The organism is Microbacterium sp. USHLN186, assembly GCF_037145155.1.
Lineage (GTDB): Bacteria > Actinomycetota > Actinomycetes > Actinomycetales > Microbacteriaceae > Microbacterium.
In genome coordinates, this window is the sequence record NZ_JBBCYA010000001.1 from 566,691 (window position 1) to 791,788 (window position 225,098).

The following is a 225,098-nucleotide window of genomic DNA, read 5'->3' on the forward strand; positions in this document are numbered from 1 at the left end:
CGTCTGATGGATGTCTCGCTCACCCTCATCGCGATCATGGCGGTGCTGTTCGCCTGCGGCGTGTACGCGATGATGGAGCGCAGCCTCACGCGCGTGCTGATCGGCTTTCTTCTGCTGGGCAACGCCACCAACCTGCTGCTGCTGATCGTGATGGGAGTGCCGGGGGCCGCGCCTTTCCACGGGGAGACCGGTGCAGTCAGCGATCCGCTGCCGCAGGCGCTCACCCTGACCGCGATCGTGATCACCTTCGCCGTCTCGGCGTTCCTGCTCGCGCTCATCTACCGCTCCTGGCAGCTCGGTCAGGCCGACACCGTCGAGGACGACCCGGGCGACATCGCCGTGCGAGAGCGGACGGATGCCGAAGAGGAGCTCTTCGACGACGAGTCGACGCCCGAGGAGGAAGGCGCGACCACCGACTTCGTCGGCGTCAGCACCGCCCCCATCACGGTCCTGCACATGCGCGACCACCCGGCCATCCACGATGATGCCCCGGTCGACCGTGCGACCTGGGCCCCTGAGCGCCCTGAGCCCGGACCGGCCCCTGAGCCGTCCGTCGAAGGGCCGCTCGAGCGTGATGAGGAGGAGCGCCCATGAGCGCGCTGGTTCCCCTCATCGTCATGCTGCCGCTGCTCGGCGCGGCGGTGACCCTCATCTTCGGACGCAGCCCGCGCCTGCAGGTCGCCGTGACCACCGTGACACTGCTCGCCGTGTCGGTGATCGCCGCCGTGCTGCTGGTGGCGGTCGACGCGGGTGATCAGCCCTTCGCCGTCTCGGTCGGCGGGTGGCCGGTGCCGTTCGGCATCATCCTCTACGTCGACCGCCTCGCCGCGCTGCTGGTGCTCGTCTCGAGCATCGTGCTGCTGGCCGTGCTGCTGTTCTCGATCGGGCAGGGCGCCGCCGACGGCGCCGAGGAGACCCCGATCTCGATCTTCAACCCGACATACCTCATCCTCGCGGCGGGCATCTTCGACGCGTTCATCGCGGGTGACCTGTTCAACCTCTACGTCGGCTTCGAGATCCTGCTGGTCGCCTCGTACGTGCTCATCACCCTCGGCAGCACCGAGTCCCGCATCCGCACCGGCGCGGTGTACATCGTCGTCTCGCTCGTGTCGTCCATCCTCTTCCTCGCCGCCATCGCGATGATCTACGGCGCGGTGGGCACGGTGAACATGGCCCAGGTCGCCGAACGCGTCGCTCAGCTGCCGCAGGAGACGCAGCTCGTGCTGCACCTGCTGCTGGTCATCGCCTTCGGCATCAAGGCCGCGATCTTCCCCGTGTCGTTCTGGCTGCCCGACTCGTACCCCACGGCGCCGGCGCCGGTCACCGCGGTCTTCGCCGGCCTGCTCACCAAGGTGGGCGTCTACGCGCTGATCCGCACCGAGACGCAGCTGTTCGCCGAGAACAGCATCAACACGCTGCTGCTGATCGTGGCGCTGGCGACGATGGTGATCGGCGTGCTCGGCGCGGTGGCCCAGGCCGAGCTGAAGCGGATCCTCTCGTTCACCCTGGTCAGTCACGTCGGGTACATGATCTTCGGTCTGGCGATCGCGACCGAGGACGCCATCGGCGCCACCGTCTACTACATCGTCCACCACATCGTCGTGCAGACCACCCTGTTCCTCGCCGTCGGCCTCATCGAGCGCAAGGCGGGAAGCACCTCCATCCTGCGCGTCAGCGGCCTGATGAAGGCCGCGCCCGTGCTGGCGGTGCTCTACTTCGTTCCCGCGATCAACCTCGGCGGGCTGCCGCCGTTCTCCGGGTTCATCGGCAAGATCGCGCTGTTCGAAGCCGCCGCCGACGTCGGCACACCGCTCATGATCGTGCTGATCTTCGGCGGCATCGTCACCTCGCTGCTCACGCTCTACGCCCTGATGCGCGCGTGGAACCTGGCGTTCTGGCGGGAGGACGACGGCGGCGCCGACAACGACGCGCGCATCGAGTATCTCGGCAGCGCACCCGCCGCCGACGAGCAGCGGGAAACCCGGGTGATCCCGCCGATCATGACGTATGCCACGGCCGGCATGGTTGTGGTGACGGTCGCGCTGACGGTGTTCGCCGGACCGCTGTACGCCATCTGCGACCGCATCGGCGTCGGTCTGCTGCAGCCGGTCACCCTCGAGCAGATCGACGAGGGGGCGAGCTGATGCCCACCGAGTACCGCCGTCTGCTGCGCGACCTCCTGCTGCAGGTGCCGTTCCTGCTCTGGCTGGTGCTGCTGTGGATGCTGCTATGGCAGCAGTTCACGCCGCTCGCCGTGGTCACTGGCATCGTGGCATCCGTCTTCGTCACCCGGGTCTTCCGCCTGCCCACGGTCGAGCTGCTCGGACGGATCAATCTCTGGTACTCCCTGGTGTTCATCGTGCTCTTCCTCGCGGCGGTCGTCCGCGGCGCGATCAGCGTGACCGTGCAGGTCTTCGACTTCCGACGCCAGCCCGGAGCGGCCATCGTCGGGGTGCCGCTGCGCTACGCCGACGACATCGTCACCACCCACGTCGCGGTGACGGCCTCACTCATCCCGGGCTCGCTCGTGGTCGAGAGTGACCGTGACCGACGCATCCTGTATCTGCATGTGATCGGGGTGCGGACGCGGGCCGATGTCGACCGCTTCCGTGCCGAGGTGCTGCGATGGGAGCGGCGTATCGTCCGCGCCGTGGGCACACCCGAGCAGTACGCCGTGCTGCGGGCCGACCTCGCCGCCGAGGTGCGCGGCGCGCGCGCCGGGCAGGGCTCCGCCGGGGGCTCCGCCCCGAAGGGAGGACGCCGATGAACCCGCTGCTGGTGGCCACCCTCGTCGTGTTCGGGGTAGCGGCGATCCTATGCGTGATCCGCATCGTCCGCGGACCGTCGATCCTCGACCGCACGGTCGCGTCGGACGTGCTGCTCACCGAGGTCATGTGCGTGCTTGGCGCCGACATGGCGATCAACGGGCACACCCGCAACATCCCGGTGATGCTGATCATCGCCGCCGTCGGGGTGTTCGCCTCGATCTCGGTCGCCCGTTACGTCGCGCGAAGGGACAACACCACGCCATGACCCTGGAATCCGTCCTCTCCCTCGCGCTGCCCGCCGCGCTCGCCGAATCCATCGTGCTGGTGCTCGTGCTGCTCGGCGCCCTGCTGTGCCTGTCGGCGGCGGTGGGCCTGCTGCACTTCCGCGACGTGCCGAGCCGGCTGCATGCCGGCACCAAACCGCAGGTGCTCGGCGTCGTGCTCATCGGCTTGGCGATCGCTGTGTCGCAGCGCACGCTGGGCGGAATCCTGCTGGGGATCCTGCTGGTCACCCCGGTGATCCTGCTGCAGTTCGCCACCGCCCCCCTCTCGGCGCACATGGTCGGGAGGCAGGCGTATCGCAACGGCACGATTCAGGCGCACACGCTGGTCGCCGACGAATTCGCGGAATCGAAGCAGACCCCGCCGGCCGCCGGCTGACGCCTCGGGTCAGAACTCCGGAGATTCGAGCCCTCGGGCCCCCGGACACTGCCGATCTCCCGGTTCTCGTGACGCTTCTCCGGAGTTCTGAACCCACGGTTGGTGCGGCAACTGACTTCGACAGCTGCGTCTGCACGGACCGCCGGTTCAGCTGCGTATCCACATCCACTGGATTCGGGGGAGCACCGGGCGCACCGAGGCGAGACGATCTGGGCCATGCCCGACAAGAAGCCGTCTGTTCACGAGCGCATCGTCGCCCTGCACGACATTCGCATCCTCAGCCGTGCCGACCTCGAACACGCGGGCCTGAACTCCAAGCAGATCACCGCCGAGGTGCGGGCGGGTCGGCTGCTGCGGCTGCGGAACGGCGTCTATGCCCATGCGGATGTTCCAGCTGAGATCGCCGCAGCTGTGCGCTTCGGAGGGAGGGTGGGCTGCCTCACGCTACTGCGCCTGATCGGAGTATTCGTGCTCGAGCGGCCCTCCCTGCACGTGCACGCCTCCTCGCGGCTGTCGCGCAGTCGACGCCGCCGCCCGCGGGGCGCAACCGTGCACTGGGGAACCGACCTCGAGATGGGTGTCGCGCACGCCGTGTCGCTCGTTGATGCCGTCCGGCAGGCCATTCGCTGTCAGACTCCCCGAGCGGCGGTGGCGACGTTGGACAGCGTCCTGCATCACCGCGTGCTCACGGTCGAGCAGGTCACGGAGATCTTCCGCACGTTGCCTCGACGATTCCAAGCGCTGCTTCCGCTGGTCGACCCATCCGCGGAGTCCGGAGCCGAGACCTTCATGCGACTTCTGCTGCGTGCGATCGGCGTGCCGTTTAAGACTCAGGTGCAGCTGCCGGGCGTCGGCCGGGTCGATTTCGTCGTAGCCGGCTGGCTCATCATCGAGTGCGACAGCAGGGAGTTCCACGAGGGCTGGGACCAGCAGGTCGCGGACCGCGCACGGGACATCGCTGCCGCGCGGCTGGGCTATATGACGATCCGCCCGATCGCAAGCGACATCTTCGACCGGCCGACCGAGGTGCGGACGGCCATCGAGGAGACGCTGGAGGCCATGGGCAGACGGTGCGGACACTGAGGATGCTCAGAACTCCGGAGATCCGGCCCCGCGCGGGCCACCCTGCCGGATTTCAAGGATGGAGACGGCTGATCCTCCGGAGTTCTGAGCCCGGTGGGCGGCTGCCGGCTGACGCCTCGGAGTCAGAGACCGGCGATGAACGTGCTGATCGTCGCCGCCGCGCCCCCGGACTCGCTGATCAGCGTGCCGTGGCCGTGGTCGGGGATCTCCTCGAAGCGGGCATCGGGGATGGCGTCGACGATCTCGCGGCACCAGGTCATCGGCGCAAGCGGATCGCGCTGCCCGCGCAGCACGAGCGTCGGCACGCGCACCCGCGGATACACCAGCTCGGGCCGGTGGGCGATGGTGGCGCGCATCTTGCGCAGGAGGTGCGGACCGCCCCGCAGGTACTCGCGCGCCCCGCGCCAGATCACCGTGGGCCGTTCGCGCACCAGGTCCCAGAGCAGATAGCCCGCTTGCGCGCGCACGGTGCGCGAGGCGCTGTTGACGGTGGGGCCGGCGAGCACCAGGGCTGAGACGACGTCGGGATGCCGCACGGCTACCTCGGCGGCGATCTGGCTGCCCATGGAGTGGCCGAGGATGACCGCATCGTCGATGCGGCGGCTGTGCAGGAAGGCGGCGACGAGGTCGGCGTGCCGTTCCATGGTGAGCGTGCGCGGTGGCTCCGGAGCCTCGCCGAAGCCGGGGAGGTCTATTCCGATGATCCTGCCGTCGAGGTGCTCGGTCAGGTCGAGGTAGACGCTGCGGCCCATGCCGATCCCGTGCAGCAGCACGATGGGGCGCGCGCCGATGCCGAAATCCTCGTGCACCAGGGTCGCTCCGGCATAGCTGAACTCACCGATGTCAGCGAGGACGCCGCGCGGGGCGAGCAGGCGATCGGGCACCCCCTCACGCTACCGCCGCGGCCTTGTGCACCGCGAACCGCGCGGCGATCAGCCCGCCGGCCCTCAGCCCGCGCGGCGATCAGCCCGCCGGCCCTCAGCCGGCGGGCTTGAGCGTCAGAGTGTCGACCGCTGCCTTCTGCACCGCCTTCGCGCTGAACGCCCAGGGCTTCTGCGTGCCCTTCGCCCAGTCATCGGTCTGGTCGGTGTAGTGCGCGTTGTAGGCGTGGCCGCTGGCCCCGGTGAGATGGTTCCACGTCGAGTCGTCGAAGTCCGACAGGTCGATGACCATGCGCATCGAGGGCACCGTCACGGTCGCGTACGACTCGCCCAGCCGCCATCCGGTGGCGTTGACGACCGACGACCCGCCGCCCACCGCGTACGGGCCGCGATTGAACAGCATCTCGATCGGCGCGATGCCCGATGAGCCGAGCGTGGCGTGCCGGAGGCTGAGGGCGTGAAGCGAGCCCCAGTTCCAGCCGTTCACATCCCCGCCCTGCAGGGCGGCGAGCTCGTCGTACGCCTGATCGGCCGACAGCGCCAGCATCGCCGGCATCCCGTCCACGTCGATGCTCTCGTTCACCCACAGCGGGTCGTCGGGATTCTCGAGCATGCCGCCGACGACCGTGAACAGCCGTCCCTGGTCGCCGACGGGCAGCGGCACCTCGCGTTCGATGAAGACGTTGTGCACGAGATTCGACCACAGCACGTTGGCGTACGCTGCTGCAGCGGAGTCGGCCGCGTTCTGGGCGTCCCAGGTGCGCAGCAGGTCGACAGCGGCGCGCGGGCCCTTGCGCTCGAGCTTCACGCCGTCCATCACGGCGGCGAGCTGCTTGCCGATCCACATCTCCTCGTCCATCTGGATGTCGCGCATGTCCTGTGCGGTGAGCGGCGCGGCGGCGGCCCGGCGCTCGATGAGGTGCGCGATCCGCGCGGCGCGATAGCCGTAGTCCCAGTCCTTGGAGAGGAAGTAGTCGTAGTCGTCGCCGACGATCGCGTTGTTCGCGGTGACGATGTAACCCTCGGGCGGGTTGTACGAGACGGGCAGCTTGTCGAAGGGGATGAAGCCCTTCCAATCGTTCGCGCTGTCCCAGCCCGCCTGCGGGAGGGTGCCGTCACCGCCGCCACGGATCGGCAGGCGCCCCGGCGCCTGGTAGCCGATGTTGCCCTCCCGGTCTGCGTAGATGAGGTTCTGCGCCGGCACATCGAACAGGGATGCCGCACGGCGGAAGCCCTCGAAGTCCTGGGCCGTGTTCATCGCGAACAGGGCGCTGGAGGTGGTGCCGGGGTCGAGGGCGGTCCAGCGCAGGCTGAGCGCCGTGTCGGCTCCGGAGGTGACGTCGTCGGAGACGACCGCGAGGGCGGGAAGATCCACGAGCTTCTCGCCGAGCTTCACCACGGGATGCTCGGCGACAGCCGTGAAGTCGCCGGTGAGCCCCGAGACGATGGGGCCGTGCACGGTGCGCCGGATGGTCAGCGGCACATCCTTGCCCCCGGCGACCTTGATGACGTCCTTCTCGATCTCCAGCGGCACGAGGGCGCCGTCGCGCCAGTACGCGTCGCCGTCCACCTTCTCCACATACAGGTCGGCGACGTCGGTGGTGAGGTTCGTGAAGCCCCACGCGATCTCGGCGTTGTGGCCGATGACCACGCCGGGCAGGCCGGAGAACGAGAAGCCGCCGACATCGAACGGGCAGGCCTCGCCGACGCTGCGGCAGCGCAGCTGCACCTGGTACCAGACCGACGGCAGCGCGGCGCCGAGGTGCGGGTCGTTGGCGAGCAGCGGCATCCCGGTCTCGGTCAGGTCTCCCGAGACCACCCAGGAGTTCGAGCCGATGCCCTCGCCGACACCGCCGAGCAGCATGCTCGCCGCCTCGATCACGCCGTCCGCCTCCTGCCAGTCGACGGTCTGCAGTGCATCGCCGATCTTCGCGCCGGATCCGCTTCCGCCGGAGAAGGCGGCAGGGGCGGCGTCGGTGACGAGCGGATCGACGGTCGAGATCGTCGGCACGATCACCGGGTTCTCATCGAACGGGTAAGGGGGGTAGACCTTCTCTATCAGCGTCTGGGTCTCCGCCGTGGTCTGGCCGGCCTCGGCGAGGTGCGCGGCCAGCAGGGCGCGGTCGGTCTCGTCCTCGACATTCGTACGAAGGTCCCAGGCCATCGCCTTCAGCCACGCGACGGAGTCGGCCGGCTGCCAGGGTTCGGGCTTGTAGTCGGGGTTCTGCATGCCGAGAACGGCATATTCGAGTGACAGCTCCGCGCCGGACCGCGAGGAGAGGTAGGCGTTCACGCCGTCCGCGTACGCCTGGTAGTAGCCGCGGGTGGTCTCATCGAGCGCTTCGACCTCCTGCTCTGCGACCTTGCGCCAGCCCAGCGTGCGCAGGAACTTGTCGGTGTCGACCTGGGACGCACCGAACATCTCGGCGACGCGCCCCGAGGTGACGTGCCGGCGGAAGTCCATCTCGAAGAACCGGTCCTGCGCGTGCACGTAGCCCTGCGCGTAGAACAAGTCGCCCGCGGTGGAGGCGGTGATCGTGGGGATGCCGCGGTCGTCGCGCTGCACCGTGACGGTCTTCTGCAGGCCCTTCAGCTCGAGCTCTCCGGAGGTCTGCGGGAAGGAGCGCTGGATCGTCCAGGTGAGGAAGAAGGCGAGGGCCACCACGATCACCAGCAGAGCGGCGACCACCAGGAAGGCGATGCGGCCGATGCGGGCAGCCAGGCTGCGTCGAGGGGCGGTCGGAGTATCGGTCGTCATCGGCGGGACAGTCCTCGGGTAAGGGTGGGACTCCGTATCAGGGAGTCTGAGCGCGCGTCTCGGGATAACGCGCGCCCTGGCATCCTACCCACTCGCCCCTCCGCCGGGCAGGGATCATCCGATCAGGCTGGGCTGCAGATCGCGCAGCGTGCGCCGATGCGTCATCCGGGTCACTCCGATCGCCGCGAGCAGCAGGGCGCCCGCCAGCCACGCCGCCAGCACACCGAGATCCCATAGCGCCCGGCTGAGATCGCCGTCGTACATGAGCTGCCGCATGGCATCGACCACGTATCCCATCGGCAGCACGTGGTGCAGCGCGGCCAGCGGGGCGGGCAGCGTCTGCCAAGGGAAGGTGCCGCCGGCGGTGACCAGCTGGAGCACCATCAGCACGAGGCCCATGAACTGGCCCACCGAGCCGAGCCAGACGTTCAGCGCGAGGATGATCGCGGTGTAGGTCGCCGATGCGGCGATCATCACCCCGAGCGATCCCCACGGATGCTGGAAGTCGAAGCCGAGCATGAAGCCCAGCACGGCGATGAGTCCGGTCATCTGCAATGCACCGAGGGCGGCCGGGGTGAGCCAGCCGGCGAGAGTGATGCGCAGGGGGGAGTGCAGCGCGGTCACGGCGCGGCGCGAGATCGGCTTGACGATCAGGAACAGGGCGTAGATGCCGATCCAGCCGGCGAGGGCCGCGAAGAACGGCGCGAGGCCCTGCCCGTAGTCCTGCGCGGCGGCGACCTTGTCGCTGGAGACCTTGACGGGGTCGGCGATGGTGTCGGCTTGCCGCTCGCGCAGGTCGGGAGTGGATGCCGGAATGGCCTCCACACCTGACGCGAGGCCGTCGCGCAACGTGCCGATGCCGTTGCCGAGCGTGCCGAGACCGTCGCGCAGGTGCGCCGCGCCGTCGCGGGCGGAGGCCGCGCCGGTGGCGGCGCTGCCCGCGCCGTCCGCGAGGCGCCGCGCACCATCCGCGACCTGCCGCGCGCCTGCGGCGAGCTCATCGATGCGCTCGACCGAGCTCTGCGCAGCCGCGTTGCCGTCGCGCAGCCGGTGGGCGACGGGATCGAGCTCGGCGAGCACCGTGTCGATCTGGGCCGACGTGAGCCCCCGCTCTGCCATCGCCCGGGCGAGGTCGGAGCGGGCGGCGGGCAGTGCGTCGGTCGCCTGCTGCATGAGGGTCGCCGCGCGATCGGCGGTGTCGGCCAGCTGGGCGTTGCCGTCGCTCACCCGCGCACTGCCGTCGGCGAGGGTGCGGGCGCCGTCCGCGAGATCGCGGGTGCCGTCCGCAAGGGTGGTGAGTCCGGATGCCAGCGTCGCGGAGCCGTCGCGGGCGGTGCCCGCCCCGTCGCGCAGCTGGGTGGCGCCGTCGGTGGCCTCGGCGAGCTTGTCGCGCACATCGCTGAGCCCGGTCAGCAGGCGCCCGGCGGCCTCTGATCCGACCATCTCCGCGACCGAGCGGCGGATCCGCTCGACGGTCTGCGTGCCGATCGTCGACGCGAGATAGTTGTTCGCGTCGTTGGTCTCGAGCTCGATCAGCGCCTGGTGCGGCTGATCGCCGCCGGCCGACACGAGTGCATCGGAGAAGTCGGCCGGCAGCGTGACGGTGAAGTCCACCGCGCCGTGCGCGAGGGCATCGGTGGCTGCGGATGCCGACATGAGCCGCCAGTCGAACGAGGCGTCGCCGAGCAGGTTGTCGGCGACCTCGTCGCCGTAGTTCACGGCATCCGCGCCCTCGCCGCTGCCGGCGTCGTCGACGACGAGCGCGACGGGCACCTCGCTGAACTGGCCGTAGGGGTCCTGGTTCGCCCAGAGGTACAGTCCGCCGTACAGGATCGGCACGCACATGAGCGCGAGCAGGGCGATCACGGCCATCGGGCTCGCGGTCAGCCGGCGCAGCTCGGCGGCGATCATCGAGGGCACCTTCATCGTGCGTCCTCCTCGTCCTGCTGGTCTTCCACGTCGGGGCGTCCGGCGTCTGGCTGTGCGGGGTCGTGATCCGGGACGGGCTTCGTCGTGGCATCCGCGAGGTGCACGGCGTTGAGCGTCTCCGGCATCCCGGCGATCACCGCCGCGGCGGCGCCGCCGACGATCACGAGCACGGCGTACCCGCGCTCGGCGAATTCCGCGGCGATGCGCCACCAGCCGTCGGGCCGGCCGCCGTGCCGGTCGGGTGAGACGAGCACGAGAGCGTCCACGCCCTCGCGCAGGACGGCGAGCTCGCACAGGATGCGCACGCGTGCGGCGGGATCGACGGTGCCGATCGGCGATCCGGCGAGGTCGTCGAAGCCGAGGTTCGCCAGCCAGCGGCGCGCGTGCAGGGGCGTCGCGCCCCGGCCCGCGAACATGAGCTCCTCGCCCACCACCGCCGCGAGGGTCACCCCGGGATGCGGATCGCTGACCTCGGGGGCGTCGACGAGGGCGACCCGGCGGCGCAGCTGCGCGGCATCGTGTTCCCCATCGATCGTCACCCGACCGGTGTCGGAGCGCATCCGGCCCGAGGCGATTAGGCCGAGCACAGTGGGGCGCTGCTCGGTCTCGGCGCGCACGAAGCGGGCGTGTCCGGTCTCGAACGTCAGGGTCACGGTCGGCAGCGCCTGTCCGCGTCGTCCCTTCGATATGCCGTCGAGGGCGATCCTCATTCTGTTTCCTTCGCCGAGTCGGGGCGCGTCTCGAGGACGTCGGGATGCGCGGCCAGCAGCGCGTCGGCCTCCCGCCACGAGAGCCCGGCGATGCTCAGGACGGTGCGCACGGCGAGGTCGGCTGCGCTCGGCGAGGACGCGTCCGTGCGCGAGACGACCGTGCGGGAGACCTCCTCGATGAGCCGTGCCAGTGTGGGCGCCGCGAGGTCGGTGCGGAACAGCTCCTCGTCCTGCCCGCGTCGCACGAGCTCGGAAACCATGCGGCGCACCGGGGCGAGCGCGGCGGCGGTGTCGGTCACATGCGCCTCGTCGAGGGCGATGGCGGCGGCGACCTGCACGTGCGATGCCTCGTGCCAGAGCAGCGCGGCGAGGCGGGCGAGCGCGAGGCGCGGATCGGCATCCGTGACCGAGGTGGCGAGCGTATTGAAGCGCTGCGCGCCGACGGCGACCAGCTCGCGGATCAGGGCCTCGCGGTCATCGAAATGCCCGTACAGCGTTCTGCGGGAGAGTCCGGCGCTGCGAGCGATGGCGTCGATGCTGGCGCGCGGGTCGTCGGCGAGGGCGCTGCGTGCGGCGTCGAGGATGCCGACGCGGTTCGCCCGCGCATCCGAGCGAGGGGGGCGGGACGCGGTCATGCCACAATTATATTGCACAGAGGTGTGCAAGTTAGCTGAGAGTCCGGCCACAGTGGGTACGAAAAGGGGGGCGACACTCCAGATGTCGGACGGTTCCCGCGAGAACGTCCGTCATCTGGAGTGTCGGCCCCCGATTCGTGCCGACCGGTGAGCCGGTGGCGGGTCAGTCGGTGCCGGAGTCGAAGGCCGCGCCCTCGGATGCCGTATCGACGGCATCCGTCAGCACGCCGTCGACCTGCGAGACCGAGCCCTCCACGAGCTCGGTGATGTCGCGTGCCTCACCGGCGGTGACCTTGCCCACCAGCTCGCCCGTCGCGCCGCCCACCAGCCCCAGGCCCGCGTACTGCTCCAGGCGCGAGCGCGAGTCGGCGATGTCGAGGTTGCGCATGGTGAGCTGGCCGATGCGGTCGACCGGACCGAAGGCGGCGTCGCCGACGCGCTCCATCGACAGCTTCTCCGGGCCGTACGACAGGTTCGGCGAGACGGTGTCGAGGATGCTCCAGTCGTCACCGCGGCGCAGGCGCAGCGTGACCGTGCCGGAGATCGTGAGGCCGACCCAGCGCTGGATCGACTCGCGCAGCATGAGCGACTGCGGCTCGAGCCAGCGGCCCTCGTACATCAGCCGGCCCAGGCGACGGCCCTGCTCGTGGTAGGTGGCGAGGGTGTCCTCGTTCAGGATGCCGTTGACCAGGCGCTCGTAGGCGATGAACAGCAGCGCCATGCCCGGAGCCTCGTAGATGCCGCGCGACTTCGCTTCGATGATGCGGTTCTCGATCTGGTCGCTCATGCCGAGACCGTGGCGTCCGCCGATCGTGTTGGCCTGCATGACGAGAGCCACCGGATCGGGGTACTCGGTGCCGTTGATGGCGATCGGGCGACCGCTGTCGAAGGTGATCGTGACGTCCTCGGTGTCGATCGCCACGGCGGGATCCCAGTACTTCACGCCCATGATCGGGTCGACCGTCTCGAGTGACACGTCCAGGTGCTCGAGGGTCTTCGCCTCGTGCGTGGCGCCCCAGATGTTCGCATCGGTCGAGTAGGCCTTCTCAGCCGAGTCGCGGTACGGGAAGCCGCGCTCGACGAGCCACTCGCTCATCTCCTGCCGTCCGCCCAGCTCGGTGACGAAGTCGGCGTCGAGCCAGGGCTTGTAGATGCGCAGCCGGGGGTTGGCGAGCAGGCCGTAGCGGTAGAACCGCTCGATGTCGTTGCCCTTGTACGTCGAGCCGTCGCCCCAGATGTCGACGCCGTCCTCGCGCATCGCCCGCACGAGCATGGTGCCGGTGACCGCGCGGCCGAGGGGGGTGGTGTTGAAGTAGGTCTTCCCGCCCGAGCGGATGTGGAACGCGCCGCACTGCAGCGCGACCAGGCCCTCCTCGACCAGCGCCGTCTTGGCATCCACCAGACGCGACGCCTCGGCACCGTACTCGAGGGCGCGGTCGGGGATCGAGGCGATGTCGCTCTCGTCGTACTGGCCCAGGTCTCCGGTGTAGGTGAAGGGGATCGACCCCTTCTCCCGCATCCACGCGACGGCGACGGAGGTGTCGAGACCCCCGGAGAAAGCGATGCCGACCTTTTCGCCGACGGGGAGGGACTGGAGCACCTTGGACATGGATTCAAGTCTATCGGCGCGCGGCGTGTCGCCCCGTCGTGTGGCGGCCGGGACGAGGAGTAGCCTGGCCGTCATGGGTCAGGCGGTGCTGTGGGGTGCGGTGGCGGCGTCGCCGCTGCTCGTGGGGGCGCTGCTCTCGCTCGTGCGCCGCTGGCCGGATCGCCTGCTCGGCATCATCCTCGGCTTCGGCGCCGGGGCGCTGATGGCCTCCATCGCCTTCGAGCTCTGGGAGCAGGGCGTCGAGCTCGCGGGGAACCTGCCGCTGATCGCCGGGGTCGGCGCGGGCGCGCTCTGCTACTACGTCGCCGCGCACGTGCTCGACGCCCGTCAGGCGCATCGGAAGAAGAAGGACACCGGCGGAGGCTCGCTCGCGGTCGGGGCGCTGCTGGACGGCATCCCCGAGCAGCTCGTGCTCGGCATCGGACTGGCTTCGGGCGAGGGCGTCGGTGTGGCGCTCGTGGTCGCGATCCTGGTCTCCAACCTGCCAGAGTCGATCGGCTCGGCATCGGACCTGCTCGCGGGTGGGATGCGCAAGAGCAGGGTCGTGCTGCTGTGGGCGGGCGTGGCCGTGGTGTGCGCGCTGGCCACAGTCGCGGGCTTCGCGCTGGCATCCGCCGTCGGCGACGGCTTCCGGGCGGCGGCAAACGGCTTCGCGGCCGGCGCGCTGCTGGTGATGCTCGTGGACTCGATGATCCCCGAGGCGCAGAAGAAGGCGACCGAGTCGACCGGGCTGGCAACCGTCATCGGGTTCGCCGTCGCGGCCTGGCTCGCACTCTCCTCCTGAACCGCCGCCCTCTGCGAGCGGCGGGCCGGCGCTCAGCGCAGGCGCGCGGCGAGCCAGGCAGCCTGGCGCTGCCACTGCACGCCCAGTCCGCCCTCGTGCTGGTTGAACGCGTACTCCACCACCTCGGCGCCGCCGCGGTGGTGATTCGCGGCGGCGTACACGGTCGAGGGCGGGCACACCGGGTCCATCAGCGCCGTCGAGTACAGCGCGGGCGCCGCGGCACGCGAGGCGAAGTTCACCCCGTCGAAGTACGACAGGGTCTGGAAGGTCTGCGCCACGGCATCCCGGTGCACGGAGAGATAGCGCACGATCTCCTGATACGGATCGGCGTCTGTCAACCCCACCGCACGCTCGAAGTGGCACAGGAACGGCACATCCGGCATCACGCCCACCAGGCCCTCGGTGAGTCCGGCGGCGGCGATCGCGATCCCGCCGCCCTGGCTGCCACCGGTGACCGCGATGCGATCGGCATCCACTTCTTCGAACGTGCGCACCGCGTCGATCAGCAGCGCGGCATCGGTGAACACCCGGCGGTAGTAGTACTGCTCGGGGTCGTGGATGCCGCGGGTCATGAACCCGGGCGCCGAGGCGCCGGTACCGTGCGGGTCGGGCGTCGAACCGCCGGTGCCCCACCCGCTGCCCTGACCGCGGGTGTCCATGAACACCCACGCGTAACCGGATGCCGCCCAGCCCAGGCGCTCGTGCGGTAGGCCGCGTCCGCCGCCGTAGCCGTTGTACTCGATGACCGTCGGCAGGGGCCCGCTCGCCCCGGCGGGCACGACGAACCACCCGCGCACCCGGTCGCCGCCGAACCCGCTGAACGACAGGTCGTACACGTCCACCAGCGTGAGGGGCGTCTCGACACGGGTGCGCTCGGCGGGTGCGGCCAGTCGACGCGAGGACTCCAGCGTGCGCTGCCAGAACGCGTCGAAGTCGGCCGGCTCGGTCACGGCGGGGCGGTACGCGCGCAGCTCGGCGGGGGAGAGGTCGAAGCGGGGCATGCGTTGCCTTCCGGTCGGGGTTCTCGAGGGTCTAGGGAGGATTGCGGGTGCGCTCAGCAGGTGCGCTCGGCGAAGCGCTCGTGCAGCGGGTGCGCGGAGTCGAGCCCGGCGAGGGCCACGGCGCCGTCGAGGCCGGATCCCGCCGGCGGGACGAATCGAGCAGCCGGACGTTCGGCGCGCACGGCGCTCTGGAACGTCGCGCGGATGACGTCGGAGCCGAACACGCCGCCGATTGCGCCGACCGCCGCGTCTGCGGGGGCATCGGTGACCCGCAGTGCGGCGAGCACGGCCGTCGCCAGCTCGGCGGCGGCGTCGCGGCAGATGCGGACCGCCACCTCGTCGCCGGATGCCGCATGCTGAGCGGTCGGCGCCGCGAAGGATGCCACGGTGCGCACCCGATCCTCCGAGGCCTGCAGCGCCACGTAGGCGGTCTCGAGGTCGGGCCAGCGCTCCTGCATTACCGCGGTCAGCGCGGTCGCCGGCCCGCGGCCGTCGTGGGCGCGCATGACGGCATCCAGGGCCGCCCGCCCGATCCAGTAGCCGCTGCCGGCATCGCCCATGATGTATCCCCACCCGTCGACGCGCGTCGCATGCTCGGGCCCCACGCCGAGTGTCACGACACCGGTGCCGGCTGCCACGACCGCGCCCTGCTGGTCGCCCAGCACGCCGAGGAACGAGGTGACCGAGTCGTGGGTCACGACGATGCGGTGCGCCTCGGCGAGACCCGGATGCCGCATCAGGGCATCCGCCTCCGCCTCCGCGGAGGTCAGGCCCGAGACGCCGAACGTGATCGTGTGCGGTGCCTGTTGGGTCGCGCTGGCCACCTCGGCCACCACGGCGGCGAGCTGCGGCGTCAGTGGCCGATCGGTGAGCACGCCGGGGAACAGCCACTCCTGGGCGGTGCCGTCCGCGGAGACGAAACGCGTCTTGATGCCCGTCTGGCCGCCGTCGATGGCGAGAAGCGTGTGCTCAGGCAAGTGGGGTTCCCCTCGTCGATCCGAGTCGCGTCGCACGACCAGATGCCAGCGTATGACACCCGCCGTCGTGAGAAGCGCGAGGATGTCAAGCCCTGTTCACCGCGGTCGCCCTCACGATGTACTGGTCACTCCCCAGCGAAGGAGACCATCGTGACGTCCCTGTGGCTCGACGACCAGCGTGCACGCATTCCCACCGACACCTTCGAGCCCGACGCCCGCTACGACGCGGTGGTGGCGGGCGCGGGTCTGACCGGTCTGACAACCGCCGTGCTGCTGGCCCGGGCGGGGCTGTCGGTCGCGGTGCTCGAGGCCCGCTTCGTCGGCGCCGCGGCGACCGGCAACACCACCGCGAAGCTCAGCCTGCTGCAGGGCGGGGTGCTCTCCGGCATCCGCTCGCGGGGATCCGACCGGGTGCTCAAGGCCTACGTCGAGGGCAACCTCGAGGGTCAGCAGTGGATGCTGCGCTACCTCGACGAGCACGGCGTCGCCGTCGACCGTCGCGACGCGTTCACCTACGCGGGAACCGAGGACGGTGTGCGCTCGCTCGAGCGGGAGTACGAGGCGTGTCGGACGGCCGGGCTCGAGGTGGAGCGGGTCAGCGAGCTCGAGCTGCCGTTCCGCGTGCACGGCGCGATGCGGCTGCGTGCGCAGGCGCAGTTCGACCCGATGGACGTGCTGCGCGCGCTCGCCGCGGACCTGCGCGAGCGCGGCGGGGTGATCGTCGAGGGCGTGCGGGTGAAGGACGTCGACACCGGCGAGCCGAGCCGCGTGATCACCTCGGTCGGCGACGTGCACGCCGGCACGGTCGTGCTCGCCACCGGGGTGCCGGTGCTCGACCGCGGCCTGTACTTCGCCAAGCTCAAGGCCAACCGCTCGTATGCGCAGGCGTACCGGATGCCGGATGCCGCGCGCATCCCGCAGGGGATGTACCTCTCGATCGACGCGCCCACGCGGTCGCTGCGCACCGCGTCGTACGACGGCGAGCAGCTGCTGCTGGTGGGCGGCAACGATCACGACGTGGGTCGCGTCGACGACACGCAGGCGCTGGTCGACGACCTCGAGCAGTGGACGCACGAGCACTTTCCGGGCGCGCAGCGCACGCACGCGTGGGCCGCGCAGGACTATCAGTCCCTGAACATGGTGCCGTTCGTGGGCTGGATGCCGCGCACCGGCAAGCACATCAAGCTCGCCACCGGCTACAACAAGTGGGGCATGACGAACGCGGTGGCCGCGGCGCTCAGCATCACCGCCGAGGTGCTCGACGGCAGCATGCCCTGGGCACAGACGCTGCACCACCGCATCACCACCCCGAAGGATCTCGTGCAGGGTGCGGTCGCCGGGGCGGAGGTGGCCAGGGATGCCACCGCGGGATGGATCTCGGCCGAGCGCCATCCGCTGCCCGAGACGCCGCCCGCCGAGGGCGAGGGCATCGTGGGCAGCGCCGGGATGAAGCCGGTCGCGGTGTCGACCGTCGACGGCGTCACCTGCCGCCTGTCGGCGGTGTGCACGCACCTGGGCGGCATCGTCACCTGGAACAGCGCCGAGAGATCGTGGGACTGTCCGCTGCACGGCTCGCGCTTCGCCGCCGACGGCACGCTGCTGGAAGGGCCCGCGGTCGACGATCTCAAAGAGATCGACGAGCCCGAGCTGCCCGGCGACGAGCATGAGCCGGTCGACCTCGAGGACCTCCCCTGAGGCGCTCCGAGGCGACCTGCCGGTGACCGCCCACCCCGCGCGGATCAGAACCCGGGGTACTCCCGCAGCCGCTGCTCGAACTCGGCGCGGTCGGCCTCGGGGAGCACGCGCCGGGCGAATACGACCAGCTGGATGCCCTCGAGCGGCTCCCCGGTCTGCTGCGCGAGCGCCTCGCGCTGCACCCGGAACTCCCCGGTCGGGTCGTTCGAGAGGTCGTACGCGTAGGCGTAGAAGCGCAGCGGCCCGGGGAACGTCCCGCTGTAGTACTCCCAGGTGTGCTGGCGTGCGGGGTCGATCGAGCCGTACAGCTTGGCCATCAGATCGGGCGAGATGCCGGTGCCCGCCTCGTTGAGCGGGTAAAGGGAATCCATGCCGCGGGTGGCGAGCACCTCGTCGATCACCTGCATCACCTCGCGCTTGCGCACGTCGTCCTGCACCGGCTGTGCGGTGGTCCACATCGTCGACGTGTAGCGCTGCAGCATCGACTCGCCGCCGTAGCCGTTGCGCTCCGGGCTCACGTCGACCGTGCCGCTCTGCACCCAGGTGTAGCCGAACCGGTCGCTCACGCGACGGCGCACCTCGGCCATCAGCGCGTCGCCCTCACGCTGCACCTCCTCCAGCGACGGCCCGCTCAGCGCCTCCTGCGGGGACTGATCCTTCACCCCTGGATAGGCCTGCGCGTGCCGCTGCTTCTCGGACTTCGTCCCGTCGTAGGCGTGCGTCGCCGCCGACTGCAGGGCCCCGATGGCGCCCACGGTGGCCACGTTGAGCACCAGCGTGAGCGCGAGGGCGATGGCACCCAGCATCCGGCCGCGCCTGGTCAGCAGCGCGGCGACGATCACGCCGACGACCGCCACCTGCAGCACCAGCAGCGTCACGCCGTACAGCGCGTCGGTGCCGCCGGCGAGCATGAGCAGCAGCAGGATCAGCGCGAACACCACCGTGGTCGAGATCGCGGCGAGGCCGATCGCGTTGGTGCCCTTCGCCGCCGAGGGCGGCGCGGAGTACGAGACGTCGCCGGATGCCGCAGGCAGGCCCGCCGCGGCATCCAGACCTCCACGGACGAGGCCCGGGCGGACGTACCCGCCGGGCGGGGGCAGGGGCGGCGCGCCCTCGGCGCCGCCGACGTACCTGCTGCGCTGGTGGTCTACCACGGCCTGTCCGTCCCGCCGCCGCCGGAGCCCTCGTCCCCGCCGCCGAGCTGATCCTCGCGCTCCTGCGCGCCCTGGTTGAGGCGCTCCTCGATGTCGTCGAGCCGGTCCTGCGGGGTGGGCGGCTGTTCGCCCTGCTCCGGATTCTGGGGCTGCCCGCTCTGGTCAGGATCCTGCTGGCTCTGCTGCTGCTTCTGCTGCTGACGCTGCTGGTTCTGATCGAGCGTGTCCGTCATGTCGCGGTTGGGATCCGGCGACTGATCCTGTGCGTCCTCGCTGCGGCACTCCTCGGGGGTGTCGACGGTGATCTGCAGCGCCTCGCCGTACCGCTCGGCCGCGCTCGCCGCGTCGCCGTCGGCCTGCGCGGCGTCGCCCTGCCGCTCCACCACCAGCGACAGGTTGATGAGCACCGGGCACGCCTCCAGCCCCTGCGCGAGCGGCAGCGCCCTCTCGAGCTCGGCGCGCGCGTCGGCGAGCTGCTCGGCCCCGCCGAGAGCCGTGCCGATGTTGTACGGCGCCGCGAACGGCTGGAACCAGTTCAGCCAGTCCTGTCCGCGTGCCGCCGATTCGGACTCCGCATACGCGACCGAGACGAAGGCGCTGATCGAAGTGTGCGCGAAGGCGTACATGCTCAGCACCTTGCCGACGAACAGCAGCGCGGCCAGCGTGAGCGGGAGGGTGGCGATCGCGACGATACGGCGGATGCGCGCGCGCAGCCGGTTCTGCGCGAGCAGCGCTGCGGCCGCGTCGGCCCGGGTCGGGGTGGTCATGCGGCACCTCCCGGCCGCCGAGCGGTGCGTCCATCGAGGGGGCGGGCGAGGTGCCGCATCCGCATGACGGCCGACGTCGCCAGGGTCACCTCGACCGCCAGGACGGCGATGAGCACGAGGGAGAGGACCCAGTACAGCTCGATGACGTTGCCGACCTGCCCGGAGGCGGCGTAGGCGGTGGTGCTCCTCGGCGCTTCCGGCAGTGCGAGCTCGGCATCCGCCGCGCGGGCCTGGTACTCGACGCCGAGTTGCTCTGACACGGTGCGCAGGTTGTCCTCGTCGATGACCGACATCGCGCGCTGCCCCTGATATTCGATGTAGTCGCCCGCCTGCGCACCGGCGCCCGTGGTCTTCCGCATCGGCCCGCCCGCCGCGGTGCCGTAGCCGAGCACCGCGCCGCCGTCGACGTACTTCGCGCTCGACGCGAACGACTCCGGCTCCGAGCTCACCGTCTGCTCGCCGTCGCCGAGGTAGAACACCATCCGGCTGCGCTCGGGAGCGGCGTGCGCCGCACCGGAGAGGGTCTCGGCCAGCATCCGGTTCGCGATCCCGATCGACGAACCGCGCGACTGGTCGGTGACCTCGGGTCGCAGCACGTCGAGCGAGGTCATCAGCGCGGTGGCATCCGTCGTCAGCGGCAGACGCAGCTGCGCGGCGGCGTCGAAGGTGATCAGCGCGAACCGGGCACCGGGGTACTCGTCGATGATCTGCTGCACGTCCGCGCGCACCCCGTCCAGACGCGGGTCGCCGCCGTCCCAGTCCTCGGCGACGATGCTCGCCGTGGTGTCCACGACCAGAACGACATCGGTGTCGGTGGCGAGGGTCTGCGACGTGCCGCCGGGGATGCCGGGGCGCAGCAGCATCACGAACACGACGACGATCATCGCGAGACGCATTCCCCACAGTCCGCGCGACGGCCCTCTCACGAGCGCACGCACGACGAAGAACCCGGGAACCGCGCACAGCAGCGCCAGCAGGATCGGGTGCAGGACGGGCTGGAAGATCACGCGCGCCTCCTCAGGGCCGCGCTCAGCAGCACGAGGAACGCGAGGATCGCGAGCAGCATCAGCGCGATCCACAGGTCCGGGCTGTCGACCTGCACGACCTGGGCCTGACCCTTCAGCGCGGACGCCTCCTGCTTCTGGATCTCGGCGATGATGTCGCCCACCGTGGTCGTCGCCCGCAGCGCGTAGGACTGCCCGCCGGTCAACGCGGCGGCGTCGGCGAGCTGCGCGCTCACCGCGGCATCCTTGCCCTGCACGGGATTCAGCGCGAACACCCGCACCTGCTGTGCTGCGGCGTACTGCGCGGCCTCCTCGATCGTGAGGATCGAGGCGCCGGCGAGCTCGTTGTCGGTGGCGAGGATCACCGAGCGGCTGCGCTCGTCGTCCTGATGGTCGAAGCGCATGGTGCACGCGGCCAGGCCGTCGCCGATCAGCGAGGCACCGGGGCCGTTGAGCGTGCCTACCCAGTGCTCGGGGGTCTCGTCGGCGTAGTCGAAGCTGCTGCGCACGCTGCGCAGCTGCTCCTTCACGAACGCGTAGTCATCGGTGAGGGGGAACACCTGCACCGGGGAGCTGTTGAAGATCGTCAGTCCGATGCGCTCGCCCTCGAACCCCGCCAGCAGCTCCTCGAACACGCTGAGCACCTCGACGTCGACATCCGCCATCGAGCCGGACACGTCCAGGCAGAGCATGATGTCGCGGCTGGCGTTGACCGGCTGGATCGTCTTCGCCGCCATCGGGCGCGCGGCCACCACCCCGCCGAGGAGTACGGCGATCGCGCCGACGACGATGACGCCCACGAGCAGAGCGGTGCGTCGGCGCACCGCCGCTCGGAAGGACGGCAGGGCGCGCACGCGCTCGGCGCGCGAGACGAGGGCGGCGCGGTCGTGCTCATCGTGCCCAGGGGATCGGATGCCGAGCAGCACCCCCACCAGCACCGCGGCCAGCAGCACGCCGAGGGCGACGAGCACGAGCCACCACGTGTTCAGCGTCATCGGCTCACCGCCAGCTCTGCAAGACGAGGCGCGCCGCCTCGGCGCCCCGGACGGGATCGACGGCGGGTCCGCGCTGGAAGATGCTCGGGTAGTAGTGCCGACGCAGCGCATCGACGAGGGCGGGGTGTACGCCGCGGGCGGTGAGGTCTTCGAGCGTGAGCACCGGTGCCTCCACCCCGGAGTACTCGTTGACGAATGCGCGCACGCTGCGACTGAGCTCGAGGTTCGCCTGCCGAGCGCTGATCGAGCCCGCGCGGTGGGCGTCCTCGATGCGCTGCACATCGGCGAGGTAGTCCGCGCGCAGCGCGTCGAGCACCTCGGCGGTCGGCGGGCTGTGCACGGGGGCGCCGGGCAGGGTGATGCTGCGGCGCGGCCGCGTGAGCACGATCAGCAGCCAGGCGGCCAGGGTGAGCAGCAGCAGGATGCCGATCGCCGCGACGATCCAGCCCCACCCGTACTGCGCGGGCGGATACATCTCATCAGGGGCGGGCATGCGACCTCCTGTTGAGCATCGCGAGCAGAGTCGAGACCGCGGTGCTCTGCGCGCCGAACTCGGCGTGGGTGATCTCCAATCCGCGCAGCACGGCGTCGCGCCGCGCGGTGTCCGCGGCCTCCTGCGCGGCGAGCTCCGCCAGCACCTCGGCATCGCCGTGCACGAAATCGGGCACGGTCCACGCGCTGTCGGCATCGCGCCGGTGCACGTTCTTCGGGTCCCTGAGCCTGTCGATTGGGTCCCTGAGCCTGTCGATTGGGTCCCTGAGCCTGTCGAAGGGACGTATCACCGGATCGGCATCCCGCACGGTGAGCCAGAGCAGGTCGTGCTGCACGGTGAGCCGGCGCAGCAGCCGCTCGGTCTCGTCGGTCAGCGGTGTCTCGTCGGTGACCAGCACGACGATCATCCGCCGCGCGATGTGGCGTGCGGCGTAGCGCAGCAGGCTGTCGCGGTCGTTCGCCGCGGTGCTCGCCTCGATCGCGGCGTCGAGCGTGCGCAGCGCGTGCTCCAGGGCGCCCTCGCTGCTGCCGGGAGGGAGTCGGCGGATGCCGGCGGCATCCCCATGAATCACCGAGAAGTCGTCGCCGTGGCGCACGGTGAGCACGCCGAGTGCGCCCACCAGCAGCACGACCAGCTCGCGCTTGGTCTGCTCGTCCTCCGCCAGCGCGCGCATGCCGCGACCGGAATCGACCAGGAACAGCACGGTGTGCTTGCGCGTCGCCTTGGTGCGCTTGATCAGAGGCTCGCCGTGACGGGCGGTGGCGCGCCAGTCGATGTCGCGCACCTGATCGCCGAACTCGTAGGGGCGCAGATCCTCGAAGTCGAGGCTGCGCCCGCGCAGCAGCGACGCGTACGCGCCGTCGAGCGCGTGCATCGACTTCTGCGACGAGCGGATGAAGAGCTTGCTCTTCACCTGGGTGATCAGACTTGCCACAACTGGTCCCTGAGCTTGTCGAAGGGCTACGGCGTCGGGACCGACGCGAAGATCTGGTCGATGATCTGCTCGCTGCGCACCCCTTCGGCATCCGCCTCGAACGTCAGCAGCACCCGGTGGCGCAGCACCAGGTGGCGCAGCGCACGGATGTCCTCGGGCAGCACGTGCGTGCGGCCGTTCAGCAGCGCGAGCGCGCGCGACGCCTGCAAGAAGGCGATGCTCGCGCGCGGACTCGCGCCGTACTTCATGAAGCGGGCGCGCTCCTCGCCGATGTACGGCGCGGGATTGCGGGTCACGTAGGCGAGCTGGACGATGTAGTTGCGGATCGCGGGGTCGATGTACACCCGGGCGGCGATCTGCTGCAGCTCGTGCACGTCGTCGAGGCTGATCGCACCCGGCACGTGACGGTCGGGATCAAGGGCGCCGGAGTCGATGCGGCCGAGGATCTCGTACTCCTCGGCGGGGCTGGGGTACTCGACGATCTCCTTCAGCAGGAAGCGGTCCATCTGCGCCTCGGGCAGCTCGTAGGTGCCCTCCTGCTCGATCGGGTTCTGCGTGGCGATCACGAGGAACGGCCGCGGCAGCGGGTGCACCTCGCCGCCGATCGTGGTCTGGCGCTCCTGCATCGCCTCGAGCATCGCCGACTGCGTCTTCGCGCTCGAGCGGTTGATCTCGTCGAGCAGCACGAAGTGCGCGTGCACGGGACCCAGCACCGTGCGGAAGCTGCCGGTCGCGGCATCGTAGATCTGGCTGCCGGTGATGTCACTGGGCAGCAGGTCGGGAGTGCACTGGATGCGCTTGAAGGTCGCCTGAACGGTGTCGGCGAGCGTGCTCGCCGCCGTCGTCTTCGCCAGTCCCGGCACCGACTCGAGCAGGATGTGACCGCCCGCGATGAGGGCGACGAGCAGGCTGGTGCGCAGTCGCTCCTGACCGACCATCTTCGTCGCGTACGAATCGGAGATCACCTTCACGATGCGCTGCGCGCGGGCGAGGTCGTCCGCCGATGCGACGGCCGAGCCGCCGGGTCCTGAGCCTGTCTGGGTCCCTGAGCCTGTCGAAGGGCCTGAGCCCGCCGAAGGGGGCGGGGGCGGCGGCGCGGACGATGCGGATCCGAAAAGGTCGTTCATCAAGCTCTCCTCGTCGGGAGCCGATGTGAGCCGTGGACCCCCGCGCACCAGCGTAACCGCCGTCTCTTTTGACAAGCCCGGGGCGCAGGAGCATGGTGGAAGATGCCTTCCGACATGCGAAAGTGTCCCGTCCCGCGGACCGCGTCGGCATCCCATCTTCGATACATTCTTGGAGGATCTCCATGCGCCGCACCCTGCGCACTCTGCTCATCGCCGGTATCGCCGGCGTCGCCCTCGCCGGCTGCGCCCCGGCCGCCCCGACCGCGTCGGAGTCGCCTGCCGTGGTGTCCTCGAGCGCGACTGCTTCACCGAGTGCCTCCGCGAGCGCTTCCGCCGAGACGGAGCAGACGGGTGCCCCCACGGCGCCGATCAGCGCCGAGCAGCTGTGCGCCGAGCAGTCCGTCGCCGACGAGGACGACGTCTGCGTGCTCGAGGGTGCGAGCGTCACCGGCGACCTCTCGTTCACTGGATTCCAGGTTGTCAAGCTCATCGGCGTGACGGTCGACGGCTCGGTCACCGTCGATGCCGGCGCGCAGCAGGTCGTCGTCACCGACTCCACTGTCACGGGCGACGTGACGGCCACGGCACGCGGCGGGGTCGTCGTGAAGCTCTCCACCATCGGTGGTGCGCTCGAGATCGCGGGTGGCCGCAACGCCACCCTGGTGAAGAACACCGTGGGCGGCGATCTGCGCTGCGCCGACGGCGTGCAGGCGAACGGCGACGGCAACACGGTCACCGGCACGGTGACCGGCACCTGCGCCCGGGTGGTCTGAGCGCCGCACCCGGCATCCGGCCAGTGCTCGCTATGCTCGCGCCATGAGCACAGTGCCGTTCCTCGATCTCGCCGACACGTCCTTCGACGTGAACGGCGACCGCGTGCACGAGGCCCGCGACGACAACTGGTACGCCGAGACGCCGTACGGCTGGGCGGTGCTGCGCTACGACGAGGGCACCGCCCTGCTGAAGGACCGCAGGTTCCAGCAGGGCAACGCCCGCTGGCCGGCGCAGAACGGCATCCACGAGGGCCCCTGGCAGCAGTGGTGGACCGAGACGCTGCTGAGCATCGAGGGCACCGACCACCTGCGCATGCGGCGACTGCTCGGCCCGGCGTTCCGCAACAAGACGATCGAGGCCATGCGGCCGCAGTTCCAGGCGCTCGCGAACGAGCTGATCGACGGCTTCGCGGCCCGTGGCGAGGTCGAGTTCGTGTCGGAGTTCGCCGAGCCGTACTCCTCGCGCATCCTCTGCCTGCTGCTCGGCCTGCCCGATGACGAGTGGCCGCAGGTGGCGCACTGGGCCGACGACCTCGGCAAGTCGTTCGGCATCAACGTCCGCCACGACCTGCCGCGCATCGAGGCGGCGCTGAAGGGTCTCACCGGATACATCGAGCAGGTCGTCGAGGCGCGCCTGCGGCATCCGAAGGACGATCTCGTCACCACCCTCGTGCAGGCGCACGCGACCGAACCGGATGCCGCCGGCGAGTCGCCGCTCACCCGACGCGAGCTCAGCGTCGCGCTCGTCTTCCTCGCCTTCGCCGGCATGGAGACCACGCGCAACCAGCTGGGGCTCGCCCTGCAGACCTTCCTCGCGCACCCCGACCAGTGGCGCCTGCTCGCCGAGCGACCGGAGCTCGGTGCGGCAGCCGTCGAGGAGGTGATGCGCGTGAACCCCACCGTCACCTGGGTGACCCGCGAGGCGATCGAGGACGTCGACCTGAACGGGCTGCACGTGCCGAAGGGCGGCATCGTGCAGGTGCTCTCGCACGCGATCGGCACCGACCCCGCGCGGATGGGCGCCGAGTCGGACTTCGACATCACCGTCACCGATCGCCCCCTGCATTCCGGCTTCGGCGGCGGCATCCACCACTGCCTCGGGCACTTCGTCGCCCGCACCGACATGTCGGTCGCGCTGCCGCTGCTCGCCCAGCGGATGCCGGATGCCGTGCCCGACGGCCCCGGCGAATGGCTGCCGGTGTCGGGCAACACCGGGCCGGTGCGCTTCCCGATCCGGTTCACGCCGACGGCCCGAGGGGCGTCGGAGGCCCTCGGATAGGATGGTCACGCCCGATCGGGCCAGCTCATCGGCCGGTGCAAACCCGGCGAACAGCGTGCAGTACCAGGGGGTACACCCATGCCAGGAATCGTGATCGTCGGCGTCCAGTGGGGCGACGAGGGCAAGGGCAAGGCGACCGACCTGCTCGGTGAGCGCACCGACTGGGTCGTCAAGTTCAACGGCGGCAACAACGCCGGGCACACCGTCGTCATCGGCGACGAGAAGTACGCCCTGCATCTGCTGCCCTCCGGCATCCTCAGTCCCGGCGTCAACCCGGTGATCGGCAACGGCGTCGTGGTCGACCTCGAAGTGCTCTTCCACGAACTCGATGGACTCGACGCACGCGGGGTGGACACCTCGCGACTGAAGGTGAGCGCCAACGCGCACATCATCACGCAGTACCACCGCACGCTCGACAAGGTCACCGAGCGCTTCCTCGGCAAGCGCCGCATCGGCACCACCGGCCGCGGGATCGGACCGGCCTACGCCGACAAGATCAACCGCGTCGGCATCCGCGTGCAGGACCTGTTCGACGAGAACATCCTGCGCCAGAAGGTCGAGGGCGCGCTCGATCAGAAGAATCACCTGCTGGTGAAGGTGTTCAACCGCCGCGCGATCACGGTCGACGAGATCGTCGACGACCTGCTCTCGTACACCGAGCGACTGCGCCCGCTGGTCGCCGACACCGGGCACCTGGTCGACGAGGCACTCGGCCGCGGCGAGGTGGTCGTGTTCGAGGCCGGTCAGGCCACCATGCTCGACATCGACCACGGCACCTACCCGTTCGTGACGTCCTCGACCGCGACGGCCGCGGGTGCGGCATCCGGATCCGGCGTCGGACCGAACCGGCTCGACCGCATCGTCGGCATCGTCAAGGCCTACACCACGCGCGTCGGATCGGGCCCGTTCCCCACCGAGCTCGAGGACGAGATGGGCGAGTGGCTGCGCAAGACCGGCTTCGAGTACGGCACCACGACCGGCCGCGACCGCCGCACCGGCTGGTACGACGCGCCCATCACTCGGTACGCGACGCGGGTGAACGGCATCACCGACCTCGTGCTCACCAAGCTCGACGTGCTGACCGGGCTCGAGCAGATCCCGGTGTGCGTGGCCTACGACGTCGACGGCACGCGCTTCGACGAGGTGCCGGTCAACCAGACCGACTTCCACCACGCGAAGCCCATCTACGAGAACTTCCCGGGTTGGAGCGAGGACATCTCCACCGCCCGCACGTTCGAGGACCTGCCGCAGAACGCGCGCGACTACGTGCTCACCCTCGAGAAGATGAGCAACACCCGCATCTCGGTGATCGGCGTGGGCCCCGCCCGCGACCAGGTGATCGTGCGCCACGACCTGATCGACTGACCCGTCACGGGCTTTCCCATCCTTCCTTTCGTCGAGAGCACGGGACCTCGCCGAGTGCGCGGCTCGTTCGCGTGAAGATCCCGTGCACCCGGCGAGATACCGTGCTCTCGACGTAGGGGGAGAGTAGGGAGAGGGGGAGAGGAGGCAGCATGACGAGGTTCTGGGTCGGCGGGTACGGCGCTGACATGTCGGGTGACGCCGAGGGCATCGGGGTGCTTGCGACGGATGCCGGCGGCGGGCCGTCGACGCTGCGCTTCCGCGGTGTGGCGGCGCATGTGGCGTCTGCGTCGTGGCTCGCCGCGCACCCGGCGCGCGACGTCGTCTACGCCGCGCTGGAGGGTGAGGGGCAGGTGCAGGCGTTCGCCCGGGACGGTGAGGCGTCGCTGCGGCCGCTCGGTGCACCCCTCGCGGCCGGGGCCGGCGTGTGTCACCTCGCCGTCTCGCCCGCGGGACGGATGCTGGTGGCCAGCTGCTACGGCGACGGCCGTGTGGTGGCGTTCGGTATCGCCGGCGACGGGTCTCTTGTGCCGGCAGCAGCAGACCGGGCGGCTGCGCTGCGCGCCGCACTGTTCGGGGAGCTGCGCGGGTGCGGTTCCGTTCCGGGGGCCGACACGCCAGATGTCGGACCGGATGCCGCAGACCGTCCGACATCCGGAGTGTCGGCCCCCGATTCGTATGCCGCCCGCGACCCGCATCCGACGCCGGCGGGCGAGGAGCTGCGCGGGTCGCACGCGCATCAGGCCGTGTTCCTGCCCGATGGCCGCATCGCCACCACCGACACCGGCCTCGATCTGGTGCGGATCTGGCGCCCTTCGACAGGCTCAGGGGTCCAGGCAGGCTCAGGGACCCAGGCCGGCTCAGGGACCCAGACCGGCTCAGGGACCCAGACCGGCTCAGGGATCCAGGCAGGCTCAGGGGCCCAGAACCGCTCAGCGGCCCAGCCGGGCGGGCTGGCGCTCGATCACGAGGTCGTCCTTCCGCGCGGCACCGGGCCGCGCCACATGCTGCTGCATCCCAGCGGGCACCTGCATGTCGTCACGGAGTACTCCTGCGAGATCTTCACCCTCGCGTGTGCGCGCGACGGGCGCTGGGGTCTGCGGGCCGCGGTCCCCGCCTCGCCGATCGCCCAGATCGGCGTGGATCTCGCCGCCGAGCTCGCGGTCTCCCGTGATGGCGACACCCTGTACACGGCGCTGCGCGGCAGCAACACCCTCGCAGCTCTCCGCGTGCGCGGCGGCGGTGACGTGCTCGAGCCGCTCGCGCTCGCCGACTCCGGCGTCGACTGGCCGCGGCATCACCTGGTCTATCAGGGCACGCTGCTCGTGGCGGGACAGCGCTCGAACACGGTCAGCGCGGTCGACATCGACGAGCGCACCGGCGCTCCGCGCGACGTGCGGCACAGCACCCCGGCGCCGACTCCGACCATGATCCTGCCCGCCCGCTGAGTCGCCCGCCGATCGGTGGTCGAGAACTCCGGAGATCGAGGCCGTGCAGGACCCGATTCTGCACTCAGCCATCGTTCCACGGAAGATTCTCCGGAGTTCTGCACCATCGGCGACGAAGCGTCAAGGCCGTGACGCTTCCCGCGCCCCTGGGCGAGACTGACCGGATGGACAACGAATACGACCTGATCGTGCTGGGTGGCGGTCCCGTCGGCGAGAACGTCGCCGACCGCGCGGTGCAGGGCGGGCTGACCGCGGTCATCGTGGAGAGCGAGCTGGTCGGCGGAGAGTGCTCGTACTGGGCGTGCATGCCGTCGAAGGCGCTGCTGCGTCCACCGCAGGCCCTGCACGCCGCGCAGCACGTCAAGGGCGTCGTCGGCGGCGAGCTCGTCCCCGCCGACGTGCTCGCACGGCGCGACGAGTTCACCGAGCACTGGTCGGATCAGGGCCAGGTCGAGTGGCTGCAGGATGCCGGCATCGCCCTCGTACGCGGTCGCGGCCGGCTCAGCGGTGAGCGCGAGGTCACGGTCGACACCGACGACGGCGAGCGGGTGCTCCGCGCGCGGTATGCGGTCGCCATCACCACCGGATCGAAGGCGACGGTCCCACCCATCCCCGGACTCGCCGACGCCGGCGCATGGACGAGCCGCGAGGCGACGAGCGCCGAGCAGGTGCCGGCCTCGCTGGCGATCATCGGCGGCGGGGTCGTGGGGGTCGAGATGGCGACCGCCTACGCCGGCCTCGGATCGACGGTCACCCTCATCGCCCGTGGCGGTCTGCTCGAGCGGATGGAGCCGTTCGCGGGCGAGCAGGTCGCCGACGGCCTGCGCGATCTCGGCGTCGACGTGCGCCTGCACACCGAAACCACCGCCGTGCACCGCGAGGGCGACACCGTCACGCTCACCCTCGGTGATGGCAGCGAGGTCACGGCCAGCGAGGTGCTCGCGGCGACCGGGCGGGCACCACGCAGCGCCGACATCGGCCTCGAGACGGTCGGCCTCGAGCCCGGGAAGCCGATCGACGTCGACGACACCATGCGCGTGCCCGGAGTGGACTGGCTCTACGCCGTCGGCGACGTCAACGGCCGTGCGCTGCTGACCCACCAGGGCAAGTACCAGGCGCGCGCCGCAGGGGACGTCATCGCCGCGCGTTCGCGAGACGAGGTCATCGCCGATCAGCCGTGGGGCCGTCACGTCGCGACAGCGGATCACGGCGCCGTGCCGCAGGTGGTGTTCACCGAGCCTGAGGTCGCCTCTGTCGGCCTCACCGCGGATGCCGCCCGCGCGGCCGGCCCCGAGATCGAGGTCGTCGACTACGACCTCGCATCGGTCGCCGGCGCGAGCCTGCACGCGGACGGGTACCGCGGACAGGCGCGGATGATCGTCGACACGGCACGCGAGGTGCTGCTGGGCGTGACGTTCGTGGGTGCGGACGTCGCCGAGATGCTGCAGTCCGCCACCGTCGCCGTCGTCGGCGAGGTGCCCCTCAGCCGACTCTGGCACGCCGTGCCCGCCTACCCGACCATGAGCGAGGTGTGGCTGCGCCTGCTCGAGCAGTACGGCAGGCAGTCCGCGTGACGCAGAGGCGAGCGGAGCGGATGCCAATCCGCTGCCGCCTCGGCGCCGAACCATCGACAGGGGCAACAGTGCGCGCGAACCGGTTGCGATGTCGTCGCCGTCCCTTACGCTCGAGAAGACGCCAGGAGGTACGTGCATGAGAGCTGTCCCCGCAGGAATCCGAACCGCCCCGCTGACGAGGGCCGCGTCCGGCTGATGATCGAGTTCCGATCGGTCACCAAGACCTTCCCCGACGGCACGCACGCCGTCGAGGACTTCAGCCTCGTGCTTCCCTCCCGTCAGACCACGGTGTTCGTGGGCTCGTCGGGATGCGGCAAGACCACGCTGCTGCGCATGATCAACCGCATGGTCGAGCCCACCTCGGGAGAGGTCGAGATCGACGGCGAGAGCGTGCTCGGCGGCGATCCCGTCGCGCTGCGACGCCGGATCGGCTACGTCATGCAGAACTCTGGCCTGATGCCGCACTTCACCGTGCTCGACAACGTCGCGACGGTGCTGCGGCTGACCGGCGTCGCCCGGCGCGAGGCGCACGAGCGCGCTCGCGAGATGCTCACCACCGTGGGCCTGGACCAGTCGCTCGCCGACCGCTACCCGAGCCAGCTCTCCGGCGGTCAGCAGCAGCGCGTCGGTGTGGCGCGCGGCCTCGCCGCCGACCCGAACATCCTGCTCATGGACGAGCCCTTCGGCGCGGTCGACCCGATCGTGCGCGCCGATCTGCAGCGCGAGCTCGCGCGGCTGCAGGACGAGCTCGACAAGACCGTCGTGTTCGTCACCCACGACATCGACGAGGCGTTCCTGCTCGGCGACCAGGTGGTCATCCTCGACCGCGGCGCACGCATCGTGCAGGTCGGCAGCCCCAGCGAGATCATCGAGAACCCCGCCGACGAGTTCGTCGAGGCGTTCATCGGCGCGGAGCGCGGGCGGCGCGCTCTGCAGGTGAAGCAGACGCCGCACGGCACGGTCGTGGTGGACTCCGAGGGGCGCACGCAGGGACGGCTGGTGAATGCCGAGTCGCCCGATCCGAAGCCGGGGGAGGCCGCATGAACTGGGTGGTGGACAACCTGGGGCTCATCGCCGAGCTGACGGTCATCCACCTGCGTCAGAGCATCATCCCGATCGTGCTGGGGCTCGTGCTCTCGGTGCCCCTGGGCTGGGTGGCCTGGCGCTACCGCCTGGTGCGCGGACCCATCATCGTGCTCACCGGGCTGCTCTACACGATCCCCTCGCTCGCGCTGCTGATCCTGCTGCCCGCTGCGCTGGGCTACTCGGTGATCAGTGAGACCAACCTCATGGCGGCGCTGACGATCTACGCGATCGCGATCCTCGTGCGCGCCGTCGCCGATGGTCTCGACTCCGTCGACCCGGACGTGCGTCAGGCCGCGACGGCGATGGGTTACGCCCCGCAGCGCAGGTTCTGGACGGTCGAGCTGCCCCTCGCCGGACCGGTGATCCTCGCCGGTCTGCGGGTGACGGCCGTGTCCACGATCTCCCTGGCCACGGTCGGCATCCTGATCGGCGTCACCAATCTCGGCTATCTGTTCACCAACGGCCAGCAGCGCCGGCTGATCCCCGAGGTGCTCGCCGGTGTCGTCGCCGTGGTCGTCATCGCCCTGGTGGTCGATCTGCTGCTGATCCTCGCCGGTCGAGGGCTGATGCCCTGGACGCGGTCACGCGCCGCCTCCCGTAACGGCCGCAACGGCAGCAATGGCCGCAGTCGCGGCGAGCGGACGGATGCCGGCGACTCGACCCGCGACGACGCCGCCCGCACCGAGACCGGAAGGCTGACGGCGGAGGTGGGCGCATGAACCTCTTCCTCGACGCGTTCACCTGGCTCTTCTCCCCCGAGCGGCTGACCGGCACCTACGCGCTGCCCACCCTGCTCGCACAGCACCTGCTCTACACGATCGTCTCCGTCGCCGTGGCCGCGGTGATCGCCCTGCCGGCCGGCTGGCTGATCGGGCACACCGGCCGCGGCCGTGAGATCGCCGTCGCCATCTCCGGCGCCGCGCGCGCCATCCCCTCGTTCGGTCTGCTCGTGCTGCTGGTGCTCGTGCTGGGCATCGTGCAGACACCGCTCGCGGCGGTCATCACCTTCGTGCTGCTCGCGATCCCGTCCCTGCTGGCCGGCGCGTACACCGGCCTCGAGGCGATCGACCGGCGCGTGATCGATGCGGCACGGGCGATGGGCATGACCGAGTGGCAGATCTTCACCAAGGTCGAGCTGCGACTCGGGATGCCGCTGCTCGTCGGCGGACTGCGCTCCGCGCTGCTGCAGGTGATCGCCACCGTGACGATCGCCGCCTACGTCAATCTCGGCGGACTCGGCTGGCCGATCATCCAGGGCATCCCGCTGCGCCGCTTCGACCAGGTGCTCGGCGGGGCGATCCTCGTCGCCGTGCTCGCCCTCCTCGTCGATCTGCTGATGGCCCTCGCCCAGAAGGCGGCTGTTCCCACCGGGCTGCGCGCACCGGCATCCGGCACCTCCACCTCGACGCCGCGGGCGCGCCGCGCGGCATCCGCTTCCGCATGATCCCCACCGAAAGGCCAGACATGTCCGCACATCGCAAGACCCGCACAGCACTCACCACCGGGGCCGCGCTCGTCGCCGCCCTCGCGCTCGCCGGCTGCGGCGCCAGCGCGAACCCGCTCGACGAGCCCACCGCCGACACCGGCGTCGACCGCAGCGGCAACACCGTCGTGATCGGCTCGCAGGCCTACTACTCGAACGAGATCATCGCTGAGATCTACGCGCAGGCGCTGGAGAACGCCGGCTTCACCGTCGAGCGCAAGTTCAACATCGGCCAGCGCGACGCCTACATGCCCGAGGTCGAGGCGGGTCGCATCGACCTGTTCCCCGAGTACACCGGCAACCTCCTCGAGTACCTCGACGACAGCGCCACCGCCACCAGCCCTGACGACGTCTACGAGGCGCTGCAGAAGGCGCTGCCGAAGGAGCTCACGGCGCTCGACTACGCGGAAGCCAGCGACCAGGACACCTATACGGTGCTGAAGTCCTTCGCCGACGAGAACAAGCTGACCACGATCGGCGACCTGTCCTCGCTCAGCGAGCCGGCCACGATCGGCGCGGCCCCCGAGTTCGAGCAGCGCCCGTACGGGCCGGCGGGCGCGAAAAAGACCTACGGCGTCGACCTGAAGTTCTCGGCGACCGGACAGGGCACCCTCGACGCGCTGCTGGCGGGAACCGTCCAGGTGGCCGACATCTACAGCGCCGACCCGGCCTTCCAGACCGAGGAGATCGTCGCTCTGGAAGACCCCGAGAACATGATCCTCGCCTCGAACGTCGTCCCGATCGCGTCGGCGGAGATCGCCGACAGCATCAGCGATGTGATCAACGAGGTCAGCGCCGAGCTCGGCGTCGACGACCTCGTCGCGATGAACGTGCAGTCCACCGCCGACCAGAAGTCGTCCTCCGACATCGCGAAGGCGTGGCTGAAGGACAACGACCTCATCTGATCTGAACGACGCAAGGGGTGGTCGGGCTGCGCGCCCGGCCACCCCTCCGTCGTGTCGGGCGACGCGCGAGTCAGGTGCGCGCGTCCTGACGCGGGATGAAGATCTGGTTCAGGATGATGAGCAGGGATGCCGTGGCCGGCACCGCCACCAGCGCACCCAGCAGACCGAGCAGCGTGCCGCCCACGAGCGCTCCGATCACCACCAGCAGGCCCGGGACCGAGAGCGTGCGGTTCATCACCCGCGGCGTGAGCACGTATGCCTCGATCTGGATGTAGATCAGGTAGACGACGCCGAAGATGAGTGCGTGCAGCGGATCGGCGAGCAGCGCGGTCACCGTGCCGATCGCCAGGAACAGCAGCGGCCCCACCAGCGGGATCAGCGTGACCAGGAAGGCCACCACCGCCATGAGCGGCGGGAACGGCAGGCCGAGCAGCACGTACAGCAGCAGCGCGACCATCGAGTTCGCGAACGCGAGGATCACCATGCCCTGCACGTATCCACCCACCGATTCGGTGATCTGCATGACGATGCTGCGCGTCTGGCTGCGCTTGCGCGCCGGAACCAGCCGCAGCATCGAGGTGATGATGGCGGGCAGGCCGACCACGAAGTACAGCGTGAGCACGAAGACGATCACGAACGCCGAGATCCCCGCCGCGATCGAGGTGCCCACCTTCAGCGCACCACCACCCAGGGCCGTGAGCGTCTTGCCGTCGGTGAGCAGCTTCTGCCCGTCGGAGAGGAGGCTGCCGATCTGGTCGCCGAACTGCCGTTCGAGCAGCGCGTACAGGTCGGTGTGGGTGAAGTCGTCGACCACCTTCGGCACGGACTTCACGAACGAGGCGATCTGCTCGACCACCACGGGCACGATCATCACCAGCACGAGCCCGACCGCGGTGACGAGGGCGACGATGACGATCGCCACACTCAGCCCGCGCGACAGTCCGCGCCGTTCCAGCAGTCGCACGGCGGGGTTCAGCCCGAGTGCGGCGAACAGCGCGAAGGCGACGTACACGAGCACGGTCGAGAGGCTGGTGAGGGCCAGGGCGACCAGGATCGCTGCCAGCCCGCCCAGGGTCACCAGGAACCCGAGGCGGAACGGACGGTCGATGCGCGTCCAGATCGAGCGGCGCGGGGGCGGCGCGTCGGCCGGAGACGGATGCTGTGCGGCCTCCGCCTCCACGGTCGGCTCGATCGGCCCGGGGCCGGCGGAACCGGTCTGCGCCTCGACGCTCGCGCGCGAAGGTTCTTCGGTGCTCATGGCGAACACTCTATGGCGACGATGTCATCCACCCGGACAGCGACCGCAGGGGTTGACTATCGTGAGAGCCACGACCACCACCTGGAGGATCCGATGTCCAACGAGCACGCACACGACATTCCCGAACCTGCTGAGGGCTCTTACACCGACGGGGAGTACCCCGAGGGCACGAGCGTTCACAATCGCGTCGTGGACCACACCGACCATGAGGAGGGTGCCTACACCGACGGCGACTACTCCGAGGGGCCGCGCGTCCACGAGCGCGTCGGCGGGCACCTCGAGCATGAGGAAGGCGAGTACACCGACGCCGAGCACGCGCACGCGTCGCCCGGCGCCGGGATTCCGGAGGGGGCCGAGGGGGAGTACACCGACGGCGCCTACCCGGACGACGACACGGATGCCGGGCGCGCCGGCGCCCCGCGCCCCTGACGCCGTGAGCACCGACATCGCGCGCGCCGACGCAGCGCGCGCTGAACTGCTGCGCCTGCGCGCGAGCATCGACAACATCGACGCGGCCCTGATCTTCATGCTCGCCGAGCGGTTCCGCTGCACGCAGCAGGTCGGCCGGCTGAAGGCCGAGCACGAGATGCCCGCCTCTGATCCCGGCCGCGAAGAGCAGCAGACCGCGCGCCTGCGCGCCCTCGCCGAAGAGGCGCACCTCGACCCGGAGTTCGCTGAGAAGTGGTTCAACTTCGTCGTCGCCGAGGTCATCCGCCATCACACCGAGGCCGCGGAGGGACGCTGAGGGGGGACGTCCGCTGCGCGCTGCCGCTGCGGGAAGAATGCGGTAGTCTGAGCGTTATTCCTGCATAACGATCAGAAAAACGCATTCGGGAGAGACGCTCATGACTGACACCGCCGGCGCGCACATGCGCGCAGAACTCACCTCGCAGCCCGAGACCTGGGCGCGCGCCGCAGGTATGCGCGCCGAGCAGGCGCAGCTGCCGGCATCCGGTGCCCGCATCGCCGTCGTCGGCTGCGGCACCTCCTGGTTCATGGCGCAGTCGTACGCCGCGCTGCGCGAGAGTGCCGGGCACGGCGAGACCGATGCCTTCACGGCATCCGAGTTCCCGTTCGGGCGGGACTACGACGCAATCGTCGCCCTCACGCGCTCCGGCACCACCACCGAGGTGCTCGAGCTGACCGAGCGGGTCAAGGGCAAGACGCCGGTCGTCGCCGTCGTCGGCGACGACACCTCCCCCCTGGTCGAGCTCGCCGACACCGTCATCGCGCTGCCGTTCGCCGACGAGACCTCGGTCGTGCAGACCCGCTTCGCGACCACCGCGCTCGCGCTGTTCCGCGCCGCGACCGGCGCCGACCTCGACCCGGTCATCGCCGACGCCCAGGCCGTGCTCGACGGCACGGACGACGCCGCGCTGGGCGAGGCCGAGCAGTACAGCTTCCTCGGCATGGGCTGGGCCATGGGCCTCGCCCACGAGGCCGCCCTGAAGATGCGCGAGTCGTCGCAGTCGTGGACCGAGTCGTACAGCTCGATGGAGTACCGCCACGGCCCGATCGCCATCGCCGCCCCCGGACGCATCACCTGGCAGTTCGGCGGGGCCCCCGGCGGGCTCGAGGCGCAGGTCGAGGCCACGGGTGCCCGCTTCGTCCAGCACGCCATCGACCCGATGGCCGACCTCGTGCGCCTGCACCGCGTCGCGCTCGACCGCGCGCTGGCGAAGGGGCTCGACCCCGACCAGCCGCGCAACCTCACCCGCTCGGTCATCCTCGCCGACTGAACGCACCCGCCCATGTCCGCACCCGACACCGCCGAGGGCGCCCTCGGCGCCGCCGCTGAGACGGCCGTCGACGCCATCGGCGCCGCGCAGATCGGCGCCGGTGCGCCCGTGCTGGCCTTCGACGTGGGTGGCACCGACATCAAGTCGGCGCTGTTCGACGCCGGCGGGGTCGCGCTCGGGCTGCGGCGCACGCCGACCCCGGCGGGCGGAGACGACAGCCCGTCCCGCCTGATCGAGAGGTTGGCGGAGCTGGCGGAGGAGCTGCGGGTGCAGCATCCGGATGTCGTGCCGCAGGCGGTCGGTCTCGTCGTGCCGGGCATCGTCGATCCCGAGCGCGGGGTGGCGGTGTTCAGCAGCAACCTCGGCTGGCGCGATGCTCCCCTGCGCGAGCTCGCGCAGACGCGCTTCGGCCTGCCGGTGGCCTTCGACCACGACGTGCGCTCGGCCAGCTGGGCCGAGCACGTGCTCGGCGGCGCGCAGGACTACACCGACGTCGTGGTGCTGATCATCGGCACCGGCATCGCCGGCGCGCTGATCATCGACGGCCGCCCGCACACGGCGGGCGGCTATGCCGGAGAGATCGGACACTCCCCGCTGGGCGAATGGCCCTGCCCGTGCGGGGCGCGGGGATGCCTCGAGGCGATCGCCTCGGCCGGGGCGATCGCCCGTCGCTACGCGGATGCCACCGGCGAGCCGGTTGACGGCGCGCGCGAGGTGATCGCGCGCGCGAGCGCCGGCGACGCGACCGCCGCGCGCATCTGGGACGAGGCGCTGGACGCCCTCACCCTCTCGATCGCACAGCTCGCCGCGGTCATCGCGCCTGAGGCGGTCGTCATCGGCGGCGGGCTCTCGCAGGCGGGCGGCGCGCTGTTCGACGAGCTGCGCGCCCGGCTGGCCGAGCGACTGAGCTTCCACCGCATCCCCGCGCTCGTGCCCGCACAGCTCTCCGGCGATGCGGGTCTGCTGGGCTCGGCGCTGCGCGCACGGGAAGCGGCGGAGGAGCAGGCATGATCATCACCGTCACCCCCAACCCCGCGTTGGATCTCACCTGGCACGTCGACGCGCTGGTCGTCGGCGGCACGCATCGCGCCGACGCCGGTCGCGCACGCGCCGGCGGCAAGGGGCTCAACGTGGCCCGCGTGGCGCATGCCGAGGGCGCGCGGGTGCGTGCCGTGACGACCGCGGGCGGTACGACCGGCGCGGAGTTCGGTGAGGAGCTGACCACATCGGGCGTACCGCACGCTTTGGTGTCGGTGGCCGGCGCGACGCGGCGCAGCATCGCCCTCGTCGACGAGGCGCTGGGCGACACCACGATCGTCAACGAGCGCGGCGTCGCGCCGACGGATGCCGAATGGCAGGCCCTGCACGCGGCCGTGGCCCGCGAGCTGGGGGTCACCGGCGGGGTTGCAGGATGGCCTTCGGGGGCCGACACTCCAGATGTCGGACCCTTCACGGCATCCGGTCCGACATCTGGCGTGTCGGCCACTGGTTCGTCACCCGTCGCCCAGTCGCGAGCCGGGGTGCTGGTCATCTCGGGCAGCCTGCCGCCGCACACTCCGGCGTACGTGCTGCCGTCGCTCATCGCGCTCGGGCGCGCGGCGGGGGTGGAGGTGATCGTCGACACCTCCGGCCCGGCGCTGCTCGCCGCGGCAGACGCCGGTGCGGCCGTGCTCAAGCCCAACGAGCACGAGCTGCGGGATGCCACCGGGCTCGACGATCCGATCGACGGCGCCCGGGAGCTGATCCGCCGCGGCGCGCGCCTGGTGCTGCTCTCGCTGGGCGTCGACGGCATGCTCGCCGTCTCCCCCGCTGATCCGGCACCCGCTGATCCGGTATCCGTCGACCAGGCATCCGGGGCGTCCGCCGCCGCCCCGGCGGTCGAGGTGCTGCACGCCCGTCTCGATGAGAGCCTGCGCGGCAATCCCACCGGCGCCGGCGACGCGGGCGTCGCGGCGTGCGCGGTGCTGCTCGACGCCGGCATCCGCGACCCCGAGCAGATCCTGCGCCGCGCGACGGCCTGGTCGGCCGCCGCGGTGCTCATGCCGCTCGCCGGCGAGATCCACCCGTCCTGGCCCGACCTCGAGCGCGCGCTCACGGTCACGCGCCTGCCCTCCGCCACCCTCGAGACTCCCGTTCCCGCACGAGACGTGCGCTCCGACGTCCCGTCCCCTGCTGCAACGCAAGTCTCGCCGCCGACCCACCCGAAGGAACCCCGATGACCCTCGTCTCCGCCCGCGAACTCATGCACGACGCGGCCGCCGCCGGCACCGGGCTGGGTGCGTTCAACGTCATCCACCTCGAGACGGCGGAGGCGCTGGTCGCCGCCTCCGAACGCGCACAGCTGCCGGTCATCCTGCAGATCTCGCAGAACTGCGCGGACTACCACGGCGGTCTCGAGCCGATCGGGTGGGCCACCCTCGCCGTCGCCCGCCGAGCGTCCACTCCCGTCGCGGTGCACCTCGACCACGCCGAGCGCCCCGAGCTGGTCGACGAGGCCATCGCGCTCGGCTTCGGGTCGGTGATGTTCGACGGCGGCAAGCTCGACTACGAGCAGAACGTCGCGCTCACCGCCGACGTGGCGGCACGCGCCCGCGCCGCCGGCGTCTACATCGAGGCCGAGTTGGGCGAGGTGGGCGGCAAGGACGGTGCGCACGCACCCGGTGTGCGCACCGACCCCGACGAGGCGCGCGCCTTCGTCGAGGCGACCGGCGTCGACTCGCTGGCCGTCGCCGTCGGCTCGTCGCACGCGATGCTCGACCGCTCCGCCGCGCTCGACATCGCCCTGATCGAGCGGCTCAAGAGCGCCCTGCGTGGTATCGGTCGCAACGGCACCGACGTGCCGCTCGTGCTGCACGGCTCATCGGGGGTGGCCGACGAGGTCATCACGCAGGCCGTGCGCGCCGGGATGACGAAGATCAACGTCTCCACGCACCTGAACGGGTTCTTCACCCGCGCGATCCGCGAGACCCTGGCCGCCGACGAGCGGCTCGTCGATTCGCGCAAGTACCTCGTGCCCGCCCGTGAGGCGGTCGCCGCCGAGGCGGCCCGGATGCTGCGCCTGTTCGCCCTGGCCGAGGACTGATGAAGCGCGCCGCGCGCCTGTCCGCGATCCTCGACCTGCTCGCCGCGCAGGGCGAGGTGAGCGTGGACGAGCTCGTCGAGCAGTTCGGCGCGTCGCCGGCCACCACCCGCCGCGACCTCGACAGCCTCGCCGAGCGGCGCCTGCTCACCCGCACGCACGGCGGCGCGGTCGCGCAGTCGGTCGCCTACGAGCTGCCGATCCGCTATCGCAGCCACCACGGCACCGGTGCGAAGGAGCAGATCGCCGCGCTCGCGGCATCGCTCGTCGAGCCGGGCTGGGTCGTCGGGCTCTCCGGCGGCACCACCACCAATGCCATCGCCACCGCGCTCGCCGCGCGCGACGACCTCGCCGAGCACGGACTCACGGTCGTCACCAATGCCGTGAACATCGCCGCGCAGCTGGCCATGCGCCCGGAGTTCAAGGTCGTCGTCACCGGCGGGGTGATCCACGCCCGCAGCTTCGAGCTGGTCGGGCCCTTCGTGGAGCAGCTGCTGGGCGGCATCCGCCTCGACTTCGCCTTCATCGGCGTGAACGGCCTCTCGGCGGCATCCGGGGCCACCACTCACGATGAGGCCGAGGCCGCAGTGAACCGCCTGATGGCACAGCGCGGCGCGCGCGCGGCGATCGTCGCCGACGCGAGCAAGATCGGCCGGGCGGCGTTCGCGCACGTCGGCGGCGCGGAGCTGTTCCCCCTCGTCATCACCGACGCGGCGGTGACCGATGCGCATCGCGAGGAGCTCACGGATGCCGGGTTCGAGGTGCGCGTCGGCTGACGCCGCGAGTACCCGCGCTTCTCGGCGGGCCACCATGGGAACGGCCCGGAGCGGTGCTATGGATATCCGCCCTGATCAGGGCCGAGAAGAAGCGCTTCTAGGAAAAGTACAGGGATCCGCTAATCATGCACTGCTTCTCCGACCCTGACAAGGGGCCTTCGAGAAGCTGAGATTCTGCATAGAGTGCAGGGCATGGAAGAGTGGCTCAGAGTCTGCGTCGCGCGCCGGGGCGCGCGCTCGCTCGCGCGCGGGCGCGTCTTCGGTGGGGCGCGGCGATGAGCGTCACGAGCTCGCCGGAGGCGGTCGTGCCCGTCCAGGCCGAGACGATCAAGAAGAGGCGCTGGTTCCGGCGCGGCCCGAAGCCCGCACGCGATCACTACAACAAGCGCGAGGCGATCGCCGGGTACCTGTTCATCACGCCGTGGATCATCGGCTTCCTCGTCTTCACCGCCGGCGCGATGATCTACAGCCTGTACATCTCGTTCAGCAACTACAACCTCGCCACCAACAGCGCACGCCCCGTCGGCTTCGACAACTACGCGCGCCTGTTCGACGACCCGCGGGTGATGGTCTCGCTGAGCAACACGCTCTTCTACGTGGTCATGGCGGTTCCGCTCGAGATCGTCTTCGCGCTGGTGCTCGCCCTGCTGCTCAATCGCGTCGGCCGCGGCGCCGGGGTGTTCCGCACCCTGTACTACCTGCCCAAGATGACCCCGGCGGTGGCGACGGCGGCGGTGTTCTTCCTTCTTCTCAACGGCAACACCGGCGTGATCAACGAGTTCCTGCGACTGTTCGGCATCAACGGCCCGCAGTGGCTGGTCGACCCGGCCTGGGTCAAGCCGAGCATCGTGATCATGACGCTGTGGACGGTCGCCGGCACGATGGTGATCTTCCTCGCCGCGCTGAAGACCGTACCCACCGAGCTGTACGAGGTGGCATCCCTCGACGGTGCCGGCAGCGCGCGCAAGTTCTTCTCGATCACGCTGCCGATGATCTCGGGGGCGATGTTCTTCAACGTCATCGTGCTCTCGATCGCCGCGTTCCAGATCTTCGATCAGGCGTATCTGCTGTTCTGGCGCGACCAGAGCAACTCCTCGCCCGAGGCGTCGCTCTTCTACGCGATCTATCTGTTCCAGCAGGCATTCCGCCAGTTCAACTTCGGTTTCGCCGCCGCGATGGCCTGGCTGCTGTTCGTCATCATCATGGTCATCACGGTCATCCAGGTGAAGTTCGGCAACCGGTTCGTCTACTACGAGGGAGACCGATGATGTCGGCACCGCCGCGCGACGCGTCCCGCCACGAGGAATCCGAGCGATCCGAGGGCCCCGAGCGCCGCGACCCGCGCGGTCTCGACGACCGCGGCGCCCGTCGAGACCGCCGCGACCCCTCGACGGTCGTCGCGACAGTGCCCCACCGCTCGAAGTGGCGACGCAGCCTCGCCCAGCCGCGCAGCTTCGCCGCGCGGATCATCCTCACGATCGTGCTGATCGGCTTCGGTCTGCTCTTCCTGTACCCCTTCGCGTGGCTGCTCGCGGCGAGCTTCAAACCCCGCGGCGAGGTGTTCGACAACGCGCTGATCCCGAGGACGTTCGTCCCCGAGAACTACGTCGAGGTGTGGAACCAGCTGCCGCTGATGAGCTGGCTGTGGAACAGCGTCGCCATCGCCGTTCTGGCCGCGGGTGCCGTGGCGATCTCGAGCTCGATCGTCGCGTTCGGTTTCGCGTACTTCAAGTTCCCCGGACGCGGGATGCTGTTCGGCCTCGTGCTGGCGACCATGATGCTGCCCGGCGCCGTGACGATGATCCCGATCTACCTGATCTGGAAGGAGACCGGGCTGCTGGGCACCTGGGTGCCCCTGTGGGGCATGAACCTGTTCGGCTCGGCCTTCTACATCTTCCTGCAGCGGCAGTTCTATCTCGGCCTGCCGCGCGAGCTGTTCGAGGCGGCGCGGCTGGACGGATGCAGCTACTGGGGCCTGTTCTGGCGCATCGCCATGCCGCTGTCGGTGCCGTCGTTCATCATCGTCTTCCTCTTCGAGTTCCAGGCCAGCTGGAACAACCTGTACGCCGCGCTGATCTACCTCAACGCCGGCTCGATCGACGACTTCACCGCTCCGCTGGGCATCGCCTACGCGATGACGAAGTACAGCCCCACCGCGGGCGGCCACGGCGACTACCAGTACGTGATGGTGGCGTCGCTGATCGTCACGCTGCCCATGCTCATCCTGTTCGCCTTCGGTCAGCGCTACTTCATCGAGGGCGTCGCCACCCAGGGGCGCAAGGGCTGACGGACGCCCGGCGGCGCACCGCACATCATCGACTCTCACCTGATACGGCACCACACCACCACCACACCACCATCACCACCAAGAGGATCACAGAGCAGGACACAGGCGGAGCCCTCGCTGAACGAGGCCCCGCCCGACGAAAGGGAAAGACATGCGAAAGCGCATTCTGGGAGTCGCCGCGATGCTCGCGGCATCCGCGGTCGTGCTGACGGGCTGCGGCGGAGGCGGCGACGCCGAGGACATGGCCGCCGACGTCGACTGGGGCGCCAAGCCGACCGGCGCACTGAAGGCATGGGGCTTCGAGAACGCCGACGACGTCGGCCAGTCCCGCCTCGACTACGCGGCCGAACAGCTGGACGGGCTCAAGATCGACCTGGATGCCACGGCGTTCGACGCGCAGAAGTTCACCACCCGCATCGCCAGCGGCGACGTGCCCGACGTCGTGCAGATGGACCGCCGCTACGTCACGACATACGCCGCGCAGGGCCTGATCATGCCGCTGGACCAGTGCCTGAAGGAGCAGGACGTCTCGCCGCGCGACCACTGGTATCCCTTCGTCATCGACGATGTCACCTACGACGACGCGATCTGGGCGGTGCCGCAGTTCTACCAGCCGCCGGCCATCCTGGTGAACAAGAAGGTGCTCGACGAGGCGGGCGTGAAGTCCGAGGAGATCGACACCTCGAAGCCGGACGTGCTGCTCGGCGCGATCGACAAGATCTACCAGGAGAAGGGCGGCGTGCCGACCCGGCTCGGGTTCGACCCGATGGCCACCGGTCAGAGCGGGCTGTGGATCCTCGGCATGGGCGGACAGCTCAACGACGAGGATGGCAAGCCGACCCTCGACGACCCGAAGAACGTCGCCGGCGTCGAGATGCTCAAGAAGATCACCGATGCGCAGGGCGGCTATGCGGCCGTGAAGAGCTTCACCGACTCGTTCGACACCTTCGGCGACAAGAACCAGTTCGTCGCCGGCCAGGTCGGCGCGCAGGTGAACGCCCAGTGGTACCCGAACGTGCTCTCGCCGTACATGGACCAGCTCCAGCTCGAGGCGGTGCCGTTCCGCGGAGCGGACGGAGAGCCGTTCTCGGTGGCATCCGGCACCTCGTTCGTCGTGCCGGTCGGCGCGAAGAACCCCGCCGCCGCCTGCGCGTGGATGGTCGACCTCACCTCCGACGACGCGTGGATGGCGGCGGGCGAGGCGCGTGCCGAGACCCGCAAGGCCGACGGCGGCGTGAACACGGGCCTGTTCACCGGTTCGCCGGAGGCCGATAAGGCCATCCGCGAGAAGTGGGTGGTCGACAGCGGCAACGCGGGCTTCGACCAGGTGATCGCCACGTACTACGACGTGGTCGACTACGGCCAGTCCTTCGGCTCCTCGCCCGCGGGGCAGGAGATCCAGAACGAGCTGAACAACGCGATCACCGCCGCGCTGCTGGGTGACAAGTCGCCGGAGGACGCGCTGAAGGATGCGCAGAAGGCCGCGGAGCGCGCCTACGAGAACATCACGAGCGACTGAGGTCGGCGCAGCCCGACTCGGCGGAGTTCGGGAACGAGGGCGGGTCGGATGCCATCCGGCCCGCCCTCGGCGTGCCGTCGGACGTTCTTCGGCTGGGGCGGCGGCGTCGCGCGCTCGCGGCCTGTTCAGAGGCCGCGCGCCAGGCCGCGCATTGCCGCGTTCAGAGGCCGCGGGTGCCCGCCGCCTGGGCGAAGATCAGGCTGGTGCTGGTGGATGCCACCTCGGGCTGCAGACTGATCGTGTCCGACACCAGTTCGCGCAGCGCACCGGCATCCGGCACCGCCACGTGCACGAGGAAGTCGCGATCCCCGGCGAGGAAGTACACCCGCTGAGTGGCCGGGAGCTGCTCGAGGTAGGTCTGGAAGCGGCGCAGGTCGCCGCGCGCGTGCGCGTGCAGGCGGATGGTGATGAGCGCCTCGAGGTGCAGCCCCAGCGCGGCCGGCGAGATCTCGGCGTGGAAGCCCACGATCACCCCATTCGCCTGCAGGGCGCGCACCCGCTTCAGGCAGGTCGACTCCGCGATGCCGGCGCGTGCCGCGAGGTCGGTGTTCGAGATGCGCCCGTTGCGGCTGAGCTCGGACAGGATCGTGCGGTCGACGGCATCCAGATGCGCGTGCGCTGACGTCGAATTTTCCATGGGCACCGGGGCACTTCCTCGATCCGGGGTGAAGATTCCCACCGCTTCTCCGCGATTCTACGCAGATTCTTCGGTCTCGCGCCCGCCGTTGCGCGGGATCCGCATAATCGCAGGTAGTGGGTGTTTTCCCGCGCCCACGCGCAGCATTCTCAGGAGGACGCAATGACGCGAACGATCATCGTCGGTGCCGGGATGGTGGGTCTCGCCACGGCATGGCATCTGCAGGAGCGCGGTGTCGAGGTCACGGTCATCGACCGCGTCGGCATCGCCGCGGGATCGTCGTGGGGCAATGCCGGGTGGCTGACGCCGGGCAAGACCATCCCGCTCGCCGACACCGGGCTGTGGACCTACGGGCCGAAGGCGCTGCTGGATCCGGATGCCGCACTGCACGTGCCGTTCCGCGTGGATGCCGGGCTCTGGGCGTTCCTCGCCCGGTTCGCCGCACACGGCACGAACCGCGCCTGGGATCGGACGATGGCCGACCTCACGCCGATCGACAGGATCGCGCTGGAGTGCTTCGACGAGCTCCTCGACGGCGGTGTGCAGTCGTGGACGCGCGAGGGTCCGTTCGTGATCGGCTTCAAGGAGAAGGACCACGCAAAGGGGTTCCTGTACGAGATCGAGGGCGTGATCCGGCACGGACAGGATGTGCCGTTCGAGCGGCTCGAGAACCCGCGTGAGCTGGCGCCGGTGCTGTCGGATGCTGTGCGCCACGCCTACCGTCTGGACGGGCAGCGGTTCTTCGAGCCGGCGCCGTTCGTCGAGGCGCTCGGCGCCGCGGTGGTCGAGCGCGGGGCGGAACTGATCACCGGGTACGAGGTCACCGACGTGTCCTCGACCAGGCGGCCGGTGGTGACGCTGTCGAACGGCGAGCGCCGCGAGGCGGATTCGGTCGTGATCGCGACGGGCGCATGGATGCCGGCGCTCGCGCGCAAGCTCGGCGTGCGCACGCGGGTGCAGGCCGGCCGCGGATACTCGTTCACGGTCGCCACGTCGGTGCCGCAGGAGCATCCGGTGTATCTGCCGTATCAGCGCATCGCGTGCACGCCGTACCAGGGCCGGTTCCGCATCGCCGGCACGATGGAGTTCCGCCGCCCCGACGAGCCGTTCCAGCCGCGTCGTGTGCAGGCGATCGTCGCGCAGGCCCGCGAGATGTTCACCGGACTCGACCTCGACGACCGGCAGGACGAGTGGGTCGGCTCGCGTCCGGTCACCCCTGACGGGTTGCCGCTGGTCGGCGCGACGCAGGCGCCGAACGTCTACGTCGCCGGCGGTCACGGCATGTGGGGCATCGTGCTCGGCCCCGCCACGGGCAAGCTGCTGGCCGAGCAGATCACCACTGGCCGGATCGCCCCCGAGATCCGCCCCTTCAACCCTCTCCGCTGACCCGCCCGCCCCCCCGCCCCCCGCTTAGAACCGCTTCTCGCTCCGGTATGAGTTCCTGTCGCCTATCCGGCGCGCAGGCGGCAGAAACTCATACCGGAAGCCAGGGGGTGGGCGTTTCGGTGGGTGGGCGCTTCGGCGCTCGGGCGTTTGGCGCGGCGGGCGTCCCGGCGGGCGGGCGTCAGGCGCGGCGGACCGGCTGCTGCAGCTCGGTGACCCAGTCGGACTGGTCATCCGAGACCGCGCGCACGTACAGCTCCCGACACGGGCCGGACGGCTCGAAGCCGCGCGCCAGCATCTCGGCGTGCAACGCGTGCCAGCTCTCGCTGATGCCCGACATCGGCCCGAGATGGATGCCGCACACGGCACGCTCCACCGCCGGCAGGTCGATCACCTCGACGCCATCGACGGGCGCTCCGGCGTAGACGTAGCCGACGGTGAGATGCATGCCCTCATCCGTCGAGCGGTACTCGGCGATCGGCGTCTCGAGCAGACCGCACCGGTCCGGCAACGCGGCCTGGACCAGATCGAACATCGGCCCCACATGCAAGCCGATCTCCTCGGCGGGCACGGTCGCCGAGCGCGCGGCGAGACGCACCGCGGGGAGGGACTTCTCAATGAACTCGGCAGATGACATCCGCTTCTCTCTTTCGATGACGTGGAGCCGCCGCTCGACGTCGACGAGTCGCTCGGTGGCGATCCTGTGCTCGCGCTCGACGGCATCCCGCCGCGTGCGCAGCAGCGAAGCGAGGCGCGTCGTGTCGATCCCCTCCTCGAGGACCTCGGCGATCTGCTCGAGACCGAACCCGAGATGGCGCAGAGCCACGATTCGATGCAGTCGATCGAGCTGCGACGGGTCGTACGAGCGGTAACCGGTGAATTCGTCCACGTGTGCGGGCACGAGCAGGCCGGCGGTGTCCCAGTGCCGCAGCATGCGGTGGGTCACCTGGCCGATCTGCGCGAACGCTCCGATGGACAGCATGTACCCGTTCTCCCGCCTCACACCGTGTCAGGGTCAAGTCTGACCGATGAGAGCGTCCGAGTAGGGCTGTATGCCACCGGCCCCCGTCGTGGGGGGGTCAAAAAGTGTCGGGTGGGTGCGCTCCCATCCGACGTTTTCTGACCCCTCGTCACGAGTTCGCAGCGAAAGACCGCCTCACCCGCGCAGGTCGCGGCGTGACAGCGCGAAGGCGGATGCCACGGCCAGCGCCACGGCGATCCCCCAGGTCAGCAGCAGTCCGCCGACCTCGACGCCATTCTTCAGCGGCGGCTGGTGATACACCCACGCGCACGGCGACAGCGCGTTCAGCCACTCGAGGTCCTTCGACTGCTTCGCCAGCGCCTGGAACACGTAGCCGAGCACCGCGACAGCCGCCGCGACGCCCGTCGCCCACGCCTTGCGGCCCGTGACAGCCCCCGCGAACAGCCCCGCCATCGCGCTGAGGAAGGCGAGCCCCGTCAGCGCGAGCGCCGCCCCGACGATGTGCGGGGGATGGATGCCCAGCTCCGCAGGACCGTTCAGCGCCCAGACGACCGCTCCCGAGAAGGCACCCAGCCACAGCAGTCGCACGAGCACCGCGAGCGCGGACTCGATCGAGTACTGCACGCGCCCGATGCCGTGCGCGAGATCGAGCTCGAGCCGCCCCGATTCCTCCGCACCCGCGATCGCCGCCGAGCCCCACAGCACCGCGGCAATCGTCAGCAGCAGAAAGCCCATCAGTCCGTAGAACGTGCTCTGCGTGTAACCCGCGCCCGACGCGATCTGGTCGTATCCCAGCGTCTGGATCAGCTGCGACGGCATCGCCTTGATGATGTCCTCGAGCTGGCCGTTCGCCCCGAAGCTCGGGTACAGCGGCAGATACAGGAACAGCACGGCCGCGATGCCGAGACTCCACCCGACCAGACCGCGCCAGGATTCCCGGATGCTGCGCCGGAACACCGGCAGGATGCCGTTCATCGAGCACCTCCCCGGCGTCGCGCTCCGCCTGCGCCGATACCCCTACTTCCCGCCGAGACCCCCGCCTGCGCACGTCCATACCTGGGGGTGTCGGCACGATCTGGGGGTGTCGGCGAGAGAGAGGCCGGGCCGTACAGCCGCAGCACGCTCTCCTCGAGGTCGGGCTCCTCGATCGTCAGATCGTGCACGGTGACCTCCGCGAGGGCCTTCACGAACGGATCGATCGCGCCTTCGACGGTCGCGCTGAGCTGCAGGATGCCGGCGAGCGGCGTGACCTCCAGCCCGCTGACGCCGGGGATCGACGCGAAGCGCCGCTGCGCGGCATCCGGATCCGGCCCGTCCAACGAGACCCGCACATGTCGCACGGCGCCGAGGCGCAGCGAGGCGACGTCGCCCGCGGCGACGATGCGACCGGCGGCGAGCACGGCGACGTCGTCGGCAGCCTGCTGGATCTCGCTCAGCACGTGCGAGCTGAGCAGCACGGTCTGCCCGGCATCCCGGGCTTCGCGCAGCATCGCGAGGAACTCGCGCTGCACGAGCGGGTCGAGTCCGCTGGTGGGCTCGTCGAGGATGAGCAGCTCCGGGCGATGCATGAACGCCTGGATCAGCCCCACCTTCTGCTTGTTGCCCTTCGACAGGCTGCGCACGGGCCGCGTCAGGTCCACGCCGAGGCGCTCGGCGAGCTCGGCCGGATACCCGCGTTCCACCGGGCCGGACACTCCGGCGTAGAACGACAGCAGCCGGTGCCCGGTCACGCGTCCGTCCAGGCGCAGCTCGCCCGGGACGTATCCGATGCGCCGGCGCAGTCGCGCGCCGCCGTGCCGCGGGTCCTCGCCGAGTACGCGCACCCGTCCGGAGGTGGGGCGGATGATGTCCAGCAGCGTGCGCAGAGTGGTCGTCTTGCCGGCGCCGTTCGGCCCGATCAGCCCGTAGATCGTGCCCGGCGGGATGTGCAGGTCCAGCCCGTCCAGCGCGGTGCGCCGCCCGAAGCGCTTGGACAGCCCGGTGATCTCGATGACCGAACTCATGACGTCTCTCCTTCGTCCGATGCCGTGCCGCCGGATGCCGTGCCGCCGGATGCCGTGCCGTCCGATACCGGTTCTCCGGATGCCATGGCCTCGCGCGCTCCGTCGAGGAACGCGGAGTCGCGATAGATCCCGTGCGTGAGCAGTTCGAGCGTCGGCAGGGTCATGCGCAGCATGCCCGCGCGGCTGAGCTGGTCGCCGCCGAGCGCGCGGCCGATCTGGGTGCGCATCATCACCGGCGCGAGGCCCAGCATCACCATCAGCAGGGTGGTCATCTCGGGGTCGCTCGTCTCGACGAGCAGCCCCGCGCGGCGCTGCTCGTCGAGCACCTCGCGGGTGACCTGCACGATCTCGTCGAACAGCCGGTCTGCTGCGGGTGAGCTGTCGCCGAGCATGCGGCCGAGGTAGTCGATGTACGGCCCGTAGCGCTCGAGGTCGTGCAGAGCGGTGCGGATGCGGTCAGTCGTCGGCGCCTCGATCAGCTCGTGCTTGTCGTCGATGAAGGCCGCCACGACGTAGTCGTCGCATGCAGCGCGCAGCGCATTCTTATCGCCGAAGTGATGCACGATCAGCGCGGCGCTCACGCCGGCTGCGGCGGCGATCGCGCGCAAGCTCGTCGCATCGAAGCCGTCGCGCGCGAAGGCGCGGATGGCGGCGTCGCGGATGCGGGCCCGTGCGGTGAGATCGTCGGATGCTGAACGCATGTACAGCACACTAAACGGTCGTTCAATCTCCCGTCAATCCCTCTCACCCGCAATAAGGAAAACCGCCCCTCGCTCCGGTATGACTTTCTGCCGCTTGAAGCCCCCTCGAGCGGCAGAAAGTCATACCGGAGCGAGAAGCGGTTCTGGGTAGGGTGAGCAAGTGACGGGCTTCGACTACCAGCGACTGCGGCGGTACCCGGATGTCGAGGCGCCGAACCTGCAGGCCTGGGACGCCACCGACGAGCTGCTCGTGCAGCGCGCGCTCGACGCCGACCTGCCCGGCGACCAGATCGCCGTGATCGGCGACGAGTACGGAGCGATCTCGCTCGCGCTGACGGACGCCGGGCTCGCCGCCATCCGCGTGCACCAGGATCTCATCACCGGACGCCGCGCGCTGGGCCACAACGCGCGATCGCTCGAGCTGAGCCAGCCGGCCATGCACGAGCTCGACAGCTCGCTGCTGACCGGCGCGCGCCTGGTGCTGCTCAAACTCCCCCGCGGCCTGGCCGAGCTCGGCGAGGTCGCCGACGCCGTCGGCCGCTGGGCCGCGCCCGAAGTCACGCTGATCGCCGGCGGGCGGGTGAAGCACATGACCACGGCGCAGAACGGCGTGCTCGCCGAGAGCTTCGCGCAGGTGCAGCCGCAGCGCGCGGAGCGCAAGTCGCGGCTGATCGTGGCCTCCGAGCCCCGCATCGCGGCCGAGCAGCTGCCCTTCCCGGTCAGCCAGCAGCATGACGGCTTCACCCTCTGCGCGTATGGGGCCGCGTTCGCCGGTCCGCGACTCGACATCGGCACGCGAGTGCTGCTGGACGCGCTGCCGACCCTGGTGCCACCGGCCCTGGTCCCCCCGGGCTCGGCCCCGCCCGCCGACCCTGCCCCGCGAACAGTCTCCGCCCCCGGCGGTTCAGAACTCCGGAGATCCGGGGGACCCGACCACGAGAATCCCCCGATCGAGCTCATCCCGATCGATTTCTCCGGAGCTCTGGACTCCGCCCCGCTGCGCGTCATCGACCTCGGCTGCGGCACGGGCGCGCTCGCCGTCGCGTTCGCGCTGCAGCACCCGGATGCCGCGGTCATCGCGACAGACCGCTCCGCCGCGGCCGTCCGATCCGCCGAAGCCAGCGTGGTCGCGAACGGCCTGGCCTCGCGGATCACCGTCACCCTCGACGACGCCGGCTCGGAGCTGCCCGACGGCGAGGCGGATCTCGTGCTGCTGAATCCGCCGTTCCACCTCGGCGCGACCGTGCACGAGGGTGCCGGCCGGCGGCTGATCGAAGCCGCGGGCCGGCTCGTCCGACCCGGCGGCGAGGTGTGGACCGTCTTCAACTCGCACCTCGACCATCGCCGCGCGCTCAGCCGCCACGTCGGACCCACCGAGCAGATCGCGCGCACTCCGAAATTCACCGTCACCCGCAGCGTCCGACGAGGTTGAGTGCCCAAACGCCGCAATATCCAAATCCCTGGTGAAAGCCTGAATCCCGACTCCGGATTTGCCACCGGATCAGCCATTCAGTAGCGTAGCCAGGTGGCCGAGAGGCCTCAAGACCAGTCCGCGGCCGCGTCCTTCTTTCGACCCGAGCTGTGCACGAAGAGGCGTGGGCGTACGGTCGATGTTCTTTGCGAGGATCCGAAATCCCCGTCTGTGCCGTCAGTGCAGTGTCTGTCGAAGCGGCCCCGTGAACGTCACCCGGGCGTGACCGAAGTGGCTCATCGAGACCCGAAGAATCGATGAGCACGGGGGCAACGTGTCCGATACCGCTCTTGAAGCGCGCAACATCTACAAGGTCTTCGGCCGCAATCCGCAGCAGGCAGTGAAGCGTCTGAAAGCCGGTGAGACCCGCACCGAGGTGCGCGACGCCGGTACCGCAGCCGTGATCGACGCCAGCTTCACGGTGAATCGCGGCGAGATCTTCGTGATCATGGGGCTCTCCGGCTCCGGCAAGTCCACCATCATCCGCATGCTCAACGGCCTGCACGACGCGACCGCGGGCGAGATCACCATCGAAGGCGACGCCATCACCGGCATCCCGACCTCGCGGCTGCGCGACATCCGCCGCGACCGGGTGTCGATGGTGTTCCAGCACTTCGCCCTGCTGCCGCACCGCACGGTCGCCGCGAACGTCGCCTACCCGCTCGAGCTCAAGGGTGTCGGCAAGACCGAGCGCCTGCGCAAGGCCGACGAGATCCTGGCCCTGGTGGGTCTCGACGGCTGGGGCGACAAGCTGCCCAGCGAGCTGTCCGGTGGCATGCAGCAGCGCGTCGGCATCGCCCGCGCGCTCGCCGCCGACACCGACATCCTGCTGATGGACGAGGCGTTCAGCGCCCTCGACCCGCTCATCCGCCGCGAGATGCAGGAGCAGCTGGTCGAGCTGCAGGCCAAGCTGCAGAAGACCATCGTGTTCATCACGCACGACCTCAACGAGGCGATGTTCCTCGGCGACCGCATCGCCGTCATGCGCGACGGACGCATCGTGCAGATCGGCACGCCCGAAGACATCCTCACCGACCCGGCCAACGACTACGTGGAGCAGTTCGTGCAGGACGTCGACCGCGCTCGCGTGCTCACCGCCGCCAACGTGATGGAGCGCCCGCGCCCTGTGGTCGCCGAATCGGCCGGTCCGCGCACCGCGCTGCGGCAGATGCGAGATGCGTACATGTCGGCCACCTACGTCGTCGGCCGCGACCGCAAGCTCATCGGCATCGTCACCGACCGCGACGCGGTCAAGCTCGTGCGCCGCGGCGAATCGTCGCTCGCGTCGATCATCAAGCCGGTGCCGCAGAAGGTGAACGAGGACGAGGTGCTGATGAACCTGTTCATCCCCTCGGTCGAGTCGCCGCTGCCGCTGGGCGTGACGGATGCCGAGGGGCGCCTGACCGGTGTCATCCCGCGCGTCACCCTGCTCGCCGCGCTCGGCCCCGGCCCGGGCGCCACCGGCGAGCTCACCCTGCCGCTCGAGCCGATGCCGCAGACCGTGATCGATGAGGTGCTCGCCGAGGCACAGGATGCCGTCGACGCGGCCGGCAGCAACGACACCGAGCCCGCGAACGACACCGAGGAGGTGCGCTGATGGATTTCCGCATTCCGATCGGAACCTGGGTCGCCGGCATCGTCGACTGGGTCAAGATCAATCTCGACGGCCTGCTCGACCGCATCGCCTTCGTCTTCGGCTTCCTCGTCAACGGCCTGACCGCCGGCCTGCTGTCGGTGCACTTCCTCGCGATCATCGCGATCGCAGCGCTCATCGCGTGGCTGGTGCGCTCGTGGCAGCTCGCGATCGGCACCGCCGTCTCGCTGCTGCTGATCGTCGGCATGGACCTCTGGGTTCCCGCCATGCAGACCATGTCGCTCGTGCTCGTCGCCACGGTCGTCGCGGTGCTGATCGCCGTGCCGCTGGGCATCTGGTCGGCCCGCAACGCCACCGTGCGCGCTCTGCTCAAGCCGGTGCTCGACTTCATGCAGACCATGCCCGCCTTCGTCTACCTGATCCCGGCGATCGTGTTCTTCGGCATCGGCGTGGTGCCCGGCATGGTGGCGACGATCATCTTCGCGCTGCCCCCCGGCGTGCGACTCACCGAGCTCGGCATCCGCGGCGTCGACAGCGAGACCGTCGAGGCCGGCCAGGCGTTCGGCGCCAAGCCCGGGCAGATCCTGCGCGGCATCCAGCTGCCCCTCGCGATGCCCACCATCATGGCCGGCATCAACCAGGTCATCATGCTGGCCCTGTCGATGGCGGTCATCGCCGGCATGGCCGGCGCAGACGGCCTGGGCAAGATGGTCGTCGAGGCGATCTCGACGATCAACATCGCCAAGGGCGTCGAGGCGGGCCTCGGCGTGGTGCTGATCGCCGTCTTCCTCGACCGGGTCACCGCCGCGCTGGGCACGCCCGCCGAGAACCACGCCTCGCTGCTCGGGCTGCTGGCGCGTCGCCGTGAGGCTCGGCGCCGTGCTGCGGCATCCGCTGCTGTTCCGGATGCCGTGCTGCAGCCGGCCTGATCGGCATCCCGAATCGCACTCACAACCCGCACTCACATACGTAACGCAAGAGAGAAGAGAACATGAAGAAGAAGCTCACAGCACTGCTCGCCCTCACCGCCGTCACCTCGCTGGCGCTCACCGGCTGCGCCTCCGGTGGCGCGGGCGGCACCGGCGGCACCGGCGACGCCGACCAGGGCACGAAGGGCGACAAGGGCACGATCACCCTCGGCTTCCTGCCCTCGTGGACCGACGGCCTCAGCACCGCCTACCTGCTCGAGAACAAGCTCGAGGAGCTGGGCTACAACGTCGAGATGAAGACCCTCACCGACGCCGGCCCGCTGTACACCGGACTCGCGCAGGGCGACGTCGACATCTACCCCTCCGCGTGGCCCGAGGTGACGCACGCCTCGTACATGGAGGAGTACGGCGACAAGATCGAGGATCTCGGCGCCTACTACGACAACGCCAAGCTGACGATCGCGGTGCCGGAGTACTCCGAGCTGAAGTCGATCGAGGACCTCAAGGGCAAGGCAGCGCAGTACGACGGCAAGATCATCGGCATCGAGCCGGGTGCCGGCCTCACCAAGGCCACCACGGCCATGCTGCCCGAGTACGGTCTCGATGGCGAGTACGAGCTCGTCACCTCGTCGACGGCCGCGATGCTCACTGAGCTGAAGAAGGCGACGGATGCCAAGGAGGACATCGTCGTCACGCTGTGGCGTCCGTTCTGGGCCAACAACGCCTTCCCCGTGCGCGACCTGGAGGACCCGAAGGGCGCCATGGGCGAGACCGAGGCGCTGCACTTCCTGGCGACCAAGGGCTTCAGTGAGGAGTACCCCGAGGCCGCGGAGCTGATCGGCGACATCAAGCTGAACGACGAGCAGTACGGGGACCTCGAGGACCTGGTCGTCAACGAGTACGGCGAGGGCAAGGAGCGCGAGGCCGTGCAGGCGTGGCTGGAGAAGTACCCCGACGTCCTGAAGTGATCGCCTGACCGGTTTCCGGTTGCGAAACGGGGGCCGACACGCCAGATGGCGGACGGAACACGGCTTTCTGTCCGACATCTGGAGTGTCGGCCCCCCGTTCGTCTCACCGCGCAACCCCCTGCAGCTCCCGCGGACGTCGTCGTAGCGTGTCGGCATGGACGGATTCGCCGCCGTCGACTTCGGCTTCGCCCGCGAGGTGCTGCAGCGGGGCATCGCGGCGCTCTACCTGGTCGCGTTCCTCTCCACGCTGAACCAGTTCCGCCCCCTGCTCGGCGAGCGGGGACTGCTGCCCGTGCCCGACCTGATCGAATGGGTGCGCGCATCGAAGACACGGCGCCGGATGCTGCATCCGACCCTCTTCACCCGCATCCGCTACACCGACCGGCGCCTGGTCGCGCTGTGCTGGACGGGCATGGTCATCGCGGCGCTGCTCGTCGTCGGCATCCCGCAGCTCGCGCCGCCCTGGGTGCCGATGCTGTGCTTTCTCGCGCTGTGGTTCGGGTACCTGTCGATCACGAGCGTGGGGCAGACCTTCTACGGCTTCGGGTGGGAGATGCTGCTGGTCGAGGCGGGGTTCCTCGCGGCGTTCCTCGGCTCGCGCGATCAGCCGCCGCCGACCGTGATCATCCTGCTGTTCTGGTGGCTGGTGTTCCGGCTCGAGTTCGGCGCCGGCATGATCAAGATCCGCGGCGGGCGGGAGTGGCGGGATCTGACCGCGCTGATGTACCACCACGAGACGCAGCCGATGCCCGGGCCGCTCAGCCGGCAGGCGCATCTGCTGCCGAAGTGGTTCCACAAGGGGGAGGTGCTCGGCAATCACTTCGCACAGCTGGTCGTGCCGTTCTTCCTGTTCGCGCCGCTGGCGACTATCTGGCTGCCGCCGCCGCTCGAAGGACCTCTGCTGCTGGTGGGCGCGATCGCCGCGACCATCGTCATCCTCACCCAGCTGTGGCTCGTACTCACCGGCAACTTCGCGTGGTTGAACTGGGCGACGATCGTGGTGGCGTTCTCGGGCGTCGGCTTGGCCTGGGTCCCTGAGCCTGTCGAAGGGCCGAACCCCATCCCCCTCTACTGGCTCATCCTGACCTCGGCGGTCGGGCTGCTGGTGATCGTGCTGAGCTGGCCGGCGCTGCGCAATCTCTTCGCGCGCCGCCAGCTGATGAACGCGAGCTTCAACCGCTGGCAGATCGGCAACGCCTACGGCGCCTTCGGCACGGTGACCAAGCAGCGCATCGAATACGTGATCGAGGGCACGACGGATGCCGACCCCGAGAACGCGACCTGGCACGAGTACGAGTTCAAGGGCAAGCCCGGCGCGGTGCGACGTGTGCCGCCGCAGTGGGCGCCGTACCACCTGCGGCTGGACTGGCTGATGTGGTTCCTGCCGCTGGGTCGGTCGCTCGACGACTGGTTCACGATGTTCCTCGTGCGGCTGCTGCAGGCCGATCCCCCGACCCTGCGGATGCTGCGCCACGACCCCTTCCACGGCGAGCGGCCTAGGTGGGTGCGAGTCGTGTCGTACCGCTACCGCTTCGCCACCCGCGCGGAGCGGCGAGCGGACGGCGCCGTCTGGGTGCGCGACCGCCGGCACGTGCTGGTGCGCCCCTTCGGCATCCAGTGACCGGGCCCCCGGACCGTGTCACGAACCGGGGGCCGACACGCCACATGTCGGACGCTTCACGGCATCCGGTCCGACATCTGGAGTGTCGGCCCCTGGAACGCAACGCTACCGGGCCTCCGGAACGCAACGATCAGAAGGTCACCGGCCGCCGCGCTGCCAGCGATGCGTAGGCGGCGTCCACCAGGGCGACGGCGGCGAGGCCGTCCTCGGGGGTGACGCGCGCGTCGCGGCCGGTGCGGATCGCCTCGACGAAGTCCGCGAGCTGCGCGCGGTAGGGCGCGTCGTCCTCGGGCTCGGCGTCGGTGTCGAAGCGCAGGATGCCGTCGGCGCCGGCGCCGGCGACCTCGACCTGCGAGCGGAACGGGGTGCCGGGTTCTAGCCAGTCCGCGCGCAGGTGACTCATGGCGCCGTTCGCGTGGGTGAGGGTGACGTGCGCCGACACCGGCGGGGTGACCTGCCCGCCCACGGCCGGCGGATCCTGCGTCGCCGAGACCTCCACCACCGACCCGGCCAGCCACAGCGCCTGGTCCAGGTCGTGGATCATCAGGTCGCGGATGAGGCCTCCGCCGGCATCCTCCGCGTAGAACCAGGCCGCGTCGGGTGCGGCCACCGTCCGGCGAAACGTCAGCTCGGTGAGCGTGCCGACCTCTGGGATGCGCTCGTGCAGCATCCGGTAGCCCTCGAAGTAGCGCACCACGTGCGCGGGGAACAGCCGCACCCCCGCGGCGCGCGCGGCGTCGATCATCTCCCTCGCGTCGCTCGCGGTCGTGGCGAGCGGCTTCTCGCACACCACGTGCCGGCCGCTCGTGAACGCCGCGCGCGCGACGTCCGGATGAGTGGGAGTGGGGCTGATGATGTCGACGACGTCGACCCGGTCGATCAGCGCGTCGAGTCCGTCGACGATCCGGAGGCCGTGCTGCGCGGCCAGTAGGTCGGCATCCGTGCGGCGCAGGATGCTGACGTCGGCGCCGAGCGTCAGCCAGCCCTCGATGTGCGGCGGAGCGATGCCCCCGGCCCCGACGATCCCGACCCGAAGCACCCCGGTGTTCTCCATGGTCCCGAGCCTACGACGCCCGCTCCCATCCGCCGAGACCCCTGGTTGCTGCCGACACCCCCGTCCGCGGACGTCCACAGCCGGGGGTCTCGGCGCGAACTGGGGGTCTCGGCGAAGGAGGGCGGGGACTCAGCCGCCGGTCGGAGAAGGAGGGCGGGGCGCAGCCGCCGGTCGGAGGAGGAGGGCGGGGCTCAGCCGCCGAAGGGCAGGGTGGGCTGACCGCGCACGCCGAGGTCGACGGCGAACAGCGAGCCGGCCGCCGTGCCGTGGTCGGGATCCAGGCCCTGCGCGGACGTCGTGATGAACAGCGTGCGCAGCCCCTCGCCGCCGAACGTGCAGGCGCTCACCTGCGGCACCGGCAGCGGGATGCTCTCGATCAGGCTCCCCGAGCTGTCGTAGCCGTGCACCGCGGAGCCACCCCACAGGGCGACCCAGACGCTGCCGTCGGCGGCGACGCTGAGCCCGTCGGGCGCGCCCGTATCGGAGGGGATCTCGACGAACGGACGGCGATCGACCAGCTCGCCGTCCGAGACATCGAAGACGTCGACGCGGCCGGTCGCGGTGTCGGCGTAGTAGGCCTGCTGGCCGCTGGAGGTGAACGCGATCCCGTTCGAGATGGTCACCGCATCCAGCACCGTGCTCGTGTGCAGTTCTGTGTCGATCAACTGCAGCGAGGCCGCGCCGGGTGCGGAGTCGTATGCCATCGACCCCGCGAGCATCCGGCCGGACGGGTCGCAGCATCCCTCGTTCATGCGCACCGCGGGATCGTCGATCAGGTGCGCGACCGCGCGGGTCTCCCCGTCGGGCTCATCGGCCAGGTGCAGGGTGCGCGCGCCCATCGCGGCGAACCCGCCCGTGCGGCGTGGGCGCACGAACGCGAGGTACTCGTCGTCGACGTGCTGGCGTCGCACACCGTCGTCGCGCAGGGTGAGCAGGTCGCCCGCCGCGGCATCGAGCCATCGCAAGCCACCCCATGCCGCCGCCCACACTGGTCCTTCGGCATGGTGGGCGATCGGGCCGGTGAGGTTCTCGACGTTCATGGCAGGGGCTCCTCCCGTCGCAGCGGCATCGGCTGCGAATCCGGTTGCGGCTGCGAACCCGGTTGCGGTTGCGGCTGCGTGCGCGGCGGGGGAGGTGCGGATGCCGGCGCCGCGGCGATCTGCCCGGCGACCTTCTTCTCGAGGACGTCCACCGCCTCGTCCGAGAGCAGGATCAGTCCGTCGAGCTCCTCGCGGACGCGCTTGTAGGCGAGGTTGCGCTCGGCCTGCGTCGCGGCCTCGTCGAGCGCGACCTGCAGCATGTGCTGTGCGCGGTCGAGGCGCTTGCGCTCGTCCTCGCTGAAGTTCGAGTCGCGCAGCCGACGGGCGTCGCGCTCGGCCACGTCGAAGGCGACGGCGTAGGCGCCCACGGCGTCGAGGTACTCCGCGATCTCGGTCTCGGTGAGTCTCGCGTCCGCCTTGGCCGGGCGCAGCGTGTCGGCGGTCTTCTTGGCGCGCAGGAACGCAGCGGTGAGGGGCTGGCGTCCGTCGCTCATCGCGGGGAAGGCGATGAGCTTGGCGACGTCGAGCTCGTAGTCCAGCCAGCGCGCGGTGATCTCATCGTGTTCGGCGAACAGACGCTCGAGCAGCTGCGTGGACGACGTCCGCTCCTGCGCGGCAGCCTGTCGCGCGCTCGGACGGTGCGGCGGGGTGATGCTGCCGCCGCGCGCGGCGAGCTGCGCGGCCTTGATCTCGCCCTTCAGGCGCAGGGCCTCGAGTCGCCGCTCGTGCCGGCGCTTCGCCGCGCGCTCCCACGACTTGCCGATGCCGCCGGCGACGCCCATGAGCGGGAAGACCAGCCACCAGTAGTCCTTGGCGAAGTCCCAGAAGCCCTGGATGAACGGTTCCATGATGTGCCCAGCCTACTTCTGCGCGTCGCGCGCACCAGAGTCTCCTCAGGCGGCGCTCAGTTATACCCCCGGGGGTATCGGTTACGCTCGTGCGGTACCCGATCCGAGGAGGAAACCGATGTGTCGAGCGGTCACCTGCCGCACCTGTGGCAAGACGACGTGGGCCGGCTGCGGCCAGCACGTCGACAGCGTGATGGCCGGCGTGCCGTCGAACCGGCGCTGCCGCGGACACGAGGACGAGCCGCGCGCGGGTCTGCTCGCCTGGCTGTTCGGGAAGAGCTGATCGCATGCGCGTGATCATCATCGGCGGCGTCGCCGGCGGCATGTCGGCCGCGACCCGGCTGCGACGGCTCGACGAGCATGCCGAGATCATCGTGCTCGAGCGCGGAGACCACGTCAGCTTCGCCAACTGCGGCCTGCCGTACTACGTCGGCGGCGTGATCGCCGAGCGGAGTTCGCTGCTCCTGCAGACTCCCGAGTCGCTGCGGGCGCGCTTCGCGCTCGACGTGCGCACCGGGGCGGAAGTCGTCGCGATCGACCGGGATGCCCGCACCGTCGGCATCCGCGATGTGCGCACCGGTGCGATCACGCAGGAGCCGTACGACCACGTCGTCTTGGCCGCGGGAGCCACCGCAGGTGATCCGCTCGGCGGCGGCCCCGGCGCGCCCGTCGTGTCGACGCTGCGCACCGTCGACGATGTCGACCGCATCGCCGCCGCACTCGCCGCGCACCCCGAGGCGGGCCGCGACGCCCGCGCCGTCGTCGTGGGCGGAGGCTTCATCGGCCTCGAGGTGGTGGAGAACCTCGTGCACCGCGGCATGGCGGTGACGCTCGTGCAGCACGGCGCGCACCCCATGAGCCCGCTGGATGCCGAGATGGCCGCGCTCGTCGTGGACGAGCTGCGCGCACACGGCGTCGATCTGCGACTGCGCACCTCGGTCGAGGGGCTGGATGAGGCAGGTGTGCACCTCGACGACGGCACGGTCGTGCCGGCCGACATCGTGATCGATGCCAGGGGCGTGCGCCCGGCGGCATCCCTCGCCGTCGACGCGGGGCTGGCCATCGGCCCGACCGGAGGCATCGCCGTCGACGCATACCAGCGCACCAGTGACCCGCGCATCCTCGCCGTCGGCGACGGCGTCGAGAAGATCGACGCCGTCTCGGCAGAGCCCACGCTCGTCACCATGGCAGGCCTCGCCAATCGGCACGGCCGCACCGCCGCCGACGCCATCGCCGCCGACAACGGCCTGCTCGGCGATGCTCCCGAAGACGCCCTGCCCGCGCTCGGCACCGCCATCGTCGGGGTCTTCGACCTCGCCGTCGCGATGACGGGGTGGAGCGAGAAGAAGCTGCGCGATGCCGGACGCGCGCATCGCGTCATCCATGCGCACCCCGCCGATCACGCCGGCTACTACCCGGGCGCCGAGCGGCTCACCATGAAGCTGCTCGTCGACCCGACGACCGACCTCATCCTCGGCGCGCAGGTGATCGGCCGGCGCGGCGCGGACAAGCGCATCGACGTGATCGCGGTCGCCATCCAGGCCGGCCTCACCGCCTCGCAGCTCAACCGGCTTGAACTCGCGTACGCCCCCCAGTTCGGGTCGGCGAAGGACCCGGTGAACATGCTCGGCTACATCGCCGACAACGCCGCGACCGGACTGACCGAGAGCATCCAGTGGCATGAGCTCGACGCGGTTGTCGCTGACGGCGCGCACGTCATCGATGTGCGCAGCGCCGCCGAGCACGAGGCCGGAGCCATCCCGGGCAGTGCGAACATCTCCGTCGACGACCTGCGGAACCGGCTCGATGAGCTTCCCGCAGGCGAGCTGATCGTGCACTGCCAGGTGGGTCAGCGCGGGCACACCGCCGCTCGCTTGCTGCGTCAGCACGGTCGCCGCGTGCGCAACCTCGACGGTGGATACCTCACCTGGTTCGCCGGACAGCAGATGACCGTGCCGCAGAAGAACGTGAAGGAGCTGGCATGAACAGCGCACCCGAAGAAGAGATCCGTCGCGTCGTGAACCGCCTCAAGCGGGCGCGCGGACAGCTGAGTGCGGTGATCGATGCGATGGAGACGGATGCCGACTGCCGCGACGTGGTCATCCAGCTCGCCGCCGTCAGCAAGGCCATCGACCGCGCCGGATTCGCGGTGATCAGCACGGCGATGAAGAACTGCCTGATCGACGGGCGGGACGCCGACGACGACGGCCCGACGGTGGCCGAGCTGGAGAAGCTGTTCCTCACCCTCGCCTGACCGCTCAGCGCCCGGTTGGGGTTACGTTTCGGGGGCCGACACTCCACATGTCGGACATTCTCACGGGATCCGTCCGACATCTGGAGTGTCGACCCCTGTTTCGTCTCGGCTCGTGGCGGGCGAGGCGGAACGGGGCCGGCCTGCCCGGTGTCAGCGTCCGGCTTTCTCCGCGCACGGCACGCACAGCCGCGCGAACGGGCGCACCTCGAGCCGACCCTCGGGGATCGGCCGCCCGCACGCCGCGCAGATGCCGTACTCGCCGGCATCCCACCGCTGCAGCGCGTCGTCGTACTGCCCCACCTCATCCTTCGCTGCGTCGGCGAGGGCCGACAGCCGTGACCACTCTGACGACAGCGTGACGCCTTCGGGGTCGTGCTCGTCGTCGTCGTTGGATCCCTGGCGGTCGTGCACGAGCTCTGCCAGAGCGGATGCCGCGTGCGCGGCGCGCGCGACGGCATCCTCCCGCTGCGCGGCGAGCGACTCGCGACTGACCCCGGCCATGCCCCTCACCCTAACTGCGTTCGACGTTCACGCCGGTCGAGGAGCCCAGTGTCGAGTATGGCGGCCGGATAACCGGCATCCGGCTCCCCGGCACCGGTCGCGCGGCACCCGCAGCCGTCCCCCGCGCCACCCGCAACGCGAACAATGCCACATCCTCGCGCCCGTCGCAGGGGCCTTGCCCGATCACGCGGGCTGCGTGACGATGGTGGTCTCGAAGCGATGGGAGACATGATGCAGCTGGGAATGGTCGGCCTCGGACGAATGGGTGCCAACATCGTGCGCCGCCTGATGCGCGACGGGCACGAGTGCGTGACTTACGACGTCAACCAGGAGGCCGTAGAGGCGCTGGCTGCCGAGGGCGCCGTCGGGGCATCTGATCTGAAGGACTTCGCCGGCAAGCTGCAGACCCCGCGCGTGGTGTGGGTCATGGTGCCCGCCGGTCTCACCGGACGAGTGGTCGACGAGCTCGCCGAGGTGCTCGAAGAGGGCGACATCATCATCGACGGCGGCAACTCCAACTACCGCGACGACGTCCGCCGGGCCGCGCAGCTGCGCGAGAAGGGCCTCGAGTTCGTCGATATCGGCACGAGCGGTGGCGTGTTCGGGCTCGAGCGCGGGTACTGCCTGATGGTCGGCGGTTCGGATGCCGCCTTCGCGCACATCGAGCCGATCCTGCGCACCATCGCGCCAGGGCCCGGCGAGATCGAGCGCACCACCGGCCGCAGCGGCGACCTGACGCCCGAGGAGCAGGGCTACCTGCACTGCGGTCCGGCCGGCGCAGGGCACTTCGTGAAGATGGTGCACAACGGCATCGAGTACGGCATCATGGCCGCGATCGCGGAGGGACTGAACGTCCTTCAGAACGCCGATGCCGGCGTGCGCGAGGCGGAGCACTCGGCCGAGGTGGCTCCGTTGGAGAATCCGGAGTTCTACCAGTTCCCCATCGACACCGCGAAGGTCACCGAGCTGTGGCGCCGCGGATCGGTGATCTCGTCGTGGCTGCTCGATCTCACGGCTGCCGCGCTGAACGACAACCCGGCTCTCGACGGCCTCGCCGGACGCGTCTCCGACTCCGGTGAGGGGCGCTGGACGGTCAAGGCGGCGGTCGACGTGGGCGTGCCGGTGCCGGTGCTCGCCTCCGCCCTGTTCGAGCGCTTCGCGTCGCGCGGTGAGGACCACTTCGCCAATCAGGTGCTCTCGGCGATGCGCCTGCAGTTCGGCGGGCACAAGGAGCTGCCCGCTGGTGACCAGCTCGAGGCCGGCGGGCGCAAGTCCGACTCGACCGACGGTCGCGCCGCCAGCATCGAGAAGTAGGGTCGGCGCAGAGTTCGCGGGTCCGGTCTGGTCGTCTCCAATACTCTGAGCCGACCAGACGGGACCCGCGAACGTGATGCGGTGCGGGCGCGCGAACACCGTCGCGCAGCCCCCGGATGCTACTCCCCGGCGTTGCGCTCGTCGGTGCCTTCGGCGCTGTGCTCGCGTACGGCCTCGTCGTCGACGTGCGCCGGCGGCGTGTCCATGAGGTAGGTGCGGTCGTCGTTGGGGTCGCCGGTGCCGTCGTCCATGCCGTTGGAGAGCAGCTTCTGCTCGTCGGTCTCGCGGTCGGGCGTGCTGTCGCTCATGCTGACTCCTTCGGTTGAGTACGTGCCAGCATCCTGCTCCTGCCCGCACGCGTCGAGAGCCTTGACACGCACCCGCCCGGAGAGACCCTCAGTCGTCGAGCTGATCGAGGATGAGCTCCCCGCGGGCGTTCAACTTGTCCATCATCGCCGTCAGCCGCTTCGAGTCCACCGGCGGTGTGACATCCGCGTCGAGCTCGATGATCAGCGGGATGGCAGGATGCATCCATGCAGTCATGCGGCCCGCGGGATTCTTCTGAGCCGGCCAGGTCATCAGGAAGCTCTCCTGGCGCCGCAGCTTGGTGGCGATCACGACCTTCAGATGCGCAAGAGTCTCGTCGTCGATCTCGATCGGAGGGCGCGAGCTGTTGTACTCCAGGGTTCCCATGGGGACATGGTACGTCTCGGCCGCCTGCTGCGTCAGCCGAACAGCAGAGTCAGCGCGGTCACCCCGCCGCCGCCGATGATGAGCGCGGCGATCGTGACCCAGGCGACGAAGCGGATGCGGCGGTTGCGCCGCTCGCCGAGATCGCCGTAGTCCTCGTCAGTGGACGCGCCGCTCATGCGACGGGCTCGGCCACGGTGGGTCCGAACACCGCCGGCAGCGTGCCGCGCGAGGTCTCGCGCAGCTCGTCGACCGTGACCGTGAACACGTCCTGCACCTCGAGTGCCGGCTCGGTGTCGGTCACGCCGATGCGCAGCACCGGATAGTCGCGTCCCTCGCACAGCCCGCGGAACTTCACGTCGTCCTCGCGGGGCACGGTTACGATCACGCGGCCGGTCGACTCCGAGAAGAGCGCGGTGGCGGCATCCACCCCGTCGCGCTCCATCAGCTCGGTGAGCCACACGCGCGCGCCGACGCCGAAGCGCATGACGCCTTCGGCGAGGGCCTGGCCGAGCCCGCCCTCCGACAGGTCGTGGGCCGACGAGATCAGCCACTCCTCGCGCGCCGCGCCCAGCAGACCGGACAGGCGCTTCTCTGCCGCGAGGTCGACCTTCGGCGGCAGCCCGCCGAGGTGGTCGTGCACGACGTCGGCCCAAGCCGAGCCCGACAGCTCGGTCGCGGTCACGCCCAGCAGGTAGATGTTCTCGCCGGCGTCCTGCCAGCCCGAGGGGATGCGACGCGAGACGTCGTCGATGATGCCGAGCACGCCGACCAGCGGGGTGGGGTGGATCGGCACGTCACCGGTCTGGTTGTAGAACGACACGTTGCCGCCGGTGACCGGGGTACCCAGCTCGTAGCATCCGTCGGCCAGACCATCCACGGTCTGCCCGAACTGCCACATCACCTCGGGGTTCTCAGGCGAGCCGAAGTTCAGGCAGTCGGTGATCGCCGTCGGGGTGGCGCCGGTGACGGCCACGTTGCGGTACGCCTCGGCGAGGGCGAGCTGTGCACCCGCATACGGGTCGAGCTGGCAGTAGCGCCCGTTCGCGTCGGTAGAGACGGCGAAGCCGAGGCCGGACTCCTCGTCGACGCGCACCATGCCGGCGTCGTTGGGGAAGGCGAGCGCGGTGTTGCCGCCCACGTAGTAGTCGTACTGGTTGGTGATCCAGCTGGTGTCGGCGAGGTTCGGCGAGCCGAGCAGCTGCAGGAACTGGGTGCGCAGCACGGCCGGGTCGTCGGTGCGGGGCAGGGCCTCGGCGACATCCGCCTGCAGCGCGTCGATCCACGTCGGATATGCGACCGGACGGTCGTAGACCGGGCCGTCGACGGCGACGGTCGACGGGTCGACGTCGACGATGCGCTCGCCCTGCCAGTCGATGACGAGGCGGCCGTCGCCGGTGACCTCGCCCAGCACGCTGGTCTCGACCTCCCACTTGCCGACCACCTCGAGGAACGCGTCGAGCTTCTCGGGCGCCACGATCGCCATCATGCGCTCCTGCGACTCGCTCATCAGGATCTCTTCGGCGGTGAGCGACGGGTCGCGCAGCAGCACGTTGTCGAGCGAGACGTGCATGCCGCTGTTTCCGTTCGCGGCGAGCTCGCTGGTCGCGCACGAGATGCCCGCGGCGCCGAGGTCCTGAATGGCCTCGACGAGCTCACGCTGGTACAGCTCGAGGCAGCACTCGATGAGCACCTTCTCGGCGAACGGGTCGCCGACCTGCACGGCGGGGCGCTTGGTCGGGCCAGCAGCATCGAAGGAATCGGATGCCAGGATCGACGCGCCGCCGATGCCGTCGCCGCCCGTGCGGGCGCCGAACAGCACGACCTTGTTCCCGACGCCGGTGGCGTTGGCGAGCTTGAGGTCCTCATGGCGCAGCACGCCCACCGCGAGCGCGTTCACGAGCGGGTTGGCCTGGTAGACGGCGTCGAAGACCGTCTCGCCGCCGATGTTCGGCAGGCCGAGGCAGTTGCCGTAGAAGCTGATGCCGCTGGTGACGCCGTGCACCACGCGCGGGGTGTCGGGGTGGTCGATGGCGCCGAAGCGCAGGGCATCCATCACCGCGACCGGGCGGGCGCCCATCGAGATGATGTCGCGCACGATGCCGCCGACGCCGGTCGCGGCGCCCTGGAACGGCTCGATGAAGCTGGGGTGGTTGTGCGACTCGGCCTTGAAGGTGACCGCCCAGCCCTCGCCCACGTCGACGACGCCGGCGTTCTGGCCCATGCCGACCATGAGACGCTCGCGCATCTCGTCGGACACCTTCTGCCCGAAGCGGCGCAGGTAGTTCTTCGACGACTTGTACGAGCAGTGCTCCGACCACATCACCGAGTACATCGCCAGCTCACCCGAGGTGGGGCGGCGCCCGAGGATCGTCTTGATCTGCTCGTATTCCTCGGGCTTGAGCCCGAGCGCGCCGTAGGGCTGCTCCTTCTCAGGAGTCGCGATGGCGTTCTCGACCGAGTCGGGAACATGCTGACGAGAGGCAGGAGTGGTCACGCGGGCTCCAGAAGAAGAGGGAGGCGGGGCGCGTCCAGTCTACCGGCGCGCCTCACCACTCCCCTCTGCCGTGGCAGATGGTCACTCGACGGCTCGCTCCACGCTCACTCGACGGCTGCGACGCCTCCGCCGTCGGCCTGCTCGGGATCGGCGCCGGGCTCGGTGCGCACGCCCCGGCCCGCCGTCGATCCGTGCTCGCGCATGAGCTGCTCGCGCGGTGGCTGCGGGCGCTGATATGAGTACTCGCCGCCCTGGCGTCCGCCGTACGGGCGGCCGTGATCGGCGTACTCCTCACGGAAGAACGCCAGCCGCCAGCTGCCCATCGTGATCAGGGCGCCGGTGCGCAGGATGCGCCCTTCCTCCTCATCGCCGATGCGTTCGCGGTACGCGCCGCCGCCGACGACGCCCTTGGCGTAGAGCACGTACTCGTCGCCCTTCTCGTGACGGATCTCGGCGTGCACCGATTCCAGGTCGGGCAGCACCAGGTCGCACGTCGGCGAGGAGCCGATGGTGACCTGGTCGGCCGTGAGGTCGAACACCTTCGGAGCGATGCCGTCCCACTGCTCCGCATCGACCGTGAAGATCAGCCGCGGATGCCCGGCGCCCCACGCGTAGTGCGTGGTGGTGATCCGGCGCGCGCGGTTGCGCTGGAAGGTGGGCGCCAGCGGCAACATGGCCGGGGCGACGCCGGGGATCGGCGGCAGGGCGCGGGTGGACTGGATGCGGCGCATGCTGTTCAGCGCGCTCAGCGAACCCAGACGAAGGTGCGAAGATCCGGTGACCAGCCTCGCGAGCATGCTGCGGCGCACGTCGCCCACCTCGACCAGCGGCCCCTGCGGGCCCTCGATCCGCACGGTCAATCCCTGTGCGGCGATCTGTCTGGCGAGGGCGTCGAACTCATGCAGCTGAGCACGATGCACGCTGGGAAGACGCTCGGGGTCACTGATGAACACGTTCACGTGCCGGCCGCTCCCGGTGATCTTCATCGAGAAGGGCGCTTCGGTGTCGGTTCCGAGCAGGGCGACCGTGAGGTCGGCGTCGACGGTGATCATGGCCCGTGCTCCACGGCCGTCGCGCTCACCCCGCGGAGGGGGTGGAGTCCCGGTCGGTGTACGCGCCCGCCTCGGAGGTGAGGGTGTTGTCGCTCGTGGTCACGCGCAGCGTGCCGTTGATCTTCCACGTCGCGCGCGGCGCGTCGGGCCCGATGTCGCGCGGCACCTCCACGGTCATGTCGTCGAAGGCGTAGTTGACCACTGCGCCCCGACCGGTGAGGAACGACCACATCTCGCGGCCGAGGTCGGTCCAGTCGCCGATCGAGCGGCCCTCAGGACCGCTGCTCGAGCCGAACAGATCGGACGAAGAAGAAGAAGAGGAGGAAGTGCTGTCGCTCATGGTCGGCTCCTTTGCCGGTGTCGGTGATCGAACACTAGTCCAGCCCACCGACACCGGCAAGAGCCGATGTTGGACCGAGGTCAGAGATCGACCTTGCCGCTCTCGCCGCCGTCGTACTGCTCACCGGTGATCTTCGACTTCACGAAGCTGAACACCGTCGCGATGCGGCCGCCGGGGGTGTCCCAGTACTCCGCGGATTCCGCCGTGAAGCGCACGAGACCCACATCGGGGTCGTCGGGTCCGTCGGGGAACCACGCCTCCACGACCGGATTCCACAGCTCGTCGATCTTGCTGCGGTCGTCGACCAGCCATGCCGTGCCGGAGAGCGAGACCCACGCATCGTTGGAGCTCATCGAGACGTTCACGTCGGCATCGGCAGCGAGCTCTGCCGCCGGGGACGAGCTCTTCGAGATCAGGAACCACAGGTCGCCGTCGAACTCGGCCTCCTGCACCGTGAACGGCCGTGCGACGAGCTTGCCGTCGCTCTTGCGGGTGGTGAACATCGCGAAGCGGAAGTCCTTGATCAGCTCGCCGACCTTCTTGCGGTCATCGGTGGTGTCGGTCATCGCCTGCCCCTTCCTGCCGTCCGCCGGTCGCGGATGGCGTGAGGTCTCACGATGCCTGCGTCGGGTCGGGGAATCGAGGGGGTTGTGGTGCTGCGCGAGCTGGGTTACGCCGTCCGGTCAGAGCCGGATGTACGCCGCGCCCTCGAACTGCGCGTCGGTGAGCGCGACGATCGCGGCGGCGACGGTGCGGATGCCGGGCTGCAGGTCGCCTTCGGTGATCTCGTGCGCCCGCATCCCGCCCTCACACGCCTCGATCGCCGCGCCCTCGGGCAGCTTGTCGATCGCGAGCGGGTCGGCGTCGCGCGTCACGCCGGTGATCGCCGGCCCGTTCACGATGATCCGGATGCGGTGCTCGGGTCGATCCTTGTGCAGGATGCGTGCCGAGTTGATGGAGCGGGCGACGTCGGCGGGGTCGGTGGTGACGTGGATGACGACGGTGCGGGATGCGGTCATACCGGCATCCTGCCACCGGATGCCGACCCGCGACCGACCTGACAAACCACGTTCGGCGCGAGAAACCACGCGTGCACTGGTTTCCCGTGCCGGAAGTGGTTTCTCGGCGGGATGCGGGGACCCGGGCGACGCGGGCGCCCGGCCGGGCGCCCGGGCTCAGCGCGCGAGCGCGGCCGCCAGGTACGGCGCCGTGCGGCTGCCGGATGCTACGGCGACGGCATCCGGTGTTCCGGTCGCGACGATGCGGCCGCCCGCGTCGCCGCCGGACGGGCCGAGGTCGATCACCCAGTCGGCGTCGGCGGCGACGTCCATGTCGTGCTCGACGACGACCACCGTGTCGCCGGCGTCGACGAGGGCGTGCAGCTGCGCGAGCAGCAGGCGCACGTCGGCGGGGTGCAGTCCGGTCGTCGGCTCGTCGAGCAGGTACAGGGTGTGCCCGCGGCGCACCCGCTGCAGCTCGGTGGCGAGCTTGATGCGCTGCGCCTCTCCGCCCGACAGCTCGGTGGCCGGCTGACCGAGGCGCAGATATCCGAGCCCGACGTCGAGCAGCGCCCGCAGGCTGCGCGCGGCCGCGGGGATCTCGGCGAGCACCTCGGACGCCTGCGTGACGGTGAGCGCAAGCACATCGGCGATGGAGTGCCCGTGCCAGCGCACCTCGAGCGTATCGTCGTTGTATCGGGCGCCGTGGCAGGTGGGGCAGCGTCCGTAGCTGCCGGGCAGGAACAGCAGCTCGACGGCGACGAAGCCCTCGCCCTGGCAGGTCTCGCAGCGCCCGCCCGGCATGTTGAACGAGAAGCGCCCGGCGGTGTACCCGCGCTCGCGGGCGAGGTCGGTGCGCGCGAACGTCGTGCGCACCGCGTCGAACAGCCCGGTGTAGGTGGCGAGGTTCGAGCGCGGCGTGCGGCCGATCGGCTTCTGGTCGACGCGCACGAGACGGTCGACGAGCTCCAGTCCCTCGGTCGACCGCACGGTGAGCGCGTCGATGTCGGACGGTGCGGTCGCCTCCGCGATCCCCGGCTCCTCTGAGTCGGTCTCGCCTTCCACGGGGTCGGCGGCATCGGCATCCGGATGCAGGTGATCGCGCACCACCTCGTGCAGCACCCGGCTGACGAGCGTCGACTTGCCTGATCCCGAGACACCGGTCACGGCGACGAGGGTCTGCAGCGGGATCGCGACGTCGACGTCGTCGAGGTTGTGCAGGCGGATGCCGTCGACGCGCAACCACCCGGCCGCTTCGCGGCGCTCGCGTGCGGTGTCGCGCTCGCCCTGTGCGGAGGCGAAGAGAAAGGGGCGGGTGAGGCTGGCATCCACCTTATTGAGACCGGCGACGGGACCGCTGTAGAGCACCTCACCGCCGCCCTCGCCGGCGGCGGGGCCGACGTCGACGATCCAGTCGGCGTGGCGGACGACGTCCATGTTGTGCTCGACGACGAACACCGAGTTGCCCGAGCGCTTGAGCTGCTCGAGCATCTCGAGAAGCGGCTCCGCGTCAGCCGGATGCAGCCCTGCCGAGGGCTCGTCGAGCACGTAGACGACGCCGAACAGTCCCGAGCGCAGCTGGGTGGCCAGGCGCAGGCGCTGCATCTCGCCGGGGGAGAGTGTGGTGGTGACCCGGCCGAGGCCGAGGTAGCCGAGGCCGAGGTCGCAGAGCACGTCGATGCGCGCACGCAGGTCGACGGCGATCGCGACGGCCACCTCGGTGCGCTCGCCGCTGGCCGCGGTGGGCAGTGCGGGGCCCGGGTCGGTGATCTGGGTGGTGGGGCGCAGCACCTCGGCGAGCTCGGACATCGGCAGGGCGTTCAGCTCGGCGATCGAGCGCCCCGCGAACGTGACCGCGAGGGCTTCGCGGCGCAGCCCGGTGCCGTGGCAGAGCGAGCACGGGCCGGTGCGCATGAAGCGCAGCACCTTCGCGCGCATCATCGCGCTCGGCGAGTCGGCGAGGGTGTGGAAGACGTACTTCTTGGCGCTCCAGAACCGGCCGTTGTAGGGCTTCTCGATGCGGTCGCGCTGCGGCATGATCTGCACGACCGGTTGCTCGTCGGTGAACAGCAGCCAGTCTCGGTCGGTCTGCGGCAGGTCGCGCCAGGGCCGGTCGACGTCGTAGCCGAGGGTGATGGCGATGTCGCGCAGGTTCTTGCCCTGCCACGCGCCCGGCCAGGCGGCGATCGCGCCGTCGCGGATGCTGAGTGAGGGGTCGGGCACGAGCGAGTCTTCGGTGACGTCGTGCACGACGCCCACGCCGTGGCAGCGCGGGCAGGCGCCGGCGGCCGTGTTGGGTGAGAAAGCGTCGGAGTCGAGGCGCTCGGCGACGCCGTCGGGGTAGGTGCCGGCGCGCGAGAACAGCATGCGCAGCGAGTTCGACAGCGTGGTGACCGTGCCGACGCTGGAGCGCGAGCTCGGCGCCCCGCGCCGCTGCTGCAGTGCCACGGCCGGCGGCAGTCCGGTGATCGAGTCGACGTGCGGGTCGTGCCCCTGCTGGATCAGTCGCCGGGCGTACGGTGCGACGGATTCGAGGTAGCGGCGCTGCGCCTCGGTGAAGATGGTGCCGAACGCGAGCGACGACTTGCCCGAGCCCGAGACGCCGGTGAAGGCGACGATGCGGTCGCGCGGCATGTCGACGTCGACGCTGCGGAGGTTGTTCTCGTGGGCGCCGCGGACGCGGACGAAGGGATCGGCGGCCGGCGGGGTCTCGAGCATCCGGACGAGTCTAGTGAGCGGGGACGGGAAGGGCCCGCGACGGTGCGAAGGTTGACGTCGCGGGCACAGGCTTCCATCGCGTAGGGGGGCCTTCACCGACCAGCCGCCGTCCGAGGCGAGGATCGCACTGTTGATGTTCACGCCGTCGTTTGAGAGCAGGAAGGTGATCGGACGCGCAATCGATGAGGATCGAATCAACGCGCTCGTCGACACCTCCCTGCGCCTGATCGCGCCGTAGCGGTTTGCGGGTCCGTCCTCGCTGAGCCGCGAGGGTTTCGCCCCCTGTTGCCGGGAGCAATTGCTGGTGGTCCTCTGGACGATCTCGTCATCTCCGCCTCCGGTTATCGCCGGCGAGGGGTTGACGCCAGCGTGTCGTCCTCCCTATATTGTCAATTGGACAGACCAGTTTGCCAATTAGAGCACCGGTTCCAGCGAATCAAGGGAGATTCAGATGCACAAGCGCACGGTCATGCGGGGGCTCGGCTTCGCCCTCGTCCTGGGTATCACCGCTGCGGGCACCGCGGCGTGCTCATCGGGGGATTCGACGGCAGACGGCGACTCCGGGGGCGAACTGAATGTGCTGTTCCCGCAGACCCATGCCGGCGCGTCCGAGATCCTCAAGGACAAGTTTGAGGCGGCCAACCCCGGAGTGACGGTGAACGTCACCCTGGTCCCGTACGACGAGCTGCAGCAGAAGGCGACGCTGGACGTCCAATCCGGCGCAGCCGAATTCGACGTCTTCGACTCGTGGTACACCGAGATCGGCGCGCTCGCCGATGGCGATGTCATCGTCCCCGTCGACGACCTGATCGAAGAGGCAGGAGTGGATGACTTCATCCCCTCGATCCTCGATGCTTACTCGCTCGTGGACGGCAAACGCTACGGAGTGCCCTTCGACGGCGACACCGAGGTCCTTTTCTACAACAAGGAGATCCTCGAGCGGAATGGCGTCACCCCGCCGACTACGTGGGATGAGTACGCCGACGCCGTGCAGAAGATCACCGCCGCCGAGAAGGGTGACGGCGTCTACGGAGCCGCAGTGATGGGTCAGCAGACTCCGATCATTCTGATGTCGACGTACGCGAACCGGCTCGCCGGCTTCGGAGGCTCGTTCCTCGATGAAGACGGGAAGCCCACCCTCGACACCGAAGCGGCGATCGGTGCGGCAGAGGCCTTGAAGGACGTCTCCGAGCACGCGATGCCCACCCCGCTGGAGACCGGCTTCGATCAGGCGCTTCAGGCATTCCTGTCGGGCAAGGTCGCGTTCATGGAGTTCTGGACCGACTTGGGCACTTTCGCCCAGGACGAGTCGCAGTCGCAGATCATCGACAAGTGGGGCGTCATGCAGCTGCCTGTCGGCGGCGGCGCCGAGAAGAGTCTCGCGGCTCTCGACGCAGGGTTCACCTTGACGCTCTCGTCGTCGGCAAAGAATGCCGAACTCGCACGCGAGTTCATCCTGTTCGCGACGAGCGCCGAGACCAACCTCAGCCTCATCACCACCTACGGCACGGGTATCGATGCCAACCGACTGTCGACGCTGTCCTCCGACGAGTACAAAGAGTTCAACCCGCAGGTGCAGGAGGCTGCATCCGCATCGCTCAACGGCGTCCTGACCTGGCCGACCATCAAGCAGGCACCCGAGCTGTTCCAGTCGCTCACCGACGCTCTGGCGACGATGATCTCTTCCGACGGCGACCCCGCGAAGACGATGAAGCAGGTGCAGAGTGAGTGGGAGTCGGTCCTTGACTGACACGACCTCCCAGGGGGTGAGCAGAGCGAACCGTCGCGTCGGGTGGCTGTTCTCGACGCCGGCGCTCATCGCGGGGCTCATCGTCACGGTGTACCCCCTGGTGTATCTGCTTGCGTCGAGCGTGTCGCGGTCGACCCTCGGCAAACCATTCCAGGACTTCGTGGGTGGCGAGAACTTCACGACCGCGATGGCGGACGGCGCCTTCACCGGCGGCCTGATCCGCACGACCGTGTTCGCGATCGTGACCGCATTGGTCCAGGTGGCGCTGGGGCTGGGAATCGCGTTGCTGATGCGACAGCTGACTCGCGGGCAGAACGTGATCCGCACCCTGATCCTGCTACCGCTGCTCACGCCGCCGGTCATGGCGGCTGTGGTCTGGAAGCTGGTGCTCGCACCCAACGGAGGCCTTCTCAACTCGATCCTGCTGCAGCTGGGGATCGTGCAAGAGCCCATCTCGCTGCTCGGTTCGCCGTTCTGGGCGATCGTGATGGTGGCGATCGCGGACTCATGGCAATGGACGCCGTTCGTCGCGCTGATCATCTACGCCGGGTTGCTCGCTCTGCCTGAATCCGTCTACGAGGCAGCGCAGATCGACGGCGCGGGGCCGTGGCGCGGCTTCTGCCACATCACGTTCCCGATGATCATGCCGGCGCTGATGTCAGTGCTCTTGATCAAGCTGATCATCTCCTTCAAGATCTTCGATCTCGTCTACGTGCTCACCTCGGGCGGACCGGCGGATTCATCGATGCTCTCCGGGTTTCTGATCTTCCGGACAGCTCTCCGCGAGTTCAACGTCGGCTACGCCGCGGCGCAGACACTGCTGTTCGTGATCGTCGTAACCATCGTCACGATCCCCGTGACGATCATTCGCAAACGGACGAGGTGGGAACAATGAGCAGCAGCACGCTGCGGTCGACCGCTCCGCGCACGACCGACACCCCGACGACGGCGCTCATCACGACGGGTCGTGGCAGACTGCCTCGCCGACGAGAGGCCGGTCACGGCTCCCGAAAGGCGTACGCCAAGGCGGGCCGGGGCGTGCTGTGGATCATGGTGCTGCTGGGCACTCTGGTGCCCATCGTGTATCTGTTCACCTTGTCCTTCACTCCGCAGGCGCAGATCGCGACGGGTCAGGTCTTCCCGACCGAGCTCACCCTGCGGAACTGGACGGCGATGTGGGATCGCATGCCGATCCTGCTGTACGTGCTCAACTCCGTCGTCGCCGCGGTGCTCGGCTGCGTTCTCTCGCTCGTCATCGCCACCTTCGTCGCCTTTGCGATGGCACGGTTCCGCACCGGCGGCGGTTTCCTGCCCCTATACGTCCTGGCGAGCTTCGTCGCGCCGCCTGTGGTCGCGGTCGTGCCCCTGTTCTTCCTGCTTCGGGGGATGGGGTTGATCAACAGCCCCTACGGGCTCGCGCTCATCTACGGCCTCGTCAACGTCGCCGTCGCCGCGGCACTTCTCGAACCGTTCGTGGAGCGGATACCGGCGGAGCTCGAGGAGGCGGCGCAGATCGACGGCGCCGGACCGATGCGCACCATGTCCAGCGTGGTCGTCCCGCTCCTGGTGCCCGGGCTCATCGCCACCGGGATCATCATCCTGATCCTGAACTACAACGAACTGCTTTTCGCGCTCACCGTGCTTCAGAAGAACGATGCGCAGACCCTTCCGGTTGCGATCTCACTGTTCCAGGGCGATCGCGGCGTGCAGTTCGGTCAGATGGCATCGGCGTCCATGGCCGCCATCATTCCGGTGTACATCGCGGCCGTCTTCATGCAGCGCTACCTCGTCGGTGGTCTCACCAGCGGGGCGATCAAGTAAGGCGGTACGAACATGCAGGTTCAGGACATCGAATTCGTCGGGCTGCGCACGCCGCTGCCATCGCCGGCGGTCTTCTCGTGGGGCTCGGCCGAGGAGCGCAATGTCGGACTGGTGCGGGTGGTGCTCTCAGACGGAACCGAGGGGTGGGGGGAGACGAGCGTCACCTTCCCCCTATGGTCGCTGGAGGAGCGGGCGGCCACGGTGCGCGGGATCGCCGCGCTCGCCACCGGCCGCCGGCTGGAGAGCAGTGGTGACATCGCTCGGATCGTCTCCGAGATGACCCGAAGCACCGACCGTCTTCGGCTTCTCTGGTCGCCCACGGGCATCAGCGCCGCGATCGGCGCGATCGAGATGGCGCTGTGGGACGCGTGGGGACGTGTCCAGGATCGTCCCGTGTGGGAGATCCTCGGGGGTGCGGACATCGAGATTCCGCTCTACGCTGTCGGATTCGGCGGCTCACCCACCGAGGTCGCTGAGATCACTTCCATGCTCCTCGGGGAAGGTTACGCCGCAGTCAAGATCCGAGTGGGGTTCGAACCGGACGCCGACGTGGCACTGGTCGAGGCTGTGTCCGCCGTCGCCGGCGATCGACTGTACGTCGACGTGAACATGGGATGGGGGCGCTCGCAGGCGGCGGAGATGATCCCACGACTGAACGACTTCGGGCTGGGCTGGCTCGAGGAGCCTCTTTCCCGCGATGACCGTGAGGGTCTTCGCCTGCTTCGCGATATCGCGAAAATGCCGCTTGCAGCGGGAGAGAACTGCTACAGCGAGGCTGAGCTTGTGTCGTTGGCCGAGAGTCGCCTGGTGGAGGTGGTGATGCCCGACCTCGCCCGCGTAGGCGGGTTGGGCGCCGGGATCGCAGGGGCCCGCACGGCGCGGGCCAACGACCTGGGATACAGCCCTCACCATTACGCCTCCGACATCGGTTTCGCGGCGATGGCAACGCTGTGCGCGGTCGTCGGGGAGCCTCGGCCGATTCTGCGCGACGTCAGTCCGTGGCCGATCCGCACTGAATTGCTGTCGGAACCGCTGTCTTTGGAGCACGGGGTCACGCGACCCTATTCGGGAGCAGGCCTTTCCCCGGCCCCGGATCCGCACATCATCGAGGAGCATCGGGTGCTATGAGCAGAAGCAAGAGCCCATACCAGCCCCTGTCGCCGAAGCCGCTATGGACGGCGGCCGTGGAGCAGATCCGCAATCTGATCGAGAGCGGGGAGATCCCCGTCGGTGCGCGTCTTCCTGCGGAACGGGATCTCTGTCAGCAGCTCGGGATCAGCCGCATCTCTCTACGCGAGTCGCTGCGGGTGCTTCAATCGACGGGATACGTTGAGACTCGGCCGGGGTCTGGGACGTACGCCCGCCTGCCGGAACCGGTGGCGGAGGAGCCCATCTCCTCGTGGATCGCGAGCGACCTGCACATCCTCGAGCTGTTCGAACTGCGCCGAGCTGTCGAACCGGGCATTGCTGGCCTCGCGGCCCTGCGCCGTGACGACAACCACCTTTTGGCGTTGGAGGCGGCCGTGCTCGAGATGGACCGCGACGGGACGGGCCAGCAGGCTCAGGTCGTGGCGGCCGACGCGGAGTTCCACCGGCTGCTCGGCTACTGCATCGAGAACCCGGCGATCACGCAGCTCATCGATCAGCTACAGGACATGGGCGGTGTGGAGCGCCGGCTGTCGCTGGCGGTTCCCGGACAGCGACAGCGAGCCATGGACGACCATCGGCGCATCCTCGAAGCGGTCCGCAGCGGCGATGAGCCCGCAGCGACAGCGGCCATGCGCGACCACCTCGATGCGGCCGTCGACTGGATCATCACTTACTCACAGCAGGAAACATCGAACAAGGAGAACTCATGACTGACGCAACCACCACCGCTACCCACAACCGTGCCGGTGAGCGGATCGTGATCAGCCCCGCCGACTTCGGCTCGGGTGCACCCATGGAGGTGGGCCGCACCGGCGTGCGCGACAAGAAGCTGATCTACCCGGAGATGGGCTTCGACGCGGCAACGCTCTGCCTCGGGATCGTCGAGATCGACCCCGGCCACCATTCCCCTCTCCACCGCCACAAGTGCGAAGAGGTCTACTACGTCATCGAGGGCACCGGCTACGTCGAGCAGGAGGGTGAGACCTTCTCTCTCGACATCGGCGACGCCGTGCTGAACCGAGTCAATGTCGACCATCGTGTCTTCAACACGGGCGAGACCACCATGCGCCTTGCCGTCGTCGGCGGCATCATGCTCGTGCCGCTCCTGCCCACCTGGCCCACCGAGAGCCCGTACGAGATTCTGGAGCCGGCCGGTGAGAACTGACGACCTGGCATCATCGCTCGATGCGCTCGCCGATGTTCTGATTCCCGGTTCGGAGGAGTGGCCTGCTCCCTCGGAACTCATGCTGGGAGCCGACCTGCTGGGTCGTCTGCGGGAGCGGGAGACCAAAGCGCTGCGCGCCGCCGTCACAACTCTCGTAGCAGCGGGATGGTTCACCTCCGGCACCGTCGCCGAGCGCGTTGCCCTCATGTCGGAGTTCGCTGAGCGCGAGCCGGTGCTGTTCGAGTTGCTGCGTCGCTGCGTCTACTACGGCTATTACGCTCAGCCGCGCGTGGTGGGTGTGCTGCGTGCGCTCGGCTACGACTTCAACGAGGCCCCGCAGCCGCGCGGTTATCGCATGGATCCGCTCACGGCGAAGGATGTGGCGGGCGTCGACACCAGGCGACTGGTGTGGATCCCCGCCGACCGCGTCGGCACGGTTCTGAGGAGGGCATCATGACCGAGGCATCGCCGATCGAACTCCCTCCTGTCGCCGTGCTCGTCATCGGTGCGGGAATGGCCGGGGGCGCGATCACCTGCACTTTGGCCGAGGCGGGCGTCGACGTGCTCTGTCTCGAGCAGGGGCGGTGGGTGCCTGGCGGGTCGCGCCCGCACGCCGATCGCTACTACGAGCTCGAACGTCAGTTCCGCTGGAGCACGTCACCGAACGTCCGGGCGTGGGGTGAGGACTACCCCATCGGCACGGATGCTGTGCAACCGCTCATGTTCAATGAAGTGGGCGGTTCCACTGCGATCTACACGGCGGCCTGGCCGCGCTTCCGGCCCACGGATTTCGTCAAGGGCAAGGAGCATGGGCGCAGCGAAGACTGGCCGTACTCCTACGACGATCTGTCGCCGTTCTATGCCGAGAGCGACCGCTCCATGGGTGTTTCCGGCCTTGACGGCGATCCGGCGTTTCCCGCCCACGACCCCTACCCGAATCCACCGCTGCCGATCGGCAAGCGCGGCTCGGCGTTCGGCAAAGCATGCGAGAAGCTCGGCTGGCACTGGTGGCCGTTCCCGATGGCGGTGAACTCTCGCGAATACCGCGGGCGTGCGGCATGCAACTACTGCGGCGACTGTCAGAGCGGATGCTCCATCGACGCGTTGGCAGGATCGCACAACACGTACTGGCCGCGCGCTCTCGCCGCCGGCGCACAACTGCGAACCGGTGCGCGCGTGGTGCGCATCGAGAGCGACAGCCAAGGTCGAGTGACCGGCGCGCTGTTCGTCGACGCGAACACGGGCAAGCGCTTCTTCCAGCCTGCAGAACGCACCGTGGTCTGCGGTAACGGCATCGGCACTCCGCGGCTGCTGCTGGCCTCGGCATCCGATTCCCACCCCGAGGGCCTCGCGAATAGCTCCGATCAGGTGGGGCGCAATCTCATGTTCCATGGCCTCGCGATCGTGGAGGCATGGACCCCCGAGATCCTCGACCCGCACAAGGGCGTCATCTGCGCGGCCGCATACACGGCGGAATTCGCTGAGACCGACCCGCAGCGCGGGTTCGTCAACGGATTCACGCTGCTGTCGTCGGGGATGAACGGGCCGGGTTACCAGGCGAACGGCTCGCATTCGGGCAACGTCGCCCCCTGGGGCGTCGGGCATCACGAATGGATGATGGCGCACCTCAACCGCGGATTCGCCATCCTCGTGCAGACCGAGGACCTGCCGATCAGCACCAACCGGGTGACCCTCGATCCGGAGCTCATCGACTCGGATGGGGTCCCGGCGCCGTTCGTGCACTACCGGCTCGACGACAACGACGATCGCCTGCTCGAGTATGCGTGCGACAAGGCCGTCGAGATCGCGAAAGCGGCCGGAGCTCACGAGGTCACCGTCAATCGCTTCTTCAGCCCGTCCGGACACTACATGCCGCCGGCCTGGCATCTGATGGGCACGGCGCGTATGGGCGATGATCCGTCGACCTCTGTCACCGATGGGGAGCACCGCGCTTGGGACGCCCCCGGCCTGTACATCTGCGACGGCTCATCCCTGCCGACGGGCGGAGCTGTCAACCCGACCAGCACGATCGGCGCCGTCGCACTGCGGTGCGCCGTGAAGATCCTCGAACACATGAAGAAGGAGAAGCCAGCATGGGCGGCGTGACATCGGTCGACCCCCGCACAGGATCGGTCGTCGAGACCGTCGCTGAAGCGACCGCTGTCGAGGAGACAGCGCGGATCTCAGCGCGTGCTGTCGAGGCATCGCGGGAGCTCCGAGCTATGACTCCCGCTGAGCGGGGTGCCCTGCTCGATGGTCTGGCCGACCGCCTCGAGCACGAGCGCTCTCATCTCGTCGACTTGGCCGACCGGGAGTCCGCGCTCGGGCAGATTCGCCTCGACGGCGAGCTCACTCGTACCACGAACCAGCTGCGGCTGTTCGCTGCGGTTCTTCGCGACGGCGCATTCGCGGAGGTGACGATCGACCACGCTGCCGACGGCTCCCCGGATCTGCGGAGGATGCTGGTCGGTCTAGGGCCGGTTGCGGTTTTCGGGGCATCCAACTTCCCGTTCGCATTCTCCGCGGCGGGCGGAGACACCGCCTCCGCCCTCGCGGCGGGCTGTGCCGTGATCGTCAAAGCACACGGAGCGCATCCGGCGCTGGACGCCGCGGTTGTGGAGCTGCTACGCGTAGCCTGCTCCGAGGCAGGTGTCTCGCCGGATGCCGTCTCCGTGGTGTTCGGCCGCGAGGCGGGCACGGCGATCGTCGCAGATCCGCTGGTTCAGGCCGTCGGATTCACCGGCAGTCAAGGCGCGGGACGGCTGCTGATGGACATCGCTGCCGGACGCGACCAGCCGATCCCGGTCTACGCCGAGATGGGTTCGCTGAACCCCCTCGTCGTCTCCCCTGGTGCGGCGTACCGGGGCGCGGAGCTGGCGGGACGTATCGCGAGTTCGGTGCTGCTGGGAGGGGGCCAGTTCTGTACCAAGCCGGGACTGGTGTTCATCCCTGATGGTGAGGAGGGCGACGGCCTGCTGTCACAGCTGTCCGAGCAGCTGGCAGAGCCGGAGGGGGTCTTCCTGCTCAGCGCCGCGATCCGCGACTCTTTCGTCAGCCGCGTGCAGGCGGTCGCCTCTGTCGGTGGTGTGACCACCCTCGTGGAGCCGCGAAGCGGGGCGGGCTCGTTCGCGTCCGCTGCGTTGAACTCCGTCTCCGTCGACGATCTGCTCGGGAATCCTGCGCTGACCGAGGAGTGCTTCGGGCCGGCGGCGCTCGTCGTACGCTTCTCGTCGGCCGACGCTCTTTCCGCGGCGATCCGCGCCCTGCCGGCATCTCTGACGATCTCCGTATTCGCCGAGGAGACCGAAGCAGCCTTCGTTCAGGCGATGCTGGAGGTTGCCGACGGGGGTGCGGGACGGGTGATCTTCGGGGACGTCTCCACCGGCGTCGCGGTCAACTGGGCCCAGCAGCACGGTGGACCCTACCCGGCTTCGTCGAGCAGCCTGCACACGTCGGTCGGCGCCGCGGCGATTCGCCGTTTCCTGCGGCCGATGGCGTTCCAGTCCTTCCCTGACGCGTTGCTGCCGGAGGCTCTGCAGGATGCGAATCCGCTGAACCTGCCGCGTCGGGTGGACGGGATGAGGGAGACCGAAATCTCATGAGCACGCGTACCGGACGCACCGCCAGCCACTGGGGGAGCTACCTCGTCTCGTCGACCGACGACGAGGTGACTGAAGTGCGCCCGGTACCAGAGGATCGCGACCCGTCTCCGATCGGGCAGAACTATCGCGGCGCGCTCCGCCACCGATCTCGCATACTCCGGCCGGCGATGCGCAGAGGCTGGCTGGAGGGTCGCCGGGACGGACGCGGCAGCGACGAGTTCGTCGAGGTGTCCCATGAGAAGGCCGTGGCGCTGATCGCTGACGAGATCGACCGAGTGCGCCGTGACCACGGCAATGAAGCGATATTCGGCGGATCGTATGGATGGGGCAGCGCCGGCCGCTTCCACCACGCGCAGTCGCAGGTACATCGCTTCCTCAACGCAGCCGGCGGCTACACCCGGTCCTTCAACACCTACTCGCACGCCGCCGATGAGGTCGTGCTGCCGCATCTCGTCGGCGACCGCGAATGGTTCCTGCGCAGCGTCCCCGCGTGGTCGGAGATCGCCGAGCACACCGAGGAGCTTATCGCTTTCGGCGGTCTGCCGCGTCGGAGCGCTCAGATCAATCCCGGCGGCGTCGGCTCGCACGTCAACGTTCTCAACCAGATCGACGCTGCACGCGCCGGCGTGCGATTCACCATCGTGACGCCTGTCCGCGGCGATACCGACGCCGAGCTGGACGCGGACTGGATCGCTGTACGCCCCAACACCGACGTCGCGCTCATGCTCGCACTCGCCCATACGATCCTTCAGCGAGGCCAGGCGGACGTGGACTTCCTGGAGCGGTGCTGCGTCGGTTGGGACGTCGTCCAGCGTGAACTGCGCGGTGAGGACGACGGCGTCGTGAAGGACGCCGCGTGGGGGAGTGAGATCACCGGTGTGCCCGTCGCGCGCATTCTCGAACTCGCCGAGCGCATCTGCAGCCGACGCACTCTGGTCACCGTCACCTGGTCGCTGCAGCGGCAGCACCACGGTGAGCAGGCGTACTGGGCTGCGATCACCTTGGCAGCCATGAGCGGATCGATGGGAAGGCCGGGTGGCGGCTTCGGCAGCGGCTACTCCTCGATGCACAATGCGCACGTCAACGACCGGCTCTCGCCGGCTGCCGCGCTGCCTCAGGGGCGCAACCGCGTCTCGACGTATATCCCTGTCGCGCGGATCAGCGATCTGCTCCTCAACCCCGGTGCGCCGTTCGACTACGACGGCAAACGCTCGATCTATCCGGACATCCGCCTCGTGTACTGGATCGGCGGGAACCCGTTCCATCACCATCAGGATCTCAATCGCATGCGCCAGGCATGGGGACGCCCCGACACGATCATCGTGCACGAACCGTTCTGGAACGCTCACGCCAAGCACGCCGACATCGTCATGCCCGTCGCGACGTCACTGGAGCGCACCGACTTCGCGATCGGCATGGGCGACCGCTGGCTCGGATGGATGGATCGAGTCGCAGAGCCCCCGGCAGGAGTCGTGACTGATTACGAGGTCTTCGCCGCTGTCGCGGAGCGGCTCGGGTGCGGTGCCGAGTTCACCGAAGGCAGGAATGCAGACGAATGGGTGGCTGAGCTCTGGTCACGGTCACGGGAGAAGGCAGCCGGGCTGGGGTTCGTGCTGCCACCGTTAGAGGAGTTCCGCGAGCGGGGCAGCATAGCTTTGGACATGCCACGTCGTGTGCCGTCCGCCTTCGGCGATCTCCGTACCGATCCGACCGCTCATCCGCTCAAGACGCCGTCCGGGCGGCTCGAACTGTACTCCGCGACTGTCGCCGGTTTCGGATACGACGATTGCCCCGGCTGGGCGAGGTGGATAGAGCCTGCCGAATGGCTCGGCTCGCCCCTTGCCGAGCGCTTCCCCCTGCACCTCGTATCGCCTCAGCCCGACGGCAAGCTTCACAGTCAGCTGGATCACGGCTCCGAGAGCAGTCGCCACAAGCGCGACGGGCGCGCCGTCATGCGCATCACCGCTCAGGACGCGGCTCAGCGCCACATCGCCGACGGCGACATTGTACGCCTGTTCAATGATCGGGGCGCCACTCTGGCGTCGGCGTCGATCGATGACTCGCTGCAGCCCCGGGTCGTCACCCTCCCGACAGGCGCGTGGTACGACCCAGTGGACCCGTCCGAGCCGCAGCCACTTGACAAGCACGGCAACCCCAACGTGCTCACACTCGACATCGGCACATCCCGCCTGGCTCAGGGGCCTTCCGCGCACACCTGCCTGGTCGACGTCGAGCGCTACGACGCCGAGCTGCCACCGCTGACCGCATTCGACCTCCCGGAGTTCGTTTCTGCTTCGACGATCTCCGCCACCTCCCACGAAGGAAGAGACGCAAGATGAGCCGATTCACCCGCCGCGACGTGACCCAGAACTTCATTCACGGGTCGTGGATGAGCCCCACGACCTCCGAGACCGCCGATGTCTTCGACTCCAACACGGGCGAGGTGATCGGGTCGGCTCCGCTGAGCGCGCGCGAGGACGTCCACGCGGCTGTGGAGTCGGCGCACCGGGCGCAGCCCGCTTGGTGGGCTCTGACCCCGGCCGAGCGCGCTTCCCACCTGCGCGCCGTCGCAAGAGAGATCGAGGCGCGACATGACGAACTCTCCGAGCTCATCATGCGCGAAGTCGGAGCCAATCAGGAGATCTCCTACGGGTCCCAGACGATAACCCCGGTCATGAGCTTCAACACCGCCGCCGACATCCTCGAGGAGTACTCGTTCACTGAGCGCGCCGGCGAGAATCACGTCGCTCGGGAGCCGTTCGGGGTGATCGGTGCGATCACCGCGTGGAACTTCCCCTTGCATCTCGTCACGGTCAAGGCTGCCTTCGCGATCGCCGCGGGCAACACGGTCGTCGTCAAGCCGAGCGAGGTCGCACCGCTGACCGCTGCGGTATTCGGAGAGGCGATCGAAGCGGCTGGTCTGCCGGCCGGCGTGATCAACATCGTCTTCGGGAACGGGCCCACCGTCGGCGAGGCGATCGTCGAGCACCCTGACGTACGGATGCTGACCTTCACCGGCTCGACCCGGGCTGGCCGGCGCATCGGCGAGTTGGCCGCGCAGAAGGTCGCGAAGGTCGCGCTCGAGCTCGGCGGCAAGAGCCCCCTCGTCATCCTTCCGGATGCCCCGCTCGAGGAGGCCGTCCGCTTCGGCGTGAAGGACCTCCTTCTCAACAACGGGCAGCGCTGCGATGGCCTCACTCGCATGATCGTTCCAGAATCGGATCTGGCCGAGGTCGAGCGCATCGCCGGTGCGATGATGGCCGAGGTGAAGGTCGGTCCCTCTACGGATTCCTCCGTGGAGGTCGGACCGCTCGCCTCCCGTGCACAGCAGGAACGGGTGCGCGCGTACATTGAGAAGGGGATCAGCGAGGGCGCGCGTCTGGTCGCCGGAGGTCTCGAGGACGCCCACGTGCCTGCTGAGAACGCAAACGGGTACTACGTGCAGCCGACCGTGTTCTCCGGGGTCACGACCGAGATGACGATCGGACGCGAAGAGATCTTCGGTCCGGTGCTGTCAATTCAGACCTACAACGATGTCGATGAGGCGATCGAGATCGCCAACGATACGGAGTACGGCCTCCACGCCGCGGTGTATGGCGCCGACCTCGACGAGGCAGTCCGCATCGCGGGACGCCTCGAAGCCGGCATGGTCACCGTCAATGGCGGAGGGATGGACATGCTGGCGCCGTTTGGGGGTTACAAGCAGTCCGGCATCGGGCGGGAGTTCGGCATGTACGGCTTCGAAGAGTTCCTCGAAGTCAAGGCGATCCGGCTGCCGCACGAAGGCGGGGCGGCGGCTGTGTGAGAAACCGGAGTCAGTTGTCATAACGCAGGTCGGCGACGCCGGAAGCCTCCGCGTCGCCGAACCAGACCCGTGCTCGAAACGCGATTGAGAGCGACCCCCGACGGGGTTCCAGTTCGTGTGACCTCGTTGCCTGGTTGCGCGCATGCGGTCAGTGCAGCGCGAGCTTCGCGAACAGGCGGAGGTCCGCCTCGTCGCCGCCTCGACGCAGCAGTGACCTCGAGATCAGATCGAGCACCCGCTGCGCACTGAAGACGACGTACTCGATCTGCGGTTCGGTGAACGCGAGCCGGGTCGACGACTGCCAGCCGCATATCTCCAGGCCGAAGGCGATGGCGCGCCAGCGTTCGCCGGGCGGCGTGCCGTCGGCGACGGCGAGCAGCAGTAGAGTCGCCGCGTCAGACTCGGCATCGCTGAGCTTGCGGTACACGCCACGCGTGATCAGCTGCAGCTGCGCGCGAGCGTCTCCCAGGGCCTTCTTCGCCGCGGCACTGAGCAGCAGGCGCCCCTTGTGCACACGCATCAGTCCCAGGCGTTGAGCAGCGCCGCGCAGCTCGGAGATCGGCGGCGTGAGGTCTTCCCGGTTGCCGGCGCCGATCCAGTCGTCGAGCAGATCCAGCTCGGTCATGCCGGCGAGGACGGTGGTGGGTGGCATCCATCCCGCCGCAGTGAGGGCGAGGCCGTCGGGTCCGACGGCATCCATCAGCCAGGCGAAGGGTCGCACGATGCGCGCCGCGGTCTCGTCATCGACCTCCAGCGGCTCGAGTACGTGGGTGAGGTGCAGGTGCTGACGCAGCTCAGACCGAATCGGCGGCGGCAGCTGCGCCGCCAGCTCGACGATCGGCGACTCGTCGGTGACGTCGCCCGGGCGGCGCAGCTCGTCGCTCTTCACCAGGCCCGACATGTCGTACGGCGAGAGCCCCGACCCCTGCGGGTTGAACATCAGGTTCAGCTCACTCTGCGCACCGACCAGGTCGAACGCGCCCGGCGAGAGAGGCGCCCAGGGGCCGACTGTCGCGCGCACCCAGTCGCTGATTTCGCGGTGCTCCGGATGCTGCGGGTCGGCCAGCGCGGCGAGCTTGTCCCGGTATCCGGCGATGCCGCCGGCGTCTTCGAACGGCCCGCGATTCGCGCCGTCGAGCAGCACGACGGGTGCGAGCAGAGGGGAATCCGGCTGGCGTTCGACGACGTCGAGGCGGTGCACCCACCCGTCGCCGAAGTCGTACTCGTACCAGAGGGTGCCGAGATTCGAGAGCACCTGATCGACGGTGGCCGCGTCTTCCGACAGCGCTCTGCTCTCAGCCGCGAAGTCCGGCGACTCCCAGCGCCGCCCCTGCGTGGACGGCTGGTCGGGATCGGTGTCGGTGAATGCGTGCAGATGCGATTCGCGCCAGCCGACGATCGTCTGCAGGGCGATGTGCAGCATGCGAAGGGGCATCCGCCCGTCGATGTCGAACTCGCGCCAGATCTCGGGTTCGCTGTCGACGAGGGCGACGCGCAGGCGGTACCGGGTCATGGCGACAGCGTACGTATGGGGTCTGACATCCGGTGCCGTCTGGTCGCCGCTGCGGATGGCAGAGCAGATGCCCAGGCGCGACGACTTCGCTTGCCGATGTCCGTCGTCGTCGGTACGGTCGGTCCCATGGCATCCGCCCGTCGTGAGCTATCGAGGCAAGAGACGCCGCAGTCCTGATCAGGGCCGCGGCGGCTCTTCTTGTCATCGTTCATCACGACAGGAGACAGCCATGTCCGAAGCCGACTGGAGCAACGACCAGCTCCGCACCTTCTTCTCCGCCTTGCGCTCGGGAGGGCTCTTCGACCGCGGCGCCTCCGTCGACGACGAGTGGCGCGCTGCGTTCCGCCGCCAGGCGATGCGCCGGATCGTGCCCGCCGTCGAGCGCCGCCTGCTCGCCGAGGTCGGTGCGATGCTCGATGCGCCCGGCATCGCGCATGTGGCACTCGAGGTGGCGGAGGATCTCGCGTGGGGCGCCGAGCACGCCTGGTTGATGGTGACGGCAGAGCCGTGGCGGCACCTCGCCGATCTCGTGAGGCGCGAGATCCGCCGGTCGTATCGCAAGACGGTCCGCATCCGGCGCGACGCCGAGACGCTCGACGGCATCGAGGCCGCGAGTTCTCGTCGCGCGCTGGACGCCGGCGAGGGGTGACCGTGGCCTAGGTCGATGAGCGTGGTTGTTGCGTCACGCCCAGGGGGGCCTCTGTCGGCCTAGCAATCGTTCGTCCGGCCGCGCGGCACATTGTCTGTCGAGGGACAGCCGTCAGGAAGCATCCCCATCCGCGACCAGCAACCCGTCGCTCACCATGGTCGGCCGTCCGCAACTCGCTCGGGTGCGCCAGGGCTTCTGCTTAGAATCTCAGCGCTGTTGACGCGCTAACTCAGATCCCACTCCTCGATTAGTCTCTGCAAAAGCTCTCCTTGCCGCTTCTCCACAACATCGGGCGTCCAAGATTCATACCCGAGAACCTGGGTCGTGAGAGCGAACAGCGCGGCCCCCTTGGTGCTCGTGAAGTACTTGGCCTTCTTGACGTCGAAGTCGTAGTTCTGCGCCTCGCTGTTCTTCGTTCGGTTGAGCAGGACGAGGTTGCCGAGTTTGTGCGTCCAATCAAGCCGCTGCTCATCGGTGAAGTCACTTATCCACTGGCTTTCAGCCTTGGGATTCTGCGGCAACACGTGCTCTACGGTGATCACCTTGTGAGCATAGGTAGCACCCGGGTTTGCTGCAATCAGTGAATCGAGTCTAAGCAGAACGTACTTTCGGACGGGATTGACAAGGTAGATCTCGCCACCCAGTCGCGACTTGGTCTCTGCCTTCTCTTCTTCTGAGAGCTCGAACGCGGAAGATGCCAGCCCCTCGCCATCGTCAAGTTGCTTGAGTAGATCGAGATACCGCTGCACACGCGGTGTGGTGTAGACGCGTCGGAGGAGAAAGCTCGCCGCCAATCGCTCGAGCTTGCGCAAGAACTGGTCCAGGAACGCTCCATCGTCTCTGTGGTTCTTGAGGGCCCAGAGTGCGACAGGGCGCCAATCGTCGTTGTCCAGCTGGCTGAGCCGTTTGAGCCAATCGTTGACCTTGTCCCAGACGCCCCCAGCGTCAAAATCCTGGTTGACAAGCCGTTGATCGGCGAGAGCATACGGCTCTAGGACGTCATCCACGAAACCTTTACCGTTTGCGGGAAGGTACGCGTTAAGCACCTGCTCCGGGAACTCTGTGAGCAGGCCTCGCACAGCGCGCGCCTTAGACACGATCATTCGGATATACAGGAACAGGTCCCCGAACTCGTCCCGGCCAAGATCTTCCTCGAGGTCTTCCCACAGGTCTGCGTAGTCCGCGCGGTCGGTTTCTGCGATCGCGCCGATGATCTGCGACTTGAAAATGTCGGGAGGGGTCAATGGGAGGCCGCGCGCATTCATCACGCTGAAGATCCGATATGCGCTGTTGAGGTCGGGGGTGCTGACGACAACTATGAACGTCCGAGACGCCATCATCACAAACAACTTCGTTCGCTCAGCCTCGGTCAGTGCTGAGAGTCGACTGTACAGGGCGGCAGAATTGTCGCGAATAGCACGCTGTGCGTCGGTTGTGGTCTGGTTGTCGCTCAGCTCAACGAGCGTCTTGATTCGTCCGATGGTCTGAATGTGTTCGCGGAAAAATTTCGCGTCGCGCTCGCGCAGTCGCAGGCGGGCCCTGGCCGGTCGGCTATCCCAAAGCACTTCGGGTTCTTCAATGAACCGGTGGATGTCGTTCCGGAGGCTGGCATCGGTGGCGAGGTCGCGGAGCACCGCGAGGAGAATTGTCAGAGTGGTCAGGCGCTGCTGCCCATCAATCACCTCCGCGGCCGGCTGGCCCTTCTCCTTGACCAACACTATGGAGCCCAGGAAATACGGCTCGTCCGTGTCGCTATCCAGCGAACCCTGCAGGTCGTCCAGAAGCTGGAGGGTCTCATCGCTTCCCCACGAGTAGGGGCGTTGATAGTCGGGGATAGCGAAGTCGTACTCTGCAGTGAAGAGTTTTCCGAGCTGGACCTCGCCAGCTTCGATCGGCTTCAATTTGGGCTGGCTCATGATGTTCCGAGGATAGCGACGATTTGGGGAGAACCCAGGCTGACGACCACCGGTGATGTCACCGATCTAAGCAGGGCGCTCAGTAATGACTGAGGGCGACTCGCAGGCCAACCTCGCGATCGCGGGCACAGATCGCGCGACGCATCTCACCGAGGTCGTCGAAGAAGCGCAGGTCGTAGTCGCCGAGGTCCGGGCGCTGCGGATGCGCGCCGCGCATAAGCGCCCGGATGTACTCGACGTAGTCCACGCCGGCACGCACGCGCATCTGGGTGGTCAGCCTGAAATGGCGGTGAGAATCTTTGGCGTCCCGAAGCTCCTCCTCGACGTTGCCGGCGCGAGGTCGTGCGGCCGCACGCTCTGCGCGCCATCGATGAGCAGCATCCGGTGACGGCTGCGCCCCTTGATCGGAGTCGAGCTGCGTGCGCGACGGATCATCCCAAGGGGAACAGCTTCTCTTGATCTCGCGGAACTTCTTGTTCTGCACACCGGATGCCTGATTCGCGCGCTGATTCAGCCGGTGCGTCTCGTCGACGAGGATCAGGTCGAACATGGCATCCGACTCCCCGACCTGAAACGGCGTGAGCACCATCGCCGGATCGAGCTTCGGCGTCTTCTTGAACACCTGCCGCACAGATTGTCGCAGCGACTGCTGCGGGATGACCAGCGCCATCTTCAGATCGCGCAGCAGCTCTCGGTTCTCGGGAGTGAAGAACTCGGCGAACATTGAGTCGGGCTCCACGTCGTCGTTGTCTTGATAGTCGCGGATGTCGGCGAGCAGCTTCATCAAGAAGATGGCGATGATCGTCTTGCCGGTGCCGGGGTCGCCCTGCACGACGAGGGTCGAGCGGGCATCCGGATGCTGCAGATCGGCCAGCAGGCCCTCGACGATGTCTTCGATCGCGATGGCCTGATCGTCGGTGAGCGCCTTGAACGGCGAGAGCTTGAATAGGTCGCTGTTCTCGATCCGCGGGATGCTGCGGCTGAACAGGCCTTCGGCGCGCAGCGCCTCGAAGACATCGCGGAACGACTCGCGATAGATGTCGCGGTCGTAGTAGCGCGCGTCGCTGAGTCCGTCGTTGCTGTTCAGGATGCTGTACTGACCGTCACCGTGAAACCAGCGGATCAGGTGCGACTCGAGGTCGAGGCAGACGGACTTGTTGAAGCGCTCGCCGATGACGACGCGGATCGACTCGAGACCTTCGTCCTTCTTCGAGCTGGCGAGATGCTGCCGCATTCGGGATGCCGCATTCACCGTCTCACCGACGTAGAGCTTCTTGCTGTCGCTTGAGCTGTCGAGCACGTAAACGACCGGCCAGTCGGTGTGCTGCGCATCGCTGTGCGCCCACGCGTCGACACGCTGACGTTCGAAGGGCAGCCGCTCGATGCTGAACTCCGTCACGGGTGCAGGTCCGTGTACTTGGTGATGCGGCCCTTGGACAGCTCAACCGGATACTTCGCACGGGTCTGCTCGAGCTTGCGCATCACGATCTCGTCGATGTCGACGTCGACGCCGTGCCGTGCCGCCATCTGAAAACAGTAGGTGAGCACGTCGGCAAGTTCTTCTTCTACGCGTGTCTGGTCGGGCGTCTGGCCCCACTGGAACAGCTCAAGCAGCTCGGCCGCTTCGATCGAAATCGACTTCGCGAGATTCTCAGGCGAGTGGAACTGGTCCTAGTCGCGTTCGACGGCGAAGTCGCGGAGGGCCTGCAGCGTTGCGGGGGACGGCATGTGGGAGAACGTAGCAGGAGGGCGGCGATTGCTCCCGGGACAGCGACCATCCAATGAGAGACTGGTCGGCGACGGCACGAGCTCAGCCTGTTCACGAGGCTGCTTTTCCGATCGAACTGGGGTAAGCTGCAATGAGCAGCTGCAAGTTGCGACCCCTATGTCTGAGGGTCTGTGTAGTGTTTCGAAACTACCCCCGAAGTGCCGTCAATCTTGAGGAGAGTTCACATGGCTGAGTATCGCATCGGCGAGCTGTTCTGCGGACCCGGGGGGATTGCGAAGGGACTCGACCTTGCTGTCGCGGACCTGAAGCTGCAAGGTGTCGATGTCGACATCAGACACGTTTGGGCAAACGACTACGACGCCGCGACCGTCCGAACGTATAAGGCGAACTTCCCCGAAGCGGACGTGATCCATGGGGATATTCGCGAGCTCGACATCGAGGGTGAGCTGTCCGATGTTGATGGCTTCGCCTTCGGCTTCCCCTGCAACGATTTCAGCGTGGTCGGTGAGCAGAGGGGCATTGATGGAACGTTCGGGCCACTGTATGAGTACGGGGCTAAGGTCCTTGATTACTACAGCCCCAAATGGTTCTTCGCTGAGAACGTCGGTGGGTTGAGGAACAGCAACGACGGACTTGCATTCGAGATGATCCTGGACCGCCTACAGAACGCTGGGGGCTCTGAGTACGGGGGGTACACGCTGTATCCGCACCTCTATAAGTTCGAAGAGTATGGAGTGCCTCAGCGCCGCCACAGGATCATCATCGTCGGGATCCGCAACGACCTCGACGTGAACTTCCGCGTTCCATCCCCGGAGCCCTATGCGCACGTCGATAACACCGTGCGTACGGCGCTCAGCAATATCCCGGCCGATGCGACTCATCAGGAGAGGACCCGACAGACGCCTACCGTTGTAGAGCGCCTCTCCTATATCAAGCCGGGGCAGAACGCCTTTACCGCAGACCTGCCTGCCCATTTGCAACTGAACGTGCAAGGAGCGAAGATCAGCCAGATCTACCGCCGCCTTCAAGCCGATAAGCCGTCATACACTGTGACTGGTTCGGGTGGTGGGGGAACGCACGTGTATCACTACGAAGAGAATCGAGCTCTTACCAATCGCGAGCGCGCCCGCATCCAAACTTTCCCAGATGACTACATTTTCGAAGGAACCAAGGAGCAGGTCCGCAAGCAGATCGGCATGGCTGTTCCTGTCGATGGAGCACGGGTTGTCTTTCGGGCGCTATTCAGCTCACTAGCGGGCGTTAGCTACCCAAGTGTCGAACCGAACCTTCTCGGATCAGTGCCTCCGCGCAGAGTCGACGACCTCAGCGTTGGCGCTGACCAGGCCGCTAGCTGACATCACCCACAAGGCTGGCGATATCTGCGGGAGTGATCTCGCGGTTCGAAGTCCAGAGACGCAGAAGGTCTTCGTGATCGAGACCGCTGTCGAGATAGGTATCGATCAGGTCGAGCCACGGGTGAATCGCAATACCTGCCCCGGGCACGCCCGTAGCTGCCGAGATCTTTCGCAGGTTCGGCGTGAAACTCGGCGCAAATCCCCCCGCGATATAGAGAAAGAAGCCAAGCGGCAGGTGCAACCCCTGATATGCGGGGATGTAGCTGGTCTGCATCCGCAATTGATGGTCGGACTCGAGGGCGTAAGCGGCGTACGCTTTCGTGTCGACTATCCCAACCCAGCTAGCAGACCTCACCTCCACATCGGGTACGCGCCCGCCTTGGCCCACGTGCGCCGCCTCGAGGTTGAAAACAGTACGCATCACCTCAGCTGTCGCCTTCTCGAAAGCGATCGCTTCTTCAGTTCCGGAGAAGGCCATCTGCTGGTAGCGATCCAAGAACTGTCCAAGTCCAGCGCGTGGCGTGGCAATCAGCTGGGAGACTCCCGTTCGGACAATCTCGCGATCGAGGCCTGTGTGGGTGACTATCGCGTCGACCACCGCGGCCGTCGGCTCGGTCACGATAGTCGTGGCGTACAAATGGGAGAGTGCAGCTGAGATCAGTCCGATCGTTCGATCGTTCGTGCTCGTGCGACGAACGGCGCTGATCTGACGTTGGTCCTTTGTAGCACCGGCCTTTACACCGTAGGTGCGCTGATACGCCTCGGCCGCGCGTGACGCGTCGTATGCCGTACCCGTACCCTCATTCATGGCGAGGAGGGGTTTCGTCGACCATTCAGCGACCTGCGCTTCGATGTCGTGCATCAGATCCGTATTGAGGGCGGTGACCGTCTTGACGTCAGGTCGGCCAAAGTCCACGCCGTTGCTCTCGGTCGCGTACCCGGTGTATCTCAGCCATTGGGCGAAGGTGTTTGCTACGTCTTTCAGGGTGGTTCGGATCAGTTGCTCGGCGGATTTACCGGCGCCGAACCGGTCGGCGAAGTCGCCCTCGAGTGACTCAATGCCACGAGCCCGGAAGTCCAGAACGCGGTCAGCAACTGCGGTGGCTTGGCGTGCTGAATGGCGCGTTGCGTAGCCGAGCACGCAAGCAGCGATCTCTTCATCGGTGACATAACCGCCGAGGCGAGAATCTGAGAGAAGACGCAGTAGCAGAACGAAGGGGCGCAACCGGAATCGACGGTCGACGTCCACAGGTTTCGCCACACTGTAAGCCGAAGGGAATTGGAAGCCGAGGACCTGCTTCCTCAGCACAGGCAACGCGTCTTCCTGATCGACTAGCGATTGACCGGCGAGAGTCAGGTGCACCTCTTCATCTGACTCCTCCGAATCTCGGTGAAAGAAGAACAGGCCTAGGGCGTACAGCATTTGCGCGTGAGTGCGCCCACCGCTGCCGCCTCGTCCGCGGGCACGCTCGGTGTGCTCCCCAGGACGCTTCAGATCGAGTGCCTCTAAGCGGTTTTCGTAGGCCATCTGCAACTCGGCGTTTCCGTTCCAGCGCATGCCGGCTGCCACGCCGGAGAATGCCGCAAGCGACTTCGGTACTCGAATGAGCTTCCTGTGGGGTCGTGTAACGAACCAGTAGTCATGGTGGGCCATACGAATCCTCCGCTGTTGTCTCCGCTACGCGACTCTATCGAGATCGAATTGCTTTCTGGGCATCCTTCCCGCGGGCCGATACGGTCGCGCTCCAAGCTCGATGTCGTCCCCGTCCTAGCCCTGCCGCGGAATCCTGCAGAGTGGTAGTTTCGGCGCATGGCGACAAGCTGGGCATCCAGCGAGAACTCTCGACGCACGATGCGCGCGAACCGTCGTCGCGACACACGGCCCGAGCTGTCGGTTCGCCGCCGGCTCCATGCTCGCGGTTGGCGATACCGAGTGGACTTCCGCTTGGCCCCGCCGTTGCGAGTGCGCGCCGATATCGTCTTCACTCGGGTTCGCGTGGCGGTCTTCATCGACGGGTGTTTCTGGCACAGCTGCCCGACACACGCAACAGCCCCGAAAGCGAACTCGCATTACTGGGGGCCGAAGCTGGCACGTAACGTCGAACGAGATCGAGACACTGATCGAGCTCTCGCCGACTTGGGCTGGCGTGTCCTTCGCTTCTGGGAACACGAGGATGTGGACGCGATTGTCGCCCGCATCGAGCTCGTGCTTTCCGCGAAGTAGCCGCCTCCACACGACTGCATCCTCATCTGCCAAGGGGCCGTGATCGTCCGGATGTGGACAACGTTCGCAATGTCAGCGCCGTCGATCATATTCATAGAATGAGGGCGACGACGACGGTGACGTTGGCGAGTGCGGCCTGGTCGTGGATGAGCTGAGTTAGCTCGCGCTGGTGTGCGTAATCAAGGTGAGTATCTGGCTCGTCGTAGAGAAGCACAACGTCTTGGCCTGACTCCGCCAGAAGCAGGGAGGTGAACTCCCACACCGCAAGGGTGATGCGCCGAGCCCGCCCCGCCCCGCCCCCGACAGTCGGAGGTTGACGCCATCGCCTGCCTGATTCGTGATGGTGATTGTGGTGGCCTTCAGCCCGTTCGCGCTACCGAAGCTGACGACGGGTTGAATGTCGATCTCGCCGATGTCGGCAACCTTTGACTTGACGTGATCACGAATTGCGGCGATGTCTCCGACGAGCTTCTTCTCGATCTGAGTCTCGATTGTGCGCACGGTGCCGGTAAGCTCATCGTCGTTCAGGTGAGCCTTGTAGGCGGTCTGAAGAGTGGTGCGGATTGCATCCTCTACGTCGTATGCTCCCGCGGCGTCGAAACGTTTACCGACTGGCAGGGCCTTCTCCATCTGAGCAGTTGCCCGTGCCCACACAACTACTTGAGGCGCGGCGGACGCTGCGGCGTCCAGTTGCGCGATGTAGTCTGTCTTCACCTTCAGGCCAGCCTGCGAGAGTTCGAGGGTTTCGAAGCGGTCCTTCAACTGAGGAACAGTGAGGTCCGCGTAGTCGCGCAGGCGGGCATCCTCGGCGGCCAACGTTTCGACTTGAAGGACAGGAGAGTCGCCACCGATTGTCCGCTTCCGCAGCCTCAGAACCTCCGTTCCGAACAACTCACGCTCGGCGTCGTTCAGATCAAAGTCGCCGACCACGCTCATCTCGCTGACTCGCGCACGATCCCGCCCTGGTTCGCTCTGCTCCCAGGTCCTCGATCGTCGGCTTGTAACTTCCGAGCAACATGAGGATTGCATCGATGATCGCGCTCTTGCCGGCATCATTGTGCCCTGCGAGGATGGTAGGTGTTCCTAGATTCAAACTGTTCAGCGAACGAATTGATCGGAATCCATCGATTGAGACGTTACGTAGTTTCACAATGCTCCCCTTAGCCGGCCGCCTTGATCCGGGCAAGTGAACTCTACCGACGGGAGAGCGCTTGGTCGGAACTGACCACCGTGTTCAGTGACCGTTTGCGTGCCGAGCGATTGCCGGAACCGCCGGGCATCCTGGAACCGTCGTGCGACGCGATAAGCCGGCCATCAAGAAGCGGCGCCGATGGTGTTCGAGCGGTTGGCACGGCGTCCTCGATCTGGCGAAGCGTCCAGCGCGTGGTATTCAACAGGTCGCCGCGCCGCCGCCCCGCAGTACCGTGACGGCATGACCCCTACCGTCCCCACCTTCACCGCCGCGCAGGTACGCGCTGCGGAGGTGCCGCTGCTCGCCGCCGGTGTGCCGCTGATGCGTCGTGCGGCGGCCGCGCTCGCCGAGGTGATCGCCGAGCACCACCCCGAGCGGATGCTGGTGCTCGCCGGCCCGGGCGACAACGGTGGCGACGCGCTGTTCGCCGCCGCCGACATCGCCGCCCGCGGAGCGCGCGTCGACATCCTGTGCACTTCCGACCGCGTCCACACAGAAGCGCTGCAGGCGGCGACGGACGCCGGCGCCCGCAGCATCCGTCTCGCCGATCTCGATCCGGACGCCTACGACCTCATCGTCGACGGCATCCTCGGCATCGGCGCGCGCGGCGCGCTGCGGGGGCAGGCTCGCGAGGCCGTGACCGGGCTGCTTTCGGCATCCGCCGTCGTCATCTCCGTCGACCTGCCCAGCGGACTCAACGCCGACACCGGCGCCGCCGACGAGGCTGTGCTCGCCGCGACGACGACCGTGACGTTCGGCGCGGTCAAGGCCGGCCTCACGCGTGGCGAGGGGCCGCGACTCAGTGGGCGGATCGTGCTCGCCGACATCGGGCTGACGCTCGACCCGAACGATGCGGTGGGCCAGGCCACCGTGGCCGAAAAGCGCGGCGGGTAGGCGTTTCGACAGGCCCGCCGACGCAAGCATCCGTCAGCCGACGTCGCCGAACTCCACCACGCCACCCACCACGGTCGTCGTCACCTGCTGCTCGGCGATCCGCTCCGGCGCGATCTCGTAGAGGTCGTCGCTGAGGGCGATGAAGTCGGCGAGCATGCCGGTCTTCAGCATCCCCTTCGACCCCTCCTGGCTCACCGCGTACGCCGAGCCGTACGTGTACGCCCGCACGGCCTCGTCGATGCTCACCCGCTCGCGCTCGCCGAGCACCGCACCCGACCCAGTGCGGCGCAGCACCATGTCGCGCAGCGAGACCAGCGGGTTCGCGTCGGACACGGGGGAGTCGGTCGATCCGTTCAGCACGATCCCGGCATCCGCCAGCGACTTCACGCGGTAGATGTCGTCGCGACGGTCGTCGCTGACGGCGGCGGCCATACCGTCGCCGAAGTCCGAGAGGAACACGCCCTGCGGCACCGGGATCACACCGAGCCGCGCGGCGCGCGCGATGTCGTCGTCGCTCGCCAGCGCGAAGTGCTCGATGCGGTGACGCACATCCGGGCGCGGGGCGACGCGCTGCGCCTCTTCGATCGCGTCGAGCACATGCGTGATCGCCCGGTCGCCGATGGCGTGCGTGGCGACGGTCCACCCGGCGCGGTGTGCGCCGACGATGTAGTCGCGCAGTTGCTCGGGCTCGTGCAGCAGCACGCCGAAGTTGTCGGACTCGCCGTGGAAGCACGCATGCATCGCGGCCGAGCGGCCGATGAACGAGCCGTCGGCGACGATCTTCACCGGGCCGACGCGCAGCATGTCGTCGCCGAGACCGGTCCGAATGCCGAGGTCGAGCCCCAGCACCTCTTTGTCGGGCAGGGCGGTGAACGGGTGCAGCACGGTGATGTACGGCATGAGGGTGGTGCGCACGCGCAGCATCCGCTTCTCGACCGCGGTCTGGTACGCGTGGTAGTCGAGCGGATTGTTGCCGAGCATCCGGATCTCGCCGATGCCCGGTTCGGTGACCGAGGTGAGTCCGTAGCGCAGAGCCTCGTCACTGGCGAGCTGCAGATGGCGCTGCACGTCGTCGAGCTCCATCGGCCGCACCAGCGCGTAGATGGGCGACATCGCCGACTCCTGCAGCAGCCCCAGCGGGCGCCCATCGGCGTCGCGCGGGATGCCTCCGCCCGAGATGTCGGGGTAGCCCTCGCGTCGGGGGTAGCCGGCCAGCTCGAACGCGCGCGTGTTGGCGACGATCATGTGGCCGGACACGTGCTCGAGGATCACCGGGCGGCCGCCGGCGGCCCGGTCGAGCTCGTCAGCGGTGGGATGCCCCTCGAGGAAGTTCTGGTCGTAGCCCGAGCCGCGCACCCAGGCATCCGGAGCCAGCCCGTCGGCGTACTCCCGAACCGCGGCGTACAGCTCGGCGAGCGAGTTCACCGCCCAGGGGCGCACGTTCAGCGACGCGAGGCGGAACCCGGTGAGCGAGAGGTGGTGGTGCGCGTCGTGGAATCCGGGCAGCACGGGCTGGTCGTCCAGGTCGACCACACGGTCGGTCTGGACCCCGTGCAGGTCATCATCGAAGCCGACGATGCGTCCGTTCAGCGTGCCGATGCTGCGGGCGGTAGGCCGCTCGGGGTCGAGGGTGCGGATGCGGGCGTTGGTGAAGATCGTGTCGATGCGCATGTCAGACCCCCACCTCGCGCTGCACCTGTCGGGTGATCTGACGCTGCAGTCCCCACACGCCGGCGATCGTGAGGACGATCATCGCGGTGTAGAACACCGCGACCGCCCAGACGCTGCCGCCGCTGTTGTTGAGGATCCACTGCGCGATCAACGGCGTCGATCCGCCGAACACGGTCGCGCACAGCTGGTAGGCCAGCGAGACGCCCGAGTAGCGGATGCGGGCGGGGAACGCCGAGGCGAGGAAGGTCGCGAGCAGCGCGTAGTACGCGGTGCTGCCGAGGATCGTCGCGTAAAGGAACACCGAGATCCATAGCGGCGAGGCCGCCTGGATCGCCAGGAAGTACGGCACGGTCAGCACGATGCTCAGCACGAGCCCGCCGATCATGACGCGGGAGATGCCGAGGCGCTCAGCGATCTTCGCCGCGATCGGCTGCCAGATGAACTGCAGCACCGCCATGCCGAGCAGGATGTTCAGCATCAGCTGCCGCTCGATGCCCAGCGTGCCGGTGGTCCAGGCGAGCAGGAACGTGTTCGAGAAGTACGCCGTCGAGATGCCCATGACGGATGCCAGCACGCCGAGGCCGATCAGCACGGGCGCCGTGCGCAGGGCCACGAGCACCGGGGCGCTCACGACCTCCTGCTTCTGCTTCGCGGCGACGAAGTCGGGTGACTCCTCCACCTTCACCCGGATGATCAGGCCCACCACGACGAGAATCGCGGAGAGCAGGAACGGCACGCGCCACCCCCACGAGATGAACTGCTCGTCGGGTAGCAGGCCCACCAGCAGGAACATCAGAGTGGCGAGGATAGAACCTGCCGGAGAGCCCTGCTGCACCCACGTGCCGACGAGGCCCTTCTTCTCGGGGCGCGCGTTCTCGGTCGAGAGCAGCACCGCGCCGCCCCACTCGCCTCCGACGGCGAAGCCCTGCAGACCGCGCAGCACGACGAGCAGGATGGGCGCGGCCATGCCGATCTGGGCGAACGTGGGCAGCAGCCCGATCGCCGTGGTTGCGAGACCCATCAGCATGAGGGTGATGACCAGCACGTTCTTGCGGCCGAGCTTGTCGCCGAAGTGGCCGAACACCAGCCCGCCGACGGGTCGCATGAGGAAGCCGACCCAGAAGGTGGCGAACGAGGCGAGCAGTGCAGCACCGGGCGCGACCTCGGGGTAGAAGACACGGCCGAAGACGAGTGCGGCGGCGGTGCCAAAGATGTAGAAGTCGTACCACTCGATGGCGGTGCCGACGAAGGCGCCGAGCATCGAGCGGCGCTGCCGGTCAGGGGAGATCTCAGTGTGCGAAATGGCCATCATTGGCCCTCTCTGTGTGCGGGTAGTCGGGGTGAAGTCGCCGGAAGATCGTTCCGGATGTCGGGGATCAGGCCAGTCTTACGGCTGGTCGGTATGCTCGTCCAATGAGAAATCCGGGCGCCCGTATGCGGATCGCGTATGTACGGGGAGCGTGAGCTCGAGGCGTTCGTCGCTGTGCTCGACAGCGGCTCGGTCAGCATCGCCGCCGAACGGCTGCTGCGCACGCAGCTGACCGTCTCGCGACAGATCGCCGCTCTCGAGCGGCAGGTGGGCGCGCCGCTGTTCCGTCGGATGCCGAGCGGCATGGTGGCCACATATGTCGGCGAGCGCCTGGAGCCGATGGCGCGCGACCTGGTTCGTCGCGGGCGCCGCGCTCGCGAGGTGATGACCGGGATCGTCACAGATCAGCGTTCGTTCATCGCGGCTGCCCCCGAGATGACAAGCGTGCTGATCCTCGCACCCTTCATTGCAAGCGGTGGTGGCATCTCGGATGTCATGATCGCGAGCCCTGCGGACGCACACGACCGGCTGCGGATCGGGGCTGACCTCGCGGTGACGACCAACCCGCCACCCGAGCGCCTGAGCGGCGTCCGCGTGATGACACTGCCGTTGCTGTGCCAGATGCCTGAATCGCATCCGCTTGCGGGTGCCGATCACGTCGAACTGCGCGACTTGCTCGCCGGTTCCTTCCTCACCTCAGGACGAGGGTCGGCGGCATGGGCGAAGATCCAGCACGTCGCGGAGGGCGAGGGCTGGTCGCTCGAGCTGGCGGGATTCGGCGCAGACGCGCCCATCATCCAGGCGCGCTCGGCTGTGCGGAATGTGCCCTGTGTCGTGGTGGAGCCGCAGCGTTTCGGCCTGGTGTCGCGCCCGTTGCGCCATCGCGGGGAGCCGATGACGGCGGCGCTCTACGCCAGCTGGGAGCGCACGCACTACGCCGGGGACGAGATCCGCGCGCTGGTGCGCGAACTCGCGGAGTTCACCGCACACCATGTGCCGTCGATGTACGGGAACTGACGCGTTGGGGATTCCGGCCGTCCCGGACCCCGCGTGACCGCGCTGCTTTCGGCATCCGCTGTCGTGATCGCCCGACCTGCCCAGCGGTCTAAGCACCGATCAGGCCTCGCGCCAGCCGATCCCCGCTGCGCCGATCCGGCGCCCGACCTCGTCCGCCGCGACGGGCTCGCCGACATCCGTCCCGCGCTCCAGCGATACCACCGAGTGCACGATCGTCTCGGCGTAGACGTGCACGAGGTTGTAGCCCTGCGCAGCGTCCTGCCCTCGCGTCGCGCCTATCGGCTGCGCGAGATCTTGCCCGTACGCGCTCGACGACGCCACGGCCACCGGGATACCGGCGAACGTGCCGAACGACGGATGGTGCACGTGGCCCGAGAGGATCGCCCGCACATCCGACCCGGCCAGCACCGCAGCCAGTGCCGACTGACCTCGGAGCTCCACCGTCACCGCCAGATCGAGCACGGTCGGCAACGGCGGGTGATGGATGAGCAGCAGCGTGCCGAGCGGCGCGGGCGTCGACAATTCCGCAATCAGCCACGACAGCTGCGCCTTGTCGATCTCTCCCCAGTGCGCGCCCGGCGCGGTCGAATCCAGCACGATCGCCCGGAGCCCGCCGAACCAGCGAACCTCGGTTACGGGTTCCGCGCCCGACCCGGCCAACGCGAGCTCCGCCCGCATGGCCGCGCGGTCATCGTGGTTGCCCATCGCCCAGACCACCTCGCACTCCAGCGCAGCGGCCGCCTCCTCCACCATCGGGCGCAGCCGCCGGTACGCCGACGGGTCGCCGCGGTCTACGAGGTCGCCGGTCAGCAGCAGGGCGTCCGGCTTCAGCCCCGACGACACCAGCCGCTCGAGCATCAGCGTCAGGTTCGAGTCGGCATCCGCTCCGCTGCCGTACAGGGGCGACCGCTCCGCAGGAAGGTGCGTGTCGGAGATATGCACGAAGACGTGCGACGGGCGGGGGTGCTCGGTGAGGATCATGTCTCTTCCTGGTCGGCGAACGGAAAGCGAAACGAGTGTGTCTCAATCGGCGGTCGGAGCCGCGACGGTCGATCCGGGGATCAGTGGGCCGGCGAAGCCTCGGTGAACGGTGCCGATCCCGGCATCTGAACCGTCGGAGGTGAGCAGCTTCTGCATGGTGTCCACGGCCGCCGCGGCGACCTCTTCCACGGGTATCCGCACGGTGGTGAGCCCCAGCAGGTCGGCCCCGGGCAGGATGCCATCGCATCCGCTCACGCTCACGTCGGCGGGCACGTCCAGCCCCGATGCGCGCGCAGCCCGCATGAACGCGAGTTGGCGACTGTCGGATGCGCACATCACGGCCGTGGCGCCGGCGCGTACTGCATCCAGCGCTTCGGCCAGGCCCTCCTCAGGTCCTGCGCCGACGGAGAGTACCGTCAGCTGGGCATCCGCCGCGCTCAACGTCGCCTGCATCGCCGCGGCTCGCAGGTGCTCGGGGTACGAGGCATCAGCGCTCGCCGCCAGCACCACGACCCGCCGATGCCCGAGTCCCAGCACGTGAGACGCCAGTAGATGCCCGTGAGTCGCTTCGTCATAGTGCACGGAGTGGATGCGGCCCTCGGGCTCTATCCGACCGGCTCGCAGGATCGGCACTTGGTCGGCGAACGGCTCGAGCTGGGCGGTGCTCACGCCACCCGTGGCGACGATGAGGCCCGCGACTCGCATGCCCAGCAGCCGGTGCAGCGCGCCGACCTGCCTCGCGCCGCGCTGGTCTTCGCCGATCGTGACGGTGACGAGATCGAGTCCGCGGCTGTGCGCCTCGTCCTGCAGGCGGGAGAACAACAGGCCGTACACCGGGTTGCTCGCATCGCGCAGCATGAGGCCCACGGTTCCGGTCTTTCCGGCAGCGAGTTCGGCGGCGGCGGTGTTGCGAACATACCCCAGCCGCTCGGCGGTCTCGACGATGCGGTCGCGCGTCTCGGGCGCGAAGCGCCCCTCGCCCTTCAGCGCGCGGGTTGCGGTCGCACGGGACACTCCGGCAGCGGTGGCCACATCGTTGATGGTTACGCGCAGCGTGGGCGGTTGCTGACCCGCATCCGTCCCGGTCACGAGCGCGCCTTCCGCTTGCGCGGCGACCCCGCCCGTGATCCGCGTCCGTACACGAGGTACATCGTGACACCCATGATGATCATCAGCAGCACGGTGTACACGAACGTGATCGGCATCGCGTCAAGGTTGTTCTCGCCGCGCGTGCTCTCTTGGATGGCGACGCCGAGCGGCTTGAACAGCGGGTGGTACAGGAAGATCGCCGCGTCGTAGTCATCGAGCAGGCTGTTGAAGTTCAGCGCCGTGATCGCGGCGGCGGTCGGCAGCACGAGGGGGATGAGCACTCGACGGAAGGTGGTCAGCGACCGAGCGCCGAGGATGCGCGCGGCATCCTCGAGCGAGTCTGGCACCGACGCGAATCCAGCCTTCAGCAGGCGCAGCGTGAACGGGATCTTCACGCTGATGTAGGCGATCAGCAGCAGCACCGGCGTGCCGGTCAGCACCACGCCGCCGACGATGCCGTGCTGGCGATCGAAGGTCATCACCAGGGCGAGCGCGATGAGCACGATCGGCAGGATCCACGGGATGTGCAGCACGTACTCGAGAGCGCTGGTCAGCGGGTTGCGGAACTTCTGCAGCATCCGAGCCACGAACAGCAGACCGCCGACGACGATGATCGCCGCCAGAGCGCTGTACACGACGCTGACGATGAACGGCCGCAGCGCCGACGCACTGGTGAACACCGTGATGTAGTTCTCGAGCGTGAAGCTGTCGAGCGTGATCGATCCGGCCAGGATGCTGCGGGCATCCACGAACGAGAAGATCACGATCAGCACGACGGGGATCAGATAGATCACCCACAGCGCGTACGCGATGATGTGCACCATCGCACTCGCCACGGGCCCCCCGATCGGCTGCTTCTGCAGCGGCGTGGCGACCTTGGCGACGGAGAAGTAGACGCCCGACTTCTCTGCGCGGTTCATGATCACCAGCAGGATGATGGTGGCGATGCCGAGCACGATCGCCAGCAGCGCAGCGATGTCGCGGGTGATCGGGCTGCGGGAGAGGTCGATGATCAGCGGAGCGACCGTCTGGAAGTCGGGCCCGCCGAGCACCAGTGGCGCCGTCAGCGCGCCGAGGCCGATCAGGAAGGTGAGCACGGTCACCGCGAACAGCATCGGCTTCATCACCGGGAGCACGATGCGCCGCAGGATCGTCCAGGGCGAGGCGCCCATGAGCTTGGCGGCCTCGATCGAGGCGTAGTCGACCTTGCCCAGCGACGACGACAAGAACAGCATGTGGTTCGTGGTGGTCGCGAAGGTCATCACGAAGACGACGGCGAAGTAGCCCGAGAACCAGTTGCGGTCGAGCTCGGGGTTGATGTTCACCAGCAGGTTGGTGACGAACCCGAACCGGCCGTAGATGAAGTTGTAGCCCGCCGCGAGCACGATGCCGCCATAGATGAGCGTCGTGGCAAAGCCGAGCCACAGCAGCTTCGCGCCACGCACCCGGAAGTACTGGGTGACCAGCACGATGAACACTCCGACGACGTTGACCGTGATCGAGAGAGTGATCGCCAACAGGAAGCTGTTGCCGAGCGTCTTCATCGCCCGGGCGCTGCCCAGCAGCTTCTCGACGGCCCGTAGGCTGAACTGCCCGTCGGGGAAGAACGTGGTGCCTAGCAGTGCGGCGTTGGGCAGCACGAGGAACGCCGCGGCGAACCAGAGGGCGGCGAGGCCTGTCACCCACGCGAGTGGCGAGCGGAGCATGGAGCGGATGCCGCCGGGACGGCCACCCCTACCACCGCGACGGTCACGGTTTCGGCCGGCCCGGTCGTCAGCGTGATCGACGGCCGTGGTGCCGATGAGCACGCCGGCTTCGCCGGTCGTCGCCGCTCCCGGCGGAGGGGTCAGCTTCGGGTCGGTCACGTCAGGCCGCCGGGTACTGAAGGATCCACGCCGGATCGATGCCGATGAGTACGTCTTCTCCAACGTTCCAGCGGCGCCCGGCGGCGGCAGCAGTCACGCTCACGTGCATGGTCACGTCGTCGACGGCGACCGCGTAGACGCTGTGGCTGCCATGGTAGGTGCGCTCGATCACGCGGCCGCCGAGCGTCATCGGCGCCGGGTTCGGGTCGGTGTCGTCGGCCAGGACCAGCTTCTCCGGGCGCACATAGCTCTCAGCAGTCGGGTCGATTCCGGCATCCGCGATTCTGTTCAGGATGCCGGGAGTGAGTCGATTGCTCTCGCCGATGAACCGGCACACGAACGCGGTGGCGCTGCGGTCGTAGATCTCCTCCGGCGTGCCCACCTGCTGCAGGCGACCGGCGTCGAGCACGGCGATGCGGTCGCTGAGGGTCAGCGCCTCCTCCTGGTCGTGGGTCACGTAGACGGTGGTGACTCCGACCTCGTGCTGCAGCTGCTTGAGCTGCTCGCGCAGCTGCACGCGCAGCTTCGCATCCAGGTTGGACAGCGGCTCATCGAGCAGCAGGATGCGAGGGGTGAGCACCAGGGCGCGGGCGATCGCCACGCGCTGCTGCTGCCCGCCCGAGAGCTCGGACACGTTCTTGTCGAGCTGGCTCGAGGCGAGCCCGGTGCGCTCGGCGATCTCGTCGACGCGCTTGTTCCGGTCGGCCTTCGATACCTTCTGGTCGCCCTTCTGCACGGTGAGACCGAAGGCGATGTTGTCGCGCACATTCATGCTGGGGAACAGCGCGTAGTTCTGGAAGACCATGCCCACGTCGCGCTTCTCGCTCGGCACGCGGGTGACGTCGCGGCCGGCGATGTGAATGCGTCCCCCGGTGGGCTGGATGAACCCTGCGAGGGAGCGCAGGGCGGTGGTCTTGCCGCATCCGGAGGGGCCCAGGAGGGTGAAGAACTCACCCTCCTGGATCTCCAGATTCAGGTCAGAGACCGCACGGTGCTCCCCGAACGCGACCTCGACGTCTTCGAATCGAATCATGAGCGTGCTGATCAGCCGATGTACTCGAGGGTGACCTTCTCGACCCAGGCACCGAGGTTCTCGCTGACGAAGCCGAAATCGATGTCCTGACGCGGCAGCGACTTCATGAGCTCGATGACCTCGGGGTTCGCGCTCTCGACGGCCTTCTCGTTCACCGGCATAGCGTTGAACTCCTTCGCGAAGTCGCCCTGCACCTCGGCGCTGCCGAACCAGTCGATGAACTCCTGGGCCTGCTTCTCGTTGCCGGTGCCGGTGATCTGAGCGATCTGCTCAGTCACGTACGGCACGCCGTAATCAGGGACGATGGTGCCGGTCTTCGTCTCGTACTCGGCGTCGCGCGCCTCGATGCCGCTGGAGGGCAGCACGCCGTAGTCGACCTCGTCGCGGGTGATGCGGGCGTAGAGGTCGGTGCCCTCGACGGCGGGGGAGCCGTTGGCGTAGTACGACTTCACGAGGTCCCAGCCCTTGTCGCTGACGCCCAGGTCACCGGACTTGTCGAGGTTCTCGGTGAGGATGCTGGCCAGCACCAGCTGCGGGGTGGCTTGTCCGAGCGCCGGGTTCACCTCGTAGCGACCCTCATAGGACTTGTCGGTGTACAGCTCTTCCAGGTCGGCCGGCGGGCTGTCGACGCGGTTCTCGTCGTAGACCGTGACGATGGCCTGCTCGACCAGCGGCCAGAAGGCGCCGTCGGCAGGGTCCCCGGCGTTAGCTGGCACTTCTTCGTTCCAGGCCGGCTCGTACGCCGTGATCGCCTTCTCGGACTTGAGCTGCTCGAAGAACATGTTGTTCAGGCCGAACACCACGTCACCGACGGGGTTGTTCTTCTCGGCGATGATGCGGTTGGTGAGGTCCGCCCCACCGAGGCCGACGATCTCGATTTCGAAGCCGGCGTCGGCCGCCTGCTCAGTGATCCACTCACCGCGGCCGTCGCTGTTGGAGTTCGTGTAGACGATGAGCTTTCCGCCCTCGTCCTTGACCGAGCCTGCACCATCCCCGGACGACTGCTCCCCGCCGGCACAGCCGGTGAGAGCGACTGCTGCGATGGCGGTGATCCCGATCAGGGACCAGCGCTTCTTCCGGATGTCGACCATGGGTAGGTCCTTTCTCGTCTTCGAGCGGCTATCGCTCGACCTTATCTCAAAATTGTGGACTCAACACAATGAATTGGCCGTTTGGTGTTTGCGGTCGCGCGGCCGCATCAAACATAGGTTGTGCTGATTAATGCGAGCGGACTCCGAGGTGAACAGCGAGTCCGACGGGCTGGGCCGCCGACCAGACGGTTGGCACGGGAACGCCACCCGAGTAGGTGCCGCGAGGCTGAGCTCAGCGCTACTCGAACCCGCCGCTCAACCTCCCGTGGAACGTGCCGCTCGCCTCGTTCATCCCCACGATCTCCACCGACTTCCCGTACGCCGCGTACTTCATCTCGATGGCGTCCAGGGCGGCGACGGTCGACGCGTCCCACACGTGCGAGCCCGAGAGATCGATCACGACGCGAGACGGGTCTTCCGGGTACGAGAACAGCGTCGTCAGGTCGTTGCTCGACGCGAAGAACAGCTCGCCGGTCACGGTGTAGGTCGCCACGCCGTCGGACACCGCGCGGGTCACGTCGACCAGATGCGCCACCCGCCGTACGAACAGCACCGACGCGACCAGCACGCCGCCCACTACGCCGATGGCGAGGTTGTGGGTGAGCAGCACGAGCACGACGGTCGAGACCATCACGAAGGTCTCGCTCTTCGGCATCCGCTTCAGGGTCGACGGGCGCACGCTGTGCCAGTCGAACGCGCCGATCGCGACCATGATCATCACCGCGACCAGCGCCGCCATCGGGATCGTGGCGACGAAGTCGCCGAACACGACGACGAGCAGGAACAGGAAGATCCCTGCGCAGAACGTGGAGATGCGGGTGCGGGCGCCGGACTCCTTCACGTTGATCATCGTCTGGCCGATCACCGCGCATCCGCCCATGCCGCCGAACGCGCCCGACAGGATGTTCGCGACGCCCTGCGCCCACGCCTCGCGGCCCTTGCGCGAGTGCGTGTCGGTGATCTCGTCGACGAGCTTCGCGGTGAGGAGGGACTCCATCAGGCCGACCAGCGCCACCGCGAGCGCGAACGGCGCGATGATCGTGAACGTCTCCCACGTCAGCGGCACGTGCGGGATGAACAGCGACGGCAGGCTGCGCGGCAGCTCGCCCTGATCGCCCACGGTCGGCACGGCGATCGTGAACGCGAGCACGACTCCTGTCACGATCACCACCGAGACCAGCGGTGCGGGGATCACCCGCGTGATGCGCGGCATCACGATCATCACAGCGATTCCCAGCGCGACCAGTGGATACACCAGCCACGGCACGTCGATCAGCTGCGGGAACTGCGAGCTGAACACGAAGATCGCCAGCGAGTTCACGAACCCGACCATCACGCTGCGCGGAATGAACCGCATCAGCCTCGCCACGCCCAGGACGCCGAGGAGCACCTGGAACACCCCGGCGAGGATCACCGTCGCGATGAAGTAGTCGATGCCGTATGTCGGCGCGACCGGCGCGATCACCAGCGCCACGGCTCCCGTCGCCGCGGTCACCATCGCCGGCCGGCCGCCGAGGAACGCGATCGACACCGCCATGATGAATGACGAGAACAGCCCCACCTTCGGATCGACGCCGGCGATCACCGAGAACGCGATCGCCTCGGGGATCAGGGCCAGCCCCACCACGAGACCCGCGAGCACCTCGCGGGTCAGCATCCGGGGGCTCTTCAGCGCGGTCAGCACCGACGGGTTCGGCCGGTAGCGGGCGGGGTCATCGACGGATGCGACGGACATAAGTGCTCCTGAAAGCGCCTCGAGAGGGGAAGAGGCAGACGTTCCAGAGTAGAGCGGATGCCGGGGATCGGCCGCTTCGGCACCCTTTCCTGCTCCGCGCACTCTGGTGCGCATAGCCGCCGAGGGCTAAAGTTCGTGCACACGCGGTCCCTGGGGCTTCGGACCGCGGTCACAGGGGAGGTCACGATGTCTGATGTGAACAATCCGAGCACCTGGCCGGGTGCTCTTCAGATGGCTTGGTGGGCGCGATCGGGGCCGGCAGCGGCCGTGCCGCGGTCTGCTTGGAAGAGCCCGCCGTTCGGGCGCTCCATCACGTGGCTCGACCCCACGGTGAAGGCGTATTGGGCACAGGTGGTCGGCGATACGTCGATGGCACTGCCGCCTCCCGTGCCGCAGGAGCCATGGCCGGTTCCGGCACCAGGGTGGCCGGCACCGGGTGACGACGGCGGCGGCGATCGCTACTGTCCTCAGTGCGGTCGTCCCGCACGGGGCGGTGCGAATTTCTGCGCATTCGATGGAACCCGGCTCTGAGTCGACGCCCGGCGCTGGCGGGCTGCGCCGTGGTGGCTTGTGCCGCTCCACACCGCGCCCGCCCCGCCGTCACAGCCGCTGCACGAGAGCCTCACCCGCGGCGATCTGCATCAACACGTCGGTGCCCGGGACAGTGATCTGGTGACCGTGGTCGGAGTGATTGATCACGGTGGCGAAGGCCCCGGCATCCCCCGCCCGTACGATCACTTCGACGCCGTCCGGCAGCTCGGGTGAGAACACGTCGGCGGTGTCGTAGACGTCGGTGAACACCGGTGCGAGATCTTCAGCAGAGAGGTCGGATGCCACGTACCAAGCGGATCCGGCTCCGAACCCGTGGCGGGTAATCGCCGGCTGACCGGGGCGCGGCCCGTCGACGTAGTGCGCGAGCACCTCAGCATCCGTCACCATCAGGTCCTCCGTCCAGACATCCGCGACCAGCGTCTCGCCCCCGCGGTACTGCAGTCGTGCGGAGTCCTCCCCGCGCAGCGGGCAGTACTCCTGCACGCGCACGCCCAGGACCTCCGCCAGCGCGGCGTTCCACCCACCTGCCCGGACGCCGTCATTCTCGTCGACGACGCCCGAGAATGGACCGACCACCAGAGTGCCGCCGCCGGCGACGTAGTTCCGCAGATTTGCGGCGGCGACGTCGGTCAGTAGGTACGAGGCCGGCGCGAACACGGCGCGATAAGACGACAGGTCGGCCTCGGGATGCGCGAAGTCGGCCGTGATGTGATCTCGCCACAGCCGGTCGTACCACCGGGCGGTCTGCTCGCCGTGCGTGAGATCGATGCTCGGACGCCACTCGAGATCCTGCGCCCACTGCGAATTCCAGTCGAGCAGCACGGCGACCTGCGCCTGCACCCGCGACCCACGCAGATCATCCAGCCGGCTCAGTTGTTCGCCGAGGTCGCAGACCTCGCGCCAGATCCGGGTGTCGGTGCCGCCGTGCGGCAGCATCGCGGAGTGGAACTTCTCGGCGCCCTTCACGCTCGCCCGCCACTGGAAGAACATGATCGCGTCCGCCCCGCGTCCCAGATGAGACAGAGAGTTGCGGGCCATCTCCCCGGCGTTCTTCGCGATGTTGCGCGGCTGCCAGTTCACGCCCGAGGTGGAGTGCTCCATCAGCATCCACGGGTGGCCCTGGGCGACTGATCGGGTGAGGTCGGCGGTCTGCGCGAGGTCGACGTGACCGCGGGCGTCGGATGCACGCAGGTAGTGGTCGGTCGCGACGACGTCGACCTCCTGCGCCCAGCGCCACTGATCCACCCACGGGCAGCTGTGGAAGTTGGTCGTGATGGGGATGTGCGGGGTGACCTCGCGCAGTGCGTCGCGCTCGGCGACGTAATTCGACAGCAGCAGGTCGGAGTTGAATCGTCGCCAGTCCAGCTGCAGCGAGGGGTTCACGATCGACGGCGATGGCACCGGTCCGGTGATGTCCTCCCAGTCGCCGAGCGTCTGCCCCCAGAACGCCATCCCCCACGCCGTGTTCACCGCATCGAGTGAGCCGTAGCGCACGCGGGTCCAGTCGCGGAACGCCTGCTGTGCCTCAGGGGTGAAGCTCTCGCTCACCGGCAGGCCGTACTCGTTGTGCACGTGCCACATCGCCAGCGCGGGGTGCTGGCCGTAGCGCTCGGCGAGCGCGCGAGTGATGCGCAGCGCGTGCTCGCGGAAAACCGGCGACGCCGGACACGCCGAGCCGCGGGAGTTCGGGCCGAGGGGCGTCAGCGTGCGATCGACCACCCGCGCCTCGGGGAACTCGCGCAGGAACCACGCGGGGGGAGCGGCGGTCGGCGTCGCGAGATCGATGGCGATGCCGGCGTCGTGCAGCACGTCGAAGACCTCGTCGAGCCATTCGAAGTGGTACTCGCCGCGCCGCGGCTCGATGTTCGCCCACGAGAACATCCCGAAGCTGACAAGGTTCACACCGGCCTGCGCCATGAGCCGCACGTCCTCGCGCCAGGTGGCGGCATCCCACTGGTCGGGGTTGTAGTCGCAGCCGTAAGCGATGCCGCTCGGGCTGAGGGGCCAAAGAGCAGGCGCACGACGAGGCTCGGGGGCGGATTCGCGGAACGAAGATGTTGACGTGATCACGGGTCAAGAGTATCGTCATCGATGCGCATCGAATCGATGCGCATCGACGCGTTACCCGATACCCGCCGCGAGGACGCGGCACCCCGAAAGGAACACGGATGTCCCTCACACGTCACCGCCGGTGGGTCACGACCGCGGCGGTCGCCGCCACGGCGGCACTGGCTCTCTCCGCCTGCTCGACCGGAGCATCGGGTGATGCCGACTCCGACGGCAAGACCGTCGTCAGCATCTCGTCGTGGTACCAGGACAAGGAGTTCAAGCCGGCCCTCGACGCCGCCAACAAGGTGCTGGCGAAAGACGGCATCGAGCTCGAATACTCGTACATCGCGCTCGACCAGTACAACAACTGGCTCAGCGTGCAACTCGCGTCGGGCTCGGGTCCGGACCTGTTCATGGACGGTGCAAGCTTTCCCGCCCGCGTCAAGGCGGGCAACGCCGTTGACGTGACCGACCGCGAGTCCATCGCCGACTTCAATGACGCAGGCCTCGCTCTCGCGAAGGACCAGGACGGTAAGGTCTTCGGCATCCCCACCTACGGCTGGTTCTCAGGCTACTTCTACAATGCTGATCTGTTCGCCGAGAACGACGTCGAGCCGCCCCAGACCTTCGACGAACTGCTCGAGGTCTCGAAGACCTTCCAGGACGCCGGCATCAAGCCGCTCGCCTTCGGCCTCTCCGGCAGCGACAAGGGCCTGCACTCGCTGATGGGCTACCTCGAGAACGCCTACTACCACAACGGCGAGGGCAGCCCCGAGGTCGACACCGAGTTCGCGTTCGACAAGGCCACTCTTTCGGGCAACTGGAACGACTCCGTCGACGAGTGGAGCAAGCTCATCGATCAGGGTGTCATCACCCCCGACATGCTCGGCATCGCCGAGCCGCAGGCCCAGGACGAGTTCCTCGCCGGCAAGGCCGCGATGATCATCTCGGGCCCGTGGGACTACACGAAGTTCACCGAGGCCGGCTTGAACATCGGCATGTTCGCGCACCCCGGTAACAGCGCGGACGACCAGTACATGATCGGCGGGCCGGCCGCCAACATCGGCGTGAACAAGGGCACCTCGAAGATGGATGCCGCCATGAAGGCGTTCGACGCCTTCGCGTCCGAAGAGGTGCAGCAGGCCTTCCTCGACGGGAACCCTGGTGCCTTCAGCTACTCCGGCGCGACCGCCCCGATGCCCGAGGAGTACGCCCTCGTCGAGGACACACTCGCCAAGGGCAACGTCGGAAACGCCTGGGACCGCTGGGGCGCCAACATGCCCGCCCAGTCGATGGTCGACGAGGTCACCAAGCAGCTCGAGGGCCTCATCGGCGGTCAGCTGACCACGGACCAGTTCGTGAAGGCGCTCGACTCCTTCGCCGACACGATCCGCTACTGACCGGGATCAACAACGCGGGGACGGGGTCCGCTCCGGACCTCGTCCCCGCCCATCCGCCCCGCCGACCGTCGTCGGCTCCCTGGAGACAACGCGTGCTACTCAGACTGCGACACAACGCGCCCTACCTGCTGATGGTGCTGCCGGCGCTCATCATCTTCTGCGTCTTCTTCGTGGCGCCCGTCATCATGACGTTCCAGATGAGCCTGACCGACTTCAGCAACTTCAGTGCCGAGTCGAAGTTCATCGGCGTCGAGAACTACGCCCAGGCGCTCGAGGACCCGGCCATCCAGAAGGGCATCGTCAACTCCCTCTGGTACGCGTTCGCCGTCGTCATCCTCAACAACGTCATCGCCCTGCCCGTCGCGGTGATCCTGAACAGCAGGATGCGCGGGCGCACCGCCTTTCGGGCCATCTTCTTCTCGCCCGCCGTGCTGTCGATCCTCGTCGTCGGCTTCCTGTGGAGCTACATGCTCTCGTCGAGCGAGTACGGACTCGTCAACGGCCTGCTGGGCATGGTCGGCGTCGAGCCGGTCAACTTCTTCGGCGATCCTGACAAGGCCATGTGGTCGATCATCGTCACCCAGGTGTGGCAGTGGTTCGGCTACGCGATGGTCATCTACCTCGCGAATCTGCAGAGCATCCCCGCGGAGCTCTACGAGGCGGCGTCGATCGACGGCGCAACGCGCATGCGACAGTTCTGGCACGTCACCCTGCCCAACCTGCTGCCCGCCCTGCAGATCAACTTCATCACCGGGCTCATCTCGGGCCTGAAGGTGTTCGACATCGTCTTCTCCACCACCAAGGGCGGCCCAGGCTACGCCACCGAGACCGTGCTGACCCTGATGTTCGCGAAGTTCTCGCAGGGGCGGTTCGGCTACGCGGCCGCCTTCGGCATCGTCTTCCTCATCGTCACGCTGGTGATCTCCACGGTCATGCTGCGCATCTTCAAGAGGATGGAGACCCGCCTCTCATGAGCACGACCACCCGCCGCAAGGCCACTCTGCAGCGCGGCGAGCGCCGCGTGAACGGCATCTCGTTCGTCGTGATGACACTGCTCGCCGTGCTCATGATGATCCCGATCTACTATCTGCTGGTCACCACCTTCAAGACGCCGGCGGAGTCGGCCGCATCCCCGATGGGGCTGCCCTCGAAGATCGACTTCTCGGGCTACGTCAACGCGTGGAACGTCATGGAGTATCCGCGCGCCTTTGCGAACACGGCCTTCATCACCGTCGTCGCGGTGCTGGGCACCATCGTCTTCGCCGCCATGGCCGGCTACGTGCTCAACCGCAAAGCGAAGAGCAGGCTCGCCACCATCACGTTCCTGCTGTTCCTGTCGGGCCTCATGTTCCCCTACCAGATGGGGATCATGGGCATGTACTCGCTCATCCGCTCCATGGGTCTGATGGACACGCATTGGGCTGTGATCCTCATCAACATCGCGGTGAACACGCCGTTCGCGATCTTCCTCTTCTACGCCTTCACCGGCACGATCCCCAAGGAGCTCGAAGAGGCCGCCGAGATCGACGGAGCGGGCGTGTTCCGCCGCTTCGTGACGATCATCTTCCCGCTGCTGCGCCCGGTCGTGGTCACCGTCGCGATCCTCACGACGCTCAACGTCTGGAACGACTTCATGGGCCCGTTGTACTTCCTGCAGTCCCGTGAGAAGCAGGTGATCCTGCAGGAGGTCTACCGCAACGTCGGACAGTTCTCGACGGACTGGACCGCCATGTTCCCGATGATGGTTCTCGGTGTCCTGCCGCTGCTGCTCTTCTACGTCATCATGCAGAGATACATCATCGGCGGGGTCATCGCCGGCGCACTGAAAGGCTGAACGACGTTGAACTCCCTGCTCGTCGATGAGACGACCACGCTGTACTTCGGCGCCGGCCGGGCCGCCCTCGATGAGGCGACCGGTGCACCGCTGCAGTTCACCCATTCCGGCGACGAGCGCCGCGAATACCTGCTCACCCGGCGACTGTCCTCGCACACCCCGGACCACAGCTGGGGCTCGGGCCAGATCATCACCGACGCCGGCGCCGCGCGCTGGCAGACGCCCGACGAGTTGCAGTTCACCGACGGCGCTGTGAGCGCCACGTATCGGATGCCGGTGGGGCTCACCCTGATCGTCGCACGCACCGGCGGTGACACGCTGCGCGAGCGGTACTCGTTCCGCAACGACACCGACCACGACATAGTGATCCGCAGCGCCGGCATCCAGACGCCCTTCGCCGACGTGTACAGCGACAGCGAATCCGCGCTCGCCGAGGCAGTGAACGCACACGTGTTCACCGCCGGCGCCTGGGCCTGGGCCTACGCGCAGCCTATGTCCGGCGATGGGGCGATCCTCGGGCTCACGCTCACCGAAGGCGCGCTGTGGTCGTACGGCATCGAGTCGCGCAACCCGAACACCTCCTCGAACTTCCGCGGGCACATCGTGCTGAACATCACCGATCATGCGCGTGCGCCCCACGCGTTCGGCGGGCAGCCGCAGATGACCGTGCCGGCCGGCGGTGCGTTCGATCTCGGCTGGGAGCTGCGCTGGTTCGGCTCCGTCGAGGAGTTCATCGCGCAGACCGCGCCGCCCGCCGCATTCGAACGGCTGGCAGCGCCGGTGGGGGAGGAGATCCGCGTCCGCACGCGGATGCCGCTCAGCGCCCGCAGTCCGCAGATACAGATCATCGATGAGGACGATGCTGCGGCATCCGACGGGTGGCGCACGGTGCGACTGCGCGCCACCGCACCCGGCAGCCACTGGATCGAGATCGGCGACAGCAGCCGCACCGAGGTGCTCTTCCACCGCCCGGTCGAGGAGATCGTGCGCGGCCGGATCGACTACATCCTCGCGAACCAGCGCCCCATCGAACGCCCGGGAACGCTGCGCAGCGCCTTCGTGCCCGTCGACCGCCGCACCGGTCTGCGTTCGTACGCCAACGGGTGGTTCGACTGGTCGGACGGGTCAGAGCGCATCGGCATGGCGCTGATGATGCAGCGCGCCCAGCGTCGCGGATGGACCACTATCGAGGCCGACAGCGCGCTCGCGGAGTGGGCGGACTTCGCCCGGGAGCACCTGCTCGACGCGACACTCACGCCGCGGCGAGGCTCGTTCTTGAAGGAGGACGAGATCCGGCTGTACGACATGCCGTGGCTGACGCTGTTCTTCATCGACCGGCACCGCACGCATGGCGCGGTGGCCGACCTCGACCTCGCCGCCGGCATCCTACGTCGCGGCTTCGAACTCGGAATCGGCGAGTACCTCGCGATCGGCCTGCCCGAGGCTGTGGTCAAGACCGCGGACTGTCTCGATGCAGCCGGTCGCGGGCCGGAGGCGAACGAGCTGCGTCGCCTGCTGGTCGAGTCGGCCACCCACTACATCGCATCCGGCAACCGCCTGCCCTTCCATGAGGTCTCGTATGAGCAGTCGATGGTCACCCCGCTGATCGAGCTGATGGTTTTCGCGCATCGGCTCACCGGCGACGATGTCTTCCTCGCGGCCGTGCGCGACCGCCTGCCGTGGCTGCGTGCCTTCGCCGGCCCACAGCAGCACGTGCGGCTGTTCGGTGTGCCCATCCGGCATTGGGACGGATACTGGTTCGGTCTGCACCGGCAGTGGGGCGACGTGTTCCCGCACCACTGGAGCTCGCTGTCGGCTGCGGTTTTCGCCCGTCTGCCCCAGCAGCTGCGCTCACCCGAGACGGATGCCCTGGTGCGGCCCATTCTCGCCGCCAACCTGATCAGCTACTTCGACGACGGCTCAGCGACCTGCGCGTTCGTCTTCCCGGCGACCGTCGATGGCGAGAGCGCGCACGAGGCCGACCCGCTCGTGAACGACCAGGACTGGCCGCTGGCCATCTGGCTGGAACTGAACGAATCCGAATCCGTCGAGTTGGGTTGAAAGGAGCGCAGATGGTCACCGCCAAGGATGTCGCAGAGCTGGCCGGCGTCGCGCAGAGCACGGTGTCGTACGTGATGAGCGGCTCGCGCTCGATCTCGCCTGAGACCCGCGCCCGCGTGGAAGCGGCGATGCGCGAGCTGAACTATCACCCCAACGCGAACGCGCGGGCACTCGCGGGGTGCCGCGCGAACGTCATCGGCCTGGTCACCAGGCTGCCCTCCGACATCACGATCGCGTCGACGACGTCGTTCATCGAGACGATCACCGACGTGGCCAGCGCCGAGGACCACGACGTGGTGCTCGTCACCTCCGACGAGGACCCGGCCGCGATCGAGCGACTGGTGCGTCGGTCCATCATCGACGCTCTCGTGGTCATGGACATTCGATTGCACGACCCCCGGCTGCGCACCATCGCCGAACTCGACGTGCCCGCCGTGCTCATCGGACTGCCCGAAGACCCTGCGGGACTGGAATGCGTCGAGGTGGACGCTGTGAAGGCCGGCGAGCTCGCCGTGCAGGAGCTTGTCGAGGACGGGTGCCACGACATCCTGCTCATCGGAGAGATGCCGGCGGCGGAATCGGAGTACAGCTACGTCCACCGGTTCGAGGCCGGCGCGCGCCGCGCGGCCGACGCCGCCGATGCGCGCGTCGAGGTCGTCTGGTCGGCGGTACCCGGCTGGGACGGGCACCGCGAGGTGCTGGCGCGGGTGCTCGCACATCGGACGGCGGCGGCCGAGGCCGGTCGGCGCACCGGGGTGGTCGGACGCACGCCGCAGTCCGTGGACGGCTTCTGCCAGCTGCTGATGAGCGCTCAGGTCGCGCTGGGGGAAGAGCTCCCTCTGGTGGGGCTGTGCACCGACAGCTACGCCGCCTCACTGCGCACCCCGATCACGAACGTCTCGCCCGAGCCGCGGGACGTATCGCTGCTCGCGATGCGGAAGCTGTTCGCGCTGCTGCGGGACGAGGAGCACGAGACCAGCGCCGCCTTCGTGACACCGAGGCTCACGCGCCGGGAGACGACGGGACGGCGCGACCCGCTGGGCTGACGCCGCGCGCCGCACCGCGTGCACTGCTTGTTCGCCACCCGAGGACGTTCTCGGGGAATCAATGATGAGGAGAGACGAAGAAGTGAGACCAAAGAGAATCGCCCCCAGGCTCGTCGCCGGGGTGCTGGCGGCGTCCGTCGTCGCCGGCGGAGGGACGTGGGCGGCGGCCGCCGCTCCCGGATCGACGTTCGGGCCGGCTGCTGTGGCGTCCACCGCGCAGTTCACCGAACTGAGCGTGACCGCTCCTCCCACCCGCACCGCCTACGTCATCGGCTCGCTCTTCGAGGCGTCGGGACTGGTCATCACCGGCCGCACGGCAGACGGCCTCACCCGCGAGCTGAAGGCCGACGAGTACATTCTCAGCGGATTCGATTCGGATGCTCCTGGTACGAAGACCGTCACCGTGGCGTCCGTCGGCGCGGGCGAGGTGCGCGCTTCTTTCGACGTCACCGTCGACGACGTACAACTGCCCACCGCCGATCTGCTGCACAACGGCAGCTTCCAGAGCGGAGCGCTCGTGCCTTGGACCGCGGACTACACCGTCGGCAGCCCAGAGGCCGTGTCGGGTTCGCGCACCAACGGCGTCTCGGCCGAGAACGGCCAGGACGGCAACGCGGGGTACAGCTTCTGGGACCGCAACGTCAAGACCGAGGCATCCGTGAAGCAACTCCTCGCCGATCTGCCGCGCGGGTACTACACGGTCAGCGGCTATGGCACTGGTAACAAGGGCGACGCCATCTCGACCATCTCGGTGCCTCAAGCCGATTGGTCCGCCCAGTTCGACCTCAACGGCGGTGGCAGCTGGCAGCAGAAGAGCCACAGCTTCGCGTGGTCGGGGGGCGACCTGACCGTCGCGTTCGGGGTGCAGATGCTGAAGAACGGCGGCTGGGCGGCCTTCGACAACTTCTCGCTCGTGCGCACCGCCCCCGATGAGCACATCGCGGGGATCGTCGCGAACGTCACGAAGACCGAGTACACGGTGGGCGACGAGCTCGACCTCGACAGCATCCGGGTGCGCAAGGTCATGGACGACGACACCACCTTCGCGCTCGACGCGGATGCTTGGACGGTGTCCGGCTTCGACGGCAGCGTCGAGGGAACTCAGACGGTGAACGTCGCGCTGCGGGCCGACGCGACCAAGACCGCCACCTTCGACGTCGTCGTGCACAAACGCCAGGCGCAGCCCGACGACATCACCTCCATCAAGATCACCGACCGTCCGTGGCGGACGGTGTACAAGGTGGGCCGGTCGTTCGACGACACCGGCATGCGCGTAACCGGTGAGGACGCGCAGGGCAACACGCGCATCCTGCTGCCGTCGGAGTACCGCATCAGCGGCTTCGATCCCGCCAAGCCCGGTACCCAGAAGGTCTCGGTCGTGATGCGTCATGACTCCTCGGTCAGTGCCCGCATCAACGTTCGTGTCGTCGAGCGGCCCGCGAGCGGCATCTATCGCATCGACAGCCTCGCCTCGCCGAGCAAGGACGGTGTGGTGAGTGAGCGCGACGGCAAGGTCACCATCGATCTGGGCGAGGTGCCGTCCGGCACCGGCACCGTCGTCATCCGCCGCGGTGCTCTGACGAAGGCGATCAGCTCTCTGGAGTTCACTCGTGCAAGCGGTGACCTGCTCGATCTCGAGATCGAGGACTGGGCCCTCGCTCAGCAGGGCGAGCCGACGCTGGGCAGGATCGTCTTCCCCGAAGGGCTCGACACCCTCACTCTCGGCGCCTCTGCGGCGTACCAGTACTCGTCGGCGGGATCGGCGACGCTCGCGGAGGTCATCTTCCCCCGCGACCTGTTCGTCCTGAACATCGGTCAGAGCGCCTTCCGACAGGATGTCCGAGAGGCGGCCGCGCTGCGAACGGTGACCTTCCCGCAGCAGTTGCGCGAACTGACGGTGGGAGCGCAAGCGTTCCGCCAGAAGTACGGCACCGCCGGCGGTCTGGAATCGGTCAACCTCCCGGGAGGCTTGCAGCGACTCGACATCGGTCTGCGCGCCTTCTCGCTCAGCCCGAGCTACCGGGCCGGGGAATCGCTGCGCTCTGTGCACCTCGGGTTCGGCACGCGGTCCACGGCGAGCGCGGTGACGTTGGGCGCCGAGCTGACGCGTTCCGGATCCCCTCTGCACCCCGACGCGTCGTCGTGGCTGTGGACCGGTCCGAAGAGCACCGTGCAGGCGGCGTTCGGTTCCCACCTCAAGGCACCGGATGCCATTCGTTCGGCACCTCTCGGGCACGGCTTCATGCTGCGCTTCGACGACGGTACGAGCGGAGAGCTGCGCGCTGCGCGCGGCGTTCCCTCGGACACAGGTTTCGTGCCGATGGCAGGCGACAGCGGTGCGTGGGAGCAGAGCATCCCCACACTGCGCCCCGAGCGACCGTCGTACCGATTCCTGGGCTGGAGCAGCACGCGGGACGGTGAGGTGGAGTTCGCCCCCGGTGACCGGGTGACCAAGCCGGCGGATGCCGACGGCGTGACGCTCTATGCCGTCTGGAAGAAGAACTGCAATGGCCAGGGCAACGGCAACGGCAACGGCCAGGGCAACGGCAACGGCAAGGGGAACGGCAACGGCAAGGGGAACGGCAACGGCAAGGGCAACCGTGCGGGACAACAGGGCTAGGAGAGAGAAGATGCGAAAAATGAATCCGACTGTGTCCCGCCCCGTGCGCGGGAGACGTGCTGCGGCGTCGCTGACGGCGCTCGCCGTGCTCGGCACCACCCTTGCCGGCATGGCCGGCGTGGCACCGGCGGCCGCCGCCGGCTCGACCGAGAAGAAGACCGTGGCCACGGTGCTGCAGCAGGACCGTGACGCGCTGCTGGGCACGGATCTGCTGGAGCTGAATGTGCCTCAGCAGGCTACGATCCTCACTCCCGAGCAGTTCGCCGAGAACGACACCCGCTCGGCGATCGTGCGACTCGACAACCAGAAGATCGCCTTCATGACCAAGGACCGCTCCGGAAAGCCTCAGGAGTTCGTGTCGATGGCGACGGAGACCGGTTTCTGGGACTCTCTCGCGTGCGGGGGCGTGTACGAGAAGCGCAGCGACAAGCTGTTCTCGTGCGTGACCGCCCCGCAGAGCCCGTTCTATCAGGACGGCGACTACGAGAAGGGGATGCGCGAGGCCTTCCGTCAGATGAAGGAGGACTACGACTTCAACACCGTCCAGCTCACGGTCAACTGGGCCGAGTGGGACAAGACCGTCGATCCCGCGCACCCCGTGTTCGACTATGCGAAGCTCGACCAGCTCACCGAATGGGCGTCCGACGCTGGGCTGAAGGTGTTCTGGGTGCTGTTCTTCCACATCCAGACGAACATGCCCGACTACGCCGGCGCGCGCGGTGTCTACAACATCGCCGACGAGGGGCCGTACAGCTACGGCATCCAGTGGGGCAAGGGACTCGAGAAGGTCTCGGACTATCCCCACGACGCATGGAACGCCGTACCGGAGCTCTACCCCGAGTACTGGCACCCCGTCGTGCACAAGCAGCTCGAGACCGCCATGACCGATATCGCGACGCACTTCAAGGACAGCGACACCGTGCTCGGCTATCAGATCGGCAACGAAGAGGGCGTCACCGGACCGTTCAACAACAACGGTGACACCAACCCCTACTACGCGGCCATGTACGAGCTGTGGCACGAGAAGACCGGTTCGACCGACAAGAAGACGTTCCGCAAGGAACTCGGTCTGTCGGTCTGGCAGTCGATGGTCGAGTCCGTGCGCGCGGTGGATCCGTACAAGGCGATCACGACGAACTTCCAGTCCTCCGACGTCGACAAGTACCCCACGGGCAACACCGCCGGTGGCCAGGACCTCGACTTCTATCGCGACGCTGGGCTCGATCTCATCGCGCCGATGTACTACGGCGGCACGGAGTCGATCCGTGGCAACATCGACCGCTTCTACGGTTCGAGTGACTCCGAGCTCTCTGCGGTCGCGCAGGAGCTGCCGGCACTTTTCCCGTCGGAAATCGGGATCGGGTACGAGCGCGGCGCGGTGACCCAGAGCGACATCCTCGACACCCTGGCCCGGGGCGGCATCGGCTTCGGTCTCTACGCCTTCGGCGAGATGCAGGCGCTCGCGCCGAAGATGCAGAGGCTGATCAAGGACGTGATGGCGATGACCGCCGCCTACGAGGACGAGCTCTGGTCCGCTCAGCCAGTCAGCGCGAAGACGACGCAGAACATCCACATGACGACAAGCGATGCCAACATGACGCTGGCGACGCTCGAGACGGTGGATCCCGACGTGGCCCTCGGGCTGCTGTGGCGCGACTACCAGAGCGCCGCGGGTTCGTCGGGGGTGCGGCCTGTCGAGGTGAGCGTCAAGACGGGTGGCACTTACGCCATCGAGGTCATGGTGAATGGCCAGAAGATCGCGGGCAAGACAGCCACTGTCGAGGCGGGTGGCACGATCGGCTTCAGCGGGATCGAGATGGACGAGATCGGATCGGCGTTCATCAAGGTGTCGAAGAAGAGGTGAGCAGGGCGGCGCGCGCTCTTTCGCGCCGCCGGAGCGGGGCGCCGTCACTTCGGTGGCGGCGCCCCGCTCCGCCGTCTGGGGGTGGTCTCACTCTCGCGGCAGCGCTGTCACGGCGGCGGCGTCTTCGGCAGATATTCCGCGACGATCCACCGGCCGATCGCCTCGACGACGTACTCACGCTCGCCGTCCGTGAGCGTCTGACCTTTCGGGATGCCGTGCCAGCGCGACAGGCAGGTGCGACAGCACGTGGCGGTCGCGTGCTGCGCGACGAAGACCGGATGCCCGCGGTACGGCGTCTGCTTGCCGTCGTTGCGCGGCTCGGCGGGCGCCAGGCGCTGATCGATGATCTCGCGGGCGTGACGACGGACTGTCTCGATGCCGCGCAAATCGACGATCGCGCGGTCGCGCCCGCGCAGGTGGAAGCGCGCGCGGAACGGATGCTGGCCGATGCGGCGCAGCCGGTCATCCAGGTCATCACTCATCGTGGCTATTGTCACGCCAGGCGCCGACATTCGCCGGGACGGCGACGATTGTCAATCCCGCTGGCGATGTCGGAGGCCCGGCATACGATCGCCATATGTCCGATACACATGATTCCGAAGAGACCATCGGGGCCGAAGATCCGCAGAATCCCGCGGCGAAGGACCCGTCCGACTGGGTGACCGGCGATGAGCCGATGACCGCTGCCCAGAAGAGCTACCTCGACACCCTTGCGCGCGAGGCCGGCGAGGAACTGCCCGCCGATCTCACCAAGGCGCAGGCGTCAGAGCACATCGACCGCCTGCAGCAGAGGTCAGGCCGCGGCGCGTCCTGAGCGCACCGGCACGCGTGGCGATCGAGTAGAAATTAAATACGAAAAAGCTTGACCTACTGTTCGTATAGATGTACCATTAATTCATGTTGAAGTTGACTCCTCTGATCGAAGCGATGTCGTCGCTTGATCGATCGTGGGGCAACGCCGAGGATGCCGCGGATCTCACTCGCGAGCAGCTGATCGCGATCGACAGTGCCATCGGGCTGGTGAAGCGCCGGTTGGATGCCGTGCACGCCGATGTCGCCGCCGGGATCTCGCGGGAATCGCGGCCGGAGCTCGGCGCAGACAGCCTGGCGAAGCAGCAGGGATACCGCACGCCGGCCAAGCTCATCGCCGCCACGACCGGCGCGTCGACCGGTGACGCCATCCGGCTCATCAAGGTCGGTGAGGCGACGGCGCCACGTGCGGACCTGCTCGGCGACCGGCTTCCCGCGCGCTACCCGCTGGTGCGCGAGGCGCTGGCGCAGGGCGCGCTCAGCGCCCAGGTCGCCGGACTCATCGTCGGTCTGCTCGATCGGTGCCGCATCGCGGCCGGCCCCGAGCGGACGAGCGAGGGCGAGCGAATCCTCACCGAAGCGGTGACCGGGCTCTCGCTCGATGACGTGCGCAAGCTCATCGTGCGCGCCGAAGCCTGGCTCGACCCGGATGGGGTGGAGCCTCGAGCGGAGGATCAGCGCGCCAAGCGCTCACTGACCATCTTCGAGCGCGACGGCATGGTGCATTTGAACGCTCTTCTCGATCCCGAGAGCGCAGCGCCGGTGGTCACCGCGGTCCGCGGGTACGTCACCGCGACTTTCGCGGCGCGGAAGGACGCACCGGATGCCGATGCGCCGGATGCCGATCGCCGAACCGTGCCCATGCTGCAGGCCGATGCGCTCAGCCTCTTCGGCGCACACATGCTCGGCTGCACCGGGCAGGCGATGCCCCTCGCCGGCGCCACGGTCGTGGTGCGGATGACACTGCAGGATCTGCAGTCGGGCACCGGCTCTGCGACGATCGACGGCATCCATCAGCCGATCAGCATCAGCGCCGTGCGCCGGATGGCGGCCGACGGTGGCGTCATCCCGTGCGTACTCGGCGGCGAGAGCGAAGTGCTGGACTGGGGACGCCGGCGCCGGTTCTTCACCCCGGCGCAGCGTCTGGCGCTTGCCGAGCGTGATGGCGGATGCGCCATGTGCGGTCTGCCGCCGGGGATGACGAAGGCTCACCACATTCGATGGTGGCAACGCGATCACGGACCGACCGACCTGTCGAACGGCATCCTGCTGTGCGAGACCTGCCATCATCGGATTCACGACAATGGGTGGGACATCCGCATCGACCCGCCGGGGCACGGCAACATCGTGTGGTTCGCGCCTCCGTCCTACGTCGATCCCACCCGCACCCCTCGAAGGGGCGGCCGCGCCCGCTTCGACATCGCAGCCTGATCCGTCGCTGGCGTTGCTGGCGGTCCGGGGTGCCCGCGGGTCAGTCGATGTCGGTGTACTGGTCGCTGAAGTCCTGCTCCTCTGCCGCCATACGATCTTGCATCTGCTCGTCGTGCGTCGGCGGACGATCGTCGGGACGCTCCTCGTCATCGTTGTCCGACGCGGTGCGCGAGTCGTCGTCCTTGCTGAGGTCCGGATCGGTGCCCTCCGCCTCGAGGGGGTCGGTGGGGAAGGGTGTGGGGTCGGTCATGCGAAGCCTCCGATCGTGGGATGGACAGCCAGCCTGGCATCCGGCAGCGCGCGACGGATGCCCGTTGACAAGCCGACGCGGTCGGTCAAACTGCGACGTCGGTACCCTCGGGCACCCAGCGCAGCAGATCCCCGGGCTGGCACTCCAGCGCCGCGCACAGGGCATCCAGCGTCGTGAACCGCACGGCCTTCGCGCGACCGTTCTTCAGCACCGACAGGTTCGTCGGGGTGATGCCGATGCGCTCGGCGAGCTCGCCGACGGCCATCTTCCGGCGTGCAAGCATCACGTCGATGTCGACGATCACCGGCACTCAGATCACCTCGCCCAGTTCGTCGCGCAGTGTACGCGCCTCATCCTCGCGCTCGATCGCCTGGCGCAGCAGCGCCTTCATCACCACGACGAGCAGCGCCATCCCGCTCAGCACCAGCCCCGCACCGCCGATGAGAGCCACCATCCCGGGCGCCACCTCGCCGGGAGCCAGCAGAGCAGCGAGCACGAAGGCGAGCAGGGCTGCCGCGGCGATGGCGCCGATGATCACATCGACGCAGCGGAACGAAGCGGACTGGAAGATCGATCCGCGTCGCACCTTCGTCAGCAGCATCCACACGCACACGGCGAACACCTGCATCGTCAGCACGCCCAGCACGGCGATGCTCACCAGCGCGATCCGGCCCCACAGCGCCTCGCCCTCGAGATCGCGCCACACCGCCGGCACGATCATCACCTGAACCAGCACCGACCCCGCGAGAGCCAGCGCGATCACGGCCTGGAGCACCAGGATCGTTCCTCGACGCATCATGCCTCCTTCATCGAGCGACGAGGAGAATCTATCGTTAATCGTTCGATCACACCATGGGAAGTCCGGGCATGGTCCGGGCGTCTTCCGTGGGTTCACGCCGAGGAAGGCGATCGCACCGGGGAAGGACGATTCACGCGGCATCCGTCCTTCCTCCGCGCGTTCTCCTTCGCTCGCGCGAAACCCGGGCCACCGGCGCGACCTCAGCGCGCGCTGCCCGCCTCGGCCTCGACGGTCTCGACGTCGACGTCCTGCTTCGGCGGCGCCTCACCCTCCGTGACCGACGCGCCGTCCCCGCTTGCCTCGGCAGCGCCCGACCCCCGCCCGGCCGACTCCGCCGCCGCGGTGATGCGCGCGGCCATGCCGGAGAAGATGAACCCGTGGAACGGCAGCACGCCCAGCCAGTACAGCCGGCCGAACAGTCCGCGCGGGAAGAACACCGCGCGCTGCTCGTATCGCGATCCGTCTCCCTGCTGCTTCGCACGCAGCTCCAGCCACGCAGAGCCCGGCACCTTCATCTCGGCCCGCAGGCGCAGCAGCCCCTCGGGGTTCTGCTCGTCGGGCTCGTGCACGGCCTCGACCCGCCAGAAGTCCAGCGCATCGCCGACCGTCACCCGGCTGCGGCTGCGTCGCCCACGGCGCAGGCCCACACCGCCGACGAGGCGATCCATCAGCCCGCGCACCGCCCACAAGAAGCCGGACGAATACCAGCCGTTCTGCCCGCCGATGCCGACGATCACGGTCCACAGCCGATCCAGCGACGCGTTCGAGTCCAGCGTCCGCTCATCGGTGAACACCGTCCGCCCGGCCCACTCCGGGTCGCTGGGCAGCGGGTCACTCGGGGCGCCGTTGACCTCGGCATCCTGCCAGCTCGTCTCGATGGCATCCTCGTCGACGCGCCCGAGCGCCATCGCGACCGCCCGACGATACGGCGTGAGCCCCGCCTCGGGTGGCGGGATGATCTCGTCGATGCGGTGATCCTTCACGATGCACTCGTTCTGCAGCGACGCGACCAGCGGACGCGCGATCGACCGCGGCACCGGCGTCACGAGATTCACCCAGTGCGAGGCCAGCTCGGGCGTCAGCACCGGCAGCGCGGCGATCGCCCGCTGCGGCAGCCCCGCCTCGACGGCATAGCCGTTCATCATCTGCCCGTAGCGCAGCACGTCCGGTCCGCCGATGTCGACGGCGGTGTTCACCGACTGGTCCACGCGCCCTGCGGCCAGCAGGTAGTGCAGCACGTCGCGGATCGCGATCGGCTGGATGCGGTTGCGCACCCATTTCGGCGCCGGCATGTACGGCAGCACGTCGGTGAGGTGACGGATCATCTCGAACGACGCCGACCCCGATCCGATCACCACGCCCGCCTGCAGCACGAGCGTCGGCACGCCCGACTCGAGGAAGATCTCCCCCACTCGCACACGTGAACGCAGGTGGGGCGACAGCTTCACGTCATCCGGATGCAACCCGCCGAGGTACACGATCCGGCGCACCCCCGCCGCAGCGGACGCATCACCGACCGCCTGCGCGGCCGTCGAGTCGCGCTCCTCGAAGTCCTTGCCGCCGCCCATCGAGTGCACCAGGTAGTAGACGACGTCGACGTCGCGGACGGCCTCGGCGACGGCATCCGGATCCTGCGCCTCACCCTCGACGATCTCGATGTCATCACCCCACGCGAACGACGCCGCGCGCGCGGCGTCGCGCGCGAGCACCCGCACGCGGTACCCGGCGTTGAGCAGCCGCGGAGTGAGCCTGCCGCCGATGTACCCGGTGGCGCCGATCACCAGCGCTCGCGGGGCGGTGCCGTCCTCGCGGGGCACCGCGCGCAGCTGGGATTCACGGCCGGTGGGTGCGCTGAGGTCACTCATGCTTTTGAGAGTACGTCCGGATGCCGCGACGCGAAAGCGCTTGACGTCGGCATCGGCTTCTGCCGAAAGGACGAGGGGGCGGATGCCGCAGCATCCGCCCCCTCGGAACCGACTATCAGGCCGACGCCTGCTCGGCCTTCTTCTCGCGACGCAGGCCGTGCAGCAGCGGCTCGGTGTATCCGCTGGGCTGCGCGGCGCCCTCGACGATCAGGCGACGGGCCGCGGTGTACGCGATTCCGGGCTTCTCGCCCTCGCCGAACGCGAGCTTCTCGTAGTTCGGGTCGCCGGCGTTCTGCTCGTCGACCACGACGGCCAGGCGTCGCAGGCTGTCGTCGATCTGCTCCTCGGTGATCACGCCGTGCGCGAGCCAGTTGGCCAGCAGCTGGCTGGAGATGCGCAGGGTCGCGCGGTCCTCCATCAGGCCCACATCATGGATGTCCGGCACCTTCGAGACGCCGATGCCCTGATCGATCCAGCGCACCACGTAGCCCAGGATCGACTGCACGTTGTTGTCGATCTCCTCGGCGACGACCTCGGGGGTCAGCGCGCCCTCCGGCGCCAGCGGCGGCACGAGCAGGGCGTCCAGCGCCTCCTCGCCCACCTCGGGCAGCGACGAGCGCACGGCGAGCGGGTCGACCTGGTGGTAGTGCAGCGCGTGCAGCGTCGCCGCGGTGGGTGAGGGCACCCACGCGGTCGAGGCGCCGGACTGCGGGTGCGCGATCTTCTTCTCGAGCATGTCGTGCATGAGGTCGGGCTCGGCCCACATGCCCTTGCCGATCTGGGCGTGGCCGTTCAGGCCCGCCTCGAGGCCGATGGCGACGTTGCGGTCCTCGTACGCCTTCATGAACGGCTGCTGCTTGATCTGCGCCTTCGGCAGGAACGGACCGGCGTGCAGCGAGGTGTGGATCTCGTCGCCGGTGCGGTCGAGGAAGCCGGTGTTGATGAACACCACGCGGTCGGATGCCGCTGCGATCGACGCCTTGAGGTTCGCCGAGGTGCGGCGCTCCTCGTCCATGATGCCGACCTTCATCGTGCGCTCTGGCATGCCGAGCAGCTGCTCGACGCGGCCGAACAGCTCCGCCGCGAACGCGACCTCTTCGGGACCGTGCATCTTCGGCTTGACGATGTACATCGAGCCGGTGCGGGAGTTCGTGCCCTTGTTCTCGCCCTCGAGCTCGGGCAGCGAGCCCAGCGCGGTCATGATGGCATCGAGGATGCCCTCGAACACCTCCTGGCCTTCGCGGTCGAGCACCGCGGGGGTGCGCATGAGGTGGCCGACGTTGCGGATGAACAGCACCGCGCGACCGGGGATCGTCACCTCGCCGCCGTCGGCGGTGCGGTAGACGCGGTCGGCGTTCGGCACACGGGTGAAGGTGCGACCGTTCTTGGTGACCGACTCGCTGATCGTGCCGTCCATGAAAGCACGCCAGTTGCGGTAGCCCAGCGCCTTGTCTTCGCCGTCGACCGCGGCGACCGAGTCCTCGAGGTCGAGGATCGTGGTGATGGCCGACTCCAGGACGATGTCCTGCACGCCGGCGGCATCCGTCTTGCCGATGCGGCCCTCGCGATCGATCACGATCTCGGCGTGCAGACCGTGGTGCACCAGCAGCACGGCGGTGGGGGCGTCGGCCTCGCCGGTGTAGCCGACGAACGCCTTCGGGTCGGCGAGGCGGCGGTCGCCGTCGGCGGTGCGGACGATCAGGCCCTCCGCGTCGACCGCATAACCGGTGGCATCCCGGTGCGAGCCCTCGGTGAGCGGCGCGATCTCGTCGAGCAGCTCACGGCCGCGCTCGACGACCTTCGCCGCACGGGCGTAGTTGAACTCCTTGCCCGGCGCGAGCTCGCCGCTCTGGTCGATCGCGTCGGTGCCGTACAGCGCGTCGTAGAGCGAGCCCCAGCGGGCGTTGGCGGCGTTGATCGCGAAGCGCGCGTTCAGCAGCGGCACGACGAGCTGCGGACCGGCCATCGTCGCGATCTCAGGGTCGACGTTCTCGGTGGTCGCCGACACATTCTCGGGCACCGGCACGAGGTAGCCGATGTCGGTGAGCAGCGCGCGGTACGCGTCCTTGTCGGGCACGCCGGGGTGGGCGCGGTGGAATTCGTCGATCTTCTGCTGCAGCTCGTCGCGCTTCGCAAGCAGCTCTGCATTGCGGGGTCCGAGGTCGTGGATGATCGCACTGGCTCCCGCCCAGAACTCGTCGATGTCGCGCCCACTGTCGGCGAGCGCCGCCTCGGCGAACTCGACGATGGGAGCAGCGACCGACAGGTCGGCGCGGCGGAGGTGCGAGGTCATAGTTCCATTCCTTCTGTTCGGGCGCCGAGACGGCGCAGGGTCTCCAGGGCGATCTCCGCGTCCTGCGCGGGGGTGCCGCCGGCCACACCGAGGCCGCCGGCGTGGTCGTCGCCGAAGTAGATGGGGAAGCCGCCGTCGATCGTGGTCAGCTGACCGCCCGTGCCCAGCGGCAGCGAGATCGAGAAGGCTTCGGGGATCAGCGCGGTGCGCCGCCGGGTGGATGCCGAGGTCTGCGCCTTGCGACGACTGGTCTCGACGCTGTGCGGGGTCGCGCCGTCGGCCATGCCGTACGCGATGAGCGTCATCGAGGGGTCGGCGACCGACACGACCGGGCGCACGCCGCGCTCGGTGCCGATCTGCATCGCGAGGTCGACCGCCCGCGCCGCCGTGGCGTAGGTGATGGCGACGATCTGCCTGGTCGTCATGTGTCAGTCCCCTCCAAAAGTGCAGTACCAGGTTAGGGAACATCGCCACTTTTCGGAGCGCTGATTTCATATGATGGAACCCATGGAGGAATCGGCAGCAGCACCGGGTCGGCGCGCACAGTCCGGGGCGGGGTCCCCGGCAGGCACCGTGCAATCGGTGGCGCGCGCGTTCTCACTGCTCGAGGCGCTCTCGGCATCCGGCGGAGAGGCGTCGCTGGCATCCATCGCCGCACGCACCGGGCTCGCGGTGCCCACCGCGCATCGCCTGCTGGGCACGCTCAACCACCTCGGCTACGTGCGCCAGCTCGAGGATCGCCGCTACGCGCTGGGTGCGAGCCTCATCTCGCTCGGTCAGCACGCCGTGCCGCCGCTCGCCGATGCCGCCCTGCCGCTGCTGCGCCGGCTGGAGGACACCTTCCGCGAGACGGCGAACTTCGCCGTGCTCGACGGCGACCTCGTGCTGTACGCCGGGCAGGTCGCGTCGCGCCAGCGGATGCGGATGTTCACCGAGATCGGACGCCGCGTGCTGCCGCATTCCACCGGAGTCGGCAAGGCCATGCTCTCGACGATGCCCGAGCGCCAGGTGCGCGGGCTGATCGGCCGCACCGGACTGCCGCGGTTCACGCCGCAGACCATCACCGATGAGGAGGCGCTGATCGTCGACCTGCGCCGTGCCCGCCGTCGCGGCTTCGCCGCCGACGACAGCGAGCAGGAGGTGGGCGTGCGCTGCATCGCCGTGCCGGTGCGCGGCCTCGGTCAGCCCGCCGCGGTGTCGGTGTCGGGTCCGTCGGCGCGCATCACGGACGCACGGGTGGTGGAGGTCGTCGAGGCGCTGCGGGATGCCGCCGCCGAGATCGCCCACCTCGCCGCCGAGGGCAACGTCACCGCCTCCCCCCGCTGACCCCTGCCGCCGCCGCGCCCCGCGCCGCGCCCCGCCGCGCCGACGCCCGGTCGGCCGGTTGCCGCTCCGACGCGCCGACCCGAACCGCCGACTTCCGGTATGACTTTCTGCCGCTCAGACGCTGTGCAGGCGACACGAACTCATACCGGAGCGAGTGGCGGTTCGAGGCCCGGGAGAGGGGATTGATTAACGACATGCAGCGACATATCGTTAACCATCGTTCGCAATCGGCTTCAGGAGTCATCATGAACGGTTCGTTCCCCTCTGGTGGATTCAGCTTCGGCGCCAGCAACGGCGCGGGCAACCCGCTCGCCGGCGTCTGGGACGCGATGGAGCAGCTGCGCAGCAGCTTCGAGCAGCGCACCGGCGGCTCCCGCATGGCTCGCGGTGACGTGCGCTCCGCAGTCATCTCCCTGCTCGCCGAGAAGCCCATGCACGGCTACCAGATCATCAGCGAGATCGGCGAGCGCTCGGGCGGCGCATGGAAGCCCAGCGCCGGCTCGGTCTACCCCACCTTGCAGCTGCTCGCCGACGAGGGCCTCATCACCGCCGTCGAGCAGGGCGGGCGCAAGACCTACTCGCTGACCGAGGCCGGCATCGCCGAGTCGGAAGAGCTCGCCGCCAAGCCCGCCCCGTGGGACAGTGCCGGACAGCGCAGCGGCAGCGGATCGAGCCACCTCACCGCCCTGCCCAAGGCCGGCATGGAGCTGGCCGGCGCGACCGCCCAGCTGGCGCGCACCGGCACCCCCGAGCAGGTGCAGCACGGCGTCGAGATCCTGCAGGAGGCGCGGCGTAAGCTGTACGCGATCCTCGCCGAGGGGTGATCCTGCCAGAAGGGGGTTCTGGGGTGCGCCCAGTTCGCGACCATCAGGCGCGCTATCGCCGCATCCTGCGGTTCGCCGCGCGGGCCCTCGCCCAGACCTGGTGGTACGAGCTGGTGCTGCCGCGCCTGGGCCTCGCCCGGCTCGCCAACCGCACCCGCAATGACCGGATGCTGCGCCTCGCCCGCCGCTTCCGCGTGCTCGCCGTCGAGCTCGGCGGCCTGATGATCAAGGTCGGACAGTTCATGTCGTCGCGCCTGGATGTGTTGCCACCCGAGATCACCGCCGAGCTCGCCGACCTGCAGGATGAGGTGCCCGCCGAGACGTTCGCCGACATCCGGGCCGCCGCCGAGGCGGAGCTGGGGATGCCGCTCGAGCACGCGTTCGCATCGTTCGACCCGGTGCCCGTGGCCGCGGCATCCCTCGGCCAGGCGCATCGCGCCGTCCTCTCCGACGCGGATGCCGCCGACACCGGCCTAGCGCAGGTCATCGTCAAGGTGCAGCGGCCGGGCATCGACGGCATCGTCGCGGTAGACCTCGCCGCGCTGCGCCGCGTCGCGCGCTGGGTGCAGCGGGTGCGCGCAGTGTCGTCGCGCGTCGACGCACCGGCGCTGGTCGAGGAGTTCGCGCAGACGTGCGAGGAGGAGATCGACTACCTGCACGAGGCCGCGAGTGCTGAGCGCTTCGCCGAGGACTTCGCGACGGATGCCAGGGTCGGCGCCCCCGCAGTCGTGTGGGAGCGCTCGACGCGCCGCGTTCTCACGCTGGAGGACGTCACCGCGATCAAGATCAACGACACCGCCGCCCTGCGCGCCGCCGGCATCGATCCGGCAGACGTCGCGCAGGTGTTCGCGCAGGTCATGCTCGACCAGGTGTTCACGCATTCCTTCGTGCACGCCGACCCGCATCCGGGCAACGTCTTCGTCACTCCGCTCGGCTCTGACGCGCCGAGCGGGGCTGAGCGCGCATGGCGACTCACCTTCATCGACTTCGGCATGATGGCCGAGGTGCCCGACGGCATCCGGGCGGGCCTGCGCACCCTTGTCATCGCCGTCGCCGCGCGCGACAGCCGCGGCATGATCACCGCCGCCCAGCAGATCGGCGTGCTGCTGCCGTCGACGAACACCGCCGAGCTCGAGCGGGCGCTGAGCAAGCTGTTCGCGCGGTTCGGCGGTATGGGCTTCAACGAGCTCGTCGACGTTGACCCCCGCGAGCTGCAGGCGTTCGGAATGGAATTCGGCGAGACCGTGCGGGCGCTGCCCGTGCAGTTCCCCGAGAAGCTGCTGCTGTTGCTGCGGGCGGTCTCGCTCACCTCCGGGATGTGCAGCGCGCTCGACCCGAAGTTCAACATCTGGGAACCTGTCGAGCCCTACGCCACCAAGCTGCTGCGCGACGAGGGCGGCAACTTCATGCGGGACGTGCGCGATCAGGCCATGACGAACATGTCCTCGGTGTGGCGCCTGCCCACTCGCGTCGACGCCGTGCTCGACCGACTCGAGGCGGGCGCGCTCACCTTCGACATCTCCAGCCTGGAGAACCGGCTCGACCGGATCATCCGCGTCGCGTTCCGCGCGGTGTCGGCCGTGCTGTTCGGCGGGATGCTGATCGGCGGCGTCCTGCTGCTGGGGCCGCTCGCCCCGCTCGGGATCGTCCTCATGTGCGTCTCCGTCATTCCGCTCCTGCACGCCATCTTCGGGCGGCGGTGAAGGGGCGGCCCCGAAGGGGAGCCGCTGCAAGAAACCCTTGACACCGGCATCCGCGCGTCCTAACGTACAACCAAATGGTTGTACAAATGAGACTCAGTGAAGCGGAGATCGACCGTGTGTTCCACGCGCTCGCGATCTCGACCCGACGTGACATCCTGCGCCGGACCGTCGAGCGCGAGCAATCCGTCTCCACCCTCGCGGGCGACTACGAGATGTCGTTCGCGGCGGTGCAGAAGCATGTGGCCGTGCTCGAAGAGGCCGGTCTCATCATCAAGCGCGCCGAGGGACGCGAGCGGCTCGTCCGCGCGAACCCCGAGATGATCGCCCGTGCGCGGGCGCTTCTCGCCCGGTACGAAGAGCTCTGGCGCGCCCGCGTCGCCCGGCTCGACGATCTGCTGGCCGGCGATTCGACAGGCTCACCGGCCCAAGAAGACAACGAAGACCCCGTCAAAGGAGACTGAAATGCCCGTCACCGACATCATCACCGACCACGAGAACCTGACGATGACCGTGATCGCCGATCTCGCCGCACCCATCGAGCGCGTCTGGGCCGTGTACAGCGATCCCGAGCAGCTCGGCCGCTTCTGGGGCCCGCCCAGCTGGCCGGCGACCTTCACCTCGTGGAACCACGAGGTGGGCGGACGCGCGACCTACACGATGCACGGCCCGCGCGGCGAGAAGGCCTCCGGGTACTGGGAGTTCCTCGCCATCGAGCAGCCGCACCGCTTCGAGGTGCTCGACGGCTTCGCCGACGAGCAGGGCAACCCGAACGACGACCTGCCGGCGATGCGCATGGAGTTCACGTTCGAGCCCACCGCCGACGGCACGCGCATGCGCAACACCAGCCACTTCACCTCCTTGGAAGCGCTCGAGCAGATCGTCGCCATGGGCGCCGTCGAGGGCACCCGCCTGGCGATGTCGCAGCTCGACGCCGTGCTGCAGGACCTGCGCGACTACGCCCAGGGCAAGGGGACCCGCGTCGAACTGCTCGACGACACCCACGTGCGCATCACACGTCTCGTGGAGGGCCCGCGCGAGCTGGTCTGGCGCGCGCACACCGAGCCCGAGCTCATCCGGCAGTGGATGCTCGGACCCGACGGCTGGGAGATGACGGAGTGCGTCGTCGGCAACGAGCCCGGTCAGAGCTACCGCAACTCCTGGGCGCCGGTCGGCGACACCGAGGGCGAGCCGTTCGGCTTCGAGGGCGAGACGCTGCTCGTCGACGCGCCGCGCCGCGCCGTGACGACCGAGCGGATGCAGGGGACCGACGGACCTGAAACCCTGAACGACCTGAACCTCTACGAGGAGGACGGCGCAACGCTCGTCACCGTGCTCATCGAGTATCCCGACAAGGAGACGCGCGACATGATCCTCGCCACCGGCATGGCCGAGGGCATGGAGGCCTCGTTCCGCCGGCTCGAGTCGGCGGTGCTCACCGTCTGAGGTTCAGAACTCCGGAAAAACCGGCCGATCCAAGGGCGGATCGGCCGGTTCTCGCGTTCTACGGCTCCGATCTCCGGAGTTCTGAGCCGAACCGTGGGCAGCCAGGGCTCGCTCAGCCGCGTCGAGTGCTCCACAGCGCGAGCCACACGAGCACCGGCTGAAAGAACAGCCGCCCGAAGCGCTTCATGTCGGTGTCCAGCCCGAAGCCGTCGCGGTGATGCGTCCACTGCGACACGTTCCCGGGGAAGATCGCGAGGAAGAACAGCGCCGTCAGCACCCCGACCAACCGGCGGCGACGCCACGCGAACAGCAGCGCCGTGCCGAGACCGACCTCGACGACTCCGGATGCCACGACCGTGGCATCCGGATCGAGCGGCACCCAATCGGGAACCTGCGCCTGGAACTCATTGCGCGCGACGGTGAGGTGGCTGACGCCGGCGAAGGCGAGAGCGCCGCCGAGGGCGATTCGGGCGAGCATGCGAGCGGGTGACGTCATGCCCCGATGGTACGCGGATGCCCGAGACACCGGCAGCGGCCGTCGCAGACGCAGATCACCGCGCACTCAGGAACGCGTCCCCTCGGCGCCTACGGTGGAAGGATGCTCGATTGGACCTCGTGGACCGGAACCGTCGTCGCCGTCGTCATCGCCCTGGCGGCCGCCGTCGCCGCGGTGCTCGCCCTGCGCACCATCACCTCGCTGCTCAGCCGCAGGGCGCGCTGGATGCGCGATCTCGATCGACGGGCGCGCCGCGCCTGGGCGATGGTGTGCCTCGTCGTGGCGCTGTGGATCGCCGGGGCGACCACGCAGCCCGCGCGGGAGGAGTGGTGGCCGGGCGTCTCGCACCTGCTGCTGATCGGCACCATCCTCTCTGGCGCCTGGCTGCTCGGCACCGTCGTCTCGTTCGCCTTCGAGGGGCTGCTCACCCGCGAGAAGGTGACCTTCTCTGGCGCGGATCTGCGCCGCCGTCGCACCCAGATCCTCATCATCCAGCGCCTCACCGTCGTGCTGATCGCGGTGATGGCGGTCGGCATGGCGCTGTTCTCGTTCCCGGCCCTGCGCGTGGTGGGCACCAGCGTGCTGGCATCCGCGGGCATCGTCTCAGTCATCGCCGGCCTCGCCGCGCAGTCGATCTTCGGCAACCTCATCGCCGGCATCCAGATCGCCTTCACCGACTCCATCCGCGTGGGCGACGTCGTCGTCATCGACGAGCAGTTCGGCCGCATCGGCGAGATCAACCTCTCGTACGTCGTCGTCTACGTCTGGGACGAGCGCCGGCTGATCATCCCGTGCAGCTACTTCACCACCAACGTCATCGAGACCTGGACCCGCCGATCGGATGCCATCCTCGGCACCGTCTACATGGACCTCGATTGGCGCGTGCCGATGGATGCCGTCCGCGCCCGCTTCGCCGAGATCCTCGCGGCCTCCGAGGCGTGGGACCGCCGCAGCAGCGGCGCGTACGTCACCGACTCGCAGGGCGGCTTCGTCACGGTGCGCTTCACCGTCTCGGCCAAGGACTCCGACGACCTGTGGACGCTGCGCTGCGCCGTGCGCGAGCAGATGATGGCGTGGCTGCAGCAGGAGCACCCCGACGCGCTGCCGCGCACCCGGGTCGCGCTGGAGAGCTGAGCGGCGTCAGTCGCGCGTCGACCGCAGAGCCAGCAGCACGAGCACCGGCTGCAGGAACAGCCGCCCGAACCGCTTCATCTCGGTGTCGAGTCCCGGCGCGTTGCGGTGATGCGTCCACTGCGAGACGTTGCCGGGGAATACCGCGACGAAGAACAGCGCGACGAGCCGGCCGACGCCGCGCCGGCGCCGCCGGGCGAGCAGCAGCGCAGCGCCCAGCGCGATCTCGATCCAGCCGGATGCCACCACCGTGGCATCAGGATCACCCGGCACCCAGTCGGGCACGGCGACGCGGAACCCGCGCCGCGCGAACGTGAGATGCGCCACGCCGGTGAAGAGCAGGAGCCCGGCGAGAGTGATGCGGGTGATCGTCTGCGGAACAGAAGCCATTCCGTGAGTGTACGCAGGACGCGCACCCGGACCGCCTGCAGAGCTGAGCGAGCGTCAGTCGTCCCCGCTGGAGTGCAGGCCGCGACGTGCCGAGAGCAGCTCGATCTCGGGATGCTGCTCCACGAGCATCCGCTCCGCCTGATCGAGCACATCGCGCACATGCGAGGCGTGCGCCGCGACGACGGAGACGCCGATCACCGTGCGCCGATGCAGGTCCTGAGCGCCGACCTCCGCGACCGCGGCCTCGGTGCGCCGACTGAGATCGGCGATGATCGGCCGGATGACGCTGCGCTTCTGCTTGAGCGAATGGACGTCGCCCAGCAGGATGTCGAACTCGATCCAGCCGATCCACATGGCGTCAGATGAGCCGGCGCAGCGCGTCGGCGAGCGAGATGCCCTGCGCGTCGGCGCGGTCGCGCAGCCGCGCGTGCTCGGCGGCGGTCAGCGAGACGGTGATCTCGATCGGAGCCGCGGTCGTCGCGGAGCCGGACGACGGGTCGTCGAGCCCGTCCAGAAGATCGACCGGCTCGGCCCAGAGCAGCTGGGAAGCGGGAACGGGTCCCCCGGCCCGCGAGGTGCCGACCGACGCTGCGGAGGCGGCGACCGACATCGCCCCGGCCAGCGCCGCGCCGGCATCAGCGGTCGATGTGAAACCGGGCCCGCGGCGCGGCTCCTGCTTCTGCTGATACGCCTTCGCCGCCGCATTCGCGCGCTCGTCGGCGGCCTCGTTCAGCGGATGCCCGGCGTGTCCCTTCACCCAGGTGAACTCCACATCGCGCCCGCGCATCGCCTCGTCGATGCCCTCGAGCAGCTCCCGATTCAGCACCGGCCCGCCGTCGGACTTGCGCCAGCCGCGGCGCTTCCACCCCGGCATCCACTTCGTCACCGAGTCGATCACGTACCGCGAGTCGCACTCGATCACGAGCTTCTCGTCGATGCCGGCGGTTGCGCGCAGCAGCTCGAGCACCGCCTGCAGCTCGCCCTGATTGTTCGTGCCGTGCGGCGAGCCGCCCGCTGCCCAGCGGTCGTCGTCGATGTACCAGGCCCAGCCGTTCGGGCCCGGATTGCCGAGGGCGGAGCCGTCGGCGGCGGCGGTGATCGTCATCCTTCCACCGTAGAGCGTGGCGGCGACGGCATCCGCACTGGGTAGCCTCGAGGGGTGCCCGGATTCGCCCTGAAGACCGTGATCATCGTGATCGCGATCGCGCTGCTCGTGATCGTCGTGGCGCGCGCGTTCCGTCGCGGACCGGTGGAGGCGCCGGGTCAGCGGATGCCGCTGCTGGGCGTGCTGAGCGCGGCGGCGCTGCTGGCGGTGGGCTTCCTTCTCGCGTTGATCTCGTTCACCTCGCAGTACACCGCAGACCTGCTGCCGCTGCGCATCGCGGCGGTGGTCGCCGTGGTGGCCGGAGCAGTCGTGCTGCTCATCTCAACGCGCCGCGCGCGCAGACGCTGACCCGACCGCAGCTGACCTGAGCTGACCGCAGTCGGTCTCACTCGCCCGCGTCGGCGACATCGGCGGCCTCTGGAGCGGGTGGCGCGACCGGCACCACCACGGTCGTGTACTTGGCGGTCAGCCCGACATCCATGAGATCGAGCGCCGGCGCCTCGTCGAGCCGTTCCGTGGGCGCGGTCTCGTCCAGCGGCTCGCCGGGCAGCGCGGCCCAGGCGCTCGGCTCCTGCGGCTTCTGCGTGAACAGTCCCATGAGCCCATTGTCACCCCGTCGCTGGCATCCGAAGGCGGGATCTCAGAAGTCGGCGATGACGAGCTTCTTCATGTGCATCATCCGCTCGAACGCGCCGGGGCGGGCCAGCAGCTCGTCGGCGTTATCGGGCACGATCTGCCAGCTCACGCCGTAACGGTCGACCAGCCAGCCGCACTGCTCCGCCTCGGGCACGGCCGACAGCGCGCCCCACAGGCGATCGATCTCGTCCTGATCCGTGCAGCGCACCTCGAGCGAGACGCCCGGCGTGAAGCCGAACCGGTGCGCGACATTCGAGTCCATCATCGAGAACCACTGCTCTCCGATGTGGAACTCGGCGAACATGATGCTGCCCGCACCGGCCGTGCCACTGGCCTGCGGATACTCCACGACAGTGCCGAAGCCGGCATCGTCGAACAGCGACATGTAGAACTCGGTGGCCTCGCGGGCCCTGTCCTGCACGGCTCCGGAGAACATGATCTGCGGCATCACGAACGGGCGCGGCTCACCCGCAGGGCCGGTGAGCATGAGCTGCCAGCTCACGCCGTAGCGGTCCTGGATTCAGCCGTAGTATGGGCTGAACGGATATGCGTCCAACGGCATCAGCGCCTGCCCGCCATCCGACAGCGCTGTCCAGGTCTTCTCGAGTGCGGCGCGCGCCGCCTCGGCATCGCCGTCGAAGAGCTCCGGATCGAAGTTCAGCATGAGCGAGATCGCCGGGGTCGGGTGATACGTGTCATCCACGTTCATCAGCGTGATGTGGAATCCGGCGACGTCCACGTCGACGACGACCGGCTCACCGGCGAGATCCGACGGCGGGCCGTCGTCCGGCGTCGGCATGTCCGCCGGGTAGCGCAGGCCGATGTGGGATCGGGTCCACGGCAGGGCGCGGCTGTAGAACTCCCCGGCTTCGGCCGCGTTGCGGTCGCACCAGATGTTCGGAACGATCTTCTGGGTCATCTTCCACTCCGTCGTGGTCTGTCGGTCTTCGTGTCACTGCTCGTCGTGGGATCACTGCTCTTCGTCGTGCGAATCGGCCTCGCGGACGGCGTCGACGAGTTCGCGCCACGCGCCGTCGAGTCGCGTGTCGGGGATCACCTGCTCGAGCTGCTCGTCGCGGATGCGGGCGTGGATGCTCCACACGTACCTATCGGCGCCGCTGCCGTCGGGATCGAGGTGCTCGTCCCACGGGCAGCGCTGCACGAGCCCCAGCCAGGACGGAGCCTGTTCGGGCGCGGGTTCGGCGCGCCAGCGCCGACGCAGCCCGGCGATGCCGCCGGTGCGCACGACGGCGATGACGATGCGACTCTGCGCACCATCGCTGTCGCCCGCCGCGCAGCCGGAAGCGGGCGCCGTGGCATCCGGTTCGGCATCCGCACCGTCAGCGGCGTTCTCGTACTCGCGCATCCTCGATCACTCCGACGGCGATCCACGCCTCGCGGACCGCTGATTCCACGCTAGCCCCGATCGCGGCCGCAGCGGTGACCGTCTCGTCGGCGAACTCGGTGAAACCTGCCGTCGACGACAATCCGCCGGTCAGCGCGCGGTACCAGACCAGCCCGGCGCCCTCCCACGCCGGGCCGCCGAGTGCTCGGGCGGCCAGCGCGAACGCGCGGTTCGGGATGCCGGAGTTGATGTGCACCCCGCCGTTGTCCTCTGTGGTCTGCACGTAGTCGCGCATGTGCGCCGGCTGCGGGTCCTTGCCCAGCTCGTCGTCGTCGTACGCGGTGCCCGGCTCGAGCATCGAGCGCAGCGCGCGCCCCTGCACCTGATCGGTGAACAGCCCTTCGCCGATCAGCCAGCTCGCCTGCTCGGCGCTCTGGCCGAGCGCGTGCTGCTCGGTGAGCGCGCCGAGCACATCCGCGATCGACTCGTTCAGGGCGCCGGACTGGTCGCGGTAGACCAGACCCGCCGTGCTCTGGATGACGCCGTGCCCCAGCTCGTGCCCGATCACCGAGATCGATCGCGTGAAGCTGCCGAACACCTCGCCGTCGCCGTCGCCGAACACCATGCGCGTGCCGTCCCAGAAGGCGTTGTCGTAGTCCTCGCCGTAGTGCACGGTGGCGTTCAGGGGAGCGCCGAGGCCGTCGAGCGAGTTGCGGTCGAAGGCATCCAGCAGCAGGGCGAACGTCGCGCCGAGTCCGTCGAAGGCCTCGTTCACGGTGGCGTCCGCGACCGGCTCGTCATCCTCACCGCGCACGATGATCCCCGGCAGCTTCTCGGTGTTCTGGGCGTCGGAGATCGTGCGCGTGGGCGCCGGCGACACCTCGGCGACCAGCGCGCCGTTCTCGTCGATCGACAGCTCGAGCGTGGAGTGGAACGCGGGCCGCCCGGCGATCAGGGTCTGCCGGGCCGCTCGGGCGGCGTGCGTGTAGCGCTCGGAGTGCGCCAGACGCGCCAGCAGGTAACCGGGAACGATGCCGGGGCACGTCGGCGCGGGTGTCGCTGCGGCGGTGCGGAACTCTGCTGCGGTGCTCATATGCCGACCATACGCCGGGGCGCCGACAACGCCCAGGGGGGTTCAGCTTCGCCGCGTAGAATCGGCCCAATGATCCTTCGACAGGCTCAGGAGCTCAGAGCGTGATGCCCGCATCCGGCATCGATCCCGACGACCTCGCCACCACCCTGCGGGTGCTCGCCTCGCTCGATGAGGTCGACCAGCAGCATCCGGACTACCTCTCGGTGCGCCGGGCGACCGCGAACATGTTCAAGGCCGTCAAGCGGGCTCGGCGCAAGGAGATCCGCGATGCCATCGCCGACGCCGACAAGGCCGTCGTCGCGCGCACGGCCACCGGCGCGCCCGACCGCATCGACGACGAGACCCGCGGACTCGACCTCGCGTCGCGCGTGACCGACGCGCCCAGCGCCGGGGAGCTGCTCAAGCCCCGCAACTGCTACATCTGCAAGCAGCCGTACACGCGCGTCGACGCGTTCTACCACCAGCTGTGCCCGGAGTGCGCGCTGTTCAGCCACGGCAAGCGCGACGCCCGCACCGACCTCACCGGCCGGCGCGCGCTGCTCACCGGCGGCCGCGCGAAGATCGGCATGCACATCGCGCTTCGTCTGCTGCGCGACGGCGCGCACCTCACCATCACCACGCGCTTCCCGCGCGATGCGGTGCGCCGCTTCTCGGCGCTGCCCGACGCCGCGGACTGGCTGCACCGGCTGCGCGTCGTCGGCATCGACCTGCGCGACCCCGCCCAGGTGATCGGCCTGGCCGATTCGGTCGCCGCGCAGGGGCCGCTGGACATCCTCATCAACAACGCAGCGCAGACCGTGCGGCGCTCGCCGGGCGCATACTCGCTGCTCGCGGATGCCGAACTGCAGCCCCTGCCCGACGGCCCGCTGCCCGAGATGGAGACTTTCGGCCACACCGCCGACCCGCACCCGCAGGCGCTGCAGGCCTCGGTCGACGCGCACCCGCTGCTCTCGGTCGCCGCGCTCGGCGGCACGGTCGCCGAGCAGGGAGGTCAGGCGCTCACCGCCGAGGACCTCGCGCGGCTGGCGATGGCGCCCGGATCGTCCTCGCTCGCCAAGCATGCCGACGGCACCGCGATCGACGCCGGCGGGCTCGTGCCCGACGTGAACCGGGTGAACAGCTGGGTGCAGTCGGTGGAGCAGGTCGACCCGCTCGAGATGCTCGAGGTGCAGCTGTGCAACACGACCGCGCCCTTCCTGCTGATCAGCCGGCTGCGCGTGTCGATGGCGGCGTCGACGGCGCGGCGGAAGTACGTCGTCAACGTCTCGGCCATGGAGGGTCAGTTCTCGCGCCGGTACAAGGGCCCGGGGCATCCGCACACCAACATGGCCAAGGCGGCGCTGAACATGCTGACCCGCACGAGCGCGGGCGAGATGCTCGCCACCGACGGCATCCTGATGACCGCGGTCGACACCGGCTGGATCACCGACGAGCGCCCGCACTTCACGAAGGTGCGACTCGCCGAGGAGGGCTTCCACGCCCCGCTCGACCTGGTCGACGGCGCGGCGCGCGTGTACGACCCGATCGTGCAGGGCGAGGCGGGCGTCGACCTGCAGGGCGTGTTCCTGAAGGACTACCAGCCCAGCCCCTGGTGAGGCGAGCCGTCACTACTGCGGTGTTGCGGATCGGGGGCCGACAGTCCAGATGTCGGACGCTTCCCGGCATCCGGTCCGACATCTGGCGTGTCGGACCCCGGAACGCATCCGGATGGGTGCGGACTAGAGTCGGTCGACGCCCGTCACGGTGATGACGGCCTCGCCGGCCTCGTCGGATGGCGCGAGGTCGACCGTCGCAGAGATACCCCAGTCGTGATCGCCGGCGGGGTCGTCGAGGATCTGGCGCACGGTCCACGCATCGGCGCCCTGCTCGATGAGCAGCAGCTGCGGGCTCCGCGCGTCGGCACCGGTGCGGATCTCGTCGTGCTCGGCGAAGTAGGCGTCGAGGGCGTCGTTCCAGCCGTCAGCTCCGAAATCGGCGTCGAGGGATGCCAGTGAATCGACGTCTTCCCGCGCCGCGAGCAGCACGCGGCGGAACATCTCGTTGCGCACCAGCACGCGGAAGGCGCGCACGTTCGAGGTGAGGCGCTTCGGCGCGGGTGGCACGACCGGCTGGTCGCGAGTCAGGGACCCAGCGACAAGGTCCTCCCACTCGTCGAGCAGGCTGGAGTCCACCTGGCGCACGAGCTCGCCGAGCCACTCGATGAGGTCGTGCAGCTCCTCGGTCTTCAGATGCTCGGGAATGGTCTGCGAGGCCGCGCGGTAGGCATCCGACAGGTAGCGCAGCACGACGCCCTCGGACCGGGCGACCTTGTAATAGGCGACGTATTCCCCGAACGACATGGCCCGCTCGTACATGTCGCGCACGACCGATTTCGGGTGCAGCTCGAAGTCGCGGATCCACGGCTGCGAGCTGCTGAAGGTCTCGAACGCAGCACCCAGCAGCTCCTCCAGCGGCTTCGGGTACGTGATCTGCTCCAGCAGCTCCATGCGCTCGTCGTACTCGATGCCCTCGGCCTTCATGGCGCTGACCGCCTCGCCGCGCGCGAGGAACTCCTGCTGGCTGAGGATGGCCCGCGGGTCGTCGAGCGTCGCCTCGACGATCGAGATCATGTCCAGCGCGTAGTTGCCGTTCTGGGCCCCTGAGACCGTCGAAGGGCCTGAGCCCGTCGAAGGGTCGAGCAGCTCGAACGCCGCCAGGGCGAACGGAGAGAGGGGCTGATTGAGCGCGAAGTTCGGCTGCAGGTCGACTGTGAGGCGCACCCCCTTCGGCCGGCTTGCGGATTCAGTGTCGTAGGCCTCCACGACACCGGATTGCAGCAGCGTGCGGTAGATGCCGAGGGCGCGCAGCGCCAGCAGCCGCTGGTTCGCGCGAGACTCATGGTTGTCGTATACCAGGGAGCGCATATTCGCGAAGACGTCGCCGCCGCGCGCGATCACGTTCAGCATCATCGCGCTGGTGATCTGCATGTGCGACGTCAGGGTCTCGGGCTCCGACGCGATGAGCTTCTGGAACGACGGCTCACCCCACGAGACGAACCCGTCCGGCGCCTTCTTGCGGATGATCTTCCTGCTCTTTTTGCTAGGTCCCTGAGCCTGTCGAAGGGCTTCTGCCTTCCTGATCGCCGCGAGGTTCTCGGTCTCATGCTCGGGCGCCTGCGCGACCACGGTGCCGGCGGTGTCGTAACCCGCGCGTCCGGCGCGCCCTGCGATCTGATGGAACTCACGAGCGTTCAGCTGCCGCATCCGCTTGCCGTCGAACTTCGTCAGTGCCGTGAGCAGCACGGTGCGGATAGGCACGTTGATGCCGACACCGAGCGTGTCGGTGCCGCAGATCACCCGCAGCATCCCCCGCTGGGCCAGCTGCTCGACCAGCCGGCGGTACTTCGGCAGCATCCCGGCGTGGTGCACGCCGATGCCCAGGCGCAGCAGCCGCGACAGCGTCCGACCGAACGCGGTGGTGAAGCGGAAGCCGCCGATCAGCTCGGCGATGGCATCGCGCTGCTCGCGCGTGGCGACCTTGGCGCTCGCCAGCGCCTGCGCGCGCTCCATCGCCGCGGCCTGCGAGAAATGCACGATGTAGATGGGCGCCTGCCCGGTCGAGAGCAGATCGTCGATCGTCTCGTGGATGGGCGTCGTCTCGTAGTAGAAGTGCAGCGGCACGGGCCGCTCGACGCCGGTCACGACCGCTGTGTCGCGTCCGGTGCGACGGGTGAGGTCGGATGCCAGCTCCGTCACATCGCCCAGCGTCGCCGACATCAGCACGAACTGCGTCTGCGGCAGCTCGAGCAGCGGCACCTGCCACGCCCACCCGCGATCGGGGTCGCCGTAGAAGTGGAACTCGTCCATCACGACCTGCCCGACGTCGGCGTCCGACCCCTGGCGCAGCGCGAGGTTCGCGAGGATCTCCGCCGTGCAGCACACGATGGGCGCGTCCGCGTTCACCGCGGAGTCGCCGGTGACCATGCCGACGTTCGCCGCGCCGAACACGTCGACCAGCGAAAAGAACTTCTCGCTCACCAGGGCCTTGATGGGCGCGGTGTAGTACGACCGGCGCCCGTCGGCGAGCGCGGCGAAGTGCGCGCCGATCGCCACCAGCGACTTGCCGGTGCCGGTCGGGGTCGACAGGATCACGTTCTGGCCCGAGACGATCTCGATGACCGCCTCGTCCTGCGCGGGGTACAGGCTGATGCCCGTCGACTCCGCCCACTCGACGAAGGCCGTGTACACGGCATCCGCATCGGCACCGCGGACGAGGGAGGGATCGAGAGGCATGATGCTCCGATCCTTTCACGCGCGCCGGGTCAGGTCTCGTCCCGCAGTTCGCCGTGGATGCGGCGCAGGTCCTCCATGAGCGAGCCGACCAGGATCCAGTGATCGGATGCCGGCGGCCGCACGACCAGCGGAGTGGTCAGCGCGGGCACCGCAGAGGTGTGCGGCGCGGCGTCGTCCGCGTCGGGTGCGGCATCCGCTGACTGCACCGCGAGCCGCACGTCGTGCCCCGCGCGATGCAGCTGCTCGGCGATCGCCCGCACGGTCGGATCCGCGGCCAGCGAGTCCTCGTAGTGGTCGATGTACGCGCGGGTCATGCCGATTACCTGCGTCACGGCGGGTTCGAGGCGGTCGAACAGCGCGCGCAGCTGCGTCAGATCGTCGCGGTGCCGGCCCTGCCGAGGGTTGAGTGAGAGCGATTCCTCGGCGGCGGTGAGGGATGCCTCCGCCGCATCCTTCATCGGGCGCAGCAGCCGCGCCTCGAGCATGAGCTCCTGCCGCTGCGGGGCGGTGCGCGTGACGGGAAGGGCGTCGGCGAGACGGTCGAGCGACGCCGCGAGCTCCCCGCCCAGCAGGCCGATGTCGCGACGAGCGGGCGCGGTGAGCACCGGCGGCACCACGGCGACGTTCACGACGAAGCCGATCGCGGCGCCGATCAGCGTCTCGACGATCCGATCGAGCGCGTAGTCGGGGTTCGACGATCCCAGCGCGAGCACCAGCACCGCCGAGATCGCCACCTGGTTGCCGGTACCGGTCGACGCCCGCATCGCCCACGCCGCCAGCAGCGCCACCAGCACGGCGGCCAGCACCACCCAGCTCTGCGCGCCCAGCAGCAGGCTGAGCAGCACGGCGATCACGACGCCGAAGATCACGCCCGCACTGCGTTCGAGTGCCTTCGACAGTGACTGGTTGACGCTCGGCTGCACCACCAGCAGCGCCGCGATCGCCGCGAACACCGGCAGCGGGCCGGGGATCAGCCAGCCCGCGATCAGCCAGGCCGCGATCGTCGCCGCGGCCGACTTCAGCACCTGCAGCAGGGGAGCGCGGCGGGCGGAGCGGATCGCGGCGGGGAAGCGCATGCGTCAACGCTAGCCCTCCGCCTCGAGGCGCAGGAGATCACGCGAAACGCAGGAGAGATCCGGCATCCCGAGCCTGCGTTTCGTGTGAACTCCTGCGATTCGCGCGACGCCGGAGAAGCGGCGGATGATTCGATGGGGTATGGACGTTCGGCGGGCGCTGCGCGAGCAGGTGCGGATGCTGTGGGCCACCGCGATCTGCTTCGCGACGGGCACCGTGATCGGCACGGCCGTGCTGTGGGGCGCCGCCCGGCCCTTCAGCGGCGACGGCTCGGCGATCATCCCGATGGCGCTCGTCGCGGCGGTCATCGCCGCGGCCGCCTTCACCGTCAGCTCCCGCATGCACCGCGCCGGTGAGACCGCGCCGATGCCGCTCTGGCAGTCGCTCGTGTCGCACGTCAGTGCGGTCGCGGTGACCGTCGCCATCGCTGGTGTCGTCGGACTCGGCATGCTGCTCGCCGGCGAGGTGCTCGCGACGGGGCTGCAGCGGCTCACGCTGCCGGCGGTGGTGGGCGGGCTGTTCACCGGCGTCGCCGCAGCCCTGGGCGGCCGGTTCGCGTTCCGTCTGGGGATGCGGCTGAGCACCAAGGACCTCGCCTCGCTGCTGTCGGCATTCCTGGTGATCGGCACGCTGTTCGCCATGCTCACCGCCACCGACGCGGCCTGGTGGGAGCGCAGCTTCTCGGAGCTGGGGATCGGCGCCGGCGGATGGGCGTTCAACGGCACGGCTGTCGTGGCGGGGCTGCTGGTGGCGACGACCGGCTCGTACCTCGGCCGCGACCTGCACCGGATGCTGGGCGATGCCGCTCTGCCGCACATCGCGGCCATCGTGCTGACCTGGGCCGGTGCGGGCGTCGCGCTCGCCGCGGTGGGGCTGCTGCCGCTGGACCGGGTGCCGGTCGCGCACGCTGTCGCAGCCGTGTCGACCCTGGCGCTCATCCTCACCGCGACCGTGCTGACCACTCTGCTGCTGCGCGAGGTGGTGCTGCTGCGTGTGCTGACCATCGTGTTCGTCGTTCTCGCGGTGCTCGCCACCGTGATCGCCTTCGGGCTGCGGATGCTGTCGGTCGCTGCTCTCGAGGCGGTGGTGGTGGGCCTGGTGCTGCTGTGGCTGACCACCCTCGTGCAGGTGCTCGCGGTGCTGGCCCCAGCGGTGTCACGCCCCTCCGCGCGACGTGCGCCGCTGCGCGGGTGAGGGGCGCGCGCTCGCGAGAATCTGCGCTCAGCGCTCGCGCGGCGGCGCGGTCGACGAGCGCACGACCAGGGCCGGATGCACATCCGGCACCGTGCCCTGGATGCCCCGGCCCTCCGGGTAGAGCCCCTCGATGTACTCGATGAGCCGCAGTGCGGCCGCGCGTCCCATCGCCTCGAACGGCTGACGCACGGTCGTCAGTGCGGGTGACGCATAGGCGGCCAGCGCGATGTCGTCCACACTGACCACCGAGATGTCGTCGGGCACGCTGCGTCCGGCCTCGTGCAGGGCGCGGATGAGGCCGAACGCCATCTCGTCGCTGGAGACGAACACCGCCGTGACGTCGGGGATCGCCGCGACGGTGCGACCCGCGCGGTAGCCGGATTCCGGCGTCCAGTCGCCGGGGATCACCGGCGGCGCCACGAGCCCGCGCTCGCGCAGCGCCTGCTCCCACGCCTCACGCCGCTGCTGCGATTCGATCCAGTAGTCGTCGCCGCTGACGTACCAGACGGTCTCGTGTCCCAGCTCGAAGAGGTGCTCGACCGCCAGCCGCGCGATCTCGCGCTGGTCCACCGCGAGCGGCGCGTCGGGCTGCATCGAGCTGACCATGCTGCGGATCGTCGGCGTGCGATCCGTGCGCACCTTCAGAGCGGGGCTGTCGAGTTCGACCGGCAGACCCAACACGATGCCCTCGGCGCCCTGACGCTCGAGGCGGTCGAAGGCGTCGAAGAACGCGTCGGTCGAGGAGTGATCGCGCACGGCGACGGTGTTCACGGTGTAGCCGTTGTCGGCGGCGGCCTGCTCGATGCCCACGGCGAGGGCGGCCGAGGAGTACCGGTCGGTCGAGACCATCATGAGTCCGAGGATGCGGCTGCGTCCGGATGCCAGCGACGCGGCCGCCGCATGCACGCGATAGCCCAGTTCTTCCACGGCGGACTGCACACGGCGGGCGGTCTCCGGGCGCACATTCTGCTGTCCGGACATCACTCGCGAGACCGTCTGCGTCGACACTCCCGCCAGGCGCGCGACGTCGACCTGACTGGGGGCGCGGTCATGCGCGGAGCGACGCGGGGGCATGCGGTCAATGATAGCGATCTCGCCGCGCCATCACGCGGGACGAACGCGGCACCAATACGGTAATGTGAGCGCAAACATTCTGACTCCGGGAGCCGCATGTCCACCCCCACTCCTTCCCTCACCTGGCAAGACGGCCAGATCCTTCGCGACGGAGAGCCGCACCGCATCCTCTCCGGTGCCGTGCACTACTTCCGCGTGCATCCCGACCAGTGGGAGGACCGCCTGCGCCGCCTCGCGGCCATGGGCGCCAACACCGTCGACACCTACGTCGCGTGGAACTTCCACGAGCGCACGGAAGGGGAGTACGACTTCACCGGCTGGCGTGACGTGGCGCGGTTCATCCGCATCGCCGGCGAGGTGGGGCTGGACGTGTTCGTTCGCCCCAGCCCGTACATCTGCGCGGAGTGGTCCAACGGCGGCATCCCGTTCTGGCTCAGCGGACGCACCCGCGCCCTGCGAACCGTCGACGCGGACTTCCTGGCCGCCGTCGACGCCTGGTACGACCAGCTGATCCCGCAGCTCGCGCCGCTGCAGGCCGCGCACGGCGGTCCGATCCGTCTGATCCAGGTCGAGAACGAGTACGGCTCGTACGGCACGGATGCCGGCTACCTCGCGCATCTGCGCGACGGGCTGCGCTCGCGCGGCATGGTCGAGATGCTCACCACCGCCGACGGCATCACCTCCGACATGATCGAGCACGGCAGCGTGCCCGACGCCATGAGCACCTTCACCTTCGGCACCGGCGTGCCTCGGGCGATCGAGCTGCAGCGCGTCGGCGAGCACCTGATGTGCAGCGAGCTCTGGGGCGGCTGGTTCGACCACTGGGGCGAGCAGCACCACATCCGCTCGGCTGCCAGCATGCTCGGCACCGTCGACGAGCTGCTCGACGCGGGCGGATCGGTGAGCCTGTACATGGCGCACGGCGGCACCAACTTCGGGCTGTGGAACGGCTCGAACCACGACGGCGTGATCCAGCCGACCGTGACCAGCTACGACTCCGACGCCCCGATCGGCGAGGACGGCACGCTGAACGAGAAGTTCCACGCGCTGCGCGAGCGTTTCGCCCGCTTCCACGACGGCGAGCTGCCGCCGGTTCCGGATGCCCCGCGCCGCCAGTCTGCGGCCTCCGCCGATCTCACCCGCGACGCAGCTCTGCTCGACGTGGTCGCCGCGACGCCCGTGCGGGCCGAGTCGCCGCAGCCGCTGAGCTTCGAGGAACTCGGCGCGGAGGACGGGCTGGTCGCGTACGAGAGCGACCTGCTCTTCCCCGCGGGGGCCACCCTCGGCATCCTGCAGCTGCATGACCGCGCGACGATCTTCTTCGACGGTGAGCGCCTGGGCACACTCGAGCACGACGGCGAGCACACGCTCGCTCTGCCGGCCGACGGCGGCAGCGGCCGGCTCGTGATCATCGTGGAGAGCCTCGGCCGCATCAACTACGGACCGTTCACCGGCCAGGGCAAGGGCATCCTCGGCGGCGTGGTGATCGACGGGCGCCGCTACCAGCACGGCTGGACGCACCGCGTGCTGGGCGACGGCATCCCCGCGGTGCAGGGCGCCACTGGTGCTGTCGCCGACTCCGCCGGGCTCGCGTCGGGCGTGCTCGAGGTCGCCGAGCCGCTGGACGCGTGGCTGGCCTTCCCCGAGGGCGCGAAGGGCATGGTGTGGCTGAACGGCTTCCTGCTCGGGCGGTACTGGGAGCGCGGCCCGCAGGTCACGCTGTACGCCCCGGCGCCGCTGTGGCGCGCCGGCGCGAACGAGATCGTCGTGCTCGACACCGACCGCCTTCCCGCGCGCGTCGAGATCCGTGAGGAGCCGGAGTTCGGCCCCGTCGAGGAGTTCATCGGCACCTGAGCGCCTCACCCGGCTGGTCATCAGCTGAGACGGAGAGAACCTCCCCCTGCAGCAGGGGGAGGTTCTCTTCGTCTTGGGCGTGGCGTTCGGGCGTTCGTGCTCAGCCCTTGACCGCGCCGGCGGTCAGACCCGAGCGCCAGTACCGCTGCAGAGTGAAGAACAGGATGATCAGCGGCACCACGCCCAGCAGCGCGCCGAGCATGACCGCGCCCTTGTCGGGCGAGAAGTAGCTCATCATGCCGTACAGGCCGAGCGTGACCGGCTTCAGCTCGGCGCTGGACACCATCAGCAGCGGCAGCAGGAAGTTGTTCCAGGTGGCGACGAAGATGAACAGGAAGATCGTCACCATGGCCGGCCCCAGCAGGCGCAGCACGATGGTGAAGAAGATGCGAATCTCGCCCGCACCGTCGATGCGGGCCGCCTCGAGCAGCTCGGTGGGCACCGACGACTGCGCGAAGACCATCCCGAGGAACACGCCGAAGGGCGACACCGCGGAGGGGATGATGATCGCCCAGATGGTGTTGGTCAGCCCCAGCGCATGGAACTCGATGTACAGCGGCACGGTCAGCAGCGCCACCGGCAGCAGCAGGCCGCCCATGATCACGCCCACGGCGATCCGGCGACCGGGGAAGGTGAACTTCGCGATCGCGTAGCCCGCCATCACGGCCACGAGCGTGCCGACCACTCCCGCGCTGACGGAGTAGAGGATCGAGTTGCCGACCCAGCGCCAGAACAACCCCTGCGTCCAGCCCATCAGGCTTTCGTAGTTCGTGTCGAGATTCCAGTCCGCGAACCAGAAGCCGAACGTGGTCGTCAGGTCGGTGTTGTTCTTCGTCGAGGCGACCAGCAGCCAGAACACCGGCACCAGGAAGTACAGCATCGCCACGACGAGGGCGATGACGCCGAAGACGCGCGCCAGCGGTCCCGGGGCGATCGAACGCGGGGGAAGGTCGGCCGGCGGCAGAGCGCGCCGGCGAGGGCTGCGCGTCGCCGCGGTCTCCGCGGCGATCAGAGTGGTGGTGGTCATGCGTCCCCCTTGCGGCGCTGCAGCAGCGCGTAGACGATCGCCAGCACGCCGGCGATGACAGCCATGAGCAGGGAGTAGGCGGATGCCGGTCCGCTGCCCGACGGCGAGATCTCGCCCATCATCGAGTTGTAGGTGAGCATCATCGGCGTGAAGTCCTTGCCCATCCACTGGTTCTGGCTCTCGAGCACGACCGGCTCGTTGAAGAGCTGAATGGTGCCGATGATCGACAGCAGCACCGCCAGCAGCGCGGCGCCGCGCACCATCGGCACCTTGATGCGCGTGGCGACCTGCCAGCCGCTGGCGCCGTCGATGCGCGCGGCCTCGTACAGGTCCCGCGGCACCGCCTGCAGCGCCGACAGGAAGATCAGCATGTTGTAGCCGGTGTAGGTCCAGGTGGTCATGTTCGCCATCGACAGCAGGATCGTGCCGGGTGCGAGGAAGTTCGTTCCCTCGGGCAGGAACTCCAGGAACGGCGAGACCTTGGGCGTGTACAGGTAGAGCCACATCATGGCCGCGATGACGCCGGGCACCGCGTAGGGCAGGAAGAACGACAGGCGGAACAGGCCGGGCCGGCGCACGATGAACGAGTCCAGCAGCAGTGCGAGCGCGAGCGCGGCGATGATCATCACCGGGATCTGGAACGCGGCGTACAGCACGACCCGGCCCATGCCGGCCCAGAATGCGCTGTTGCCGATCGCGAGTGCGAAGTTGTCGAACCCGACGAAGGTGTCGACCAGCTCGCCGCCGCCGTACAGCCCCTCGCCCGAGGGCAGCTGGGCGAAGAACGACGCGCGGATGGAGACGAGGATCGGCACGAGGAAGACGATCGCGAACAGGATCGCGAACGGCGCCAGGAACATCCATCCGGTCAGTCCCTCGCGGCGGATGCCACTGCCGCGTCTTCTTCGCGTCACCGGGCGCTGCGGGCCGGAATGCTCGGCCCTCGCGCTGGGCGGTGCGATGGCGGTGTCGGTCACGGCTGATTCCTCCTGATTCAGAACGACGGCGGAGAGCACAGGTGCTCTCCGCCGTCGGCGTCATACGTCGTAGTGCGCGTCGGTCACTCGGCGACCGGCAGGCCCAGGTCCTTCAGCGAGGACACGGCCGTCTTCTGCGCGGTGGCGAAGACATCGGCGACCGGCACCGAGCCCTCCGCGGCGGCGGCAGCGACCTCGTTCATCTTCGACAGCGTCGAGAAGCCGGGGGCGTAGGGGAAGTCCGGGTTGAGGTTCTCGGTCGCGGTGGCGAGCTCTGCCAGCACATCCTGACCGCCGAACTGGCGCTCCATCTTCTCCGGGGTCTTCACGGCGCCCTTGGCGGCGACCACCAGGCCCTGCGAGGCGAGGTCGTCGACCTGGGTGTTGAACCAGGCGTTGAACTTCATCGCCTCCGCCGGGTGCTCGCAGCCCTTCAGCACCGAGACGCCCGAGCCGCCGTCGGGGCCGCTCATCTGACCGGCGCCGAAGTCGGGTAGCTGCGCCACGCGCCACTGGCCCTCGGCGGGGGTGCCGTCGAGCGAGTCGAGCAGGAAGCCGGCCTCCCACGCCGCACCGACGTGACCGACCAGGCTGCCGTCGTTGAGAGCGGCCGTGAAGCCCTCGCCCCAGCGCTCGGTGGTGAGCGTCTGCTTGTTGTCGATGAGGTTCTGCCAGAACGCGGCGACGCGCTCGGAGCCCTTGCCCTCGGTGTCGACCTTCCACTTGTCGCCGGCGCTCGAGAACCAGGTGTCGCCGGCCGCCGCCGACTGCGCCGAGAGCCAGTTGGACGCCTCGTCGGGCGTGAACGCGGTGACGAACTTGCCGGCGGCCGCGGCGGTCGCGCTGTCGGCGGTGAGGTCCTCGAGCGTGGCCGGCACGTCGAGGCCGAGCTCGGTGAAGGCGGCCTCGTTGTAGAAGTACACCAGGGGGCCGGTGTCCTGCGGAAGGCCGACGATCGCGTCGCCGACCTTCATGCCGCTGAACGCGCCGGCCGAGAAGTCGTCCTCGTACTTCTTCGCCTCGTCGGCGACGTCCTGCAGCAGGCCCTTCACGAACAGCTGGGGCACCTCGGAGTACGCCGTCTGCGCCAGGCAGGGTGCGTTGCCGGCCTTCACATCGGTCTCGAGCTTGAGGATCATGTCGCTGGCCGCGCCGTCGAACTTCGTGGTCTTGACCTGGATGTCGGGGTTCTCGTCGTTCCAGCGCTGCACGATGTCCTTGACGGCGGTCATGTCCTTGCCGTCGGGCAGCCGGTGCATGTAGTCGATGGTGATCGCTTCGCCCCCGGAGGGCTTGTCGCCACTCGTGGAGGCGCCGCTGCTGCAGGCGGCGAGACCAAAGGCCGAGATGGCGCCGACGGCGACGACGGCGGCGGTGCGGATGGTGCGGGACGTGGATGCCATGCTGTGCTCCCCGTTGAGGTCAGATGAGAGGGTATCGGCCCTTCGCGGGAGGAGGGGCTCGAAGTCATTAAAGCGCAAAATGTTTGCGCTCACAAGCGCGTACAAACGCGTTTTCCCGCCGCGTTGGCCGAGGTAGCAGATAGCGCTGACATCGTGCAATGCGCCTTGGTCGGTGAAACCGGCGGTGCGCACGTCGGCGCCCGCCGTTAGAGTGGGGCGAACGCTGGGGGCGGGAAAGGGATGCTGTGAATCGGTTCTTCCAGCGCGCCGTGGGGCTCGTCGTCATCGTCGTCGTCCTCGCCGCCGCCGCCCTGCTGTGGTGGGGTATCGCCGTCACCGATCCGCCGCAGCTGTGGGATCCGGTGCAGGTCTCGCTCGCCGGAGTCTGGCAGCTGTTCTACAGCGCCGAGCTGCCCAACGTCGCCGTGATGGCGGTCGCGCTGGCGATCGCACTGCTCATGGTCGCCTTCGTCGTGATCAGCGAGCGCGTCGTGGCATCCCGGTATCGCCGTGCAGACGCCGACGTCACGCACCTGCCCCTCGCTCCCCGCGTGGTCATGACCCGCACGCGCGGCGTCTTCGCCGGCGACGTGACAGTCACCGTGCTGATCCCCGCGCACAACGAGGAGCAGTCGCTGCCGCACACTCTCACGTCGCTGCAGCAGCAGACCCGACCGCCGCAGCGCGTGCTCGTCGTCGCGGACAACTGCACCGACGGCACCGTCGAGGTTGCTCGCGCGCATGGCGCGGACGTGTTCGAGACCGTCGGGAACACGCACAAGAAGGGCGGGGCGCTGAACCAGGCCCTGGCCGACCTGCTGCCCTCGCTCGGCGACAACGACACGGTGATGGTGATGGACGCCGACAGCCAGATCGGCGACGGCTTCCTCGCGGAAGCCGCCCGTCGCTTCACCGACGATCGCGCGCTGATGGCGGTCGGCGGACTGTTCGAGGGCGAGGACGGCCACGGCCTGATCGGGCAGTTCCAGCGCAACGAGTACACGCGATATCAGCGTGAGATCCGCCGTCGCCGCGGCCGGGTGTTCGTGCTCACCGGCACCGCATCGGTGTTCCGCGCCGCAGCGCTGCGGGCGGTGGCCGACGCGCGTGGCGCGCAGCTGCCCGGCATCCCGGGCGAGGTGTACGACACCCTCGCCCTCACCGAGGACAACGAGCTGACGATCGCGATCAAATCGCTCGGCGGGCTCACCATCTCACCCACCGCGTGCAGCGTCGTCACCGAGCTCATGCCGACGTGGCGGATGCTGTGGGCGCAGCGCCTGCGCTGGCAGCGCGGCGCGCTCGAGAACCTCGGCGCCTACGGGGTCACCCCGCAGACGCTGCGCTACTGGTCGCAGCAGATCGGCATCGGATACGGCGTGCTCGCCCTGTTCGCCTACTTCGCCCTGCTGCTGATCATGCTGCTCGCCATGGACACCTGGGTGTGGTTCCCGTTCTGGATCGGGATCGGACTCGCCTTCGCCGTCGAACGGGTGGTCACCGCGTGGCGGGGCGGATGGCGTGCGCGGATGGTCGCCGCCCTGGTGTTCCCCGAGCTCGTCTACGACTGCTTCCTCAACCTCGCCTTCCTGAAGGGCGTGTTCGAGATCGCGTTCGGGCGCAGCGCCACGTGGAAGCACGTCGACCACGGCTCGAAGGCCGAGGGGCAGAGCGTCGCTCAGGTCGACGGCGCCGCGAAGGGAGCGCAGTCATGATCCGCACCGGCATCCTGCTGCCCGAGTCCATCCTCTACGGCGACTGGTTCGGCGTGCTGGCGACGTTCGTGGCGATCAACACCCTGATCTACGTCGTGCTCGGCCTGATCAAGGTGCTGCCGCAGTGGCAGCGCCCTGGGCACAGCGGCGCGAGCCGGCGCTCAGAGACCCGGAGCATCCACCCCGACGCGCCGCTGTAGATCGGCGAGCATCGCCGGCACCTGATCGGTCGCCGTCGGACGGCCCAGGTGATAGCCCTGCGCCAGATCGGTTCCCAGTGCGCGCACGGCGTCGAGCTGCTCGGCATCCTCCACGCCCTCGATCAGCGACCGAGCGCCCACCTCGTGTGCGGCGGCGAGGATGCTGTCGATCCGCTGCCGCCCGGCGCCGCCCTCCAGCGACTCCCAGAACAGCATCCGGTCGATCTTGACGACATCCGGACGCAGCGTGCGGATGCGATCCTCGTCGGCGAACCCGGCACCGGCGTCGTCGATCAGCAGGAATCCGCCGAGGCGGTCGACCTGCTCGCGCACCGCCGCCGACTCCTCCGGCGCAGAGCCCTCGAACAGCTCCAGTCCCCACTCGCGCTCGCCGCGGTCGAGCACCTCTGCCAGCAGCGGGTCGGTCATCGTGCCGCCCGAGGCGTTGAGGGTGACGAAGCCGCCCACGGGCAGAGCGGATGCCGCCTCCACCGCACCGGCGATCAGATGCATCTCGAGCGCCTCGCGCTCGCCCCGCTCCTCGGCGAGGCGCAGGTGCTCGAGCGGCGAGACGCCGTCGTCGAAGCGGGCGAGGGCCTCGAAGCCCACCACGCGCATGCGGCGCACGTCGACGATCGGCTGGAAGTGCGCTTGCGCACGCGGTGCGTCGGTCATCGGGCTCCGGCCTTGGTGCGCTGATGGAGGGGAGATCACGGTTCAGTGTATGCCCCGCGGTGTCATGGCGGAGAAGGTGCGGATATCCGGAGGTAGCCTGATTCCAGGGGCGTCGGGCTGAGAGGGGCGATTCGTGGTCGTACAGGGGATCCGCGCGGCCGACGCCGACGAGCTGGGCTGGCTCAACGCCTCCTGGCTGCAGCGGACGCGCTCGCGCACCTCGATCTACTCGATCGCGACCGCGGTGGCCTGCGTCTTCTTCTCGCTGCTGCTGCTGCTCGAGCTGTTCGAGACCGACATCTCGCTGTTCGAGATCCTCCTCTCCGCGGTGCTCATGGTCGCGGGGTTCGGCTGTGGGGCGGCGGTGCTGCTGATGGGCGTGCGGCTGCCGCGGTGGGGCGGACTCGTGCTCGTGCTGCTGCACGCGCTCGTCGCGGTGTACTACATCGGGTTCTCCGATGAGCGACAGAACGCGATCGCCAGCATCCAGGAGCTGCCGGTCATGGCGATCTTCCTCGCCTGGTTCTACGGTGCGCGCATCGGCCGGGTGGTGGAGCTGTGCATCCTCGCCTCGGTCGGCACGGCGATGGCGCTGGGACCCTTCGGCGGTGACGCTGTGCCGGGCTCGGTCGCCCCGGGACTGTTCGGGTGGTCGAACCTGTTCGGGGTCGTGGCGATGAGCTGGCTGTGCCTGGAGATCGGCTTCTTCGTGCGGCATCGCATCCGTCTGGAAGCGCACACGGATGCGCTCACCGGTGCGCTGAACCGCCGCGGACTCAAGCACCGCATGGACGAGGAGCTGCGTCGGGCGCGACGCACCGCCCGTCCGCTGGCCATCGCCGTGCTCGATCTCGACGACTTCAAGGCCGTGAACGACGGCGACGGCCACGAGGCGGGCGACGCCGTGCTGAAGACCCTCGTGGCGCAGTGGATCTCGATGTCGCGCGAGCGCGACCTGGTAGGGCGCCTGGGCGGGGACGAGTTCGTCATGCTGCTGCCCGACACCACCGAATCGGGAGCGATGGCGATGGTCGGGCGCATGAGGCAGTACGCCACCCACCCCTGGTCGTGGGGTGTCGCCGAGGTTTACGGCGACGACACGCTGGAATCTGCGATGCGCCGCGCGGATGCCGAGATGTACCGCGACAAGCGTGGGCGGGGCCGCTCCTCCGAATGAGACGGGAATACCCTACGGGGGTATTCGCGTTATCCTGATCATGGGTACCCCTCCCGGGTACGGGAACGGAGAAGAAGCGATGACCACGACCGAGTTCCGAGTGACCGGAATGACCTGCGGACACTGCGAGATGTCGGTGCGCGAGGAGGTCGAGCAGATCGCCGGCGTCGAGTCGATCGACGTCAGCGCGCAGACCGGACGCCTCGTCCTCACCTCGCAACACGCCATCGACGATGACGCCGTGATCGCCGCTGTCGACGAGGCCGGCTACCGGGCGGTGCGTGCCTGATGAGCATCCCGGTCGATGCAGCGCCTACGCGGATCGACCTGCAGATCGGCGGGATGACGTGCGCCTCGTGCGCGCTGCGAATCGAGAAGAAGCTCAACAAGCTCGACGGTGTGAGTGCGAGCGTGAACTACGCGACCGAGAAGGCGCACGTGGACGTGGCCGGCACCGTCGACACACGGGCCCTGATCGCCGAGGTGGAGAAGGCGGGATACCGGGCGACGCTGCCCGTGGCTGCGGTGGAGGAGAGCATCGCTGCGGATGCAACGGATGCTGCGGGTGCAACGGGCGTGGGGGGCGCCGCCGACGCCGGGGACGATCCCGAGCTGCGGACACTGCGGCAGCGCCTGATCGGTTCGATCGTGCTCTCGGTGCCGGTGATCGTGCTCGCCATGATCCCCGCGCTGCAGTTCACCTACTGGCAGTGGGCGTCGCTGGCGCTCGCCGCTCCGGTCATCGTCTGGGCCGCCTGGCCGTTCCACCGCGCCGCGTGGACCAATCTGCGCCACGGCGCGGCCACCATGGACACGCTGATCAGCCTGGGCACATCCGCAGCCTTCGTCTGGTCGCTGTACGCGCTGTTCCTCGGCACGGCCGGCATGCCGGGGATGACGCACGGCTTCGCGTGGCCGTGGAGCGCTGACTTCGGCGCTGGACCGGCCGACGGTGCCGGGAACATCTATCTCGAGGTCGCCGCCGGCGTGACGATGTTCGTGCTGGCGGGCCGCTACTTCGAGAAGCGCGCGAAGCGGCGCGCCGGGGCGGCGCTGCGCTCGCTGCTCGAGCTCGGTGCCAAGGACGTTGCGGTGCTGCGGCCGAACGGCCCCGATGGCGCGCGCACCGAGGTGCGCATCCCGATCGCCGGACTGCGGGTCGGCGACGAGTTCGTGGTGCGCCCGGGGGAGCGCATCGCCACGGATGGCGAGGTCGTCTCGGGCACCTCTGCAATCGACCGGTCGATGATCACCGGCGAGCCGATGCCGGTCGAAGTGGTCGCGGGGGATGCCGTCACCGGCGCCACCGTGAACGCCGGCGGGCGCCTGGTCGTGCGCGCCACCCGGGTCGGCGCAGACACGCAGCTGGCGCAGATGGCTCGGCTGGTCGAGGATGCCCAGAGCGGCAAGGCGGCCGTGCAGCGGCTGGCCGATCGGATCTCCGGCGTCTTCGTGCCGGTGGTGATCGGCATCGCGCTGGTCACGCTCGCTGTCTGGCTGGTGCTCGGCTATCCGGCATCCGCTGCCTTCACCGCCGCAGTCGCCGTGCTCATCATCGCCTGCCCGTGCGCGCTCGGGCTGGCGACGCCTACCGCGCTGCTGGTCGGCACGGGTCGCGGGGCGCAGCTGGGTCTGCTGATCAAGGGTCCCGAGGTGCTCGAGTCCACGCGGCGCGTGGACACCGTCGTGCTCGACAAGACCGGCACAGTGACCCAGGGGCGGATGACGGTCGCCGCGGTCATCGCCGAGGAAGGTGAGGATGCGGGCCAGCTGCTGCGCCTGGCCGGCGCCGTCGAGCACGCCAGCGAGCATCCCATCGCCCGTGCCATCGCCTCCCACGCCCTCCACGAGGGGTCAGAAAATGCCGCATCCGCACCCCGCGATGCGACATATATTGACCCCCCATCTAGGCGGGGCATGCGAGAGGGGTCAGAAAATGCCGCATACGCACCCCTTGATGCAGCATTTATTGACCCCCCACTATCGGGGGAGGGGCTACCGGAGGTGGAGGCGTTCCAGAACATCGCCGGGCGCGGCGTCACGGGAATCGTCGAGGGGCACGCCGTCATCGCCGGACGCCGATCGTTGCTCGTCGACTGGGCCATCCACCCGTCTCAGCAGTTGCTCGCCGCACAGGCCGAGGCCGAAGCCGCCGGCCAGACGGCGATCCTGGTGGCGTGGGACGGCGCGGCGAAGGGCGTCATCGTCGTGGCCGACGAGCTGAAGCCGACGAGCGCCGAGGCCGTGGCCGCACTCACACGGCTGGGCCTCACGCCCATCCTGCTCACCGGCGACAACGCCGCCGCCGCACACCACGTCGCCCGCCAGGTCGGCATCGACGAGGTCATCGCCGACGTGCTCCCCGCCGACAAGGTCGCCGTCGTCGCGCGGCTGCAGGCCGAGGGCCGAGTGGTCGCGATGGTTGGCGACGGCGTCAACGATGCCGCCGCCCTCGCACAGGCCGATCTCGGACTGGCGATGGGCACCGGCACCGATGTCGCGATCGAAGCATCCGACATCACCCTCGTGCGCGGCGATCTGCGGGCAGCCGCCGACGCCATCCGCCTCGCGCGGCGCACGCTGGGGACGATCAAGGGCAACCTGTTCTGGGCCTTCGCATACAACGTCGCCGCCATCCCGCTCGCCGCGCTCGGCCTGTTGAACCCGATGCTCGCCGGCGCCGCCATGGCGTTCTCGAGCGTGTTCGTCGTCGGCAACAGCCTGCGGCTGCGTTCGTTCCGCTGACGACGGCTCGTGGGGAGATAGACACGCCGGCTTCAGTGCATCGTGTCGGGATCCGAGTCGCCCATGTGACCGGGAAGGATGCTGGAGAGCACCCGCTCGACGAAGGCGGCGTACTCCTCCATGTAGTGCGCCAGGAACTTCGCCGTGCCCTCGTCCTTCACCTCGCCGTCCGCGCCGTACGCCTCGGGCCTGAAGGTGATGTACGCCTCGGGGGCGTTCAGCTGCGGTGCGTCGAGGAAGCTCAGCACGCTGCGCATCGACGCCTGCATGACGGCGGTGCCGATCGCGCCGGTCGACGCGCCGATGATGCCCGTCGGCTTGCGCGCGAAGGAGTTCTGCCCCCAGGGACGCGAACCCCAGTCGATCGCGTTCTTCAGCGCGCCGGGAATCGAGCGGTTGTACTCCGGCGACACGATGAGCAGGCCATCGGAGTCCTCGACGGCCCGCTTGAAGTCGATGACCGCTTCGACCGGCGAGTACTCGTCGTCGCGGTTGTACAGCGGAAGATCGCGGATCGGGATCTCGCTGAGCTCGAGCTGATCGGGCGCGAGACGCTCGAGCGCTGCGGCGAGCACGCGGTTGATCGAGTCGCTAGCCAGACTGCCGACGATGTAGCCGATGCGGTGAACCATGTCCTTCTCCGATCTTCTGAGATGACTCAGGTCTACCCGCTCCGCCGCGCAGGGACAACGGGGATCGCGACGCGCCGCGCCTCCGCTCGCCCCGCGTCCGCTCGCCCCGCGTCCGCTCGCCCGACCCTCACCGGTCCGGCGGCCCCGCCGGTCGCTGAGCGCGGCGTCCGTGGGCGGGCGCTCCATACAGCGCGACCGGCCGCCCCGCGCGCTGCTGCCCGGGCAGCGGGCGCGAGCGGCGCCCGTAGATCAGCTCCGACGAGTCCAGCAGCCAGGGCACCAGAGTGATGGTCACGCCGTGCACCATCATCAGCTGCGCCGCGATGCGACGGGCGCGCCGGTTGTGCAGCACGCTCTCCCACCAGTGCCCGACGATGTACTGCGGCAGGTACACCGTCACCACCGACGGCCCGTGCTTCTCGCGATACTCGCGGATGAAGTGCTCCACCGGCTGGGCGAAGGTGCGGTACGGCGAGTCGACGATCACCAGCGGCACGGGGATGCGGTGCTCGGCCCACTGCCGCTGCAGCAGCTGGCCGTCCTCTGGGGTGAGTGCGATGTGCAGCGCGATGGTCTTCTGATGCTGGGCGGCGATGGCGTAGTCGAGCGCCTTGATCACGGGCTTCTGCAGCCGGCTGACGAGCACGATCGCCACATCGCCCTGCGAGCCGAAGTGCGTGGTGTCGTCGATGCTGATCTCGTGCTCGACGTCACGGTAGTAGCGCTTGACGCCGAGCATGAGCAGCGCGAGCACTGGGATCGCGAAGAAGACCATCCATGCGCCGTGCGTGAACTTGGTGATGGTCACGATCACCAGAACGGCGACCGTCATGACCGCGCCGAGCGAGTTGATCACGAGCCCGACGTGCGCCGAGCGGCGCTCGGCGGCCACCTCGGCCAGGCGGCGGTGCGTGGTCTCGCGCAGCAGCCGTCGCCAGTGCCGCACCATGCCGATCTGACCCAGCGAGAACGACACGAACACGCCGATGATGTACAGCTGGATCAGCGCGGTGAGATTCGCCTGGAACGCCACAAGCACGGTGACCGCCCCGATGCCGAGCAGGATCATGCCGTTCGAGAACACCAGCCGGTCGCCGCGGGTGTTCAGCGCCTTCGGCGCGTAGCCGTCGCGGGCGAGCACTGCTCCCAGCAGGGGGAACCCGTTGAACGCGGTGTTCGCCGCCAGCAGCAGCACGCAGGCCGTGGCGGCCTGGATGACGAAGAACAGGATGCTGCCGCCGCCGAACGTTGCCGCGGCGATCTGCGCCATCAGGCTCGGCTGCGGCCCCGAGCAGTCGAAGCCCTGCAGATCGCACGGGTTCTCGGCGTAGCGGACCCCGGCGATGAGCGCCATCGCGGTGAGACCGGTGAACAGCAGCGCGGCGATCGTGCCCATCATGGTGAGGGTCAGTTGGGCGTTGCGGATCTTCGGGCGACGGAACGCCTGCACCCCGTTCGACACCGCCTCGACGCCGGTCAGGGCCGAGCAGCCACTGGAGAACGCACGCAGCACCAGCAGGATGATCGCGGCCTGTGAGATGCTCTCGGCCTGCACCGTGTACGACGCGCTCGCCGCGACGGGCGCGTCGCCGAGGAACGTGCGGATCAGCCCCGTGCCGATCATCAGCACGACCGAGCCGATGAAGACGTAGGTGGGGATCGCGAACACCGCGGAGGCCTCGCGCACCCCGCGCAGGTTGACGATGACGATCAGTGCGACGAAGCCGACGGCCAGCTCGACCCGCCAGGGGTCGAGCGTGGGGACGGCGGAGATGATGTTGTCGACTCCGGATGCGATCGACACCGCCACCGTGAGCACGTAGTCCACCAGCAGCGCGGCCGCCACGACGACGCCGGGCACCTCGCCGAGGTTGGTCGAGGCGACCTCGTAGTCGCCGCCGCCCGAGGGGTAGGCCTTGATGAGCTGGCGGTAGCTGAGCACAACCACGACCAGCAGCAGCACGACCGCCGCCGCTACCCACGGGCTGAGGGTGAGGAACGACACCCCGCCGATCAGCATGATCATCAGCATCTCCTGCGGCCCGTAGGCGACCGAGCTCAGCGCGTCGGATGCGAAGATCGGCAGCGCCATGCGCTTGGGAAGCAGCTGGTCGTTGACCTGTTCGCTGGTCAGCGGCTCGCCGAGGAGTATGCGTTTGGCGAGGAGCGGGGCGTCCGCGTTCTCGCGGCCTTCGTATGCCACGAGCGGCGAGAATACGCCTGCTCTCGCGGGCGCGCAACAGTGCGGTTCAGGACGCCTCGGCGCGGCCCTCCCGCCAATAGCCCATGAACGCGACCGAGCGCCGATCGATGCCGAGATCGCGCACGAGATGACGACGCAGCGCGGTGATCGTGCCCGCCTCACCGGCGAGCCACGCGTACTCGCCGCCGTCGACCGCATCCGGAACCTCCCACAGCACCTCATCGGCGCTCGGGTCGTCGAATGCGACGGGAGCGGCGGACGGATGCCGGTCGGCTGCGCGCTGCCGGCCCCACTCGTGCACGGCGGCGCTGAGCCGCACACCGTGCGCGGCGCCGCCGCGTGCGAGCCACCGCACGCGCACGCCCGCCGGGGCGCGCAGCTCGAGGGCATCCGCCTCGGTGGGCACCTCGATGCACACGTCTCCGACGGCATCCGCCTCGAGGGACTCGACGATCGAGCAGATGGCGGGGGTCGCGGTCTCATCGCCGGCGATGAGCAGGGAGCGCGCCGCACCCGGACGCCATTCGATACCGCCGCCCTGCTCGCTGGAGCGGGCGTCCGGTCCGACCACGCAGAGCGGGTCGCCGATCTGCGCGCTCGTCGCCCACGCGGATGCCGGACCGTCCGTGCCGTGCAGCACGAAGTCCACATCGATCTCGCGCTCGCGCGGGCGTGGTGAGCGGATCGTGTAGGTGCGGATCGGGTTGCGCTGGGCGTCGGGCAGTGCGCGCCAGCGGCGATACCACTCGGTCATGCTCTGCGCCTCGTCGAACTGACCGACGTCGGTGACCGCGCCGTCGGCGAACGGGATGATCAGCTTGATGCGCTGATCCAGCCCGTCAGTGCCGAAGTGCGCGAGCTCGTCCCCGCACAGCGTGATGCGGGTGAAGTGCGGCGAGAGCGGCGTGATGCGCGCGACCGTGGTGCGGAACGTCCGGTAGGGGTGGTGGCTCACCAGACCAGCATAGGTTAGGCTCTCCTAACGTGAGCAATCCGATCAGGGAACCCGGCATGACGAACGGCTCCGCCGCGGCGCCGAGCACGCGCCACGACGAGCTGCACGGACAGTCGCTGGCGCTGAGCTACGGGCGCACCCGCGTGGTGCACGGAGTGTCGCTGCACCTGCGTCCCGGCATGGTCGCCGCGCTGATCGGCCCCAACGGCAGCGGCAAGTCCACCGCGCTGCGCGCCCTCGCGCGGCTGCACCGCGTCGATGAGGGATCGGTGCGCGTCGGCGGAGACGAGGGCGAGCGCGACGCGGCCTCGCTCTCGGCGAAGGAGTTCGCGCGGACCGTCGCGATGCTCTCGCAGTCGCGTCCGCATCCCTCCGGCCTGGAGGTGCAGGACGTCGTCGCCTACGGGCGCCACCCGCACCGCGGCCGCTTCACGGGAGTGCGTGACGCCGATCGAGCCGCCATCGCGCAGGCCCTCGCGCTGACCGGTCTGGACACCATGGCCCACCGCGCGGTCGACGAGCTCTCCGGCGGTGAGCTGCAGCGGGTGTGGCTCGCCACCGCCCTGGCGCAGGACACCGGCATCCTGCTGCTCGACGAGCCCACCAACCACCTCGACCTGCGCTACCAGGTCGAGACCCTCGACCTGATCTGCGACCTCGCCGACCGCGGCACGGCAGTCGGCGTGGTGCTGCACGATCTGGGTCACGCGGCATCCGTCGCCGACGAGGTGGTGCTCATGCACCAGGGGCGTGTGCACGCGTCGGGAAGCCCGGCCGCCGTGCTCACCGCCGAGAACCTCAGCGAGGTGTACGGCCTGCCCATCGACGCGCGGCTCGACCCGCGCACCGGACGCGTGCAGGTCGCCCCCCGCGGGCGGCACCACGATCGCGCGCGCCGGGCCCTCACCGCCCTGTCGGCCTGACCTGTCCGGTCTGAGCCTGTCCTCTCCCACTGCACACCTCCGGAGTCGTCTCTGATGAACAAGTCCCTCGCCGCCCTCGCGACCCTCGGCGCGCTCACCCTCGCCCTGACCGCCTGCGGCACCACGCAGCCCGCCGCGTCGAGCGGTGACAGTGCCGCAGCAGACAAGACCACCTCCGCGAGCGGCGCCGGCTGCGCCGACGACAGCACCAGCACCGCGACCGGCCCGGTCGAGCTCACCGACGCCTTCGGGCGCACCGTGAAGCTCGACAAGCCCGCGACCGACGTGGCCGTGCTCGAATGGCAGCAGGTCGAAGACGTGCTCTCGCTCTGCCTCACCCCGGTCGCGGTGGCCGACGCCGACGGCTACCGCACCTGGGACACCGCCGAGAAGCTGCCCGAGGGTGTCAAGGACGTCGGCACCCGCCAGGAGCCGAACCTCGACGCACTGTTCAGCGCCAAGCCCGACCTCGTCATCGTCGAGGCGTACACGCGCGATGACGCCATCATCGGCCAGCTCGAGAAGTACGGCGTGCCCGTGCTCGCCACTATCGGCGCGAATGCCGAGGACCCGATCGGCCAGATGCTCGACACGTTTGACCTCATCGCGCAGGCCACCGGTCGCACCGAGCGAGCCGACGTCGTGAAGGACGAGTTCGACAAGAAGCTCGCCGGCGCGAAGGCCGAGGTCGCCGACGCCGAGCGCGAGGGCGCACCGTTCGTGTTCTTCGACGGCTGGGTCGACGGTGGCAACGTGTCGCTGCGCCCGTTCGGGCAGGGCTCGCTGATCGGCGAGCTCGGCGAGCAGCTCGGCCTGAAGAACGCATGGACCGGTGAGGTCGATCCCGCCTACGGCCTCGGCCAGACCGACATCGAGGGCATGACCACCATCGGCGACGCCATGCTGCTGCACACCGGCACCAACGACCCCGACAGCGAGAGCTTCATCGACGCGGCGAAGAAGAACCCCGCGTGGGCATCCATCCCCGCCGTGAAGAACGACGACGTGCACGCCTTCCCTGGCGGGATCTGGACGTTCGGCGGACCCCGCTCGGCCGAGCAGATCATCGACGCGTTCGTCCACGTCATCACCGAGTGAGCGCGCGCCGGGGGACCTCGGGTTACGAGATGGGGGCCGACACGCCAGATGTCGGACCGGATGCCGGAAACCGTCCGACATCTGGAGTGTCGGCCCCCGGTCCGGACCGCGCCCCGGCGACCCTCACCGCTGCAGGGACGCTGTTCGCCCTGGTCGGCGTGCTGGTGGCATCCGCTCTCTGGCACCTCACGCAGGGCACCAGCGGGCAGGTGCTCGCCGACCCCGAGATCCTGCTCGGCTCGCGCCTGCCGCGTCTGGCCGCGGGCGTGGCAGTCGGACTCGCGCTTGGCGTGGCGGGCCTGCTCATGCAGTCCCTCGCGCGCAACCCGCTCGCCTCGCCCGACACCCTCGGTGTGACCGGCGGGGCGTACTTCGCGATCACCGCCGCGACGGCGTTCGGGGTGAGCATCCCGTTCTGGGCTTCAGGCCTCGTCGCCTTCGCGGGCGGACTGGCCGCGGCGGCGCTGGTGCTCGGCCTCGCCGGAGGAGCCGCCTCGTCGACAACGCGCCTCGTACTCGCCGGCTCGGCGCTCGCCCTCGCGCTGCAGGCGGGCACCTCGACCCTGCTGGTGCTGTTCGACGAGGAGACGAAGGGTCTGTTCGCGTGGGGCAGCGGCAGCCTGTCGCAGCTGAGCATCGACGCGTTCCTGCGGGCCGCGCCGGTGATCGTCGTGGTCATCGCGCTGGCCCTCGCGCTCAGCCGACGTCTGGACGTGCTCGCGCTCGGCGACGACACCGCGTCGTCGCTGGGTGTGCCGATCCGCTCGACGCGGGTGATCGGCATCCTGCTCTCGGTGGTGCTCACCGCGGCGGCCGTCACCCTCGCCGGGCCGATCGGGTTCGTGGGACTGTGCGCGCCGGTGCTCGCGCGCCTGCTGTCGCGCCTCGTGCCCGCGCTCGGCCGGCACCTGCTGCTGATTCCGACGGCGGCGCTGGTCGGCGCGATCGTGGTGATCCTCGCAGATGCCGTGCTGCGCGCGATCATCGGCGCCGAGGGCGCGATCGCGGTGCCCACCGGCGTCGCGACGACCCTGCTGGGCGCGATCGTGCTGATCGTGATGGCCCGGCGGCTGCGCGATGCGGGCCCGACCCGTCGGCCGCCGAGCATCCGCTTCGGGGTGCGCAGCGGCCGACGGTTCGGCATCGTGCTGGCCATCGGCATCGCCGCGCTCGCCGCGGTCGTGCTGGTCGGGATGCTGGTGGGCGCGACTCCGCTGCTCACCGGCGACATCCTGCTGTGGCTGCAGCGCGAGGCGCCGCCGCTGGTGTCGTTCGCGCTCGACGAGCGCGCGCCCCGGGTGATCGCCGCGGTCGTCGCCGGGGCCGCTCTCGCCCTGGCCGGCACGGTGACGCAGGCGGTGAGCCGCAACCCGCTCGCCGAGCCGGGCCTGCTCGGCATCACCGGCGGAGCGGGGCTGGGGGCGGTGCTCGTGGTCACCAGCGCGGCGGCCTCGACGTTCGGAATGCTCGTCGCCGCGATCGTGGGCGCGCTGCTGGCGTTCGCGCTGGTGTACTCGCTGGCCTGGCGCGGCGGGCTCAGCGCCGACCGGCTGGTGCTCATCGGCATCGGGGTCTGGTACGGCAGCACCGCGCTGACCACCTTCGTGCTGCTGCGCGCGAATCCCTGGGACACCCCGAAGATCTACACCTGGCTGTCCGGAACCACCTACGGTCGCATCTGGGAGCAGGTCGTCCCGCTCGCGGTGGTGCTGCTGATCGCGCTGCCGTTCGTGTTCGCGCAGCGCCGCGAACTCGACATCCTGGCGATGGACGAGGACACCCCACGATTGGTGGGGATCCGTCTCGAGCGCACCCGCCTCGCCCTGCTGGCCGGTGCGGCGCTGCTGGCCGCGCTGAGCGTGTCGGCCGTCGGCGTGATCGGCTTCGTCGGGCTGGTCGCGCCGCACGCGGCGCGAGCGCTGGTGGGCGCGCGGCACCGCCGGGTGATCCCCGTCGCCATGCTGCTCGGCGCGGTGCTGGTGGGCGTCGCGGATGCCATCGGGCGCACGGTCCTCGCTCCCGCGCAACTGCCTGCCGGCCTCGTGGTCGCGCTGCTCGGCGCGCCGTACTTCGTGTGGCTGCTGTGGCGCTCGCGGGACGCGTAGCGTCCGAGCCGGCGGGCATGCCCAGCCGATTCCGAACGGGCGGGCGTAACGTCGACGCCATGACGACCCTCCCCGTCGACGATGCCGCGATCGCGGAGGCCAAGCGACTGCGTGACGCGTTCCAGCGGTTCCTGCGCGAGTACGAGTTCGGGATGCGGGAGGTCGAGACGAAGATCTCGATCCTGCGCGACGAGTTCACCCACCTGCACGCGTACAACCCGATCGAGCACGTCAAGAGCCGGCTGAAGACGCCGGACAGCATCGTCGAGAAGGTCGCCCGCAAGGGCATCGACGCGGACTTCGAGGTGATCCGAGGGGAGATCACCGACATCGCCGGGGTGCGCGTGACCTGCAGCTTCGTCACCGACGTGTACCTGCTGTTCGACCTGTTCACGCAGCAGGACGACGTCACGGTGCGCGCGGTGAAGGACTACATCGCCGAGCCCAAGCCGAACGGCTACCGCAGCCTGCACGCCATCGTGGAGGTGCCGGTGTTCCTCTCCACCGGGCCGGTGCCCATCCCCGTCGAGGTGCAGTTCCGCACCGTCGCGATGGATTTCTGGGCCAGCCTCGAGCACAAGATCCACTACAAGTTCGCCGGGCGGGTGCCCGCGCACCTCGTGCAGAGTCTCACCGAGGCCGCGGCGACCGCCGGTGAGCTCGACGTGCGCATGGAGCGGCTGCACCGCGAGGCGCACGAGATCAATCAGCGCGCGCTGCAGGCCTGACCGCCGGTGCAGCGTCGAGTCGCGCAGTTCAGCCGAGGAACGCCCGTGCCGCGGTCGCCATGGCGGTCACGCCCACCTCGATCGTCGGGTGGATGACCGGCGCGAAGTAGGGCGAGTGGTTGGTGGGGATGTCGCGGTCGATGCTGTCGTTCGCGACGGCGTCGGCGTACGCCTGCGGGTCGACACCACCCCAGAACCAGAACACCAGCGGCGCACCCGCGTCGCGGGCGAACCACGACACGTCTTCGCTGCCCGTGAACAGCCCGGGATCGACGACCGCCTGCTCGCCGAACGCCGCGCGGAACGCCGCGACGACCCGGCCGGTCGCGTCGACGTCGTTGATCGTCGCGGGCAGGGTGTGCAGGGTGGAGATGTCGGGTTCGCGCTCGGCGCCGGATGCCATCGCCTCGGCGCGGATCACGCGCTCGACGCGCGACATCACCTTCGCCCGCTGCTGCTCGTCGGGGTAGCGCAGGCTGAGCTGCAGGGTGGCATCCGCGGGGATGATGTTGTTCTTCGTGCCGGCGTGGATCGAGCCCACCGTGACCACGGCGAGCTCGCGCGGGTCGACCTCGCGCGAGACCACCGTCTGCAGGCGCATGATCGTCGCAGCCGCCATCACGATCGGGTCGATCGTGGAGTGCGGCCGCGAGCCGTGCCCGCCGCGACCGTGCAGCACGACCTGGATGCCGTCCGAGGCAGACATCTGCGGACCCGGACGCACCCCGATCGTCCCCGCGGGAAGCGGGGTGACATGCTGACCGAGCACGACGTCCGGACGCGGGAAGCGGTCGAGCACACCGTCGTCCAGCATCGCCCGGGCGCCCGCGCCGTACTCCTCTGCCGGCTGGATGACGACCACCACGGTGCCGCCCCACTGCGCACGCTCGGCGATCAGGCGCTCGACTGCGCCGATCATCGCGGTGACGTGCATGTCGTGCCCGCAGGCATGCATCACCCCGACCGTGTTGCCGTCGGGATCGACGCCGGTCGCGGTGGAGGCATATCCGAGGCCGGTCTGCTCGGTGACCGGCAGGGCGTCCATGTCGGCGCGCAGCCACACAGTGGCGCCCTCGCCGTTGCGCAGCACTCCGATCACGCCGGTCACGCCGACGCCCTCGTGCACCTCCAGACCCAGCTCGCGCAGATGGGCGGCGGCGATGCCGGCGGTGCGCGTCTCCTGGAACGACAGCTCCGGGTGCGAGTGCAGGTCGATGTACAGCGCTTCGAGGTCGACGGTCATGCGATGAGCCTAGCTTCGCCCCGCTCGCGCGGGTGCTGCACGGCCGCTCGCGGCCGCCCCGACGCCGTCGCGTGATACGGTGAACCTGCCCCTCCACCGGAGGGCCCACTCTCAACCGGCCCGCGAACTGCTCGTGTGCGGCCCATCACCCCGATCCCCCTCCCGCGTGTGAGTGCCGCGGGCCGGGATCCCGATCCCGCCGGATCCGCCGCTCTGCGACGTACCCGGCCGGTATCGCCTCACTCGTGCCCGCCGGACGATTCGGCGCGGCGCCCCGGCCGCTCAGCGGCCAGATCAACAGAAAGAAGAAGCACATGGCCACCGGCACTGTGAAATGGTTCAACTCCGAGAAGGGCTTCGGCTTCATCGCTCCCGATGACGGCTCCGACGACCTGTTCGCGCACTTCTCGGCGATCACCGGCTCGGGTTACAAGGAGCTCACCGAGAACCAGAAGGTGGAGTTCGACCCGGAGCGCGGCCCCAAGGGCATGCAGGCGGCGAACATCCGTCCGCTCTGACCTCAGACGCGTAACGCAGAACCGGCCCGGGCATTCGCCCGGGCCGGTTCTGCGTTTCAGCGGCCGCGCTGCTGCACGGGCACCGGTCCGGTGACGCTGAGCTCGTCCTCCCAGCAGTGGATGCCGGTGACCTCCGGCATCCGCTCCCGCGTGAACACCGGGTCCAGCCCTGCCCGGCGCTGGTCGAGGTAGTCGCGCAGCAGTTTGAAGGCCACCCCCGACAGCAGCGCGATGGCGATGAGGTTGACGAGGGCCATGACGCCCATGATGCCGTCGGCGGTGTTCCAGATGAGATCCGCCGAGGCGATCGAGCCGAGGAACACCACGAGCACGACCAGCGCGCGGTAGCCCTGCAGCACTGCGCGGTTCGCGCGGATGAACTCGATGTTCGACTCGCCGTAGTAGTAGTTGCCGAGGATCGAGCTGAACGCGAGCAGGAAGATGATCACGCTGAGAACGACGTTCGACCACGTGCCGAGCGAGCTGACCAGCGCGTTCTGCGTCAGGACGATGCCCTGCTCGGCGTTGGCCAGATCGGGGGTCGCGACGAGGACGATGAACGCCGTGATCGAGCAGACCAGGAAGGTGTCGAAGTAGACGCCCAGCGTCTGCACGAGGCCCTGCTTGACGGGGTGCGTGACAGCCGCGGTGGCACCGGCGTTCGGCGCGGAGCCGAGACCGGCCTCGTTCGAGAACATGCCGCGCTTCGCGCCGATCATGATGATGGTGCCCAGCGCGCCGCCGGCGACCTCCTTGGTGCCCCACGCCTGCGTGTAGATCGACGCGAACACCTCGGGCAGCCGGTCGATGTGGATGCCGACGATCACCAGCCCGAGCACCAGGTACAGCAGCGCCATCAGCGGGACGACCGCCGAGGACACGTTGGCGATGCGACGCACACCGCCGAAGATGACCAGTGCCGTCAGCCCGGCGAGGACCAGACCCACCACCCAGGGGATCCAGCTCACCTCGCCGCCGAAGCTGCCCGACACGGTGGCGCTGATCGTGTTGGCCTGCAGCGAGTTGAACGAGAACGGGAAGCAGAGGATGAGGATGACGGCGAACACGATGCCCATCCAGCGCGCCTTCAGCCCGTACTGCATGTAATACGCCGGGCCGCCGCGGAAGCCGTCCTGGTCGCGCACCTTGAAGGTCTGGCCGAGCGTGGACTCGATGAAGCTCGACGCGCCGCCGATGAACGCCATCGTCCACATCCAGAACACCGCCCCCGGTCCGCCCAGGGCGATTGCCGTGCCGACGCCGGCGATGTTGCCCACGCCGACGCGGGATGCCGCCGAGATCGTGAACGCCTGGAACGCCGACACCGACTGCGGGCGCCCGTCGGCATCCGTCGGGGTGCGGTCGGTGAGCGTGCGGAACATCTCCGGGATCAGCCGGAACTGCACTACCCCCGAGCGCACCGTGAAGTACAGGCCCAGCACGAGCAGGACGGGCAGCACTGCCCACGTCCACAGCTTGTCGCCGAGGAAGAGCACGGTCTCGTTGAGGAAATCCATGGGTACCAGTATTCCTGCGATGCCGGCGATCGCGCGCCACCGGCCTGCCGCTCTGCTTGGATGGATCGGTGAGGACGAGTGACGAAGCGCGACCGGCGGGGTACGGCGCGCTGCTGTGGCTGGCGCTGGCGAACTTCTCGATGGGCATCGACGGGTACGTTCTGGCCGGCCTGCTGCCCCAGATCGCCCGCGACCTCGACGTGTCGCGGGCGGCGGCCGGGCAGCTCGTGGCGGTGTTCGCGCTCACCGCGGCCATCGCCGGTCCGGTGCTGTCTTCGCTGACCGGCCGGTGGGAGCGCAAGCTGGTCATCTCCCTCTCGCTGGCCGTGTTCGTCGCGGGGAACCTGCTCATCGCGCTCGCGCCCGACTACACCGTCGCGATGCTCGGGCGGATCGTCTCCGCCGTGGGCGGCGCGCTGCTCAGCGCCGTGGTCAGCGCATACGTGCTGGCCAAGACGGCGCCCGAGCGGCGCGGCCGTGCGCTGTCGTTCGTGCTCGGCGGATTCCTCGCCGCCACCGCGCTGGGTGTGCCGGTCGGGCTGATCATCGGCCAGCAGCACTGGCGTCTGCCGCTGTTCCTGGTCACCGCGGTGGGCGCGGTGGCGCTGATCGGCATCCTGATCAACGTGCCGCGCCTGCACCTGCCCGCGCTGTCGCTGCGGGAGACGCTGCGCCCGCTCGCGCGCCCGGCAGTGCTGGGCGCGATCCTCGTCGCGACCGGCATCATGTGCGCGAGCTATCTCTGCTTCACGTACGCGACATACATCTTCGGCCCGCGCGTGGGCGAGGGTCCGGCGATCGTGGCGGCGCTGTTCGGGTACGGAGTCATCAGCCTCGCCGGAAACATCCTCTCCGGGCGCATCACCGACCGGATCGATCCGAAGACCGTGATCGCGCTGATCATCGGCATCCTCATCGTCGTGGCGCTGCTCGGGAGTGCGGGCCTGCTGCTGCCCGGCGTCGCCGGCGCCGTCGCCGCTTTCGCGTGGTTCTTCGCCTGCGCGTTCTTCAACGGCGGATCGGGGGTCGCGCTGCAGTCCCGCCTGGGTGACCTCGCGCCGGAGTCGATGTCGCTCGTGCTCGCGCTGAACGGCAGCGGCATGCAGCTCGGCTCGGCACTGGGTGGGATGCTGGGTGGCGCGCTGCTGGCATCCGGACTCGAGGCCGACGGTCTCGTGCCGGCGTCCGCCGTCGTGCTGGCCGTGACCATGGTGCTGCACCTGTTCGTCTCGCGTGCGGGCCGGCGGGTCGCGCTCGCCGCCTGAAGCTCGCCGCCTGAGGCTGGCGGCTCAGGACCGCGGGGGCGCGGTCGTGCTGCGCACGATGAGCTCGTACGGCAGAGCGGCGGCGGCCGTGGCATCCGCCTGCCCCTCCAGCTGCGCGAGCACCGCCGCGGCGGCCCGCTCGCCCTGCGCGAGCGGGAACTGGTCGACCGTGGTGAGCTGGAAGAACTCGCCGAGCTCGTGCCCGTCGATGCCCACGATCGAGAGGTCCTCCGGCACGCGGATGCCGAGGTCGCGGGCCGCCAGCAGCGCTCCGATGGCCATCTCATCCGACGCGGCGAAGATGGCAGACGGCCGTGGCCTGCGCGCATCGAGCAGCCGCGCGGCGGCGCGGTGGCCGCCGTCCACGGTGAAGTCGGCTGGCTCGAGGAGCGCAGGGTTCGCGGCGATGCTCGCCGTCGCCAGCGCCTGCTCGAACCCCCGCAGTCGACGCGATGGCACGCGGAAGTCCGCTTCGAACTCGCCAGCTGCGCCGATGTGCGCGATCTCGCGGTGCCCCAGCTCGATCAGGTGCTCGGTGGCCAGCCGGGCCATTGCGGTGTCGTCGACCGAGAGGGTGCGCAACCGGGGATTCGGGCCGCCTACGCCGATCACCGGCAGTCCCAGATCGAGCAGCTGGCCGGTCTCGTGCTCGTCGAGCTCGATGGCGACGGCGATCACGGCATCCACCCGCTGACGACGCAGGAAGGTGTCGAACACTTCGCGGCGCACATCCGCATCCGCGGTGATGTTGTAGAGGGTGATGTCGTAGCCGGCGCGCATGAGCGCGCTGGACGCGCCCGAGAGCATGGTGCTGAAGAACCACTGGTCCAGCAACGGCACGATCACGCCGACGTTGCGTGTGCGTCCGGATGCCAGACTCGACGCCCGCGACGACACCACGTACCCGAGTGCCGCAGCCGCCGCGCGCACGCGCTCACGCGCGGCATCCGACACCTGCCCGCGCCCGCTGAGCGCGCGCGAGACCGTGGCCGTCGACACCCCGGCCAGTCGCGCGACCTCGTCGATGCTCGCCATGTGGTTGCTCACTCGGGCCTGCCGACGCGAGAAACCACGTCGAGCGTGAGACACCGCGGGAAGCGTGATGTCTCACGCAGGAGGTGGTTTCTCACGGCTGGGCGAGGTCGGGCGGCTCAGGCGCGGGTGAACCAGGCGGCGGTGTTCGGGGGCAGGGCGGTGCCGGTGAACGGCTCGCTCTGCACGACGAAGGTCACGTCCTCGCCGAGCTCGATGGGGCCGTCGCCGAGGTTCGCCACGACGTGCAGCTCGCCGCGGTGGAAGGCCACGGCCCAATCGTCCACGTCATCCCACACCAGGGAGCCGCTGCCCAGGCCGCGTTCGCGGCGCTCGCTGAGCAGCCGCCGGTAGAGGTTCAGCGTCGAGTCCGCGGCTGCCTCCTCCACGTCGCGCGCGTACGTCGCCCACTCAGCCGGCTGCGGCAGCCACGAAGCGCCGGTGTCGTTGAAGCCGAAGGAGGGGCCGGATGCCGTCCACGGCAGCGGCACGCGGCAGCCGTCGCGGCCGTAGCGCTCTCCGTTCGTGCGGAACCAGGTGGGGTCCTGACGGAACTCGTCGGGGATCTCCATCGCCTCCGGCAGACCCAGCTCCTCGCCCTGGTAGAGGTAAGCCGAACCGGGCAGCGCGAGCATCAACGTGGTCGCCGCGCGTCCGCGCGAGAGACCGATCACGGGGTCGGGCTTGCCCTCGGACTTCGGGCCGATGCCCTCGCCCTGCGGGCTGTCGGCCGTCAGCGCGAGGCGTGAGGCGTGCCGGATCACGTCGTGGTTCGAGAGCACCCAGGTGCTCGGAGCGCCCACCTTGCCGAACTCCTCGAGCGACTCGCGGATGACCAGGCGCAGCTCCCGCGCATCCCACGGGGTCATCAGGTACGGGAAGTTGAAGGTCTGGTGCATCTCGTCGGGTCGCACCCACAGCGCCGTCTTCGCCAGCGTCGGAAGCCATGCCTCGCCGCACAGTGCGCGGTCGCCGTCGTACTCGGCGAGCACCCGGTGCCAGTCGCGGTAGATGTCGTGCACCTCGTCCTGACCCCAGTACGGCACGTTCTCCTCGCCGCCGCCCATCGAGTCGGCGTCGGCGACCGGGGCGTAGTCGGGCAGGCCGGCTTCCTTCATCATGCCGTGCGCCACATCCACCCGGAAGCCGTCGACGCCGCGGTCGAGCCAGAAGCGCAGGATGCTGCGGAACTCCTCGCGCACCTCCTCGTTGGTCCAGTCGAAGTCGGGCTGCGTCGGGTCGAAGATGTGCAGGTACCACTGCCCGGGGGTGCCGTCGGCCTCGGTCACGCGCTCCCACATGCCGCCGCCGAACACGCTCTCCCAGTTGTTCGGGGGCAGCTCGCCGTTCTCGCCGCGACCGTCGCGGAACACGTAGCGGGCCCGCTCGGGGCTGCCGGGTGCGGCTTTCAGTGCCTCCTGGAACCAGACGTGCTGATCGGAGGAATGATTCGGCACGAGGTCGACGATGACCCGGATGCCGCGCGTGTGCGCCTCGTTCAGCATCACGTCGAAGTCGGCCAGCGTGCCGAACAGGGGATCGACGTCGCGGTAGTCGGCGACGTCGTAGCCGGCGTCCTTCTGCGGGCTGGTCATGAACGGGCTCAGCCAGATCGCGTCGACGCCCAGGCTCTTCAGATCGTCGAGGCGATCGGTGATGCCGGGCAGGTCCCCGATGCCGTCACCCGAGGCGTCGGCGAAGGAGCGGGGGTAGATCTGATAGATGACGGCGGTGCGCCACCATTCCGAACCGGGGGCCGCCATCTGCTCACGCTGCTGCTCACGCTGTGCCATGCGATCAGGCTACTGCAAGCGCTTGCAGACGTCCGCATCGGCCCCTGGTCAGGACGCCCGGATGACGACGTTGACCGGGTCCTCGCCGGCCAGCATCCGCTCGATCTGGCGGCGCACGAGGCGGGCCATGCGCGGATTCATCGCCGTCGACGCGCCCCCGCCGTGTGGCGTGATCAGCAGATTCGGGGCCGTCCACAGCGGGTGGCCCTCGGGCAGCGGCTCCTCTTCGAAGACGTCGGAGGCCGCACGGATCGCTCCCGCGTGCAGGGCGTCGACGAGGGCCGCGGTGTCGACGAGCGGACCGCGCCCTACGTTCACCAGCAGGGCGCCGCGCGCCATGCGGGCGATGCGTGCCGCGTCGAACAGGTGGCGGGTGGCGTCGTCGGCCGGCAGGCTCAGCACGACGATGTCGGCGTCCGGCAGCAGGGTGTCGAGTTCGTCCATGCCGTGCACCGCGACGTCGCCGGCGCCCTCGATCCGCTCGGTGCGCGCGGTGCGTGCGACGGCGGCCAGCTCGACCTCGAAGGGCGCTAGCCGCCGGGCGATCGCGGTGCCCACCCCGCCGAAGCCGACCAGCAGCACTCGCCGGTCGGCGAGGCTCTCGGCGAACACCGGCGCCCACTCGCCGCGCTCCTGTGCGTGCACGAAGCGCGGCAGCTGCCGCTGCGCGGCGATCATCATGCCGACGGCGAGCTCGGCGGTGGACGCCTCGTGCACACTCGCGGCGTTGGCGAACGTCAACCCGACCGGCAGCGTCTCAGCGACGCCGTCGTAGCCGATCGACTGGCTCTGCACGAGACCGACGTCCAGCCCCTCCAGCGCCGACAGCGAACCGGCGGTGCCCATGTAGGGCGGTACGACGATGTCGAGGCGGTCGGCCGGAGCGGGGGAGCGGAAGTCCCACACCCGCAGGTCGACCCCGTCGGGCAGGGGGCCGATGCTCTCGGCGAGGCGGTCGGTCGGCACGGTCACGAGCAGGCTCACGCCTTCGATTTTAGTCGCCGCGGAATCCGCATCACCTGGGCCTTGCGGTTCATCCTGAATGCTGTATTCTGCATACAAGAAGCGACGGCGCTTCCGATAGGTCGACGCCGCTGAGACCGCCGAGCGAGAGAGCCGACTTGACCACGACGATCTTCGAGAACGCTCGCGTGCATCTGGACCTCGATGCCGAAGCATCCACGTCGGAGCCGGAGGCCATCGTCGTCGTCGATCAGCGCATCGCTGCGATCGGGTCTGTCGCTGACTGCCGGGCGGCAGCTCCTGCGGCAGCCGCCCGCATCGACCTGCAGGGCGGGCACGTCACTGCGGCGTTCATCGACGCGCACGTGCACACGGTGCAGCTCGCCACACGCTCCCTCGAGGTCGATCTCTCTGCCGCCGACGGCTTCGAGCGTCTCGCGCTGCAGGCGGGGGCCGCGCTGCGCGCCGGCGGCCCGGGCCGCACAGGCAACGGCTGGCTGCTCGGCGCCGGGTGGAATGCCGGTGCCTGGGACGACCGCCGCCCAGCGGATCTCTCCGCTCTCGATCGCGCTACCGGTGCCACGCCCGTCGCGCTGCACTCAGCCGATCTGCACGCGTACTGGCTGAACTCCGCCGCCCGGGACCGCCTCGGGATCGACCGCAGCCTCGCGCCGGACGGGATCGTCGCCGAGGCGCCTGCTTTCGCCGTGCAGCATGAGATCGAGCGCAGCATCCGCGGGAGCATCGAAGACCGCGTCCTCGGCGTTCTTCACGAACTGACGAGGGCGGGTGTTGCGGGTGTCCACGATATCGACGATCGGATTGCCCGAGAGATCTTCCAGCGACTGGCTGCCGAGCGCGCGCTGCCTCTGCGCGTGCACAAGCTCACGATCGACGCGGAACTCGACGAGGTCGCAGACGACGGCATCCGCACCGGCAGTGGCGATGCGTGGCTGGACTACGGCGGCGTGAAGCTGTTCTCCGACGGCGCTCTGGGCTCTCACACCTGCTTCCTCAGCGAGCCGTTCACCGATCGCCCCGACAGCCGCGGCGTCGAGGCGATCAACATGATGGAGCTGCGGCAGACGATCGTTCGTTGCGCAGATCGTGGCTTCTCCACGGCAATCCACGCGATCGGCGACGCCGCGGTGCGCAACGCCGCTGACGCCCTCGCCACATCGCGGAGCGCCTTGGTCGGCGGGGCCGTGCCGCACCGCATCGAGCACGCCCAGCACGTCCGACGCGAACACCTCACTCTGCTCGCGCGCAGCGGCGCCTTTGCAGTGATGCAGCCCGAGTCGTGCACCTCGGACATCGACATGGTCGAGCGCCGACTCGGAAGTCGGGAGGTCCTCTCGTACGGCTGGCGCACTCTCCTCGAGCACGGGGTGCCGATCGCATTCAGCTCCGACGCACCGGTCGAGGGCATCCGCCCGCTGCACGGCATCCACTCGGCCATCACACGCGAGCGGCCCGACGGCACCCCGGCCGGCGGGTGGCAGCCGCACGAGCGGCTGACACGTTCCCAGGCATGGCGCGCGTACACCGTCACCGCCGCACGAGCGGCCGGGCACGTCGATCGGGGACGGCTCGCGCCCGGCATGCTCGCCGACTTCATCGTGCTCGACCGTGATCCCCGCACCGTCGACGCCGCCGCCCTTCGGGATGCCCAGGTGGTGCGCACCGTCCTCGGCGGAGCGACCCGATGGGACGCGCACGACCCGCACCAGCCATCCGTCACGCCGTGACGGCCACACAGAGAGATGAACACATGAACACCACGCAGGCCAGAGTCGTCCTGACCGCCGCCGCCGTAGCCGGCGCCCTCATGCTCGTCGGATGCGGCGGCAAGCCGGTCGGCGCCACCGATGCGAACGGCGGGGTCGACACCGCCCCTGCGGCCGTCGACATCCCCGCCGGCGATCTCGCGTCCGACGTGCTGAAGGGGCTCGAAGCCGACCCCGAGCTGGCCGAGCGCGTTCCGGCCGACATCAAGAAGAACGGGCTGACCATCGCCACCGCGGACGGATATCCGCCGATGGAGATGTTCGACGAGGACGGCAAGGCGATGATCGGCGTCGACATGTCTTTCGCCCGCGCCATGGGCGCGCTCTGGGGCGTCGAGGTGAATATCGAGAACTCCGACCCGAATGCAATGGTGCCCGGTGTGGCCTCCGGCCGCTACGACATGGTCATCTCCGGGCTCAACGACACCGAGGTGCGCCGCGAGAAGGTCACGTTCGTCGACTACGCCAAATCGGCCGGCGCCTTCGTCGTCGCCAAGGGCAACCCGAAGGGCATCAAGTCGCCTGACGACATGTGCGGCAAGACGCTCGCGGTGCTCGACAACGGCTACTACATGCAGCTCGCGGAGACGTACAGCGAGGACTGCGTCGCGGCCGGTGCCGAGAAGATCCGGATCCTCGGCTTCGCCAACGACCCGGAGGCGCTGCTGCAGCTGCAGAACGGGCGCGCGGATGCCGGGATGAACGACTTCCCCGTCGCGCAGTACCGGGTGAGCCAGTCGGACGACAAGCTCGAGGCCGTCGAGATCCCTGGTGAGGCGCTGTTCGGCATCGGCATCGCACCTGACGCGGAGGAGCTGATCAGCCTGACGCAGGACACCATGAACCAGCTCATGGACGACGGCTCCTACGCCGACATCCTCGATGCCTGGGACCTGAGCGGAATGGGCATCGACGAGGCGACGATCAACAAGGGGAACTGAGATGACCTCCTCGTCTCCGGATGCGAGGCGTGCGGCCTCCTGGCCGCACGCGGGCAACATCGTGCGTCTGCGCCACCCGGGTCGCGTGGTCATCGCGCTCATCTGCGTCGCGGTCGTCGTCGGGTTCGCGTACGCGCTGGCCGTCAATCCGCACCTGTCGTGGGTCGATGTCGGCTACTACATCTTCTTCCCGAAGATCCTGGCGGGAGTTGGGGTGACGATAGCGCTGTCGATCATCTCCACGGTCATCGGTCTCGTGATCGGCGTCGTGCTGGCCGTGATGAAGCTGTCGTCGAACCCGGTCGCCCAGCTGCTCAGCACGCTGTACATCTGGTTCTTCCGCGGCACACCGGTGCTGGTGCAGCTGATCTTCTGGTTCAACCTCGCCTTCCTATTCCCCACGCTGGTGCTCGCGATCCCCGGAACGAGCATCGGCTACGAGTGGGACACGAACACCGTGATGACCGGATTCAACGCCGCCGTGCTCGGTCTCGCGCTGAACCTCGGCGCGTACGCGGCCGAGATCGTGCGCGCCGGCATCCAGGCCGTCGATCTCGGGCAATCCGAGGCCGCGAGCTCGCTGGGGATGACCTCCTCTCAACGCCTGCGCATCGTGGTGCTGCCTCAGGCGCTGCGGATCATCATCCCGCCGTTCGGCAATGAGTTCATCGGCATGCTGAAGACGACGTCGCTGGTCTACGTGGTCGCGGGCAACGATCTGATGACCAACGCGAGTCAGATCTACAAGGAGAACAGCAAGATCATGGAGCTGCTCATCGTGGTGAGCCTCTGGTACATGCTGTTGACCGCGATCGCCACCTACCTGCAGAGCAAGCTCGAGAAGAAGTTCGGCAACAGCACAGCCGTGCCGACGGCGAGGCGGCGCACGTCGCTTCGGTCCGGAGACGGCGGGCTGTTCAAAACCGGTGTGATCCGAGTGCCGACGGAGGACCTGAAATGACCGAGAAGATCATCGTCGCAGAGGGCGTCCGCAAGTCCTTCGGTCATGCCGAAGTGCTGCGTGGCATCGACTTCACGGTCGATCGGGGGGAGGTGGCTTGCATCATCGGGCCATCTGGATCGGGAAAGTCCACATTCCTGCGCTGCCTGAATGCGCTCGAGCGCATCGATGACGGCGTGATCCGCGTCAACGGCGAGACGGTGGGGTACACCCGACGCGATGACCGATTCCACGAATGGCGCCCGAAGGACTTCGCGCGCTTTCGTCGCGACATCGGCATGGTGTTCCAGCGCTTCAATCTGTTTAACAATATGAATGCTCTTGAGAACGTCATCTGTGCGCAGGTCAAGGTGAAGGGGATGCCGCGAACGGATGCAGTGGAGAACGCGCACTATCAGCTCGAGCGGGTGGGCATGCGCGATCATGCGCACAAGTACCCGAGCCAGCTCTCGGGCGGGCAGCAGCAGCGCGTCGCCATCGCGCGATCGTTGGCGATGCAGCCCGCCGTGATGCTGTTCGACGAGCCGACCTCGGGTCTCGACCCGGAGCTGGTCGACGAGGTGCTGGAGGTCATGAAGTCGCTCGCCGAGGCCGGCATGACGATGGTGCTGGTCACGCACGAGATCGGGTTCGCGCGTGAGGTGGCCGATTCGCTGACGTTCGTCGACGGAGGGGTAGTGGTCGAGACCGGGATGCCGCGCCAGGTGCTCTCGAGCCCGTCCAGCGACCGCACGCAGCGCTTCCTGTCACGGGTGCTCTGAGGGCGTACGCGGTCTCTCTTCATCTCGAGTATCGTGTATTGTATTCAATATCCAAAATGTGACGAGGAGGTCATGATGAAGCGACGCGTGATGCTGACAGCCGCACTCACCGCGACTGCGGCGGTGGCGCTGGCCGGATGCGCATTCGGAGGCGGGGCGCCCGCATCCGACGGTGCGGAGCTCGAGAAGGATGCCGCGGCGTCCGGGGAGATCACCATCTGGTCATGGGATGTCGCCGCGACCGCGCTCAAGCGCCTCGGCGCTGAGTACGAGAAGAAGCATGACGGCGTGACGATCGATGTCGTCGACATCGGCTACGACAACGCATACGACAAGATCTCCGTCGGCCTGCAGGCTGGCACAGGCTTGCCCGACATCATCACCCTCGAGACCGACAAGAATCAGAGCTACCTGAGTCAGTTCCCCAAGGGGTTCACAGATCTGTCTCCTGTGTTCGGCGACGCGGAGGATGACTTCGATCCGTTCAAGTGGAACACCGGTACCGATGGCGACGGCAACCTGCGCGTCGCGCCCTGGGATTCCGGTACTGTCGGCCTGTTCTACCGCACTGACTACTTCGATGCGGCCGGCGTCGACCCGCTAGACATCGCCACCTGGGACGAGCTCGTGACGGCGGGCGAGGCGATCAAGGCCAAGACTGGAAAGACGCTGCTCACAGCCGATCTATCGGATGGGGGGCCGTTCTTCATGATGCAGCAGCAGCAAGGTCAGGGCCTGTTCGATGAGAATGGCGACATCACCGTGAACAGCCCCGAAGCCGTGCAGACGCTCACCCTGCTGCAGACCATGCAGCAGAAGGGTCTGATCAAGAACGCCAAGGGCTGGGACGCCAGTGTCACCAGCGCCAAGGACGGCGACTCCGCCGTCACCCCCGAGGCGGTCTGGTGGATCGGCACCCTCGAGGGCGAGGCCCCCGAGCTCTCGGGCAAGTACGCCGTGCGCGACCTTCCCGTCTTCGAGGAGGGGGGAGCGGCGACGTCGAACAACGGCGGCTCCGGCCTTGCCATCCCCACGCAGGCGAAGAACCCGCAGCTCGCCGCCGACTTCATGGCGTTCGTGCTCGCCGACGCCGACAACCAATCGAGCATGATGCAGCAGGAAGGCCTGTTCCCGTCGTACCTGCCCGCGCTCGAGTCCGAGTACTTCCAGCAGCCGAGCGAGTACTTCAGCGGCGAGAAGGTCTTCCAAACGTTCGGCGAGCTGACGAAGCAGATCCCCACGATCACCTTCACCTCCGACCAGTCGGTGGCAGCTGACGCCGTCTCGAACGCGGTGGCCGCTGCGGTGCTCAACGGCGACGACCCGAAGAAGGCGCTCGACGACGCCGCATCGCAGATCGCCAACTCGACAGGCCGGAAGATCGCGGACTGATGTCTGTCCTCAGTCCCGCCCGGGGTGACGCCGCGACGTTGCGCACCCCGGGGGATGCCGACGAGCGGCGACCCAGGCGCCGCTTCGGTGCGCGCATGCAGCGGCCCGGAATGTGGTTCGTGCTGCCAGCCGCCGCGCTGCTGCTCATCTTCTTCGCCTATCCGCTCGCGGTGTCGCTCATGCAGAGCTTCTTCCGCACCGAGGGCGGTGTCTCGACCTTCGTCGGGATAGACCAGTACACCCGGATGCTGCGCGATCCGCTCATCGCGAAGAGCCTCGGCAACGCGCTGCTGATCCTGGTGGTGCAGGTGCCGCTGATGATAGCCCTCGCGGTCGGCCTGGCCTACCTGCTCAACCAGTCGTGGTTGCGCTTCCGCTCGGGATTCCGGCTGATCACCTTCCTGCCGGCGATCACCACGCTCGTCGCCTACTCGGTGGTGTTCCGGGTGATCATGACGACCGACGGCGGGCTGCTGAACCAGGCGCTCGGGCTGCTGGGGGTCGCGCCGATCGACTGGCTGAACAACGAGTTCTGGGCGCGAGTCGCGCTGATCGCCTCGATCACGTGGCGCTGGACCGGCTACAACATGGTGATCATCCTCGCCGGCCTGCAGGCGATCCCGCCGGAACTGTACGAGGCGGCGCGGATCGACGGCGCCGGGCGGTGGCAGACCTTCTGGCACGTCGTCGTCCCGCAGCTGCGCCCAGTGCTGATCTTCACCAGCGTGACCTCCACGATCGGCGCGCTGCAGCTGTTCGATGAGAACTTCATCCTCACCGGCGGCGGGCCGAACAACGCGACACTCACGCCGGTGCTGTACCTGTACAAGATCGGCTTCCAGCAGTTCGACTTCGGCTACGCCAGTGCGATCGCCTGGATGCTCGTCGTGCTCACCGCCATCATCGCCATCGTGCAGTTCCGCATCATGAGGGAGAAGCCGTGACCACTCAGCTGATCACGACCGGCAGGGCCCGGCGCGCGGGCGTTCCGGAGCGCCGAGGCGAGCCCCTCGCACGCAAGGTGGTGCTGCGCGCCCCGGTATACGCACTGCTGGTGTTCGCCGGCATCCTGGCGCTCGTGCCGTTCCTTTGGATGGTCATCGCCTCGACGCACCGCACATCCGACCTGTTCGTCACCCCGCTGCCGCTGCTGCCCGGCGGCGAGCTGTGGCAGAACCTGGGGCGGCTGCAGGAGAGCATCGGATTCGGTCAGGTGATGCTCAACAGCGTGCTCGTCGCGGTGATCTACACCGCGTTCAGCGTGGTGGTCAGCGTGATGTGCGGGTACGGCCTCGCCACGTACCGGTTCCGCGGGCGCGGGGTGCTGCTTGGTGCCATCCTCGTGACGATGATGATCCCGATGCAGGTGCTGCTCGTGCCGCTGTTCCAGATGATGGCGAGCCTCGGCTGGATCGACAGCTATCAGGCGCTGATCGTGCCGTTCCTAGCGAACGCGTTCGGCATCTTCCTCATGCGTCAGGGCTTCCTCGACTTCCCCACGACGCTCATCGAGGCGGCGCGCATCGACGGCGCGTCCGAGCTGCGCACCTTCTATCGGGTCGTGCTCCCGGTGGCGAGGCCGCAGATCGCGGCGCTGATCATCTACACGTTCATCAGCCAGTGGAACTCGTTCATCTGGCCCCTGCTGATGCTGAACACCGAGGCGAATTACACGATCCCGGTGGCGCTGAACACGATGATCGGGCTGAGCCGGGTCGACTACTCGGGGCTGATGCTGGGTTCGCTGCTGGCCACGCTGCCGCTGCTCATCCTGTTCCTGGTGTTCCAGAAGCAGTTCGTCGCCGGTCTGCTCGGCGGCGCGGTCAAGGGCTGACCGCCTCGCCTTGCCCCGCTGTTCGCTCCGGTATGAGTTTCAGCCGTCCACCTCGCGTTCAGGCGGCACCAACTCATACCGGAGCGAGAGGCGGGAGGTGGTCAGGCGGTGAAGTACGCGGTGGAGGCGTTGTCGAGGATGCGGCGCATGCCTTGCATCCAGTTGGTCCTCAGCGCCTCGGCTGCGGCCGGAACGTCCCCCGCCGCCAGGGCGCGGGCGATCGCGGCGTGCTCGGCAGCGACGCGCTCGACCTTGACGTCCTCGGCCACGAGCAGCGACTCGTAGCGGTGAAACGACCCGCGCACGCTTTCGATCACGTCGAGCAGGCGCTTATTGGGGCAAACAGACAGCATGACCGCGTGCCACTCGTCGTCACGGCTGATCACGAGCTTGTGCTCGACGAGCTCGTCGCTGAACGCGTCTGCCAGCTCGACCAGTCGCGCTCCGACCATCTTCAGCTCATCAATTGGCGACAGTTCGAGGGCCAGGCTCTCGAGTGCCGCCATGACGGGAGCGAGGTCTTCGAACTCGCCGGCGCTGAGCGGCACGAACCGGAAGCCCTTGCCGTTCTCGCTGGTGATCTGTCCTTCGGATTCCAGGGCGATCAACGCCTCGCGCAGAGGCGTGCGGCTGACGCCGAGCTCTGCGGCCAGCTGTACCTCATTGATGCCCTCGCCCGGCTTCGCCAGCCCGGTGCGCATGCGTTCGAGCAGTTCGCTGCGCACCTGCGAGCGGAGGTTCTTTCTTTCGATCGCCATGTGGTTCCCTCCTGAGCGTCAGCCTAGGGCTTGACCCGGTTGCCGATTCGCCATAGTGTGTTGTATACAGAATACATTGAACAGTCTGTTCCGTCTATTCATCTCACTGAGGAGTTCGAGTGACCCAGCACCGCGACGATGAGCGCATTCGCGCGGTCCGTATCGACACTCTCGCTTACGGCGGCGACTACAACCCCGATCAGTGGTCGGAGGAGACCTGGCGCGAGGACATCCGCCTCATGAAAGAGGCCGGCGTCACGATGGTGAGCCTGCCGATCTTCAGCTGGCCGCAGCTAGAGCCCGAGCCCGGCGTCTACGACTGGGGCTGGCTCGACCGCATCCTCGACCTGCTGCATGAGGCGGGCATCCGCATCGACCTCGCCACCGCGACCGCCACCCCGCCGTCGTGGCTGCTGCGCGCGCATCCCGCGATGGCCCCATGGGACTCGGAGGGTCACCGGCTGGAGTTCGGCTCCCGCCAGACCTACTGCCCGTCCTCGCCGATCTGGCGCGAGAACGTCGCCCGCATGACCCGCGCGATGGCTGAGCGCTACGGCGACCATCCGGGGCTGGCGATGTGGCACATCTCGAACGAGTACGGCGACCACATCTCGCGCTGCTGGTGCCCCGAGTCGGCCCGCCACTTCCGCCGCTGGCTGCAGAACCGCTACGGCGACCTCGACGGACTCAATGAGGCGTGGGGCGTGAACGTGTGGGGTCAGCGCTACACGTCGTGGGACCACATCGAGACGCCGAAGAAGGCGCCCGGCCCGATCAATCCCACCCAGCTGCTCGACTTCGAGCGGTTCTCGTCGGATGCCATGCTCGAGCTCTTTCAGATCGAGATCGACGTGCTGCGCGAGGTCACGCCCGACATCGCGGTGACCACGAACTTCATGAGCATGTTCCGCGACCTCGACTACTGGGACTTCGCCGCCGTCGAGGACATCGTCACCGACGACGCCTATCCGGAACCCGCCGACTCGACCTCGCACGTCGGCGCCGCACTGAACTACGGTCTGATGCGCTCGCTGAAGGGCGGCCGGCCCTGGCTTCTGCTGGAGTCGTCGGCCAGCGCCACCAGCTGGCGCGACATCAACGTGCCCAAGGCGCCGGGGAAGATCCGCGTCGAGAGCCTGCAGGCCGTCGCGCACGGCTCGGATGCGGTCATGTTCTTCCAGTGGCGCCAGGCCAAGTACGGGCAGGAGAAGTTCCACTCGTCGATGCTCGGGCACCGGGGCGAGCGCTCCCGCAGCTACCAGGAGACCAAGGTGCTGGGGCTCGAGCTGAAGAAGCTCGAGGCGGTGCGCGGCACCCGCGTGCGCTCCCGCGTCGCGCTTGTCGTCGACTGGGACTCGTGGTGGGGGTCCAGCGCCGTCGAGTCGCTGCCGTCGCAGCGTTTGCAGTGGGCGCAGCAGGCCCGCGCGTGGCACCGTGCGCTGCACACGCTCGGCCACCCGGTCGACACCGTCCGAGCCACCGGCCCGTTCGAGAAGTACGACGTCGTCGTCGTGCCCAACTTGTATGTCGCCGAGCAGCTGCAGGCCGAGGCCATGCGATCCTTCGTCGAAGGCGGCGGACACCTGGTCGTCGGGCCGTTCTCGGGGGTCGTGGACGCGACCGAGAAGGTGCACGACGGGGGTGCTCCCGGCCCGCTGCGCGACCTCCTCGGCATCGAGGTCGACGAGCAGTGGCCGATCGCCGACGGCCTCGTCGAGCGCATCCACTACGGCTCGGCGGATGCCGGCGCCGGCACGGTCGACGTGCCCGGCTGGGCGGAGTGGATCGAGGCGGAAGCCGATGTCGAGGTGCGCGGTCGCTACGCGTCGGGCGTTCTCGACGGCCTGCCCGCCGTCACTCGTCGCGCACACGGCGAGGGCTCGGCCAGCTATGTCAGCGCCATGCTCACCCCGGGCGGCTTGCTGACCGTGTTCGCCGACCTGCTCCGCGCGGCCGGCCTCCCGGTGCGCGAGCACACCGACGTGAACGCCGAGGCCGTCACCCGCTCCGACGGCGAGACCGACTACACGTTCCTGCTCAACCACGGCGCTGAGCCTGTGGCGTTCCGTCTTCCGGCATCCGGCACCGACCTGATCACCGGCGCCGAAGTAGCCGACGTCATGGATCTCGACGGCTACGGCGTCGCGGTCGTCGCCGCGCCCCGCGCGACCGAGATCCCCTTCATCACCCTGACCACACCCACTGCGAAGGAGCAGGCATGACGCATCCGTTCGTGCATCCGTACATCCCCAACACCGCCCCCGAGTCGCGCGCGGCGATGCTCGCCGCCGTCGGCGCCGAATCGGTCGATGAGTTCTACGCCGACGTGCCGGAGTCGCTGCGTCTCGGCCGTCCGCTCGACCTGCCGGAGCCGTTCGTCGCCGAGCAGGACCTCGCCCGGCACGTGCGCGGCCTGCTCGCGAAGAACCGCTCCACCCACGAGCGCCTCAGCTTCCTCGGCGCGGGCACGTACAACCACTACGTGCCGGCGGTCGTCGACGAGGTGATCAACCGCAGCGAGTTCCTCACCGCCTACGCCGGCGAGCCGTACGAGGACCACGGCCGCTTCCAGGCGCTGTTCCAGTACCAGTCGCTGATGGCAGAGCTCCTCGAGATGGACGTCGTGAACGTGCCCACCTACGACGGGTACCAGGCCACCGCCACGGGGCTCGCCATGTCCGGTCGGATCACCGGTCGCTCCCGCGTGCTCGTCGCGAGCGACGTGCTGCCGGCCAAGCTCGCCAAGGTCGCCGACTACGTACGGGCGCACCTGACGCTCGAGCACATCCCGGCCGCCGACGGCACCGCCGACGTCGCCGCGATCACGGCGGCGCTCGGCGACGACGTCGCCGCGGTGTGGGTCGAGACCCCGAGCGCGACGGGAGCCGTGGAGGCTGCCCTGCAGCAGATCGCGGATGCCGCGCACGCAGCCGGCGCCGTGCTCGTCGTCGGCACCGATCCGATCGGCTACGGCGTGCTCACCCCGCCGGCGCTGCACGGTGCCGACATCGTCACCGGAGACATCCAGTCGCTCGGTCTGCACCAGTGGTTCGGCGGCGCGCACGGCGGCTTCATCGCCGTGCACGATGACACGCGCTTCGTCATGGAGATGCCTTCGCGTCTGTTCGGGCTCGAGTCGACCGACGTGCCCGGCGAGTACGGGTTCGGCGACGTGGCCTACGACCGCACCTCTTTCGCGCACCGCGAAGAGGGCAAGGAGTGGGTCGGCACGGCCGCGGCCCTCTGGGGCATCGCCGCGGGGGTCTATCTCGCGCTCATGGGGCCCGAGGGGATGGCCGAGCTCGGCGAGACCCTGCTCGCGCGCACCCGTTACGCACAGCAGGCGCTCGCGGCGGTCGACGGCGTCACCCTCGACGACGAGGCCGTGCACCTGCGCGAGTTCACCGTCACGCTGCCGATCCCAGCATCCGACGTCGTCGGCGCTCTGCGCGAGCAGGGCATCGAGCCCGGCGTCGTCGTCGACGAGCACCGCCTGCTGGTCTGCGTCACCGAGGTGACCACGCAGTCCGACATCGACACCCTGGCCGCGGCGCTCGCCGCAGTCACCGCACCCGCTCTCGCAGAGGAGACGAAGTGACCCTCCCCGTCGCACCCAAGCCCGCACTGCGCCGCTTCCAGCAGGCCCGCTGGGACGAGCCGATCATCTTCGAGCTGTCCACCCCCGGTGAGCGCGGCGTGCTCGTCTCGCAGGTCGAGCCGGGCGTCCGCGAAGCCGTCGGCGACGTCGTCGGCGACCTGCCCGAATCCCTGCGCCGCCCATCGAAGGCGAAGCTGCCCGAGATGGGCCAGATGCGCGTGCTCAAGCACTATCTGCGCCTGTCGCAGGAGAACCTCGGCGCCGACTTCAACGTCGACATCGGCCAGGGCACCTGCACCATGAAGTACGCCCCGAAGATCAACGACCAGCTGGCAGGCTCCCCGCAGGTGACAGCCATGCACCCGCACCAGGACCCGGCCGACGCGCAGGGCCTGCTCGAGATCCTGTGGCAGCTCGAGCGCATGCTCGCCGAGATCTCCGGCATGGACGAGGTCTCGCTGCACACCCAGGGCGGCTCCGCCGCCATCTGGTCGAACATCGCGATGATCCGCAAGTACCACGAGGCCAACGGCGAGGGCGAGCAGCGCCGAGAGGTCATCACGACCATCTTCAGCCACCCGTCGAATGCGGCCGCTGCGAAGGCCGCCGGCTACGAGGTCATCACGGTGTACCCGGATGCCGAGGGCTACCCGTCGCTGGATGCGCTGAAGGCCGCGCTCTCGCCGCGCACCGCCGCGATCATGGTCACCAACCCTGAGGACACCGGCATCTACAACCCGGCGATCCGGGAGTGGGTCGACGCCGCGCACGCGGTTGGCGCACTCGCGTCGTACGACCAGGCGAATGCCAACGGCATCCTCGGCATCACCCGCGCCCGAGATGCCGGCTTCGACGTGTGCCACTTCAACCTGCACAAGACGTTCGGCACCCCGCACGGCTGCGGCGGTCCCGGTTCGGGTGCCAACGCGGTGAGCGCGGCGCTCGCGCCGTTCCTCCCCGGCCCCCGCGTGGTGCGCGAGGACGACGGCACCTTCGCCGTCGCCGAGGCGGGCACCCAGTCGATCGGCGCCGTCGGCCCGTTCTTCGGCGTGATCCCCGCGCTGGTCAAGGCGTACTCGTGGATCATGGCGCTCGGCGCCCCGGGCCTGCTCGCGGCCGCCGAGACCGCGGTGCTGAACAACAACTACCTCATGTCGAAGGTGCTGGCGATCCCCGGCGCCTCGGCACCCTACGCGACCGGTCGGCGACGCATCGAGCAGGTGCGCTACTCGTGGGAGGAGCTGTACCAGGAGACCGGCATCTCATCGGAGGAGATCGGCATCCGCATGTCGGACTTCGGCATGCACTACTGGACCAGCCACCACCCGTACGTCGTGCCGCAGCCGTTCACTCTCGAGCCGACTGAGTCGTACTCGATGGCGGAGCTCGACGAGTACGCCGATGCTCTCGCCGAGGTCGCGCGTGAGGCACGCGAGACGCCCGAGGTGGTGCGCACCGCGCCGCACAACCAGACGGTGCACCACACGCACCATGACGCGCTCGACGACCCTGAGCGCTGGGCGGTCACGTGGCGCGCGTACGAGCGCAAGTACCCGATGACCGAGTCGGGGCACCGCGTCGCCGCAGCCGGGGCCTGACCCCGTGATCGGACTGGTCGTCAACCCTGTCGCCGGAGTCGGCGGGCCCGCTGGCCTCGCCGGCTCCGACGGCGCGGACGTGCAGCGCCTCGCGGTCTCGCGCGGCGCGCACTCGCGCGCACAGGAGCGGGCGACCGTCGCTCTGCGAGTGCTCGCCGCCAGGCATCCGGCTCTCGTCATCGCCACCGTTGCCGGGGCGATGGGAGCGGATGCCGTGCGCGCTGCCGGGCTCGAGGCATGGGTCGTCTACGATCCGGCATCCGCCTCGCAGTCCCCGACCACGGCATCCGACACCTCCGCAGCCGTTGCTGCGCTCGCCGCGGCCGGTGCGACGCTGATCCTCGTCGCCGGAGGCGACGGCACACTGCGGGATGCTGCCGCCGGGCTCGCCGGCGCAGCGCCGCAGCCGGCCGTTCTCGGCATTCCGTCGGGGGTCAAGATGTACTCCCCGGTGTTCGCGGTCAGCCCGCGCGCAGCCGGCTCGCTCGCGGCCGACTGGGTGGACGGAGACCTGCCCACCACTGAGCGCGAGGTGCTCGACATCGACGAGGCGGCGATGCGCCGCGCGCGCGTCGATCCTCAGCTGTTCGGGATGCTTCGGGTGCCATTCCGCGTCGGTCGCACGCAGGCGCGGAAGGCAGCGACACCGGCATCCGAGGCGGCGGCTGTCGCGGCCGCCGCCCGCGGTGCGGTCTCGCGGATGCGGCCGGGCGTGCGCTACCTGCTCGGCCCCGGCGGCACGACCGCTGAGATCGCCCGGCAGCTCGGGATCGCCAAGTCGCCGCTGGGCGTGGATGTGATCCTCGACGGTCGGCAGCTGCTGCGGTCCGCGAGCGAGGAGCAGCTTCTCGAGGAGATCGCCCGCGGTCCAGCACAGGCCGTCGTCACCGTGATCGGTGGGCAGGGCTTCCTGCTCGGTCGGGGCAACCAGCAGCTGTCGGCAGCGGTCATCAACGCACTCGGCGACGACCCCCTGCTGGTCGTCGCGCCCGAGCAGAAGATCATCGACCTGCAGGGCCGTCCGCTGATCGTCGAGACCGGCGATCCGGTCGTCGACCAGAAGCTGTCCGGCCACATCAGCATCATCACGGGTGCCGTGACGACGAGCCTGTACGCTGTCGCCGCGCCCGACCTCGTCACCTGACCACTCGACCCTGACCTGCAACCAAGTAAGGAACTCCCATGCGTCTCGAGAACAAGAAGGCCATCGTCACCGGCGGCGCCGGCGGCATCGGCCGCGCCACCTCGCTCGCGTTCGCCGACGACGGCGCCTCGGTCGCCGTCGTCGACCTTAACGCCGAGGCCGCGGAGGCCGTAGCCGAAGAGATCCGCGCGGCAGGCGGAACCGCCGTCGCGATCGCTGCCGACGTCTCGAACGAGGACGACATCGTCCGTGTCGTCGAGACGGCGAACGAGTCCCTCGGCGGGATCGACATCGTTTTCAACAATGCCGGCATCATCCGCCGCACCACCGCCGTCGAGACGACCGTCGAGGAGTGGGACCGCGTGTTCGGCGTGAACGTGCGCGCCATCTTCCTGATGTGCAAGCACGTGGTGCCGATCATGAAGGCGAACGGTGGCGGATCGATCGTCAACACCGGCTCCGGATGGGGGCTCAAGGGCGGCGGCCAGGCGATCTCGTACTGCGCTTCGAAGGGTGCCGTCGTGAATATGACCCGCGCGCTGGCCATCGATCACGGCCCCGACGGCATCCGAGTCAACTCGGTGAACCCGGGCGACGTCGACACCGGCATGCTGCGCGATGAGGCGCGCCAGCTGGGGCAGGATCAGAACGGCTTCCTCGCAGAGGCGGCGGAGCGCCCGCTGAATCGCATGGGGCAGCCGAGCGAGATCGCCGCGGCTGTCGTGTGGCTCGCCAGCGATGAGGCGTCGTACGTCACCGGTTCCGCGCTAGTCGTCGACGGGGGCGGCATAGCCTGACGACTGCCGCCTTCGCTCCTCGTTCGTTGCGGCCAGGGAGTACCCTGACGGCAACCGAGCGAGGAGGCGTCATGGTTCCCGAGATCAACTACTGGGCGGTGCTGGTCGCGACCGCGTCGAGCGTGCTGGTCAGCGCTCTCTGGTACAGCCACGGGGTGATGGGGGCGCGCTGGTCGCGGCTGGCCGGTGTCGACCTGGACCATCCCTCGCGCCGGCCGCTGTGGCCGATGCTCACCACGGTGCTGCTGGCCTTCATCACCGCATGGGTGCTCGCCGGTGCCGCCAGCATCGCCTGGCACTTCTACGGCGGCGCGTACTTCTGGGCGTCGGCGGTGACCGCGGTCACGCTGTGGGCGGGCTTCACCGCCGCGCGCCTGATCACCCACGACGCCTTCGAGGGCCGCTCGACGCGGCTGACCACGTTGAACATCGGCCACGAGCTGCTGACGATCGCCGTGATGGCGATCATCATCGGCGTGTGGCCGCCGAGTGGCCTCTGATCGGCACCGGCCGCACCGGCCGCACCGGCCGCACCGGCCGCACCGGCCGCACCGGCCGCACCGGCGCACCGGCCGCCCCGACCGGCGCCGCGACTGCGCTACGCGGCGACGCGTGCGACGGCGGCGATGGCGCTCTCGAAGAAGCCGAGTCCGTCGACACCCGAGCGCATGGCGGCCGAGGTGTCCGGGCCGAATCCCGCCTCGGTCGCGTGCTCGGGGTGGGGCATGAGGCCCACGACATTGCCGTGCTCGTTGGTGAGTCCCGCGATGTCGCGCAGCGAGCCGTTCGGGTTGACCCCCGCGTAGCGGAACGCGACCAGCCCCTCGCCCTCGAGCCGGTCGAGGGTGTCGTCGGCGGCGATGTAGCCGCCCTCGCCGTTCTTCAGCGGGATGACGATCTCCTGCGCCTTCGAGAACGCGTTCGTCCACGCGGTGTCGTTGTTCTCGACGGTGAGCCGCTGGTCGCGGCGCACGAAGTGCTGGTGGTCGTTGCGGATCAGCCCGCCGGGCAGCAGGTGCGCCTCGACGAGCATCTGGAAGCCGTTGCAGATGCCGAGCACCGGCATCCCCTTCGCCGCGGCGTCCTTCACCTCGGCCATGATCGGCGACAGTGCCGCGATCGCGCCCGAGCGCAGGTAGTCGCCGTAGCTGAAGCCGCCCGGCAGCACGAGCGCATCGACGCCCTCCAGGTCGTGCGAGCCGTGCCAGAGCGCGACAGGCTCCGCCCCCGCGATGCGCACCGCGCGCTGCGCGTCGCGGTCGTCGAGCGAGCCCGGGAAGGTGATGACGCCGATGCGCACGCTCACTGCGCGACCTCGACTCCCACGACGTCCTCGATGACAGAGTTGGACAGCACGTCTTCGGCGAGGCGGCGCGCCTCGGCGAGCACCTCGTCGGTGACCTCGCCGTCGACGGTGAGCTCGAAGCGCTTGCCGATACGCACCTGGCTGAAGCTCTCCACCCCGAGTCGGGCGAAGGCGCCCGAGACGGCCTTCCCTTGCGGGTCGAGCAGTTCGGCCTTGGGCATGACGTCGACGACGATGGTAGGCATGGGGGACTCCGGAAGTCGCGGGCGGGATCGCGCTCAGTCTACCGTCCGTCGCCTCCCGCGGACGCCGTGAGCGCGGATACCACCGACTCAGGACGCGGTTTGTCAAGGGGATCGATGCGGCTGGATGCCGGAAGCGCGCCCTCGCTATTGTCAGGCCATGAGAAGACGTCGGAGGACACGAGTAGGGACGGCGGCCGCGGGCGTGTCGCTGCTGCTGCTCGCGCTGACCGGATGCGGGATGCAGATCCCGGCCGATCCGCACGGCAGTCTCGAACGCATCCAGGGGGGCACGCTGCGCGCAGGGGCCACTGAGCAGCCTCCGTGGGTGGATGTGCGTGACGCGGGTGCGCCCATCGGGTCGGAGCCAGAGCTGGTCGAGCGGTTCGCCGCGCACCTCGACGCGCAGGTGCGCTGGAGCACCGGCAGCGAGGCGGACCTGCTCACGGCGCTGGAGCGCGGTGAGCTCGACATGGTGGTCGGCGGGTTCCTCGACGACACCCCGTGGACCGACCGCGGCGCGGTCACCCGGCCCTATACCGAGCGCAGCACGAAGCACGGTGTGCAGAAGCACGTCATGATCGTGCGCATGGGCGAGAACGGCCTGCTCACCGAGCTCGAGACCTTCCTGCACGAGGAAGCCCGCTCATGACCACGAGATTCGGACGGAACGAGCTGCCGGAGCGGCAGGAGAAGGCGCTGCGACGGGCGATCCGCTTCGAGTGGTACACGCTGGCGTTCCTCGCCGTGGCGATCACGATGGTCTACCTCGTGATGGGCAGCTCGCAGGCCATGAAGGCCGCCTGGATCGAGGATCTGCTCTCGCTCGCGCCCCCGATCGCGTTCCTCGTCGCCGTGCGGATCGTCAACCGCAGCCCCAACGGCCGCTACCCGTACGGCTACCACCGCGCAGTCGGCGTCGCTCACCTGGTCGCGGGCGTCGCCCTCTTCGCCATGGGCACCTTCCTCATCATCGACTCGGTGACGGGACTGATCGGCGGCGAGCACCCGCCGATCGGCACGGTCGTGCTCTTCGGGCAGCCCATCTGGCTCGGCTGGCTGATGGTCGGCGCGATGGCGCTCACCATCCCGCTGCCGATCTACTTCGGGCGGGTCAAGATGCGCCTTGCCGAGCAGCTGCACGACAAGGTGCTCTACGCGGACGCCGACATGAACAAGGCCGACTGGCAGACCGCCGTCGGCTCGATCGTCGGCGTGCTGGGCATCGGCATCGGGTGGTGGTGGACGGATGCCGCGGCGGCGCTGCTGATCGCCGCCAGCATCCTCTGGGACGGCGTCAAGAACATGCGCGCGGCGATCACGGACCTCATGGACACCGCCGCGACGACGTTCGACGACGACGAGGTGCACCCGCTGACGGGTGAGATCGACGAGCTGCTGCGCGCGCAGCCCTGGGCGGCGGAAGTCGGCTCGCGGGTGCGCGATCAGGGACACGTGCTGCACGTGGAGTCGTTCGTGGTGCCGCGCGAGGGACAGATGCCGTCGCTGGACGAGCTCACCGCGGCCCGCGACGCCTGCATCGATCTGGACTGGAAGGTGCAGGACATCGTGATCGTGCCGATCGACGCCCTTCCCGAGGAGGTGGGTGGCGCTCACCGGCGCCAGTCCGAACGGAATCAGTGAGAGCGGAACACCGTGTGCAGATCGCCGATCAGCTCGCGCCCGCCGAGGCCGTGGATCTCGAACAGCACGCTGATGCCCGCGAGAGTGCAGCCCAGACGCCGCACGATCTCGCGGCCGGCGGCGAGCGTGCCGCCGGTGGCCAGGACGTCGTCGATCAGCAGCACGCGGGTGCCCCGCGGGAGGTCGTCGTGCATCTCGATCGTGGCCGTGCCGTACTCGAGCGCGTAATCGACGGCGGCCGCCGGGCGCGGCAGCTTGCCGGCCTTGCGGATGGGCACGAACCCCACGCCCGCAGCGATCGCCGCGGCGCCGGCGAGGATGAAGCCGCGTGCCTCGACGCCGGCGACGACGTCGAAGCGGCCCGCGAACGGCTCGACGAGCGCCTCGGTGGTGGCTCGCAGCGCCTCCGCGTCGGCGAGCAGCGGAGTGATGTCGCGGAACAGCACGCCGGGCTGCGGGTAGTCGGGAATCGACGCGATGAGCGACTCGGCTCTGGCCAGTTCGGGTGTCACCCGCCAAGGTTAGCCGACACGTCGGCGCCCGACATCTGGGAGCGCTCCCACACTTGTCGTGGCATCATGAGAGCATGACCCGCTCCTTCCCCGACGACTTCCTGTTCGGCGCTGCCACCGCCGCCTATCAGATCGAAGGCGCGGCCTTCGAGGACGGCCGCACAGCATCCATCTGGGACGCCTTCTCGCGCGTGCCGGGCGCGGTCGTGCACGCCGAGAACGGCGACGTCGCCTGCGATCACTACCACCGCTACGCCGACGACGTGGCGCTGATGAAGCAGCTGGGCCTGCAGGCCTACCGGTTCTCCACCTCGTGGTCGCGGGTGCGGCCCGACGGCGGACCGGTCAACGCGAAGGGCCTGGACTTCTACAGCCGCCTGGTCGACGAGCTGCTCGACGCCGACATCGTGCCGTGGCTGACCCTGCACCACTGGGACATGCCGCAGGCGCTCGAGGAGCAGGGCGGCTGGACGAATCGCGACATCGCCGAGCGATTCACCGACTACGCGCTCAGCGTGCACGACGCGCTCGGCGACCGCGTGCACAACTGGACCACCATGAACGAGCCGTGGTGCTCGTCGTTCCTCTCCTATACCGCCGGCGTGCACGCGCCGGGCCGCACCAGCATCCGCGACGGCCTGCTCGCCTCGCACCATGTGCTGCTCGCGCACGGGCGCGCGGTGCAGGCCCTGCGCGAGCGCGACGCGAAGCTCTCGCTCGGCATCACACTGAACCTCACCGTCGCCGATCCCGCCGATGTCGACGATCCACTCGACATCGATGCCGCACGGCGCATCGACGGGCAGTTCAACGGCTGGTTCCTCTCGACGCTCTTCCACGGCGAGTACCCGGCTGACATCGTCCGCGACTTCCGCGAGGTCGACCCGGCTGCGGTGAGCGAGTGGCAGGCTGCCGTGCGGCCCGGCGACCTCGATGTCATCTCCGCTCCGCTCGACGCGCTGGGCGTGAACTACTACCACGGTGAGCTGCTGTCCGGTCATCCGCAGCCCGGCGTCGGAGACCCGCACCAGACCGAGGGCCAGCAGCGCGAGACGCGCTCGCCGTTCCCCTCGCACGAGGGCATCCACTGGGTCGAGCGCGGGCTCGCGCGCACCGGCATGGGCTGGGAGGTGCAGCCGGACGGGCTCACCCGGCTGCTCGAGCGCGTGGCGAAGGACTACAGCGGCGCCGTGCCGCTGTACGTGACCGAGAACGGCGCCGCGTACGACGACGTCGTCGGCGCCGACGGCGAGGTCGCCGACGAGGAGCGCACGGAGTTCCTGCGCGCGCACCTCGCCGCGACCCTGGATGCGATCGAGCACGGTGTGGACGTGCGCGGCTACTTCTACTGGTCGCTGATGGACAACTTCGAATGGGCGTGGGGGTACGCCAAGCGATTCGGCATCGTGCGCGTGGACTACGACACGCAGCAGCGCACCCTCAAGCAGAGCGGACGCGAGTACGCGCGCATCATCGCGGACCGCGCGATCTGAGATGGCCGCCCGTCCCACCATCGAAGAGGTCGCCGCGCTCGCGGGTGTCTCGCGCTCCACGGTTTCGCGGGTGGTGAACGGGTCGTCGTCCGTCAGCCCGGAGGCCCTCGCCGCGGTGCAGCAGGCGATCACCGCGTTGAACTACGCTCCCAACCGCGCCGCCCGATCGCTCGCCAGCCGGCAGACGCACGCGATCGGCCTGGTCGTGCCCGAGGACACCACGCGCTTCTTCGGCGACCCGTTCCTGGCATCCGTCGTGGCGGGCATCAGCGACCGGCTCAGCGACTCGGACTACATCCTCAACCTGCTCATCGCCAGCGACGACCCCGACGGCAAGATGACGCGCTTCGTGCGCAACGGCGGGGTGGATGCGGCGATCATCGTCTCGCATCACGCCAGCGACTCGTTCATCGAGCGGATCGCGGAGTCGGTGCCGGTGGTGTTCGGGGGGCGGCCGCTGCGCGTGCGTGACAGCGACATCGTCGTCGACGTCGACAACGTCGCCGCGGCCCGTGAGGCGGTGCAGCATCTGCTCGCGCTGGGACGCCGGCGCATCGCCACCATCACCGGGTCGATGTCGATGTCGGTGAGCGTCGATCGTCGTGAGGGGTTCCGTGCGGCGCTGGAAGATGCCGGACTGCAGCCGGCCGGCGAGGCCGACGGCGACTTCAGTGAGCAGGGCGGAGCGGCTGCGGCCCGCCGCCTGATCGCGCAGGACCCGCGCCCGGACGCCCTCTTCGTCGCCAGCGACCTGATGGCCCGCGGCGCGCTCGAAGTGCTGCGCGAGGCGGGACTGCGCGTGCCGGACGACGTCGCGATCGTCGCCTTCGACGACTCCCCGCTCGCGGTCGCCGCCGATCTCACCAGCGTGCGACAGCCGATGGCGGAGCAGGGCGAGATGCTGGCCGGGATGGTGATAGACCTGCTCGCCGGTCGTGCGCCGGCGGCGCTGACGATCCTGCCCACCGAGCTGATCGTGCGGGGGTCGGCGCCGGCCGTCTGAGCGCCGTCTGGCAGTCTGGTGGTGCCGGCGCGCGCCGGCGCACGGGACGGCGAGAGGAGTGCCATGGCATCCGTCGACCTGAACTCCGACCTGGGCGAGAACAGCGCCGACCGTCGCGTGAGCGATGACGCCGCGATGCTCGACATCGTCAGCAGCGCGAACGTGTCGTGCGGTTACCACGCGGGTGATCCGGAGGGTATCCGCGACACCCTCACCGCGGCGGTCGAGCGCGGCGTGGTGATCGGCGCCCACCCCTCGTACCGCGATCGCGAGAACTTCGGTCGCGTGCCCCTCGACGTCGACTCCCGCACGCTGCAGGCGCAGGTCGAGTACCAGCTCGGGGCGCTGGCCGGACTCGCGGCGGCGGTGGGCGGGCAGGTCGCCTACGTCAAGCCGCACGGCGCCCTGTACAACAGGATCGCCGAGGATCCCCACCAGGCGGCGGCCGTCGTCGCCGCCGTCCGCGCGGTCGACCCCTCGCTGGTGCTGCTGGGACTGGCCGGCGGGGTCGCGCTCGACGTCGCAGAGCGGGCCGGACTTTCCGTGGCGGCGGAGGCCTTCGCGGACCGGGCGTATCTGCCGGACGGTCGGCTGGTGCCGCGCAGCGGCGCGGCGCAGGGCATCGAGCCGGAGCTGAGCGACGCGCGCGCCGTCGCGGAGCGGATGCTGCGCTTCGCTGAGACGGGCCGGATCCGCTCGGTCGACGGCACCGATGTGCGCGTCGCCGCGCAGTCGATCTGCGTGCACGGCGACAGTCCGGGTGCGGTGGCGATGGCGGGCGGGATCAGGCGCCGTCTGCAGGATGCCGGCGTGCGGATCGCGCCCTTCGTACGGAGCGCGTGATGCACATCCGCACTGCCTCGGACCGGGCGCTGCTGGTGGAGGCGGCCGGGTTGGACGAGGCGATGAGCCTGCATCGGGCATGGACGGGGATGACCGGCGTGGTCGAGCTCGTGCCGGCCGCGCGCACGGTGCTCGTGCACTTCGATCCGCTGGTGATCTCGGCAGCGGATCTGGCCGCGCTGCTCGCCGCGACGGTGCCGGATGCCGCCGCGTCGGGTGCGGCCGGCGAGGTGACCATCGCGGTGCGCTACGACGGCGCCGACCTGGCCGAGGTGGCGGGGCTGCTCGGCGTCTCGGTGGAGGAGGTGGTGCGCCGGCATGTCGCTGCGCACTGGACGGTCGCCTTCACGGGCTTCGCGCCGGGTTTCGGGTACCTGGTCGGCGATGATCCGCTCTGCGATGTGCCGCGCCGGGCCTCGCCGCGCACTCGCGTGCCGGCCGGGTCGGTGGGGCTGGCCGGACGCTTCACCGGCGCGTATCCCCGTGAGAGTCCCGGCGGCTGGCAGCTCATCGGAACCACCGACGCGCGGCTGTGGGACGTGCACCGGGAACCGCCCGCCCTGCTCGTGCCGGGCACCCGGGTGCGCTTCGTCGCGGCCCCGCATACCGCGCCGGCGGCGCCTCCCCGGCAGCCGACCTCCTCGGCGGCGGCGCCCGCTGCCACTTCGGCTCGCCGCCTCGAGGTGCTGCGACCGGGGCTGCAGCTGCTCGTGCAGGATCGCGGCCGGCCGGGCCTCGCGCATCTGGGCGTCTCGCCTTCCGGCGCCGCCGATCGCACCGCCATGCGCGACGCCAACCGCGCCGTGGGCAACGACCGCCACGCCGCGGTGCTGGAGTGCATCCCGCCCGTCGCGCTGCGCGTGCACGGCGAGGGCGTCGTCGCGGTGACCGGCGCTGTCGCCGAGATCCTCGTCACGGGGGATGCAGGGCAGTCGCGGGCGATCCCGCACGGCATCCCGTTCGCCGTCGCGGACGGCGACGTGATCGAGCTCGGGCCGCCCGTCCGCGGCGTGCGCTGCGTGATCGGGGTGCGCGGTGGCATCCGGGCGCCCGTCGAACTCGGCAGCCGGGCCACCGACACCCTCTCCGGGCTCGGGCCGGCCCCGCTCGCGGCCGGCGACGTCGTCGAGATCGGAGCGGATGCCGCGCACGCGGTGGAGCCGCAGCCCCTGCCGCGCGCGCTGCCGGCATCCGGTGACCTCGTCGTGCTGGACGTCACCCTCGGTCCCCGCGACGACTGGTTCACCGCTGCGGCGCTGCGCGCCCTGAGCGATCAGGAATGGACGGTCACCACGCGATCGGACCGTGTCGGCATCCGCCTGCTCGGGAAGACCGCGCTGGAGCGCTGCGTCGCCGGAGAGCTGCCGAGCGAGGGCGCGGTCACCGGTGCGCTGCAGGTGCCGCCGGATGGACAGCCGGTGCTCTTCCTGTCCGATCACCCGCTGACCGGCGGATATCCCGTCATCGCCGCGGTCGTCGATGCGTGTCTGGACGAGGCGGCGCAGCTGCCGCCCGGGACGCGCGTGCGCTTCCGGGTGGTCGACCCGGCCGGCTGAGCGCTGTGACGGGCGCGCGGGGGTGCGCGAGGGCTCAGGAGGCGTGGACCGAGCGCGCGCGGTCAACGAGCAGGTCGATGGCCGCCTCGACGGTGTCGGTGAGCACCTGCTCGGGCTCCCCGTCCAGCGCGAGGCGCCGATGCCCGTGACCGGCGCGCGTCGCCCAGCCCAGGAACACCGTTCCCGGCGGGTGCCCTTTCTCATGCGCGGGCCCGCCCACACCCGTCGTCGACACGCACAGGTCCGCGTCGAACAGTTCTCGTGCCGCGCGCGCCAGCTGCTCTGCGCACTCCGCCGATGTCGGGTCATGATCGGCGGGGAAGTCGAGTACCCGCTCCTTCACATCGGGCAGATACGCGACGATGCCCCCGGCGAACCAGCTGCTGGCGCTCTCACCGGCACCGACCGCGCTCGCCAGAGCACCGGAGGTCAGCGATTCGGCGACGGCGATGCGCAGGTCGCGGTCGCGGGCGAGGTCGGCGAGCGGGGCGATGTCGTGCATGGACCGACGTTATCCCCGTGGACGGATGCCACGGTGGGGCCTTGACAGCGATTGCCCCGCGACTCGGTCGCGGCGCGGGCTCCCGTGAGTCGCGCCGAGGAAGGCGATCACGCCGAGGAAGGACGAATTCACGACAGTTCATCCTTCCTCGGCGTGATCGCCTTCGCCGGATGAAGCCGGCCGCCGCGCGCGGGGGCCGGCTCAGGTGGGGATGCTTCTCAGGCGGGGTCGCCGCCCGGTGCACCCACGCCGGTGAGCGGTCGCGGGTCGTCGGCTCCGCTGCCGCGCAGCCGGGCGACGAGATTGCCCAGATGGTAGATGAGGATCGCGGCCACGGTCGCCAGCACGATGCCGCCGAGCTGGAAACCCGAGTCCGGGTCCTTGATCATGAACCCGCCGACAGCGACGATCAGCCCGACCGCGGCGGTGTACTGGTTGACCGGGCGAGAGAAGTCGACGCGGTTGTCGACCCAGATCTTGATGCCGATGACACCGATCAGGCCGTACAGCGCCGTCGTGACGCCGCCCAGCACGCCCGCCGGCACGGAGTTGATCACCGCACCGAACTTCGGCGACATGCTCAGCAGGATGGCCGTGATACCCGCCACCCAGTACGCCGCCGTGGAGTAGACGCGGGTGGATGCCATCACGCCGATGTTCTCGCCGTACGTGGTCGTGCCAGAGCCGCCGAAGAAGCCGGCGAGCGAGGTAGAGATGCCGTCGGCGATGAGCGCCTTGCCGGTCTGCTTGTTGATCGAGGGGTCTTCGACCATGGTCGCCACTCCGCGCACATGCCCGACGTTCTCGGCGATCAGCACGAGCACCACCGGCAGGAACATGGCCATCGCCGACCAGGAGCCCGCGCTGGCGAAGTCGGGGGCGTGGAACGTGGGCAGGCCGAACCAGGAAGCCGCGTCGACCTTGCTGAAGTCGAGCTCCCCGCGCAGCCCCGCGAAGATGTAGCCGGCGATGACGCCGAGGAAGATCGAGATGCGGCCGAGGAATCCGCGGAAGACCACCGCGAACAGGATCGTGATGGCGAGTGTGAACGTCGCCGTGATCGGCGCGAGCTCGTAATTGCCGCGCGCCGCGCCGGCGAGGTTGAACCCGATCAGCGCCACGATGGTGCCGGCGAGCACCGGTGGCAGGAACCGATCGACCCACTTCACTCCGGCCACGTGCACGACCACGCCGATGACGGTCAGCAGCACGCCGACCGCGACGATGCCGGCCAGCGCCGCACCGATCCCGTCGTCGGCACCCGACGCGTTGGCCGCGGTCGCTGCGGTCACGGGCGCGATGAAGGCGAACGAGGAGCCGAGGTAGCTGGGCAGCCGGTTGCGGGTGACCAGCAGGAACAGGATCGTGCCGATGCCGCTGAACAGCAGGGTGGTCGGCACCGGGAAGTTGGTGAGGATCGGCACCAGGAAGGTCGCGCCGAACATCGCCACGACGTGCTGGACGCCGATCGCGATGGTGGCAGGCCAGTTCAGGCGCTCCTCGGGGCGGACGACGGCGCCGGGCGCGACGGTGTGGCCGTCTCCGTGGATCTTCCACAGCGGCATGGGGACTCCTCGGAATCAGGTGGCGGGAAGGCGGCATCAGGGCCGAGGAAACACTACCGCCCTGGTCCGCCTACCCCTGCAGATCTGGGTCCCTGAGCCTGTCGAAGGGTCAGGCCTGCAGTCGCGCGATCAGTTCCCGGTAGCGGTCCGCCGTCCGTGCCACGACGTCATCCGGCAGCACCGGCGGCTCACCCGAGCGATCCCAGTGCGCCGCCAGCCAGTCGCGCACGATCTGCTTGTCGAAGCTCGCCATCCGCTCCTCCGGCGTGCTGCCGGTGCGCCACGCCTCGGCGTCCCAGTACCGGGAGGAATCGCTGGTGAGCACCTCATCGGCGAGCCGCAGTGTGCCCTCGGCATCCACTCCGTACTCGAATTTCGTGTCGGCGAGGATGAGGCCCTTCGCCTCGGCGATCTGCGCGGCACCGCGGTAGACCGCGAGCGAGACGTCGCGCAGCTCGGCGGCGCGCTCCGCGCCCACGAGCTCGACCACCCGCTCGAAGGTGATGTTCTCGTCGTGCTCACCCAGCGGCGCCTTGTAGGCGGGCGTGAACAGCGGCTCGGGAAGACGGTCGCCGTTCTGCAGGCCCGCCGCCAACGGGATGCCGCACACCGTGCCGTGCTCGGCGTACTCCGCCCAGCCCGAGCCGGTCAGATAACCCCGCACGACGCATTCGATCGGCAGCATCTCCAGCGCCATGGCCAGCATGGCGCGCCCGGCGACGGCATCCGGGATCTCGCCTTCGGCGAGGTGGTTGGGATGATCCGCCAGCTGGTCGAACCACCAGAGGCTGAGGCTGGTGAGTAGCTCGCCCTTGTCGGGGATGCCGGGGCGCAGCGCGAAGTCGAAGGCGCTCACCCGGTCGGAGGCCACCACGAGCATGCGCGTGTCAGCGGGGTCCTCGGAGGCGTACAGGTCGCGGACCTTGCCGGAGTAGATGTGCCGCCAACCGGGGATGATCTGTGCTTCGCTCACGCAGCCCATCCTCCCACCACGCTCATCGGGATGACGCACGCACGTCGACGAAACGGGGCGCGGTCCCCAGCCGCGCCCCGTTCCTGCCCGCTGTCCCCAGTCAGCGGGCGCCGACAGTCTCGAGGTCAATCACGCTCGAGAGTGAGGGTCCGGGACTCCGAGGCGACCGCCGCCGGAGTGGAAGAGCTGCGTCCGTCAGTGCGCATTGAGTACCGCCCAGGCGATCAGGCTGTCGATCCGGCGAACGTCGGCGCCCTTCGCCAGCTTGACCTTGATGTGCCCGGCCTTCGTCCACAGCTCCAGCTCGGAGTTCCAGTCGAGGGTGCCGGCGTTCTCGGACGACCACATCAGGATCGAGCTGTACGGCAGCGAATAGATCTCGACCTTCTTGCCGGTGAGGCCCTGCGCATCGCGCACGATGAGTCGCTTCGTCGTGAAGGTGGCGGAATCGCGGAAGGTCTTGAACGACGTGATGGCCTGCTCGCCCTGGGCAAGCAGCGCTTGCACGTCGTCGGGTACCGGTATCTCGTGCTGCAGAGTCCAGCTGAGGATGGCGTTCGTCTCCATGATGGCTCCGTATCTGTCTCAGTAGCCGACGGCAGTCAGAGCGAACTCGATCTGCTCAGGAGTGAACTTCTCGAACGCGAGCTGGTCGTAGAGTCCCTGACGCGAGAAGGAGGTCATGTCCATGTAGCTCTTCGCCTTTTCGGCTGCTTCGGCGTTCCAATCCGCGCCGGCGTTGTCCGCACCGAACGCCGCTGCCTCGGCCGAGAACCCTTCGAACTCGAGCTGAGCGATCAGTCCCTCGCGAGAGAACCCAGCGAAGCTGAGATAGTTCTGGGCCTTATCGATCGCGTTCTGCTGCTCGAGCGTGAACGTCGGCTTGGGCGGCTCGACGGTGACGGCGACCTCGGTGCCTTCCTCGACCTTCGTCCCGGCCTTGATTGATTGAGAGGCGATGATGGAGTCCTTGGTCGCATCTGCCGGTGCGGAGAATTTCAGGCCATACGCCTCGGCGATGGGCTGCGAGATGCTGACCGGGGTGCCGACCATCTCGGGAACGACGACCATTATGGGCTCTGCCTCCGTGGCCGCCTCCTCTACCTCTGCTTCATCCGCCACTTCGGTGGCGGGCGCGGAGATCGGGGCGACATCCGATGCAGGTGAGGACAGTGCGGGCTTGGGTGTCACGAGGTTGATCAGGATGCCGAGCGCCATGACGGCGCCTGTGACGATCCACGCCACCTTCTTGTGCTGGTCGTATCCGGCGAGAGGCCTGCCTGCCTTGTCGCGGGTCGCGCCGGTGAGGACCATGATGAGGTCGATCAGCGCCCAGACGCCGATTCCACCGAACGAGATGAGCTTCAGGATGCCCGTGCCGACCTTCCCCAGGTAGAAGCGATCGACGCCGAAGACGCCCACGAGCATGGCGAGCAGCCAAGTGGCGAGGAAGGACTTCTCGCCGCTCGCCACAGGGGCGATTCCCGCTGTGGGCGCGCCGGCCGGCGTGACAGTCGCGGTGGGCGGCGGCGGCACGAGTCCCGCGGCGTTGGGAGCTGAGCCCGTCGGGTGGGGGGCGGTCGGCCCCGGGAGCGGCGGAGGTGTGGGCGTGCTGTTGTCGAAGCTCATGAGGGCTCTCTTTTCTAGGGAATCTACGCGAGTAGCTATGCCGGCGGGTAGTGGCGTTCCCATCTGGGTATCGGTCCATCGATACCAGAACACCTGACTGCCGACTGTTCACCTGAGTATTTCGGACCGGGCGCGGTTGACTCCTCCGCCACTCGGGTAGAACGGCCACCGTCATTCGGCGGATGGGGCATCGCCTCACAGCGGAGTCGCAAGGTCGCGGCCCGCAATACTCTCGTGGTGTGACAGTTCCGACCATCCGCAATGACGCTCCACGCCGGCGGGCGATCGCCGGAGGCGCCACCACCGTCGGCATGGTCATCGGAGGGTTCTTCTTCGACGCCGCCGCACTCCCGAACGTGCCCGGGGCTTCGACGCTCGACCGCGTCGGCGACATCAAGATCACGGGCGTGGGAACCCTGCTTATGTTTCTGGTCCTGATCGCGTGGATCACCGTGATCTGGCGCCACCGGCTTCCGGCCATAGCGCTCGCGGCTGGCGCACTTCTCTCAGCGATCGGTGTGTCATACGTCCTGGTTCTGGTCGGTGCATTCGCTTTCGCGCGGCGTTACCCTCACCATGTTCGAAGACTGGGACTGCTTGTCGGCGGACTGATCGCCCTTTACGTGCTCCGGGAAGTGACGACACCTTGGGGCGGTGCGCTCCCGTGGTATTTCACAACGCGTACACACGCACAGTTCGAGGGTTCGTGGATCATCGCGTCCATCGGCTGCGCTGTGATGTCGTTTGGCGTGACGGTAGGCCTCGTGCTCTTATGGCGCACTCGCGAAGAGGCACAGCAGAGCGTGGCGAGGGCCGAACGAGAGCACCATCGGGCGGACGCGCTCACTGAGCAGATGGTCCGACAGGCAGAGCGTGAGCGCATCGCTCGCGATATGCACGATGCGCTTGCGCACCGTCTTTCTGTGGTCTCGCTCCATGCGGGCGCCCTCGAAGCGGCAGCCGCGGTCGGCGCCGAGGTGGACGGTGTTGCGCAAACCGGACAGATCGCTCGCACGGTACGAGAACAGACACATGCCGCTCTGCAGGACATGCGCGGCCTCATCGGGGATCTGCGAAGTGGCGCCTCCGCTGGTTCGACTTCGCCGGCCTCCATGCGAGCGATCGGAGCTCTGCTCATGGAGTTGCGTGCGGGCGGTGCGGACGTACGTGCGTACATCGTGATCGAGGGGGCGGAGCGGGCATCGACGCTGCTTGACAACGCTGTGTTCCGTGTCGTTCAGGAAGCGCTCACGAATGCCATCAAGCACGCACCGGGTGCGCCGGTCGAGGTCTTCCTGCAGGTCGACCCTTCCGACGGCGCGCGTATTCGCGTCTCCAACCCTGTGCATGCGAACGTGGAATCGGGAGTTCCGGGTGGAACCAACGGAATCCTCGGCATTCGCGAGCGGGTCGCAGCTCTGGGCGGGCGGGCATGGCTCGGAGCGTACGAAGGTTCTTTCATCGTGGATGTGTCCCTGCCCTGGCTCGAACGAGGCTGAAGTGCTCGCTAAGCTCGGGGCGTGGGCCTCGCTGACGAATCTGCAGTCGTGCGCGTCCTCATCGTCGACGATGAAGCGCTCATCCGAAGCGGATTCCGTTTCGTGCTCAGCGTCGACCCGTCGATACAGATCGTGGGAGAGGCTTCCGACGGTGCGGGCGCCGTCGCCTTCGTACGCGCCCACCGTCCGGATGTCGTCCTGATGGATGTGCGGATGCCAGGCGTTGGCGGCCCGGAGGCCACGGCCGCGATCGTGTCACAGTGCGACACTCGCGTGCTCGCCATGACCAGCATCGATTCGGAGGATCAGCTGCTGCACATGCTGTCCGCCGGTGCCAGCGGTTATCTGCTTAAGGACGAATCTCCCGCACGAATAGTTGATGCAGTGCATCGCACAGCAGCCGGAGACACCGTCGTATCAGGCCGCAGCACAGCCCACCTCGTTCGCCGCGCAGTGGCGAGCGAGGGAGGGCCGGGCAGACTTGACGCTGAAGAGCGCGTATCAGTGCTGACCGAAAGGGAGAGAGACGTCGCGAAGGGAGTTGCTCGAGGAGAGACGAACCAGCAGATCGGAGCAGCCCTACACATCTCCGCGGCGACTGTGAAGTCCCATCTCGAGCAGGTGTTTGTCAAACTCGGCGTTCGCAGTCGCGTCCAGGTCGGAATCATCCTCGAACGAGCCGGGCTCGGGCCGACGGATCTCTGAGCGTCCGGCATCCCGGGCCGACCCGCATGTCGGTGAGGGGGAGTAGCGTTACCGGGTGACTTCCGCCCCCGCATCCGGTACTCCGCAGCGCAGTCCCTGGCCCGCCCTGTGGGCGCTGGTCATCGGCTTCTTCATGCTGCTCGTCGACACGACGATCGTCTCCGTCGCGAACCCCGCCATCAAGGCCGCGCTCGACCCCGACACGAACAATCTCGACAACGTCGTCTGGGTCACCAGCGCCTACCTGCTCGCCTACGCCGTGCCGCTGCTGATCACCGGCCGCCTCGGCGACCGTTTCGGGCCCAAGGTCATCTACCTGCTCGGTCTCGCCGTGTTCACACTCGCCTCGCTCGGCTGCGGACTGTCGACCACGCTCGACGGGCTGATCATCGCGCGCGCTGCGCAGGGCCTCGGCGCCGCTCTGATGACCCCCCAGACGATGGCCGTGATCACCCGCACCTTCCCACCCCAGCGCCGAGGGGCGGCGATGGGGCTGTGGGGCGCGACCGCGGGTGTCGCGACCCTGGTGGGCCCGCTGCTGGGCGGCGTGCTGGTGGACGCCTTCGGCTGGGAGGCGATCTTCTTCGTCAACATCCCCGTCGGCATCGTCGGCTTCGTGCTGGCATGGATCCTCGTGCCCTCGCTCGAGACCCACGCGCACCGCTTCGACCTGGTGGGCGTGGTGCTCAGCGCACTGGCACTGTTCCTCATCGTGTTCGGGCTGCAGGAGGGCGAGGCCTACGACTGGGGCACCATCGTCGGGCCGATCTCGGTGTGGGGGCTGATCATCGCCGGCCTCGTCGTGCTCGCGCTGTTCGTGGTGCAGCAGGCCCGCACCCGCAACGAGCCGCTCGTGCCGCTCGCCCTGTTCCGCGACCGCAACTTCTCGGGAGCGAACGCGGCGATCGCGGTGGTGGGCTTCGCGGTGACGGGCATGTCGCTGCCGTTCATGTTCTTCCTGCAGCTGGCGCGGGGGCTGAGCCCCACGCAGGCGGCGCTGCTGCTCATCCCGATGGCGGTGCTCTCGGGCATCCTGTCGCCGGCCGCGGGCCGGCTGCTCGACCGCGTCGACCCCCGATGGATCCTCGTGCCGGGTCTGCTGTGCGTCGCCGGCGGGCAGCTGTGGAATGCCGCGCTGATGAACCTCGACACCCCCACCTGGATGTTCCTGCTGCCGTCTGCGCTGATCGGCATCGGCAACGCCGGCATGTGGGGTCCCCTGGCCACCACCGCGACGCGCAACCTGCCGCCGCGGCAGGCCGGCGCGGGTGCGGGCATCTACAACACCACGCGCACGATCGGCTCTGTCGTGGGCTCCGCATCGATCGCCGCGTTCATGCAGGCGCGTCTCGAGGCGAACCTGCCCGGGCTGTCCGCGGCGCCGGCGGGACTGGCCGGTGGCGGCGAGATGCCCCGGCGGATCGCCGAGGGCTTCTCGGCCGGCATGGCGCAGGCGATGCTGCTGCCGGCGTGCGTGCTCGTGCTCGCGCTGGTCGCCGCGCTTTTCCTCGACCGCTACCAGGGCGACGAATCGCACCCGGGGGAGGGCAGGCATCGTGCGCCTGAGCAGGCGCCGCAGAGGGATGCGCGGGCGGAGCGGGCGGATGCCACCGCTCAGCGGAACAGCGAGACGCCCGCCTGACCGATCGCGGCGAACACGACCGCCCACACGATGATCGAGATGACCTGCCAGAGGATCACCGCGTTGCGGCTCGCGCCGAACGAGACCATCATGCCGGAGGTGATCTGACTCGGCAGCACCGTCTGGCCCAGCAGGCTCACGCCCGGCACGCCGAAGCGGTCGAACATGCGCTTGACCTTCTGCCGGCGCGGGGAGGGCTCGGCTTCGGCGTCCCCTCCGCGCCGTGCGAGCACTTTGCGCCGGGCCGCTGCGGCGGTGAATACGAAGGCGAGCATCGACGCGGCGTTGCCGATGATCGCGGCCAGCACTGCGATCGGCACCGGCACGCCGGCGACGATGCCGATCAGCGTGCCGAAGTACGACTCGACGAACGGGATGGCGGCGGCCAGCATCACGCCCGCCCACTGCAGCCAGAGCGGCAGGGACTGGGTGAAGTCGACGAGTGCGTCCTGCATGAGATCCTCCGTAAGGTGTAAAGCGTGTTTGACATGACAAGCATGCTTGACATCTTCACGATGTGTCAAGTGCGCTTTACATGAGCCGCAGCGTCCCCTACTTTGGAACTGTGCGCAGCAGGGTCAGGGAGCTCAGGGCCGAACGCGGCCTCTCTCAGCAGGCTCTCGCGAGCGCGGTCGGCGTCTCGCGGCAGACCATCAATGCCATCGAGACCGGCCGCTACGATCCGTCGCTCGTGCTCGCCGTTCACCTCGCGCGCCACTTCGGCTCGACCGTTGAGGAGGTCTTCGATGTCGATGGGTGATCCTGACGAAGAGCGCGTGGGCGGCCGTGTCTGGCCGATGTCACGCACCAACACCGTGCTGGTGGTCGCGTGCACCGTCGGCGCGGTCGTATGCTTCGCTCTGGGGCAGAACGTGGCGGCCCTCGCTCTGCTGGTGGGGGCGATCGGCGGCGGTGTCGGCGCGGTGTTCGCGCGCCGTGGCGGCTCCGGAGACCTCGAGCGTGTCAACGCCCTGGAGTACGCCGACGAGCGCGACCGCGTCGCGGGGATGAAGGGCCTCGCCACGGTCGGAGTCGCGGCGCTGCTGCTCAGTGTCGGTCAGCTGGTCCTGCACGCCATCGTCCACACCGACCCGACCTCGCGATGGGCGGCCGTCGTGATGTTCTTCGCACTGGTGATCTGCTGGTTCGTCGCCAACTGGTACTTCGTGCGGCGCGGCTGAGCGGAGCCGGCACTCGATCAGAAGCGCGGTCAGCGCGTCGCGAAGGCCGAGTCGAATGCCGCCCCGGACGGCTCGTACGACGACAGCTTCCGCACGAACGCGAGTGCCTCCGGTGCGCCGACGAGCCGGTCCATGCCGGCATCCTCCCACTCCACCGAGAGCGGACCGGAGTAGCCGATGGCATTCAGCATCCGGAAGGCGTCCTCCCAGGGCACGTCGCCGTGCCCGGTGGAGATGAAGTCCCACCCGCGGCGCGGGTCGGCCCAGGGCAGGTGCGACGAGAGGCGGCCGTTGCGGCCGTTGCCGAGCCGCTTCTTCGTGTCCTTGCAGTGCACGTGATAGATGCGGTCCTGGAAGTCCCACAGGAACGCGACCGGGTCGAGGTCCTGCCACACCATGTGCGACGGGTCCCAGTTCAACCCGAAGGCCTCGCGATGGCCGATCGCGTCCAGCGTGCGCTTGGTGGTCCAGTAGTCGTATGCGATCTCCGAGGGATGCACCTCGTGCGCGAACCGCACGCCGACCTCGTCGAAGACGTCGAGGATCGGATTCCAGCGGTCGGCGAAGTCCTGGTACCCGGCCTCGACCATCTCATCGGTGGCGGGCGGGAACATCGCGACGTACTTCCAGATCGATGAGCCGGTGAACCCGGTCACGGTCCGCACGCCCAGCTTCGCCGCCAGTCGCGCGGTGTTCTTCATCTCCTCCGCGGCGCGCTGTCGCACGCCCTCCGGGTCACCGTCGCCCCACACGTGATCGGAGAGGATGTTGCGGTGCCGCTCGTCGATCGGGTCATCGCACACGGCCTGACCCTTGAGATGGTTCGAGATCGTCCACACCTGCAGGTTGTTGCGCGCGAGGATCGCCTTGCGATCGGCGATGTACTCCTCGTCATCCCAGCGCCACGGGTCGAGGTGGTCGCCCCAGCAGGCGATCTCCAGGCCGTCGTAGCCCCATTCGCCTGCCAGACGGCAGATCTCCTCGAACGGCAGGTCGGCCCACTGGCCGGTGAACAGCGTGACTGGTCGTGACATCTTCGTCCTCCTTCTTCTCGGCTCTCGCCGGCTGCTTCTGACCCGGTGGCCGGGCCGGTTCTCAGACCTCGGTCCAGGCGGATCCCTCGGCGGAGCTGCGTGCGACCGCGTCGAGCACGCGCTGCACGCGCAGTCCCTCGTCGAAGCTCGGGCTCGGCTGGGCACCGACGGCGATGGCCTCGACGAAGTCTTTCACCTGGTGTGAGAAGCCGTGCTCGTATCCGAGCATGTGTCCGGCGGGCCACCAGCCGGACAGGTAGGGGTGCTGCGGCTCGGTCACCAGGATGCGGGTGAAGCCCTGCTCGCCGGCATCCGCCGTCGCGTCGTAGAACTGCAGCGCGTTCATGTCCTCGAGGTTCCAGTACAGGGCGCCGCGGTCTCCGGAGATCTCGATCTCGAGGGCGTTCTTTCGCCCGGTGGCGAAGCGGGTGGCCTCGAACGAGGCGAGCGCGCCCGACTCGAGACGGGCGTTGAACAGCGCGACGTCGTCGACGGTGACGGTGCCGCGTCCCGCTCCGGCGGTACCTCCCAGGCCGACGGATGCTGCCAGCAGCGGACGCTCCTTCACGATGGTCTCGAGCACCCCCGAGACCGAGGTCAGCGACTGGCCGGTGACGAACTGACACATGTCGATGGCATGCGCGCCGATGTCGCCGAGCGATCCGGAGCCGGCGCGATCCTTGTCCAGGCGCCAGGTCATCGGCGCCTCGGCGTCAGCGAGCCAGTCCTGGCGGTAACCGGCGCGCACCTGACGGACGGCGCCGATGCGCCCGTCTGCGACCATGTCGCGCATGAGGGTCGCCGCCGGCACCCGGCGGTAGGTGAATCCCACCATCGATCGGATGCCGGAGCGGGCCGCCCGCGTGGCGGCATCCGCCATCTGCTCGGCCTCGGCGACCGTGTTCGCGAGCGGCTTCTCGCACAGCACGTGCTTCCCCGCGGCCAGGGCCGCGACGGCGATCTCCGCGTGGGTGTCGCCGGGGGTGACGATGTCGACGATGTCGATGTCGTCGCGGGCGATGGTCTCGCGCCAGTCGGTCGACGTCTCCTGCCAGCCCCACCGGTCCGCGGCGGCGGCCGTGGTCTCGCGGTCACGGCCGACCAGGGCAGTCATCACCGGCTGAGCGGGGAGGGGGAATGCGGCCGGGGCCTGGCGCCACCCCACCGAGTGGGCCGCGCCCATGAATCCGTGGCCGATCATCGCCACGCGCAGCTGTGCGGACATTGCTTTCCTCCGGTGTGGGAAGGGTGAGGCGGCGATGACCGCCGCCCCACCCGGGATGGTCAGGACTCGAAGGCGAGGTCGATGAACTCGTCGACGTTGTCCTTGGTCACCACCGGAGCGTCCAGCACGATGCGGTAGGGCACGCTGGGCGTGATCAGGTCGCTCATGGTCTTGCCCTGCGCGATCAGGCGCGCCAGCGCGATGCCATCGGCCGCCTGCGTGGACGGGTAGATGACGGTCGCCTTGATGACGCTGTCATCGGCCTTGATGCGATCCATCATGTTGACGCTGCCGGCGCCGCCGACGAGGAAGAAGTCGTCACGGCCGGCCGCGTCGATCGCCGCCATCACGCCGACGCCCTGGTCGTCATCGTGGTTCCAGATCGCGTCGATCTTCGGGTTGGCGGAGAGCAGCTGCGAGGCCGCGCTCTCCCCGCCGGCCACGGTGAAGTCCGCGGCCACGCGAGCCGAGACGTCGAGTCCGCAGTCCTCGAGGGCGTCCTTGAAGCCCTGCGAGCGGTCCTGCGTCAGCGGCAGCGAGTCGATGCCGGCGATCTCGGCGACCACGGCGTCGGACTGGCCGTCGAGCTGCTCGCAGATGTAGGTGCCGGCGCTGACGCCCATGCCGTAGTTGTCGCCGAGGATGGTGGCGCGCGATGCGAAGGTGCTCGAGAACTCGCGGTCGACGTTGATCACGGGGATGCCCGCCTCCATGGCCTTCATCGCCACCTCGGTGAGAGCTGCGCCGTCGGTCGGCAGGAGCACGATCGCGTCGACCTTCTCGTTGATGAACTGCTCGACCGCGGCGATCTGCTGGCTGGCGTCGTTGGTCCCCTCCGCCTGGCGCAGCTCGACGTCGTCGAAGCCGTCCGCCGCCGCGATGGCGCCGGAGTTGATCGCGCCGAGCCAGCCGTGGTCGGCCTCGGGACCCGACCAGCCGATCACGACGTTGTCGCCCTTCGCGGCGTTCTCGTCGCTGGTCGTGCCCTGGCGGTCGGTAGCGTCTCCCTCGGACCCGTCGCTCGTGCAGCCGGCGAGCAGGCCGACTGCGAGCAGGGCGGCCGTTCCGGCCAGGATGGGCCGCAGTCGACGTGTGCGGATGCCGTGCATGTCTTTCCTCCTTGAAACGCGATGCAGTGGGTGCGGTGGTGCGCGGTGACCTGTCAGACCGAGGGCATCCGTGCACTGGCACGCTCACGCTAGCAGAAGCGGTGTTCGACCGCACGGCTTTTGTCAGTTGATCGGCACAAGTGTGGAGAAAGGCCTGTTCCTGCTTATCACCAACCAGACCGCAACTGCTTCCATCCCGGATCTACCGGGCTTGGCACCGCAGAGATCGACCCTGGATCAGACCATGTCGAGCATGTTATGTTCCTGATGTGATCGAAGATGACCATGTTCCGGCATTACTGCGCATGCGCGATGTGCAGAAGAGCTTCGTCGGCGTCCAAGCGCTGAAGGGCGTCGACCTCGACGTGCGCGCAGGAGAGGTGCACTGTCTGCTCGGACAGAACGGCGCCGGAAAGTCGACCCTCATCAAGACGCTCGCAGGGGTGCACACTCCCGACGCCGGTGAGATCGAGTGGATGGGGGAGGTCGTCGAGATCACCGACCCCCAGGCTGCGATCTCGCTCGGCATCTCGACGATGTACCAGGAGCTGGATGTGGTCGACGGGCTCACCGTCGCCGAGAACGTCTTCCTCGGTCATGAGTTCGACCGCTTCGGGCTCACCCGTCGCCGCGAGCTGACGCGCGAGACGCAGCGACTGCTCGAGCGGCTCGGTCATGGGCGCATGTCACCGCACGCCGAGGTCGGCTCGCTGAGCGCTGCCGAGAAGCAGATCGTCAGCATGGCGCGCGCGCTCTCGCACGACACGAGGCTCATCATCATGGACGAGCCATCGGCCGTCCTCGACAGCGAAGAGGTGCGCAACCTCTTCGCAGTGATCGCCGAACTGACCTCCCAGGGCATCGCCGTCGTGTACATCACCCATCGCCTGGAGGAGATCCGCGCGATCGGCGATCGCATCACGGTGCTCAAAGACGGTGCGACCGTCGCCAACGACCTGTCGGCGAAGCAGACCAGCACCGCAGAGCTCATCCGTCACATGACCGGCCGCAGCGTCGAGAACGTGTTCCCCCCGGCGGCGCCGGTCGCAGACGACGCCCCCGTGCTGCTCGAGGTCGATGGTCTCGGGCTGGAGGGCGTGTTCGAGGACGTGTCGTTCTCGGTGCGGGCGGGGGAGATCGTGGGACTCGCTGGGCTCGTCGGCTCGGGTCGCAGCGAGATCCTCGAGACCGTCTACGGCGCTCGTCGGGCGACCTCGGGCACCGTCGCCGTCGAGGGGAAGCCGATCCCCCGCGGCTCTGTGCCCGCTGCCGTCGCCGCCGGACTCGGCCTCAGCCCCGAGGAGCGCAAATCCCAGGGGCTGGTGCTCGGGGAGCCGATCTACAAGAACATCACGATGTCCTCCTTCGCCCGCTTCGCCAAAGCATCCTGGCTCGACGAGAAGCGCGAGATCGGCATCGCTCGAGAGCAGATCACCGCTCTGGACCTGCGGCCCGCCGACCCCGAGCGGCCGGCAGCGACCCTGTCCGGCGGAAACCAGCAGAAGATCCTGCTGGCGCGCTGGCTCGTGCACGGCAGCCGCGTGCTGCTGCTCGACGAGCCCACGCGCGGCGTGGACGTCGGCGCGCGTGCCGAGATCTACGCGCTCATCCGGCGCCTCGCCGCTGCCGGCGATGCCATCGTCATCGTCTCCAGTGAGATCGAGGAGGTGCTCGGTCTCGCCGACACCGTCCTGGTCGTCGGCGACGGGCGCATCCTCGATCGTGTCCCCGCATCCCAGATCGACGAGCACGGTGTGCTCGACCTCGTCATGAAAGGGGCATCCGCGTGAGCGTCCAGCCCGCAGCCGCCGAGGCGGCACCACAGAACGCCGACACCCGCGACTCGCTGATGAGCCGCCTGATGGCGGGATCGGCGGGGCGCAACCTCGGCCTCGTTCTCGCGCTGATCCTGTTGATCATCGTCGGTGCGCTGACCTCATCGAACTTCGCCAACTTCGACAACGCCCTCGTCATCCTGCGGCAGGCGTCGATCGTGGGCGTGGTGAGCGTCGGCGCAACCTTCGTGATCATCGCGGGCGGCATCGACCTCTCGGTCGGTGCGGTCATGGCGCTCTCGTCGGTGGTGGCCTCTCTCGCCGCCGTGCAGACCGCGGCCAAGGGCAGCCACTGGATCGTCACCGTGCTCGTCGCGGTCGCGGTGGCCCTGGTCGCCGGGATCATCAACGGCGTTGTCATCGCGTACGGGAAGGTGATCGCCTTCATGGCCACGCTGGCGATGCTCGTGGGGGCCCGGGGCCTTGCCGAGATCCTCGCCAACAACCGCACGCTGGTGATCTCCGACCGCGACTTCATCAAAGCGCTGAACGCCGACATCCTCGGCGTCGACATGCTGATCTGGATCTTCGCGATCGTCGCGGTGCTCGGATGGCTGCTGTTGAATCGCACGACGTTCGGCCGGCGCACGGTCGCGATCGGCGGCAACGCCGAAGCGGCACGTCTGGCCGGGATCAAGGTGAAGCGGCACACCATGTGGCTGTACGCCCTCGCGGGACTCACCGTGGGCATCGCCGCGGTGATGATCATGGGTCGAACCACGGCCGGCACCTCGACGCACGGCACACTGCTCGAGCTCGACGTGATCGCGGCGGTGGTGGTCGGCGGCACACTGCTCATCGGCGGGCGCGGCACCATCGTCGGCACGGTGCTGGGCGTGCTGATCTTCGCCACACTCACGAACGTGTTCGTGCAGAACAACCTCAGCTCCTCGATCCAGTCGGTGACCAAGGGCATCATCATCGTCGTGGCGGTCCTGCTGCAGCAGCGTTTCGCCGTGAAGCGCAGCGGGCGCTCCTCCTGACCGGCCCGGGGCGAGCCCGGGCGTTCCGCGTAGACTTCGGCTTCGAAGGCTGCCCTCGCGGATCGTGCCGAAACAGTGCCGGCGGGCCGAGAGACGCGGGGAGATGAATGGGATCCAACGGGAGTGCGGTCGGCGTCGGCGAGCTGTTCCAGCTGCTGCGCGACGGGATGCCGCGCACGCGAGCCCAACTGGCGAAGGCCACCGGTCTGGCGCGTTCCACGGTTGCCGCTCGGATCGACGAGCTCATGCAGGCGGGGCTGGTCACGGCGGTCGCGGATGCCACGTCGACCGGCGGTCGGCCGCCTTCGCAGATCGCCCTCAACCCGGCGGCGAAGGTCGTCCTCGCCGCCGACATCGGCGCATCGCACACCACGGTCGCGGTGACCGACCTCGCCGGGCGGATCCTCTCGGAGCGCACCGGGCAGATCGAGGTGGCGCAGGGGCCGGAGCCGGTGCTCACCTGGGTGGCCGAGACGGCGCTCGCGCTGCTGAGCGAATCGGGGCTCGGCAGCGGCCGCCTCGCCGCTGTCGGCATGGGCGTGCCCGGGCCGGTCGAGTACCCGGCAGGGCGGCCGACGAATCCGCCGATCATGCCCGGGTGGGACCGTTTCGATGTGCCCGGGTGGGTGCAGCAGCATCTGCAGGTGCCCGTGCTCGTCGACAACGACGTGAACATCTCCGCCCTGGGTGAGCGCTCGGTGGCGTGGCCGAAAGCCGACCACCTCATCTTCGTCAAGGTGGCCACCGGGATCGGCGCGGGGATCGTGTCGGACGGCCGCCTGCTGCGCGGTGCGCAGGGCATCGCGGGTGACATCGGGCACGTCCGTGTCGCGCGCGGGGCGGACGTGCCCTGTCCGTGCGGCAACCGCGGATGCCTGGAGGCGCTGGCATCCGGCCCTGCCATCGCACGTGCGCTGACTGCACAAGGGGTCCCGGCGACGTCCGGCACAGACGTCATCGAGCTCGTGAAGTCGGGCAACCTGGAGGCGATCCAGGCAGTACGCCAGGCAGGTCGCGACATCGGCGAGGTGCTCACCGCGTCGGTGAGCCTGCTGAATCCCTCGGTCATCTCGATCGGCGGCGCCATGGCCAGGGTCGGCGAGCATCTCATCGCCGGAGTGCGTGAGGTGGTCTACACCCGTTCCACGCCCCTGGCGACCGAGCACCTCACGATTGCGCCCGCCGTGACGGCCGGTCGGGCCGCGGTGATCGGCGCCGGCATCCTTGCCGTGGAGCACGCGCTCTCGCCGGCGATCCTGCCGCAGAGCTTCGCGCTCAACGGCTGACCCTTCCGGGAGACGCACGGGCGTAGGCGCGGAGTACAGATGTCGGCGCGAATCGCGCCGATCGACCGGCATCCGGGCATCCTGCCGACATCCGTGTCGAGCAGCACCGCGCCGAAGCGACCCGCGCGACGCCTACTCGGCCACCCGCGCGGCGATGTCGTGCCGGTAGTGCGCGCCGTCGAGTGCGATCCGGCCGATCGCCTCGTACGCCCGGGCGCGGGCGTCGGCGAAGTCGGCCCCGGTCGCCACGACGTTCAGCACGCGGCCGCCGGTCGCGATCAGCGATCCGCCGGGCGCATCCGGTGCCCCGGTCGCCGCGTGCACGATCGTCACACCCTCGATGGACCCTGCCTTGGCGAGCCCCTCGATCATCCGGCCGGTCTGGGCGTTCTCGGGATAGCCCTCGCTGGCGAGCACCACGGTGATCGCCACGTCGTCCGAGAACTCCGGCTGCGGTTCGTCCTCGAGCGTGCCGGAGGCCGCCGCCAGCAGCAGCCGCGACAGCGGCGTGCGCAGGCGCGGCAGCACGACCTGCGTCTCGGGGTCGCCGAAGCGGGCGTTGAACTCGATCACGCGCACCCCATCGGGGGTCAGGATGAGTCCGGCGTAGAGCAGACCGATGAACGGGGTGCCCTCGGCGTCGAGCTGGCGCACCACCGGCATGGCCACGGTCTCGGTCACCTCGGCGACGAACGCGTCCACGCTGCCGAAGTCGTCCGCGAGCCAGGGCAGCGGCGAGTACGCACCCATGCCGCCCGTGTTCGGGCCGCCGTCGCCGTCCAGCGCCCGCTTGAAATCCTGCGCCGGGCTGAGCGCGCGCACCGTGTCGCCGTCGCTGAGGAAGAACAGCGACACCTCCGGACCGGTGAGGAACTCCTCGATCAGCACCGCGCCCGAGGGCAGATAGCGCTCGGCGTGCGCGAGAGCCTCCTCGCGGTCGGCGGTCACGATCACGCCCTTGCCGGCCGCCAGCCCGTCCGCCTTCACCACGTGGGGGGCGCCGAGCGCGTCGAACGCCGCCGCCACCTCGTCCAGCGACGCCGCGCGCACCGCGCGCCCGGTGGGCACGCCTGCCGCATCCATCACCCGCTTCGCGAACGTCTTCGATCCCTCGAGCTGGGCGGCAGCGCGGCCCGGGCCGAACACCGGGATGCCGCGCTCGCGCAGCACGTCGGCCACGCCCGCCACCAGCGGCGCCTCCGGACCCACCACGACCAGGTCGATGTGCTGCTCGTTGGCGAAGGCCGCCACGGCCGCGCCGTCGAGCTGGTCGAGGTCGACCAGCGTGGCATCCTGCGCGATGCCCGCGTTGCCGGGAACGGCGAAGATCTCGTGCGCGGCGTCTTCGGACCGCAGGGAGAGGATGATCGCGTGCTCGCGCGCGCCGGAGCCGAGGACCAGGATCTTCATGCCGCCAGCCTACCGGCGGGGCTGCGCGCGGCTCAGAGCGTGACGGGCCGCTCGCGCGCGCGGTCCCACGGCAGCGCCCAGCCGGTCGCATCGAAGAGCGCGTCGAGGATCCCGGCCGTGAACCCCCACACCAGCGTGCCGTCGACTTCGAACGCCGGGCCCCGATACGTGCGGCCATCGCGGGAGAGCGTGCCGGTGTGCCGGTGAGCCGGGTCGATCAGCTGCCCGACCGGCATCCGGAACACCTCGACCGTCTCGGCGTGATCCACGGCAGCCACCCGGGAGGGCCGCCGCCACCACCCCAGCACCGGCGTCACCAGGAAGTTGCTCACCGCGAGAGGGATCTCGGGCAGGGTGGCCAGCACCTCGACACCGGACGGATCCAGACCGGTCTCCTCCTGTGCCTCGCGCAGGGCGGTGGCGACGGCATCCGCGTCCTGCGCCTCGCGCCCGCCGCCCGGGAACGCGACCTGCCCCGGGTGGGAGGAGAGGGTCGCGGCGCGGCGCTGCAGCAGCACGTCGAGGTCGGCGCCGACCGTGTCGGCGTCGCTGCGCGCCGGGATGCTGTCGAGCCGCCCGAACAGTATCAGCACGGATGCCGGCGACGGGTCGTCGACGCTCATCGGGAAGCGCGGCGTCCACTCATGCGCACGCGCGGCGGCGGCGAGCAGGTCGGCGCGCGCGCCACGCAGCGTGCCGTCGGGAGTCGAGGCGGGATCCGTCATCGCTACCGACCCTATGCCCGTCCGCGCCGGAGCGACGCATAGCCTGGGGGCATGCCCGCCCGCAGGATCGACGTCGCCGACGGCAGGGCCGCGCTCGCCGCCTTCGCCGCCGGGGCGGCCCCCCGACCCATCACCGCCACCGCCGTGCGGTACCTGCTGCAGCTGCTCGACGAGAAGGCGCCGGGCAACAGCGTCGAGGTGCGCGTGCCGCCCTTCGGCGCGGTGCAGGTCGTGCAGGGCCCGCGGCACACCCGCGGCACGCCGCCGAACGTCGTCGAGATGGACGCGGCGACTTGGGTCGCCCTCGCCACCGGAGCGGAGCAGTGGACGGATGCCGTCGCCGCGGGCCGCGTGGTGGCATCCGGCATCCGCGCCGACCTCTCCGACCTGCTCCCCCTGCGCCCCTGACCCGGCGCTCCTTCGCCTACCCTCCCCTCCCGTGCTCTCGACGGGGGAGGGGGAGGGAGGGGGAACCCGCGACCTGGTGGGTGGAGCGTGGGAGAATGGGAGCATGTCCAGCAGCACCAGTCACTCCACGGTCGAGGCGACCGTGCGGCCCGTCCCGCGGTACGGCGTGTTCATGGTCGCCGGCGCGGTGCTCGGTATCCTCGTCGCCGGAATCCTGACCCTCTTCGGTTCGTACGAGCCATCGACGGCGCTCGGCGTCGTCTACCCGCCCGGGCAGGTGTTCGGCTTCGCGCTGCTGTGGACAGCGCCGGTCGGTGTGGCGCTCGGCGGCCTGCTGGCGCTGGTGCTGGACCGGGTCGCGCGCAAGCACACTCGCATGGTGCGCGTCGAGCGCGAGCGCGTGGTGCAGGACGATGATCTGCGCTGAGCGCCGCTAGGCGAGCTCGGCGATCACCGGCCGCATCGCGGCATCGAACGCGACCACGTCCCGGCGCAGCCCGTCGGTGACGGCCACGCTGAGTGCGCCGATCCACCAGATGCCGCGCTGTGTGAAAGGCAGCACCTGCACGTTCAGCTCGAAGGAGTGCGCGCGGCGGCCGATCTCGCGTTCGAACTCGGCGATCGCGCTCGCGTAGGCACGGTAGGCGCCGCCAGATGAGCTGACCGAGTCGACGTAGCGGTTGTGCGCGTTCTGGGCGTAGCGCAGCACAGCAGGAGCGTGCGGCACGATCGCCTCGCGCAGCTCCTCGGCGCCCGTCGTCGGCAGCGCGATGAGCGTGTCGAAACCCTCGACCAGATCGAGCGGCACCTCGGAACGGTGCGCGCGGGGCTCGACGGTCATGTCCCAGTAGTCGCGCCACTGCTTCTCGAGCGCGTCGTCGACCTCGGTGGCATCCGGACGGCGCACTTCGAGCCCGCGCAGGGCGGGCAGCTCCTCCGGCGCACGGATGCCGAGCAGCTGTCGCAGCGCGAGCGCGACGAGCACGGAAGTGCCCGCGTCCTCGCGGATCAGCCACTGCGGCTTGTCGACCATGGCCCCCATCGTAGGGTCCTTCGTCATCTCGTGCGGGGAGCTTGGCCGGGTGGCCTCGTAGGGTCGCGCTGCTCGGTTCCGTCGGTCAACGCCGTCGGTCAACGCTGTCGGTCAGCGCCGCCGGGCGAGGATGCGCCGGCGCAGTCTCTCGCGGCCGCGCGACGGGGGACGGGTGGCGTCGACGAGCGCCTGACGGGCGGCCGCGAGGCTCGAATAGCTGCCGATGCGGCGGCTGTGGCTGTCGTGCACGATGTGCGTGCTCTCGTCGACGGTCACGAAGCCGGCGAACTCGCCACGGCTGGTGGCCACGAACACGTCATGGTCGGCCTGCTGCCAAGCCAGCTCGGTCGGGTTCTGGTCGTCGGGGAAGGGCGCGTCGGAGCGCGCGGGCATGTCGGTACTGCTCATGATCTCTGATCTGTGTCTGCGGGTGGCAGGCTGCCACCTGGGTGCGGCCGGGGCGCCAGGACCCGCATCGGTGCGGATCGGCCACTCGTGCCCGGCCGGGGTGTGCGCTGCGCCGGTGAGATTCGGCGGAACTGAGCGCAACCTCCGATACTAGCACACCGGCGATCCCCGACCTCTACTCGGCTGCGTCATCCGACCTCGGTGCACTACGCGGGCCGGTAGGCTGGAGGGGTGGCAGACTCTCCCACCAACCCCTATGCCCAGGCCGGTGTCGACACCGCGGCCGGCGATCTCGCCGTCGAACTCATGAAGGCGTCCGTGCGCGCGACGCACGGGCCCGAGGTGCTCGGCGGTGTCGGCGGGTTCGCGGGCATGTTCGACGCCAGCGCGCTGCTCGGCTACACCCGGCCGCTGCTGGCCAGCAGCACCGATGGGGTGGGCACGAAGGTCGCGATCGCTCAGGCGATCGACAAGCACGACACCATCGGCCAGGACCTGGTCGGGATGGTCGTCGACGACATCGTCGTCGTGGGCGCGAAGCCGCTGTTCATGACCGACTACATCGCCTGCGGCAAGGTCGTGCCACAGCGCATCGCCGACATCGTGCGCGGCATCGCCGAAGCGTGCTCGGCCACCGGCACGGCGCTGGTCGGCGGCGAGACCGCCGAGCACCCGGGGCTGCTCGGGCCGCGAGACTACGACATCGCGGGAGCGGCGACCGGCGTGGTCGAGGCGGACGCCCTGCTCGGCGCGCATCGCGTGCAGGACGGCGACGCCGTCATCGCCCTCGGATCGAGCGGTCTGCACTCCAACGGCTACTCGCTCGTACGGCACATCGTCGCGGGCGCCGGCATCGGGTACGGCGACAACGCCGCGGATCTCGGCACCACGTGGGGTGAAGCGCTGCTCGAGCCTACTCGGCTGTACACTCTGCCGCTGCTGAAGCTCATCGAGACCCTTCGACCGGCTCAGGGCCCCAACCCGGTGCACTCGCTCAGCCACGTGACCGGCGGCGGCATCGCCGCCAACCTCGCCCGCGTGCTGCCGCAGGGCAGCTGGGCAGAGGTCGACCGCTCGACGTGGACCCCCAGCCCGGTGTTCCAGGTGCTCGCGGACGTCGCGGGCACGCCCCTGGTCGACACCGAGGGCACGTGGAACCTCGGCATCGGCTTCCTCGCCGTCGTCGCGGCGGAGTCGGCGGATGCCGCGATCGCCGCCATCGGCTCGCAGGGGATCGCCGCCTGGCAGGTCGCCACCGTGCGCACCGGTGCACGCCCCGAGGGTCATTTCGAAGAAGGCGCCAAGGGCGTCGACGGCGGAGCAGTGCGTCTGGTGGGCGCCTACGCGGACGGAGCGAAGTAACACCCATGTGCGGCATCGTCGGAATGGTCGCAGGCGGCCCCGTGAACCAGGACATCTACGACGCACTGCTGCTGCTGCAGCATCGCGGACAGGATGCCACGGGCATCGCCACCGCGGAGCCGAACGGCGTCATGCACATGGCGAAGGCCGAGGGCATGGTGCGCGAAGCCTTCCGCACCCGAGACATGCGCTCGCTGCTGGGCAGCATCGGCCTGGGACACGTGCGCTACGCCACCAAGGGCACTGCGTCGAGCGAGGAGGAGATGCAGCCGTTCTACGTGAACGCGCCGTACGGGATCGTCCTCATCCACAACGGCAACCTCACGAACACCCGGGAGCTCACGGCCGACATGGCCGAGCGGTACCGGCGGCACCTGAACTCCTCGAGTGACACGGAACTGCTGCTGAACGTGCTCGCCGGCGAGCTGCAGGCGACGACATCATCGGTCGACCTCGACGCTGACCGCATCTTCGACGCCGTCGAGCGCACCCATGAGCGGATCGAGGGGGCCTACGCCGTCATCGCGATCATCGCCGGGTACGGTCTGCTCGCGTTCCGCGATCCGTTCGGCATCCGTCCGCTCATCCTCGGGCGTCGTGCTGCGACCACGCCGGGCGGGCAGGACGAGTGGGTCGTCACCAGCGAGTCGCTCGTGCTCGAGAACGCCGACTACGAGATCGTGCGCGAGGTCGAACCGGGTGAGGCCGTGTTCATCTCCAACGACGGCGAGCTGTCCACGCGGCAGTGCGCCGAGAACCCCCAGCTCGTGCCCTGCGCGTTCGAGTACGTGTATCTCGCGCGTCCCGACTCGGTCATGAACGGCGTCTCGGTGTACGAGTCCCGGCTGCGCATGGGCGACAAGCTCGCGGACACCATCGCCGAGCACGTGCCGCTCGACGAGATCGACGTGGTCATGCCGATCCCGGACTCCTCGCGTCCGTCGGCAATGGAAGTGGCCCGCAAACTCGGCAAGGAGTACCGCGAAGGGTTCTACAAGAACCGCT

At 69.0% G+C, this 225,098-nt stretch carries 212 protein-coding genes and 1 pseudogene (2 of these 213 cut by a window edge); 115 read left to right on the top strand and 98 right to left on the bottom strand.

The features are described 5' to 3' along the window. The 7 genes from WFG93_RS02645 to WFG93_RS02675 all read left to right on the top strand — a co-directional run. Positions 1-7, top strand: partial view of a Na+/H+ antiporter subunit A gene (locus WFG93_RS02645; protein ID WP_336644759.1) — the 3' end only. 2,912 nt of this gene lie to the left of the window's left edge; 7 of the gene's 2,919 nt are visible here — the last part of the coding sequence; its start codon lies off the left edge, out of view; the stop codon is at positions 5-7. Further along, positions 7-594: a Na(+)/H(+) antiporter subunit C gene (locus WFG93_RS02650; protein WP_336644760.1), complete on the top strand. Its 588-nt coding sequence runs from the start codon at positions 7-9 to the stop codon at positions 592-594. Before WFG93_RS02645 ends, WFG93_RS02650 begins: the two co-directional genes overlap by 1 nt. After that, complete coding sequence (locus WFG93_RS02655) at positions 591-2,144, top strand: Na+/H+ antiporter subunit D (protein ID WP_336644761.1); 1,554 nt, start codon at positions 591-593, stop codon at positions 2,142-2,144. The genes WFG93_RS02650 and WFG93_RS02655 overlap by 4 nt, the downstream gene beginning before the upstream one ends. Beyond that, positions 2,144-2,767: a Na+/H+ antiporter subunit E gene (locus tag WFG93_RS02660; protein ID WP_336644762.1), complete on the top strand. Its 624-nt coding sequence runs from the start codon at positions 2,144-2,146 to the stop codon at positions 2,765-2,767. The genes WFG93_RS02655 and WFG93_RS02660 overlap by 1 nt, the downstream gene beginning before the upstream one ends. Next, positions 2,764-3,033, top strand: coding sequence for a monovalent cation/H+ antiporter complex subunit F (locus tag WFG93_RS02665; protein WP_336644763.1), 270 nt, complete (start codon positions 2,764-2,766; stop codon positions 3,031-3,033). Before WFG93_RS02660 ends, WFG93_RS02665 begins: the two co-directional genes overlap by 4 nt. After that, positions 3,030-3,428: a cation:proton antiporter gene (locus WFG93_RS02670; RefSeq protein WP_336644764.1), complete on the top strand. Its 399-nt coding sequence runs from the start codon at positions 3,030-3,032 to the stop codon at positions 3,426-3,428. Before WFG93_RS02665 ends, WFG93_RS02670 begins: the two co-directional genes overlap by 4 nt. A gap of 216 nt (positions 3,429-3,644) precedes the next feature. Further along, positions 3,645-4,511: a type IV toxin-antitoxin system AbiEi family antitoxin domain-containing protein gene (locus WFG93_RS02675; protein WP_336644765.1), complete on the top strand. Its 867-nt coding sequence runs from the start codon at positions 3,645-3,647 to the stop codon at positions 4,509-4,511. A gap of 122 nt (positions 4,512-4,633) precedes the next feature. Here WFG93_RS02675 and WFG93_RS02680 read toward each other — a convergent pair whose 3' ends face one another. The 6 genes from WFG93_RS02680 to argG form a co-directional block, all read right to left on the bottom strand. Beyond that, positions 4,634-5,395, bottom strand: a complete 762-nt coding sequence (locus tag WFG93_RS02680) for an alpha/beta fold hydrolase (protein WP_336644766.1) — start codon at positions 5,393-5,395, stop codon at positions 4,634-4,636. A 94-nt stretch (positions 5,396-5,489) separates the two neighbouring features. Next, positions 5,490-8,150: a penicillin acylase family protein gene (locus tag WFG93_RS02685; protein ID WP_336644767.1), complete on the bottom strand. Its 2,661-nt coding sequence runs from the start codon at positions 8,148-8,150 to the stop codon at positions 5,490-5,492. Between the two features lie 114 nt (positions 8,151-8,264). Next, positions 8,265-10,076, bottom strand: a complete 1,812-nt coding sequence (locus WFG93_RS02690) for a YhgE/Pip domain-containing protein (RefSeq protein ID WP_336644768.1) — start codon at positions 10,074-10,076, stop codon at positions 8,265-8,267. Continuing rightward, a complete protein-coding gene (locus WFG93_RS02695; RefSeq protein ID WP_336644769.1) occupies positions 10,073-10,789 on the bottom strand; it encodes a hypothetical protein in 717 nt (238 codons plus the stop codon). The genes WFG93_RS02690 and WFG93_RS02695 overlap by 4 nt, the downstream gene beginning before the upstream one ends. After that, on the bottom strand, positions 10,786-11,424 hold the full coding sequence (locus WFG93_RS02700; RefSeq protein WP_336644770.1) for a TetR/AcrR family transcriptional regulator: 639 nt from the start codon (positions 11,422-11,424) through the stop codon (positions 10,786-10,788). Before WFG93_RS02700 ends, WFG93_RS02695 begins: the two co-directional genes overlap by 4 nt. Before the next feature lie 163 nt (positions 11,425-11,587). Next, positions 11,588-13,033 carry an argininosuccinate synthase gene (gene argG / locus WFG93_RS02705; protein ID WP_336644771.1) on the bottom strand — a complete coding sequence of 482 codons (1,446 nt, stop codon included), beginning with the start codon at positions 13,031-13,033 and terminating at the stop codon, positions 11,588-11,590. 73 nt (positions 13,034-13,106) lie between these two features. Here argG and WFG93_RS02710 point away from each other — a divergent pair, with 73 nt between their 5' ends. Beyond that, positions 13,107-13,817 (top strand): ZIP family metal transporter, encoded by a 711-nt coding sequence (locus tag WFG93_RS02710; RefSeq protein ID WP_336644772.1) that lies wholly within the window; start codon positions 13,107-13,109, stop codon positions 13,815-13,817. 32 nt (positions 13,818-13,849) lie between these two features. Here the strand turns inward: WFG93_RS02710 and WFG93_RS02715 are convergent, their stop codons facing one another. Continuing rightward, positions 13,850-14,818 carry an acetylxylan esterase gene (locus WFG93_RS02715; RefSeq protein WP_336644773.1) on the bottom strand — a complete coding sequence of 323 codons (969 nt, stop codon included), beginning with the start codon at positions 14,816-14,818 and terminating at the stop codon, positions 13,850-13,852. Positions 14,819-14,871: 53 nt separating this feature from the next. Further along, complete coding sequence (locus WFG93_RS02720) at positions 14,872-15,795, bottom strand: N-acetylglucosamine kinase (protein WP_336644774.1); 924 nt, start codon at positions 15,793-15,795, stop codon at positions 14,872-14,874. Between the two features lie 150 nt (positions 15,796-15,945). Between WFG93_RS02720 and WFG93_RS02725 the strand changes: the two genes are divergently transcribed. Next, the gene (locus WFG93_RS02725; RefSeq protein WP_336644775.1) at positions 15,946-17,490 is read left to right on the top strand and encodes an FAD-dependent oxidoreductase; all 1,545 of its coding nucleotides are present in this window, start codon (positions 15,946-15,948) and stop codon (positions 17,488-17,490) included. 44 nt (positions 17,491-17,534) lie between these two features. On the opposite strand, the gene WFG93_RS02730 is transcribed toward WFG93_RS02725, so the two are convergent. From WFG93_RS02730 to WFG93_RS02760, 7 genes are read right to left on the bottom strand one after another with little or no spacing between them, the layout of a single operon-like run. Further along, a complete protein-coding gene (locus tag WFG93_RS02730; protein ID WP_336644776.1) occupies positions 17,535-18,644 on the bottom strand; it encodes a hypothetical protein in 1,110 nt (369 codons plus the stop codon). Continuing rightward, on the bottom strand, positions 18,638-19,411 hold the full coding sequence (locus WFG93_RS02735; protein ID WP_336644777.1) for a hypothetical protein: 774 nt from the start codon (positions 19,409-19,411) through the stop codon (positions 18,638-18,640). The genes WFG93_RS02730 and WFG93_RS02735 overlap by 7 nt, the downstream gene beginning before the upstream one ends. Further along, on the bottom strand, positions 19,408-20,418 hold the full coding sequence (locus WFG93_RS02740; RefSeq protein ID WP_336644778.1) for a vWA domain-containing protein: 1,011 nt from the start codon (positions 20,416-20,418) through the stop codon (positions 19,408-19,410). The genes WFG93_RS02735 and WFG93_RS02740 overlap by 4 nt, the downstream gene beginning before the upstream one ends. Then, positions 20,415-21,410: a vWA domain-containing protein gene (locus tag WFG93_RS02745; RefSeq protein ID WP_336644779.1), complete on the bottom strand. Its 996-nt coding sequence runs from the start codon at positions 21,408-21,410 to the stop codon at positions 20,415-20,417. Before WFG93_RS02745 ends, WFG93_RS02740 begins: the two co-directional genes overlap by 4 nt. A gap of 4 nt (positions 21,411-21,414) precedes the next feature. Further along, positions 21,415-21,903: a hypothetical protein gene (locus tag WFG93_RS02750; protein ID WP_336644780.1), complete on the bottom strand. Its 489-nt coding sequence runs from the start codon at positions 21,901-21,903 to the stop codon at positions 21,415-21,417. Then, positions 21,890-22,837 (bottom strand): DUF58 domain-containing protein, encoded by a 948-nt coding sequence (locus WFG93_RS02755; RefSeq protein WP_336644781.1) that lies wholly within the window; start codon positions 22,835-22,837, stop codon positions 21,890-21,892. Before WFG93_RS02755 ends, WFG93_RS02750 begins: the two co-directional genes overlap by 14 nt. Before the next feature lie 26 nt (positions 22,838-22,863). Further along, entirely contained in the window at positions 22,864-23,964 is a 1,101-nt protein-coding gene (locus WFG93_RS02760) for an AAA family ATPase (RefSeq protein WP_336644782.1), read from the bottom strand. Between the two features lie 182 nt (positions 23,965-24,146). Here WFG93_RS02760 and WFG93_RS02765 point away from each other — a divergent pair, with 182 nt between their 5' ends. The 9 genes from WFG93_RS02765 to WFG93_RS02805 all read left to right on the top strand — a co-directional run bounded on the left by WFG93_RS02765 (position 24,147) and on the right by WFG93_RS02805 (position 33,874). Next, complete coding sequence (locus WFG93_RS02765; protein ID WP_336644783.1) at positions 24,147-24,737, top strand: hypothetical protein; 591 nt, start codon at positions 24,147-24,149, stop codon at positions 24,735-24,737. 43 nt (positions 24,738-24,780) lie between these two features. Then, a complete protein-coding gene (locus tag WFG93_RS02770; protein WP_336644784.1) occupies positions 24,781-26,016 on the top strand; it encodes a cytochrome P450 in 1,236 nt (411 codons plus the stop codon). A gap of 78 nt (positions 26,017-26,094) precedes the next feature. Beyond that, the gene (locus WFG93_RS02775) at positions 26,095-27,381 is read left to right on the top strand and encodes an adenylosuccinate synthase (RefSeq protein ID WP_336644785.1); all 1,287 of its coding nucleotides are present in this window, start codon (positions 26,095-26,097) and stop codon (positions 27,379-27,381) included. Positions 27,382-27,530: 149 nt separating this feature from the next. Beyond that, complete coding sequence (locus tag WFG93_RS02780) at positions 27,531-28,826, top strand: lactonase family protein (protein WP_336644786.1); 1,296 nt, start codon at positions 27,531-27,533, stop codon at positions 28,824-28,826. Between the two features lie 164 nt (positions 28,827-28,990). Continuing rightward, positions 28,991-30,400: a dihydrolipoyl dehydrogenase family protein gene (locus tag WFG93_RS02785; protein WP_336644787.1), complete on the top strand. Its 1,410-nt coding sequence runs from the start codon at positions 28,991-28,993 to the stop codon at positions 30,398-30,400. 195 nt (positions 30,401-30,595) lie between these two features. Continuing rightward, complete coding sequence (locus WFG93_RS02790; RefSeq protein ID WP_336644788.1) at positions 30,596-31,444, top strand: ABC transporter ATP-binding protein; 849 nt, start codon at positions 30,596-30,598, stop codon at positions 31,442-31,444. Next, positions 31,441-32,205: an ABC transporter permease gene (locus tag WFG93_RS02795; RefSeq protein ID WP_336644789.1), complete on the top strand. Its 765-nt coding sequence runs from the start codon at positions 31,441-31,443 to the stop codon at positions 32,203-32,205. Before WFG93_RS02790 ends, WFG93_RS02795 begins: the two co-directional genes overlap by 4 nt. After that, a complete protein-coding gene (locus WFG93_RS02800) occupies positions 32,202-32,930 on the top strand; it encodes an ABC transporter permease (protein ID WP_336644790.1) in 729 nt (242 codons plus the stop codon). Before WFG93_RS02795 ends, WFG93_RS02800 begins: the two co-directional genes overlap by 4 nt. 20 nt (positions 32,931-32,950) lie before the next feature. Beyond that, positions 32,951-33,874, top strand: coding sequence for an ABC transporter substrate-binding protein (locus tag WFG93_RS02805; protein ID WP_336644791.1), 924 nt, complete (start codon positions 32,951-32,953; stop codon positions 33,872-33,874). 70 nt (positions 33,875-33,944) lie between these two features. Here the strand turns inward: WFG93_RS02805 and WFG93_RS02810 are convergent, their stop codons facing one another. Further along, positions 33,945-35,132, bottom strand: a complete 1,188-nt coding sequence (locus WFG93_RS02810; protein WP_336644792.1) for an AI-2E family transporter — start codon at positions 35,130-35,132, stop codon at positions 33,945-33,947. Positions 35,133-35,225: 93 nt separating this feature from the next. On the opposite strand from WFG93_RS02810, the gene WFG93_RS02815 reads away from it, so the two are divergent. From WFG93_RS02815 to WFG93_RS02860, 10 genes are all read left to right on the top strand, one after another. Continuing rightward, a complete protein-coding gene (locus WFG93_RS02815; RefSeq protein ID WP_336644793.1) occupies positions 35,226-35,561 on the top strand; it encodes a hypothetical protein in 336 nt (111 codons plus the stop codon). Continuing rightward, on the top strand, positions 35,530-35,877 hold the full coding sequence (locus tag WFG93_RS02820; RefSeq protein ID WP_442928221.1) for a chorismate mutase: 348 nt from the start codon (positions 35,530-35,532) through the stop codon (positions 35,875-35,877). Before WFG93_RS02815 ends, WFG93_RS02820 begins: the two co-directional genes overlap by 32 nt. A gap of 100 nt (positions 35,878-35,977) precedes the next feature. Continuing rightward, the gene (locus WFG93_RS02825; protein WP_336644795.1) at positions 35,978-36,871 is read left to right on the top strand and encodes an SIS domain-containing protein; all 894 of its coding nucleotides are present in this window, start codon (positions 35,978-35,980) and stop codon (positions 36,869-36,871) included. 12 nt (positions 36,872-36,883) lie between these two features. Continuing rightward, a complete protein-coding gene (locus tag WFG93_RS02830; protein WP_336644796.1) occupies positions 36,884-37,882 on the top strand; it encodes an ROK family protein in 999 nt (332 codons plus the stop codon). Next, positions 37,879-39,090, top strand: a complete 1,212-nt coding sequence (locus WFG93_RS02835; RefSeq protein WP_336644797.1) for a 1-phosphofructokinase family hexose kinase — start codon at positions 37,879-37,881, stop codon at positions 39,088-39,090. Before WFG93_RS02830 ends, WFG93_RS02835 begins: the two co-directional genes overlap by 4 nt. Next, positions 39,087-39,953 (top strand): class II fructose-bisphosphate aldolase, encoded by an 867-nt coding sequence (locus WFG93_RS02840; protein WP_336644798.1) that lies wholly within the window; start codon positions 39,087-39,089, stop codon positions 39,951-39,953. The genes WFG93_RS02835 and WFG93_RS02840 overlap by 4 nt, the downstream gene beginning before the upstream one ends. Beyond that, complete coding sequence (locus WFG93_RS02845; RefSeq protein WP_336644799.1) at positions 39,953-40,726, top strand: DeoR/GlpR family DNA-binding transcription regulator; 774 nt, start codon at positions 39,953-39,955, stop codon at positions 40,724-40,726. The genes WFG93_RS02840 and WFG93_RS02845 overlap by 1 nt, the downstream gene beginning before the upstream one ends. A 275-nt stretch (positions 40,727-41,001) precedes the next feature. Further along, complete coding sequence (locus tag WFG93_RS02850; protein ID WP_336644800.1) at positions 41,002-41,994, top strand: carbohydrate ABC transporter permease; 993 nt, start codon at positions 41,002-41,004, stop codon at positions 41,992-41,994. After that, positions 41,991-43,013, top strand: coding sequence for a carbohydrate ABC transporter permease (locus WFG93_RS02855; RefSeq protein WP_336644801.1), 1,023 nt, complete (start codon positions 41,991-41,993; stop codon positions 43,011-43,013). The genes WFG93_RS02850 and WFG93_RS02855 overlap by 4 nt, the downstream gene beginning before the upstream one ends. A 151-nt stretch (positions 43,014-43,164) precedes the next feature. Then, positions 43,165-44,532 carry an ABC transporter substrate-binding protein gene (locus WFG93_RS02860; RefSeq protein ID WP_336644802.1) on the top strand — a complete coding sequence of 456 codons (1,368 nt, stop codon included), beginning with the start codon at positions 43,165-43,167 and terminating at the stop codon, positions 44,530-44,532. 160 nt (positions 44,533-44,692) lie between these two features. Here the strand turns inward: WFG93_RS02860 and WFG93_RS02865 are convergent, their stop codons facing one another. Continuing rightward, a complete protein-coding gene (locus tag WFG93_RS02865; protein WP_336644803.1) occupies positions 44,693-45,169 on the bottom strand; it encodes an Lrp/AsnC family transcriptional regulator in 477 nt (158 codons plus the stop codon). Between the two features lie 162 nt (positions 45,170-45,331). On the opposite strand from WFG93_RS02865, the gene WFG93_RS02870 reads away from it, so the two are divergent. Beyond that, a complete protein-coding gene (locus tag WFG93_RS02870; RefSeq protein WP_336644804.1) occupies positions 45,332-46,555 on the top strand; it encodes an NAD(P)/FAD-dependent oxidoreductase in 1,224 nt (407 codons plus the stop codon). A gap of 178 nt (positions 46,556-46,733) precedes the next feature. Here the strand turns inward: WFG93_RS02870 and WFG93_RS02875 are convergent, their stop codons facing one another. The 4 genes from WFG93_RS02875 to WFG93_RS02890 form a co-directional block, all read right to left on the bottom strand. Further along, positions 46,734-47,534: a MerR family transcriptional regulator gene (locus WFG93_RS02875; protein WP_336644805.1), complete on the bottom strand. Its 801-nt coding sequence runs from the start codon at positions 47,532-47,534 to the stop codon at positions 46,734-46,736. A 174-nt stretch (positions 47,535-47,708) separates the two neighbouring features. Further along, a complete protein-coding gene (locus tag WFG93_RS02880) occupies positions 47,709-48,509 on the bottom strand; it encodes an ABC transporter permease subunit (RefSeq protein WP_336644806.1) in 801 nt (266 codons plus the stop codon). Next, a complete protein-coding gene (locus WFG93_RS02885; protein WP_336644807.1) occupies positions 48,506-49,537 on the bottom strand; it encodes an ABC transporter ATP-binding protein in 1,032 nt (343 codons plus the stop codon). The genes WFG93_RS02880 and WFG93_RS02885 overlap by 4 nt, the downstream gene beginning before the upstream one ends. After that, positions 49,534-50,238 carry a TetR family transcriptional regulator gene (locus tag WFG93_RS02890; RefSeq protein ID WP_336644808.1) on the bottom strand — a complete coding sequence of 235 codons (705 nt, stop codon included), beginning with the start codon at positions 50,236-50,238 and terminating at the stop codon, positions 49,534-49,536. Before WFG93_RS02890 ends, WFG93_RS02885 begins: the two co-directional genes overlap by 4 nt. 160 nt (positions 50,239-50,398) lie before the next feature. Between WFG93_RS02890 and WFG93_RS02895 the strand changes: the two genes are divergently transcribed. The 5 genes from WFG93_RS02895 (at position 50,399) to WFG93_RS02915 (ending at position 56,821) form a co-directional block, all read left to right on the top strand. After that, on the top strand, positions 50,399-51,670 hold the full coding sequence (locus WFG93_RS02895; protein ID WP_336644809.1) for a class I SAM-dependent methyltransferase: 1,272 nt from the start codon (positions 50,399-50,401) through the stop codon (positions 51,668-51,670). A gap of 313 nt (positions 51,671-51,983) precedes the next feature. Continuing rightward, complete coding sequence (locus tag WFG93_RS02900; RefSeq protein ID WP_336644810.1) at positions 51,984-53,306, top strand: quaternary amine ABC transporter ATP-binding protein; 1,323 nt, start codon at positions 51,984-51,986, stop codon at positions 53,304-53,306. Beyond that, positions 53,306-54,232: an ABC transporter permease gene (locus tag WFG93_RS02905; RefSeq protein ID WP_336644811.1), complete on the top strand. Its 927-nt coding sequence runs from the start codon at positions 53,306-53,308 to the stop codon at positions 54,230-54,232. Before WFG93_RS02900 ends, WFG93_RS02905 begins: the two co-directional genes overlap by 1 nt. Positions 54,233-54,294: 62 nt before the next feature. Next, a complete protein-coding gene (locus WFG93_RS02910; protein ID WP_336644812.1) occupies positions 54,295-55,200 on the top strand; it encodes a glycine betaine ABC transporter substrate-binding protein in 906 nt (301 codons plus the stop codon). A 154-nt stretch (positions 55,201-55,354) separates the two neighbouring features. Beyond that, positions 55,355-56,821: a lipase maturation factor family protein gene (locus WFG93_RS02915; protein WP_336644813.1), complete on the top strand. Its 1,467-nt coding sequence runs from the start codon at positions 55,355-55,357 to the stop codon at positions 56,819-56,821. 130 nt (positions 56,822-56,951) lie between these two features. On the opposite strand, the gene WFG93_RS02920 is transcribed toward WFG93_RS02915, so the two are convergent. The 3 genes from WFG93_RS02920 to WFG93_RS02930 all read right to left on the bottom strand — a co-directional run bounded on the left by WFG93_RS02920 (position 56,952) and on the right by WFG93_RS02930 (position 59,763). Then, a complete protein-coding gene (locus WFG93_RS02920; protein ID WP_336644814.1) occupies positions 56,952-57,875 on the bottom strand; it encodes a Gfo/Idh/MocA family protein in 924 nt (307 codons plus the stop codon). A 191-nt stretch (positions 57,876-58,066) separates the two neighbouring features. After that, on the bottom strand, positions 58,067-58,915 hold the full coding sequence (locus WFG93_RS02925; RefSeq protein WP_336644815.1) for an SMP-30/gluconolactonase/LRE family protein: 849 nt from the start codon (positions 58,913-58,915) through the stop codon (positions 58,067-58,069). Further along, complete coding sequence (locus WFG93_RS02930; RefSeq protein WP_336644816.1) at positions 58,912-59,763, bottom strand: hypothetical protein; 852 nt, start codon at positions 59,761-59,763, stop codon at positions 58,912-58,914. The genes WFG93_RS02925 and WFG93_RS02930 overlap by 4 nt, the downstream gene beginning before the upstream one ends. Positions 59,764-59,881: 118 nt before the next feature. Between WFG93_RS02930 and WFG93_RS02935 the strand changes: the two genes are divergently transcribed. The 3 genes from WFG93_RS02935 to WFG93_RS02945 are packed head-to-tail and all read left to right on the top strand — an operon-like array spanning position 59,882 to position 62,017. Continuing rightward, entirely contained in the window at positions 59,882-60,046 is a 165-nt protein-coding gene (locus WFG93_RS02935) for a hypothetical protein (RefSeq protein ID WP_336644817.1), read from the top strand. A gap of 4 nt (positions 60,047-60,050) precedes the next feature. Then, on the top strand, positions 60,051-61,748 hold the full coding sequence (locus WFG93_RS02940; RefSeq protein WP_336644818.1) for an FAD-dependent oxidoreductase: 1,698 nt from the start codon (positions 60,051-60,053) through the stop codon (positions 61,746-61,748). Next, the gene (locus WFG93_RS02945) at positions 61,745-62,017 is read left to right on the top strand and encodes a metal-sensitive transcriptional regulator (protein WP_336644819.1); all 273 of its coding nucleotides are present in this window, start codon (positions 61,745-61,747) and stop codon (positions 62,015-62,017) included. Before WFG93_RS02940 ends, WFG93_RS02945 begins: the two co-directional genes overlap by 4 nt. A gap of 150 nt (positions 62,018-62,167) precedes the next feature. Here WFG93_RS02945 and WFG93_RS02950 read toward each other — a convergent pair whose 3' ends face one another. Next, positions 62,168-62,518, bottom strand: coding sequence for a TraR/DksA family transcriptional regulator (locus WFG93_RS02950; protein ID WP_336644820.1), 351 nt, complete (start codon positions 62,516-62,518; stop codon positions 62,168-62,170). Positions 62,519-62,746: 228 nt separating this feature from the next. Between WFG93_RS02950 and gnd the strand changes: the two genes are divergently transcribed. Next, entirely contained in the window at positions 62,747-63,832 is a 1,086-nt protein-coding gene (gene gnd, locus WFG93_RS02955; RefSeq protein WP_336644821.1) for a phosphogluconate dehydrogenase (NAD(+)-dependent, decarboxylating), read from the top strand. 119 nt (positions 63,833-63,951) lie between these two features. Here gnd and WFG93_RS02960 read toward each other — a convergent pair whose 3' ends face one another. From WFG93_RS02960 to WFG93_RS03000, 9 genes are all read right to left on the bottom strand, one after another. Next, positions 63,952-64,140, bottom strand: coding sequence for a hypothetical protein (locus WFG93_RS02960; protein ID WP_336644822.1), 189 nt, complete (start codon positions 64,138-64,140; stop codon positions 63,952-63,954). 88 nt (positions 64,141-64,228) lie between these two features. Continuing rightward, positions 64,229-64,525, bottom strand: coding sequence for a DUF7882 family protein (locus WFG93_RS02965; protein ID WP_336644823.1), 297 nt, complete (start codon positions 64,523-64,525; stop codon positions 64,229-64,231). 32 nt (positions 64,526-64,557) lie between these two features. Beyond that, a complete protein-coding gene (locus WFG93_RS02970) occupies positions 64,558-64,701 on the bottom strand; it encodes a hypothetical protein (RefSeq protein WP_336644824.1) in 144 nt (47 codons plus the stop codon). Next, on the bottom strand, positions 64,698-67,019 hold the full coding sequence (purL, locus tag WFG93_RS02975) for a phosphoribosylformylglycinamidine synthase subunit PurL (protein ID WP_336644825.1): 2,322 nt from the start codon (positions 67,017-67,019) through the stop codon (positions 64,698-64,700). The genes WFG93_RS02970 and purL overlap by 4 nt, the downstream gene beginning before the upstream one ends. Positions 67,020-67,123: 104 nt before the next feature. Next, positions 67,124-68,071 carry an FHA domain-containing protein gene (locus WFG93_RS02980; RefSeq protein ID WP_336644826.1) on the bottom strand — a complete coding sequence of 316 codons (948 nt, stop codon included), beginning with the start codon at positions 68,069-68,071 and terminating at the stop codon, positions 67,124-67,126. A gap of 25 nt (positions 68,072-68,096) precedes the next feature. Further along, positions 68,097-68,411: a hypothetical protein gene (locus WFG93_RS02985; protein ID WP_336644827.1), complete on the bottom strand. Its 315-nt coding sequence runs from the start codon at positions 68,409-68,411 to the stop codon at positions 68,097-68,099. An 80-nt stretch (positions 68,412-68,491) separates the two neighbouring features. After that, a complete protein-coding gene (locus tag WFG93_RS02990) occupies positions 68,492-68,977 on the bottom strand; it encodes a pyridoxamine 5'-phosphate oxidase family protein (protein ID WP_336644828.1) in 486 nt (161 codons plus the stop codon). A 117-nt stretch (positions 68,978-69,094) separates the two neighbouring features. Then, entirely contained in the window at positions 69,095-69,430 is a 336-nt protein-coding gene (locus WFG93_RS02995) for a DsrE family protein (RefSeq protein WP_336644829.1), read from the bottom strand. Positions 69,431-69,586: 156 nt separating this feature from the next. Next, positions 69,587-72,127, bottom strand: a complete 2,541-nt coding sequence (locus WFG93_RS03000; RefSeq protein WP_336644830.1) for an excinuclease ABC subunit UvrA — start codon at positions 72,125-72,127, stop codon at positions 69,587-69,589. 451 nt (positions 72,128-72,578) lie between these two features. Here WFG93_RS03000 and WFG93_RS03005 point away from each other — a divergent pair, with 451 nt between their 5' ends. The 11 genes from WFG93_RS03005 (at position 72,579) to WFG93_RS03055 (ending at position 85,419) form a co-directional block, all read left to right on the top strand. After that, positions 72,579-73,877 carry an ABC transporter substrate-binding protein gene (locus WFG93_RS03005; RefSeq protein ID WP_336644831.1) on the top strand — a complete coding sequence of 433 codons (1,299 nt, stop codon included), beginning with the start codon at positions 72,579-72,581 and terminating at the stop codon, positions 73,875-73,877. Between the two features lie 187 nt (positions 73,878-74,064). Further along, entirely contained in the window at positions 74,065-74,772 is a 708-nt protein-coding gene (locus WFG93_RS03010; protein ID WP_336644832.1) for a carbohydrate ABC transporter permease, read from the top strand. Further along, positions 74,769-75,698 carry a carbohydrate ABC transporter permease gene (locus WFG93_RS03015; RefSeq protein ID WP_336644833.1) on the top strand — a complete coding sequence of 310 codons (930 nt, stop codon included), beginning with the start codon at positions 74,769-74,771 and terminating at the stop codon, positions 75,696-75,698. The genes WFG93_RS03010 and WFG93_RS03015 overlap by 4 nt, the downstream gene beginning before the upstream one ends. Positions 75,699-75,710: 12 nt before the next feature. Beyond that, the gene (locus WFG93_RS03020; protein ID WP_336644834.1) at positions 75,711-76,826 is read left to right on the top strand and encodes a mandelate racemase/muconate lactonizing enzyme family protein; all 1,116 of its coding nucleotides are present in this window, start codon (positions 75,711-75,713) and stop codon (positions 76,824-76,826) included. Then, complete coding sequence (locus WFG93_RS03025; RefSeq protein ID WP_336644835.1) at positions 76,823-77,557, top strand: FadR/GntR family transcriptional regulator; 735 nt, start codon at positions 76,823-76,825, stop codon at positions 77,555-77,557. The genes WFG93_RS03020 and WFG93_RS03025 overlap by 4 nt, the downstream gene beginning before the upstream one ends. After that, positions 77,554-78,012 carry a cupin domain-containing protein gene (locus WFG93_RS03030; protein WP_336644836.1) on the top strand — a complete coding sequence of 153 codons (459 nt, stop codon included), beginning with the start codon at positions 77,554-77,556 and terminating at the stop codon, positions 78,010-78,012. Before WFG93_RS03025 ends, WFG93_RS03030 begins: the two co-directional genes overlap by 4 nt. Then, a complete protein-coding gene (locus WFG93_RS03035) occupies positions 78,002-78,469 on the top strand; it encodes a hypothetical protein (protein ID WP_336644837.1) in 468 nt (155 codons plus the stop codon). Before WFG93_RS03030 ends, WFG93_RS03035 begins: the two co-directional genes overlap by 11 nt. Continuing rightward, entirely contained in the window at positions 78,466-80,118 is a 1,653-nt protein-coding gene (locus tag WFG93_RS03040) for a GMC family oxidoreductase (protein ID WP_336644838.1), read from the top strand. The genes WFG93_RS03035 and WFG93_RS03040 overlap by 4 nt, the downstream gene beginning before the upstream one ends. Next, positions 80,106-81,614: an aldehyde dehydrogenase (NADP(+)) gene (locus WFG93_RS03045; protein ID WP_336644839.1), complete on the top strand. Its 1,509-nt coding sequence runs from the start codon at positions 80,106-80,108 to the stop codon at positions 81,612-81,614. Before WFG93_RS03040 ends, WFG93_RS03045 begins: the two co-directional genes overlap by 13 nt. Beyond that, positions 81,611-83,953 (top strand): molybdopterin-dependent oxidoreductase, encoded by a 2,343-nt coding sequence (locus tag WFG93_RS03050; RefSeq protein ID WP_336644840.1) that lies wholly within the window; start codon positions 81,611-81,613, stop codon positions 83,951-83,953. Before WFG93_RS03045 ends, WFG93_RS03050 begins: the two co-directional genes overlap by 4 nt. Next, on the top strand, positions 83,950-85,419 hold the full coding sequence (locus WFG93_RS03055; protein ID WP_336644841.1) for an aldehyde dehydrogenase family protein: 1,470 nt from the start codon (positions 83,950-83,952) through the stop codon (positions 85,417-85,419). The genes WFG93_RS03050 and WFG93_RS03055 overlap by 4 nt, the downstream gene beginning before the upstream one ends. A gap of 148 nt (positions 85,420-85,567) precedes the next feature. Here the strand turns inward: WFG93_RS03055 and WFG93_RS03060 are convergent, their stop codons facing one another. Beyond that, positions 85,568-86,932 (bottom strand): plasmid pRiA4b ORF-3 family protein, encoded by a 1,365-nt coding sequence (locus WFG93_RS03060; RefSeq protein ID WP_336644842.1) that lies wholly within the window; start codon positions 86,930-86,932, stop codon positions 85,568-85,570. Positions 86,933-87,161: 229 nt separating this feature from the next. On the opposite strand from WFG93_RS03060, the gene WFG93_RS03065 reads away from it, so the two are divergent. Next, entirely contained in the window at positions 87,162-87,581 is a 420-nt protein-coding gene (locus WFG93_RS03065) for a hypothetical protein (RefSeq protein WP_336644843.1), read from the top strand. Positions 87,582-87,805: 224 nt separating this feature from the next. Here the strand turns inward: WFG93_RS03065 and WFG93_RS03070 are convergent, their stop codons facing one another. From WFG93_RS03070 to WFG93_RS03080, 3 genes and pseudogenes are all read right to left on the bottom strand, one after another. Continuing rightward, the gene (locus WFG93_RS03070) at positions 87,806-89,497 is read right to left on the bottom strand and encodes a DUF262 domain-containing protein (RefSeq protein ID WP_336644844.1); all 1,692 of its coding nucleotides are present in this window, start codon (positions 89,495-89,497) and stop codon (positions 87,806-87,808) included. A gap of 79 nt (positions 89,498-89,576) precedes the next feature. Next, complete coding sequence (locus WFG93_RS03075; RefSeq protein WP_336644845.1) at positions 89,577-90,896, bottom strand: DUF2075 domain-containing protein; 1,320 nt, start codon at positions 90,894-90,896, stop codon at positions 89,577-89,579. Further along, positions 90,893-91,144: pseudogene (locus WFG93_RS03080) on the bottom strand (MazG-like family protein); the annotation flags it as partial. The pseudogene WFG93_RS03080 and the gene WFG93_RS03075, both read right to left, overlap by 4 nt. A gap of 306 nt (positions 91,145-91,450) precedes the next feature. Here WFG93_RS03080 and WFG93_RS03085 point away from each other — a divergent pair. Further along, positions 91,451-92,581, top strand: a complete 1,131-nt coding sequence (locus tag WFG93_RS03085) for a DNA cytosine methyltransferase (RefSeq protein ID WP_336644846.1) — start codon at positions 91,451-91,453, stop codon at positions 92,579-92,581. Here the strand turns inward: WFG93_RS03085 and WFG93_RS03090 are convergent. Further along, complete coding sequence (locus WFG93_RS03090; protein ID WP_336644847.1) at positions 92,574-94,235, bottom strand: hypothetical protein; 1,662 nt, start codon at positions 94,233-94,235, stop codon at positions 92,574-92,576. The two genes, WFG93_RS03085 and WFG93_RS03090, sit on opposite strands and share 8 nt — an antisense overlap. Positions 94,236-94,391: 156 nt before the next feature. On the opposite strand from WFG93_RS03090, the gene WFG93_RS03095 reads away from it, so the two are divergent. Then, positions 94,392-94,805, top strand: a complete 414-nt coding sequence (locus tag WFG93_RS03095) for a very short patch repair endonuclease (protein ID WP_336644848.1) — start codon at positions 94,392-94,394, stop codon at positions 94,803-94,805. A gap of 156 nt (positions 94,806-94,961) precedes the next feature. On the opposite strand, the gene WFG93_RS03100 is transcribed toward WFG93_RS03095, so the two are convergent. After that, the gene (locus WFG93_RS03100; RefSeq protein WP_336644849.1) at positions 94,962-95,741 is read right to left on the bottom strand and encodes a hypothetical protein; all 780 of its coding nucleotides are present in this window, start codon (positions 95,739-95,741) and stop codon (positions 94,962-94,964) included. Next, entirely contained in the window at positions 95,719-95,955 is a 237-nt protein-coding gene (locus tag WFG93_RS13975; protein ID WP_442928222.1) for an AAA family ATPase, read from the bottom strand. Before WFG93_RS13975 ends, WFG93_RS03100 begins: the two co-directional genes overlap by 23 nt. A 282-nt stretch (positions 95,956-96,237) precedes the next feature. Between WFG93_RS13975 and WFG93_RS03105 the strand changes: the two genes are divergently transcribed. After that, on the top strand, positions 96,238-96,891 hold the full coding sequence (locus WFG93_RS03105) for an NAD(P)H-hydrate epimerase (RefSeq protein WP_336644850.1): 654 nt from the start codon (positions 96,238-96,240) through the stop codon (positions 96,889-96,891). A 33-nt stretch (positions 96,892-96,924) separates the two neighbouring features. On the opposite strand, the gene WFG93_RS03110 is transcribed toward WFG93_RS03105, so the two are convergent. Together WFG93_RS03110 and WFG93_RS03115 are read right to left on the bottom strand one after the other, a co-directional pair. Next, positions 96,925-98,562: an amidohydrolase gene (locus WFG93_RS03110; RefSeq protein WP_336644851.1), complete on the bottom strand. Its 1,638-nt coding sequence runs from the start codon at positions 98,560-98,562 to the stop codon at positions 96,925-96,927. A gap of 1 nt (position 98,563) precedes the next feature. After that, entirely contained in the window at positions 98,564-99,871 is a 1,308-nt protein-coding gene (locus WFG93_RS03115; protein WP_336644852.1) for an MFS transporter, read from the bottom strand. A gap of 138 nt (positions 99,872-100,009) precedes the next feature. Between WFG93_RS03115 and WFG93_RS03120 the strand changes: the two genes are divergently transcribed. After that, positions 100,010-100,888, top strand: a complete 879-nt coding sequence (locus WFG93_RS03120; RefSeq protein WP_336644853.1) for a LysR family transcriptional regulator — start codon at positions 100,010-100,012, stop codon at positions 100,886-100,888. A 99-nt stretch (positions 100,889-100,987) separates the two neighbouring features. Here the strand turns inward: WFG93_RS03120 and WFG93_RS03125 are convergent, their stop codons facing one another. The 7 genes from WFG93_RS03125 to WFG93_RS03155 form a co-directional block, all read right to left on the bottom strand. Next, complete coding sequence (locus WFG93_RS03125; RefSeq protein ID WP_336644854.1) at positions 100,988-101,869, bottom strand: metallophosphoesterase; 882 nt, start codon at positions 101,867-101,869, stop codon at positions 100,988-100,990. Positions 101,870-101,911: 42 nt separating this feature from the next. After that, complete coding sequence (locus tag WFG93_RS03130) at positions 101,912-102,958, bottom strand: LacI family DNA-binding transcriptional regulator (RefSeq protein WP_336644855.1); 1,047 nt, start codon at positions 102,956-102,958, stop codon at positions 101,912-101,914. Further along, entirely contained in the window at positions 102,955-104,664 is a 1,710-nt protein-coding gene (locus WFG93_RS03135) for an ABC transporter permease (RefSeq protein ID WP_442928227.1), read from the bottom strand. Before WFG93_RS03135 ends, WFG93_RS03130 begins: the two co-directional genes overlap by 4 nt. Positions 104,665-104,824: 160 nt before the next feature. Continuing rightward, a complete protein-coding gene (locus WFG93_RS03140; RefSeq protein WP_336644857.1) occupies positions 104,825-105,856 on the bottom strand; it encodes an ABC transporter ATP-binding protein in 1,032 nt (343 codons plus the stop codon). Positions 105,857-105,867: 11 nt separating this feature from the next. Then, positions 105,868-106,947 (bottom strand): extracellular solute-binding protein, encoded by a 1,080-nt coding sequence (locus WFG93_RS03145; RefSeq protein ID WP_336644858.1) that lies wholly within the window; start codon positions 106,945-106,947, stop codon positions 105,868-105,870. 238 nt (positions 106,948-107,185) lie between these two features. Next, positions 107,186-108,682: a SulP family inorganic anion transporter gene (locus tag WFG93_RS03150; RefSeq protein ID WP_336644859.1), complete on the bottom strand. Its 1,497-nt coding sequence runs from the start codon at positions 108,680-108,682 to the stop codon at positions 107,186-107,188. A gap of 600 nt (positions 108,683-109,282) precedes the next feature. Then, the gene (locus WFG93_RS03155) at positions 109,283-111,304 is read right to left on the bottom strand and encodes a beta-galactosidase (RefSeq protein ID WP_336644860.1); all 2,022 of its coding nucleotides are present in this window, start codon (positions 111,302-111,304) and stop codon (positions 109,283-109,285) included. A gap of 98 nt (positions 111,305-111,402) precedes the next feature. Between WFG93_RS03155 and WFG93_RS03160 the strand changes: the two genes are divergently transcribed. From WFG93_RS03160 to WFG93_RS03190, 7 genes are all read left to right on the top strand, one after another. After that, the gene (locus WFG93_RS03160; protein ID WP_336644861.1) at positions 111,403-112,683 is read left to right on the top strand and encodes an ABC transporter substrate-binding protein; all 1,281 of its coding nucleotides are present in this window, start codon (positions 111,403-111,405) and stop codon (positions 112,681-112,683) included. Positions 112,684-112,775: 92 nt separating this feature from the next. After that, entirely contained in the window at positions 112,776-113,657 is an 882-nt protein-coding gene (locus WFG93_RS03165) for a carbohydrate ABC transporter permease (protein WP_336644862.1), read from the top strand. Then, the gene (locus WFG93_RS03170; protein WP_336644863.1) at positions 113,654-114,517 is read left to right on the top strand and encodes a carbohydrate ABC transporter permease; all 864 of its coding nucleotides are present in this window, start codon (positions 113,654-113,656) and stop codon (positions 114,515-114,517) included. Before WFG93_RS03165 ends, WFG93_RS03170 begins: the two co-directional genes overlap by 4 nt. Positions 114,518-114,523: 6 nt before the next feature. Then, positions 114,524-116,578: a hypothetical protein gene (locus WFG93_RS03175; RefSeq protein ID WP_336644864.1), complete on the top strand. Its 2,055-nt coding sequence runs from the start codon at positions 114,524-114,526 to the stop codon at positions 116,576-116,578. A gap of 11 nt (positions 116,579-116,589) precedes the next feature. Further along, a complete protein-coding gene (locus tag WFG93_RS03180; RefSeq protein WP_336644865.1) occupies positions 116,590-117,624 on the top strand; it encodes a LacI family DNA-binding transcriptional regulator in 1,035 nt (344 codons plus the stop codon). 82 nt (positions 117,625-117,706) lie between these two features. Next, the gene (locus tag WFG93_RS03185) at positions 117,707-120,244 is read left to right on the top strand and encodes a bacterial Ig-like domain-containing protein (RefSeq protein WP_336644866.1); all 2,538 of its coding nucleotides are present in this window, start codon (positions 117,707-117,709) and stop codon (positions 120,242-120,244) included. A gap of 19 nt (positions 120,245-120,263) precedes the next feature. Beyond that, positions 120,264-122,108: a hypothetical protein gene (locus WFG93_RS03190; RefSeq protein WP_336644867.1), complete on the top strand. Its 1,845-nt coding sequence runs from the start codon at positions 120,264-120,266 to the stop codon at positions 122,106-122,108. A gap of 107 nt (positions 122,109-122,215) precedes the next feature. Here the strand turns inward: WFG93_RS03190 and WFG93_RS03195 are convergent, their stop codons facing one another. Next, positions 122,216-122,590 carry a DUF4186 domain-containing protein gene (locus tag WFG93_RS03195; RefSeq protein ID WP_336644868.1) on the bottom strand — a complete coding sequence of 125 codons (375 nt, stop codon included), beginning with the start codon at positions 122,588-122,590 and terminating at the stop codon, positions 122,216-122,218. A gap of 95 nt (positions 122,591-122,685) precedes the next feature. On the opposite strand from WFG93_RS03195, the gene WFG93_RS03200 reads away from it, so the two are divergent. Together WFG93_RS03200 and WFG93_RS03205 are read left to right on the top strand one after the other, a co-directional pair. Then, positions 122,686-122,922, top strand: a complete 237-nt coding sequence (locus WFG93_RS03200) for a DUF3072 domain-containing protein (protein WP_336644869.1) — start codon at positions 122,686-122,688, stop codon at positions 122,920-122,922. Positions 122,923-123,005: 83 nt separating this feature from the next. Beyond that, the gene (locus tag WFG93_RS03205; RefSeq protein ID WP_336644870.1) at positions 123,006-124,349 is read left to right on the top strand and encodes a DUF222 domain-containing protein; all 1,344 of its coding nucleotides are present in this window, start codon (positions 123,006-123,008) and stop codon (positions 124,347-124,349) included. 40 nt (positions 124,350-124,389) lie between these two features. On the opposite strand, the gene WFG93_RS03210 is transcribed toward WFG93_RS03205, so the two are convergent. The 6 genes from WFG93_RS03210 to WFG93_RS03235 all read right to left on the bottom strand — a co-directional run bounded on the left by WFG93_RS03210 (position 124,390) and on the right by WFG93_RS03235 (position 129,981). Then, a complete protein-coding gene (locus WFG93_RS03210; RefSeq protein WP_336644871.1) occupies positions 124,390-124,599 on the bottom strand; it encodes a hypothetical protein in 210 nt (69 codons plus the stop codon). Between the two features lie 85 nt (positions 124,600-124,684). Further along, the gene (locus WFG93_RS03215; RefSeq protein ID WP_336644872.1) at positions 124,685-124,909 is read right to left on the bottom strand and encodes a helix-turn-helix domain-containing protein; all 225 of its coding nucleotides are present in this window, start codon (positions 124,907-124,909) and stop codon (positions 124,685-124,687) included. After that, entirely contained in the window at positions 124,910-125,395 is a 486-nt protein-coding gene (locus WFG93_RS03220) for a DUF2975 domain-containing protein (RefSeq protein ID WP_336644873.1), read from the bottom strand. Between the two features lie 203 nt (positions 125,396-125,598). Next, a complete protein-coding gene (locus WFG93_RS03225; protein WP_336644874.1) occupies positions 125,599-127,263 on the bottom strand; it encodes an SDR family oxidoreductase in 1,665 nt (554 codons plus the stop codon). A gap of 115 nt (positions 127,264-127,378) precedes the next feature. Next, complete coding sequence (locus WFG93_RS03230) at positions 127,379-129,556, bottom strand: malate synthase G (RefSeq protein WP_336644875.1); 2,178 nt, start codon at positions 129,554-129,556, stop codon at positions 127,379-127,381. After that, positions 129,553-129,981 (bottom strand): GlcG/HbpS family heme-binding protein, encoded by a 429-nt coding sequence (locus WFG93_RS03235; RefSeq protein WP_336644876.1) that lies wholly within the window; start codon positions 129,979-129,981, stop codon positions 129,553-129,555. Before WFG93_RS03235 ends, WFG93_RS03230 begins: the two co-directional genes overlap by 4 nt. 157 nt (positions 129,982-130,138) lie before the next feature. Here WFG93_RS03235 and WFG93_RS03240 point away from each other — a divergent pair, with 157 nt between their 5' ends. The 5 genes from WFG93_RS03240 (at position 130,139) to WFG93_RS03260 (ending at position 134,852) form a co-directional block, all read left to right on the top strand. Then, positions 130,139-130,882: an IclR family transcriptional regulator gene (locus WFG93_RS03240; protein WP_336644877.1), complete on the top strand. Its 744-nt coding sequence runs from the start codon at positions 130,139-130,141 to the stop codon at positions 130,880-130,882. 245 nt (positions 130,883-131,127) lie between these two features. Next, on the top strand, positions 131,128-131,706 hold the full coding sequence (locus tag WFG93_RS03245; protein ID WP_336644878.1) for a PadR family transcriptional regulator: 579 nt from the start codon (positions 131,128-131,130) through the stop codon (positions 131,704-131,706). Positions 131,707-131,729: 23 nt separating this feature from the next. Further along, the gene (locus WFG93_RS03250) at positions 131,730-133,409 is read left to right on the top strand and encodes an ABC1 kinase family protein (RefSeq protein WP_336644879.1); all 1,680 of its coding nucleotides are present in this window, start codon (positions 131,730-131,732) and stop codon (positions 133,407-133,409) included. Between the two features lie 74 nt (positions 133,410-133,483). Then, on the top strand, positions 133,484-133,870 hold the full coding sequence (locus WFG93_RS03255) for an ArsR/SmtB family transcription factor (RefSeq protein WP_336644880.1): 387 nt from the start codon (positions 133,484-133,486) through the stop codon (positions 133,868-133,870). A gap of 1 nt (position 133,871) precedes the next feature. After that, positions 133,872-134,852, top strand: a complete 981-nt coding sequence (locus WFG93_RS03260) for an SRPBCC family protein (RefSeq protein WP_336644881.1) — start codon at positions 133,872-133,874, stop codon at positions 134,850-134,852. A 112-nt stretch (positions 134,853-134,964) separates the two neighbouring features. Here the strand turns inward: WFG93_RS03260 and WFG93_RS03265 are convergent, their stop codons facing one another. After that, on the bottom strand, positions 134,965-135,348 hold the full coding sequence (locus tag WFG93_RS03265; RefSeq protein WP_336644882.1) for a DoxX family protein: 384 nt from the start codon (positions 135,346-135,348) through the stop codon (positions 134,965-134,967). Positions 135,349-135,450: 102 nt separating this feature from the next. On the opposite strand from WFG93_RS03265, the gene WFG93_RS03270 reads away from it, so the two are divergent. After that, positions 135,451-136,482 (top strand): mechanosensitive ion channel family protein, encoded by a 1,032-nt coding sequence (locus WFG93_RS03270; protein ID WP_336644883.1) that lies wholly within the window; start codon positions 135,451-135,453, stop codon positions 136,480-136,482. A gap of 6 nt (positions 136,483-136,488) precedes the next feature. Here WFG93_RS03270 and WFG93_RS03275 read toward each other — a convergent pair whose 3' ends face one another. Genes WFG93_RS03275 through WFG93_RS03285 form a run of 3 tightly spaced genes read right to left on the bottom strand, consistent with a single transcriptional unit; the run spans position 136,489 to position 137,974 of the window. Then, on the bottom strand, positions 136,489-136,869 hold the full coding sequence (locus WFG93_RS03275) for a DoxX family protein (RefSeq protein WP_336644884.1): 381 nt from the start codon (positions 136,867-136,869) through the stop codon (positions 136,489-136,491). Positions 136,870-136,923: 54 nt separating this feature from the next. Further along, entirely contained in the window at positions 136,924-137,223 is a 300-nt protein-coding gene (locus tag WFG93_RS03280; protein ID WP_336644885.1) for a DUF503 domain-containing protein, read from the bottom strand. Positions 137,224-137,227: 4 nt separating this feature from the next. Continuing rightward, positions 137,228-137,974 carry a ribonuclease H family protein gene (locus tag WFG93_RS03285; protein WP_336644886.1) on the bottom strand — a complete coding sequence of 249 codons (747 nt, stop codon included), beginning with the start codon at positions 137,972-137,974 and terminating at the stop codon, positions 137,228-137,230. 54 nt (positions 137,975-138,028) lie between these two features. On the opposite strand from WFG93_RS03285, the gene WFG93_RS03290 reads away from it, so the two are divergent. Beyond that, on the top strand, positions 138,029-138,322 hold the full coding sequence (locus tag WFG93_RS03290) for a hypothetical protein (RefSeq protein ID WP_336644887.1): 294 nt from the start codon (positions 138,029-138,031) through the stop codon (positions 138,320-138,322). A gap of 37 nt (positions 138,323-138,359) precedes the next feature. On the opposite strand, the gene WFG93_RS03295 is transcribed toward WFG93_RS03290, so the two are convergent. The 5 genes from WFG93_RS03295 to WFG93_RS03315 are packed head-to-tail and all read right to left on the bottom strand — an operon-like array spanning position 138,360 to position 141,048. Beyond that, positions 138,360-138,572 carry a hypothetical protein gene (locus tag WFG93_RS03295; protein ID WP_336644888.1) on the bottom strand — a complete coding sequence of 71 codons (213 nt, stop codon included), beginning with the start codon at positions 138,570-138,572 and terminating at the stop codon, positions 138,360-138,362. 42 nt (positions 138,573-138,614) lie between these two features. Beyond that, complete coding sequence (locus tag WFG93_RS03300) at positions 138,615-139,112, bottom strand: VOC family protein (protein ID WP_336644889.1); 498 nt, start codon at positions 139,110-139,112, stop codon at positions 138,615-138,617. Between the two features lie 18 nt (positions 139,113-139,130). Next, on the bottom strand, positions 139,131-139,529 hold the full coding sequence (locus tag WFG93_RS03305) for a VOC family protein (protein ID WP_336644890.1): 399 nt from the start codon (positions 139,527-139,529) through the stop codon (positions 139,131-139,133). 51 nt (positions 139,530-139,580) lie between these two features. Beyond that, positions 139,581-139,976 (bottom strand): protealysin inhibitor emfourin, encoded by a 396-nt coding sequence (locus WFG93_RS03310; RefSeq protein ID WP_336644891.1) that lies wholly within the window; start codon positions 139,974-139,976, stop codon positions 139,581-139,583. Further along, a complete protein-coding gene (locus WFG93_RS03315; RefSeq protein ID WP_336644892.1) occupies positions 139,951-141,048 on the bottom strand; it encodes a M4 family metallopeptidase in 1,098 nt (365 codons plus the stop codon). Before WFG93_RS03315 ends, WFG93_RS03310 begins: the two co-directional genes overlap by 26 nt. A 104-nt stretch (positions 141,049-141,152) precedes the next feature. On the opposite strand from WFG93_RS03315, the gene WFG93_RS03320 reads away from it, so the two are divergent. Beyond that, positions 141,153-142,643 carry an SDR family NAD(P)-dependent oxidoreductase gene (locus WFG93_RS03320; protein WP_336645050.1) on the top strand — a complete coding sequence of 497 codons (1,491 nt, stop codon included), beginning with the start codon at positions 141,153-141,155 and terminating at the stop codon, positions 142,641-142,643. Positions 142,644-142,766: 123 nt separating this feature from the next. On the opposite strand, the gene WFG93_RS03325 is transcribed toward WFG93_RS03320, so the two are convergent. Together WFG93_RS03325 and WFG93_RS03330 are read right to left on the bottom strand one after the other, a co-directional pair. Next, a complete protein-coding gene (locus tag WFG93_RS03325; RefSeq protein WP_336644893.1) occupies positions 142,767-145,319 on the bottom strand; it encodes a DEAD/DEAH box helicase in 2,553 nt (850 codons plus the stop codon). A gap of 29 nt (positions 145,320-145,348) precedes the next feature. After that, entirely contained in the window at positions 145,349-146,395 is a 1,047-nt protein-coding gene (locus WFG93_RS03330) for an FUSC family protein (RefSeq protein WP_336644894.1), read from the bottom strand. A gap of 139 nt (positions 146,396-146,534) precedes the next feature. Between WFG93_RS03330 and WFG93_RS03335 the strand changes: the two genes are divergently transcribed. Continuing rightward, on the top strand, positions 146,535-147,587 hold the full coding sequence (locus WFG93_RS03335; protein WP_336644895.1) for a DUF998 domain-containing protein: 1,053 nt from the start codon (positions 146,535-146,537) through the stop codon (positions 147,585-147,587). A 27-nt stretch (positions 147,588-147,614) separates the two neighbouring features. On the opposite strand, the gene WFG93_RS03340 is transcribed toward WFG93_RS03335, so the two are convergent. Continuing rightward, positions 147,615-148,661 (bottom strand): LacI family DNA-binding transcriptional regulator, encoded by a 1,047-nt coding sequence (locus WFG93_RS03340; RefSeq protein ID WP_336644896.1) that lies wholly within the window; start codon positions 148,659-148,661, stop codon positions 147,615-147,617. Positions 148,662-148,757: 96 nt separating this feature from the next. On the opposite strand from WFG93_RS03340, the gene WFG93_RS03345 reads away from it, so the two are divergent. Further along, on the top strand, positions 148,758-150,515 hold the full coding sequence (locus WFG93_RS03345; RefSeq protein WP_336644897.1) for a glycoside hydrolase family 35 protein: 1,758 nt from the start codon (positions 148,758-148,760) through the stop codon (positions 150,513-150,515). Between the two features lie 100 nt (positions 150,516-150,615). On the opposite strand, the gene WFG93_RS03350 is transcribed toward WFG93_RS03345, so the two are convergent. From WFG93_RS03350 to WFG93_RS03360, 3 genes are all read right to left on the bottom strand, one after another. Then, entirely contained in the window at positions 150,616-151,542 is a 927-nt protein-coding gene (locus WFG93_RS03350) for a carbohydrate ABC transporter permease (protein ID WP_336644898.1), read from the bottom strand. Next, positions 151,539-152,519: a carbohydrate ABC transporter permease gene (locus tag WFG93_RS03355; protein WP_442928223.1), complete on the bottom strand. Its 981-nt coding sequence runs from the start codon at positions 152,517-152,519 to the stop codon at positions 151,539-151,541. The genes WFG93_RS03350 and WFG93_RS03355 overlap by 4 nt, the downstream gene beginning before the upstream one ends. A gap of 83 nt (positions 152,520-152,602) precedes the next feature. Next, positions 152,603-153,922, bottom strand: a complete 1,320-nt coding sequence (locus WFG93_RS03360; RefSeq protein WP_336644899.1) for an ABC transporter substrate-binding protein — start codon at positions 153,920-153,922, stop codon at positions 152,603-152,605. Positions 153,923-154,167: 245 nt separating this feature from the next. Between WFG93_RS03360 and WFG93_RS03365 the strand changes: the two genes are divergently transcribed. Together WFG93_RS03365 and WFG93_RS03370 are read left to right on the top strand one after the other, a co-directional pair. After that, positions 154,168-155,637, top strand: coding sequence for a glycosyltransferase family 2 protein (locus WFG93_RS03365; protein ID WP_336644900.1), 1,470 nt, complete (start codon positions 154,168-154,170; stop codon positions 155,635-155,637). Further along, entirely contained in the window at positions 155,634-155,837 is a 204-nt protein-coding gene (locus WFG93_RS03370) for a hypothetical protein (RefSeq protein ID WP_313354883.1), read from the top strand. The genes WFG93_RS03365 and WFG93_RS03370 overlap by 4 nt, the downstream gene beginning before the upstream one ends. Here WFG93_RS03370 and WFG93_RS03375 read toward each other — a convergent pair. Beyond that, entirely contained in the window at positions 155,799-156,512 is a 714-nt protein-coding gene (locus tag WFG93_RS03375; RefSeq protein WP_336644901.1) for an EAL domain-containing protein, read from the bottom strand. The genes WFG93_RS03370 and WFG93_RS03375 overlap by 39 nt on opposite strands. A gap of 133 nt (positions 156,513-156,645) precedes the next feature. Between WFG93_RS03375 and WFG93_RS03380 the strand changes: the two genes are divergently transcribed. From WFG93_RS03380 to WFG93_RS03390, 3 genes are all read left to right on the top strand, one after another. Continuing rightward, on the top strand, positions 156,646-157,689 hold the full coding sequence (locus tag WFG93_RS03380) for a GGDEF domain-containing protein (protein ID WP_336644902.1): 1,044 nt from the start codon (positions 156,646-156,648) through the stop codon (positions 157,687-157,689). 79 nt (positions 157,690-157,768) lie between these two features. Beyond that, on the top strand, positions 157,769-157,978 hold the full coding sequence (locus WFG93_RS03385) for a heavy-metal-associated domain-containing protein (RefSeq protein ID WP_336644903.1): 210 nt from the start codon (positions 157,769-157,771) through the stop codon (positions 157,976-157,978). Next, positions 157,978-160,434, top strand: coding sequence for a heavy metal translocating P-type ATPase (locus WFG93_RS03390; protein ID WP_336644904.1), 2,457 nt, complete (start codon positions 157,978-157,980; stop codon positions 160,432-160,434). Before WFG93_RS03385 ends, WFG93_RS03390 begins: the two co-directional genes overlap by 1 nt. A 32-nt stretch (positions 160,435-160,466) precedes the next feature. Here WFG93_RS03390 and WFG93_RS03395 read toward each other — a convergent pair whose 3' ends face one another. The 3 genes from WFG93_RS03395 to WFG93_RS03405 all read right to left on the bottom strand — a co-directional run bounded on the left by WFG93_RS03395 (position 160,467) and on the right by WFG93_RS03405 (position 164,224). Continuing rightward, on the bottom strand, positions 160,467-161,066 hold the full coding sequence (locus WFG93_RS03395; protein ID WP_336644905.1) for an NADPH-dependent FMN reductase: 600 nt from the start codon (positions 161,064-161,066) through the stop codon (positions 160,467-160,469). Positions 161,067-161,193: 127 nt separating this feature from the next. After that, positions 161,194-163,158 carry an APC family permease gene (locus tag WFG93_RS03400; protein ID WP_336645052.1) on the bottom strand — a complete coding sequence of 655 codons (1,965 nt, stop codon included), beginning with the start codon at positions 163,156-163,158 and terminating at the stop codon, positions 161,194-161,196. 157 nt (positions 163,159-163,315) lie between these two features. Then, entirely contained in the window at positions 163,316-164,224 is a 909-nt protein-coding gene (locus WFG93_RS03405; RefSeq protein WP_336644906.1) for a siderophore-interacting protein, read from the bottom strand. Positions 164,225-164,280: 56 nt separating this feature from the next. Between WFG93_RS03405 and WFG93_RS03410 the strand changes: the two genes are divergently transcribed. The 4 genes from WFG93_RS03410 to WFG93_RS03425 are packed head-to-tail and all read left to right on the top strand — an operon-like array spanning position 164,281 to position 169,078. Then, the gene (locus WFG93_RS03410) at positions 164,281-165,147 is read left to right on the top strand and encodes an ABC transporter ATP-binding protein (protein ID WP_336645053.1); all 867 of its coding nucleotides are present in this window, start codon (positions 164,281-164,283) and stop codon (positions 165,145-165,147) included. Between the two features lie 54 nt (positions 165,148-165,201). Then, positions 165,202-166,245 carry an iron-siderophore ABC transporter substrate-binding protein gene (locus WFG93_RS03415; RefSeq protein WP_336644907.1) on the top strand — a complete coding sequence of 348 codons (1,044 nt, stop codon included), beginning with the start codon at positions 165,202-165,204 and terminating at the stop codon, positions 166,243-166,245. 29 nt (positions 166,246-166,274) lie between these two features. Beyond that, positions 166,275-168,350, top strand: coding sequence for an iron ABC transporter permease (locus WFG93_RS03420; RefSeq protein ID WP_336644908.1), 2,076 nt, complete (start codon positions 166,275-166,277; stop codon positions 168,348-168,350). Positions 168,351-168,409: 59 nt separating this feature from the next. Then, a complete protein-coding gene (locus tag WFG93_RS03425) occupies positions 168,410-169,078 on the top strand; it encodes a GTP pyrophosphokinase (RefSeq protein WP_336644909.1) in 669 nt (222 codons plus the stop codon). A gap of 28 nt (positions 169,079-169,106) precedes the next feature. Here the strand turns inward: WFG93_RS03425 and WFG93_RS03430 are convergent, their stop codons facing one another. Continuing rightward, the gene (locus WFG93_RS03430; RefSeq protein WP_336644910.1) at positions 169,107-170,321 is read right to left on the bottom strand and encodes an amidohydrolase; all 1,215 of its coding nucleotides are present in this window, start codon (positions 170,319-170,321) and stop codon (positions 169,107-169,109) included. 314 nt (positions 170,322-170,635) lie between these two features. Between WFG93_RS03430 and WFG93_RS03435 the strand changes: the two genes are divergently transcribed. After that, on the top strand, positions 170,636-170,839 hold the full coding sequence (locus tag WFG93_RS03435; RefSeq protein WP_336644911.1) for a cold-shock protein: 204 nt from the start codon (positions 170,636-170,638) through the stop codon (positions 170,837-170,839). Between the two features lie 56 nt (positions 170,840-170,895). On the opposite strand, the gene WFG93_RS03440 is transcribed toward WFG93_RS03435, so the two are convergent. Further along, a complete protein-coding gene (locus WFG93_RS03440; protein ID WP_336644912.1) occupies positions 170,896-172,356 on the bottom strand; it encodes an alanine/glycine:cation symporter family protein in 1,461 nt (486 codons plus the stop codon). Between the two features lie 68 nt (positions 172,357-172,424). On the opposite strand from WFG93_RS03440, the gene WFG93_RS03445 reads away from it, so the two are divergent. Beyond that, complete coding sequence (locus WFG93_RS03445) at positions 172,425-173,621, top strand: MFS transporter (RefSeq protein WP_336644913.1); 1,197 nt, start codon at positions 172,425-172,427, stop codon at positions 173,619-173,621. 24 nt (positions 173,622-173,645) lie between these two features. Here the strand turns inward: WFG93_RS03445 and WFG93_RS03450 are convergent, their stop codons facing one another. The 3 genes from WFG93_RS03450 to WFG93_RS03460 all read right to left on the bottom strand — a co-directional run bounded on the left by WFG93_RS03450 (position 173,646) and on the right by WFG93_RS03460 (position 177,430). Further along, complete coding sequence (locus WFG93_RS03450; RefSeq protein ID WP_336644914.1) at positions 173,646-174,656, bottom strand: LacI family DNA-binding transcriptional regulator; 1,011 nt, start codon at positions 174,654-174,656, stop codon at positions 173,646-173,648. 116 nt (positions 174,657-174,772) lie between these two features. Further along, positions 174,773-176,446 carry a glycoside hydrolase family 13 protein gene (locus WFG93_RS03455; protein WP_336644915.1) on the bottom strand — a complete coding sequence of 558 codons (1,674 nt, stop codon included), beginning with the start codon at positions 176,444-176,446 and terminating at the stop codon, positions 174,773-174,775. Positions 176,447-176,494: 48 nt separating this feature from the next. After that, positions 176,495-177,430 carry a 2-hydroxyacid dehydrogenase gene (locus WFG93_RS03460; protein WP_336644916.1) on the bottom strand — a complete coding sequence of 312 codons (936 nt, stop codon included), beginning with the start codon at positions 177,428-177,430 and terminating at the stop codon, positions 176,495-176,497. Between the two features lie 137 nt (positions 177,431-177,567). Between WFG93_RS03460 and WFG93_RS03465 the strand changes: the two genes are divergently transcribed. The 7 genes from WFG93_RS03465 to WFG93_RS03495 all read left to right on the top strand — a co-directional run bounded on the left by WFG93_RS03465 (position 177,568) and on the right by WFG93_RS03495 (position 185,085). Next, positions 177,568-179,157 (top strand): amidohydrolase, encoded by a 1,590-nt coding sequence (locus WFG93_RS03465; RefSeq protein ID WP_336644917.1) that lies wholly within the window; start codon positions 177,568-177,570, stop codon positions 179,155-179,157. A 23-nt stretch (positions 179,158-179,180) separates the two neighbouring features. Next, the gene (locus WFG93_RS03470; RefSeq protein ID WP_336644918.1) at positions 179,181-180,137 is read left to right on the top strand and encodes an ABC transporter substrate-binding protein; all 957 of its coding nucleotides are present in this window, start codon (positions 179,181-179,183) and stop codon (positions 180,135-180,137) included. A 1-nt stretch (position 180,138) separates the two neighbouring features. Continuing rightward, positions 180,139-181,098, top strand: a complete 960-nt coding sequence (locus WFG93_RS03475; protein ID WP_336644919.1) for an amino acid ABC transporter permease — start codon at positions 180,139-180,141, stop codon at positions 181,096-181,098. Next, positions 181,095-181,859, top strand: a complete 765-nt coding sequence (locus WFG93_RS03480) for an amino acid ABC transporter ATP-binding protein (protein ID WP_336644920.1) — start codon at positions 181,095-181,097, stop codon at positions 181,857-181,859. The genes WFG93_RS03475 and WFG93_RS03480 overlap by 4 nt, the downstream gene beginning before the upstream one ends. 75 nt (positions 181,860-181,934) lie before the next feature. After that, positions 181,935-183,251, top strand: coding sequence for an ABC transporter substrate-binding protein (locus tag WFG93_RS03485; RefSeq protein WP_336644921.1), 1,317 nt, complete (start codon positions 181,935-181,937; stop codon positions 183,249-183,251). Next, positions 183,251-184,195, top strand: coding sequence for a carbohydrate ABC transporter permease (locus WFG93_RS03490; RefSeq protein ID WP_336644922.1), 945 nt, complete (start codon positions 183,251-183,253; stop codon positions 184,193-184,195). The genes WFG93_RS03485 and WFG93_RS03490 overlap by 1 nt, the downstream gene beginning before the upstream one ends. Further along, positions 184,192-185,085 (top strand): carbohydrate ABC transporter permease, encoded by an 894-nt coding sequence (locus WFG93_RS03495; RefSeq protein ID WP_336644923.1) that lies wholly within the window; start codon positions 184,192-184,194, stop codon positions 185,083-185,085. Before WFG93_RS03490 ends, WFG93_RS03495 begins: the two co-directional genes overlap by 4 nt. A gap of 101 nt (positions 185,086-185,186) precedes the next feature. Here the strand turns inward: WFG93_RS03495 and WFG93_RS03500 are convergent, their stop codons facing one another. Continuing rightward, positions 185,187-185,843, bottom strand: a complete 657-nt coding sequence (locus WFG93_RS03500; protein WP_336644924.1) for a GntR family transcriptional regulator — start codon at positions 185,841-185,843, stop codon at positions 185,187-185,189. 119 nt (positions 185,844-185,962) lie between these two features. Here WFG93_RS03500 and WFG93_RS03505 point away from each other — a divergent pair, with 119 nt between their 5' ends. The 6 genes from WFG93_RS03505 to WFG93_RS03530 all read left to right on the top strand — a co-directional run bounded on the left by WFG93_RS03505 (position 185,963) and on the right by WFG93_RS03530 (position 193,480). After that, entirely contained in the window at positions 185,963-188,065 is a 2,103-nt protein-coding gene (locus WFG93_RS03505) for a beta-galactosidase (RefSeq protein WP_336644925.1), read from the top strand. Then, positions 188,062-189,441: an aminomethyl-transferring glycine dehydrogenase subunit GcvPA gene (gene gcvPA / locus WFG93_RS03510; RefSeq protein ID WP_336644926.1), complete on the top strand. Its 1,380-nt coding sequence runs from the start codon at positions 188,062-188,064 to the stop codon at positions 189,439-189,441. The genes WFG93_RS03505 and gcvPA overlap by 4 nt, the downstream gene beginning before the upstream one ends. Continuing rightward, a complete protein-coding gene (gcvPB, locus tag WFG93_RS03515) occupies positions 189,438-191,039 on the top strand; it encodes an aminomethyl-transferring glycine dehydrogenase subunit GcvPB (RefSeq protein ID WP_336644927.1) in 1,602 nt (533 codons plus the stop codon). The genes gcvPA and gcvPB overlap by 4 nt, the downstream gene beginning before the upstream one ends. A 4-nt stretch (positions 191,040-191,043) precedes the next feature. Then, positions 191,044-192,183, top strand: a complete 1,140-nt coding sequence (locus tag WFG93_RS03520) for an ATP-NAD kinase family protein (protein ID WP_336644928.1) — start codon at positions 191,044-191,046, stop codon at positions 192,181-192,183. 38 nt (positions 192,184-192,221) lie between these two features. Next, positions 192,222-192,980, top strand: coding sequence for an SDR family NAD(P)-dependent oxidoreductase (locus tag WFG93_RS03525; RefSeq protein WP_336644929.1), 759 nt, complete (start codon positions 192,222-192,224; stop codon positions 192,978-192,980). A 71-nt stretch (positions 192,981-193,051) separates the two neighbouring features. After that, a complete protein-coding gene (locus tag WFG93_RS03530; RefSeq protein WP_336644930.1) occupies positions 193,052-193,480 on the top strand; it encodes a DUF1761 domain-containing protein in 429 nt (142 codons plus the stop codon). A gap of 98 nt (positions 193,481-193,578) precedes the next feature. On the opposite strand, the gene purQ is transcribed toward WFG93_RS03530, so the two are convergent. Next, positions 193,579-194,286, bottom strand: coding sequence for a phosphoribosylformylglycinamidine synthase subunit PurQ (gene purQ, locus WFG93_RS03535; protein WP_336644931.1), 708 nt, complete (start codon positions 194,284-194,286; stop codon positions 193,579-193,581). After that, positions 194,283-194,531 (bottom strand): phosphoribosylformylglycinamidine synthase subunit PurS, encoded by a 249-nt coding sequence (gene purS / locus WFG93_RS03540; RefSeq protein ID WP_182256014.1) that lies wholly within the window; start codon positions 194,529-194,531, stop codon positions 194,283-194,285. The genes purQ and purS overlap by 4 nt, the downstream gene beginning before the upstream one ends. Positions 194,532-194,688: 157 nt before the next feature. On the opposite strand from purS, the gene WFG93_RS03545 reads away from it, so the two are divergent. Both WFG93_RS03545 and WFG93_RS03550 read left to right on the top strand, forming a co-directional pair. Beyond that, the gene (locus WFG93_RS03545) at positions 194,689-195,180 is read left to right on the top strand and encodes a transporter substrate-binding domain-containing protein (RefSeq protein WP_336644932.1); all 492 of its coding nucleotides are present in this window, start codon (positions 194,689-194,691) and stop codon (positions 195,178-195,180) included. After that, complete coding sequence (locus tag WFG93_RS03550) at positions 195,177-196,172, top strand: cation diffusion facilitator family transporter (protein ID WP_336644933.1); 996 nt, start codon at positions 195,177-195,179, stop codon at positions 196,170-196,172. Before WFG93_RS03545 ends, WFG93_RS03550 begins: the two co-directional genes overlap by 4 nt. Here WFG93_RS03550 and WFG93_RS03555 read toward each other — a convergent pair. Next, complete coding sequence (locus tag WFG93_RS03555) at positions 196,166-196,684, bottom strand: adenine phosphoribosyltransferase (protein WP_336644934.1); 519 nt, start codon at positions 196,682-196,684, stop codon at positions 196,166-196,168. The two genes, WFG93_RS03550 and WFG93_RS03555, sit on opposite strands and share 7 nt — an antisense overlap. Before the next feature lie 74 nt (positions 196,685-196,758). Between WFG93_RS03555 and WFG93_RS03560 the strand changes: the two genes are divergently transcribed. The 4 genes from WFG93_RS03560 to WFG93_RS03575 all read left to right on the top strand — a co-directional run bounded on the left by WFG93_RS03560 (position 196,759) and on the right by WFG93_RS03575 (position 201,579). After that, positions 196,759-198,177, top strand: a complete 1,419-nt coding sequence (locus WFG93_RS03560) for a GH1 family beta-glucosidase (protein ID WP_336644935.1) — start codon at positions 196,759-196,761, stop codon at positions 198,175-198,177. 1 nt (position 198,178) lies between these two features. Then, positions 198,179-199,180 (top strand): LacI family DNA-binding transcriptional regulator, encoded by a 1,002-nt coding sequence (locus WFG93_RS03565; protein WP_336644936.1) that lies wholly within the window; start codon positions 198,179-198,181, stop codon positions 199,178-199,180. A gap of 63 nt (positions 199,181-199,243) precedes the next feature. Further along, complete coding sequence (locus WFG93_RS03570; protein WP_336644937.1) at positions 199,244-200,023, top strand: LamB/YcsF family protein; 780 nt, start codon at positions 199,244-199,246, stop codon at positions 200,021-200,023. Further along, complete coding sequence (locus WFG93_RS03575) at positions 200,023-201,579, top strand: urea amidolyase family protein (RefSeq protein ID WP_336644938.1); 1,557 nt, start codon at positions 200,023-200,025, stop codon at positions 201,577-201,579. Before WFG93_RS03570 ends, WFG93_RS03575 begins: the two co-directional genes overlap by 1 nt. A gap of 34 nt (positions 201,580-201,613) precedes the next feature. Here WFG93_RS03575 and WFG93_RS03580 read toward each other — a convergent pair whose 3' ends face one another. The 5 genes from WFG93_RS03580 to WFG93_RS03600 form a co-directional block, all read right to left on the bottom strand. Continuing rightward, entirely contained in the window at positions 201,614-202,081 is a 468-nt protein-coding gene (locus tag WFG93_RS03580) for a CinA family protein (RefSeq protein ID WP_336644939.1), read from the bottom strand. Between the two features lie 218 nt (positions 202,082-202,299). Next, positions 202,300-203,646, bottom strand: coding sequence for a uracil-xanthine permease family protein (locus WFG93_RS03585; protein WP_336644940.1), 1,347 nt, complete (start codon positions 203,644-203,646; stop codon positions 202,300-202,302). 109 nt (positions 203,647-203,755) lie between these two features. Continuing rightward, positions 203,756-204,628: a phosphoribosylaminoimidazolesuccinocarboxamide synthase gene (locus WFG93_RS03590; RefSeq protein WP_336644941.1), complete on the bottom strand. Its 873-nt coding sequence runs from the start codon at positions 204,626-204,628 to the stop codon at positions 203,756-203,758. Between the two features lie 186 nt (positions 204,629-204,814). After that, positions 204,815-205,186 (bottom strand): PH domain-containing protein, encoded by a 372-nt coding sequence (locus WFG93_RS03595; protein WP_336644942.1) that lies wholly within the window; start codon positions 205,184-205,186, stop codon positions 204,815-204,817. Positions 205,187-205,204: 18 nt separating this feature from the next. Next, positions 205,205-206,248, bottom strand: a complete 1,044-nt coding sequence (locus WFG93_RS03600; RefSeq protein ID WP_336644943.1) for an Ltp family lipoprotein — start codon at positions 206,246-206,248, stop codon at positions 205,205-205,207. 239 nt (positions 206,249-206,487) lie between these two features. Here WFG93_RS03600 and WFG93_RS03605 point away from each other — a divergent pair, with 239 nt between their 5' ends. From WFG93_RS03605 to WFG93_RS03615, 3 genes are all read left to right on the top strand, one after another. Further along, complete coding sequence (locus WFG93_RS03605; protein ID WP_336644944.1) at positions 206,488-207,747, top strand: sensor histidine kinase; 1,260 nt, start codon at positions 206,488-206,490, stop codon at positions 207,745-207,747. 21 nt (positions 207,748-207,768) lie between these two features. Beyond that, positions 207,769-208,452 (top strand): response regulator transcription factor, encoded by a 684-nt coding sequence (locus tag WFG93_RS03610; protein ID WP_336644945.1) that lies wholly within the window; start codon positions 207,769-207,771, stop codon positions 208,450-208,452. 133 nt (positions 208,453-208,585) lie between these two features. Continuing rightward, positions 208,586-210,094 (top strand): DHA2 family efflux MFS transporter permease subunit, encoded by a 1,509-nt coding sequence (locus WFG93_RS03615; protein WP_442928228.1) that lies wholly within the window; start codon positions 208,586-208,588, stop codon positions 210,092-210,094. Here the strand turns inward: WFG93_RS03615 and WFG93_RS03620 are convergent. After that, on the bottom strand, positions 210,067-210,549 hold the full coding sequence (locus tag WFG93_RS03620) for a hypothetical protein (protein WP_336644947.1): 483 nt from the start codon (positions 210,547-210,549) through the stop codon (positions 210,067-210,069). The two genes, WFG93_RS03615 and WFG93_RS03620, sit on opposite strands and share 28 nt — an antisense overlap. Before the next feature lie 80 nt (positions 210,550-210,629). Here WFG93_RS03620 and WFG93_RS03625 point away from each other — a divergent pair, with 80 nt between their 5' ends. Together WFG93_RS03625 and WFG93_RS03630 are read left to right on the top strand one after the other, a co-directional pair. Then, complete coding sequence (locus WFG93_RS03625; protein ID WP_442928224.1) at positions 210,630-210,854, top strand: helix-turn-helix transcriptional regulator; 225 nt, start codon at positions 210,630-210,632, stop codon at positions 210,852-210,854. Further along, positions 210,841-211,275: a hypothetical protein gene (locus WFG93_RS03630; RefSeq protein WP_336644948.1), complete on the top strand. Its 435-nt coding sequence runs from the start codon at positions 210,841-210,843 to the stop codon at positions 211,273-211,275. Before WFG93_RS03625 ends, WFG93_RS03630 begins: the two co-directional genes overlap by 14 nt. Positions 211,276-211,304: 29 nt before the next feature. On the opposite strand, the gene WFG93_RS03635 is transcribed toward WFG93_RS03630, so the two are convergent. The 3 genes from WFG93_RS03635 to WFG93_RS03645 form a co-directional block, all read right to left on the bottom strand. Continuing rightward, a complete protein-coding gene (locus WFG93_RS03635; protein WP_336644949.1) occupies positions 211,305-212,309 on the bottom strand; it encodes a sugar phosphate isomerase/epimerase family protein in 1,005 nt (334 codons plus the stop codon). A 61-nt stretch (positions 212,310-212,370) separates the two neighbouring features. Then, positions 212,371-213,510 (bottom strand): Gfo/Idh/MocA family protein, encoded by a 1,140-nt coding sequence (locus tag WFG93_RS03640; RefSeq protein WP_336645055.1) that lies wholly within the window; start codon positions 213,508-213,510, stop codon positions 212,371-212,373. 83 nt (positions 213,511-213,593) lie between these two features. Continuing rightward, positions 213,594-214,643, bottom strand: a complete 1,050-nt coding sequence (locus WFG93_RS03645; RefSeq protein WP_336644950.1) for a substrate-binding domain-containing protein — start codon at positions 214,641-214,643, stop codon at positions 213,594-213,596. 305 nt (positions 214,644-214,948) lie between these two features. Between WFG93_RS03645 and WFG93_RS03650 the strand changes: the two genes are divergently transcribed. The 3 genes from WFG93_RS03650 (at position 214,949) to WFG93_RS03660 (ending at position 218,747) form a co-directional block, all read left to right on the top strand. Then, positions 214,949-216,433 (top strand): sugar ABC transporter ATP-binding protein, encoded by a 1,485-nt coding sequence (locus tag WFG93_RS03650; RefSeq protein WP_336644951.1) that lies wholly within the window; start codon positions 214,949-214,951, stop codon positions 216,431-216,433. A 59-nt stretch (positions 216,434-216,492) separates the two neighbouring features. Then, entirely contained in the window at positions 216,493-217,461 is a 969-nt protein-coding gene (locus WFG93_RS03655) for an ABC transporter permease (RefSeq protein ID WP_336645056.1), read from the top strand. A 107-nt stretch (positions 217,462-217,568) separates the two neighbouring features. After that, positions 217,569-218,747 (top strand): ROK family transcriptional regulator, encoded by a 1,179-nt coding sequence (locus WFG93_RS03660; RefSeq protein WP_336644952.1) that lies wholly within the window; start codon positions 217,569-217,571, stop codon positions 218,745-218,747. A gap of 132 nt (positions 218,748-218,879) precedes the next feature. Here the strand turns inward: WFG93_RS03660 and purD are convergent, their stop codons facing one another. Next, the gene (purD, locus tag WFG93_RS03665) at positions 218,880-220,157 is read right to left on the bottom strand and encodes a phosphoribosylamine--glycine ligase (RefSeq protein ID WP_336644953.1); all 1,278 of its coding nucleotides are present in this window, start codon (positions 220,155-220,157) and stop codon (positions 218,880-218,882) included. Between the two features lie 32 nt (positions 220,158-220,189). Next, positions 220,190-220,882, bottom strand: a complete 693-nt coding sequence (locus tag WFG93_RS03670) for an NUDIX hydrolase (protein ID WP_336644954.1) — start codon at positions 220,880-220,882, stop codon at positions 220,190-220,192. 51 nt (positions 220,883-220,933) lie between these two features. On the opposite strand from WFG93_RS03670, the gene WFG93_RS03675 reads away from it, so the two are divergent. Both WFG93_RS03675 and WFG93_RS03680 read left to right on the top strand, forming a co-directional pair. Further along, entirely contained in the window at positions 220,934-221,290 is a 357-nt protein-coding gene (locus WFG93_RS03675; RefSeq protein WP_336644955.1) for a sterol carrier family protein, read from the top strand. 103 nt (positions 221,291-221,393) lie between these two features. Continuing rightward, the gene (locus WFG93_RS03680) at positions 221,394-221,717 is read left to right on the top strand and encodes a potassium transporter Trk (RefSeq protein ID WP_336644956.1); all 324 of its coding nucleotides are present in this window, start codon (positions 221,394-221,396) and stop codon (positions 221,715-221,717) included. 6 nt (positions 221,718-221,723) lie between these two features. Here the strand turns inward: WFG93_RS03680 and WFG93_RS03685 are convergent, their stop codons facing one another. Together WFG93_RS03685 and WFG93_RS03690 are read right to left on the bottom strand one after the other, a co-directional pair. Further along, positions 221,724-222,323 carry a zinc-binding alcohol dehydrogenase gene (locus WFG93_RS03685; protein WP_336644957.1) on the bottom strand — a complete coding sequence of 200 codons (600 nt, stop codon included), beginning with the start codon at positions 222,321-222,323 and terminating at the stop codon, positions 221,724-221,726. Between the two features lie 111 nt (positions 222,324-222,434). Beyond that, on the bottom strand, positions 222,435-222,731 hold the full coding sequence (locus WFG93_RS03690) for a hypothetical protein (RefSeq protein WP_336644958.1): 297 nt from the start codon (positions 222,729-222,731) through the stop codon (positions 222,435-222,437). A gap of 231 nt (positions 222,732-222,962) precedes the next feature. Here WFG93_RS03690 and purM point away from each other — a divergent pair, with 231 nt between their 5' ends. Next, a complete protein-coding gene (gene purM / locus WFG93_RS03695; RefSeq protein WP_336644959.1) occupies positions 222,963-224,093 on the top strand; it encodes a phosphoribosylformylglycinamidine cyclo-ligase in 1,131 nt (376 codons plus the stop codon). A 5-nt stretch (positions 224,094-224,098) separates the two neighbouring features. Beyond that, positions 224,099-225,098 carry the 5' portion of an amidophosphoribosyltransferase gene (gene purF / locus WFG93_RS03700; protein WP_336644960.1) on the top strand. It continues 467 nt past the right edge of the window, so the window shows 1,000 of its 1,467 coding nt (coding positions 1-1,000); it begins with the start codon at positions 224,099-224,101; its stop codon lies off the right edge, out of view.

Coding starts and splice junctions, on each gene's coding strand:
- WFG93_RS02830 (WP_336644796.1), top strand. CDS start 36,884: ATGTCCGCACCCGACACCGCCGAGGGCGCCCTCGGCGCCGCCGCTGAG.
- WFG93_RS03320 (WP_336645050.1), top strand. CDS start 141,153: ATGCCCGCATCCGGCATCGATCCCGACGACCTCGCCACCACCCTGCGG.
- WFG93_RS02650 (WP_336644760.1), top strand. CDS start 7: ATGGATGTCTCGCTCACCCTCATCGCGATCATGGCGGTGCTGTTCGCC.
- WFG93_RS02775 (WP_336644785.1), top strand. CDS start 26,095: ATGCCAGGAATCGTGATCGTCGGCGTCCAGTGGGGCGACGAGGGCAAG.
- WFG93_RS03005 (WP_336644831.1), top strand. CDS start 72,579: ATGCACAAGCGCACGGTCATGCGGGGGCTCGGCTTCGCCCTCGTCCTG.
- WFG93_RS03010 (WP_336644832.1), top strand. CDS start 74,065: ATGGCGGACGGCGCCTTCACCGGCGGCCTGATCCGCACGACCGTGTTC.
- WFG93_RS03285 (WP_336644886.1), bottom strand. CDS start 137,974: ATGACGATCACCGCCGCCGCCGACGGCTCCGCCCTCGGCAATCCGGGC.
- WFG93_RS02825 (WP_336644795.1), top strand. CDS start 35,978: ATGACTGACACCGCCGGCGCGCACATGCGCGCAGAACTCACCTCGCAG.
- WFG93_RS02880 (WP_336644806.1), bottom strand. CDS start 48,509: ATGAACGGCATCCTGCCGGTGTTCCGGCGCAGCATCCGGGAATCCTGG.
- WFG93_RS03340 (WP_336644896.1), bottom strand. CDS start 148,661: ATGCCCCCGCGTCGCTCCGCGCATGACCGCGCCCCCAGTCAGGTCGAC.
- WFG93_RS03435 (WP_336644911.1), top strand. CDS start 170,636: ATGGCCACCGGCACTGTGAAATGGTTCAACTCCGAGAAGGGCTTCGGC.
- WFG93_RS02990 (WP_336644828.1), bottom strand. CDS start 68,977: ATGACCGACACCACCGATGACCGCAAGAAGGTCGGCGAGCTGATCAAG.
- WFG93_RS03150 (WP_336644859.1), bottom strand. CDS start 108,682: ATGTCCGTCGCATCCGTCGATGACCCCGCCCGCTACCGGCCGAACCCG.
- WFG93_RS03430 (WP_336644910.1), bottom strand. CDS start 170,321: ATGACCGTCGACCTCGAAGCGCTGTACATCGACCTGCACTCGCACCCG.
- WFG93_RS03160 (WP_336644861.1), top strand. CDS start 111,403: ATGTCCCTCACACGTCACCGCCGGTGGGTCACGACCGCGGCGGTCGCC.
- WFG93_RS02970 (WP_336644824.1), bottom strand. CDS start 64,701: ATGAGCGGCGCGTCCACTGACGAGGACTACGGCGATCTCGGCGAGCGG.
- WFG93_RS02750 (WP_336644780.1), bottom strand. CDS start 21,903: ATGCCCGCCCCTGATGAGATGTATCCGCCCGCGCAGTACGGGTGGGGC.
- WFG93_RS03565 (WP_336644936.1), top strand. CDS start 198,179: ATGGCCGCCCGTCCCACCATCGAAGAGGTCGCCGCGCTCGCGGGTGTC.
- WFG93_RS03480 (WP_336644920.1), top strand. CDS start 181,095: ATGACCGAGAAGATCATCGTCGCAGAGGGCGTCCGCAAGTCCTTCGGT.
- WFG93_RS03575 (WP_336644938.1), top strand. CDS start 200,023: ATGCACATCCGCACTGCCTCGGACCGGGCGCTGCTGGTGGAGGCGGCC.
- WFG93_RS02915 (WP_336644813.1), top strand. CDS start 55,355: ATGGACGGATTCGCCGCCGTCGACTTCGGCTTCGCCCGCGAGGTGCTG.
- WFG93_RS03525 (WP_336644929.1), top strand. CDS start 192,222: ATGCGTCTCGAGAACAAGAAGGCCATCGTCACCGGCGGCGCCGGCGGC.
- WFG93_RS02995 (WP_336644829.1), bottom strand. CDS start 69,430: ATGACCGCATCCCGCACCGTCGTCATCCACGTCACCACCGACCCCGCC.
- WFG93_RS03615 (WP_442928228.1), top strand. CDS start 208,586: ATGCTGCTCGTCGACACGACGATCGTCTCCGTCGCGAACCCCGCCATC.
- WFG93_RS02845 (WP_336644799.1), top strand. CDS start 39,953: ATGAAGCGCGCCGCGCGCCTGTCCGCGATCCTCGACCTGCTCGCCGCG.
- WFG93_RS03190 (WP_336644867.1), top strand. CDS start 120,264: ATGAATCCGACTGTGTCCCGCCCCGTGCGCGGGAGACGTGCTGCGGCG.
- WFG93_RS03055 (WP_336644841.1), top strand. CDS start 83,950: ATGAGCCGATTCACCCGCCGCGACGTGACCCAGAACTTCATTCACGGG.
- WFG93_RS03440 (WP_336644912.1), bottom strand. CDS start 172,356: ATGGATTTCCTCAACGAGACCGTGCTCTTCCTCGGCGACAAGCTGTGG.
- WFG93_RS03655 (WP_336645056.1), top strand. CDS start 216,493: ATGAGCCGCCTGATGGCGGGATCGGCGGGGCGCAACCTCGGCCTCGTT.
- gnd (WP_336644821.1), top strand. CDS start 62,747: ATGATGCAGCTGGGAATGGTCGGCCTCGGACGAATGGGTGCCAACATC.
- WFG93_RS03455 (WP_336644915.1), bottom strand. CDS start 176,446: ATGGCACAGCGTGAGCAGCAGCGTGAGCAGATGGCGGCCCCCGGTTCG.
- WFG93_RS03270 (WP_336644883.1), top strand. CDS start 135,451: ATGCTCGATTGGACCTCGTGGACCGGAACCGTCGTCGCCGTCGTCATC.
- WFG93_RS02780 (WP_336644786.1), top strand. CDS start 27,531: ATGACGAGGTTCTGGGTCGGCGGGTACGGCGCTGACATGTCGGGTGAC.
- WFG93_RS03085 (WP_336644846.1), top strand. CDS start 91,451: ATGGCTGAGTATCGCATCGGCGAGCTGTTCTGCGGACCCGGGGGGATT.
- WFG93_RS02660 (WP_336644762.1), top strand. CDS start 2,144: ATGCCCACCGAGTACCGCCGTCTGCTGCGCGACCTCCTGCTGCAGGTG.
- WFG93_RS03090 (WP_336644847.1), bottom strand. CDS start 94,235: ATGGCCCACCATGACTACTGGTTCGTTACACGACCCCACAGGAAGCTC.
- WFG93_RS03595 (WP_336644942.1), bottom strand. CDS start 205,186: ATGGAGACGAACGCCATCCTCAGCTGGACTCTGCAGCACGAGATACCG.
- WFG93_RS03200 (WP_336644869.1), top strand. CDS start 122,686: ATGTCCGATACACATGATTCCGAAGAGACCATCGGGGCCGAAGATCCG.
- WFG93_RS03145 (WP_336644858.1), bottom strand. CDS start 106,947: ATGGTCGACATCCGGAAGAAGCGCTGGTCCCTGATCGGGATCACCGCC.
- WFG93_RS03000 (WP_336644830.1), bottom strand. CDS start 72,127: ATGCTCGAGACCCCGCCGGCCGCCGATCCCTTCGTCCGCGTCCGCGGC.
- WFG93_RS03275 (WP_336644884.1), bottom strand. CDS start 136,869: ATGGCTTCTGTTCCGCAGACGATCACCCGCATCACTCTCGCCGGGCTC.
- gcvPA (WP_336644926.1), top strand. CDS start 188,062: ATGACGCATCCGTTCGTGCATCCGTACATCCCCAACACCGCCCCCGAG.
- WFG93_RS03105 (WP_336644850.1), top strand. CDS start 96,238: ATGACCCCTACCGTCCCCACCTTCACCGCCGCGCAGGTACGCGCTGCG.
- WFG93_RS02770 (WP_336644784.1), top strand. CDS start 24,781: ATGAGCACAGTGCCGTTCCTCGATCTCGCCGACACGTCCTTCGACGTG.
- WFG93_RS02690 (WP_336644768.1), bottom strand. CDS start 10,076: ATGAAGGTGCCCTCGATGATCGCCGCCGAGCTGCGCCGGCTGACCGCG.
- WFG93_RS03025 (WP_336644835.1), top strand. CDS start 76,823: ATGAGCAGAAGCAAGAGCCCATACCAGCCCCTGTCGCCGAAGCCGCTA.
- WFG93_RS02930 (WP_336644816.1), bottom strand. CDS start 59,763: ATGGAACCGTTCATCCAGGGCTTCTGGGACTTCGCCAAGGACTACTGG.
- WFG93_RS02835 (WP_336644797.1), top strand. CDS start 37,879: ATGATCATCACCGTCACCCCCAACCCCGCGTTGGATCTCACCTGGCAC.
- WFG93_RS03140 (WP_336644857.1), bottom strand. CDS start 105,856: ATGATTCGATTCGAAGACGTCGAGGTCGCGTTCGGGGAGCACCGTGCG.
- WFG93_RS03125 (WP_336644854.1), bottom strand. CDS start 101,869: ATGATCCTCACCGAGCACCCCCGCCCGTCGCACGTCTTCGTGCATATC.
- WFG93_RS02855 (WP_336644801.1), top strand. CDS start 41,991: ATGATGTCGGCACCGCCGCGCGACGCGTCCCGCCACGAGGAATCCGAG.
- WFG93_RS03265 (WP_336644882.1), bottom strand. CDS start 135,348: ATGACGTCACCCGCTCGCATGCTCGCCCGAATCGCCCTCGGCGGCGCT.
- WFG93_RS03135 (WP_442928227.1), bottom strand. CDS start 104,664: ATGCTCCGCTCGCCACTCGCGTGGGTGACAGGCCTCGCCGCCCTCTGG.
- WFG93_RS03050 (WP_336644840.1), top strand. CDS start 81,611: ATGAGCACGCGTACCGGACGCACCGCCAGCCACTGGGGGAGCTACCTC.
- WFG93_RS03375 (WP_336644901.1), bottom strand. CDS start 156,512: ATGACCGACGCACCGCGTGCGCAAGCGCACTTCCAGCCGATCGTCGAC.
- WFG93_RS03115 (WP_336644852.1), bottom strand. CDS start 99,871: ATGGCCATTTCGCACACTGAGATCTCCCCTGACCGGCAGCGCCGCTCG.
- WFG93_RS03060 (WP_336644842.1), bottom strand. CDS start 86,932: ATGACCCGGTACCGCCTGCGCGTCGCCCTCGTCGACAGCGAACCCGAG.
- WFG93_RS03690 (WP_336644958.1), bottom strand. CDS start 222,731: ATGAGCAGTACCGACATGCCCGCGCGCTCCGACGCGCCCTTCCCCGAC.
- WFG93_RS02870 (WP_336644804.1), top strand. CDS start 45,332: ATGACGCGAACGATCATCGTCGGTGCCGGGATGGTGGGTCTCGCCACG.
- WFG93_RS03260 (WP_336644881.1), top strand. CDS start 133,872: ATGCCCGTCACCGACATCATCACCGACCACGAGAACCTGACGATGACC.
- WFG93_RS03335 (WP_336644895.1), top strand. CDS start 146,535: ATGGACGTTCGGCGGGCGCTGCGCGAGCAGGTGCGGATGCTGTGGGCC.
- WFG93_RS03625 (WP_442928224.1), top strand. CDS start 210,630: ATGAGCCGCAGCGTCCCCTACTTTGGAACTGTGCGCAGCAGGGTCAGG.
- WFG93_RS03550 (WP_336644933.1), top strand. CDS start 195,177: ATGACCACGAGATTCGGACGGAACGAGCTGCCGGAGCGGCAGGAGAAG.
- WFG93_RS03585 (WP_336644940.1), bottom strand. CDS start 203,646: ATGCCGCTGTGGAAGATCCACGGAGACGGCCACACCGTCGCGCCCGGC.
- WFG93_RS03095 (WP_336644848.1), top strand. CDS start 94,392: ATGGCGACAAGCTGGGCATCCAGCGAGAACTCTCGACGCACGATGCGC.
- WFG93_RS03045 (WP_336644839.1), top strand. CDS start 80,106: ATGGGCGGCGTGACATCGGTCGACCCCCGCACAGGATCGGTCGTCGAG.
- WFG93_RS02950 (WP_336644820.1), bottom strand. CDS start 62,518: ATGGCCGGGGTCAGTCGCGAGTCGCTCGCCGCGCAGCGGGAGGATGCC.
- WFG93_RS03030 (WP_336644836.1), top strand. CDS start 77,554: ATGACTGACGCAACCACCACCGCTACCCACAACCGTGCCGGTGAGCGG.
- WFG93_RS03420 (WP_336644908.1), top strand. CDS start 166,275: ATGGGGGCCGACACGCCAGATGTCGGACCGGATGCCGGAAACCGTCCG.
- WFG93_RS03295 (WP_336644888.1), bottom strand. CDS start 138,572: ATGGGACTGTTCACGCAGAAGCCGCAGGAGCCGAGCGCCTGGGCCGCG.
- WFG93_RS03680 (WP_336644956.1), top strand. CDS start 221,394: ATGTCCAGCAGCACCAGTCACTCCACGGTCGAGGCGACCGTGCGGCCC.
- WFG93_RS03230 (WP_336644875.1), bottom strand. CDS start 129,556: ATGACCTCGCACCTCCGCCGCGCCGACCTGTCGGTCGCTGCTCCCATC.
- WFG93_RS03195 (WP_336644868.1), bottom strand. CDS start 122,590: ATGAGTGATGACCTGGATGACCGGCTGCGCCGCATCGGCCAGCATCCG.
- WFG93_RS03255 (WP_336644880.1), top strand. CDS start 133,484: ATGGTTGTACAAATGAGACTCAGTGAAGCGGAGATCGACCGTGTGTTC.
- WFG93_RS02765 (WP_336644783.1), top strand. CDS start 24,147: ATGCGCCGCACCCTGCGCACTCTGCTCATCGCCGGTATCGCCGGCGTC.
- WFG93_RS02655 (WP_336644761.1), top strand. CDS start 591: ATGAGCGCGCTGGTTCCCCTCATCGTCATGCTGCCGCTGCTCGGCGCG.
- WFG93_RS02710 (WP_336644772.1), top strand. CDS start 13,107: ATGGGTCAGGCGGTGCTGTGGGGTGCGGTGGCGGCGTCGCCGCTGCTC.
- WFG93_RS03225 (WP_336644874.1), bottom strand. CDS start 127,263: ATGAGTGACCTCAGCGCACCCACCGGCCGTGAATCCCAGCTGCGCGCG.
- WFG93_RS03315 (WP_336644892.1), bottom strand. CDS start 141,048: ATGAGCACCGCAGCAGAGTTCCGCACCGCCGCAGCGACACCCGCGCCG.
- WFG93_RS03545 (WP_336644932.1), top strand. CDS start 194,689: ATGAGAAGACGTCGGAGGACACGAGTAGGGACGGCGGCCGCGGGCGTG.
- WFG93_RS03685 (WP_336644957.1), bottom strand. CDS start 222,323: ATGGTCGACAAGCCGCAGTGGCTGATCCGCGAGGACGCGGGCACTTCC.
- WFG93_RS02685 (WP_336644767.1), bottom strand. CDS start 8,150: ATGACGACCGATACTCCGACCGCCCCTCGACGCAGCCTGGCTGCCCGC.
- WFG93_RS03645 (WP_336644950.1), bottom strand. CDS start 214,643: ATGCACGGCATCCGCACACGTCGACTGCGGCCCATCCTGGCCGGAACG.
- WFG93_RS03590 (WP_336644941.1), bottom strand. CDS start 204,628: ATGGGCTGCGTGAGCGAAGCACAGATCATCCCCGGTTGGCGGCACATC.
- WFG93_RS03180 (WP_336644865.1), top strand. CDS start 116,590: ATGGTCACCGCCAAGGATGTCGCAGAGCTGGCCGGCGTCGCGCAGAGC.
- WFG93_RS02860 (WP_336644802.1), top strand. CDS start 43,165: ATGCGAAAGCGCATTCTGGGAGTCGCCGCGATGCTCGCGGCATCCGCG.
- WFG93_RS03220 (WP_336644873.1), bottom strand. CDS start 125,395: ATGCGTCGAGGAACGATCCTGGTGCTCCAGGCCGTGATCGCGCTGGCT.
- WFG93_RS03205 (WP_336644870.1), top strand. CDS start 123,006: ATGTTGAAGTTGACTCCTCTGATCGAAGCGATGTCGTCGCTTGATCGA.
- WFG93_RS02715 (WP_336644773.1), bottom strand. CDS start 14,818: ATGCCCCGCTTCGACCTCTCCCCCGCCGAGCTGCGCGCGTACCGCCCC.
- WFG93_RS02980 (WP_336644826.1), bottom strand. CDS start 68,071: ATGATCACCGTCGACGCCGACCTCACGGTCGCCCTGCTCGGAACCGAC.
- WFG93_RS03560 (WP_336644935.1), top strand. CDS start 196,759: ATGACCCGCTCCTTCCCCGACGACTTCCTGTTCGGCGCTGCCACCGCC.
- WFG93_RS02795 (WP_336644789.1), top strand. CDS start 31,441: ATGAACTGGGTGGTGGACAACCTGGGGCTCATCGCCGAGCTGACGGTC.
- WFG93_RS03385 (WP_336644903.1), top strand. CDS start 157,769: ATGACCACGACCGAGTTCCGAGTGACCGGAATGACCTGCGGACACTGC.
- WFG93_RS02890 (WP_336644808.1), bottom strand. CDS start 50,238: ATGCGTTCAGCATCCGACGATCTCACCGCACGGGCCCGCATCCGCGAC.
- WFG93_RS03280 (WP_336644885.1), bottom strand. CDS start 137,223: ATGTGGATCGGCTGGATCGAGTTCGACATCCTGCTGGGCGACGTCCAT.
- WFG93_RS03310 (WP_336644891.1), bottom strand. CDS start 139,976: ATGCGCGAGTACGAGAACGCCGCTGACGGTGCGGATGCCGAACCGGAT.
- WFG93_RS03650 (WP_336644951.1), top strand. CDS start 214,949: ATGCGCGATGTGCAGAAGAGCTTCGTCGGCGTCCAAGCGCTGAAGGGC.
- WFG93_RS03570 (WP_336644937.1), top strand. CDS start 199,244: ATGGCATCCGTCGACCTGAACTCCGACCTGGGCGAGAACAGCGCCGAC.
- WFG93_RS02815 (WP_336644793.1), top strand. CDS start 35,226: ATGTCCAACGAGCACGCACACGACATTCCCGAACCTGCTGAGGGCTCT.
- WFG93_RS03305 (WP_336644890.1), bottom strand. CDS start 139,529: ATGACCCAGAAGATCGTTCCGAACATCTGGTGCGACCGCAACGCGGCC.
- WFG93_RS02965 (WP_336644823.1), bottom strand. CDS start 64,525: ATGGGAACCCTGGAGTACAACAGCTCGCGCCCTCCGATCGAGATCGAC.
- WFG93_RS03530 (WP_336644930.1), top strand. CDS start 193,052: ATGGTTCCCGAGATCAACTACTGGGCGGTGCTGGTCGCGACCGCGTCG.
- WFG93_RS02905 (WP_336644811.1), top strand. CDS start 53,306: ATGGATTTCCGCATTCCGATCGGAACCTGGGTCGCCGGCATCGTCGAC.
- WFG93_RS03070 (WP_336644844.1), bottom strand. CDS start 89,497: ATGAGCCAGCCCAAATTGAAGCCGATCGAAGCTGGCGAGGTCCAGCTC.
- WFG93_RS03630 (WP_336644948.1), top strand. CDS start 210,841: ATGTCGATGGGTGATCCTGACGAAGAGCGCGTGGGCGGCCGTGTCTGG.
- WFG93_RS02960 (WP_336644822.1), bottom strand. CDS start 64,140: ATGAGCGACAGCACGCCCGACCGCGAGACCGACGAGCAGAAGCTGCTC.
- WFG93_RS02985 (WP_336644827.1), bottom strand. CDS start 68,411: ATGAGCGACAGCACTTCCTCCTCTTCTTCTTCTTCGTCCGATCTGTTC.
- WFG93_RS03100 (WP_336644849.1), bottom strand. CDS start 95,741: ATGAGCGTGGTCGGCGACTTTGATCTGAACGACGCCGAGCGTGAGTTG.
- WFG93_RS02810 (WP_336644792.1), bottom strand. CDS start 35,132: ATGAGCACCGAAGAACCTTCGCGCGCGAGCGTCGAGGCGCAGACCGGT.
- WFG93_RS03330 (WP_336644894.1), bottom strand. CDS start 146,395: ATGCGCTTCCCCGCCGCGATCCGCTCCGCCCGCCGCGCTCCCCTGCTG.
- WFG93_RS02665 (WP_336644763.1), top strand. CDS start 2,764: ATGAACCCGCTGCTGGTGGCCACCCTCGTCGTGTTCGGGGTAGCGGCG.
- WFG93_RS03345 (WP_336644897.1), top strand. CDS start 148,758: ATGTCCACCCCCACTCCTTCCCTCACCTGGCAAGACGGCCAGATCCTT.
- WFG93_RS03410 (WP_336645053.1), top strand. CDS start 164,281: ATGACGAACGGCTCCGCCGCGGCGCCGAGCACGCGCCACGACGAGCTG.
- WFG93_RS03660 (WP_336644952.1), top strand. CDS start 217,569: ATGGGATCCAACGGGAGTGCGGTCGGCGTCGGCGAGCTGTTCCAGCTG.
- WFG93_RS02675 (WP_336644765.1), top strand. CDS start 3,645: ATGCCCGACAAGAAGCCGTCTGTTCACGAGCGCATCGTCGCCCTGCAC.
- WFG93_RS02925 (WP_336644815.1), bottom strand. CDS start 58,915: ATGAACGTCGAGAACCTCACCGGCCCGATCGCCCACCATGCCGAAGGA.
- WFG93_RS02850 (WP_336644800.1), top strand. CDS start 41,002: ATGAGCGTCACGAGCTCGCCGGAGGCGGTCGTGCCCGTCCAGGCCGAG.
- WFG93_RS03415 (WP_336644907.1), top strand. CDS start 165,202: ATGAACAAGTCCCTCGCCGCCCTCGCGACCCTCGGCGCGCTCACCCTC.
- WFG93_RS03015 (WP_336644833.1), top strand. CDS start 74,769: ATGAGCAGCAGCACGCTGCGGTCGACCGCTCCGCGCACGACCGACACC.
- WFG93_RS02840 (WP_336644798.1), top strand. CDS start 39,087: ATGACCCTCGTCTCCGCCCGCGAACTCATGCACGACGCGGCCGCCGCC.
- WFG93_RS02735 (WP_336644777.1), bottom strand. CDS start 19,411: ATGACCACCCCGACCCGGGCCGACGCGGCCGCAGCGCTGCTCGCGCAG.
- purD (WP_336644953.1), bottom strand. CDS start 220,157: ATGAAGATCCTGGTCCTCGGCTCCGGCGCGCGCGAGCACGCGATCATC.
- WFG93_RS03670 (WP_336644954.1), bottom strand. CDS start 220,882: ATGACGGATCCCGCCTCGACTCCCGACGGCACGCTGCGTGGCGCGCGC.
- WFG93_RS03395 (WP_336644905.1), bottom strand. CDS start 161,066: ATGGTTCACCGCATCGGCTACATCGTCGGCAGTCTGGCTAGCGACTCG.
- WFG93_RS03210 (WP_336644871.1), bottom strand. CDS start 124,599: ATGACCGACCCCACACCCTTCCCCACCGACCCCCTCGAGGCGGAGGGC.
- argG (WP_336644771.1), bottom strand. CDS start 13,033: ATGTCCAAGGTGCTCCAGTCCCTCCCCGTCGGCGAAAAGGTCGGCATC.
- WFG93_RS02790 (WP_336644788.1), top strand. CDS start 30,596: ATGATCGAGTTCCGATCGGTCACCAAGACCTTCCCCGACGGCACGCAC.
- WFG93_RS03020 (WP_336644834.1), top strand. CDS start 75,711: ATGCAGGTTCAGGACATCGAATTCGTCGGGCTGCGCACGCCGCTGCCA.
- WFG93_RS03640 (WP_336645055.1), bottom strand. CDS start 213,510: ATGATCGGCCACGGATTCATGGGCGCGGCCCACTCGGTGGGGTGGCGC.
- WFG93_RS02785 (WP_336644787.1), top strand. CDS start 28,991: ATGGACAACGAATACGACCTGATCGTGCTGGGTGGCGGTCCCGTCGGC.
- WFG93_RS03635 (WP_336644949.1), bottom strand. CDS start 212,309: ATGTCACGACCAGTCACGCTGTTCACCGGCCAGTGGGCCGACCTGCCG.
- WFG93_RS03390 (WP_336644904.1), top strand. CDS start 157,978: ATGAGCATCCCGGTCGATGCAGCGCCTACGCGGATCGACCTGCAGATC.
- WFG93_RS03485 (WP_336644921.1), top strand. CDS start 181,935: ATGAAGCGACGCGTGATGCTGACAGCCGCACTCACCGCGACTGCGGCG.
- WFG93_RS03500 (WP_336644924.1), bottom strand. CDS start 185,843: ATGGCGATCGAAAGAAAGAACCTCCGCTCGCAGGTGCGCAGCGAACTG.
- WFG93_RS03245 (WP_336644878.1), top strand. CDS start 131,128: ATGAACGGTTCGTTCCCCTCTGGTGGATTCAGCTTCGGCGCCAGCAAC.
- WFG93_RS02800 (WP_336644790.1), top strand. CDS start 32,202: ATGAACCTCTTCCTCGACGCGTTCACCTGGCTCTTCTCCCCCGAGCGG.
- WFG93_RS02805 (WP_336644791.1), top strand. CDS start 32,951: ATGTCCGCACATCGCAAGACCCGCACAGCACTCACCACCGGGGCCGCG.
- WFG93_RS03580 (WP_336644939.1), bottom strand. CDS start 202,081: ATGCACGACATCGCCCCGCTCGCCGACCTCGCCCGCGACCGCGACCTG.
- WFG93_RS02760 (WP_336644782.1), bottom strand. CDS start 23,964: ATGAACGACCTTTTCGGATCCGCATCGTCCGCGCCGCCGCCCCCGCCC.
- WFG93_RS02865 (WP_336644803.1), bottom strand. CDS start 45,169: ATGGAAAATTCGACGTCAGCGCACGCGCATCTGGATGCCGTCGACCGC.
- WFG93_RS03235 (WP_336644876.1), bottom strand. CDS start 129,981: ATGACGACCAGGCAGATCGTCGCCATCACCTACGCCACGGCGGCGCGG.
- WFG93_RS03040 (WP_336644838.1), top strand. CDS start 78,466: ATGACCGAGGCATCGCCGATCGAACTCCCTCCTGTCGCCGTGCTCGTC.
- WFG93_RS03425 (WP_336644909.1), top strand. CDS start 168,410: ATGACGACCCTCCCCGTCGACGATGCCGCGATCGCGGAGGCCAAGCGA.
- WFG93_RS03400 (WP_336645052.1), bottom strand. CDS start 163,158: ATGGCGCTGCCGATCTTCGCATCCGACGCGCTGAGCTCGGTCGCCTAC.
- WFG93_RS02940 (WP_336644818.1), top strand. CDS start 60,051: ATGCGCGTGATCATCATCGGCGGCGTCGCCGGCGGCATGTCGGCCGCG.
- WFG93_RS02910 (WP_336644812.1), top strand. CDS start 54,295: ATGAAGAAGAAGCTCACAGCACTGCTCGCCCTCACCGCCGTCACCTCG.
- WFG93_RS03490 (WP_336644922.1), top strand. CDS start 183,251: ATGTCTGTCCTCAGTCCCGCCCGGGGTGACGCCGCGACGTTGCGCACC.
- WFG93_RS03600 (WP_336644943.1), bottom strand. CDS start 206,248: ATGAGCTTCGACAACAGCACGCCCACACCTCCGCCGCTCCCGGGGCCG.
- WFG93_RS03350 (WP_336644898.1), bottom strand. CDS start 151,542: ATGACCACCACCACTCTGATCGCCGCGGAGACCGCGGCGACGCGCAGC.
- WFG93_RS03470 (WP_336644918.1), top strand. CDS start 179,181: ATGAACACCACGCAGGCCAGAGTCGTCCTGACCGCCGCCGCCGTAGCC.
- WFG93_RS03120 (WP_336644853.1), top strand. CDS start 100,010: ATGTACGGGGAGCGTGAGCTCGAGGCGTTCGTCGCTGTGCTCGACAGC.
- WFG93_RS02885 (WP_336644807.1), bottom strand. CDS start 49,537: ATGAGTTCGGTCATCGAGATCACCGGGCTGTCCAAGCGCTTCGGGCGG.
- WFG93_RS03360 (WP_336644899.1), bottom strand. CDS start 153,922: ATGGCATCCACGTCCCGCACCATCCGCACCGCCGCCGTCGTCGCCGTC.
- WFG93_RS02695 (WP_336644769.1), bottom strand. CDS start 10,789: ATGAGGATCGCCCTCGACGGCATATCGAAGGGACGACGCGGACAGGCG.
- WFG93_RS02945 (WP_336644819.1), top strand. CDS start 61,745: ATGAACAGCGCACCCGAAGAAGAGATCCGTCGCGTCGTGAACCGCCTC.
- WFG93_RS02670 (WP_336644764.1), top strand. CDS start 3,030: ATGACCCTGGAATCCGTCCTCTCCCTCGCGCTGCCCGCCGCGCTCGCC.
- WFG93_RS02820 (WP_442928221.1), top strand. CDS start 35,530: ATGCCGGGCGCGCCGGCGCCCCGCGCCCCTGACGCCGTGAGCACCGAC.
- WFG93_RS03475 (WP_336644919.1), top strand. CDS start 180,139: ATGACCTCCTCGTCTCCGGATGCGAGGCGTGCGGCCTCCTGGCCGCAC.
- WFG93_RS02920 (WP_336644814.1), bottom strand. CDS start 57,875: ATGGAGAACACCGGGGTGCTTCGGGTCGGGATCGTCGGGGCCGGGGGC.
- WFG93_RS02700 (WP_336644770.1), bottom strand. CDS start 11,424: ATGACCGCGTCCCGCCCCCCTCGCTCGGATGCGCGGGCGAACCGCGTC.
- WFG93_RS03370 (WP_313354883.1), top strand. CDS start 155,634: ATGATCCGCACCGGCATCCTGCTGCCCGAGTCCATCCTCTACGGCGAC.
- WFG93_RS02875 (WP_336644805.1), bottom strand. CDS start 47,534: ATGCTGTCCATCGGAGCGTTCGCGCAGATCGGCCAGGTGACCCACCGC.
- WFG93_RS03675 (WP_336644955.1), top strand. CDS start 220,934: ATGCCCGCCCGCAGGATCGACGTCGCCGACGGCAGGGCCGCGCTCGCC.
- WFG93_RS02935 (WP_336644817.1), top strand. CDS start 59,882: ATGTGTCGAGCGGTCACCTGCCGCACCTGTGGCAAGACGACGTGGGCC.
- WFG93_RS03620 (WP_336644947.1), bottom strand. CDS start 210,549: ATGCAGGACGCACTCGTCGACTTCACCCAGTCCCTGCCGCTCTGGCTG.
- WFG93_RS03170 (WP_336644863.1), top strand. CDS start 113,654: ATGAGCACGACCACCCGCCGCAAGGCCACTCTGCAGCGCGGCGAGCGC.
- WFG93_RS03065 (WP_336644843.1), top strand. CDS start 87,162: ATGTCCGAAGCCGACTGGAGCAACGACCAGCTCCGCACCTTCTTCTCC.
- WFG93_RS03110 (WP_336644851.1), bottom strand. CDS start 98,562: ATGCGCATCGACACGATCTTCACCAACGCCCGCATCCGCACCCTCGAC.
- WFG93_RS03325 (WP_336644893.1), bottom strand. CDS start 145,319: ATGCCTCTCGATCCCTCCCTCGTCCGCGGTGCCGATGCGGATGCCGTG.
- purS (WP_182256014.1), bottom strand. CDS start 194,531: ATGCCTACCATCGTCGTCGACGTCATGCCCAAGGCCGAACTGCTCGAC.
- WFG93_RS02745 (WP_336644779.1), bottom strand. CDS start 21,410: ATGACGCTGAACACGTGGTGGCTCGTGCTCGTCGCCCTCGGCGTGCTG.
- WFG93_RS03450 (WP_336644914.1), bottom strand. CDS start 174,656: ATGGCGAGCATCGACGAGGTCGCGCGACTGGCCGGGGTGTCGACGGCC.